The following is a 227,707-nucleotide window of genomic DNA, read 5'->3' as shown; positions in this document are numbered from 1 at the left end:
AATGGGACATATGGGCCTCATAACCCAGCTTCTCTCCCAAGTCAACAGACAAGGTACGGATATAAGTCCCCTTACTACATTTCACACGAAAAGTGAAACGTGCGAGGTAATCCTCATAAGAAATCGGACTTGTCCGTTCAAATTGATAAATAGTCACCTGACGTTCTGGACGCTCCACTTCCTGACCTGCACGCGCATACTCATAGAGCTTACGACCATTGACCTTGACAGCCGAATACATAGGTGGAATCTGAGTAATAGGCCCAGTCAGACTCGCAATGGCTTCATCGACAATGGTTTCATCCAAGGGAGACAAAACGGGTGTCTCTGCGACCACTTCCCCACTAGCATCCTCGGTCGTTGTGGAATAACCAAGAGTGATTTCCCCCTCATAGACCTTGCCCTCATCCTGCATAAACTCGACCATGCGGGTCGCCTTGCCAACCGCAATGGGCAAAACACCCACCACATTCGGATCCAAGGTCCCACCATGACCAATCTTCTTAGTTCCCAAAATCTTACGCAGTTTAAAAACCGCATCATGCGAGGTCATCCCCGCTTCTTTTTTTAAGTTGATAATACCGTTCATGTGTTGCTTTCTAATTTCCCTTTCACTTTACATCAACATATTCTATCTTAGACAGATTTTAAAACTATATCAGCTCATTTTTCTAAATACTTCCTAGCTTCCCGTACATAAAAGAGTTCTGGATTTTCATGGGCGATGCTTTCAAACAAACTGCGAGCACGAGCTTCATCTCCTTTTAATTGGGCATTGAGAGCTCCGTAATACGAAAACATGATTCGAGCTAGCTTATTTTCGGGTTCTGTGGTATCGAAGTAGTCGTTCACTTCTTTATTGAACACAATATCTTTTATGGCTTGAGTTTGGGCGACTAGTTTAGCTTTCCCATCTTTCGAATCTGGCGCCTTGGACAATTGTTCCTCAAAGAAAGCAATGTCTCGCTCATCTTGAAGATGGATGGAAACTTTTAATAGTTCATAGGTTGATATTAAAAATGTATAGTCTCTTAATCTACCCCAAATTTTTTTCAAATTATACTTGGACATATTTTCCTTGGCAGATTGAAAATCTCCTTTTAGATAAGCCACTTGACCTTGGATAAATTGGTAATACTCACGATATGTTGCCCTAAAGGGCTTAATAGACTTTTCTGATTGAACCCTGAACATGTCCACATAGAGCTTAAGATTAATAGAATCGTTTAACACTAGATAAATAACTTTGTTTAGGACAAAACGTAGATATAAACTCCAGATAGCTACAAACAACATCAGTAAAGCAAGTATTAACCCCCACCTTTTTGTTTCAGGTTGGTGTTCTAAAAAAACTCCTACTGCTCCAATAGCTAGTGCTACAGCTGAACTAATTAGAATAACAGTCTCTATTTGTAAAAGAGTATTTTCTGTCGCCCTACTTACTATTTTTTCAATTAATTTCATATATTACTCTCATTTCACTAATTCTAAATATTTCTTCGCTTCCTGAACATAAAATAGTTTTGGATTTTCATGGGTGATGCTTTCAAACAAACTACGGGCACGAGCTTCATCTCCTTTTAGCTGAGCGTTGAGAGCTCTGTAATAAGAGAACATGATTCGAGCTAGCTTATTTTCTGGTTTGGTGGTGTTGAAGTAGTCGTTTGATCTTTTATTTAAAACAAGATCCTCTATAGCTTTTATTATGTTTATTACATTCGTCTTCCTAGCAACCTGAGAATTTGTTCGAACTTTTAATGTAGCTAACATATCGATTTGGTGCGAAATTTCCTCTGTCTTATCAGCATGGATAAGTGAAAGAATCTTAAAGTAAGCTGTGAACAATTGGATCTCAAATTTCTTATTAAAATTTTTATCCTCAAAATTTATTCGTTCCAAATTATCAAGCGATTCTTCAAACTTTCCTTGGTAGTATGACGATTGGGCAATAGCTAGTAAACAATTTGCTTTATTAAAAAGTTGCTGAGACTTAACTGAGTGTTCAGCCACATAACGATAATAACTTATGTACTTGTCGAAATTAATATCTGTCAAAAAGATATTATCTACAGCTAATTTAACCAGTTTATTGTTTAATGAAAGCAATGTCTCAAACCCAAAACATACTACCGTATAAGAAATGAATTTCGTAAAATTCATTTCCCCACCTTTAAATAATTCAACAACCATGCCTATAAATGCTAGAAAAACTATAGGAAATAAACAAATGTATACTATTTTTGTCAAATTATATAATTTTGGAATTTCAAATCTAGATATTTTCAACGAGTAGTTATTTAATATTTCTTTCACCATTATCCTCCATTGTAGAACTTGAATATAAGAAGGCGCTCACAATTACTAGAATCGCTATCAAGACTCCAAAGCCAAAAGCGGTAGCAACAACTTCTTTCTCCGATTTTAATACCTGTTCTCCATGATATACCTTCCACAATCCCGTCTCATTAGTAGTTTTAACTGTTGAATAGTCTTATTATCCTGTTTGTGTACTTCAACATAAGTAACGCAAGTTACGAACTTATATCAGTTTTTTCTAAATATTTCTTCGCTTTCTGAACATAGAAAAGCTCTGGATTTTCATGGGCTATGCTTTCAAACAAACTACGAGCACGAGTTTCATCTCCTTTTAACTGAGCGTTAAGAGCTCCGTAATAAGAAAACATGATTCGGGCTAGTTTATTTTCAGGTTCAGTGGTGTCGAAGTAGTCTGTAACTTCTCCATTTAGTATTTTTGATACTGGTTCAATTAAATCCAACATTCTATTTTTATCAATTCTTTTAATTTTTTCCCAATCGTAAGATACTAAAAGTTTAGAAATTTCATCTGTCTCCCTTAAATGAAGATATGATAATGATTCTATAAATACGATATTTAGTTCATAAATACCTTTTACATTCAATTTAGAACGTTTAACTCTTATTCGTTCAGCATATTGGATTGCCTCACTAAAATTCCCTTGATAGAAAGCACACCTAGCTAAACCCAGATTTAAGGCATTTAAATTCCCTGTTTTATTATCAGGCCGCCTTTCATAAGTTTCAGTTAAAAGAGAAATATATTTTATAAAATTCACTTGCTCGTATAAAATAACTTCAGCAACGTGATTTACTAAAAAATGAGTTATTACAACGATAATAGTCAGTAATGTTAGAAATATGAGCAATAATGTAGTAACGACGGTCGATTTTACGAATAATAAACTAATTGCTGTTGCAATAATTGTCCAACGTAGATAAAATAAAATAAAAACCTCCAGTATACTGCAAATTCGACCTGATGACCAATTCGAGATATTCTTAGAAATATTATCTAACATAAAAAACTCCTATAAAAAATTACAAACAAACTAGCTAAATGAGCTAGCAAAGTACCTCCAGCTGTGACAAGTTTCCCACCAAAGAAGAATACAGTTGTTACTATACCTCCAATTACTACTTCTTTAGGATACTCTATAACCCAATTAGAGATACTATCAACTATCTCACCAGTTGTATTAAAAGTTTGAGTGAGATGACCCACTTTCCCCAATTTTAAACCTATTCTCCAAGCTCTACCTTTCACAATCTCATCTCGTTAGTAAATTTAACTGTTGCATAATCTTATTATCCTGTTTGTGCACATCAACATAAGTGACACAAGTTACGAACTTATATCAGTGTTTTCTAAATACTTCTTCGCTTCCTGAACATAAAAGAGTTCTGGATTTTCATGGGCGATGCTTTCAAACAAACTACGAGCACGAGCTTCATCTCCTTTTAATTGGGCATTGAGAGCGCCGTAATAAGAAAACATGATTCGAGCTAGATTACTTTCTGGTTCAGTGGTGTCGAAGTAGTCGTTCACTTCTTTATTGAACACAATATCTTTTATGGCTTGAGTTTGGGCGACTAGTTTAGCTTTACCATCTTTCGAATCTGGCGCCTTGGACAATTGTTCCTCAAAGAAAGTGATAGCTGATTCATCTTGAAGATGAATGGAAACCAACAATTGACCATAAGTTAATCTTAGGAATATGTCTGTACTAAATCTCTTCCAAACTTTTTTTAAATTAATTTTTTCAAAATTTTCCTTGGCAGCTTGAAAATCTCCTTTTAAATAAGTCACTTGTCCCTGAATAAATTGAAAATACTCTTGATACGTTGCTCTATAAATCTTAATCGATTTCTCAGATTGAACCCTAAACATGTCTTCATAGAGTTTAAGATTAATAGCATCGTTTAACATTAGATAAACAACTTTGCTAGATATAAATCTTAAATAAAATACAAAGACGAGAGCTAAAAAGTCAATAACTAATAATATGAGTCCCAATATTTTCAAATTACTTTGAAATACTAAAAATACTGCCATCAAATCAACAACCAAGACTAAAAATGAGCAAATTAGAATAGTCCTATCAAGTTGTAGAAGAGTGTTTTCTGTCGCCCTACTTACTTTTTTTTCTACTAATTTCATATGTTACTCTCATTTCACTGATTCTAAATATTTCTGCGTTTCCTGAACACAAAAGAGCTCTGGATTTTCATGGGCAATGCTTTCAAACAAACTACGTGCAAGAGCTTCATCTCCTTTTAGCTGAGCATTGAGAGCCCCGTAATAAGAAAACATGATTCGAGCTAGCTTACTTTCTGGCTCAGTGGTGTCGAAGTAGTCGTTTGATATTTTATTGCAATAGATATCAACAATATAGCTCTTTTCATATAAATTCCTGTTTCTAAGGTAATACTACTCCCCCTTCAGCGCTTCAAACTTAGCTTTCATGGTTGGATTTTTTCGAGTCAATTTTTTGACTGAAACATCTTCCAATTTGTTGTTCGCTAGACGAAGTTGATTCTCAGATGTGGTTAGGAACTTTTTGACCTCTTCCATGCGTTTGATGGCCTTGTCGATTTCATCAATTGCTTTACCAAAGTTGGTCGAAGCAGAGTTGTAGTTTTTGGCAAAAGCTACTTTGAAGGCATCCAAGTCTTCCTCAAAATGCGTGATATCAATATTCTGCTCCCGCACCAAGGCCAACTCCTGCTTGTATTTAAGGGAATTAAGCGCAGCATTTCGCAAGAGACCAATCAGCTGAATAAAGAACTGAGGACGGACCACATACATCTTTTCATACTCGTGGCTGACGTCAACAATCCCTGTGTTAAAGTAGTCGTTATCTGCTTCTAACATAGTCACCAACACGGCATACTCACAGTTCTTTTCCCGACGGTCCTTGTCTAATTCCTTGTAAAAATCGGCATTCTTGTGCTTCTTCTCTGTTCCGTCCGCTTCATTTTTCATCTCAAACATGATGGAAATGAACTCTAGACCATTTTCATCACATTCACGGAAGATAAAGTCACCCTTAGAACCACGCGCAGAAACCTTGTTATCCTTTTCAAAGTAAGCATTTGGAAAAGCAAAACTGCGGACCTTGTTAAACTCACTCTCTGCATACTGTTCCAAACTTTCCCCGATAGCTTTTGTAGATTGTTGGGCTTTGAAATTCTTGTAAAATTCGACTTGTTCACTGGCTGCCTTGAGCTGGGCTTCGTAATTCTGCTTAACAGAAGCTAAAGACAACTCATTTTCCTTTTCTTGCAAGAGGAGCTGGTTTTTGACCTGATCGCGTTCTTTTTCTAAGTCAGAAAGGGTCTTTTGCAGTTGATTTTCATGCTCCAAACGCAAGGTGGCCAATTGGCTTTCCAAGGCCTGCACTTCCTTGTCCTTAGCTAATAAGGCCTGGTGACTTGTCTGCTCAACTTCTTTCTTAGCTAACTCTTTCTCTGTATCAAAGTTTTGGATTTGACTCTGCAATTGCGCAATTTCTTGGTCCTTCTGAGCCAGTTTGGTCTGTTGTTCATTCATAGCCTTTTGCTCAGCCAAGGCCAGCTCCTGCTTCATGCGGTCGTGTAATTCCTTATCAAACTCGGCAGTTCTCACTTGGGACAAAAGTTCGGCATACTGACTCTCATTTACTGTAAAGACTTCCCCACAGTTGGGACATTTGATTTCGTTCATATCGTTCCTCTTTCTAGACTTCTTTATCCATTATATCATGCCTGAGGGAAAATCAAAAACAGCGAGTCAAACCCACTGTTTATATCTGTTACTTTAAATTTTTTCCAAGGCCAAACGCAAATCTTCAATCAAATCCTCTACATTTTCAAGACCGATCGACAAGCGGATTTGGTTTGGTGTGACACCTGCCGCTTCTAGATCTTTTTCTGACAACTGACCGTGAGTGGTTGTGGCTGGATGGACAACAAGAGATTTGGCATCTGCAACGTTTGCAAGGTCAGAGAAGATTTCCAAATTATCAATCACCTTGCGAGCTTCTGCTTCTCCACCTTTGACATGGAAGGTAAAGATTGAACCAACACCTTTTGGCAAATATTTCTCAGCCAAGGCATGATAAGGACTGTCAGCTAGTTTTGGATAATTTACCTTCTCTACCTTAGGATGGTTGACAAGGAAATCAACAATTTTCTCTGCATTTTGCACATGGCGTTCAACACGAAGAGAGAGAGTTTCAAGCCCTTGGAGTAAGAGGAAGGCATTAAATGGAGACAAGGCCGCACCAGTATCACGAAGCAATTGAACACGAACTGCAATAATAAAGGCTGCTGCACCCACATCACGAGTATAGCTCAAGTTATGGTAGCTCGGATCTTCCTCAACAAATTGAGGGAACTTCCCTGAAGCTGCCCAGTCAAAACGACCGCTATCGACAATCACTCCTCCAATAGTCGTACCATGCCCACCGATAAACTTAGTTGCTGAGTGAATGGAAATATCTACACCGTGAGAGAAGACGTTAATCAAATATGGTGTGGCAAAAGTGTTGTCTGAAACGAGAGGAATCTGGTGTTTATGAGCAATCTCAGCCAATTTTTCCAAGTCAGGAATGTTAATCAAGGGATTCCCCAAGGTTTCAATCAAGACAAGCTTGGTATTGTCATTGATAGCTGCTTCCACTTCTTCCAAATTATCCACATCCACAAAGGTTGTTGTGATCCCATATCGAGGAAGGGTTTCCTTCAAGAGGTTGAAGGTCCCACCGTAAATAGTTGACGCAGCCACCACATGGTCACCTGCGTGAGCAAGAGCCAAAATCGTATAAGTCACTGCTGCCATACCTGATGCTGTTGCTAGCGCTCCAACACCACCTTCAAGAGCAGCAATTCTTTCCTCAAAGGCTGCTGTTGTAGGATTTGTGATACGAGTATAAATGTTCCCTGGTTTTCTCAAGGCAAACAGATCAGCACCTTCCTGCGTGTCATCAAAAACGAAGGATGTTGTTTGATAAATCGGTACTGCACGAGATTTGGTCACTGGATCAACTACTTGCCCAGCATGTAATTGTAGAGTTTCAAATTTAAAATCACGAGTCATAAGACGACCTCCAAATAGCTTCATTAGGGATATTGTATCATCTTGTTCTAGTCTTTTCCAATACCGTTTTTCTATATTTTGATATAAGGAACAACTATGACTAGTCATACACATCAAACAAAAAAGCACGATTAACTCGTGCTCATTTCTTTAATCGACATAAGTATCTTCGTTTTTATTGAGGAAGGCGTATGGTAAGCCCATCAAGAGACCTCCTCCGATAAAGTTCCCGACAAAGGTTACACCCCAGTGACGAAGGATATTAGGAATGTCAAAGTTTGCAATTGAATCCGCTGCAACACTGAATTTAACAATCGCAAATGAAGCAAAGTTCGCTGCAATGTGTTCGTTTGTTAAGAATACAAACATGTAAATAGCTGACAAAACAAGCCATAGCTTAGCTGCACTATCCTTGACCAAAACAAAGGAAAGAATGGCAATGTTTACAAAGACATTGGCTAAAATAGCCTCAAGCAAGATTAGCTCATTAGAACGGCCTAACTTCATCTCTACAACCCCTGAAATGAAGCTGTCATGTGTCAGATTTGCATAGGCTGCTGAGTGGGCAAAGCCCCAACCTGCTATAAGAGCTCCGATGAGATTGAACAAGGTACAGTATAGTAAAATCTCAGCCGTTTTTCTCCATGAAATTTTCTTCAAGAAACTGCCAGCTGTCAAAAACATCATGTTGGAAGTTACCAACTCAGCATTTAAGAAAACAATGTAAGCCAATCCCCAAGCAAAAACGAATGGGAAGAGGAAGCGACCACTGCCTGGTGCGATCTTATTAATCAAGTCAGCACCAATTGCACCCGCACCTGTGCTAAATGTTAAGAAAGCTCCTGCAAACATGGAACGAATCGCATACTTAAACTTGCTTTGGCTATAAAGACTTTCTTTCTTCTTACAAGCAAATTCAATCTTTGAGATAAATTCTGAAGAGACCATAAAAAACTCCTAAAACTTTTATTTGTGAATATTATAACATAAAGCACGCATTTTGAAAAGCCTTTCTTGTATACGTTTTCTACAAAGAAAATCAACGCATTGGGGAATTCCATAAATTTCTCCTTTACCCATTAACAGAAAAACATTCCAATGTTTCAAATTGATCATCCAAAAATTCAAACTCAAATAGGTGCCAGTCATCGAAAGTTTGCTCACAATAACTAACTGTTCCTTGATTGTAGTCAATGATAGGTTTCCCCAGCTTGTTCTTCACATCTTCCTCGCTGACTGCTCCATACATTTCCTTAAGATCAGCTAGCATGAAGTTGATAATTCTATTGAGATTTTCCTGATAATTTTTTGATAACAGTTCAACTTTATCTATAAAGTCACAATCAGGCTTTTCGTCCCAAACAAAGGTCACTCCCTCATGCTCATAAGTGTATTGCTGTAAACTCTCATCAAAATTCATTTTCACTCTCCAAATCATTGTCATTTACTAAAAATTTAGTAACATTAATCAAAATGTTCAAATGATTTCATAAAAACGTCTTCCACACACGCGTACGACAAAATAACAACACTTGCAATGATTAGAAGATATCATCATAATGTTCACTCGCTTGTTTCACAAACTCGAAAATATTCAAAGATATGGGTTTCATTTCCAGTGAACCTAATGCCCCCAAATCATTCATATAAATAGTGTCGTCAGAATCTTTCTTTATAAAATAAAAAAAGCGACATCCCCATCTTGCCCAATCAGGAAAAAATCAGGTTCCCACCCTTCTATTTGGTAGGTGGAGTTTCTTTCTAGCAAATCTAACCTCGAATATAAGGTGATGCCTGTATTCTCTATTATCAACTCTCCTACTTTGTCAATTTTACTCAAGAATTCTGCGTATAGGTTCGGAAGTACCAAGTCAATCTGATTATTCATTCTCAACTCCTCATCTATTTTTCCTACTGCGAAAGTCCTATATCTCATCTTCACTTAGTTCTCTAAAATGTGAAATATGATATCCAAAATAAGACTTCCCCGATTTTCCTATGAAGATCCCATGTCCAGCGATATTGGCAATTTCTCCCAAGAATATCACAGGAAGATCCTTGTCAAATGGAAAACTACTTGTTATGTCTTCTTTGAGCGTAACTAAAGACTTTTCTCTTAACTGACTCATTATCTATCCTTTTTTATGTCAGGCATCCTTCGGTTACTTACGATAAATCTTTCAACTTATCCATCAATTACAATTCTAATATGGTAGTTTTTAGTTTCATTCTTTAAATTCTTGTCAAGCAAATCATTCTGTTTTGTTTGTCCGAAGAAAAAACTTACAGCTTTTCCATCTTTTCTTTCGATACACAAATGATACCTTACCCCATTCAGTTTGACACTTCGGATATATTTGACTTCAATCCTTTTGATGTTATTCAGCGGAATGATTCGCTTCACAAATACGAAAGCACTGTGAATATAAATTCTCTCATTGGCAATGTGAAACGGGGCAAAAAAATTACCACCACTACGACGGACAATTATAAAACGTCGCCAAAAGATTAGTAAAAGAATAGAGGTTAATAAGTAAAAGGCAAAACTAAAGACAGGACCTTCCCACATCATTTTCATTTCAATCCAAAAATATTCGAACATGTATTATTCTCCTTTGGCTGATGAGTCAATTTGACAAAAAACCAGCGAAAAATACAATTCACTGGTTTTTGAGGTTAATAACGTTGTTTATATGGCTGATTAAAGGCGTTTAGGATATCATCAGATGTTTCTGAATATGCTTTAACTTCTTTAAAATCACCTTTAACAATAATTCGCTCTGTCGCATCATAGTCGACACAGGTCACCAATGTGATTTCTTTGATACCATCACGGTCTTCAATTTCATCAACGCGATCAGGCGTTACGTGCTTCACCTCACGAATCTCATAGGTGTACACTTTATCTTTATCAGTCAGATAGATTTTCATCCCTGCCTTGGCATTGACCAAAGGTGAAAAGAGCATTTGGCTTGCATTTTCAGCAGTAAAGATATGGTGGCTGGCTAGTGAATAGTTGCCTTCCCCCATTTTCTGATCTGCTTTCATGGTTCCTGCTCCGTAAAACAAGTTTACATTATCCAAACCTTTAAAAATAGGCAGGTTAATCTCTACTTCAGGAATGGCAATCCCTCCGATAACTGGAAGTTGCTGAGCATCCCACTGGGCAGCTAACACCGCTTCCGATGAAATGGATTTGACAGAATCAAAATCGAAATTTCCCTCTGTCTCTTTATTCTCTTCAATCTTTTCCTTAGTCACCTGACTGACCTGGTATTTATTGGTATTCCAAACCATAAAGATGTCACGAATTTGAGCATTAAAAATCAAGGCAAGGGATAGAAGAATCAAGAAACCGGCTAAAATATTGATTAGTATATTTTTACGGTTATTCTTCTTTATTTTTCTGTGAGACATTATGCTTCACCCTCTGTTTTCTCTTCTGTTGCTACCTCTTCTTTTTCTGCTGCAGCAACCGTTGTAAAGGTCACAATCTTGGCATCTTGGTCTAGACGCATCACCTTAACTCCCATCGTTGAGCGTCCTGTTTGTGAAATATCGGCAACATTTGTTCGAATCATGACACCTGTATCCGTGATAATCATCAGGTCTTCATCCCCTTTAACAGTGAGGAGACCTGCAAGAGGACCATTCTTCTCAGCAACATTGGCTGTCTTCATCCCTTTACCACCACGGCCTTTAGTTGGATATTCAGTAGCAAGGGTACGTTTACCATAACCTTTTTCAGTGATGATAAGGACCTCATCCTGGTCAGTAATCACACTGGCGCCAACTACTGTATCTCCTTCACGAAGATTGACTCCTCGGACACCCGTCGCGATACGGCTCATGCCACGAACGGCTGATTGATTAAAGCGAACAGCATAACCAAACTTAGTACCAATGATAATATCTGTGCCTTCTTCTGTCAGCAAGACATTGATCAACTCATCCTCATCCTTGAGATTCAAGGCCTTAAGTCCATTCTGACGAATGTTAGCAAATTCCTTGACGCTGGTTCTCTTCACGATACCGTGACGAGTTGTGAAGAAGAGATAAGCATCATCACTACGTTCAGACTCAACGTTGATAATGGTCTGAATGCTCTCACCCTCGTCCAACTTCAAAAGATTGACAACTGGCAATCCTTTGGCTGTACGACCATATTCAGGAATTTCATAACCTTTTAGTCGGTATACTCGTCCTTTATTGGTAAAGAAGAGCAAATGATCATGGGTGCTGGTTGAAACCAACTCACGCACAAAGTCATCATCCTTAACTCCCGTACCTTGGACACCACGACCACCACGTTTTTGAGCAGTAAACTCACCTTGGTCCAAACGTTTGATATAGCCCTTATTAGAAAGGGTAATCAAGACATCCGTTTCTTCAATCAAATCTTCATCTTCAAGAGTTAAGACTTCTCCAACCATCAACTCGGTACGACGCTTGTCACCAAACTTACGTTTGACTTCATCTAGCTCCTCTTTGATGATTTGCGCCACACGTTCTGGTTTGGCAAGAATATCAGCCAAATCTGCAATCAAGGCAATCAATTCATCATATTCAGACTGAATCTTATCACGTTCCAATCCTGTCAAACGACGAAGACGCATATCAAGGATAGCTTGACTTTGACGTTCAGAAAGCTTGAACTTGCTCATCAACTCAGCTTGCGCTTCCGCATCTGTTTCACTGGCACGAATGATACGAATCACTTCATCGATATGGTCAAGTGCAATTAAAAGACCTTCTAAGATGTGCGCACGCGCTTCTGCTTTTTCCTTGTCAAAACGAGTACGGCGAACAACCACTTCTTTTTGGTGCTCGATATAAGCATCCAAAATTTGACGAAGGGACAAAATCTTTGGTACGCCATTTTCAATTGCCAGCATATTGAAACCAAAGTTGGTTTGCATCTGGGTCATCTTGAAAAGATTGTTAAGGATAACGTTGGCAGACGCGTCGCGTTTAACCTCAATCACAAAGCGAACCCCTTCACGGTTGGACTCATCACGTACGGCTGTAATGCCCTCAAGGCGTTTTTCCTGAACTAAGCGAACAATATGCTCATGGACCTTGGTTTTATTGACCATGTAAGGAAATTCTGTTACAACGATGCGCTCACGACCCGTCTTAGTAGTTTCAATCTCTGTACGAGAACGAAGGACAATGGAACCTTTACCAGTCTCATAGGCCTTATGAATCCCTGATTTCCCCATAACAAGAGCACCAGTTGGAAAATCTGGACCAGGCAAGACTTCCATCAAGTCCTTAGTCGTCACTTCAGGATTATCCATAACCAACTTCACTGCATCAATGGTCTCTCCTAAGTTGTGAGGTGGAATATTGGTAGCCATCCCTACGGCAATCCCAGTTGCCCCATTGACCAAAAGGTTTGGAAAACGAGCTGGCAAGACCAAGGGCTCACGTTCGTTAGCATCGTAGTTGTCTACGAAATCAACTGTGTTTTTATTGATATCACGAAGCATTTCAAGAGCAATCTTGCTCATACGTGCCTCAGTGTACCGCTGCGCGGCAGCACCGTCTCCATCCATAGAACCAAAGTTTCCATGCCCATCCACAAGCATGTAACGGTAGCTCCACCACTGAGCCATACGAACCATGGCTTCGTAAATTGAGGAATCTCCGTGCGGGTGGTATTTACCCATAACATCCCCTGTAATACGGGCTGATTTTTTATGAGGTTTGTCTGGAGTAACACCTAATTCATTCATTCCATAAAGAATACGGCGGTGAACAGGTTTTAAGCCATCTCGAACATCAGGAAGGGCCCGCGCGACGATAACGCTCATGGCGTAGTCGATAAAGCTGGTCTTCATCTCCTTTGTCAGATTGACATTCACTAAATTTCTATCCTGCATTCATAAATGCCTCATTTCACTATTAGTAATTAGATATATTATACCATAAAATGTCCTTTATTTCAGGCTTCTGAAACTACTAAAACGTTTACATCGATAACCGAATAGAATATTCGTGACAAAGCTTTTTAAAAGTGATAGAATGAAAGTGTCTGGGGATTCCCCTAAAAAAAATGAAGGAGATGTTTAGATAATGACTTCAACTAAACAACACAAAAAAGTGATCCTTGTTGGTGACGGTGCCGTGGGTTCATCTTACGCTTTCGCACTTGTTAACCAAGGAATTGCACAAGAGCTTGGAATTATCGAAATTCCACAATTACACGAAAAAGCTGTTGGTGATGCGCTTGACCTTAGCCACGCCCTTGCCTTCACTTCACCTAAAAAAATCTACGCTGCTCAATACTCTGACTGTGCAGACGCTGACCTTGTTGTTATCACTGCAGGTGCTCCTCAAAAACCAGGTGAAACTCGCCTTGACCTTGTAGGTAAAAACTTGGCTATCAACAAATCAATCGTAACACAAGTTGTTGAATCAGGTTTTGATGGTATCTTCCTTGTTGCGGCTAACCCAGTTGACGTTTTGACTTACTCAACTTGGAAATTCTCTGGATTCCCTAAAGAACGCGTTATCGGTTCAGGTACTTCACTTGACTCAGCACGTTTCCGTCAAGCACTTGCTGAAAAATTGGATGTTGATGCTCGTTCAGTTCACGCCTACATCATGGGTGAACACGGAGATTCTGAATTTGCCGTTTGGTCACACGCCAACATCGCTGGTGTAAACCTTGAAGAATTCCTTAAAGACACTCAAAACGTTCAAGAAGCTGAATTGATTGAATTGTTCGAAGGTGTTCGTGATGCTGCTTACACAATCATCAACAAAAAAGGAGCTACATACTATGGTATCGCCGTAGCGCTTGCTCGTATCACAAAAGCAATCCTTGATGACGAAAATGCAGTACTTCCACTTTCAGTCTTCCAAGAAGGTCAATACGGAGTTGAAAACGTCTTTATCGGTCAACCAGCAGTTGTTGGTGCACATGGTATCGTTCGTCCAGTAAACATCCCATTGAACGATGCGGAAACTCAAAAAATGCAAGCATCTGCTAAAGAATTGCAAGCAATCATTGATGAAGCATGGAAAAACCCTGAATTCCAAGCAGCTTCTAAAAACTAATTAAAAGAAGGTTCTCATTTCATGGGAGCCTTTTTCTTTTTGCACAGAACGATAAAATCATATTTTCCAAAACAAAAAGCCTGTTGACCAAGCTAGAAAGCTTGATACAATAGGCTTTTTCTAAATTCATTATTTAACAGCGTCTTTAAGAGCTTTACCAGCTTTGAATGCTGGAACTTTAGAAGCTGCGATTTTGATTTCTTTACCAGTTTGTGGGTTGCGACCTTTACGTGCAGCACGCTCACGAACTTCAAAGTTACCAAAACCGATCAATTGAACTTTTTCACCAGCTGCAAGGTATTCAGTTACTGCTGCAAATACAGCATCAACTGCTGCTGCTGAATCTTTCTTAGTCAATTCTGTAGCTTCTGCTACTTTAGCGATCAAATCTTGTTTGTTTGCCATGTTAATAATTCCTCCAAATAATTTCTAATTAACAAATATAATCATATCCTAAAATTGCCCACAGGTCAAGTCAAAAACGCTATTTCTAACGATTTTTCTCTATTTTTTTAGGAATGATATCGAACTAAGATAGCCCACGCATTTTCACCTGTGTGGGTTTGAATGATAGAGCCTGTTTCCAGTACTGATATCGGTTTTTCAACATAAGTTTGTAAAACATTCTTCATCTCATTTGCCCATTCATTGGTACCAGCGTAGGAAATTCCAATCTCTGCAACCGATTTATGAGAAAGGGTCTCAGCCAACTCGTCAAGCCATTTTTTGAAAGTTTTCGAACCACGCCCTTTTACGATAGGTTGCAGTTCATGCTCCTTCATTTGCATGACGACACGAATATTTAGCAGAGAACTGATCAAGCCTGTCACACGCCCAATACGTCCACCCTTAACTAGGTTTTCTAATGTTGAAACGCCGATATAGAGTTCCGTATGATTCTTGACGTCTTCTACATGAGCTAGGATAGTTTCCAAATCTTTTCCTTCTTGGGCAAGTTTAGCAGCTTCAACAACTTGAAACTTCATCGCTTGGTCTGTAAAAGAACTATCAATAACGGTCACATCAGCGCTAGAGAGGCTTGCTCCTTGGCGAGCAGCTTCAACAGTACCAGATAGTGCATGGGACATGTGAATAGCGAGAATCTGGCTACCATCTTTACCTAGCTCTTCAAAAACTTCAGCAAATACTCCCACTGGAGGCTGACTGGTTTTGGGTAGGTTTTTACTTTGTTGCATAAGATGAAGGAATTCTCCCTCTTTCAAATCTGCATCAGAATAAAGGATACCATCAATCATCACAGATAAAGGAACAACGGTGATATTTAATTCTTTAACTACTTCTGGTTCAATAGTAACAGAGGAATCCGTTACAATTTTTACTTGTGTCATATCTTCAATCTTTCTATTCTTCTCAATAAGATAGGGATTTATCACCTTTATTATATCAAAAAATTGTTAAAAAATCATAATGAATCCAATGAAAAAGCTTGGAATTTTGGTATAATCTATCTATAGAAAAGCGAGGGAGAATCATGATCCGAAAAGTTCAGCCTATTGTCACTATCATACTTGGGGCAGCTATTTATGCCTTTGGTCTTACCTATTTTGTAGTTCCTCATCATTTGTTTGAAGGCGGAGCAACTGGTATCACATTGATTACCTTCTATCTCTTTAAAATTCCTGTCTCAGTGATGAATCTCTTGATTAACATCCCTCTCTTTATCCTCGCTTGGAAGATATTTGGTCCGAAAACTCTCTACTCCAGCCTTTTGGGAACCATTTCCCTCTCGATCTGGCTTGCTGTCTTTGAACGAATTCCTTTACAATTTGACTTGCAAGGTGATCTCATTATTGTCTCTTTAGTTTCTGGTGTTTTACTGGGAGTTGGTTTAGGTATTATCTTTAATGCTGGTGGTACAACAGGTGGATCAGATATTGTTGCTCGCATCCTCAACAAATACACCAATATTTCAATTGGAAAATTGCTTTTCTCGCTTGATTTCATTATTCTAATGTTGATTTTGATTATCTTCCAAGATTTGCGCCTAGTGACTTATACCCTCTTATTTGACTTTATCATCGCTCGTGTTATCGACTTGATCGGTGAAGGAGGTTATGCTGGTAAAGGATTTATGATTATAACTCAATTTCCAGATCGGTTAGCCGAAAAAATTAACGATGAACTCGGACGCGGCGTAACCTTTATATCTGGTCAAGGTTACTACAGCAAAAAGGATTTAAAAATTATCTACTGTATCGTCGGTCGAAATGAAATCGTTAAAATGAAGGATGTGATTCACCAAGTCGATCCTCAAGCCTTTATCACCATCACAGAGGCTCATGAAATTCTGGGGGAAGGATTTACTTATGTAAAAGATTAAAAAAGCTGGGAATTCCCAGCTTTTATTCTTCTTCAGAAAGTGTAGAGTGACGATAGCCATAAGTAAAGTAAATCACTAGTCCAACCAACAAAGCAAGTCCAAAGGCAATCCATGTTTCCTTGGTATACTGAAGCATAAAGGAAAGACAGATAAGAATGGAAAGGATTGGCAAAAGCGGCACTAAAGGAGTTTTGAATTCTCCTTCTTTTGGCATGCCCTTATCCTTTCTGAGCTTGATAATACCGTAGGCTAGCAAAATGAGATAAGCTAGCGTACAGATATTTAAAAAGGCAGCGATACTGGCTAGCGGAAAGACTCCTGCTGCAATGGCTGAAGCAACTCCTGTTAAGATGGTCGCATTTTTAGGAACGCGACTGGTCTTGCTTAATTGTTTGAAGCTTTGAGGTAAAAGTCCATCACGTGCTAAGCTATAAATCATCCGAGACAGAGCGTAGGTCATGGAAATACATACGGTTATCAGGGTTAGAATGGCCACCAATGAAACGTAGTTGGCTGCCCAGCCAATTCCGATACTACGCAATGAAAAGGCCACTGCATCGTCCACATTGAGTTTGCTATAGTGAACAATCCCAGTCAATACTATTGTTACCAAGGCATAGAGAATGGTGACAATTGTCAGAGAAAGCACAATTCCGCGAGGAATATTTTTTTGCGGACTTTGAATTTCATCAACTGCCATGGAAATCGACTCAAAACCGAGAAAACCGAAGAACATCAAAGAGGCTCCTGCCATAACCCCGGTACTTCCTCCATAAAGCTGACCAAAACCAAAAGGAGCAAAATTCGACCAATTTTCTGGCTTGATGTACCAAATACCAACTAGGATAAATAAGGCAAGAGCAGAGAATTTCAAAACTACTAAAAGCGAATTAAAGCGTAAGGCTGCCTTGGAATTTAATAAAACCAATCCTGTTACCAAAGCAAGCACCAAAATAGGTAAAAGGTCGATATAGGTGCCTTGTTCAGGGTTAAAGGTGCCATTCAAGGCTTGGGGCATGGAAATACAATAATTACTGAGTAAGCCCTTAAAGTAAGCTGCCCAACCAGACGCCACACCTGAAACAGCTGTCATAAATTCCATGATGGTCAACCAACCAGCAATCCATGCTGGTAATTCTCCTAAAATCGCATAGAGATAACTATAAGCGCCACCAGTTGCAGGCACACGCGAGGCAAATTCTGCAAAAAAGAGAGCTGATAGAGAAACACACAGGGCAGAAATCACGATGGAAACCACTAGTGATGGACCAGCTAGTGTAGCTGCCGCTGTTCCTGTAATGGTGAAAATCCCCGTCCCTACCATGGCACCGATCCCTAATAGAATCAAATCCCATAATTTCAAATGGCGATGCATTTCCGTTCGTCCCAGACTAACATCCTTGGTTCTAAAAATATTCATACTTCATCTCCACTAAATGTAATTGTTTTATTTTACCATATAAAAGCATTTTTGTGAATATTTATTAGGTTCTTTTTTGAAAAAAATTCTGAACAGGAAGACTTCCTGTTCAGATTTTGCATATTCTTACCCAACAGACCCTTCCATTTCATAGCTAATCAAGCGGTTCAGCTCAACTGCGTATTCCATTGGTAGTTCTTTGGTGAAGGGCTCTACAAATCCCATAACGATCATCTCAGTAGCCTCAGATTCTGACAAACCACGACTCATGAGGTAGTAGAGTTGTTCCTCTGAAATCTTAGATACCTTGGCTTCGTGTTCCAAAGCAACTTGCGAGTTGTGAATTTCATTAAATGGAATAGTATCTGACGCTGATAAGTCATCCATGATAATCGTATCACACTCGATGTGAGAAACAGATTTCTTAGAGTTCTTGTTAAAGGTCACTTGTCCACGGTAGTCAACCTTTCCTCCACCTTTAGCGATGGATTTAGAAACGATAGACGAGCTTGTATGTGGAGCGTTGTGGATCATCTTAGCACCAGTATCCTGGTGTTGACCAACATTGGCAAAAGCAATCGAAAGCATGGTACCACGCGCCCCTTCTCCATCTAGGTAAACAGATGGGTATTTCATGGTTGTTTTGGCACCCAAGTTACCATCAATCCACTCAACAGTCGCATCTTTCAAAGCTTTAGCACGTTTTGTTACCAAGTTATAGACATTATCAGACCAGTTTTGGATGGTTGTATAACGCATATAAGCTCCGTCCAAGGCAAAGATTTCTACAATGGCCGCATGTAAGCTATTGCTTGAATAAGTTGGCGCTGTACATCCTTCTACGTAGTGGACACTTGCTCCCTCGTCAACGATAATCAAGGTACGTTCGAACTGACCTGTATTTTCGTTGTTGATACGGAAATAAGTTTGAAGCGGAATGTCTACCTTGACTCCTTTTGGTACATAGATAAAGGTTCCACCAGACCATACTGCTGAGTTAAGGGCTGCCAACTTGTTATCAGTCGGCGGTACCAACTTAGCAAAGTATTGTTTAAACAAGTCTGGGTATTCCTTGAGGGCAGAATCCGTATCTGTAAAGATAATACCTAACTTCTCAAATTCTTCTTTCATGTTATGATAAACCACTTCCGACTCGTACTGGGCAGAGGCTCCTGCTAGATAAGCACGTTCAGCTTCTGGAATCCCGATACGTTCAAAGGTTTCTTTAATCTTTTCAGGTACATCATCCCAAGAACGGGCTGGTTTGTCAGATGGTTTTTGGTAGTAGATCAAATCATCAAAGTCAATCTCTGACAAGTCTGCTCCCCATGTTTGCATAGGCATTTTCTTGAAGGTTTCATAAGATTTCAAACGGAATTCTAGCATCCACTCAGGTTCACCCTTGGCAGCTGATAGTTCACGAATAACACCTTCGTTGAGTCCTTTTCCTGTCGATAGGACAGGCTCTACATCATCATGGAAACCAAATTTATATTCACCAAGATCAATTGGTTTTGGTTCTACTCTTTCTTCAGCCATAATATCCTTTCTTTCATTATATATTTCTATGTTTCTTATTTATCTTCTTGATTTTCAATTGTCTTCTTAAGAGCGTTCCAAGCTAGGGTTGCACACTTGATTCGTTGAGGGAATTTGGCAACACCTGACAAGAAGGCTGCATCGCCTAGTTGATCTTGGCGGTCATCTTTTTGTCCTTGAACCATTTCAGAAAAAATGGTCGCAAGTTCTAAAATTTCTTGCTTGGTCTTCCCTAAAACGGCATCTGTCATCATACTAGCAGAGGCAGTTGAAATCGTGCATCCTGAATTTAGAAAAGCAATATCTTCCAAACGATTTTCTGCATCAAACTTGACAGATAGGTTGATGACATCCCCACAGGTTGGATTATTGAGACTAATCTGCTCAGCATCTTCCAGCTTCCCTTGGTGATGTGGATTTTTCGAATGGTCCGTTACCACTGCCATATAAAGGCTATCTAGTTTAGAAAGTGCCATTGAAAAACTCCTTTGTCTTTTGTAGGGCATCGATCAACTTGTCGCAATCTGCCTTGGTATTGTAGATATAAAAACTTGCACGAGCTGTTGCAGGGACTTCCAAATACTGAAGCAAGGGTTGCGCACAGTGGTGACCTGCACGAACTGCTACTCCTTCATAATCCAGAGCCGTCGCAAGATCGTGAGGATGAAGATCTCCTAAGTTAAAGGCAATAACACCTGAACGTTGAGCCAAGTCCTGAGAACCATAAATAGTCAATCCTTCAATGGCCTGCAGTTTTGGAAATACGTATGAGATTAATTCCTGTTCATGGGCTTCAATCGCATCCATACCAAGATTTTCAAGATAATCCACTGCTGCAGCAAGTCCGATAGCACCTGCCATATTTGGCGTTCCAGCCTCAAATTTCCAAGGCAATTCCTTCCAACTAGCAGATTGCTCATAAACGAAATCAATCATTTCACCGCCAAATTCTACTGGTGACATTTGCTCTAGGTACTTTTCTTTGCCGTAAAGAACACCGATACCAGTCGGACCAGCCATCTTGTGACCTGAAAAGGCAAAGAAGTCCACATCCAAGTCCTGAACATCAATCTTCATATGCGGCGTAGATTGAGCTCCATCCACCACCATGATGGCTCCAACTTGGTGGGCCAATTGAGTAATTTCTTTGATTGGATTGACCACGCCAAGGACATTTGAGGCATGGACTAGCGAAACAAACTTGACCTTGTCAGTCAATTTGGAACGCAAATCATCCATATCCAGGGCTCCATCCTTGAGATAGACATAGACAAGCTCCGCTCCAGTCTTGCGACAGGCTTCCTGCCAAGGAATGATATTGGAATGGTGTTCCATGACGGAAATCAAGACCTGGTCTCCCTCAGTCAAAACTTCCTCAGCATAACGTGCTACCCAGTTAAGGCTAGTTGTCGTTCCTCTGGTAAAGAGAACTTCCTTTGTAGATCCTGCATTGATAAACTTACGAATGGTTTCACGAGCGGCTTCATAGGATGCTGTTGCTCGTTCTGCCAAGGTATGGACACCACGGTGAACATTGGCATTGTCCTGCTCATAGTAGCGGTTAATGGCTTCCAGAACTGCTAATGGTTTTTGTGTCGTCGCAGCATTGTCCAAATAGACCAACGGTTCATCGTTGACAATCTGGTCTAAAATTGGAAAATCCTTGCGAATCACTTCTACATCTAACATAGGCTTCCCCTTAGCGTTTAGACAATTTTTCTTCGATAGTTGCAATCATTTCATCACGAACTTCCTTGACTGGAATCTCCACGATAACAGAGCCTAGGAAACCACGAACAACCAAACGCTCTGCAGTTGCTTTGTCCAAGCTACGGCTCATGAGGTAGTACATGTCTTCTGGATCTACCTGACCGATAGAAGCCGCGTGACCTGCAGTAACGTCATTTTCATCAATCAAAAGAATTGGGTTGGCATCTGAACGAGCTTGGTCTGAAAGCATGAGAACACGACTTTCTTGTTGGGCATCTGCTCCCTTAGCTCCCTTGATGATGTGACCGATACCGTTGAAGGTCAAAGTTGCTTTTTCAAGAATAACCCCATGTTGGAGAATATTTCCGATAGAGTTGCAACCATAGTTGGTTACGCGAGTGTCAATCCCTTGCACCTGACGGCCACTTGAAAGAGCCACGACTTTAAGGTCAGCATGGCTACCATTCCCAATCAAGTCGCTATCAAAGTCCGCAACGACATTCCCTTCGTTCATGACACCAATCGCCCAGTCAATACTTGCATCGTTGCTCAACTTACCACGACGGCTAATGTAGACAGTAACATTTTCACCAAGACGGTCGATAGCTGAAAATTTCACTTGTGCGCCAGAGCGAGCGATGACTTCTACAGTAATATTGGCAGTTGCTTTGGCACTACCTCCGCCACGTGACTCTAAACGTTCAAGATAGCTAATTTTACTGTTCTTACCAGCAATGATAAGGATATGCTTGTTAAATGGTACATCGCTATCGCTATCTTGGTAGAAAATCCCTTCGATTGGTTCAGCAATCTCAACGTTATCAGGAATGTAGAGGACAGCTCCACTGTTAAAGTAAGCTGTGTGGTAGGCCGCCAACTTGTCATCGTCGTATTTGACTGATGACATGAAGAACTCCTCAATAAGCTCTGGAATTTCTTCTAAAGCTGAGTGGAAGTCTGTAAAAACAACACCTTGTTCTGCCAACTCAACTGGAATTTGTTCAAAAACTGTTTGAGTGCCTACTTGAACCAATTTCAAGTGATTGTCTAGAGCTGTAAAATCTGGAACATTTGCTGATGGTTCGCTTTCTGTAATCGTACCATCTCCCAGATTCCAACGGTGAAATTTCACACGCTCGATAACTGGTAATTCCAAACTCTCAATCTTATCAAAAGCTTTTTGACGGAGGTCAGCTAACCAGCTTGGTTCAGCGTGCATTTCTGAAAAAAGTTTAATAGTTTCTTTAGTCATTTACTTCTCCTAAAAGATACGAGGGAATTACAATTCTTCCTTGTAGTCATAGCCAAGTTCTTCAGCTAGTTTTGCGTATCCTTCACGTTCCAAACGCGCTGCCAATTCTGGACCACCAGAAAGGACAACACGACCTTCCATCATCACGTGTACCACGTCTGGTGTGATGTAGTTCAAGAGACGTTGGTAGTGAGTAATGATCATGGCACCAAAGCCTTCACCACGCATAGCATTCACACCTTTCGATACGACTTTAAGGGCATCAATATCAAGACCTGAGTCAATCTCATCCAAAAGGGCAAAAGTTGGTTCCAACATCAGGAGTTGAAGAATTTCATTACGTTTTTTCTCACCACCAGAGAAGCCTTCGTTGAGGTAACGCTCTGCCATTTCTTCTTTCATATTTAGCAATTCCATTTTCTCGTCTAGTTTAGTGATGAACTCACGAACTGAAATCTTTTCATCATCTTCTTTACCAGCATTCATAGCTGCACGAAGAAATTCAGCGTTGGTAATTCCAGGAATTTCAGATGGGTATTGCATAGCAAGGAAAAGTCCCATACGCGCACGCTCATCTACTTCCAGCTCAAGGATATTTACACCATCAAACAAGACTTCACCTTTGGTAACTTCATAGTTAGGGTTCCCCATGATAGCGGCTGAAAGAGTCGATTTACCAGTACCATTTGGTCCCATGATAGCTGCGATTTCTCCTGTTTTCAGAGTCAGATTGACTCCTTTCAAAATTTCTTTTCCTTCAATCTCAACGTGAAGATCTTTGATCTCTAATACTGACATGATAGTTCCTTTCTTTTTCAAACATTTTGCTCAATACTTTAGGAAATTGCTTACAATCCCTAAAAAATAGGACAAAAGGTCAATAAATATACTCTACTAGTATAACAAAAAAAAGCCTAAAAGGCTTTGATTTTGTCTAGAAGCTGAGGGCTAATCCTTGCGGTTTAAGTGTTGATCAATAGCATCTACGATTTTCCCCATCAGGTAACTTAACCTAAAGTTTCGAAAGAGTAGAATCGCCCAAAAAGCTGCCATAACATAGCGACCAGTCATCAAAGATTCATTGAAAAAATAGGTCTCAGCAGCCGTGAATAACGCTATTATGATAAATTGTTTTCTATTCATAAGATTATTGTATCATGAAATCCATTTTTAGTCTTCTTCAACCATGACTTTATCAGCCAGAAATTCAAATCCTTCTGGAATTAGGCTCTCTTCTTCCACCTCTTGATTGGTTTGAGAAGACTTGTTTTTAGCTGAAAATGCTGCTCGAACCTCTTTCCATTCCTCTAGGGAAATAGCCAGAATCTCAGGTGAAAATCCAGCTGCCTGGCTGAGAATATTGCCGAACATGGTATTGAGATTGTCCCTTTTCATGGTTTGACCAGCATTGAAATTAGACTCAAAGGCTAAAATAGCATGGTGTTCATTGGCCGCAACTGGTTGAGAACCTACGAGAAGAGCCTTATCTGGTCCAGCTAAACTTTCAATCACTTCTCCCCACGCATTCTGAAGGCGAATCAAGTTTTGTCGTGCCAAATCAGGATTTTCAACAGCTTCTTGCAGAATAGACTGAACTTTGTTGCGATCCACTCGATAGACAGTCTTGGAAGTGGCTGGACGACTAGGGACTGGCGCAACTTGTTTAGGAGCTGTGCCTACAATAGCAAGCTCTTGTTTGAGACGGGCGACTTCCTGTCTCAATGCAGAAATTTCACTTTCAACAGCTCCCGAAACCGCAGATTCAGGCTTAATTTCTGCTAAACGAATGGTCATCATTTCAGCGTAAATCTTAGGTTGCAAACTGGCCTTCATATCTGCTAAACTAACTGTCGCTAGACGAATCATTTCAAAGAGACTTTCCTGAGAAAGAGCTAGATTGTCCATAAAAACTGGACTATGATGAGTATTTTCTCCACCTGTCTGAACAACTAATAGATCCCGCAAATACTGCAAGAGATCCGTCACAAAACGAGTCATGCTCTTGCCATTTTCAAACAAAAGATTCAAAGAATCGAGCGCTTTTGGGACATCCTGTTGAGCCAAGGCGGCCACATAGTCATCTAGAGCCGAAAGACTAATAGTGCCTGTAATCTCCTCAGAAATAGCTGTCGTTAAAGAATTCCCTTGCGTCAAACTCAAGGCTTGATCCAGAATAGACAAGGCATCCCGCATCCCACCTTCAGCCCGTCTAGCAATGATCTCCACAGCCTCTGGTTCAGAACTGATATTCTCTTTTGACAAAATAGCTTGGATATGCTCCTTAATATCTTGCGCTCGAATCGATTTAAACTCAAAACATTGAACACGGGATAAAATAGTTGCTGGAATCTTATGCAATTCAGTGGTTGCCAAAATAAAGACAACATTCTGAGTTGGCTCTTCTAGCGTCTTCAAAAGCGCATTAAAGGCTCCCGTAGACAGCATATGAACCTCGTCGATAATGTAGACCTTATAACGAGCCAAGCTAGGAGCATAGGTCGATTTGTCACGAATTTCACGAATTTCATCAACACCATTATTCGAAGCCGCATCCATTTCGATAACATCTTCTAGGCTACCTTCTGTCACTGCCTGACAGATATAACAGTTATTACATGGTTCCCCGTCCACTTGGTTCGGACAGTTCATTGCCTTGGCAAAAATCTTGGCTACACTGGTTTTACCAGTTCCACGAGGGCCTGAAAAAAGATAAGCATGACTAATCTTTTCCTGCTCAACCGCTTGTTTTAGGGTTTTAGCCACAACTTCTTGACCTACTAGTTGTGAAAAAGTTTGGCTTCTATATTTTCGATAAAGTGCTTGATACATTAGGCTTTCTCCTCAAACATCGTAAAGTTCCATTCTGTCTTCTCAAGCAAAATAGCGACAAATTGTTCCAAGTAATCACGATCAATAGCATTGTAATCATCAATAAGTGAAGAATCCAGGTCTAAAACACCCAGCAATCGACCATTCTCGAGCATAGGAACTACGATTTCACTCTTGGCCATACTATCACAAGAAATGTAGTTTGGATAGGTACTCACATCGCCAACTAAAACAGTCTCTTGAAACTCAGCAGCTTCTCCACACACGCCTTTACCAAGCGGAATGCGAATGCAAGAAACGCCACCCTGAAAAGGCCCTAAAACCAACTCACTACCATCAAACAGATAAAAACCTGCAAATACAGTATTCGGAAAGCGAGATTTTAGGAGGGCACTAGCATTCGAAAGATTGGCAAGAACGTTGCTTTCACCTTCAAGTAAATAAGAGAGTTCCTCATTTAACAATTGATATTGTGATTGTTTTTCTGAATCTAACATAGAACTATTATATCAAAAATGGGAAAGAGACAAAAGAAAAATCCCTTGTTTTAAACAAAGGATTTTGTGATTATCAATTTGATTAAAGTTCGATATCACCGAACAAATCAGCCATTGAGAATCCAGTTTGTGTTTCTGGAAGTTCGAAATCACGTTTTTCTTGACGTTTTGGACGACGTGGACGAGCAGCACGTTTTTCTTCTTTTTGTCCTTCTTCTTGAGCTGGACGTTCTTCAAGAGCTTTGATAGAAAGTGATACACGTTCTGCGTCAGCGTTAACATCAAGTACTTTAACAGTAACTTCTTGACCAACAGTAAGAGCTTCTTTTGGATTTTCGATACGTTTGTGTGAAATTTGTGAAACGTGAACAAGTCCATCGATACCTGGCAATACTTCAACAAATGCACCGAAGTCAGTCAAACGTTTAACTGTTCCTTCTACTACATCACCTTTAGCCAATTTTTGCTCAACGCCATCCCATGGTCCAGGTGTTGTTGCTTTAAGTGAAAGTGATACGCGTCCTTCTTCTTCGTTAAGATCAAGGATCTTCACTTCGATTTCTTCACCAACAGTTACAACTGATTTAGGTGATACGTTACGTTCGTGTGACAATTCAGTCAAGTGAACCAATCCGTCAACACCACCAAGGTCGATGAAAGCACCAAAGCTAGTGATACGAGCAACTTTACCAGTTACTACATCACCAACAGCCAATTTACCGAATACCTCAGCACGAGCTGCTGCAGTAGCTGCTTCAACAACTTCACGACGTGAAAGGATGAAGCGGTTTTCTTTAGCGTCAACTTCTTTGATTTTAGCATCAAATTCTTGACCTACGAAACGCTCAGTGTTACGTACGAAACGAGTGTCCAACATTGAAGCTGGGATAAATCCACGTACGCCTTCAAATTCTACTGAAAGTCCACCTTTAACGGCACGTGTTCCTTTAACAGTAACAACTTCTTCTTCGCGTCCTACAAGTTTGTCCCATGCTTTGCGAGCTTCAAGGCGTTTTTTAGATACAAGGTATGTAACTGTATCAGTATCTTTACCAACTACTTGACGAAGTACAAGAACATCCAATACTTCTCCTACTTTAACAAAGTCATTGATATCTGCATCGCGATCGTTTGTCAATTCGCGAAGAGTCAAGACACCTTCAACACCAGTCCCAGAGATTGCAACGTTAGCTTGAGTCGCATCAACTGTCAATACTTCAGCACTAACAACATCACCAGGCTCAACTTGGCTAACGCTATTTAGCAAATCTTCAAATTCGTTCATCTAAAAAATCCTCCAACAATCAAGTTTTTTCTAAACTTGACATACTTATAATTTTTTTCCTAAGCACCCGCAAGGACATGTTCATATCATTCACGTCTTTCAATATAAAAATAAAATACCCTAAGATATTTTTCTTTTTATCTTGAATTTATTACCTAAGAACTGGGGTAGCTGGATTCGAACCAACGCATGAGGGAGTCAAAGTCCCTTGCCTTACCGCTTGGCTATACCCCAATGATGAGATGGAGAGAGAGGGATTCGAACCCCCGAACCCGAAGGAGCGGATTTACAGTCCGCCGCGTTTAGCCTCTTCGCTATCTCTCCAATGCTTAACGAAAATTATTATATCATGAAATTTTCAAAAAAACAAGCATTATTTTGTTAAATTATAGTTTTCAATCAAAATTTCCACAGCTTTCTCAAGTTTTTTATAAAAACTATCGACATTTCCATTCTTTATGATGGCAAATTGGTTATCTAATTCGGCAATTTCGCCAATGACCTTTTTTCCAATCGTCAAAACGTAACCTTCATAACTGTCTTTTCCAACAATCACTTTTGCATCTGTTAATTGGATTTCAATTTTCTTATCTTTTTTGCTCATACTTTACCTCTTTTCACTTTTTCTATTGTACAGGAAAATGCTCAAACTAGCAAGAAAAAACTCCATTTCAGCCCTTACAACTGTATGGAGTTTCTCTTTACTTTATGACTTTATGTCGTTTAGTCCACTTTGACAATCCATCCCTCCGGTGCTTCAACATCACCGAATTGGATACCAGTCAATTCATCATAGAGTTTCCGTGTAACAGGACCTACTTCTGTTTCACTATAGAAAACATGGAAATCATCACCATGTTGGATGCCCCCAATTGGAGAGATAACTGCTGCAGTTCCACAAGCACCTGCCTCTACAAAACGATCCAAATTGTCAATCGGAACATCACCTTCGATCGGTGTCAAGCCCAAGCGGTGTTCTGCCAGATAAAGCAATGAGTACTTGGTAATAGATGGTAAGATAGATGGGCTTAAAGGCGTAACAAATTCGTTGTCAGCTGTAATTCCAAAGAAATTGGCTGATCCGACTTCCTCAATCTTGGTGTGGGTAGCTGGATCTAGGTAGATAACATCTGAAAAATTACGTGATTTTGCCATTTTACCTGGTAGAAGACTGGCAGCATAGTTTCCTCCAACCTTAGCCGCACCTGTACCATTTGGCGCCGCACGGTCAAATTCATCTTGAATCAAGAAATTAGTTGGAACCAATCCGCCTTTGAAGTAGTTACCAACTGGCATAGCAAAGATGGTGAAAATGTACTCCTCTGCAGGTTTTACCCCGATGATGTCTCCAACACCAATCAAAAGCGGACGGAGATAGAGGGTTCCACCCGTTCCGTATGGTGGTACATAATCTTCATTGGCACGAACAACCGCTTTACAAGCTTCTACAAACATCTCCGTTGGGACTTGAGGCATCAAGAGACGGTCGCAGGTACGTTGTAGGCGTTTGGCATTTTCATCTGGACGAAAAAGTTGGATACTGCCGTCCTTAGTACGATAGGCTTTCAAGCCCTCGAATGCTTGCTGACCATAGTGGAGACTTGGAGAAGATTCAGAAATATGAAGAGTCGAGTCCTCTGTTAATCCCCCTTGATCCCATTGTCCATTTTTGTAATGAGCGATATAGCGATAAGGTAATTTCATATAAGAAAAGCCAAGATTTTCCCAATCAATTGCAACTGTCATGTGTTTCTCCTTTATACTATTCAAACTATGTGTTCTATTCTACACTTTTCTAGTAAAATTTCAAGTAGTATTTGTAATTTTCTGAAAATTTTCTCAACAAAAAGAAATCAGCCCTCTGGACTGATTCTTTTTATGGATTGTCTTTACCTTCTTTATAGACTTCTTTCAGGTAAGCATCAAAAACTTCTTCATCTGAAATGGTGTCTGATATAAAGCTTCCGTTGCTAGTACGTTCTGACAAGTTGAGATCTTGCAATCGACTCTCATAGATTGTCCCCTTGTTAGATTGGACAAGTAACGTTTGGTCGTTTTCTTCTACTTCTGTACTAAAGAGATCTCCGATTAAGCCTTGTTCTGCAACTGCTCCTGCTAAGAAGACACGATGCGGTTTGTTTTTTAACTCACGCAAGACTTGTAGTCCTCGTTTGGCACGGCTGGTTGCTGGAATTTCGTCAATAGAAACACGTTTTAAACTACCACGTTGGGTCAAGAGGTAGAAGGATGAAGTGTTACAGACAAAGGCAGCCTGAAGCACATCATCTGCTTTCAGGTTCATGGCCTTGACACCTGCAGCCTTGGCACCGACAACGGGAACCTCTTCGATATTGAAACGAAGGGCATAACCGTTTTGACTAATCAAGAGAACATCATCCAGTTTGATTGGTGCTACTGCTACGATTTGATCAGTCTCATCTTTGAGTTTGGCATACTTGACAGACTTCGACTTATAGGTTCGCCATGGAGAGAATTCTTTGCGTTCTACGCGTTTGATTTGACCAAGACGAGTCGCTGCAAAGTAGGTGGTCGCATCTTCAAACTGATCTACCACTTCTGCATAAAGAATTTCTTCGTTAGTTTCAAAGTTGGTAATAGTCTGGCTCAGATGCTCTCCGATATCCTTCCAGCGAATATCTGCTAACTCATGGATTGGTCGATAGATGACATTTCCGAGAGTCGTGAACATCAAGAGATGTTGGGTTGTCTTAGTAGCTTGCACAAAGATCAGACGGTCATCATCACGTTTGCCGATTTCTTCCAGCGTTGAAGCCGCAAAGGAACGTGGGCTAGTACGCTTGATATAGCCTGCCTTGGTTACGCTGACATAGGTATCTTCCTCAGCGATAAGACTAGCTGTATCAATCTCAATCACTTTCGCAGTGTCTTCTAGACTACTCAAACGTGGAGTCGCAAATTTCTTCTTGACCTCACGAAGTTCTTTCTTTATGAGATTGTACATAGTACGTTCATCACCGATAATAGCCGCAAGCATGGCAATCTTCTCACGAAGTTCTGCTTCTTCTTCCTGCAAGACAACGACGTCTGTATTAGTCAAACGGTAAAGCTGCAAGGTAACGATAGCTTCAGCCTGCTCTTCTGTAAAATCATAGCTAACCTTGAGATTTTCCTTAGCGTCAGCCTTATTCTCAGAAGCACGGATAAGGGCAATGACTTCGTCCAAAATCGAAATCACGCGAATCAAACCTTCAACGATATGTAGGCGTTTTTCAGCCTTTTCCTTGTCAAAGCGGGAACGAGCTAAAATCACTTCACGACGGTGGGCGATATAGCTAGACAAGATTGGCACAATTCCAACCTGACGAGGCGTGAAATTGTCAATCGCCACCATGTTAAAGTTGTAGTTGATTTGTAAGTCGGTGTATTTGAAGAGATAGTTGAGAACCAGCTCTGTATTAGCATCTTTCTTGAGTTCGATAGCGATACGAAGACCATCACGGTCAGACTCATCACGAACTTCGACAATCCCAGCAACCTTGTTATTGACACGGACATCATCGATTTTCTTGACCAGATTGGCCTTATTGATTTCATAAGGAATCTCGGTGATAACGATTTGTTCCTTACCACCTTTTAGCTTTTCAATCTCCGTCTTAGAACGAACGACCACGCGCCCTTTCCCAGTTTCATAGGCCTTCTTGATTTCATCACGGCCCTGGATAATTCCTCCAGTCGGGAAGTCTGGTCCCGGCAAGAATTCCATCAACTTATCTACCTTGGCTGTCGGATGGTCAATCATGTAGACTGTCGCATCGATAACCTCAGCCAAATTATGTGGTGGAATGTCTGTGGCATATCCAGCCGAAATACCAGTCGAACCATTGACTAAAAGATTGGGAAAAGCTGCTGGCAAAACCGTCGGCTCTTTCTCGGTATCGTCAAAGTTCCATGCAAAAGGAACTGTCTTTTTCTCGATATCCTGAAGAAGGTAGTCTGCAATCTCAGACAAACGTGCCTCGGTATAGCGCATTGCCGCAGGCGGATCTCCGTCCATAGAACCGTTATTACCGTGCATTTCAACTAGAATCTCACGGTTTTTCCAATCCTGAGACATACGAACCATGGCATCATAGATAGAACTGTCCCCGTGGGGGTGGAAATTCCCCATGATGTTCCCGACAGACTTAGCCGACTTACGGTAGCTCTTGTCAAAGGTATTGCCATCTTTATTCATCGAATAAAGAATACGACGCTGAACCGGCTTCAATCCATCACGAATGTCTGGCAAAGCCCGGTCTTGAATAATGTACTTGGAGTAGCGACCAAAGCGCTCTCCCATGATGTCCTCAAGGGACATGTTTTGAATGTTACTCATATATGATACAGAGCCCGTAAAATACCAAGTGTAAAGATAAATTCTTGAAGCAAGCTCTCAAAAGAATTTATTTTTTTACACAGTATCTAGAGCATGTTCAACTCCTTTCAAAGAATATAGAGTATGTTTTGAATAGAGAAAAGATGAAAAGTCTAGGGATTTTAGTTTCTCATAACTAACTGTTATCTATTCTTCTAGCCATTTTTCATAGGAAATAGCGTAGGCTTTAAATCCCTTGCGCTCGTAAATGCACTTTGCACTATCATTCCACGAGTAAGCATGAAGTTTAACACGCTGGATATTAGTTTTCTTCAGCCACTCCATACAGTCGTCCAACAACATATACCCAATTCCTTTCCCTCTAACAGAGGCGCTGACAAACAGTTCATCAATCAGTCCTATTTGACCTGTTCCATTATCCGCAGTTGCGTCTTCATCATATACCCTTGCCAAGCCATAACCTACAATATCTTGATGATTTTCAGCTAAAATAATGTGTGTTCGTCCATCATCTCTATTTTCAAATGTTTTTAGTGCCTGGCTTTTAATAGCTTCAAGAACCTGCGAATAATCATCGTATGTTGATTTTTCATCATGGTGTTGCCTGTTGAATCGGCTTAGAGCAGATGTCAGTTCGACAAAAATTTCTTTATCATTTTCGCGTGCTTCACGAAGTGTAATGGACTGTTTATTATGCTTCATGACCGATTGCCTTTCTCTTTTGTAATAGCTAGCTGAAATAGTGTATGAGACCAGCGAACCTAAAGTTGCATAGCGAAATTTAGAGTCTAAGTCTCTCTTTAGCATACTAAATCATTTTTTCTGCAGTTTCTTTATCATAAGGAAAACCAGTCTTTAGAGAGAAAGCCTGAGCTTCTTGGTGGAAAAGTGTCATCGTAGCAAACAAAGACTGAGTGAGTTTTTCTATATTTGAAAAATCCAGTAGATTTGAGAATTCCTTCTCTTTCTCAGCAGGTAAATAGTTAAAGAGATACTTGTAGTTCTTGCCAATATCAATCGTCCCCTTATCAGCTGCAACTTGCCAAGCCAAGACCTTCAAGAATTCTTGCTGACAAATCCCGTAGAGATGGTCAGTGGCATAGAGTAGTTGCTTGCGACAGATTCCCTTGACTACGTAAGCTGACACCCACCAAAATTCATTGCAGGCTTTTTCAAAATCCGTCTCACTAGCTAGACTTGTCCAGTAACGTTGAGGACTTGGGAAATAGGGAACAAACAAGCCTTTCTTATCTTGCAAAACTGTATAATCAGCTTCACTATCCACCCACTCTTGAATATACTCCGTAGGACAGAGGGTCAAATCAATCCGATTTCCATCTTCAAATAGCATCAGATAAAGTCGACGGTTGCCTAGGACATTATGCTGCTCAATGATACGAGTGCCAAACTGGTCTAACCAAGAAAGGTCACTCGTCAGATTATCTAAGTCGTCCACGACATAGATCACGTCGTAATCCTGAAACTCATCTTTTGGTGCTTTTGGGTTTGTCCGTGAACCAGACATGGCGACAGCCTCGACTTGGAGCACTTTTGCGGTTTGAAAAATTAAATCAAGTATTTCGGGTTCAGTTCTCATATTAACACCTGTTCTTTATTTGATATTACTGTCTATTAGCATACTATTTCTCAAGTTAGATTAGTTAATCAATTATAACAGATTTAGCTATCCTTCTCTCAAAGTTTTTAATTTCGACAAAATTCTAGATTCATCCATGCTTAAAATAACAAATAAAGTCGAAGTATAGATGTCATCGTACCATTGTTCCAATTCATCATCAGCCAAATCAAGATGATATTGATTTGAATTATTGTGCCTTAAACCAAAATTATTATACATTTCAAAAAGTTTTTCAAACGCGATAACCTTTTGATTGTTAACTTTCATAATATCTTTTAATTCTTCAGAATAATTTAGTTCTCTTCTAAACGGTTCAAGGTAGTTCGCTAAAGCAATAAGTATTTCTTTCTTACGCTGAATATTTCCCTTATTTGAAAAATGATTATATTCTAAGACCTTTATCGCCTCTTCAATACTAGTTTCAGATACAATCTGAGAAGCTTCTGAGGCATATACATTCTTTTCAACAATGATTTTGTTACCATTGTCCAATGTAATCAATTCATGGTTTGATAATTCTAAAAACCTTTTAATATTATCAAATATAATTTGAATAAACTCACTCTCTTCCTCAGTAAATTTTTCCGCAAGATTACAAAAAATATCGACTAAGAACTCAGAGAAAACAAATAGTTGTTCAGTTGTATTATAGATATTCAATCCAACAAATTCTACCATTTGTGAATAACTGGTAAAGGTTGAACGATTAGGATAATCTAAGAAATTATCAGAAATCGCACTATTTAAACTTGTTTCATAATAGATACTCTTGAAATTTCTCTCCATTTCCAGTAAATCCATCAAATTTTTTAACTCTCTCTGTGGATCAAATTCCATCCGATTCAAAATATCAAAATAATTCTGTCTCGCCATAATATTTCCTATACTATATTAAAACACTGTCGCTTCCTCCAGCGTAAACTTGACATTGTCTTCAATCCATTTACGGCGTGGTTCGACTTTGTCTCCCATGAGGACATTGACACGGCGTTCGGCGCGTGCTAAGTCTTCAATCGTGACACGGATAAGAGTGCGGGTTTCTGGATTCATGGTTGTTTCCCAGAGTTGGTCCGCGTTCATCTCACCAAGTCCCTTGTAGCGTTGGAGCGTAGCGCCTTTACCAAACTGCTTACGAAGTTCTTCTAGCTCTCCGTCCGTCCAAGCGTAGGCCACTTCTTCTTTCTTGCCTTTGCCTTTGGACATCTTGTAAAGAGGCGGAAGGGCGATATAGACATGTCCTGCCTCAACTAGCGGACGCATGTAGCGGTAGAAAAATGTCAAGAGCAAGATCTGAATGTGGGCACCGTCGGTATCCGCATCGGTCATGATAATGATCTTGTCATAGTTGGCATCTTCAATAGAGAAGTCTGCTCCCACACCCGCACCGATGGTATAAATCATGGTGTTGATTTCTTCATTTTTAAGGATATCCGCCATCTTAGCCTTGGCTGTATTGATGACCTTACCACGAAGAGGTAGGATAGCTTGGAATTTACGGTCACGACCTTGCTTAGCAGAACCACCGGCAGAGTCACCTTCGACTAGATAGAGTTCATTCTTGGCAGGATTTTTAGACTGGGCTGGGGTCAATTTACCAGATAGCAAGCCCTTGTCTTTCTTGTTTTTCTTACCATTTCGGCTCTCATCACGCGCTTTGCGGGCTGCCTCTCGCGCATCACGTGCCTTAATAGCCTTGCGAATAAGGTTAGAAGCCAGTTCACCATTTTCCATAAGGAAGAAGGTCAACTTATCAGCTACAATTCCATCCACAACCGGACGAGCTAGTGGACTCCCCAGTTTATCCTTGGTCTGACCTTCAAACTGGAGGTGTTCTTCAGGAACCAGAATAGAAAGAACGGCTGCTAGTCCCTCGCGGTAGTCTGAGCCTTCAAGATTTTTATCTTTTTCCTTGAGAAGTCCCGTCTTACGAGCGTAGTCATTCATGACCTTGGTAATGGCTGACTTGAGTCCTGTCTCATGGGTTCCACCGTCCTTGGTACGAACGTTATTGACAAATGATAAAATATTATCTGAAAATCCATCATTGTACTGGAGGGCAACTTCCACTTGGAAACCATTGTCTTCGCCTTCAAAGTATAGAACTGGCGTCAAGGTTTCCTTGTCTTCATTGAGGTAAGAAACAAAGTCTTGTACCCCGTTCTCATAATGGAACTCGATTGCTTCATCTGTTCGCTTATCTGTCAAAGACAAGGTAACATTTTTTAAGAGAAAGGCTGACTCATTGAGTCGTTCTGAAATGGTATTGTACTTGAAATCAGTAGTAGAAAAGATAGTCGCGTCAGGCATGAAGGTAACTTTGGTACCTGTCTTAGACTTGGGTGCTGTGCCAATTTTCTTCAAGGTTGTGACGGGTTTCCCGCCATTTTCAAAACGTTGCTTGTAGACTGCACCGTCACGAGTGATTTCAACTTCCAACCAGCTAGAAAGGGCATTAACGACAGAAGAACCAACCCCGTGGAGACCTCCAGATGTCTTATAGCCACCTTGACCGAATTTCCCTCCAGCGTGGAGAATGGTAAAGATAACCTCAACAGTTGGGATTCCCATGGCGTGCATACCAGTCGGCATTCCACGACCATGGTCCTCTACTGTTAAACTGCCATCTTTATTGATAGTCACATCAATGCGGTCACCAAAGCCAGACAAGGCTTCATCGACTGCATTGTCCACTATTTCCCAGACTAGGTGATGAAGACCCGCACCGTCAGTCGATCCGATATACATCCCCGGACGTTTACGGACCGCATCCAACCCTTCTAGCACCTGAATGGCATCATCATTGTAGTTATTAATATTGATTTCCTTTTTTGACACAAGGAACCTCCTATTTGTTCATCTTTTCTATTTTACAGGTTTTCTAGGGATTTTGCAAAATTTTTCCCATTCAGCCGTCACAATTTCACAAGATATTCTCTGACTTTCCACAGCATTTCATGGTATAATAGGTCTATGATGACATTTGTATTATTAATTCTAGCTTATTTGCTAGGTTCGATTCCGTCTGGTCTATGGATTGGACAAATTTTCTTTCAAACAAATCTGCGTGAACATGGTTCTGGAAACACCGGAACAACCAATACTTTCCGAATTTTAGGTAAGAAAGCGGGTATGGCAACCTTTGTGATTGACTTCTTTAAAGGAACCTTGGCCACTCTCCTTCCAATCCTTTTCCACCTTCAAGGTGTATCACCTCTTGTATTTGGACTTTTGGCTGTGATCGGACATACTTTCCCTATCTTTGCCGGATTTAAGGGGGGCAAGGCTGTCGCAACCAGCGCTGGAGTGATTTTCGGATTTGCGCCTGTTTTTTGTCTCTATCTAGCGATTGTATTCTTTGGAAGCCTCTATCTAGGTAGTATGATTTCACTATCTAGCGTTACCGCTTCTATCGCAGCCGTTATCGGAGTTCTCCTATTTCCACTATTTGGATTTATCCTGAACAGCTATGACCCTCTCTTCATTTTGATTATCCTAGCACTCGCTAGCTTGATTATCATTCGTCACAAGGATAATATCACACGTATCAAAAATAAAACTGAAAATCTCGTCCCATGGGGATTGAACCTAACACGACAGAAACGTAACAGATAGAAAAGAGTTTGAAATAAAAATATAACTACAGATAAAAAAGCGAACAAGTGATATTTCTGAATTGCAGAAATATCACTTGTTCGCTTTTTCACATTAGGTAATCAAGGAATAAAGTCATTTACAGAATTTCATTCTTTAATCACCATTGACAATTGAAGCAAATGAAGTTCTAAGATCTGTATTGTTGGTCTCAGAAACATTATAGTGTTCTCCATTTGTATCTTGAGAATATAACACTTTTGGAGTACCATCTAAATTGATTGCGAAGAAGTATCTATGTACCTTCGTACCGCTTGAAAACCAATATTCATATGCATCTACAATTTGATAATCAGATGAAACTTTATCCCCATTTGTCCAATAAAGGTTAGTGCTTAAAGGAATTTGCCTATAGCTTGGTTGATTCATATTTTTCCCAAACTCAATCATATAGTTTGCTAGTTTTTTGGCCTTCCCTTCATTCCAGTAATTACTTGTGGGAGAATTTCTGCTATTCGCAGAGTTAGAGAGTTCTAATTTAGAAACAGTATAATATTTATGGTAACTTCCTATTATGGATATCCCCAGTCTCTTAGCCTTATCTTTATCTAGAATCAACTTAACTTCAATCGTATCTCCATTTGATAAACCTGAACTTTTTGAGAGTTTGATGGTTGGATTCTCTAAAAAATTTTGAACTTCCTGATCATTAAAGGAAACTTGAGGTATTTTTAAAACCTCTGTTCTAGCAACGCCTGATCCAGATTCACCAGACAGGTGAATTTTAATCTCATAATCAGATAGGTCTACCTGATAAATTTCTGAACTCGTACTGCTGCTATCTTTTTCAGTAAAATTACTTGACTGACTGGTAGTTCCCGGGTTATTCCAATTTTGAGTATTACCATGATGAGAACTCCCGTAATTAGATATGGGAGCCATCAACCCTATAAATGATAGAAATATGAAGAGAACTCCAATCCATCCACCAATCGATTTTCTTTCCGGTAGTGATGTGTCTGGTAATGGTTCTTTTTGATTGAGATTCCTAAAAAAAATACTATCATATTCCTTAGTAAAATAATCTGCTCTTTGACAAACGCTAAACAAAAGGAATAATGCAATTAGGATATTTAAAAAAGGCACGCACTCAGCTACATACAACAAAAAGATGCCAGAACCTTTAAAACCTACATCTCGAAGACGACGCACATTTATAGCAACCCATGGGATAAGAGCCGAAAGCCAAAACAAGAAATATAAGAAACCTCCTGTTATTAAATAAAACGGGTTTAAAAGATACCGTGGATTAAAGATACTTATAGGAAGAACGGTTGATATAATCAATAATAAAAGATTAAAAAGAACCATATACCAATACCCGCTTCTCGAGGTGTATCCTTTGAAATCCCAGTATCCTCTAAAAAAATCGACAATTGCCTTTCCAAAACTAATGTCTCGACCTCGTTGATCCACTACAAAAGGTGTTTGTATTGGATTAGCAGTAACAACAGACTCATCATATTCTTCACAAAATTGGTCATTCTCTTCTTCACCTGCTATCTCATCAGAAATCTCATCCGTCTGCAAGACCTCTTTTACTTCTGATTTGATTTCCTCTTCACCTGACCCAGTATCCTCTACAAATTCACCAGCAGCTTTTGCTGAAAAATATTCCTCTGGGGTGGGTTTTCGATCATTAATTAATTCAAAATATTCTATCCAATCTGCTCTTTTCATTTATTCCCCTTTCAATTTTAATTATATACAATGATTTCATTCAAAATTAACTTTATTAAATCTAATTTTTCAGTTACAATTTTTCACGTTTATCAGTCTGTCCTTGTTTTTCCTTCTGTTCAGCAACAGTATTTTCAAGTTTATCTTTAACATTACTTATAAGCTTATATATTCCAATTTGAAGAATACTGTTGCCATAGTAAATCGCAAAAACAATTGCAATAAATAGAAATATAAACAAAACTTCCATTTTTTTCTCCTATTTTACTGTGGTCCTATATTCAACCACTTTACGTTTAACTTCAATAGAATCATCTAGCGATTTCAAATAATTTTCAATTCGAGTTAAGATAACATTATAGATAAAGACAATTTCTCTAAATGAACGATTTCTTAGATTCTTAAGAGTAAATTGATAGACGAACTCTCCATTTTCCTCACCTAAATATTCTAAAACAAAGATAATCCTTCTTTTTAAAAATTCCATGGTAAAAATAATTTTATCGGGATAAAAAGTCTGCTGTACTTCACCAAGAAACTGAAAAATTTTAGTTGGTAATTTAGGAACTGAAATTGGATTTTCTTGTAACAAATGTGCTACTCCATTAAGATTTCTAATCTTTTTAGAGTAAAATATATGAACTTGACGTGTAAATAATTTTGTGTCTCTCTTTTTAATAACTCCCTTATTGATCAAATCATCCTCTAACATCAATTCTGCTGGCTTTAAACCATATTCTACAACTGCAATTGGTATGAGCACAGTTAAAACTATTCCTAAAAATGTTTCAATTCTCATTTATTTTACCTTCTTTTGTCGATAGTAATTAAAAATATATGTTTGAAACTCTTGATCATTTCGTAGTAGATATGTTGAAACTCCCATCACCACTACAGAAATAATCATCGGTGTGATAAATCTATAACGAAATCTTGCTAAAGAACCATTCATCTGTCTGTCAATTTCCTTATCTGCATTGAAAAATGAATAGCCTCCATAGCCCGTAGTGTACTTTTTGGGAATAAAAATACTCCCCACTTCATAAAGATTAGAAGCATAAGAAATCTTGCCAAGGGGTCTAAAACCACAGAATAAAAAAGCCAGATACCCCACTACTATTAGCGTTAATAACACTTTATGTTTCCCATTAAGGAATGGTAAAATTTGATGAAAAATACCATTATTGGGATCAGCTGAAACATCAATCTTATCCTTGAACGCTTGTACATTCAATAATCTATCATAAAAGTTAGTTCCATTTGTGCTCATTTGTCTAGAAATCAATCTTTCATTGAGGGTTCCCATCTCATTTTTAGAAGTGGTATCCAACGATGACTTAGAAGCGTCATTTTTCTTAAATCTTTGAGGGAAGTTTTCTAAATATTCTTCTTTCATCACTGTGGTTATTTTCTGTTCAGTTACCTCCTCTGTTTTTTTCATAAAGGAAGGAGCACCTATCAAGCCACTTTCTTTTGCTTCTAAAAATTCTTGGGAACTGGGCTTACGTCCATTTATTGCTTCAAAATATTCTAACCAATCTTTACTATCCACAAAATTTCTCCTAAAACTACTAATAGAATTGATGATCTTACAAAATCCTTCAATTAATCTATATTTGATAGTACAAAAAACAATAATTTTGTCTAACAAGCTATACAAAATTATTGTTCAATTATACTACACTGATCATCAGTAAAATTCACATTAAATCTTGTTAAGTACACAATAACAACTTTATTTTGACTTGATGTAGTTGATACCGTCTGCTTTAGGTGCAACTGCTTTTCCAAAGAAGGCTGCCAAGACAAGGATGGTCAAGACATAAGGGGCGATTTGAAGGTAAACCGCTGGCACTCCTTGTAGGAAAGGCAATTGAGAACCGATAACTGCCAAACTTTGTGAAAGTCCAAAGAATAGACTGGAAAGCATAGCACCAATTGGGTTCCATTTACCAAAGATCATCGCAGCAAGGGCGATAAATCCAGGACCGACAATAGTCGTCACTGAGAAGTTAACTGAGATTGATTGAGCATAAATCGCTCCCCCAATTCCACCAAGGAAACCTGAAATAACAACCCCAAGATATCGCATCTTGTAGACATTGATCCCCAAGGTATCCGCTGCCTGAGGGTGTTCACCAACAGAGCGAAGGCGAAGACCAAAGCGTGTCTTAAAGAGAATAAACCAAGCAAGGAAAGAGAAGGCAATCGCGATATAACCTAGCAAACTTGTTGACTTAAAGAAGATATCTCCAATCACTGGGATATCAGCCAAAACTGGGAAATCAAAACGTCCAAAAGTCTGGCTTAAGTTATCCGTTTGTCCTTTGTTATAAAGAACTTTAACCAAGAAAACTGCTAAGGCAGGAGCCATCAAGTTCAATACTGTACCACTGACAACATGGTCCGCACGGAAATGAACTGTAGCGACTGCATGGATGAGGGAGAACATAGCTCCCACGATACCTGCAACTAACAAGGAAATCCAAGGAGTCGCTGCTCCAAGTTGTTCTGCAAACTCAAGGTTAAAGACAACCCCAGAAAAGGCTCCCATAACCATAATTCCTTCAAGACCGACGTTAACGACACCACCACGTTCAGAGAAAACTCCTCCGATACTCGTGAATATAAGTGGTGCTGAGTAAATCAGCATAGAAGAGACCAAGAGGGTGAGTAATGTTGTAATAGACATCCTTACTTACCTCCTTTAACTTGTTTTTTAGGTTTGACAAAGCGTTCGATAATATAGTGAACACTGACAAAGAAGATAATAGACGCTGTTACAATGCTGACAAGCTCAGACGGAACTTGCGCTGCGTTCATACCCGGTGCTCCTACTTGCAAAACTCCAAATAAGAAGGCTGCAAAGAGAATTCCAATTGGTGAATTTCCAGCAAGCAAACTAACTGCCATCCCGTTAAATCCGATAGCCAATGATGATCCCTGAACGTAAACGTTTTGGAAGGTTCCAAGACCTTCTACCGCTCCACCAAGACCAGCCAAAGCACCAGAGATAATCATTGATAGAATGATTGTACGTTTTGCTGAAATACCAGCGTACTCTGAAGCATGGGGATTAAGACCAACTGCACGGATTTCAAAACCGAGAGTCGTTTTCTTGAGCAAGAACCAAATCACACCAACAGCAATGATAGCAAAGAAGATACCGATATTCATCCGAGAATTGCCAGTCAACTCTGATAACCATGGTGTCTGGTAACTAGCATTGGCACTCACACGAATTGTTGAGTCTGTACTTTGCATAAAGTCTTTCGGGAAAGAATGAATAAAGGCGTTCCCTACATACAAAACAATGTAGTTCATCATAATGGTTACGATAACCTCTGACGTACCGAGATAAGCTCTGAGAATACCTGGAATTGCACCAACAATTCCACCTGCGATCAGAGCAATCACCACAGTCGCTAAAATCAACATTGGACGTGGCATATCTGGATGCGACAAGGCAAACCAACCGCTTAGAATCCATCCCGCTAGCGCTTGACCTGGCAAACCAACGTTAAAGAAACCTGCCCGACTAGCGACAGCGAAACCAAGACCAATCAAGACCAGAGGACCCATGGCACGGAAAATTTCTCCAATCCCACGGAGGCTACCAAAAGCTGTATAAAACAACTCCTCATACCCCCAGATAGCATCGTAGCCGAAAATCCACATGACAATGGCTCCGAGCAAGATTCCTAAGAATACGGAAATCAAGGGAACCGAAATTTGTTGTAATTTTTTAGACATCACTCTTCTCCTTTCCCAAGTTTCCACCAGCCATCAAGACACCAAGTTCTTGTTTGTTAGTCGTTTCTGGCGATACAATACCTTGAATCTTACCATCGTGAATAACAGCAATTCGGTCTGAGACATTTAAAATCTCATCCAATTCAAAGCTGACAACAAGGACAGCCTTTCCGTTATCACGTTCTTCAATCAAACGTTTGTGGATATATTCAATGGCACCGACATCCAAACCACGAGTTGGTTGGCTGACGATAAGGAGATCAGGATCACGATCAATTTCACGAGCAATAATCGCTTTTTGTTGATTTCCTCCTGAAAGAGCTGCTGCTGGAACAAATTCGCTTGCCGCACGGACGTCAAATTCTTCCATTAATTTCTTAGCATGTGAAGTGATATTGGCATAGTTCAAGATACCATTCTTGCTGAGTGGTTCTTTGTAGTAGGTTTGAAGAGCGATATTTTCTGAAATCATCATCTCCAAAATCAATCCATCACGGTGACGGTCTTCAGGAACATGCCCTACACTGAGTTCCGTAATTTGTCGTGGGTGCATTCCCACGATTGATTTGCCTTTTAATTCAATACTACCAGACTCAACCTTACGAAGGCCTGTAATAGCTTGAATGAGTTCAGATTGACCATTGCCATCAATACCCGCAATACCAACAATTTCACCAGCTCGAACATCCAAAGAAAGATTCTTCACAGCTGGAACACCACGGTTTTCATTAACAACCAAGTCCTTGATAGACAAGACCACTTCTTTTGGTTGAGGTGCCTGTTTTTCCGTTTTAAAGGAAACAGAGCGTCCAACCATCATTTCTGCCAAGTCCGCATTTGTTGCGCCTGCGATTTCAACCGTCTGGATTGATTTCCCACGACGGATAACTGTCACTCGATTAGATACCGCACGAATCTCATCTAACTTGTGGGTGATTAGGATGATGGATTTGCCTTCCTTGACAAGATTACGCATAATTGCCATCAACTCGTCAATCTCTGAAGGAGTCAATACAGCTGTAGGTTCATCAAAGATAAGGATATCAGCACCACGATAAAGTGTTTTCAAGATTTCTACACGTTGTTGGGCACCAACGGAAATATCCGCCACCTTAGCAGCAGGATCCACTGCCAAACCATAACGTTCAGAAAGAGCCTTGATTTCTCTAGTAGCTTCGGCTATATCTAGCATACCATTTTTAGTGATTTCACTCCCCAAAATGATATTCTCAGCTACTGTAAAAGCTTCGACCAACATAAAATGTTGGTGAACCATCCCAATTCCTAGACTAGCAGCTTTAGAAGGTGAATCTAGTTTGACAACTTGACCATTCACCGCAATTTCACCACTAGTTGGCTCAAGAAGTCCTGCAAGCATATTCATCAGAGTGGATTTACCCGCTCCATTTTCTCCTAAAAGTGCATGGATTTCACCTTTTCGCAGTTGCAAATTGATCTTGTCGTTTGCTACAAATTCACCAAACACCTTGGTAATATCCCGCATCTCAATGACATTTTCGTGTGCCATATGCTCTTCCTTTCAGAGGTTTATTTTATTTCAATAAAACCTGCTAATCACATTAACAAGCTCTATTGAGACAAAAATTGCCTCAATTCTTAAAGAAGCGACCGATGGCCGCTTCCTAAGAAATGACTTTTATCCATTATTTTTCAGGAACTTTTACACTTCCGTCAAGGATTTTAGCTTTTGCATCTTCGACAGCCTTTTTACCTTCTTCTGAAAGATTTGTTACTGCCAAGTCAACCCCTTTATCTTTCAATGAGTAGACGATAACTTGTCCACCAGGGAATTCACCTTTTTCTGTTTTGTTGGCAATATCTTTTACAGTTGTACCAACTTGTTTCAATGTAGATACAAGAACGAAGTTTGATTCTTTACCATCTTTAGAAGTGTATTTACCTTCTGCTGCTTGGTCACGATCTACACCAATAACCCAAACTTTTTCGTTTTCATTTTTGCTTTCGTTCAAAGATTTTGCTTCAGCAAAGACACCAGCCCCTGTACCACCAGCTGCTTGGTAGACAACGTCTGCACCTGCAGCGTATTGAGCTGCTGCAATTGTTTTACCTTTAGCAGCATCACCAAATGAACCAGCGTAGTCAACTTGTACCTTAATAGAAGGGTCTACTGAGGCAACACCAGCCTTAAATCCAGCAGCGAAACGTGAAATAACTTCAGATTCGATACCACCTACAAAACCAACTTGTTTTGTTTTAGTTGTTTTAGCTGCTGCAACACCAGCAAGGTAAGCTGCTTCGTTATCAGCAAATGTTACGCTCGCAACATTCTTTTGATCTTTGATCACATCATCAATCAAGACATAGTTTAAGTCAGAGTGGTCTTTTGCTGCCTCTTCAACTGCATTGTGAAGTGCAAAACCAACACCGAAGATCAGGTTGTAACTTCCAGCCGCTTGTTGCAAGTTGTTAGCATAGTCTGCTTCACTTGTTGATTGGAAATAAGTAAAGCCTTTATCTTTAGAAAGATTGTGTTCTTTACCCCAGTCTTGCAAACCTTCCCAAGCTGATTGGTTAAATGATTTATCATCAACACCACCAGTATCTGTTACGATCGCTGCTTTCGTCTTCATTTCAGATGAAGATGAAGCTGCGTTACGAGAAGAGCGGTTACCACATGCAGCAAGTCCAACTGCTGCCACTGCAACTAGACCAAGGCCTAGCCATTGTTTCTTGTTCATTACTGAACCTCCTAAATAAGATGTGCAACGATGTTGCAAGTATAGATCGTTTGGTCACGTAGACCACAGCCACTCGAAGAGTAGCTCAGACTAATTTAAGTCTGTAAATGAGTATGGAAGTAACTCCCCGACCGTCATCTCGACCGTCGATTTATCTTTAGCAACTAAAGTCACTTTTAGATCTTGTTCAAAAAACTCAACCATGACCTGACGACAAGCACCACATGGCGAGATGGGTTTTTCAGTTTGTCCGTAGACAATCAACTCTGAAAACTCCCGTTGTCCCTCCGAAACTGCTTTGAAAATAGCGGTACGCTCTCCACAATTGGTCAAAGGATAACTAGCATTCTCGATATTAACACCCGTATAAATGCTACCGTTCTTGGCAACTAAAACAGCTCCGATGGGAAAGTGAGAATAGGGTACATAGGCTTTCTTGCTGGTTTCAATTGCTAGTTCAATCAACTCAGTAGTCGCCATCTGCCAATTCTCCTTTTAAAATTGCTACACCAGCAGATGTTCCGATACGGGTAGCGCCTGCTTCCACAAAAGCGACAGCATCTGCATATGAACGAGCTCCACCAGCTGCCTTAACTCCCATATCTGGTCCGACTGTTTTACGCATTAATTTAACATCTGCTACCGTAGCACCACCAATTGAAAAGCCAGTAGATGTTTTAACAAAGTCAGCGCCTGCTTTCTGGGATAATTGGCAGGCCACAACCTTTTCATCGTCTGTCAACAAGCAGGCTTCAATAATGACCTTAACTAACTTGTCACCACTTGCTTCTACGACAGCACGGATGTCCGATTCAACTAAATCAAGATTGCCTGATTTAAGGGCACCAACATTGATAACCATATCAATCTCATCTGCACCGTTTTGAACAGCTTCTTTTGTTTCAAAAGCTTTCACAGCTGAAGTTGTTGCTCCCAAAGGAAAACCTACTACTGTACAAACCTTTACATCTGAACCATCAAGTCCTGCCTTTGAATGAGCGACCCAGCTGGGATTGACACAAACGCTGGCAAAGTCATACTCACGCGCTTCAGATAGCAAACGATCAATTTGTTCTTGACTTGCATCTTGCTTTAAAAGCGTATGATCTATATATTTATTTAACTTCATATTCGGATTCTCCCTGGTTTTATGAGATAATTTCTATAATTTCTCGTAAACTTTGCACTCCATCATTTATTTTAACATATTTTTGAAATTCTGTAACTAGTTCAGAAGAAATTTTTCCATTTGTATAAACTTTTGCAACAATTTCACCCTTCTGGACAGGTTCACCAACTTTTTTATCAAAAACGATTCCAGTTTCATAGTCTAAAGCATCAGACTTGACTGCACGACCGGCTCCTAGTCTCATGGCATAGAGACCAAATTCCATAGCTGGAAGAGCTGAAATTATACCTGTTTCCTGTGCTGGAATTTCCACCACATGTGCAACATTTACTGGGCGATAGAGATCTTCTAGATCACCGCCTTGTGCTGCTACCATTTTTTCAAACTTAGCCAGTGCTTGGCCGTTTTCAAGATGTTGACGGATTTCCTCGACGGTTTTCTCAACATCAGCCAACCCAAGCATAATCTGAGCAAGTTCACAGATAAAGTGACTGATATCTTCTCGGCCTTTTCCTTGAAGAATCTCGATTGCTTCTAGGATTTCAAGACGATTGCCAATGGCTCTTCCCAAGGGTTGGCTCATATCGGTAATGACTGCTACCGTCTTTCGACCAACGGCCTTACCAAGATCCACCATGGTTTGAGCCAATTCGCGCGCCTCCTCAACAGTCTTCATAAAGGCACCCTCACCGACAGTCACGTCTAGCAAAATGGCATCTGCTCCAGCAGCGATTTTCTTACTCATGACAGAACTAGCAATCAAAGGAATAGTGTCGACAGTCGCTGTCACATCACGAAGCGCATAGAGAAGTTTGTCTGCTTTAACCAGCTGGTCAGACTGACCAATGACGGATACACCAATGTCTTGAACCTGTTTGATGAAATCCTCTTGACTACGTTCCACTTGGTAGCCCTTTATTGCTTCTAACTTATCTAAGGTCCCGCCAGTATGTCCTAGTCCACGACCGCTCATCTTGGCTACTGGGACACCAAAACTGGCTACTAAAGGAGCCAAAATCAAGGTCACCTTATCACCAACACCACCTGTCGAGTGTTTATCTACTTTGATACCCTCTATGGCTGACAAATCAAACTCTTGACCCGTCTTAACCATATTCATCGTCAGGTCAGAAATCTCTCGTGTGGTCATTCCTTTGAAATAAACAGCCATAGCAAAAGCAGACATCTGATAGTCTGGAACAGTTCCTGCCACATAGCCTTCTACCAGCCACTTGATTTCATTTGAAGTCAATTCTTGACCGTCTCGTTTTTTTTGGATTAAATCAACTGCTCTCATTCTTTCACACTTCTAAGGATATAATATCCCTTATCTTTTTTGACGATTTCACAATTGCCAAACATGTCTTCCATCTTGTTTTTGGCACTAGGGGCACCCTGCTTTTTCTGAATAACGATTGTTAAGTCTCCACCGTCTTCCAGAAAATCCATGCTCTTTTCGATAATCTCATGAACAACTTGCTTGCCCGCCCGAATCGGCGGATTGGAAATGACATGGTCAAATTTCCCTTCAACTTGCTCATAGATGTTTGATTGGAAAATAGTTGCTGAAACTTGGTTTCTCTCAGCATTTTTTCGCGCCAAGTCCAGAGCACGATTATTGATATCGACCATGGTAGCTTGTACTCCGTAAGCCTTGACCAAAGAAAGTCCTAGGGGACCATACCCACAGCCGACATCTAGCACTCGCTCATCTTTCTCAACCTCTAGACACTTCAGTAAGAGCTGACTACCAAAGTCAATCATCTTTTTACTAAAGACACCTGCGTCCGTTAAAAAGGTCATTTTATGTCCCAGCAACTCTACTCTCAATTCATGAATATCGTGAGCTGCATCAGGATTTTCTGCATAATACATTTTACTCATAAAACTATTTTACCATATTTTAGTGAAATGTTAAATCGTTTACAAAGCTAAATTTCAAGACACAGACTACATCTATTATAATAACAATTAAAACTTTTCAATGGTTTTATTTCTTTTAAAAACTATATATCATAAATGGATTTAATTCATTTATGTCTTTATAAATGAAATATGATATACTAAGATATCGAACGAGGAAACATTATGACCAACGAATTTTTACATTTTGAAAAAATCAGCCGCCAAACATGGCAGTCCTTGCATCGCAAGACAACCCCTCCCTTGACGGAAGAAGAACTGGACTCCATCAAGAGTTTTAACGACCAAATCAGTCTGCAAGATGTAACAGACATCTATCTGCCACTGGTTCACCTTATCCATATCTATAAAAAAGCCAAAGAAGATTTGTCTTTCTCAAAAGAAATCTTTCTTCAGAGAGATAGCAAGCCCCAACCTTTTATTATTGGGGTTTCGGGTAGTGTCGCCGTCGGCAAGTCAACAACTAGCCGCCTCCTACAAATCCTTCTCTCCCGTACACTTTCAGATGCTACTGTAGAACTAGTGACAACGGATGGCTTTCTCTATCCCAACCAAACTTTAATTGACCAAGGTATCTTAAATCGTAAAGGTTTTCCAGAGAGTTATGATATGGAAGCTTTGCTGAATTTTCTTGATCGCTTAAAAAATGGACAGAATGTCGATATCCCCGTCTATTCTCATGAGGTTTATGATATTGTTCCTGGGGAGAAACAGTGCGTTAAGGCTGCAGATTTCGTCATCGTTGAAGGAATCAATGTCTTTCAAAATCCTCAAAATGAGCGCCTTTACATCACCGACTTCTTTGATTTTTCCATCTACGTAGACGCTGCTGTCGAGGACATTGAAAGCTGGTATTTAGATCGATTTTTAAAACTCCTCAGCTTTGCACAAAACGATCCAGATAGCTACTACCACCGCTTTACGCAAATGCCAATAGGGGAAGTAGAGTCTTTTGCCCACCAGGTATGGAGTGATATCAACCTTACAAATCTACAAAACTATATTGAACCAACAAGGAATCGAGCCGAGGTTATTCTCCATAAGACTAAAAATCATGAAATCGATGAAATTTACCTAAAAAAATAATTTCCCCTTGTCAAAACCTGAGTTTTCAGATATAATGGTATAGTTAGTAAATATGGAGGTAAGAACATTGGCAAACATTAAATCAGCTATCAAACGCGCTGAATTGAACGTTAAACATAACGAAAAAAACTCAGCTCAAAAATCAGCTATGCGTACTGCTATCAAAGCTTTCGAAGCAAACCCTTCTGAAGAACTTTTCCGTGCTGCTAGCTCAGCTATCGACAAAGCAGAAACTAAAGGTTTGATTCATAAAAACAAAGCAAGTCGCGATAAAGCTCGTCTTTCATCTAAACTTGCTAAATAAGAAACAGTCCATAGAGGCTGTTTTTTTGTCCTCTAATAAGAAAAGGTAGAAAATGAAAATCGCAATCATCGGATATTCTGGAGCTGGTAAGTCAACCCTAGCTGAAAAATTATCAAACTACTGCTCCATCCCCAAACTGCATATGGATACTCTCCAATTTCAACCTGGTTGGCAAGATAGTGACCGCGAATGGATGTTGACCGAGATGAAAAACTTTCTCACAAAGCATGAAACTTGGGTCATTGATGGCAACTACTCTTGGTGTTGCTATGAAGAAAGAATGCAGGAAGCTGACCAAATCATCTTTCTCAACTTTTCCCCATTGTCTTGTCTCTTTCGAGCCTTCAAACGTTATCTCACATATCGCGGCAAGGTCAGAGAAAGTATGGCGGCTGGCTGTAAAGAGCAATTTAACTGGGAATTTATCAGATGGATTCTCTGGGATGGGCGGAGCAAATCCGCTAAGGAACGTTATCAGCGGGTTCAAGAAACCTATCCAGAGAAAATAATTGTTCTCAGGTCGCAAAAGGAGATAGACAACTTCTTAGAAAATCTCACACATAACAAGAAAAACCAACGTGCCTAACGTTGGTTTTTTGCTTTTACCCAATCACACTTCCGTTTGGTACAGCTGGATCAACTGTGAGAAGGGTTAATTTGCCATCATGTTCAGCTGAGAGAATCATCCCTTGGCTGACATATTTTTTCATCATCTTGCGTGGTTTGAGGTTGGCAACGATTTGGACTTTCTTGCCGACCAATTCTTGTTCGTTTGGATAGTATTTTGCAATTCCTGAGAGGATTTGACGATCTTCACCATCACCAGCATCCAAGCGGAATTGAAGCAACTTATCAGAACCTTCTACTTTAGAAACTTCTTTGACTTCTGCGACACGGATTTCAACCTTGTCGAAGTCTTCAAACTTGATTTCTTCCTTGTTTAGTTTGAGTTCGACTTCATCTGGATTCCATTCCTTTTCGACTGCTGGTTTATTACCTTCCATTTGTTCCTTGATATAGGCGATTTCTTCTTCCATATCCAGACGTGGGAAGATTGGGGTTCCTTTGGCAACTACTGTCACACCTGCAGGAAAGTCAGCCAAGTTCAAGTTCTCAAGGCTAGAAACTTCTGCTAGACCAAGTTGAGTCAAGACAGCACGACTGGTTTCCATCATAAAGGGCTCAATCAAGTGAGCGACAACACGAAGGCTAGCTGCCAAGTGGCTCATAACACTTGCCAATTGGTCACGAAGAGCTTCATCCTTAGCCAAGACCCATGGAGCAGTCTCATCGATGTATTTGTTAGTACGAGAGATAAGAGTCCAGACCGCTTCAAGCGCACGTGGGTAGTCAACTGCTTCCATGTGTGTATGGTAGTCTGCGATAGATTGTTCTGCAACGTCAGCAAGCGCATTGTCAAACTCTGTCACACCCTCTACATAGGCAGGGATTTGCCCATCAAAGTACTTGTTAATCATAGAAACCGTACGGTTGAGGAGGTTCCCAAGATCATTAGCCAATTCGTAGTTGATACGGCCTACATAGTCTTCAGGAGTGAAGGTTCCGTCCGAACCAACCGGAAGGCTACGCATGAGGTAGTAACGAAGTGGATCTAGTCCATAACGCTCTACCAGCATTTCAGGGTAGACAACATTTCCTTTAGACTTAGACATCTTGCCGTCTTTCATGACAAACCAACCGTGAGCAATCAAACGATCTGGCAATTTTACATCCAACATCATAAGAAGGATAGGCCAATAGATGGAGTGGAAACGAAGGATATCTTTTCCAACCATGTGGAAGACTGTTCCATTCCAGAACTTATCAAAATTACCGTGTTCATCTTGACCGTAACCAAGGGCTGTCGCATAGTTGAGAAGAGCATCAATCCATACATAGACAACGTGTTTTGGATTTGATGGGACTGGTACTCCCCATGTAAATGTTGTACGAGAAACTGCCAAATCTTCCAAACCTGGCTCGATAAAGTTTTTCAACATTTCATTGAGTCGACCAGATGGAGTGATAAACTCAGGATGCGATTTGAAAAATTCAACCAAACGGTCTTGGTATTTGCTGAGGCGAAGGAAGTAAGACTCTTCAGATACCCATTCTACTTCGTGTCCTGATGGAGCAATACCGCCCGTTACATTTCCAGCTTCGTCACGGAAAACTTCTGCCAGCTGGCTTTCTGTAAAGAATTCTTCATCTGAGACTGAATACCAGCCAGAGTATTCACCCAAGTAGATATCATCTTGAGCAAGCAAGCGTTCAAAGACCTGAGCCACTACTTTTTCATGGTAATCATCAGTTGTACGGATGAATTTATCGTATGAGATATCGAGTAATTTCCAGAGTTCTTTGACACCAACCGCCATGCCATCAACATAAGCTTGTGGTGTAATACCAGCTTCTTCCGCTTTCTGTTGGATCTTTTGACCATGCTCGTCAAGACCTGTCAGATAAAAGACATCGTAGCCCATAAGGCGTTTGTAACGAGCTAGGACATCACAAGCGATGGTTGTGTAGGCAGAACCGATATGAAGTTTACCAGATGGATAGTAAATCGGTGTTGTAATATAAAAATTCTTTTCAGACATAATTTTTCCTTTCCAGGCAAATGAAACCTGTTTTTCTAACACTTCATTATATCATATTTTTAGTGATTTTCGATAGGAAAATCCATACAAAAACAAGATAGACAAGTGTCCATCTTGTTTATCTTATTCATAGCGAAGGGCTTCAATTGGATCAAGCTTAGACGCTTTATTGGCTGGTAAGACCCCAAAGATCATACCAACGCTGGCCGAAACAGCCAAGCTAAAGAGAGCAATCGGTAGCGAGACACCAATTTCTATTCCTTCCATCATATTTTTTAACAAAACACCTGCTAGCGTGGTCAAACCCGCCGCACTTACTAGGCCGATGACTCCACCTAGCAAGGTTAAGATCATGGACTCAATCAAAAACTGTACCAAGATATTAGCCCGTGTAGCTCCCAATGCTTTACGAAGACCAATCTCACGAGTACGCTCCGTTACAGAAACCAGCATGATATTCATAACTCCAGTCCCTCCCACAAAGAGAGAGATTCCTGCGATAGCACTAATAATAGCGGTCATAAAACCAAAGATTTGCTGAACCTCTGCAAAAGCGGCGGTTTCGTCTACAACCTGATATTCTCCCTGCTGTACTCCTGCAATTTCTGTCATCTTGCGTGCGAGTTCTGGCCCCAAAGTCGGAGTTAGACTCGTATCATTCACACGAAAGACAATATTAGAAATTTCCTCTACATTAAAATTAGCTGCTACAGAAGCATTGGTTGTAATTGGTAAGCCACCTACACCAAACATCTTAGCACTCTTAACAGCAGGACTAGAGTAAACACCAACCACACGATAGCTATATCCATTGGCTGAAATGATTTGATTGAGTGCTGCCTGAGGCGAGTCAAAAAGACTTTTAGCGAGTTCTTCATCTAGCAAAATCACACTTGCAAAATCTCGGTAGTCTTGTTCTCTCAGATCCCTACCTGCAATAATTTTATTTTCTACAGCAGACATATAAGTCATATTTCCACCTGTTAGACTTGCTCTCTCTACCTTTTTATCCTTATAGGTCAAAGTAACATTTGTACTATTAGTCACATAATAGCCATCTACACCTTTTAGTTTGGCAGCTTCCTTAACCCACGATTCCTGTGTTTTAGGTGGTTCTACGTGAACATCTTCTTCTTTACCAGATAGTGTCAGTGCAGATTGCTTTTGTGTAAAGGAACCGTCCTTACTTTTAATTGGTGAGAAAAATACCTGAATATTTTTCTGAGATTTTGTCATATTTTTATTGACCTGACGAGACATAGAGTCCCCTAAAGCCATGATGACAACTACTGAAGAGACTCCGATGATAATGCCAATCATGGTCAAAAAGGAGCGCATCTTGTGTGCCATAATAGATGAAAAGGCAAATTTCAGATTTTGCATCTTAGTTCTCCTTTCCTTCCAAACGAGCGCTATCAGATGAAATAACTCCATCACGGATTACAATCTGGCGTTTTGCATAGGCTGCAATTTCGGGCTCGTGCGTTACCATAATAATCGTCTTGCCTTCTTCATTTAACTCAACCAAGAGTTCCATGATTTGGCTTCCTGTTTTCGTATCCAAGGCACCTGTCGGTTCATCAGCTAGGATGATTGAGGGATCGTTAACAAGAGCACGCGCAATGGCCACCCGTTGTTTTTGACCGCCAGACAACTCCGAAGGAAGGTGATGAATACGATCAGTCAACTCTACTTTACTCAGATATTCCTCTGCCAACTTGCGACGTTGGGCAGCTGGAACTCCTGCATAAATCAAGGGTAACTCAACATTTTGAACAGCATCCATCTTTGACAAAAGAAAGAACTGTTGAAAGACAAAGCCAATTTGTTGGTTACGTACCTGTGCCAACTGCTTTTCACCTAGACAGGCCACTTCTTGACCTTCTAGATAGTATTCGCCGCTAGTTGGGGTGTCCAGCATTCCGATGGTATTCATCAGAGTAGATTTACCCGAACCAGATGGTCCCATAATGGCAACAAATTCCCCTTCACCAATCTCCAAATTAATATTTTTCAAGACCTGCAGTTCCTGTTCACCATTTCGATAGCTCCGGCAGATGTTTTTAAGACTAATTAGTTGTTTCATCAGCCCTCACCTCTTTTCCTTCTTCCAAGGAAGTCGTTGGATTACTGATGACTTTGGTTCCGTCTGTCAAACCAGATGTGATCTCTTGGTTTTCTGCGTCAGCATTTCCTAGGCTAACTTCGATTTTCTTAGCCTTATTCTCTTCGTCAACCACCCAAACATAGTTTTTCCCGTCTTCAGTAATGACACTGGTTAAGGGTACGAGGATTGATTTCTTGTCACTTTTAACCTCAACACTAACGGTAAAACCTGGTCTCAAATCACCAATCTCACTCGTTACTTCAATCGTATAAGGATATTTAGAACCAGTATTCCCCCCAGTTATAGCATTCGTTCCTTCTCCACTATTTTTAGGGTAAGCTGAAATAAAGCTGATCTTCCCTGTCCAAGTTTTATCTTGGTAAACCTTGGAAGAAAAGGTCACTTCTTGGCCAACAGAAAGGTTGGCAAGATTGTACTCAGAAAGTTCTCCCTTGACTTGTAGATTGTCGTTACTTACTACATGAACCATCACTTGATTTGCAGCAGTTGTGGACTTCGATACATTGCGATTAACTTCTACAACTGTACCTTCTAGTGTACTCAAAACCTTTGTTGCGTCCAATTGGGCCTGCGCCTTTTTAAGTTGCGCCTCTGCATCAGCACGACTATCACGAGCATCACTAATCTGAGAATCTATGGAAGAGACAGAAGAACCCTGCGTTCCATCATCATATTCTTCCGAATCAGCTAGAGTGTTGTTTCGTGATTCCTTCAAGTCATTGATACGACGATCAGCCTTGGCTATGGCACGGTTAGCTGCATCATAAGCAGACTGCGCTTCTGTGCTGTTGTATTTTACGAGTGCTTGTCCTTTGTCAACCTTATCTCCAACAGAAACCAAGATTTCATCCACCTCACCCTTACTTGCATCCAAATAAACATATTGTTCATTTTTTGCGGTGACGGTACCAGATAAAAGAACAGAGGAGGCAACTGTTCCTTCCTTTGCGACTACGAGATGCGATGTGTCATCCTTACCGGCAGCCTGAGAGGGCTGTCTAAATAGCAAAATACCCACTGCACTGGTTATAATAATACTTGCAGCACCAATAGCTGTGTATAGTTGCCATTTTTTAGTTTTCTTATTCCCCTTCATCACAAAACTCCTATTTTATTTTCAATACAAAGACTATTATAGCAAATTTACCTACTCTAAACAATGATTGTTCAGAGAGAAAAGAGAACAATTCAGGAAATGAGCCTTATTTTCATTTAATTTATGCAGAATTGTACTAGTAACATCATACACCTTATTTCTATATTTAGCAAGTGATTTCTGCTATTTCTTTAGGGCGTAGCAGATTTTTGCATTCAAAAAATAAAAACGATAGAATATGACTATCAAATCTATAAGGAGTTTTCTATGAGAGAATATGATATCATCGCCATCGGTGGAGGGAGCGGTGGCATTGCCACTATGAACCGCGCTGGCGAACACGGTGCTAAAGCAGCTGTTATCGAGGAGAAAAAATTAGGTGGAACTTGTGTCAACGTTGGCTGTGTTCCTAAGAAAATCATGTGGTATGGAGCGCAAATCGCTGAAAGCTTCCACCACTACGGTCCTGACTATGGGTTTACGAGTTCAGATGTTCAATTTGATTTCGCAAAACTTCGTCAAAACCGTGAAGCCTACATCGACCGTGCTCGCTCATCTTATGATGGAAGTTTCAAGCGTAACGGCGTTGATTTGATTGAGGGTCGTGCTCATTTTGTTGATGCCCACACCGTCAGCGTTAATGATGAATTGATTCGTGCAAAGCATATCGTGATTGCGACTGGCGCTCGTCCAAGCATCCCAACTATTCCTGGAGCTGAACTTGGTGGTAGTTCAGACGATGTCTTTGCTTGGGAGCAACTTCCTGAATCTGTTGCGATTCTTGGCGCTGGCTATATTGCAGTTGAGCTAGCTGGTGTTCTCCACGCGCTAGGAGTAAAAACGGATTTGTTTGTCCGTCGTGATCGTCCCTTGCGTAGTTTTGACAGCTACATCGTGGAAGGTCTTGTCAATGAAATGGAAAAAACAGGCCTACCTTTGCACACGCATAAGGTACCCGTCAAGCTCGAAGAAACTGAGCAAGGCATAACGATTCATTTTGAAGACGGTTCTAGTCACACTGCCAGCCAAGTTATCTGGGCTACTGGTCGCCGTCCAAATGTAGATGGTCTTGAGTTAGAAAATGCTGGCGTTACACTTAACGAACGTGGATTTATCCAAGTGGATGAATATCAAAATACAGTTGTAGATGGTATTTACGCCCTTGGAGACGTTACTGGTGAGAAGGAACTAACCCCAGTAGCCATCAAGGCTGGACGTACCCTATCTGAACGCCTCTTCAACGGCAAAACAAATGCCAAGATGGACTACACGACTATCCCTACTGTTGTCTTCTCACACCCAGCAATCGGAACGGTTGGTTTGACCGAGGATCAAGCCATCAAAGAATACGGACAAGATCACATCAAAGTCTACAAGTCAAGCTTTGCATCTATGTACTCAGCCGTTACAAACCATCGTCAAGAATCTCGCTTCAAACTCATCACCGCCGGTGCTGACGAAAAAGTTGTTGGACTTCACGGACTTGGTTACGGAGTGGATGAGATGATTCAAGGATTCGCTGTTGCTATTAAGATGGGAGCAACCAAGGCAGACTTTGATGCTACAGTAGCTATCCACCCAACCGCTTCAGAAGAATTTGTGACCATGCGCTAATTGTTGAAAGAGACCTCAAGAGGTCTCTTTTTACATGCAAAATCGGCTGTTACAAAATTGTTACCTTGGTTTCAAAAACAGGTTGACTTTTCTTCCTGAATTAGTATAATAGTTACTATAATTTTGAAAAGAGGTTAACAGTTTTGAAAAAAGCTCATATCTATGCTATCCCTGCTATCGGTGCTGCTCTCATCGCCGTATTGGCTCAAATCAGTCTCCCTATCGGTCCTGTCCCTTTCACTCTACAAAACTTTGCGATCGGTCTGATTGCAACTGTTTTTAGACCAAGGGAAGCCGTCCTATCTGTTGCTCTCTATCTCCTGCTGGGTGCCATTGGTCTACCTGTCTTTGCAGGGGGAGGAGCTGGATTTCACGTTTTAGTTGGTCCAAGCGCAGGCTATCTCTGGTTCGACCTTGTCTATGCAGGACTTACATCTTATCTCATCCATCAAAATAGTGACCATATCCGCATTTTCCTAGCCAACCTCTTGGGCGATTCCCTTGTCTTTGTCGGAGGTATTCTTAGCCTCCACTTCCTTGCTGGTATGCCACTTGACAAAGCACTTGCTGTTGGTGTCCTTCCTTTTATCCTCCCTGATCTTGGTAAGATCATTGCGATTAGTTTCATTGGTCGCCTACTATTACAACGACTTAGGGGACAAGCATACTTCTCAATTTAACCTAAAAAGGATACTGAGTCAAAAACTCAATATCCTTTTATTGATTTCCTTTAAAAGCATCCACCATTACTTGAAATTCTTCATTTGTAAGAGTGATTCCTTTTCCCATTTTGGTATGATCAGGGCTCCAAGTCCGAATATCAAACTTTGCTGGTGCGCCATTAAAGCTGACTCGATTTAGTTCTTTTGTCCATCCTTTTTCATTTTCAGACAAGGTCAGTAAGTGTTCTTCGATTTCAAATGTAAATTCTGCCATTTTTAACTCCTTTTTGTGATATGCTTTCTCTAGTCTATTCGTAAAATCTTGTGGATTTTAGGAAAATTTTATATAATATGGTTATATAAGAGGGGAGATGCCTATGAGATATACATTCAAGCAAGTCTTAGATAAGATACAAGACTTTCTCAGTGGACATGATGAACAAGATTATTCTGAAAACGACTCCCTCATTGCTACAATTGAACAGGCCATCCAGAAAAAAACGGCTGTTCATGTCATACTTGCTGAGACAAGTTTTACAGGTGATATTATCAAATATGATAGCAGCCGTCAGCAGATTATTGTCAAAAATTTTACAAAAAATGTGACACGTATCATCCGAATCACTGATATCAAAAGACTTCGTTTCGTCCCTTCAACTGTACAAACAGCTCAGAAAAATAGATTTAAGAAAGAGTGAGATGTTTTTCATCCCACTCTTTTTCTTAACGAATTTGTTCAAAATGCAGGTGGACTGCGATATGGTCTCCGTAACCACTTCTCTCCAAATCGCGTTGTAAGCGGTAAGAAATGTAGTGTTCTGCGATGGTGATATATCCTGCCCCCAACAAACGATTTTCAACCATTGATTGGATCATGCTAATGGTCGCACGTTCTACTTTTGCTTCTTCCAAATCCAAGACTACTTTTTTAGTGACTTGAGCTAGGTTTTGACGTAGGTCATCTGTCAAAACATAAACAGTCTGAGCCGCTTTTAGAACAGCTTGGTAGATTTTATCTGGATCAAAGTCTGCAACTTCTCCATTACGTTTGATTACTTGCATAAGGTTCTCCTTTATTCTTTGTTTTCTCTGATTTCAGCCAGCATTTTTTCTTCTTCTGCTGTTAGTTGATAGTTTTCTAGCAAATCTGGTCTGCGCTCGTAGGTTTTCTTTAAACTCTCATAAAGTCGCCACTGGCGAATCTTCTCATGGTGCCCACTCATAAGCACATCTGGAACCACCATGCCTCGATAGTCATAAGGACGTGTGTATTGAGGATATTCGAGCAATCCCGAAGAAAAACTATCGTCCTGATGACTAGACTCCTTGCCAATCACTTCAGGAATCAAGCGAACAGTCGCATCAATCATAGTCATAGCCGCCAATTCACCACCAGTCAAGACATAGTCTCCTAGAGAAATCTCATCGGTTACCAAGGTCTTGATGCGCTCGTCATACCCTTCGTAGTGACCGCAGATAAAGATCAGTTCCTCTTCTTTGGCCAAATCCTCAGCATAAGCCTGATCAAACTGTTTTCCAGCAGGATCGAGAAGAATGACGCGGGGATGTTTCTTTTCAATAGCATCAAAGGCATCGAAAATGGGTTGGGCTCGGAGCAACATCCCCTGACCGCCTCCGTAGGGCTCATCATCAACATGACGAGCTTTTTCAGCGTATTCTCTGAAATTATGGTACTGGATATCCAAGAGCCCTTTTTCTCGAGCCTTTCCAACGATTGAGTGCTCAAGCGGAGAAAACATCTCAGGAAAGAGAGTTAAAATATCAATCTTCATCATCTAGTCCTTCTAAGATTTCCACTTCGACCCGCTTGTTTGGAATATCAACATTGAGAACTACTGGCGGAATGTAAGGTAAAAGCAAATCACGCTTGCCTTTTCGCTTGACCACCCAGACATCATTAGCACCTGGTTGCAGAATCTCCTTGATAGTTCCAATCAAGTTGTCTCCCTCGTAAACTTCCAAACCTATAATCTCGTGATAATAGAATTCTCCATCATCTAAGTCGTTCAAATCTTCCTCAGCAACCTTGAGACTATAACCCTTGTACTTCTCAATCGCATTGATATGGTACATGTCTTTGAATTTGATAATGTCAAAATTCTTATGCTTACGGTGGTTAGCGATGGTCACTGTTTGAACAAACTGATCTTTTTCATCAAATAAAGCCAGTTCTGCCCCTTTTTTAAAACGTTCTTCAGCAAAATCCGTCACAGACAAGACTCGCATCTCACCCTGCAGACCCTGCGTATTGACGATTTTCCCAACATTAAAGTAGTTCATCTTGTCTCCTGCACTCTCCTTCTTTCCATCTTATTCTGACAATTCTCGAATAATAGTCGCAATTTTTTCTGATTCTGACCATTGTAAATAGTGGTGATTCCCTCCCAAAATGAGTTTAGTATTGGAAGTCCAATATTCTGAGTCTCTGTACTCTTTTTCTCTATAAGCCTGACAAAAAATAAATACAGGGACATGAGCTTCTATAGATACATTCTCAAAATCTTCCTCAGTAATCTCTCCAGATATTCGAAATTTTGTATCTTGATTTTCCAACTCTGAGCCTTTTTCTTGCATTATTTTCCAGATTTCTTTATTCGTTTCAGGACTAAATGTTGCTTGAGTTAAGTTCTTAAAATAAAGTTCAGGACCACACTCGTCAATCAACCTCATCTGCTCTTCCATTTCTGGATAGGGATTTTCTGAAAAATCAGAAAACATTACTTTTTTAGTTGTTGGTTCAATTGCTAGTAAAGCCTGACACTTAATTGATTTGTTGAGCAATTTGCAAGCTAAAATTCCACTCAAACTATGTACACAAAGTATATATTCAGAAATCGCCAATTCTTCAAGTACTTCATAAACCGCGTCTATAAGATTGTCCAGATTTTTTCCAGATTGGTCATGAATCGGACTCCTACCTGTGTTTGGAAAATCAATTGTCAAATAACCAATTGTGGAAGGAAGTTTTTCAAGTATAAGTGAAAAATTTTCATAACTTGGTAGCAAACCTGCGCCATTTAAACAAACAAGCACTTTCTTTTGCTTTTTATAAGTAACAGAGAGACTGCCAATTTTTGTAGTTACTTCAAACCGTTTCATAAAGAAATCCACTCATTCTATAACAATGATTTATTAAAAACCCTTATCCTTTATTTTATCACGTTCCAGGGATTTTCACAAGTTGGATAGGTCCTATCTTACAAGGCTACTACCTCTTCAAAAAAATCACCAACTATCTGATTAAACTCTTGAGGATGGTCATTCATCGGTTGGTGTTTGCTGTCTGAAATCGTTACTTGATGCGCATTGGGATTTAGAGCAATGATACCATCATAGATTATTTTTAGGTGTTTGGGAAAATCATTTTCTCCTCTTACTAATAGCATGGGAGGATTTCCTTTATATCCTTCTATCTCATGGACTGCCAAGAAACCTGTGATTCCAAGGTTCAAGAAAACATCTCGCCCAGTTTCTATAATGGCCGTCTTGACCAATTCTCTTGTGATAGGGTTATCACTACACATTTTTGAGTTCTTATCAGCAATCACCTTCCAAGGAATCGTTTTGTACATAAGAGAACTATATTTGATTCGACCTCTTTCTTTATCTGATAGGTAACGATGCTGTCCCCAACTATCTACCATGACCAAGGCTAGGACTCTTTCTGGATGGCGATAGGTGTACTCTTGAAGTGGATTTCCTCCCCAAGAATGACCAACCAATATCACCTTATCTAGCCGGAAATAAGACAAAATAGCATCTACATCTTGAACAGCGCCTTCCAGGTCGGGTAGGCCAACTTTCATAGGTGATTCACCCTGCCCTCTAACATTGACAAAGTAAAGGTCAAATCCATCAAAAGCATCATACTGGTGGGCCCACATCTGACTACGTCCACAAGCTCCATGATAAAAAATAATGTGTCCTTTACTTGCGTTTCCAGGACGATGATAAACAACCAAATCACAATCTACGACCGCTATAACGTGACGTTTCAACATCTCGGGTTCTCTGTTATAAAAAGCAATAGCTTCAGCAATATCATTTGGCTTCATTTCTATACTCTCTCCTCTTTATCCTAATATCATTCTTTTTATCTATTTTATCATGCTATATTAAAATCATGGTTTTCTAAACTTAATTTCATTAAAAATTTTGAATTTTCTGTACAAAATAGATAAAGAAAAAGACTGCTAAGCAATCTTTACTTTTTTCTCATCAGATTCATGCCTAAAATTCCAGCAATAATCAAAGTTGCTCCGATGACATGGTAGCTATAAATCGGTTCGTGGAGGATAAGAGCCCCAGCTAGAATGGTCAAAACTGTTCCAAGATTACCAAAGACACTGACGGTTGATGCTCCAAGTCGAACAATAGCATAGATAGATAGACTACCAGTCACGATAGAGGCTAGAATTCCCAAATAGAGGATGGAAAGCAGATAGGGTAGCTTTCCAAGCGGCTCTACGTAGGCTAATATGTTCCCCTCTAGATAGTGCGAGGTCAGACTCAGCGTATTAAAGGTGACGAAGCCAACAAATATCACAACAGCTGTCATATCCATGGCCCGATAGCGGCCTCCTTTAGCCTTGCTGAGAATATTGTTTATCGCATTGGCGAGAACAGATCCCAACATCAAGAGAAAGCCCAAACTAGCAGTTTCAGTGCTAAAGTTTGCTCCTTTGCTAAGGAAGATGAAAACTACTCCTGCTACGGATAAAATTAAAAAGAACTTTTGTAGCAAGCTTGTCTTTTCCTTGAGAAAGACTGATGCTAAAAGGAGAGTAAAAATCGGGACAAGCGCTTGTAAAATTCCCGCTTCAGAAGACGATATATACTGTAAAGCAAAGGATTGGAAAATAAAGAAGAGGAGTGGATAGAAAAGACTCATAGGCAGAATTGAAAGAATATCTTTTCTACTTAAACTCACATTGATAAGTTTTGTTTGATGAAGGATGACCAATACCAAAGCAGCGATTGTATAGCGATGTGCTAAGTTTGTGAGAGGACTGGCATAGCCTAAAGCAATCTTAGTAAATAAAAAAGAAAAACCAATGATGGCTGAAAAGGATAAAGCAGCTAGGTATGCTTTTGTTTTCTCGTTCATAGATTGTTACTCCCTTTAAAAATAGCTATTCTCAAGATTAATTGACTAGAATTCTTTGAGACTGTCTATCCATTTTAGCATAGTAAAATCCTAGATGCTATTTCTAGGATTAGTATTTTATGCCTTCTTTCACCGTTTATCTATTACATTAGCTAAAAAGGATTCAGCCAGTCTGATCTGCTTTTCTCGTTCTTGTCTCACAAGTTCTAACTTGTCTGCCTCTTGGAGATTCCTTACTTTGATAGCATAATCCGCGGAAACGATGGCGTGTCCTCTCATATGGGCTGTTGAAATAGCTTGTACAAAGACTCTGGCAGCGTACTTAGCGATTTGATTTTGGGCATTTTTAGAGAGGAGATTTGCTGTGAAACCTACCTTTCTCAGCTCATAAGGTGAAATCTCATTTCTTAATCGCTCATCAAAAGCCTCATAAGCTTGCCGAATTATTTTATTTTTCTCACCTTCATCACCGATATCAATTAAAGATAAGAAATCTCGCGAGTTCTCTAATGCCCATCGAGCTAGTTCTTTCTGAGGAAGTCTATCCAGTATTTGTTCTAGTTCCAATCTTTTCTCAGAGTCGTCCCAAATGGCAACTTTGTAAGGACTGGGTAAGTGATTCATTTTAGTCTTATAGGCAGTTCGTTCAAACTCATTCCATGCATAATCCTCTGGTCTCATTGCTTTCTCATTCTTTCTTACTATCTAGCGTAAGCTAGGAGAAACCTTTCATATTAGTGAAAAGAGATTACTCCTAGTTCTCTTGGAAGTTATCCAAAAATTCTTCCAAATCTCGTTCATGCTGATACTTAATGGCAGCCTTCTTATCTTTCTCAAAGATGGTTTTGGTTAGGTCAATATCGTTGATGGTCGCAATTGCGACAGTGTAGTGAATGATATCAGCCAGTTCTTTGGCTAGTTCTTCATTTGAGTCCTGGACACCCTCTTTTCGACCAGAGCGCCCATTCAAGACCTCGGCTACTTCTCCGACTTCCTCCACTAACTTGATAAAGAGGCCTTCCTCAGTTCGAGATTGCTGGTAATGATCTAGTAAGTAAGCTTGTAATTGTCTAAACGTTAAATCCTTCATCTTCTCTTCCTCACAAAAAAGCGAGACATCTGTCCCGCTTTTTTTATTTTTCATCGATAACGATTCTTACTTTTTTGTCTTCAGTTGGGACAGAGTAGACAATCGTTCTTATCGCTGAGATAGTGCGACCCTTACGACCGATAACACGACCGACATCGCTTTGGTCAAGATCCAAGTGATACTCCAAAAACTCTGGTGTGTCTTCAATCTTGATAGTTAAGGCATCAGGTTGTGAAATCAAAGGTTTCACAATCGCAATAATGAGATTTTCAATCGTATCCATCTGTCAACCTACTTTAAACTTATTTTGAGAATTTAGAATCGTGGAATTTTTTCAATACGCCTTCTTTTGAAAGGATGTTGCGAACTGTATCTGAAGGTTGAGCTCCATCAGCCAACCATGCAAGAACGCGGTCTTCTTTCAAAGTCACTTGGTTTTCAGCAACAAGTGGGTTGTAAGTTCCAACTGTTTCGATGAAACGTCCGTCACGTGGTGAACGTGAGTCTGCTACGTTGATACGGTAGAAAGGTTTTTTCTTAGAACCCATACGAGTCAAACGGATTTTAACTGCCATTTTTTAATGTCTCTTTTCTTATTTTTTATTTCGGTGAAATAGCTAAGCTATTTAGCACATGTTCTATTATAACAGATTTTCGAGAGGTGTCAAGAAAAAAACTTGACAGAGTTAAAAATTTTTAAATTTTTTAGAAATTTATTAGACTAATAGAGATAAATTAGAAAGAAAAAATTTATGAATACTACTTTTGATAACTACCCTGTCAAGCCCTATATCTCTCTTAATCGTGATGTCGAAGCTTGGCTACTAAATCTCAAGCCCGTTCCTAAATGACACATGGACCTATTAGCAGATGATTTACTAGCAGGAGATATCATTCTCCTATGGAGAATCAACTTTGGCACTTTTACAACCGAAACATGATTTTAAAAACTCCCATTCGAATATGATTCAAAATTCGCTTAAAATCAATGTTTTCCCACTTTTTCAGAAAACAAATTTTCATCTAATTTAAATAACTTTCAATTAAATGGTGTGAACCATGAAGTGTTGTAAATGCTGTATTGTAGCTAGTTTTTAACGTTTAGAAAACTACCTAGCTTTACGAGCTTTCTTAAAATCTGGTTTGGAAAGTATGCGTTTCAGTTGGACTAAAAACAGCGAAATATCAAGGATTTTAAGAACGATATCTACTAATTAATTTATAAAATATGAATTAATAGATTCTAAATAGGGGAATAGTTTAGGTCTGTAATCATTAAAATAATACACCTAACTTTGGTCACCGTTTTTTAGTTATTCACTCTTTTTTCAGATAGTGTTTTTAAAGTTATGATGTAAAATGCCGCAATTAAAACACTATACATCATAATCGGAGGATAGAGAATTAAGGATAGAATCAATCCCACTCCTTTAATTATTAGGTCAGGTATCAATAACTTTCTATATTGTGCGGTAGCTTCAAGTAATTCTTTCTGATCTATATTGGGTTTATCAATTACTTTATGTAAAAACCAGTTTGCTACCGTTGAAACAATAACGATCAGTCCATAAAAGAGCTGTGCCGTATGGTTCATGAAATGACTACTAACGATTCCAGTAGCATAGGGCATAAATGAAACAAAAAATAAAAGAAACAAATTCCACCAAACAATTTGTGGGGAAATTTTCTCAACCTTTTCCCATAGTGTGTTTAGTGCCATCCATAACGATCCTAACCAGAAAAAGGAAAGAAAATAAGCAAAGAAATTTTGCCGTAAATCCCAAAAAGCTTGAAGACTTGGTGTCGTTGGTTTTTCTAATTCTAAGATTAGGATAGTCATTATAATTGCTAGAACCGCATCTGTCAATGCAATTAATCTATCTTTCTTCATCAGATTACATCACCTTTCATTTTGTAGCATTCTATCTCATCGTATAATATTTATTAATCTTAAATATTAGATATTCATTTCATACTTTGAGTACAAACAAGATACACTAAAAAACATGTATCTGTCATATTTTATTTAACTTTAGAAATATTCATCCATCTAATTAATAAATATATCATATTTCACAATAAATGACTACTATCAAAGATACATTTTCTTTCAAATTCCTCCCTTTTCAACTTGGCTAACTTGAGCTGCATTACCTAGGTCGATTTGCTTTAAATTATACTTTTTTCTTAAACATTTGATACGAGTAGGTATTTCTTATGGGAAATTTTCATCAAAAAATTTCATATATAATCCCCTATAATCATGGAAAAGTAGTAAAAATAGTTGTTATCCTAGTTGATTAAAAAAATCTCTGATTTCCTCATCTTTTATAAAATAATATATAATTTTCCCCTCTCTTCTAGAGTCCAAGATGTTTTGATTGGCTAGTTTACGAAGATGGTGGGAGGCAGATGCCATACTGAGATTTAGTAAACAGGCTATATCGCAGACACAGAGTTCTTCGACGGCAAGGAGATAAAAGATGATATTTATCTGTTTATTATCGGTAAATTTTGATAAAATGCGAAGTGATTTTTGGACTTTTTCCTTTTCAAGGTAGTTCGTTGCGGTTGTAACATTTTGTTGATTTATAATATTCACTTGGCAGATACTATCTTTTTTCATAATTTTTTCTCCTAGCCGAACACAGTCCTTAGCATGTCAAAGCTGTTGTTTTCAATCAGAATATACATCCCCAATCCTAAATAAACAACGGCAATAAACCATCTGCTATATTTTTCCAAAGTTTCTCCAACAGAAGGGACTTGTGCCAATTTTTGGGCAGAAAAAACCAAGAGATAAATCATGACTAGAAAGGTAAGTAAAGCCACTATCAAATTCGCTAAATTTAAGGTAATAAAATATGGGACAAAAACACCAATATTGTCAGCACCACAACTTGCAAAAGTAATCATAGCGACTAGAAAAATCAGGTTTTTATTATCTTTGCGCAAACCATCTTTTGCAATAGCTTCTCCATCAGAATCTCCTAAAAGCAAAACTTTGAGCCCTAGGAAAATTGGAATCAAACCGAGCAAACCTAAAATCTCTTTACTAGGAATATAATTTAAGACAAATGCAAAAAGTAAACTTAGCAATATTAGACTAACAGAGCCTAGAAATTGTCCTAAATAGATGTTAATGATGTCTTTTCTGCTTTTTCTTTTGGCAAAAAATAACATTAGGATAATAAGTAAGTCTACGGCTGTCCCAGAATACAGGATTATTGAAGTAACAACATTTTGAATCATAAAACACCCCATTCAAATATATTTTTGAATGAATTTTAACATTAAACTTTGTAGATGTCAACTTCAGCTCCATCAAAGTATAGATAAGAAGGTAGAGATTGGACTGAAATATAGTGAAATGTATTAAAATTGAAAAAAGAAAAAACGCTTGAAATCAGAGTTTTTCTTATGTATTGATTCGTATTGAATGCTTACTTCACTTCTGTAAAAATTAACTTCTACACCTACAAAGCTTATTCTGACAGACTTTATAATAGTCTAAGAAAAAAGTAGGGATTCATACAGTATCTAGATTTTCCAAAAATTCTTTATCATCAAATATTATTAACGAAACTATTCAAACCAAATCCGATGCATTGCTTCAAAGAATTCTTTAGTTGTTTGACTAGCGAAGGCTTTTATTAAAAAATTTTTTCAAATAATTGTCTCATTGACACATAAATTCTTGCTTTCCAAATTGAAGTGTGATATATTTATAACATAAAGATTGTTAAATATTTCTAACATAAGGAAAGGAGTCTATCATGAAAAAAAGTCAAAAAACGGGTGGCCTCATTACAATGATTTCCGCAGCTCTCTTTATTGATTTTACTGTTTTATTTGGTTCTAATCTTAGTTGGGGACCCAAGTTAGTTATTGCTGGTATTTCAGTGTTAGGGCAGATTGTAGCTATTTGGGGCTGGCTACATATGAAACCATGGCCTCATAAGAGTCAGAAAGGTAAGGGAAAGATTATTTTTGACTTGTCTGCTAAGCTTTACACGATACTTTTGTTTGCAGCAAGCATTTTTTATACAGTAGGGATTTGGGTTGCGACCCCAAGCGAAAGTCCTGGTATTAAAGAATGGATTTTGGGAATTGGCCTCGTTATTGAAGTGATTGTATTTGGTTTTGTCTGTTTGAAAAATGTCAAGGAAACTCCGGACGAACGCTTTTATGCTAATTTAGCCAAGGCAGCTAGCTTGATGTTTGTTTTTATACTAGGCGCACTGATGATCCTAGCAGTTATCATTGGGTATATGGGGTCTCTCACTCTTTACATGGGCCAAATCTTTATTAGCATAGCTGCCTTGATTTGCATATTTGCGGTTGTCTATCTTATCTTAGAACGGAGAGGATAAGCATGACCAAAGAAAGCAAGATTATTACTAATCTCAAATCTGTTCGTGAGTCCACAGGCATGACCCAGAAGGAGTTAGCCGACCTCATCGGCATGCGACGCGAGACAATTCTGCACTTGGAAAATAACCGTTACAATCCTTCGCTGGAAATGGCTCTTAAAATTGCTCAAGTTTTTAATCTGAAAGTAGAAGACCTCTTTGAACTCAGACAGAAAGAGGAAGCATAATTCTTTTCGAGACCTGGTTTCCTAAATACTTTGAGTACACTTATGATATTGATACCCCAAAGCATCTAAAAACTCTGTGGAAAAAGGTTATGCTGTCATTAAGACAGCTTTTGATTCACTTAACCATCTAAATGCCACCACAAAAAAGAATATTCTGAAAAGCAAGGGAATGACAGGACTGTCTAAGATGAGGGCTCCAGATTTGGACCAATCCCTTCGTGACAACTTTTCAGAAGAAGAATTAGCAAGTTACTTTTCAATTCGTGGTTACAAATTGACTCCAAAGGGAGAGCAGATACTGGAACAGTACCAGGACATTATCGACCGTCATCCAAAGAAAAATCTCTAATCAAGCGACTTTCTGGTCGGCTTCCTCTTAAACTACCTTGTCACAAATATTTGAAATCCACTTCCTTTTAGGGTACAATGATAGAAATGAATTTTTGAGAGGAAAACAATGAAAAAACTAGCAACCCTTCTTTTACTATCAACTGTAGCCCTTGCTGGATGTACTAGTATCCAACGCAGTCTGCATGGCGATGACTATGTTGACTCTAGTATCTCAGCTGAAGAAAGTTCTAAAGCAGCTGCTCAGGCTGCCAAAGATTTGAATGACGCTTTAACCAATGAAAATGCCAACTTCCCTCAACTTTCTAAGGAAGTTGCTGAAGATGAAGCCGAAGTCATTCTCCACACAAGTCAGGGTGATATTCGCATCAAACTCTTCCCCAAACTAGCTCCTCTAGCAGTTGAAAACTTCCTTACTCACGCTAAAGATGGCTACTATAACGGCATCACCTTCCACCGTGTCATCGATGGCTTTATGGTCCAAACTGGAGATCCTAAGGGAGATGGTACAGGGGGCCAATCTATCTGGCATGATAAGGATAAAACGAAGGACAAGGGAACTGGTTTCAAAAATGAAATCTCTCCTTACCTATACAATATCCGCGGTGCCCTTGCTATGGCTAATACTGGTCAACCAAATACCAACGGTAGCCAGTTCTTCATCAACCAAAACTCTACAGATATCTCTGCTAAACTCCCTACAAGCAAGTATCCAAAGAAAATCATCGAAGCCTATAAAGAAGGTGGAAATCCAAGTCTAGACGGCAAACACCCAGTCTTTGGCCAAGTCATCGACGGCATGGATATTGTTGACAAGATTGCCAAGGCTGAAAAAGATGAAAAAGACAAACCAACTACTGCTATCACTATCGATAGTATCGAAGTGGTAAAAGATTACGATTTCAGCAAAAAATAAGCCATCAACAGATAAGGAGACGATGACATGATTTTATTTTGGGGTTCTAAAGGTTATCAGAAAGATTTGGGACATACGCAAACTGCGATCGAATGTGGTCACTGTAACAATGTCGACACGTGGGAAATTGTTGAAACAGGGCGCAAATTTACCCTCTACTGGATTCCACTTTTCCCTTATGGTAAAAGTTACTTCGTTTCTTGTCCGATTTGCCACTACGGTAAAGAAATTGAGAAATCTGAAGTTGAAAACTATTTAAATTACTAGTCAAAAAAGCCAAGTCATTTCGACTTGGCTTTTTTAGCGCTTTTAAGTTAGCTTGTTAAAGTCCCAGATTTGGTTCATCCAGCCTTCATAGAAGTCTGGCTCGTGGCAGACCATGAGGATACTTCCTTTATATTCTTTAAGAGCCCGTTTGAGTTCGTCCTTAGCATCCACATCCAGGTGGTTGGTCGGCTCGTCAAGTACTAAAACGTTGTTTTCACGATTCATCAAGAGACAGAAACGCACCTTGGCTTGTTCCCCACCTGATAGGACCTGAATTTGACTTTCGATATGCTTGGTTGTCAAGCCACAGCGAGCAAGGGCAGCCCGAACTTCTGCTTGGTTGAGGGCTGGAAAGGCATTCCAGACTGCTTCTAGAGGTGTCTGACGATTGCCCCCCTCCACTTCCTGCTCAAAGTAGCCAAGTTCAAGGTAGTCGCCACGTTCAACTTCTCCAGCGATTGGTGGAATTATCCCCAAGAGAGACTTCAAGAGGGTTGTTTTCCCGATACCATTTGCCCCGATAATGGCAACCTTTTGATTTCGTTCAAAGGTAAGGTTTAAGGGTTTGGTGAGTGGACGGTCATAACCAATCTGCAAGTCCTTAGCTTGGAAGATAAAGCGCCCAGGTGTACGAGCTGGTTTGAAATCAAAGGATGGTTTTGGCTTCTCACTTTGAAGTTCAATGATATCCATCTTATCCAATTTCTTCTGACGGGACATGGCCATGTTTCGTGTAGCAACACGGGCTTTATTTCGGGCAACAAAGTCCTTAAGGTCTGCAATCTCTTTCTGTTGGCGTTCGTAGGCTGCCTCTAACTGAGATTTCTTCATAGCATAGACTTCTTGAAACTGGTAGTAGTCTCCAGAATAGCGAGTCAATTGTTGGTTCTCCACATGGTAGACAATATTGATCACGTCGTTGAGGAAAGGAATATCGTGCGAAATAAGGACAAAGGCATTCTCATAGTTTTGGAGATAGCGTTTGAGCCAGTCAATATGTTCGGCATCCAAGTAGTTGGTTGGCTCGTCCAGCAACAAGATATCTGGCTTTTCAAGGAGAAGTTTAGCCAAGAGTACCTTGGTTCTTTGTCCACCAGACAAGTCTGTTACATCTGTATCCATACCATAATCCATGACACCGAGAGCACGCGCTACTTCATCAATCCTGGCATCCAAGGTATAGAAATCACGACTTTCCAAACGGTCTTGGAGTTCGCCAACTTCTTCCATCAGCGCATCGATATCTGCTCCCTCTTCAGCCATCTCCATATAAAGATCATTGATACGAGCTTCTGCTTTAAAAAGCTCATCAAAGGCTGTACGGAGAACATCACGTACGGTTTGGCCTTCTTTTAGCACAGCGTGCTGGTCCAGATAGCCAGCGGTCACATACTTAGACCACTCAACCTTCCCTTCATCTGGTAGCATTTTACCAGTCACGATACTCATAAAGGTTGATTTCCCCTCGCCATTGGCACCGACTAAACCGATATGTTCTCCCTTGAGGAGACGGAAGGACACATCTTCAAAAATTGCACGGTCACCAAAACCGTGACTCAGATTTTTAACTTCTAAGATACTCATTCTAATTCCTTATCTTGTTTTTATGCAGTAGTTTATAGAGGAGCCAAGCCAGATAGCCTCCCAAGGTATTGGTCCACAAATCATCAATTTCAAAGACGCGATTAAAATCAAAGAAAAAGTCTAAGAGTAGTTGCGTACACTCGATCCCCAGGCTCAGTAGAAAACTGAGAAGGAGGATTTTTTTCGTTTGTCGTAAATTTGGACAGAGATAGATCAGTTGAAAGACCAGTGGGAAAAGCAAGAAGACATTCAAAATGTTCTGCAAAAAGATCCAAAGGACTTGTCCCAAACTGGTCACTTCACCCAGATTCCAAAGGGAGTTTAAGGGAGTTAAAAGAAAAACCAGGCGTCCAAAAGTTTGAATACCTGGAGTTTCCACTCCTGTAGGAAGTTGAGGCTGGGGAGTAAAACAAAAACAGACAATGCATAGACTATAAACAGCCACTCCCAATTTCAAGATTAATTCTCTTTTTTTAGTCATTTTATGGATTTACCGCTGCAACTGCCTTCTGGCGATCACGTTTCATTGTATTGGAGCGCAATTGTCCACAAGCTGCATCAATATCTGTACCATGCTCTTGACGGACAACACAGTTAATCCCTTTTTTCTTGAGGGTATCATAGAAGGCCATCACGCGTTCTTTAGGACTACGGCTATATTGGTCATGTTCACTAACTGGGTTATAGGGAATCAAGTTGACATAAGACAATTTCTTGATGTTCTTGAGCAATTCAGCTAACTCCAAGGCTTGTTCAACACCGTCGTTGACTTCATTGAGCATGATATATTCAAAGGTCACACGGCGATTGGTTGTTTCGATATAATACTCAATAGCTGCAAAGAGCTTTTCAATCGGAAAGGCACGGTTAATCTTCATGATGCTTGAGCGCAATTCATTATTGGGTGCGTGAAGAGACACAGCCAGATTGACCTGTACGCCTTCATTAGCAAAGTCACGAATTTTATGGGCCAAACCAGAGGTTGAAACCGTGATGTGACGAGCACCGATTGCCATCCCCTTGTCATCATTGATGGTACGGACAAAATTCAAAACATTGTTGTAGTTATCAAATGGTTCACCAATTCCCATAACAACGATATGGCTGACACGTTCATCCTGACCACGTTCATCAAAGTATTTCTGAACTAGCATGATCTGCGCTACGATTTCCCCGTTATTGAGGTCACGTTGCTTCTTGATCAAGCCTGACGCACAGAAGGTACAACCAATATTACAACCGACCTGAGTGGTCACACAGACTGACAAACCGTAGTGTTGACGCATGAGTACTGTCTCAATCAACATGCCATCTGGCAACTCGAAAAGATACTTAACGGTACCGTCAGCCGACTCTTGTACGATACGTTGTTTCAATGGATTTACCACAAACTGCTCATTGAGCTTGACAATCAAATCCTTGGAAAGGTTGGTCATTTCTTCAAATGACTGGACACGTTTACGGTAGAGCCATTCCCAGATCTGATCTGCCCGGAATTTCTTTTCTCCTTGTTCTAATACCCATTCTTGCATGGTTTGACGTGTTAAACTGTAAATGGACGGTTTCATCTCTTCTCCTTATTCTCTATCTATTTCTGACGAATGACAAAATGGCGCTGTCCCTTATCCTCTTTCTGAGACTTTTGGTCCTTGTGACGACGTCTATTTCTCTTATCCGCATTTGATTTTCTCTTGTTTTGCGAAGGTTTCTTTCCTCTTCTAGGAAGGTTTTCCTCTTCCTTTTTACGCATTTTCTTGTCAAATGAAGCCCGCTTAGGTTCTTGGTTTTCTAAGACAAAATAAGCACAACCATAACTACAGTACTCCAAAAGATAATCTTGTAAGCGACTGATCTTTTCAATTTTTTCCTCTGTTCGGTCATCTTTGTAAAAACCACGTAGGCGAAGCTGTTCATTGCTCCAGTCCCCCACGACATAATCAAACTTGGTCAACACTTCTGAGAAGCGTTGATTAAAGACTGTCACATCGAAGGCATCCTTGATATTTTCAACCAAGGTAAAAGCAATTCCTTCAGTCTCAACCTTATCCCCATTTACATGAAATTCTGGGCCAGGAAACTTGTTATAGTTGTATAATTCAGGTGCAATTTCTTTACGCATAGTCTTCCTTTTCCACGATTACTTAACACTCTATTTTACCATAATTTCTAGCAGTTAGCACGTTTCTCATAAAAATGAAAAAAGTCTGACGATTTTGTCAGACTTCTGCCTTATAAAGCAAAAAGAGAAGATTGACTCTTCCCTCCATATTTTTTATTTAGCTACTGCGTAAAGCTCATCTACTTTGTTCCAGTTAATGACTGAGAAGAAAGCTTTGATGTAGTCAGGACGAACGTTGCGGTATTTCACGTAGTAAGCATGTTCCCAAACGTCCAAGCCCAAGATTGGTTTTTTACCTTCTGAGATTGGTGTGTCTTGGTTTGCTGTTGAAGTTACTTCAAGCTTCCCTTCTTTGTTGACAACCAACCATGCCCATCCAGAACCGAAGCGAGTTGTAGCTGCTGCTGTAAAGGCTGCTTGGAATTCTCCAAATGAACCAAATGTTGCGTCGATTGCTGCTGCAAGTTCTGCTGATGGAGCTGTTTTTTCAGGAGTCATCAATTCCCAGAAAAGAGCGTGGTTCAAGTGCCCACCACCATTGTTGATAAGTGCTTGACGGATATCAGCTGGGATAGATTCTACATCAGCAAGCAAAGCTTCAAGGTCTTCACCGATTTCAGGGTGTTTTTCAAGAGCTGCATTAGCATTGTTGACATAAGTTTGGTGGTGTTTGTCATGGTGCAAGTGCATTGTTTCTGCATCGATGTAAGGTTCCAAAGCGTCATATGCGTATGGAAGGTCTGGTAAGATAATAGCCATCTGTAATACCTCTTTTTCTTTCTATATGAAAATGATAACGCAAACATTCACTTTTTTCAAGTTTTTTGCTCAATTCGCCTCTGTCGCAATCTGCAAGAGTACCTTTTCAAACAGGTACCCTTTTTCATAGACACCTGTCTTAATCTGGTAGTCTGTTTCAATCAAATAAGAAATCGCTCGCTTGAGAAAACCCAAGGAAATCCCTCTCGAATCTCTCAATGCAAACTTGATTTGATAAGGATTAGGATTGCGCCCCAAATAAGTTCCCAGACTGCTTGCAATCTGTGATTCCGTCTGACCGCTCTCTGATAAAATCTTCACTTGGGTAAAGGTACGAAATTGTCCTAACATGACAGCTATGAGCTTGATTTCGTCTTCCCCTTGCAAGGTCAAATCTCTAACTAAGTCACGCGCCTGGTCAATCTTTTTGCCCAAGATAAACTGAGTCAAATCAAAAATATTGTCCCGCAGAGTCTTTGGAATAGCCTCGACAATGTCCTTCTCCTCAATCATGCCGTCTGACTTATAAGACTGTAAAAAGAGGAGATTTTTCTGGATTTCACTAAATTGAAAACCAGATTTGAGAAGTAGATTTTCAAAAGATTGCCCCACAAACTGCAGACCTTGTGTCTGGCTCCACTTTTGGAAATACTGGCGCAGTTCTTGCTCCTTAGCCTCAATAGCGTCAAAGACAGTCGCATCTCGTTTGAGCAGTTTGACCAGCCGTCTTTTGCTATCCAACTTTCCTTCTGCAAAAATCAAGAGTTTAGTCGTTGGTGAAGGATTGTCAAGGTATTCCTCAAATGACTTGAGCTCATCATCTGTTAAAAAACGTTTCTTAGCTGTTGTAATATCGACAAAATGGTCTAATATCACGATTTTTTCATCCGCAAAGAAAGGGAGACTGACCAACTCCAGTTCTAAATCCTTATAGGCTACTTCTTTCATGTCAAAGTAGGCAAAGTTGAGGTCAGCTGGATCATAGCTAATCTGTTTCAGGACCTGATCTTTCATAACTTCAAACTGGCCCTGATCTGTCCCTGTAAATAGGCTCAGGCTAGATAAATTTGATAAAGTCAACTTCTGACTGTCTTCTATGGCTAGCATCTTCTCTCCTTTCTTCTGATTTTTTAGTAACTTTAACCAATATAGCGCAATTTCCCACGGAAATCTTCTAATCTCTCATACCCTTTTTCCGACATGATTGCTTTTAGTTCATTGGTAATGCGTTCAAAAGCACCGACGCCTTCTTTGTGGAGCGTCGTTCCTACTTGCACCATACTAGCACCGCAGAGGATATGTTCAAAGGCATCACGACCCGTCAGAACGCCACCCGTTCCGATGATTTGGATTTGCGGATTTAAGCGTTGGTAAAAGGCGTGCACATTAGCAAGAGCAGTCGGTTTGATATACTCTCCACCAATCCCACCAAAACCATTCTTAGGACGAATGACGACAGACTCGTCTTCTATGTAAAGGCCGTTTCCGATAGAGTTAACACAATTGACAAACTTGAGCGGATATTTGTTGAAAATAGCAGCCGCTTGGTCAAAGTGAACAATATCAAAATATGGTGGCAATTTGATTCCAAGAGGTTTGGTAAAGTAGGTAAATACTTCTGCCAAGATACGGTCTGTTGTCTCAAAATCATAGGCAATCTGAGGTTTTCCTGGAACGTTTGGACAAGAGAGATTAAGCTCTGTCAGTCCTTTGAATTCACTCTCTTGAACTTTTTTCAAGATGGCATGTGTTTCTTCTGGAGACATGCCAACTAAAGATAGGAAGAAAGTACGGTTTGGCTCTTTTTCCTGCAAGTCCAAAAGATAGTCCAGATAGTAGTCTAAGCCATTATTTGGTAATCCCATGGAGTTGATAGAACCAAGTGGAACATCCTGATAACGTGGCTCAGGATTGCCCTGACGAAAGTCCAAGGTCGCAGTCTTCGTAACAAAAGTACCCGCCGCTGAGTTTTTGACCCCTTCAAGTTCCTCTACCGTCATACAAGCCACACCCGCTGCATTCATCAAGCAATTGTCAAACTCAAAGCCAGCTATTTGTGTTTTCGTTGATACCATGATTCTGATCCTCCAGATTCCTTTTATTTCTAATATTATACCATACTTTAAGATTTTCTCTTTGAGAAACTAATTTCTATATAAAACGTTCGGTTTTATAAATTGAAAGAATTTTTAGAAAATTTCTGTTTTTTTCTTTACACTCAAAAAAAATTCTGCTATAATGGCTCATGTAATAAAATATAACAACAAAAGGAGAACGATATGACATCTGCTAAAGAATATATCCAAAGCGTGTTTGAAACTGTAAAAGCTCGTAATGGGCACGAGGCTGAATTTCTTCAGGCAGTTGAAGAATTCTTCAGCACCCTAGAGCCTGTATTTGAAAAACACCCTGAGTATATCGAAGAAAACATCTTGGCACGCATCACTGAGCCTGAGCGCGTGATTTCTTTCCGTGTTCCTTGGGTTGACCGTGATGGAAAAGTCCAAGTGAACCGTGGTTACCGTGTTCAATTCAACTCAGCTGTTGGACCATATAAAGGCGGACTTCGTTTCCACCCAACTGTAAACCAAGGGATCTTGAAATTCCTCGGCTTCGAACAAATCTTTAAAAACGTCTTAACTGGACTTCCAATCGGTGGAGGTAAAGGGGGATCAGACTTCGATCCTAAAGGGAAGACTGATGCTGAAGTGATGCGCTTCTGCCAAAGCTTTATGACAGAATTGCAAAAATACATTGGACCATCACTTGACGTCCCAGCTGGCGATATCGGTGTTGGTGGACGTGAGATTGGTTACCTTTACGGACAATACAAACGTCTTAACCAATTTGATGCGGGTGTCTTGACTGGTAAACCTCTTGGATTTGGTGGTAGCTTGATTCGTCCAGAAGCAACTGGTTATGGTTTGGTTTACTACACTGAAGAAATGCTCAAAGCTAACGGTAACAGTTTTGCTGGTAAGAAAGTGGTTATTTCAGGTTCTGGTAACGTAGCCCAATACGCTCTTCAAAAAGCAACTGAACTCGGCGCTACTGTCATCTCTGTATCTGACTCAAACGGTTATGTCATCGACGAAAATGGTATCGACTTCGACCTTCTAGCAGATGTGAAGAATAACCGTCGTGCACGTTTGACTGAGTATGCAGCTGAAAAGCCAACTGCTACTTACCATGAAGGTTCTGTATGGACTTACGCTGGCAACTACGATATCGCTCTTCCATGTGCAACTCAAAACGAAATCAACGGTGAAGCTGCTAAACGTTTGGTTGCTCAAGGTGTTATCTGCGTATCAGAAGGTGCCAACATGCCGAGCGACCTTGATGCGATTAAAGTCTACAAAGAAAACGGAATCCTTTATGGACCTGCCAAAGCTGCCAATGCTGGTGGTGTAGCTGTATCAGCGCTTGAAATGAGCCAAAACAGTCTTCGCCTTTCATGGACACGTGAAGAAGTTGACGGCCGTCTCAAAGACATCATGACCAACATCTTCAACACAGCTAAAACAACTGCTGAAACATACGGTCTTGGTACTGATTACCTTGCAGGAGCTAACATTGCTGCCTTTGAAAATGTAGCAAACGCTATGATTGCACAAGGTATTGTCTAAGAAATATGCTAAAAACCTCAATCAAAACGATCGAGGTTTTTTTGAAGCTTCATCTTCTATCAAAACTTCTTCTTCCATAGCATTTTTTATTTTTTTGCCCAAAGATAATAACGTTTCTACATCGGAGGGTTTGCTTGTCCCGAGAGGATTCCAAGTAGAAGATGATAAATTTTCATATTCCTTAGACCGAACTCGAAATTTAATGTTATCGCCCTTGGTGTCTATGTCTACATTTAAGGCTCTCGCCCCCAGTTTAGGCTCCTTATTTTTTATCCTACAGAAAATAACTTCTCCTGATACAATCTCCTTTCCATCACACCAAATCCTAATATTTCTTCCAGATAATTCTACGACAAAATTCTTCACTAGACTACCTTGTATTTTTTTAATTAAAAGAAAACTAATACCAAAAAACACTAATACTATCGTATAAAGAAAAAGAGGTTGTGATTTAAAAAAATCATTCAGTTTTAAATAGAATATAGCCAACTGTATTCCCAATACAGGAAGCATGAGGAACATGGGAAAAAGGATACCAATTATTATATCTGATTTTGCTGTTGTCGCTGTAAATTCATATCTTTCCATCAATATCACCTTTATAACATTTCCTTTTTATAGAACATTAATCCCATACTAAGACGGATGCATCAGGGAGTTCAATCTCCCTTTCCCCTAGCAAATATAAATTTTGAACTATTCTAAGGATATTGTACCACTATTTCTGCAAAAAATACCTTAGCAAACATAATCTCCTTCCACAAATACATCTTCGCTTTATCGAGCGCTGGAGTTTGATTGACATGATTCTCTAATCAAACTCCAGAACTTTATGATGAAAATCTTATGGAACAACTGGAGACACTTTATAAATTTTCTCTTTTCAATTATAAAGAAAAACCGCTAATCCTAAGAATAGCGGTTTAATCATGTTTTTAAGCTACTAATGTAGTTGCTCTATTATTTAAGAGTAACTGAAGCTCCAGCTTCTTCCAATTTAGCTTTGATTTCTTCAGCTTCTGCTGCTGCAACGCCTTCTTTGATGACACCTGGTGCACCATCAACAAGTTCTTTAGCTTCTTTAAGACCAAGACCTGTGATTTCACGTACAACTTTGATAACGCCGACTTTCTTGTCGCCTGCAGCTGTCAATTCAACGTCAAATGAATCTTTAGCAGCTTCTTCAGCGCCACCAGCAGCAGCTACAGCTACAGGAGCAGCCGCAGTTACACCAAATTCTTCTTCGATAGCTTTTACAAGGTCGTTCAATTCAAGGATTGAAGCTTCTTTAATTTCAGCAATAATGTTTTCAATGTTCAATGCCATTGTTATTTCCTCCAAATAAGTTTTTAATTTTATAATAGTTTTTTCGTAGCTAGGCTACGCTGCGTAGCTTAGGATTAAGCTGCGTCTTCTTTGTTGTCTGCAACCGCTTTGACTGCAAGAGCAACGTTGCGCACTGGCGCTTGAAGTACAGAAAGGAGCATAGAAAGAAGTCCTTCGCGGTTTGGAAGAGTTGCAAGAGCAACGATTTCTTCTTTAGATGCGACAGCGCCTTCGATTGCACCACCTTTGATTTCAAGTGCTTCAGCGTTTTTAGCAAAATCGTTCAAGATTTTCGCTGGTGCGATAACATCTTCGTTAGAAAATGCTACAGCAGATGGTCCAACAAATACTGATGCAAGATCTTCAAGACCAGCTTTTTCAGCTGCACGACGCAAGATTGAGTTTTTAATGACTTTATACTCAACTTCGCTTCCACGAAGCTCACGACGAAGAACTGTATCTTGCTCAACTGTCAAACCACGAGCGTCAACAACGACGATAGATGCAGCAGCTTTCATTTTTTCAGCTACTACGTCAACTAGTTCCGCTTTTTTAGCAATAATTGCTTCACTCATTAGTGTGTTCACCTCCGTAATTATTTTGCTTGGGGAATTTTTCCAAAAGAAAAACGCGCCCAAACCTAGACACGAAAGTACAATACGCTTCTTTTTACATGATACGTTTTGTCCTCGGTAGGATCTTTATGAGTCGAGCTCCCCTACTGTCTTAGGCAGTTTTTTCAAACCGTATATAAGTATAGCATAGACAAAAAAAGAATGCAAGATTTTTGCAAACTTTTTTTGAAATTTTTTTTAAATCTCTACTGTCAAAACTTTGCCTTGCTTGACCACCTGTTCTCCAGCGATATAAACATCATCAACATCACTGGATTTGACAGCATAAACCAGATGAGAGAGCATATTTTTCTGAGGTTGAAGATGGATTTTTCCTTGTGGTTGAATGACCAGAAAATCTGCTTGCTTGCCAACTTCCAGACTTCCTATCTGTTTTTCCATTCCAAGAACCTTAGCACCTTCTATCGTCAGAGCTTTGAGGGCTGTTTCGATTGGAAACTGGCTGGCATCTCCACTCTTCATCTTCTGTAGGAGAGCGGCTGTCCGTCCTTCCTCAAACATATCAAGATTGTTATTAGAAGCAACCGAGTCAGTCGCAATTCCGACTGCTACTCCTGCTTTTTGGAGTTGGATGATTGGAGCAATCCCTGAGGCCAATTTGAGATTACTAATGGGATTATGGGCGATAGCCACATGAGAAGTTGCTAAACGTTCAATTTCCCGCTCGTTTAGTTCGACCCCGTGAGCAAAGACAGATAGATGATCTAAGTAACCTAGTTCTTCTAGAAAGGCGAGGGGACGTTTGCCATAGCGTTTGAGGATAATTCCTGACTCTTCCTTGGTCTCCGCTACATGGATATGGATGGGAATGTCCAGTTCTTTTGCCATATCTAAGCTCGCTTCCAGCAAATCTTTACTACAGCTATATGGAGAATGTGGCGCTACCATAACCTTGAAATTTGGATTTTTATATCCTATGATTGTCTCGATGATGGCTCGTGTTCTGCTTATAGTCTCAGCAGTTGATTCTGCTTCTGAAGAAAAGAGGGTCGGTGAGAAATAACAACGCATCTTGGAAGCCTCAACTGCCTGATAAATTCTCTCAATATCCACACCATTGGGATTATACATATCGTTGAAGGTTGTTGTTCCTGACTGGAGCATTTCTGTCAGAGCTTCTTTGACTGCCTTGGTAGTCATATCGGGAGTAAATCCTGCTTCTGCTGGCCAGATATAGTCATTGAGCCATTCATGGAGGTTGCTGTCATCCTGAATTCCTCGCAAACCTGTCATAGCAGAATGGGTATGGCAATTAACCAAACCAGGCATGATCCAGGCTCCCTGATAGTCTATAATCTGCTCAGCTTGCTCTAAAATCTCTGGCTTCTCTTGGCCGACATAGATGATTTGAGAATCCTTAACAGCCAAGATACCATCCAGATAGACATGGAAATCTTGGTCACAAGTCACAATATTTACATGCTGATAGACTTTCATTATTTTCTCCTTCTAAGACCCTGATTTTTTCTAGCTATTGTAACAAAAAAGTCACCCGAAGGCAACTTTTTTCGTTCATAAGATTTTAAAATAGAAAGGATTATTCAGAGCTAAAAGCAGCTGCTTTTTGCATTTGGTAATACTTGCCCTTTCTAGCCATGAGGTCCTGATGATTGCCATACTCAACAATATCACCATCCACCAAAACTAGAATCAAATCCGCATCCTGAATAGTTGACAAACGGTGAGCAATGATAAAGCTTGTGCGCCCCTTCATGAGTTTAGCAAAGGCATCCTGAACTAGCACTTCCGTCCGTGTATCAATGGAGGAAGTCGCCTCGTCTAAGATAAGAATCTTTGGTATAGCCAGAAAAACTCGGGCGATGGTCAAGAGCTGGGCTTGACCGACAGATAGAGATTCTCCTGCATTTTCCAACTTGGTATCATAGCCCTGTGGCAACTGTTGGATAAAAAAGTCTGCGTTGGCTGCTTTGGCAGCAGCAGTCACCTGCTCCCGACTGGCTTCAGGATTTCCAAAGGCAATATTGTCATGAATGGTTCCTTGCTTGAGCCAGGTTTCTTGGAGCACCATGCCAAACTGCTGCCTCAATGATGCTCGGGTATAGTCATAAATCGAGTGACCGTCTAGCAAGATATCTCCCGAGTTAATAGGATGAAAACGCATGAGGAGATTGATAAGAGTTGACTTACCAGCACCTGTCGGACCAACGATGGCTACCTTGCTACCAGCTGGGATATCGATAGACAAATCCTTAATCAAGATCCTTTCAGGATTGTATCCAAAAGAAACATGCTTAAAGGAAATGGCTCCCTTCACTTGGTCACTGGTCAAGACTTCCTTACCTGTTTCAACAACCTCAGGACTTTCTAAGACAGCATAGACACGCTCTGCGCAAGCGAGAGCACTTTGCAACTCAGCTAGAACTGAAGAAATATCGTTAAAGGGCTTGGTGTACTGCTGGACATAGTTCAAAAAGGTCACTAAACGCCCAATGGTCAAGGTGGACCCCATCATGATACGATAAGCTCCCACTCCAGCTAAAAGCGCGTAAATGAGTGCATTTACAAAGCGAGTCGAAGGATTGACCGTTGATGAATAAAAGATGGCTGACTGAGAATAACCTGCGTAGTTGTCATTTGCCTCATGCAATCTTTGGATAAACTCTCCTTGAGCATTAAAGGACTGGATAATGGTCTGTTGGCTAAGCGATTCTTCAATCAACTGAGTCTGAATTCCCCTGGTTTCTGTTTGCTTCTGGAAGAGATGATAAGAGCGTTTGGCAATAAAGCGTGAAATCACCATGGATAGTGGCGTCAACAGCAAAACCAATAGGGTCATGAGGAGGTGAATTTGGAGCATTGCTAGAATACTAACCAAAATCATCAAGACACCAATGAAAAATTGGTTAAAAATCATGGTCAAGCCAGCTGCCAACTGTTCTATGTCCGTGGTCACACGACTAACCATCTCCCCACTGCCCTGCCTATCTACAAAAGCAATCGGTAAACGATGGAGCTTATGGATGATTCGCTCTCGCAAGTCTTTGGTATAAGAGAAGATTAGGCGATTATAGAGGAGAGGATTGGCCCATTGTACCAGAGTATTTCCTATTACCACCAAGATCATCTGGAGAAAAATCTGCCAAAAAACTGGTGAAGAACCAGCCACCAGGACCTGGTCAATGACCTGCCCGATCAGAATAGGTAGATAGATTGATAAGCCAACTTGGGAAATAGTTCCTAGAAAGGCTAGGAAAAGGAGGAAAGGATGACTTGCAAGATCTTTAGCCAAACGTTTGAGAGTCTGGTTCGCGGTTTGTCGTCTCATGTTAGTCCTCCTTTCCATGTTGGGATGCATTGATTTCGCGATAGACTTGGCTAGTCTTCATCAAGCCATCGTGCTTGCCAACAGCTAGTAACTCACCTTTTTCCAAGAGGAGAATCTGGTCAGCCATCTGTAAAGTCGAGGTTCGTTGAGAGATCAAGATTAAACTTGTATTTGGCAGATTTTCTCGGATAGCTCTCAAGAGCTTGGACTCGGTAATGGTGTCGAGGGCCGAGGTTGCATCATCTAGGATGAGAAACGGAGCTTGGCGTAGGACTGCTCGGGCGATAGACAACCTTTGTTTTTGTCCACCTGAGAAATTTCGTCCTCCTGCCTCAACTAGGGCGTCTAAGAGTCCTTCCTTTTCACTGACAAAATCCTTTGCTTGCGCAATCTCCAAGGCCTGCCAGAGTTCCTGGTCAGATACTTCTTGATTGAAACCCAGAGTCAAGTTGGAACGAATGGTTCCCTTAAAGAGTTCGACCTTTTGGGGCACGTAGGAAGTCCAAGACCGCCACTGCTCAAGATTACGAGGACTACGTCCATTTCGATAAAGGTCAATGCTCCCCTGGTCTGCTGGATAAAGTCCAAGTAAGACTTGCACCAAGCTTGACTTACCAGAACCCGTTCCCCCGATGATACCAAGGATTTGCCCTTGCTTCATATCAAAGGAAATGTTTCTCAGAGAAGGCTGGGCCGCATCAGGATAGGTAAAGGTTAATTCTTGGACTTGTAAAACCTGATTACTGGTAGCTTGTTTTTGTTCTAACTCCGAATGGATATCTTCTGGAGTCTCAGCAAAGACTTCCTCGATTCGCTTGGCTGAGATGTAGGACTGGTTGAGAGAATTGATCAGCATGGCGAGCTTAACCAATTCCACCAAGATTTGCAAAAGATAGTTGATGAGGGCAATGAGGGCACCTTGACTGAGTAAACCTCCTTGAATTGAAATATAGCCCTGCCAGATGATGACAAGAAGAGTTCCATTAACAATCAGATAGGTCAGAGGTGTTAACAAACTAGACCAGAAACCCGTCTTTTCTTGCAATCTAGCATAAACTTGGTTAAGAGCTTGAAAAATCTGTAACTCTCGTTTTTCCTGACCAAAAGCACGAATAACTCGCATGCCTTGTAATTGCTGGCGCGTTTCCTGAACCAGCTGGTCCGTTTTCTTTCTCAGACTACTGTAGAGAGGATTGACCAGTCGAGAGAGACCGACAATGACAATCGTCAAAATGACAACCATAACCAAAAACCAGAAAGTCAGCTCAGCCGAGATGCGATAGGCCATAAAGATAGCCCCAAAAACGATAATAGGCGCTCGCAAAAAGAGACGCAGGAATTGATTGATCCCAGTCTGAATCTGGTAAGTGTCCGAAGTCAAGCGTGTCACCAGGCTAGATGTTGTCAGACGATCTCTGCTGTCCTTAGGCAAGGAAAGAATATGACGATAAAGGTCGTCTGTCAGTTCTTTGGCAAAACCCACCGCAGCCTTAGCTGAGTAAAACTGGGCTATCAAAGCCACTAAAACACCAATCACTGCAAAGATAAGGAGCAGACCAATCTGCATCCATAGATGCCCTTGATCTCTCTGAGGCAAGGATTGGTCAACAATCCCAGCAATCACCAGGGGAACCAAGAGTTCAAAAACAGCTTCTAGCAGCTTGAACAAGGGAGCCAAAATTGATTCTTTTATATAGGGTTTGAAGTAAGATAGTAAGTGTTTCATAAATCCCTTCTATTCTTATTCTGGAAATGAAGAAAGTGGGAAGCTCCCACCCTCTCAATTTTATTTGTTTAAGTAAGGCAATAGATATCCATATCCTGCTTTTTCCATCTCATCCTTGGCTACAAAGCGTAAGGAAGCAGAATTGATACAGTAACGGAGGCCACCCAACTCCTGCGGTCCATCTGTGAAAACATGACCCAAGTGAGCATTTCCTGACCGAGAACGAACCTCGATTCGCTCCATTCCATGACTCAAGTCCTTGTAATAGTGAATCAACTCCTTGGAAATCGGACGACTAAAACTTGGCCAACCACAACCTGAAGCAAACTTATCCTTTGCAAAAAAGAGTGGTTCACCCGTCGTGATGTCTACATAAATCCCTTCTTCAAAGGTTTGGTCATAGGCATTGGTAAATGGCGCCTCTGTAGCAGCTTCTTGCGTAACACGATAAGACTCTTCAGTTAAACTTTCCTTTAACACCTCTTGACTAGGCTTTTCATAGTTAGAGGCGTCAATCAATGGCTTTTCAGCATCAGTTACATCGATATGACAGTAACCCGAAGGATTTTTCTTGAGATAGTCTTGGTGGTAATCTTCTGCCAGAATGTAGTGGCGAAGTTTCTCTACTTCTACTGCAATCTTTCGACCCAGCATGCGCTCCTGCTCCTGCACCACTGTGTAGATAGCTGGCAAGTCTGCTTCATCCTGATAATAGATTCCTGTTCGATATTGGCGACCACGGTCATTCCCCTGCTGGTTAATAGACAAGGGATCAATAACACGGAAATAATAAAGCAAAATCTCTCTGAGTGACACAGCTTTCTCATCATAAATCACTTGAACAGTCTCTGCATGGTCTGTTTCCTTGAGCAACTGGTAATTGGTCGTTTCGACTTGCCCATTAGCGTAGCCGACACTGGTTGCTAATACGCCTGAAATTCGTGAAAAATACTCCTCTAGGCTCCAAAAACAACCACCTGCTAGATAAATTTCTGCCATCTTTATTTCTCCTTTATCAAGTTTTTAACTAGACTTCTTTTCAAAAAAAGGACAGGAAGCCCTCTAATCAAGAGTTTCCCCATCCTATCTTTTATTCTTTATTTTGCTTCGACGCGGACACCTTGGGTATCAACTTTCAAATCATGCAGTTTGCCTTTGAAAGACTGCTTTTGCAATTCTGCCTTAACCGCCGGCATCTTGTCATGAGAAGCCAAGACCATAACTGTCGGCCCTGCTCCAGAGAGATAGGTTGCATAGGCACCATTCTCTTTAGCTACTTGCTTAATCATCGCAAATTCTCTCACCAGATCCTGACGGTAGCGCTCGTGGAAGAGGTCTCCCTCAATTGCTTGTCCAGCTGTCACCATGTCTCCTGCCAACAAGGCTGCAACTGCCACATTGGCGATAGAACTAGCCGCAACAGCTTCCTTGTAGGACAATTTCTTAGGAAGGACACCACGACTGTCTCGAGTACGTAATTCATAGTTGGGAATATAAGCTAGAAAATCACACTCTGGGAAGTCAGCCACAATCGCTGAAACATTTCCTTCAACAGAACTTGCAATAACGAGATTACCGTAAATTGCTGGAGCCACATTGTCAGGATGTCCTTCTATCTTGGTCGCCAGCTGCAATTTATCGTGGTTAGATAAGTTGAGCTTTCCTAGTTGGTTGGCTAGTTCAATCCCAGCTACAATAACAGAACTGGAAGAACCCAAACCACGCGCCAAGGGAACATCACTGGTCATTTTTAAACGCCTTGGTTGCAAGTCAGGCGCAATTTGCAAGGCAATCTTGAGCAAGAGATTACGCTCGTCATGTGGAATCCATTTACCAATCTGGTGTTCAATCAACCACTCATCCCGTTCTTCACAGACCTCAATTTGAAGATACTTGGTTACAGCTACACCGACCGAATCAAAACCTGGCCCGATATTGGCACTGGTTGCAGGTACAATAATCTTCATCCTATTCTCCTAACACCTTGAAGGTATTCAAGAGGTCAAATTCTGAAGCTTTGGCCAACTCAGCTGATACATTCTCAAGTTGTGCTTTATTAATCTTATGAGTGATAATCACTACACGCGCCTTGTCACCCTCTTTGCCATCTTGGAGAATTTGCTTGAAGGAAATATCTTGAGCGTTGAAAATCTCAGCCAATTTCAAGACCTGACCTTTTGAATCTGGTGCCAAGATTGAGAAATAGTAGTTTGCTTTGACATCTTCAGGATTTGCCAAAACCAAGTCACGGCTATATTCGTTGAAGTCTTTGCCAATGGTACCATCATTCAAGCGACGAACGATACGGACAATGTCCGCTACAACACTTGTCGCAGTTGGTTTTTGACCCGCACCTGGTCCGTAGTACATAGATTCACCGATGCCGATAGACTCCACAAAGACTGCGTTCATTACCCCATTCACACTGGCAAGTGGATGTGCTTTAGGAAGGAAGGTTGGAGTCACTTCTGCAGCAATACCTGAAGGAGTTTCCTCGATAGAACCAACCAATTTCACTACATAGCCAAGGTCTTGGGCTACAGCTACGTCTTCTGGTGTGATTTTGCGGATTCCCTTGTGGGCTACATCGTCAAAGGCAACCTTCATACCAAAGGCAAATTGGCTCAAAATCACCATCTTGTAGGCTGCATCAATCCCATCAACGTCATTTGTCGGATCACTTTCTGCAAAACCAAGTCTTTGCGCTTCTGCAAGAGCATCATCGTAAGACCAGCCTTCTTCGACCATTTTGGTCATCATGAAGTTAGAAGTTCCGTTAACGACACCAAGAACGCGCGTGATTTTATCAGAAGCTAATGAATTTGCCAAGGTACGAAGAATCGGAATACCACCGGCTACTGCTGCTTCGTAGTAAAGTGCTACATTATGCTCTTTAGCGATTTCTAGCAATTCTGCACCATGGACAGCCAAAAGGTCCTTGTTTGCAGTAACAACGTGTTTCCCAGCTTCCAAGGCACGAGTGATAAAGGTTTTAGCTGGTTCGATACGCCCCATCAATTCCACTACGATAGTAATGTCTTGATCTGATAAAATATCATCTACATTGGTCACAAATTTAAAGTCATTCCCTGCTGCAAGCAAGCGGTTCTTCTCATCTTCATCCTTAACCAATACCTTGGCTACTTCAATCTCAGAATGAGCTGACTGAACGATTTTTTCCCCATTTTCCTTTAGGAGGAATGGCACACCACTTGCAACGGTACCAAATCCAAGTAAAGCAATTTTAACTGTCATGTTTGTCTCCTCGAAATTTTCTGATATAGCCATTATAACAGAATTTTGTGAAAATTCCTATTATAGTAAATCACTATTTCAGTCTAGAAAAGAAAAAACGAATCCCATGATTCGCCTTTCTTAATTGTTAATTTTTTGAAGACCGAGCACCGCGTCATGATTGATCAAGATGCGACCATACTCTTGCAAGACTGAGCGACTGATGTCACTATCATCTGCAAATTCACGCATACGGGCCAAGAGCCAGGCTGGGTATGGACTAGGATGATTTTCCACATCGACCAAGATTGTCAAATAGTAGTGTCCATTCATCTTGTAGAGTTCAGATGTTTCCATCTGGTAGTTAACAGTCTTTGCAAAAGCAACTAAGTCAGCAAGACTTGCAAAACGCAAGATATAGTAGATATAAGGTTCCTTCTTACTCTCAGTCTCCTTGTTCGCTTGCTCTTGCTCCTCTTCCTTAGCCTCGACCTGTTCTAGGGATTGGATGGCCTCAATATCATCCTTAGTCTTGTCTGCAATGCTCTTCTCCAAGGTTTTGAGAAATTCATCCGGCGACATTTGGGCTAATTCTTCCATGTCAGGTAGGTCAGCCAAATCTTCAAAATCCAGATTTTGATCAATCTTAGACTTGGTCACAAAGACATCCACCTTATCTGGTTTTGGCGTCACACGGAAACTCAGCATGCCACTATCCAAGAAATTGTCTGGCATTTCTAATTCATCTAAAATAGCATAGAAAAACTCTTCTGTTTTTTCCTGAGGAACGAGAAAATCTGCAATCTCCATTCCCCGATCCATCAAATCATCTAAAGTCATCGTGATTTTCAGTGTCGTATCACTAATTTGTTTCATCTTCATATCTAACAACCTCATACTTTCAGTCTATCTATTATACTAGATTTTTACGATTTTATCAAAAGAATAAAGCCGGAATGTGATATAATACTAGAGATGATTTTAGATTTAAGAAAGAAAGTTCAATGAAAAATATAAAAGTTAATGCATTGGCTAGCTTGCTGGTCAATATTCTCAATATCGTTTTTCCTCTGATAACCAACCCTTATCTGACGCGAATCCTCAGCAAATCCAACTACGGTTATTTCAATACCGCCAATACCTGGGCTAGCTTTGTTATTCCACTAGCTGCCTTTGGTATTTACAACTACGGGATTCGAGCTATCAGTAAGGTCAAGGATGACAAGAATAAAATCAACTACGTTTTTTCTAAGTTGTTTTATATCTCGGTTTTCACCTCTCTCCTGACGACTGGTATCTACTTCCTCTTCATCTTCTTTGACACCAGCATTGAGAACATGAAAGTCCTCTACTACATCCTAGGGGCCCAGGCTCTCTTCCAATTCCTCAATATCGAATGGATGAACGAGGCTTATGAAAACTATGCCTTTATCCTTTACAAGACATTGATTATTCGAATTACTATGCTGGTCGCTATCTTTGCCTTTGTCAAAACGGCTGATGATATCGTTCCTTATGCTATCGTCATGACTGCGACCACTATCCTCAACTACCTCCTTAGTTTTCTTTGGATTAAGAGAGAAGTTTCCTTTGTTAAAATTGGTTTCATTGAGTTAGCTAAGGCTTCTAAACCACTCTTTACTATGCTTCTCTTGGCAAATGCCAATATGCTTTATACCTTGCTAGATAGAATGTTTATCACCAAGGGACCAGATGAAAACTACATTTCTTATTATACAATTGCCTATAGCATCGTCATGCTGATTGCTGGTGTCTTAAGTGGAGCTATCAGTGTCAGCATTCCACGTCTCGGCTACTACCTCGGGAAAAAGGATTACAACTCTTATAATTATCTTGTAAATCAAGCAGCATCCTTATTCTATTTTCTCATGATTCCAACTAGTTTTGGGATTATGATTTTGGGCAAATACGCAACGGTTATCTACTCTTCTGAAAAGTATCTTGAAGCAGGTATCGTGACTAGCGTCTTCGCCTTTCGAACCATTATCTGGGCTATTGAATTGATTCTTGGAAAGCAAATTATCTTTATCAATGACCACGAGAACCGCTTGACTGCTTTCTACTTTGCTGGTGGTGGAGCAAATCTCCTCTTCAACTGTATCTTGTATATCAATAATATTTTTGCCCCTGAGTATTATATTGCTACGACCATTATTGCGGAAACCATCGTTGTTCTCTTAGAAATTCATTTTATTAAGAAACATCAACTAATTAATTTAAAAGAAATCTTTATGACCTTAACACGTTATGGTCTCATATCCCTTGGATTTATCCCGATCTTCTATATTTTCAAGATGATTTTCCAAATCAGTTCCTATACAGTGAACCTCAACATGATCCTCATGGTTCTTTCTACCATAGCTACTTGTGGAATCTACTATCTCTTAACACTCTTTCTCGCTAAGGATAAAACACTTCACTATGCACTGAACCTAGTATTAGCTAAGATCAAAAGAAACTAAAAGAACACCCTACTGATAAACGCTCGTTTATCAGTAGGGTGTTTCTTATTTATTCTTTTTCTTTCTTTTCCGAAGCGTTGGCTTCTAGATTTGAATCTTGTTTCGGCTGTTCAGCAATAGAGGAACTAGCTTCTTGCTTCTTCTCTGACTGATCTGCTTCGCCATTGACAGCAGCAACAGCCTGTCTCCAAATGCCTTCCTCGTTTACCTTATAACCATCCGGTGTGGTGGCATTTTTCAACAAGGAACCATCTGTTTGGAAATAGTACCAATTACCGTCAATTCGTTTCCAACCGGTCTGCATAGCTCCTGAGTCATCAAAGTAATAATGATCACCATTTACTTTATGAAGGCCAACCAACATGATGCCATCTTCAGGATTGAGATAATACCAGATTCCTTTATCCTTTATCCAACCTGTTTTCATAGCTCCATTTGCTTCAAAATAACGATAATGATTATCAAACCATTTCCAGCCTGTTTGCATAGCTCCTGATGCACTAAAGTAATACTGCTTACCATCTACTTGTTGGAAACCGACCAGCATGATACCTTCCTGATCTTCAAGATAATACCATGTTCCTTGATCCTTCAACCAACCAGTTTTCACAGCTCCTGAGTCAGCGTAGTAATGCCAGTGTTTATCAAGCCACTGCCAGCCTGTTTGCATGGCACCGCTGGTATTCAAATAGTAACGCGTACCATTGATTTCTTGTTTTCCAGTCTGCATAATACCATCTTGATTTAGATAATACCATTTCTCATTATCCTTAATCCAGCCTGTTTTCATAGCTCCTGAGTTCGCATAGTAATACCAATTGTTCTCTAGCCATTTCCAGCCTGTTTGCATGGCACCACTAGCGTTCAAGTAGTAACGAGTACCATTTATATCTTGTTTTCCAGTGAGCATGATACCATCTTTGTCCAGATAATACCAAGTATCCTGATCCTTGACCCAACCAGTTTTCATAGCTCCCGAAGTAGCAAAGTAACGCCAGTATCCCTTAATACGATTCCAACCGGTCTGCATGATACCATCTTTATCAAAATAATAGGTTTCCCCATTAATCTCCCTTAGACCAACGACTACATTACCATTCTCATCATAGTAGTACCAGTTCGAATCAATCTTTTTCCAACTTGATACATTATCACCAATTTGTAAAGCTCCACTGTCTGCAAAGAACATCTTCTTGCCATTAAAGACTTGATGTCCTGTTAACATCTTTCCATCTGCTGCAAAGAGATATTTCTTCCCTCCAATTTCAGAAAGCTCACTAAATCGTCTAGCACCATTTGATTGGATATAATACCAATGACCATCCAGCTTGAACCAACCGCCTGTTTGCATTTTACCATTTGAGTTGAGATAGTAATCATTCCCCTTAGCATTTTCTCCCCAATCATCATTAAGGTGAAGCCAGCGACCTGCCTGCATCTGTCCTTTTCCATTAAAAAAGTAAGTAGCTCCGTCAATCTCTCTCCAACCGATAGCCATTTCCCCATCACTTAAACGATATTTCCAGTAGCCACTTTCTTGATACCATTTTTCGTCAACTACAGGGATGTCCGGGAAGAGATTAGAAACATTAGCAAATCCGCTATCACTAATATCGAAAACGGTAGCGTCTTGAGTTTGACTAGAAGCTCTGAGAACTTGAATATTTTTCTTTTGGAGATATTCTCTGGTTGAAGCAACATTAATATCACCACCAGTTGTCTGAATAATCATCTTTGGAGATAGGTTTTCAAGAAAATTAATCGTATTTGAAATTGTCGCATCATAATGATGATTCCATTTCATCATATCAACCTTGCCGATAACTGGACCTAACTTATCTTCCGCTCCTTCGGCATTATCCAAATCTCCACCAAGGTAGATTCTCTTTCCTGCCACAGTCACCACTGAAACGATTGAGTTTGAGTTATCATCTCGAACTTTTTTCAGGTTACCATCAGCATCATATTCATTTTTATAATTATAGAGTTGGATATCCATATCACCTAATTTAAAGTGACTATCCTCGTCTGTAATATTCTGAATAAGAGTAACCCCTCGTTTTTGTGCGGCTCTCAAAGCATTATCGTAATTAAAAAGATTATCCCAGAGTCCCCAGTTTGCTGTGATCCGATCATCTGAATATTTTTTCAAATAAAACTTACCGACTTGATATCGATTGAGTATTTCGTCCGCTCCACCAATATGGTCACTATGGACATGAGTTCCTATAATAAAATCTAATTTTTTAACACCAATCTGATCAAGATGGCGAATCAAACGGTCTTCCAAGACTTGATAATTTCTCATGGAAATTCCCCAACGACTTGGATAGCGTGGATCACTCCCATCAGGAAAGTCATAATCTTCCCCCATATCAATCAAGGCATAATGACCATTGCTTTCCAGAAGGATAGCATCACTCCCAGATTTTGCTTTAGTATTTATGAAATGGATACGATTGCCTGAACCAGCAGTAATGGTGTCTGCATTAACTTGTTGTGATAAAGCAATCAACACAAAAAGGAGAGCAAATAAACCATAACTGACTGATTTAACTAATTTTTTATTCGTCATCTTGAACACTCCTTTCTCGATGAAAACAATCTCTTACTAATCAATCCAATAATTCTTATCAGTTCCTGGAACCTGCTGTTCAACAGGTGGTGGAGTCATATAGTCTGCTCCAAATTCGTAGGCAAGAATTTCATGGTATTTTCTCGGAGCCTTCACTACGATATTTTCGTATGGCATATCAATCAGATCATAGAGCCATTCTTTTTTGATTCCCTCTGGACAACTTGGATCAAATATCGTACAGGTAAGATCTGTAGCTTGATTTACACTATATTTCAAAGCAAGATTCTCTAATTTTTGATTCCAAGTTTGTGGAGAACTTAGGCGAAAAATAGCTGATCCAATATAACGAGGCAGATTTTTTATCCCCCCATTTTCTGATTTAATTCCTTTGAAATTCAAAGAAGAAAGGCGGACAAAATGTTTATAGAGCTTCATTTTCTTACAATCACTTTCCTCCGTCACGACACCATCGTATGGAAAAATGTCAACGCAAGTTCCCAATACGACTGTCGGGTCCAGAAGATTGGCATCTCTACGTGTTCTAATATCATGGACACGCATATAACTGTACGGATAGCCTTTTGTTTCTCTAAATGAAATCAATTTGTAGTAGGGATGATTCTCATTTTTTAAAACCTTATAAAGCTTTTCAAATTCATCTCGCGCTAAGGAAATATCCGTATCATCATCCCAAGGGATAAATCCTTTATGGCGGACAGCTCCTAGTAAGGTTCCAAAATCAATAAAATATTTAATCTGATGCTGTTCACATAGTTCATGTAGATACTTTAAAATATCCAACTCCACTTGTTTTATTTCTTCAAGACTTAAAACTCTCTCAGACATACTTTCTATTCTCCTAATTTTGACTAATTTTTTAAACAATTTTTAACTGCGATTTGCTTACTTAGAACTTTTAGTGATTTTCCACAGTTTAAAATCATGGTGAGATACTCTTTGTTCAAGAGGGGGCAATTGCATGTAATCTCCGTAGTCAGAGGTCAAAATTTCATGGTAGTGTTTTGGAATCATAAATTCCTTACCTTCAAATGTTCCCACAATCACTTGTTCTAACCACTCACGTTTCCAAACTGGCTTATTCATATCCTTGTAAATTAAATAATCAACTTGCTCGTAGTCAGCAACTGCTCTAGATTTAGCAAGCTCATCAATTTGCTCAACATACTTATTCGTATTTGTGAAATAGAAAATGACAACAGAAATATAACGAATCAAAGAATTCAGTAGACTTTTTGTATTTGTAATTCCTTTAAAAGTGTAACAACTCAATTGACGTTTCTTTATGAGTTTCGTCATCTTGTTTTTAAAGTCCGCATCATCTTCATAACCATCTACAGGGAAAATATCCACATAGATTCCCATATTTGAATCAATTCGTACATCTTCTTCGAGCAAGTAGGTATGGTTATCCTGCACTTTCATAAAAGGATAGACATAGTTGAGATTATTTTTATAAGACATGACTTCATAACGTTCATCAGGATGAGCGATGAGGTAATCTTGTAGTTTCTCATAGTCTTCTCTTAGCATGCAAATATCCATATCATCGTCCCAAGGGATAAAACCTTTATGGCGAACCGCACCAATCAGACTTCCATATGCTAAGAAATACTTGGCACCAATTTTCTGACAAACTTCATGAATGTACCCCATGATTCCAAGTTCCATCTGTTGAATTTCACTGACATCTGTTACTTCTTGATACCGAACTCCTTCATCCCGTTTGCAAACCACTAGTCCATAACCGATTGCCAACCAAAAGATGATATTGATAAAGTTGGTTGAATACATAATCTGACTCTCAAATAATTGACCAAACAAGATACCAAAGAAAAGGATCATAATCAATTTATCAGTATTTTTCTTGGAAACAATCAAATACGTTAAAAAGCGCTTGATGACATAACCCAATATAAGAAGGAAGGATACCAAGCCTAGAACTCCCGAACTGACAAATATGGTTACAAAAATATTATGGAAATTCCCACCAATAAGGGAGTTTTGAATCTCAAATTTACTGAAATATTCTGTATAGTAATCTGGAACATTCCGTACACCATAACCAAAAATTGGTTTGGCACTTCCCATCTTGATGGCATTTTTCCAGATATAGGTTCTACCACTTGGTGTTGTTTCAATTAGATGGAGTTCACCGTTCTTCTTAGTGATAGACGAATCTGTCTCAGCGTAGGATTGTCCTTTGTTTAAGTCAAAAACAGTCGCAGTTTCAGATGCGATATAGATTGAGGTTGCATAGCTTAATCCAATGTTGGTTGCAGTAATAAGCAAACCAGCAACTATAAAAGTGAGGAATCGTTTAACGATACTTCCTCTAGTAGCAAAGAAACTATAGAGTCCAATCATGAGAAGTAAAGAAAGTAAGGCTCCTCGACTTTGCATCGTAGCGAAGTAAACTAACTGAATCACATTGTTCAGTTTTAGATAAACAGAATATTTACTTCCTTTATGGATCAAATATATAGCCAAAATAATGCTAATGTATGAAAATATCGCACTAGCATTAGGATTAACAATCCCCCACAGACGTCCATTCATGACACCATAGTAATAAGATTGTTCGCCAATCTTAAATAGGATAAGGACTCTACTTACCAATAAACCAAACGCAAAAATTGCTGAAGAAAAAGATACAATTTGAACCGTATAGGCAATCCAGTCAAATAATCTTTTAAGCTGACCCGATTGTAACATGGCAAATAATAAAACATAGGTTACCATGAAAAGGATTTCAATCACATTTCCAATCAAATGTCCAGAGCGATTGAATACTGCCGACAGTAGATGGCTTCCAGATAGGAGTCCAAATAAGGATAGAAATTTACGATCTACTGTAATCTGTTTCCACTTAAACAACAATGTGTAGCAAATATAAAGTACAACAATCGCTGACAATCCCTTATAGATTGGATTTGCTACCTTATAAACTAGTGAACTCATACTTAAAATCGAAATAAAAACAAACAGATATGCAATCCATAATTTTGATTTTTCAAAGTATTCATCCATTTTTGAAAAATTCATTTTCAACTCCTTCTCATGATATTAGTTTTTTAATCCAACAACTTTCTTATATAGCCATGGAGAAATGACAAGTGAAAGGATCGCTACCTTGCGAAAAGTAGTGAAATAAGCATCCTTCCATATTTCGCGTCGATGCTGAACAATCCAAGTCCTCAACTCAGCTTTCTCCTTTTGATACTGTTCAGATGAAGTAAAGATAATTTTATCGTAAACTGTGATGTACGACCAACATTCTCTATTTTTTAATTCGTATTTTAAATTAGGAAAGGCTTGTGAAACTTGAGCGATTATTTGCTTATAAACTTCTATTGTGTCAAATACATGCTGATTAACAGATGTTGTCGCACTTCCCTCACGATGATCATAATAATAAATTGGTTTGTCAATAAACACACAACTACATCTTGTCTTTAGTAGCAATTCAGTTAGAAATAAGGCATCTTCAGCTAGATGATAATTTGTATTAAACTTTTCATCCGCAAGCAGGTCTCTCTTAAACAGTTTAGCAACTGGAAAAAATGACGTTCTAGTGGTCATCAATAATTCTTTCATGGTTTCTTCTGTTGACCAGATTTCTTTTTTTCCAGAATGAGGAGGTAAGTCTGTCAAAATGCCGTTTTTAATATGGTGCAGAGGAGCAATAACAAAGCCTACATTCACCCCTTCAACTGCACTTGCTAAAGTAGCTAGGTAATCCTGGGTAACGAAATCATCGCTATCAATAAAGGTGATCCAAGCACCAGTCGCCAGCTTGATTCCCGTATTTCTCGCATTTGAAACTCCAGCATTTTCAAGATGATAGATCTTGATATTCTCATGCTGAGAGGCTAAGTGATCACAGATCTGTCCGCTGGAATCAGTTGAGCCATCATTGATCAGAATTAGTTCAAAATTGGTATAAGTTTGATGAAGAATTGACTCCACACATCGCTCCAGATAGGCTTCTACATTATAGACTGGAACAATGACGCTAATTTTTTCTCCCATCATGCTCCGTATTCTCCCTTGTACTCTGTGTAGCTCTTGTTCATGTCTGCTATAATGGCATCATGATGCGGTACTTGCTTGTCTGCTGGTGGTGGTGTCATATAGTCCCCAAAAGCAGTTCTGAGATAGGCATCATAACCGACTGGAATGGGCATCTCTGTTCCTTCAAATGGCAAGAAGAGATTATCTTCAAAGGATGCGATTGGGTACTTGTTTCGCATATAGCCAGGACCTGAGCATAATTCCGTGATTCCATCGCTCTCAGCTAGATTGTACTTGGTCATTTCTTTCTCAGCTTTTTTCCAAATGCGATAGCGTAGAGATTTGGGAGTCAAACCGAGTAAGATACGACTTCCCCATTTCATGACTGCACCATGCTTTTCTGGGATAGTTTGGGCGCAAAAAAGGGAATAAATCAAGGCCCAGCGAACCTGTTTCTTACGCTCAGCTGGATTTTTAGGATAATAGTCCAAAGGTAAAACATCCAAGGCTAAACCATGTGGCAAATCCAAATCCTGCTGATAAGGCTTGATACAAGTTGTTTCTTTATCACGAATAGTAATAAAAAGGTTACGGTCTACAAAATCTTTGTTACTCTTTGACAAGAAATAACGCTCATCTGCATAACGTGGCCACAGTTCTGCTAATTTTTCATAGTCCTTTCGTGGCATGAAAAAGTCTAAGTCATCATCCCAAGGAATGAAACCCTTATTACGAAGGGCGCCAATTGCACCCCCTCCACAGAGATAGCACAACAAATCATGTTCTTTACAAAATGCGACAAAATATTCAGCCATTTCCAGACTACGAGCCTGAATCGCTTTCAAATCACTCATGTCTCTCCTCTTCTGTCCAATAACGAGTTATATCGTTTTATTATACCATAAAAAAGCCTTAAAAATCCATCAGATACCGTAAAAAATCAAAGCTCAATCCACTCTTTTCACCAGTGAATGAAGCTTTGATTTTCATTTATCTACCTCTTATCTCATTCCCATTTGGGCGAGTTTAGTCCGATATTTGTTTTGGTCGACAAGTAGACCTTGTCCTCCGTAGACATCATAAGCATCTACCCAATCGCCAAGTTCTGGCACTGTCAATCTTTCAATACCATTCTGTGCACCTTCGATAACTGACAAACCATTGGTCAGCAGGAAGGTATAAGGTAGATTGGTTGAGGTCATTCCAAAGACCTTTCCAAGTGCTTCTGATCCTGTAAAGAGTTTGGTTGGATCTTTGATTTGCTCAAGAACAGCTGACATGACTTGCTGCTGGCGTTTGGTACGACCATAGTCTCCTTCATCATCATCACGGAAGCGAGCGTAATTGAGCAAGGTCGAGCCATTCATCTGCTGTTTCCCAACTTTAATAGTTTGAGTTGGTGATTCCGTTTCTGTTGCATGTAGGTCATCTCCAACTGTAGCTTCTGTTAGAGGCTGGCCATTTAACGTTGAAAACTTAGCGTCTATAGTCACTCCATCAGGAAATAGTGTATCAATAGCAGTTGCGAAGGCCTGAAAATCCACTAGAGCATAGTACTTAATGTCCAAATCAAAGTTGTCTTTTAGAACCTTGCGAACCATTTCTGCTCCTTTTTGCCCCTCCTGCTCCCCAAGTTCATAGGCCACGTTGAGTTTATTATCCGTTTGTTTCTTGCCATTCACAATCTGACTGTAGCCATCAATATAGACTAGGTTGTCACGCATGAAGCTGACTAGCTTGATTTTCTTATCCGAACCACTAACATTCAACACCATAATCGTGTCTGTGCGAGTTTCTGCACTATTTTGACCAATCCGACCATCTGTCCCCATGATTAGGATATTCACCCCGTCTTTAGTATCTTGACCATTAAACACCTGTACTTGTGCCGCTTTTGCATCAGCTGGCTTATTGCTAGTAGTTGCCGACTGGAAACCTCGAAGGAACATAATAATCATGCCCGCAGCCATACAAGTTACCAACAGTAAAAGCCAAATTAGAACTCGTTTAAAAAATCTTCTTGGTTTCTTCTTTTTCACTTTTGGAAGAGAGGAAAATTTCTGATGTCTATTCGAGCGACTTTGATTGGAATACTGTGGAATCCCAATGTCCTTCCCTAGATTTTTTTCCCTTTCAACTTCATTAGAGGGAAATCCACCGTCCATTTTTCTTTTTAAATAGTCAAATTCTCTCTTTTCTCTGTCATTTAGGTAATGAATATTCTTAAAAAGGTAGTCATAGCGTAACTGCTCATGATGACTTAAAGGGCTTTCTTTGCTCATAGGCTCTCCTTTCCTAGGTCCCTTATGGTGAAAATAGGGTAGGTTCCCAGTATCTTGTACTGGATTCCAATTGCTTCTAGTTCTTGTCTGGCAAAATGAACCAGCTCTTTCGCACTATAATCCACATCAATAATGAAAAAATATTCTCCCAAGGCTGTTTTCAAAGGGCGACTTTCAATCTTTGTTAAGTCAATCCCTCTCCAAGCAAAGGTCGAAAGTGCCTTGTAAAGAGCACCGGGAAGATTGTCCGGTAAGGTTAAGGCCAAACTCATTTTTTCTGAATAGGCATTCAAAGGAATGAATGGTAAATCTACACCCAAAACCCAAAAACGAGTAAAATTAGCTTCCATCTCTTGAATATTCTCGGCAATTAGCTCCAGTCCATACTCACTAGCTGAGTTTCTAGGGGCAATAGCTGCAAAAGGTTGGTCTGGATGTTCAGCAATAAAGCGAGCTGCATAAGCTGTACTTGCCGTCACTTCAAGCTGGGCTTCTGGATAATGCTCCTCTATGAATTTCTTTCCCTGAGCCAGAGCCTGAGGATGAGAAAAAATCTTCTCAATTTTTGACTGACCTGGAACTGCCATCAACTGCTGATGAATGGGCTGAACGATTTCTGCAACTGCTTGGATGCGAGCCTGATGAAAAAGGTAATCCAAGCTTTCATGTACACTTCCCTCAATGGAGTTTTCAACTGGTACCACTGAATAGTCCACCACGCCCTGTTCATAGGCCTTGATAACATCTGTGATGTTGGCAAAGGCTTGTAATTCCTCATTAGGAAAAGCAGTCTGCACAACGTGATGCGAAAAAGATCCCTTAGGACCTAGATAGGCAATTTTCATCTCAGTTCCTCTATAATTTCCTCTGGGCTTAGCTTGGTCACATCCAGAACCCGACTAGCCACTTCCTCATACCAAGTCTGTCTTTCTTGGAAAATACTGGCTAATTCTTTCTTGCTTTTGTTAAGAAATAGCGGGCGCTGATTGTCCTTATCAGCTACGATACGTTGGTAGAGAGTTTCAAAATCTGCTTTTAGGTAGATGTTATCAGGATTGGTCTTGAGCAAGTCACGATTTCGCTGAGAAATAACAACTCCTCCGCCAGTTGACACAACTCGGTCCGTTTTTAGTAAATCAGCTAGAACTTCTGACTCCACCTGACGAAAGGCTTCTTCTCCATTTTCAGCGAAAAAATCCGCAATGGACATTCCCAAACGTTCCTCGATTAAGGCATCCATATCTAGGTAGTCTGGATCCAAACGTCTAGCGATTGTTGACTTGCCTGCCCCCATAAATCCGAGTAATACCTTAGCCATGAATCAAGCTCTCCAAATCATCAAAGAAGCTAGGATAGCTGGTATTGATGGCTTCAGCACGGTCAAGTTCCACTTCTCCATCTGCAACCAAGAGGGCTGCGATGGCTGTCATCATTCCGATACGATGGTCACCAAAAGTATTGACTCTAGCGCCATGAAGGTTTGATTTCCCTTTGATAATCATCCCGTCTGCTGTAGGAGTGATATCCGCCCCCATACTATTTAAAGCATCTGCCACCACCTGAATGCGGTCGGTTTCCTTAACCTTAAGTTCTTCAGCATCCTTAATGACCGTTACACCTTGCGCTTGGGTCGCTAGAAGGGCAATAATCGGCAATTCATCAATCAATCGGGGAATCAAGGCTCCACCAATCTCCGTTCCTTTTAAGTCAGAAGACTCGACAGTTAGGGTTGCAGATTTTGCGACTGGGTCGATTTCAGTTATTTCTAGTTTTCCACCCATGGCACGAATGACATCAATAATACCAGTACGCGTTTCATTGATGCCCACATTCTGCAGCACCACACGAGAGTTTGGAACAATCAAACCTGCGACCAACCAAAAGGCTGCACTGGAAATATCTCCTGGAACGACTACCTTTTGTCCGGTCAGTTTTTGAGATCCTGAAACAGTGATCCTTTTACCATTCACACTTAAATGGCCACCAAATTGCTGCAACATGTCTTCTGTATGGTTACGAGTACACTCTTTTTCAATAATAACTGACTCCCCCTGAGCCTGCAAGGCTGCAAACATCAAGGCGGACTTGACCTGAGCAGAGGCGATTGGCAACTCATAGTGAATCGGTCTTAAATTTTTCGTCCCTTTGAGGCGAAGAGGAGGCAGGTCTCGCTCAGTTTGCCCCGAAATGCTAACGCCCATTTTTTTCAGAGGAATCGTCACACGATCCATAGGACGTTTAGAAAGACTATCATCTCCAAACATCTCTACTTCGAAGTCTGCACCAGCAAGGACACCTGAGATCAGGCGAATCGAGGTGCCAGAATTCCCCATATCCAAGGCGTTTTGTGGCGCTTTTAAGCCATCCATTCCAACACCTTGAATGGTAATAACCCCATCTTTGTCCTCAATTTTAACACCAAGGTCACGAAAAACCTGCATGGTTGAGAGCACATCCTCTCCACGCAGAATATCATAAACCTTAGTCTCGCCCTCAGCCAAACTTCCAAAAATAATCGAACGGTGGCTGATAGACTTGTCACCTGGTACCCGGATACTGCCATGTAAGTGGCGAATGTTTGTTTTTAGTTTCATAGTTGACCTCATACTTGCAATACTTTTCTTATTTTATCACAAAAAAGCCAGAAATTCCTGAAATTTCTGGCTTTTATACAGATAAAATACTATTTCAACAATTCTGAAACAGGTTCAAAGACAATTTTTTCAATGTCCGAAAGGTAAATCGATAATTGTTGCTGTTTGGCAAAGAAATCTGACAAAAGAGTGTTCTCTTGGATCTGCTTGCTGAAGGACTGCATCTTTTCTTGGAAAGAGGCATCTGGCATTTGTCCAGTTTGCGCCATGACTTGGATTTCTTGCTGGAAGGCAAGGTAGTCTGCAAAAATCTTGCTAGCTTGTTCATCTGCTTGGATGGCATCTTTTGCCGCCTTAACCGCCTTGTATTCTGGTAATTCGCGTAAACCGCGACTAAGTTCATTTGCAGTATCGTAAATATTTGACATGATTTTCTCCTTATTTGATGACGACTGTGTAGTCCGTATTTTCTGTAATTAAGCGCTCAGCTCGTTCTAAATCTTGAGCATTTTTAAATGAAATTTGTAGAATCCCGTGAACATCCTCACGGTTTTCTTCGTTGATGTGGATATTAACCAAAGAAGTTCCTCTTAGCAATTCCAAAATTTGCAAGATAACATCTTCTTCATCGGGAACATCGACATAGAGGTCATAAGAACTATCCACACCACCACGTTTATGAATTTCCATGGCCTGACGTTGCTCACGCGCTTGGTTGAAAAAGTTCCAAATCTGCTCTTCTTCCCCCTTGCTAATAGCCTGACCAATCCCATCTAAGCGTTCCTTGAAATCCTCAATCCGCTCTATGATGGCCTCGCGATTGGACAAGAGAATGGAAGTCCACATACCTGGTTCACTCTCTGCAATCCGGGTCATATCTCGAAAACCACCCGCCGCAAAGCGCCTTGTCATCTCATGTTCTCTTGCATAGACTGCTGTTTGCTCCATGAGACCCGATGCCAAGATATGGGGAAAATGGCTAATCTGTGAAGTCACCCGATCGTGCTCCTTGGCATCAATCTCGATAAAGCGAGCATGAAGACCAGACAGTAGGTCCTTCATTTCCTCAAGCGTATCTGGACTAGTCAAACTCGATGGCGTAAAGATATAGTAGGCATTTTCAAAAAGATTAACATCCGCAGAGGCAGCCCCTGTTTTGTGGCTACCAGCCATAGGATGAGCCCCGACAAAGCGAACCATCTTGCCAGCCAAATACTGCTCCGCCGCATCCACAATGTCTGACTTGGTCGAACCGGCATCCGAGATAATGACGCCTTCTTTCAAATCTAAATCTGCCAGCTCCTTAATAAAAGCAATGGTCTGTTTGATTGGCAAGGTCAGGATGATGACATCTGCTAGGGGAGCGAAACTGGCAAAATCATCCGTCGCACGGTCTATCATGCCTTTTTTCAAGGCAATATCTCTCGAAGCCTGACTGCGATTATAACCTAAAATTTCATAATCAGGATGATCGCGCTTGATACCGAGTGCCATCGAAGCACCAATCAAACCGAGACCTGCGATATAGATTGTTTTTGCCATAAGGACTCCTTAATAGTTCTTTGTATAGTCTCGGTGTTTAGCTACCGCTTCTTTTAATTCCTCAAGATTATCTGATGAGAATTTTTCAAGGATTTCTTGTGCTAGAACCGTTGCTACAACGGCTTCCATGACCACACCTGCTGCTGGAAGAGCGGTCGGATCACTTCTCTCCACGGTTGCCTTGTAAGGTTCATGGGTTTCGATATCCACACTCATAAGTGGTTTATAAAGAGTTGGAATAGGTTTCATGACGCCACGAACAACAATGGGTTGCCCATTGGTCATACCACCTTCGAAACCACCCAGATTATTGGTGCGGCGAGTATAGCCCTCTTCTTTAGACCAGAGAATTTCGTCCATGACTTGGCTGCCTTTGCGGTAACCAGCTTCAAAGCCGAGACCAAATTCCACCCCTTTAAAGGCATTGATAGAGACAACTGCTTGGGCCAATCGCGCATCCAATTTTCTGTCCCATTGAACATAGGAACCGAGGCCGACTGGAACACCTCCAACGACCGTTTCGACAACCCCACCGATGGTATCGCCGTCACGTTTGATTTGGTCAATATAGTCCTTGATTTCTTGTTCACGGTCTTGGTTGACAATAGAAACTTCAGACTGGGCAGCTCGTTCCTTAATCTCCGCAACTGTCAGATTTTCAGGTACATCGATTTCCTTGCCACCAAAGACCACGACATGGTTGGCAATCTCTATATCCAGCTCAGCTAAGAGACGTTTAGCTACTGCCCCGACTGCCACCCGCATAGTTGTTTCACGAGCTGATGAACGCTCCAAAGAATTTCGCAAGTCATCAAAACGGTACTTGATTCCCCCAACCAAATCGGCATGACCTGGACGTGGATGGGTGATTTTTCGCTTGCTTTTAAGACGGTCTTCAATGTCCTCAGCAGACATGATGTCCAGCCATTTCTGGTGGTCCTTATTGATAACATCCATGGTAATGGGAGCCCCTGTCGTCTTCCCGTGACGAACACCCGATGTAAAGACAACCTGATCACTCTCAATCTTCATACGACCACCGCGACCGTAGCCACCCTGACGGCGTTTCAGATCCTCATTGATGTCCTCTACTGTTAAAGGAAGGCCCGCTGGAATTCCTTCAATAATAGCCGTCAAACGGGGGCCGTGTGATTCTCCTGCAGTTAAATATCTCATACGTTCTCCTTATTTTACCAAGTAGTCTTTCATCTCTTCCAGAGAAACTGGGTGAATGGTCGCTGAACCAAGCTCTGGTACCAAGACCAATTTCAAGGTATTCCCACGCGCCTTCTTGTCATGAGTAAGAGCTTGATAAAGGTTGTCTACATCCCAGTTTTCGTACTCAACAGGCAAACCAAACTTCTGGCACATATCTTTGATAGATTGGGTCATTCCTTCTGGCATAAGGCCTTTTTTCTCAGCAACCTTGGAAATCTGCACCATTCCCATGGCCACAGCCTCACCATGCATAACCTTGCCATAACCGGCAGTCGCTTCGATAGCATGACCAATAGTGTGCCCAAAATTTAGGTAAAGGCGAACACCATTGTCCAACTCATCCTCAACCACCATCTTGCGCTTAACTTGACAAGAATGTTCAATCAAAGTCTCTGCATGTTCCAGAATGCTCTCTACAGAACCATCTAGCTCCGTCAAGAGAGCCCACAGTTTTGGATCCTCAATCAAGCCGTACTTGATAACCTCACCCATCCCTTCAATCAACTCTCTTTTTCCGAGTGTTTCAAGGACAAGCGGGTCAATCAGAACCCCATCTGGTTGGGCAAAAGTCCCCACCATATTCTTAGCAAATGGAGTGTTAACGCCTGTCTTACCACCGATAGAAGAATCAACCTGAGCTGTCAGACTGGTCGGTATCTGAACAAAGTGAATGCCCCGCATATAGGTAGAGGCTACGAAACCAGCCAGGTCCCCAACAACACCACCGCCAAGAGCCACAATCCCATCGCTACGAGTCAGTCCTTGCTTGACTAGGAATTCATAGACTTTCTGAACAGTTGTTAAATTCTTTCTTTCTTCGCCTTCTAAGAAATCAAAAACGGCTACCTGAAAACCAGCATCTTCTAGGCTGAGCTTGACCTTCTCTGCATAGAGAGAAGCTACATGGTTATCTGTCACAATGACTACTTTTTGTGGTTGCCAAAGTTCTCGCAACCATTGACCAGCCTGGGCCAGACAACCTTTTTCAATCTGAATATCATAAGGATGATGCGGAATATCGATTCTGATTTTCATAGTAGGGTCTCCTTTTTTATTGGTATTTTTCTGTTAAGGACTGCCAAATCTGATCTGTCGGCATTTCTTTACCTGTCCACAGTTGAAAAGCTTCAGCAGCCTGATAGAGCAACATTCCCAGACCATTGACAGCTGGATTGCCCTGACTTCTAGCCCATTTCAAAAATGGCGTCTCAAAGGGTTGGTAAATGATATCTGCAACCAAGAGATTCTCTGGTAAATTGATGCTTTCTGGAACTGGGAACGACTGGCCATCCATCCCAACACTAGTAGCATTGACTAATAAGTCCGACTCGGCAATCCTTGCTTGCAGTTTAGAAACATCTTCTAAAGCATACAAGTCCACTTTAAAGCCTGTTTGCTTCTGTAACTTGTCCAGATAAGGTCTTGTTTTTTCCATGGAAACTGAACGAACAAAGACTGAAATCTGACTGGCGCCATCCAAAATAGCCTGAGCCAAAATGGACTTAGCCGCACCACCTGCTCCCAGAATGGTCATTTTCTTATCCGAGATTGCAAAAGAAGGCAAGCTCTTAAAAAATCCCTTGCCATCTGTATTATATCCAATTAACGTTCCGTCTTGATTAACAACTGTGTTGACCGCCCCAATCAAACGAGCCTCATCACTCAACTCATCCAGATAAGGAATCACTTGCTCCTTGTAAGGCATGGACAGGTTGATGCCAAACATCTGATAACGGCGAATATTGGCGATTGTTTCTGCCAGATCACCCGCTTCAATCTCCCAAGCTACATAGACACCATTGGCAGCTGTCGCCTCAAAGGCCTTATTATGGATGAAGGGTGAAATAGAGTGTTTGATGGGATTTGCAACAACAGCTGCCATACGTGTATAGCCATCAAGCCTCATCCAAAATCTCCCTGATTTTTTTCATACTTGATAGGGAAATCTGACCCGGCGCACTGACTGCATCCATACTAGCAAAAGACCAGCTGGAACCTGTTACATCTGAAGTGATACGAGAAACCTTGCCAATTTTCCCCATGGAAATAGTCACGTACTCTTGCTCAGGATTGAGTGTCTTGAAACCTCGCGTATAGTTCATCAGATCCAAAACATCCTGAGCTGTATTTGCCATTACCGATACCTTCACTACTTTTGGAGTCAAGCTGGTCAATTCAGACAAGATTTCCATCATGTTTTCAGGTGTTTCTTGGAAATTGTGATAACTCAAGACCAGATTTGGAAAATCCAACATCTCCTCAAAAACATCCTTGTGGCTGAAATACTCAAAATCCACATAGTCTGGTTGGTAGAGTTGGGTCACTTCCTTGATGATTTGAACATACTCTTCTGAGGAAAGTTCAATTTCTCCTCCCTCAGCGCGAGTCCGAAGGGTAAAGACCAGTTCGCGTCCTGCAAATTTTTCAAAGATAGCAGGTGCTACCTGTAAAATAGCGTCCTTTGCAAGAAAGTCCGCACGCCACTCAATGATATCGGCATCTTCATACCTAGTGGCATCTAGTTCTTGCGCTTCTTCTAAACTTCTTGGCATTACTGAAACGACTAATTTCATTTAGTTACCTTCATGCTAATCACCTTAAGGTAATTACTGCTTTCATCTTTTTTATTATAGGCAAAGTCTGCTGGAAGTCCGTATTTGTTTAAGACTTGATACCTTCTTCCTGCAAAACCTTTATCAATTTGTTCTGTAAATTTCTGACGGGAAACATTGGCAGCATTGGTACTGGCAATGATAATGCCTCCCGGATTTAAAATCTCTAGACTTTGGGAAATCAGCTTGTGATAGTCCTTAGCTACAGAAAAAGTTTGTTTTTTATTGCGAGCAAAGCTAGGCGGATCCAGGACAATCACATCGTAAGTCAAGCCTTTTCGCTTGGCATACTTGAAATACTCAAAAACGTCCATAACGATAAAACGATGGTTGTCTGTGCTAAGTCCATTTGCCTGAAAATGAGCTTCTGACAGCTCTCTCGACCGTTTTGCCAAGTCGACAGAAGTCGTCTCACTCGCGCCTCCCATAGCTGCAGCAACTGAAAAGGCAGCTGTATAGGAAAACATATTGAGCAAGGATTTACCCAGGGCTAAACCATCTACCAAACTCCCACGAACCTCGTGCTGATCTAGGAAAATACCTGTCATCAAACCATCATTCATAAAGACCTGATAGAGTACGCCATTCTCAAGAACAGTAAAGTAGTCTGGCGCTTTCTCACCATAAACATGAGCAGACTCGTAATCTAGACCTTTAAAACGAATCTTTTCATAGGCTCCCAAAACTTCAGGAAAGACTTCCTTGAAAGCCTTTATAATCAACTTACGAATCTGATAAACATAAAAGTTGTACCAAGAAAAAACCACATAATCTCCGTAAAGATCAATAGTCAGACCACCAAAACCATCCCCCTCTTGATTAAAGAGACGAAAGGCAGTTGTCAAGTCATCCTGATAATAAGAATTTCTAGCTTCCTTAGCCTTACGAAACAGAGCTTCAAAGAAGGTTTGGTTGAAACCAACCTTTTCCTTGCTGATGAACCAGCCAATGCCCTTGTTCTGCTGAGAAAGATAGGCACTCCCTAAAAACTTCCCTTCTTGAGTAAGAACTTCTACTTCCTGATCCGTCAGATCAATATCTGTTAAATCGCTTGCTTCCAAAAGAACTAGACCCTTAGCTAGCTTTTTTTCAACACGTCTGCTGACCCTAATTCTATTCATAGCTACTATTATAGCAAATTTTGTGACAATTCTCAAAAAAGAAACCGCTTGTCCACTTTTACTTTAGTTTACTAAGTGTCAGTTTTGTTAAAAAAGTTTAATCATATTATTCTTTGTCCTAAGAACCCTTTTCCCAGCAATAGAGAGAGGGGGAGCAATCTCTAAAATAGACATTTATAGAAATGAGTATAGAATCTTGCGCAAACGTTTGCGTAGTTCTGGACTTTATGGTAGAATATAACACATCATTGATAAGTAAGAGGAAAAACAATGCAAAATCAGACACTTATGCAATACTTTGAGTGGTATCTGCCCCACGACGGACAACACTGGACACGATTGGCAGATGACGCAGAACATCTAGCAAACCTTGGTATCAGCCATGTCTGGATGCCACCTGCCTTCAAGGCAACCAACGAAAAAGATGTAGGCTATGGTGTTTACGATCTTTTTGACCTAGGTGAATTTCACCAAAAAGGGACTGTCCGCACCAAGTATGGGTTTAAAGAAGACTATCTTCAAACGATTCAGACTCTCAAGGAGCATGGAATCCAACCTATGGCTGATGTGGTGCTCAATCACAAGGCTGCAGCAGATAGATTAGAAGCCTTTCAAGTTATCGAAGTAGACCCTGATGACCGTACAGTTCAACTAAGCGAACCCTTTACTATCAACGGATGGACCCACTTCACTTTTGATGGACGTCAGAAAACCTATAATGACTTTGAATGGCACTGGTACCACTTTACAGGCACGGATTACGATGCTAAGCGCCGTAAGTCTGGCATTTACTTGATTCAAGGGGACAATAAAGGTTGGGCAAACGAAGAATTGGTTGATAACGAAAACGGCAACTACGACTATCTCATGTACGCTGACTTGGACTTTAAGCACCCTGAAGTCATCCAAAACATCTATGACTGGGCTGACTGGTTCATGGAAACGACTGGTGTGGCAGGATTCCGCTTGGATGCCGTTAAACACATTGACTCCTTCTTTATGTGCAATTTCATCCGTGATATGAAGGAAAAATACGGTGAGGATTTCTATGTTTTTGCGGAATTTTGGAATCCAGACAAGGAAGCCAATTTAGACTATCTTGAAAAAACAGAAGAACGCTTTGACCTTGTGGATGTTCGTCTTCACCAAAATCTCTTTGATGCTAGCCGAGCAGGTTCCAACTATGACCTTCGTGGCATTTTCATAGATAGCCTGGTTGAACTCAAACCTGACAAGGCTGTAACCTTTGTCGATAACCATGATACTCAAAGAGGACAAGCACTCGAATCAACTGTCGAAGAATGGTTTAAACCAGCAGCCTATGCGCTCATTCTTCTTCGTGAGCAAGGCCTTCCATGTGTGTTTTATGGAGACTATTACGGCATTTCAGGGAAATATGCTCAAAAAGATTTCAGAGAAGTTCTTGACCGTCTCCTAGCCATTCGAAAAGATTTGGCCTATGGAGAGCAAACAGACTACTTTGACGATGCCAACTGTATCGGATGGGTTCGTTCAGGCGCTGAAAATCAATCCCCAATCGCAGTCTTGATTTCAAATGACCAAGAAAGCAGCAAGTCTATGTTTGTTGGTCAAGAATGGGCTGACCAAACCTTTGTTGACCTCCTTGGAAATCACCAAGGACAAGTTACGATCAATACTGAAGGTTATGGGGAATTTCCAGTAGCGGCAGGTTCAGTCAGTGTCTGGGCAGTCAATCCTATCTAAAAACTAAGCCAAGTCCACTCGGATTTGGCTTCTTGTGTATGCAAAAAGATCTACCCAAGTGGATAGATCCTAAATGTTTTCTTACAATTTACCTGCTACTGCATCCAACAATTCTTGGATTTTCGCTTGGTTGCTTCCTCCTGCCATGGCCATGTCTGGTTTTCCACCACCACGTCCATCGACGATTGGAGCCAATTCTTTAACCAAGTTACCAGCGTGGATGTCTTTGGTCTTGCTTGCAACAAGGATGTTAACCTTGTCACCAATAGCTGCGACAAGAACAAGGACATCAGAGTAGTCTTTTTGTTTCCAGTTGTCCGCAAAGGTACGGAGGGCACCTGCATCAGATACAGAAACTTGGCTTGCAATGTAACGGTGGCCGTTAACTTCCTTCACGTCCTTGAAGACATCGCCTGCAGCTGCGGCTGCGGCTTTCTCCTTCAATTCTGCATTTTCTTTTTGTAATTGACGGAGTTGCTCTTGGAGTCCTTCAACCTTGTGAGGTACTTCCTTGAGTTGAGGTGCTTTAAGAGTTGCTGCAACAGCTTTAAGGGCATCTTCTTGTTCACGGTAGGCTTCAAAGGCTTCCTTACCAGTCACGGCCAAGATACGGCGAGTTCCTGAACCAATCCCTTCTTCCTTAACAATCTTGAAGAGTCCAATTTCAGAAGTGTTGCCAACGTGAGTACCACCACAAAGTTCCACAGAGTAGTCACCGATGGTTACAACGCGGACTTCCTTGCCGTATTTCTCACCAAAGAGAGCCATAGCTCCCATTTCTTTGGCTGTGTCAATATCAGTCTCAACAGTTTCCACTGCGATCGCTTCCCAGATTTTCTCATTGACTTGCTGTTCAATGGCACGAAGTTCTTCTGCCGTCACAGCTTGGAAGTGCGTAAAGTCAAAGCGGAGGAATTCGACTTCATTAAGTGAACCTGCTTGAGTTGCGTGGCTTCCAAGGATATTGTGAAGAGCTGCATGGAGCAAGTGAGTCGCCGTGTGGTTTTTCATGACACGAAGACGACGGTCAGTATCAATTGCCAAAGTATATTCTGCATTCAAAGTAAGCGGAGCATGAACTTCAACAGTATGAAGAGCTTGGCCGTTTGGTGCCTTTTGAACATCTGTCACAGTAGCCACGACGTTTCCTGCAGCGTCCAAGATTTGTCCGTGGTCAGCTACCTGTCCACCCATTTCAGCGTAGAATGGCGTTTCCGCAAAGATAAGAGAGGCAGTTCCTTCAGAAACAGCTTCTACTTCTGCATTGTCCGCTACGATTGCTACCAATTTAGAAGACAATTGTGATGCTTCATAGTTAAAGACACTCTCCACTGTGATATTTTGAAGGGTTTCATTTTGCATACCCATTGAGCCACCCTTGACAGCTGAAGCACGCGCACGTTCTTGCTGTTCTTTCATGGCTGCTTCAAAACCTTCACGGTCTATAGTCATACCCACTTCTTCAGCGATTTCTTCTGTCAACTCCACTGGAAATCCATAAGTATCGTAGAGTTTGAAGACATCTTGACCAGCAATAACCGTTTGACCTTTTTCTTTCAAGTCTGCTACGATGCTTTGAGCAAAGTGTTGACCTGAGTGAAGGGTACGAGCAAATGACTCTTCCTCGCTCTTAACGATTTTCTCGATAAAATCACGTTTTTCAAGCACTTCTGGATAGTAGCTTTCCATGATTTTTCCAACAGTTGGAACGAGTTTGTAAAGGAAAGGCTCATTGATACCCAATTTTTGACCATGCATGGAAGCACGACGGAGGAGACGACGAAGGACATAACCACGGCCTTCATTTCCTGGAAGGGCACCATCACCGATGGCAAATGAAAGAGAACGGATATGGTCAGCAATGACCTTGAAGCTCATGTTGTCGCCATCTTGGTCGTAGACCTTACCTGACAATTTCTCAACTTCACGGATAATCGGCATGAAGAGGTCCGTTTCAAAGTTGGTCTTAGCCCCTTGGATAACTGCCACCAAACGCTCTAAACCAGCACCCGTATCGATGTTCTTGTGTGGCAATTCCTTGTATTCGCTACGAGGAACAGCAGGGTCTGCATTAAATTGTGACAAAACGATGTTCCAGATTTCGATGTAACGGTCGTTTTCGATATCTTCTGCAAGAAGGCGAAGACCGATATTTTCTGGGTCAAAAGCTTCTCCACGGTCAAAGAAAATCTCTGTATCAGGTCCAGAAGGTCCCGCACCGATTTCCCAGAAGTTGTCCTCGATTGGAATCAAGTGACTTGGGTCTACTCCTACTTCAATCCAACGGTTGTAAGAATCCTTATCTTCTGGATAGTAGGTCATGTAGAGTTTTTCAGCAGGGAAATCAAACCATTCAGGGCTTGTCAAAAGCTCGTAAGCCCAAGTGATAGCCTCATCACGGAAATAATCCCCGATTGAGAAGTTCCCCAACATTTCAAACATGGTATGGTGACGTGCAGTCTTCCCTACGTTTTCAATATCGTTGGTACGGATGGCTTTTTGCGCATTGGTAATACGTGGATTTTCAGGAATGATGGTTCCGTCAAAATATTTCTTAAGGGTTGCTACCCCAGAGTTGATCCACAAAAGAGTTGGATCGTTTACTGGAACCAAACTCACTGATGGTTCTACAGAGTGGCCTTTGCTTGCCCAGAAATCAAGCCACATTTGGCGAACTTGAGCACTAGATAGTTGTTTCATAATATCTCCTTATTTACTTGTTTAATTTGATTGGCTTTCCAGCATTTCCACATAGTCAATTGCGACACAGAGGGAAATGACTAGGTCTGCATAAGAGTCTTCGTAGACGGTTACGTTGTAAGTTGATGTTAAATGGAAAATCTCTTTCCGAATCTCGGCGACAAGCTGATCTCGGTCATCCAGCAATTTGAAATTCAAATCCCAGATATTGCCCTCGATACGAAGTCCCAGATTATCAAACTCATACTTATCACGCCAGAAGGTCAACTTCTTACGAATGACGAAATTTGAACCGTTTCGTAACTGGATAGTAAAGCGAGGAAGCAAGGTGAAAAATTCTTTACTAATCTCACTGACTTGCTCACCATAGGCGTCATAGATGGTAAAGGTCTTAGGAATTTGGAAGAAAGATCCCTCCACCTGATAGTTCACTACTCCTCTATCATCCTTGATATCGAAGCGTTCGCCCCCAAGACGAAACTTTTGTTTCACGAGAAATGTCTTCATAAACACCTCCAAAAATCAAAAGACAAGCTCACATCACGAAGGGCGAAAAACCGCGGTACCACCTTCATTCAATGAACTTGTCATTCTCTTATTCTTATGCAATTGTGTGATTGAGTAGCATGACTTCCTAGCTTAGATGGCTCGCAGCACCGCCATTTCTCTGGACTAAGATGACTGAAAATCAATTCTCAACTTTCTTATTATATCGTTTTTTTAAGTTTGCGTCAACTGGAAAAACCGATAATAAACCATCACTCCTACTTCCGATACATTTTAAACTGTAGGAAGAGGTCGCTGTATTTTCCTGTCCATTTATGGTCAAACTTCTCATAAACTTCCAGGTTTTTCATGGTATCAGCGTCTGGATAGAAGGCCTTGTCTTCCTTGGTCTCCTCTGGAAGCAGTTCCTTGGCTGTGTTATTTGGTGTTGCATAGCCCACATACTCTGCATTTTTCAGAGCATTTTCAGGTTTCAACATAAAATTGATAAAGGCATAAGCTGCATCTTGGTTTTTCACGGTTTTTGGAATGACCATGTTATCAAACCAGAGATTGCTGGCCTCAGTCGGAACGACATACTTGAGGTTAGGATTTTTCTCCAACATCTGGCTGGCTTCCCCAGAGAAGGTCACCCCGATAGCAGCATTGTTCTGAATCATGTAACCCTTCATCTCGTCCGCCACAATAGCCTTGATATTTGGAGTAAGCTTATAAAGCTTATCTACTGTCTCTTCCAACTGCTGTGGATCCTTTGAGTTGAGGCTGTAACCGAGCGAGTTAAGTCCGAGTCCCAGCACCTCACGTGCTCCATCAAAGAGCATGATGGAATCCTTATACTCTGGCTTCCAGAGATCATCCCAATGCTCAGGAGCCTCATCTACCATGGTTTCGTTGTAGACAATTCCCAAGGTACCCCAGAAATAAGGAATGGAGAATTTATTGCCCGGATCAAAAGACTGGTTAAGGAACTCTGGTCCGATATTTTCGATTCCTTCAATTTTTGAATAATCAAGAGGAACCAAAAGGTCTTCGTCCTTCATCTTGTTGATCATGTACTCACTCGGAATGGCAATATCGTAGGTTGTCCCACCCTGCTTGATCTTGGTATACATGGCTTCGTTAGAGTCAAAGGTCTCGTACTGGACTTGAATCCCTGTTTCTTCTGTGAATTTCTCCAAGAGTTCGGGATCAATGTAGTCCCCCCAGTTGTAGATAACCAGTTTTTGACTATCTCGGCTATTGATTTTACTATCTAGATGATGAGAAATTCCCCACAAAACGAGGATAATGGCTGCAATTCCTGCTAAAAATGAATAGAGTTTTTTCATGCTTGCTCCTCCTTCTCACGTGAGATAAAGTAATAACCTACAACTAGGATAATACTAAAGAGAAAGACGAGTGCAGACAGGGCATTGATCTCTAACGAAATCCCCTTGCGAGCGCGAGAGTAAATCTCGACTGACAGGGTTGAAAAGCCATTTCCCGTTACAAAGAAGGTCACGGCAAAGTCATCCAGCGAATAGGTAAAGGCCATGAAATAACCTGCGATGATAGACGGTGTTAGATATGGCAACATAATTTCCTTGAACATCTGAAACTGGCTGGCACCAAGGTCATAAGCCGCGTGGATCATATCTCCGTTCATTTCCTTGAGACGAGGCAAGACCATCAAGACCACAATTGGGATGGAGAAGGCCACGTGACTGGAAAGAACTGTCAGAAAACCAAGTGAAAACTTAAGCTGTGTAAAGAGAATCAAGAAGCTGGCACCAATCATAACATCAGGAGCAACCATGAGGATATTATTAAGTGATAGAAAGGCTTCTTGGTATTTCTTACGAGACTGATAGATGTAGATGGCTCCAAAAGTTCCAATCACTGTCGCAATCAAGGCTGATAGAAAGGCCAAGAAGAAGGTTTGGGTGAGGATCAACATGAGACGACCGTCACCAAACATGGTTTTAAAATGGCTCAAGCTAAAACCAGTAAAGCTGTTCATATCATCACCAGCATTAAAGGCATAGCCAATCAAGTAAAAAATTGGCAAATATAGGATGATAAAAACAAAGGCTAGGTAGAGATTGGCAAATTTTTTCATCGTTCTCTCCTTTCCTTGGTCACCCACATGGTGAGAAACATGGTCAGGATAAGAATCACACCGATGGTTGAACCCATACCGTAGTTGTCATTGGTCAGGAAGTTCTGCTCAATGGCTGTCCCCAAGGTGATGACACGATTTCCACCAATCAAACGTGTCAGCATGAAGAGGCTCAAGCTGGGGATAAAGACAGACTGAACCCCACTTCGCACACCATTCATAGATAGAGGGAAGATGACATGGCGGAAGGTTTCCCACTTGGTTGCACCGAGATCATAGCTGGCATTGATAAGATTGTTATCCATATCATCCAAGACATTGAAGATTGGCAAAATCATAAATGGAAGCTCGATGTAGCTTGCGACAAAAATAAAGGAGAAATCCGTAAAGAGCAACTGTTGCGAACCGATTCCGATGAATTCCAAGAATTGGTTAATAGAGCCATTTTGACCAAAAATCCCGATAAAGGCATAGGCCTTAAGGAGCAGGTTAATCCATGTCGGTAGGATAATCAGCATGAGCCAGAGTTGACGGTGCTTAAGACGGGTCAAAAAGAGGGCTGTCGGATAACTGATGAGCAGTGTTACCAAGGTCACAATTCCTGCATAAAGCACAGAGTTGAAGCTCATTTTGAGATAGGTCAAGTTTTGTGACGCAAAGTAGGATTTATAATTTTCTAAACTAAACTGCCCTTCAATGTTGAAAAAGGATTGTCCAAAAATCAAGACCAAGGGTGCGAGAACAAAGAGGGCAATCCAAAGCATGTAGGGCACTACAAAGAGTTTAGAGGTTGTTTTCTTCATCTCTTTCCTCCTCGATCGCGTTAATCAGACCTGCTTCTTGCTCTTCGATTTCTACGTACTCCTCGATACGAGCATCGAATTCTTCTTCGGTTTCGTTGAGACGCATGATGTGGATATCTTCTGGTTCAAAGTCCAGACCAATTTCCTCACCCACAATGGCCTTACGAGTCGAGTGAATCATCCATTCATTTCCGAGTTCGTCATAGGCGATGATCTCATAGTGAACTCCACGGAAAAGCTGGGTATCAACCTTGACTTGGAGCTTGCCTTCTTCAGGAAGGGTAATGCGCAAGTCCTCTGGACGAATGACAACCTCAACAGGTTCATTTGGCTTCATCCCTCCATCAACCGCTTCAAAGCGTTTGCCATTGAACTCGACCAAGTAGTCCTCAATCATGGTTCCTGGCAAGATGTTGGACTCGCCGATAAAGGTGGCAACAAAGTGGTTAATCGGTTCATCGTAGATATCCACAGGCGTTCCCGACTGGACAATCTCGCCATCGTTCATAACAAAAATCCAGTCACTCATGGCGAGAGCTTCTTCCTGATCGTGAGTGACAAAGACAAAGGTAATCCCCAATCGTTGTTGCAATTCACGCAGTTCGTACTGCATGTCTGTTCGCAATTTCAAGTCCAGCGCTGACAAGGGCTCATCCAACAAAACCACACGAGGTTGGTTGATAATGGCACGGGCAATGGCTACACGCTGACGTTGTCCTCCAGAGAGTTTACGGATGGAACGTTTTTCATACCCTTCCAACTGAACCATCTTGAGAACTTCCGCTACGCGTTGTTCGATTTCTTTCTTGTCGATTTTACGCAAGCGGAGCGGGAAGGCAACATTTTCAAACACATTCATATGTGGAAATAAGGCATAGGATTGAAAGACGGTATGAACGTCTCGCTTGTTGGTTGGGATATCATTGATCCGCACCCCATCCAGTAAAATATCCCCTGTCGTCGCATCCAGTAAACCTGCAATGATATTCAGAATGGTTGATTTCCCCGAACCTGATGCGCCTAGTAGGGTATAGAACTTTCCTTCTTCCAACTCAAAGTTAATGTCTTTGAGAACCTTGGTGTTGCTGTCTTCAAAAACTTTAGAGACGTTTTTGAATTCAATAATTGGTTTTTTCAATTGGCATAAATTCCTTCTTTTTCATAAATTAACAGATCAGGGCTCTGTCAGGCCGCTACTACCTCTTGCAGGGAGTAAAACCACCTGCATACATCTTCGCTACCGATAGGCTTTCACCCCCTTTCCATTGACATAGCAGCAGCTATTCTGGCGAAACCTTATTCCTTCTCACCCAAGATTCGAACCTCTCTCTCAAGGGTGACACCTGAGTGTTCCTTGACTTTTTCAATAACAGATTGGATCAAGTCCTCGTAGTCTTTCGCCGTTCCGTCAGCAACATTGATCATGAAACCAGCATGCTTTTCAGATACTTCAACACCACCGATACGATAGCCTTTCAAGCCAGCCTCTGAAATTAACTGTCCTGCAAAATGCCCCACTGGACGCTTAAAGACCGAACCACAAGATGGGTATTCTAGAGGTTGTTTGAGTTCACGTAGGTGCGTCAAGCGATCCATTTCCTGCTTGATGACCTGGTGATTTCCTGGAGCAAGAGCAAATTTAGCCGACAAGACAATGGCCCCAGAATCCTGAATAGCTGAATGGCGGTAACCAAAAGCCAAATCCTTGGCAGATAAGGTCTCGATTTTCCCTTCCTTGGTCAAAATCTTACAAGACTGCAAAATGTGAGCAATCTCTCCCCCGTAGGCACCCGCATTCATAAAGACAGCACCTCCGATGCTCCCTGGAATGCCGCAAGCAAACTCAAAACCAGTCAAACTATGACGAAGGGCAATACGTGTTGTCTCGATCAAATTAGCACCCGCTTCTGCCTCAATGGTATAACCATCAACTGAAACGTTATTAAGCTTATCACACAAGATGACAAAACCACGGATTCCACCTTCACGAACAATGATATTGCTGGCATTTCCTAGCACCATCCAAGGAATATTCTCCTGATTGGCAAATTGGACGACACGCACCATCTCATAGCGATTGCGTGGCAAAACTAGGTAATCCGCTCGACCTCCTACCTTGGTATAGGTATAGGTCTTCAAGGGTTCCTTGAAACGAATATCGATTCCTTCTAATTGTTCTTGTATTTTAGTTACTAATGTCATGTCTCTCATCCTTTTATAGAGTGATTTCATTATACCATTTTTAAGGACTTTTGACGACCTCAAATTACTATTGATAATTCAACTTATGTTTTTCAAATGATGGATTCAGATGTTGACGTGAATGGGAGGCAATAGAAAAACACCCCAAAAGTTAGATGAATGATATCTATCTTTCAGGATGCTGTTTTAAAAAATTTTTTTATATTGAATCTGTCTGCACTTGAAGCAATCAATAAGACCCTTCTAAAGCAAATGCTGAGATGGATGCTAATCGAGTGGGGACTTTTTCCAGCTTTGGCGGTAAAATTTAGGACTCACAGAGAAAAAATGCTTAAAAGCTTTTGAAAAGACTAGCTGATCCTGATAGCCGACTTCCAAGGTAATTTCTTTTATAGATAGATTGGTGTCAGTTAAGAGTGTTCTTGCCTTTAGCAGGCGTGTTTCAAGGAGAAATTGCTGAGGAGATTTATGGTAAAGTTTCTTAAACTGACGAAACAAGGTACTACGACTCAATCCGACCTGGGATGCCAAGTCTTGAATGGAGATGTCTTGTTGGTACTGATGTAGCAAAATTTGCGCAGCTTTTTCAACAGGGTGTTGAGTGACATTCAGAGGTATTTCTGCTGGAAATTCTTCCTGCAGGTAGTAAAGGAAGGTATAAATTTGCATCTGGTACCAGCTTTCTTTTTGCCTACTTTCTGCAGTTTTGTGACATATATCTTGAATAATTTCCCTGCTTTGAAAATAACTATCGAAATGGCAAACAGACTCATAAAAAACTTGTGTGTTTTGGAGATAGTCGCTTAATTTGTCTCCAGAAAATCCCAGCCAGTAGCTTGTCCAAGGATCTTCTTGATTTGCCCAATAACGCACTTTTTGGCCTTTTCTTAGGATAAAACCATCATTTTTCTCCAAAGAGTAAGTCTGCCCATCAACTTGCAGATACCCTTTCCCCTCACAAATCCAGTGGATGACAAAATCCTGAAAAACAGTATAGTCATAAAACGGAAAGCTAGAATAATCATCAATCCCACATTCTTCAAGGTAAAATTCCTTAGATGTTTCTTTAAAATAGTGCCATAGTTTCATAAATACTTCCTCCTTGCAACATAAGTGCATATTTCTTCATCATGAACTCCTAGAAAAGGGACAAACTCTGGTTTATAATGAGGCAAGAAAGGAGAACAAATGAAAAAATCGTATCAATCTAGTATGGTAGGGCTCAACCTCAGTAATCAAATTGTTTCCATCACCATAACAGGTGACTTCATGATTCTTTTTATGAGTCAGATTTTAAGTTTTAGTGATTTGCAAAATAGCTGGCTTATCACAATGCTACCGATTATAGCCCTTGTCCGCATTCCCTTGTCTTATCTGATGCGAAGGAAAAATCTCCTTGACCTGATGCGGTGGAGTATACTGTCTAAGCTGTGTTTGCTAGGGATATTAGTAGTGATTCCCTACGAAAGTGTGACTTTTTCTATCTATGCTCTTTTTCTGATTCTATATCAGATAGCCGTGGAGTTGGGCTTTGGTCTGGCTTGGAATCCCTTAATATTATTATTAACAGAAGAGAAAGTCCGCGCAAAATTTCTCAGTTACTTAGGTTTGTTTCAGCTGGTCACGAGCTTTTATACCCTTCTTATTTCCTTTTTCATCGGAAAAGAGTTGACTGCACTTCATTATCGTTGGTTACTGGTGATTGCTCTTGCTAGTCTGTTCATGCAGTTTATCCTTTTGAAACAGTTACAAACAGACTATAGCTTGTTTCAAAATCATCAAGTAACAAGGCGGATGGATTGGCAGGTTTTGAAAAAACAGCTCTGGCACCATGTCCGTATCCTACTTTTGGATAGTTTGATTTTATATGTGACCTTAACAATGAATGTCCTCTATATGGTACAGGTATTGCACCTCTCCGCCAACCTCGTTTCTCTATATTCGAGTATGAGTTTGCTGGGGAACGTCCTAGCCTTTGCTCTTGCAGGTCCTTGCTTTGAAAAAAGACGTTCTACGTTTTTCACAATCTTACTGGTAGTAACGGGATGCGAGATTCTTTTGATCTTCTTTCTTCCCCACGATGCTGTATCCTATACAATCTTTTGGAGCATAGGTTGGGGGTTATTAAATGGGGCTGTGGGAGCTCTATGGGGACTCTACATTTCTCTAGTCAAACACCAAGCAGCAAGTCCTAGCCCCTTTACAATTTGGAATATTTATCAGGGGATTGCCTATCTTGTTAGCGTACTTGTCTTTTATCTCTCTGGTAACTTGGTGCACCTAGCTAGTTCCAGTTCAGGGCTGGATCCGTATCGTCTGGTCTTGATTGCCTGCCTAAGCATCTGCATCCTGGTTTGTTTACGGATGCTGTATAAAAGAAAAACAGGTCTCAAGTGACGATTGCCGCTTGAGCCTATTTTATCATCGTATGATAAACTCCGATTGTAGGATAATGGTTCGTTTTTCGTCAGAGAGAGCTTGTTTGAAACTTTCCTGACCGAGTTGGTAGGATTTGTTATCAATGGTAGGAATCCCCAGCACCTCTCCTGTCAGTTGCTTTTCTTGGCCAATCAGCAAAGGTAATTCAAGATTTTTCTCCTGATAATAGCGAACTACACCAGTTGCCACATCATCTCCGTTGCTGAAAATACAGTCTAAATCTTGCTCTAGTAGGCTATCCCCTTGCTCATAAGCATCCTCTCCCGTGGAAATACCATCCAAAATCAGAGGTTCTGTTTTTTCACCAAAAACTTCCTTGTAGGCTTCCATAGTGAGACGGTAGGTGGAACTTTTTAGGTCTTTTCGGGTAAATAGCAGAGCAATTTTACTTTTTCCCTGGTCTTTAATCCAGTTGAAGGCTGTCTTACAGGCATGGGTGCGGCTCACATAAACGCTACTCAGATTGGGGTTCTGCACTTCTTCACAGCAGACAATATTGCCATACTTAGCGTAGGAAGCAATGGTTTCTATGTCCACACTGCGAGAGGTGAAAATAAGACTGTCAAAGGCTCTTCCTCGAAGCTGCTCCAGATAATATTTTTCCAAGTCTATATCATAACGAGAAGGTAGAATGAGCAAGGTATAGTTATGATCCATAGCCGCATCCAAGAGCCCGTTAAGTAACTGACTAAAATAAGGGTGCAGGGTCGTGTGGGGAATAACTACACCGACCCGACGAGTCGAACCCGAACTTAACTCCTGAGCTAGAATGTTGGGGCGGTAGTCCAGTTCCTCCATGACTTGCAGGATTTTCTGACGAGCCTCCTCGGATACATGGGGATGGTTGTTGATGACGCGTGACACGCTAGAAACTGAGTAACCAGTCAGTTTGGCAATTTTTCGAATATTTGTCATTGTTTGCTTTCTATAGGAGGATTGACACCCTCCAAACACGTGATTAATGGATTTTTTTGAGATATTTACGGATGCCGTAGCCGACACCATGTTCATCATTGCTGCGTGTTACCTTATAAGCTAGCTCTTTGATGTCAGGAAAGGCATTGCCCATTACGATTGGATGGCCCACCATCTCAAACATTGGGATATCGTTGTGCCCATCACCAAAGGCAGCGGTCTGGTTCTTATCTAAACCTTCTTTTTTGAGAATATAAGCAATACCTTTTGATTTTTTAGCAGTTTTGCTGGTAATTTCTAGATGATATTGACCAGATCGGAGAATGCTGACCTCGCCCAAGTCTAGGGCTTGCAAGTATTTCTCCAGTGCCAATAAATCGTCATTATCTAAGGTAATCATCATTATCTTGAAGGTATTGTCCTTGGCAGCTAGAAAATTAGCCTCGTTTGTAAGCGTTGGTGCCTGGCGCGTGATGTTGAACTCTAGACGAATCCCTTCATCTATTCTATCACAATACCAGTTCGTCATATCATAATAGCTGACGCTAATTTGTGGAAAATGCTGGCGCACTGCCTGTAAGATAGTTTGTGCTGTCTTTCTAGGGAGAATATCTATATGAAGGGGCTTGACCTTTCCATCCACAATCTGATAAATCAAACCACCGTTAAAACCTACTTGAGGGCCAGTCAGCTGAAGTGCTTCGATAGCCTCTCTCATTTCCATTGGAGCTCGAGCAGAAACCAGAGTCAGCGGAATCTGAGCATCGCGGATAGCCTTGCTATTCTCGCTAGAAACGCGGCCCTCAGAATTGAGAAGGGTGCCGTCCATATCCGAAAAAATACGTTTGATGGTCATAATGTTGTCCTCTTTTCTTCTTTGTCCGCTAGCGTGTGATAGGTCGGTTTAAATGCGCATTCCCAACCTTTGATACCATTGTACATTCTGGAACGCGTTCCATGTCAAGAGAAAAATAAAAAAATTTTTAAATTATTTTCGAACATAGACAGAGTTGATGTGGGTTTGCTTGATAACGGCATCTCCTTGGCTTAATTGAAAGATTTTATCAAACAAGTTTCTCATTTCTTGAAAAGCTGACTGTCCCTTGGTAAATAGGTGTTAAACAGAAAGATAGGCTTGTCTTCCAGATAATACAACGGGTGGTAAATAGTAAGAAATAGACAAAAACAGAGTTAAGAGAGAACAATAAAAAGAGGTCACCCCTCTTTCTATGATTTTTTCCAAAATGTAGATTTGGTTAGCCAGATAAAGACTAAAAGTTCTACGAGAAGAATAAACTCAACTAGAAGCGGATTTGCAATCCATCCCACTTGAGATAAGGCTGGAGCCAAGTCAAACAAGGCATGCAAACAATAAGCAGCAACTAGGTAGATCCATTTCTTTTGGCTAACACTTTGGTAAACCCAGATGGAAAGACCGATTTGGAGAACTAGGGCAAGCACACGCTCAACTCCTAATAAATAAACCTGCCATATCGATAGAGACTGAACCGTTTCGAGGGTAGCCTTTGGAAGGAGATTGGCTACATCAGTGTTTGAAGACTGGATGAGTGAAAAGAGGATCAACAAACTGATTAAGCTTCCCATCCCGAGATAGAGCAACTCCAAACCTCCATGTCCCAAGCCGTAAGCCAAAGCGTCTTTCTCTTCTAGACTTCTCTTTTTCTCCAACCATTTAAAAAAGACGAGGCGGGCAGTTTCCTCAAAGAGGGCAGCCATGGCAATCGCATAAAGAACATATAGGAAAGGTTGCTCATTCATGAGCGGAATGGTTCCGTCTTTTTGCGGATGGAGTATCAGAAGGTGAACAATCTTCTCTAACACTTGAGAAGAAACAAAAAATGCGATTGCTCCCAAGCCCATCACTGCAAGAGAGATTTTAAACTGTTTTTTGGCGTACCAAGTCCCACCTACTAGAATGAGAAGCAAAGCAATCATAGTAAGGATAATATGTACTGTCATCTTTTTCTCCTATTCTGACTTATCAATATCTTTCTTCATCTCGTCAACGTTAAATTTGGCAAATAAATACTGGCGATCTTGGACTGGAAAACGTTGGTCCAACTGGTCGACTGCCCCAACCTCGATCATTCCTTCTTTGATAACAAAGTTCATCACATGCCCACCAAAGGTCAAGTCATCTGAGATAAAATGCAAATGATAGCCTGCAACACTCACCCCATGGAAAATCTCAGGTGTCCAAAATCCAACAATGGTTCCCGATACATTTTCACGGCTATATTCAGGTTGGTGAGTCGCTACATCAGCAAATTTGGTATCAGGTGTGGATTTGGGAATCATCCGCACATGCATGTGGGCGAATTCCCCATGAATCTTGATGGAACGAAAAAGATTTTCCCCATCATAGTAGGACTCAATTCGCTTTTCTAATTCCTTGTCCGTCATCTCAAAGCGCTGACGGAAAATCACTTCTGCCTGATGGGGGACCACTGCTGCATATGGGATAAGGGCATCAGGTGCGACTTCTACAATTTCAGGTTGCTCCCCTGAACCTTTGGCTTGATAAGCCTTACCATCAAGGACAATCAACTCCCCATCAATCGAATCCAAGGTTCCCAATCCAAGGTCGCCATGCTCCAGCAATTCTCCTACTGTCATGGTTCCACCATAGAGACCTGCCATTAGGGCACCTAGAGTATTGTATTGAAATAATTTTACCGGTTCCTGCACTTTTCTATCCATTCTCTTTCTTATCTTCTTTTCAATGAATCATCATACTTTCTAAGTATACCACATTTGCTCCTAGATGTGAAAGGGGGAATGCTTTTCCCATTGCAAAGGCGGCAAAAAAAAGGTACAATGTAACAAAATCAAAGGAGGTCTAGGATGACGAAGCAAAGCAAGTACCAAGCAGTCGTTTCCTTTCTCAAAAAAGATATCGAATCAGGAAAATTCCCAACTGGTAGCAGACTTCCCTCTATCCGTCAATTGAGCCAAGACTTCCACTGTAGCAAGGACACTATCCAACGAGCCCTGCTGGAATTACGCCATGAACAATACCTCTATGCCAAACCCCAAAGTGGCTACTATGTTCTAGAACAAGGACAGCATCAGGACTTGGAAATCGAAGTCACTGACGAACATGCCAGTGCTTATGACGACTTCAGACTCTGCGTCAATGAAACCCTGATAGGTCGAGAAAACTATCTCTTCAACTACTATGATAACCAAGAAGGCCTTGAGGAACTGAGACAATCTGTCCATCAACTCCTCTTTGACCAAGCCCTCTACTGCAAACCCGACCAACTGGTTCTAACATCTGGCACCCAGCAAGCTCTCTTTATCCTTTCTCAGATTAACTTTCCGAGCGAGGGAGCTGAGATTTTGGTCGAACAACCGACCTATCACCGGATGAATCGCCTCTTGGTCGCTCAAGGATTAGCCTACCAGACCATTGAACGCCGTATTGATGGCATTGACCTTGAAGAACTGGAAAAACAATTCAAATCTGGGAAAATCAAGTTTTTCTATACCATTCCTCGCTTCCACTATCCTCTTGGCCATTCCTATTCTGATCAGGAAAAAAGGGCTATTCTGGATCTAGCAAACCAGTATGGTGTTTACATCGTAGAGGATGACTATTTAGGGGACCTAGATCCTAGAAAGGGCCAAACCTTCCACTATCTGGATACTGAGGATCGGGTCATTTATATCAAATCCTTCTCAACCAGTCTCTTTCCAGCCCTTCGTATTACCGCTCTCATTCTCCCAAATGCCCTAAAAAAGGCCTTTGTTTCCTACAAAAATATCCTGGACTATGACAGCAATCTCATCATGCAAAAGGCTCTTTCTCTTTACATCGATAGCCAGTTATTTGAAAAAAATCGATTGGCCAGATTGACCCTTCAAGAGAATTATCAGGCTCGGATAAAGAAAGTGCTTGAAGAAAACACCTGTCCCTTGCCCCACTATCCTCTACACGATGGCCTTCTGCTTGATTTGAGAAACTATCCTAAAATTGCCAGTTTGAAACACAGCTCACTCAAACTAGACTTTTTTGAGAAGGCTTATTTGGATGCCTGCCCTTATCAGTTCGCCAAAGTCACTCTTGAAAATCTAGAAGAGCTATTAGAATACATAAAAACAGAATTGGATTAAAGTCCAACTCTGTTTTTTCTTATTGTTCAACTTCTGTTAGTTTCGCTGCTTTTTCTAGATAGTTTTGATAGGTTCCGTCATCTTTCAGTTTTTGGATAACCTTATCGACTACTGCTTTCAAGTCTGATTGATCCTTCTTGATAGCAACGGCATTGGCTTCGCCATCTTTCATTGTCAAGTTAGCAGATGCAACGACAAGGTCTGAGTTTTTACCTGCGTAGCTAAGAGCAACTGGTTCATCCATATGAACAGCATCCACTTTTCCAGCCTGCAGCTCATTGACTGCTTCCCCCATATTGGTCAAAGATGTCAACTGGGCATTTGGCAATTGTTCCTTGACCATGGTTTCTGGTACAGTTCCCTTTTGAGCTGCGATATTGGCACTTGCGAGGCTTGTAAGATCCTTGTATTTGTCTAAATCGGCTTTTCTAACCAAGAAGCTCATTTTGTTTTCATAGTAAGGGATTGAAAAGTCAAAGACTTCCTTTCTCTCATCTGTAGCACTAATACCAGCAATAGCTAAGTCAGCCTTTCCAGTTTGAAGACTGGTCAAGACATTGTCAAAACTCATGCTAGAGATTTCAAGTTTAACTCCAAGTTCATCCGCAATTGCTTGAGCCATATCAATATCCGCACCAACCACTTGGTTTTTACCATCTACCAAGGATTGGAATTCAAATGGTGCATAGTCTGGGCTGGTCGCAACGACTAGCTTGCCTTTTTGTTTGATAGCCTCCACAGCAGACTGAGAACTATCCGTACTTGATTGGCAAGCTACCAAAACCATGCTGGCAAGCATACTACACACAACTAACATCCATTTTTTAAATTTCATAAATAAACGACCTTTCTGTTATTTCTGAATAATTATAACCTATTTGAAAATACTTGTCAACATTTTCAGAATTTTCATTTCAAAAAATTCCTTTTTATTCAAAAATAAAGACTAATCTGAGTTGATTAGCCTTTTTAGTGCATATTTAATCCATTTCTTAGAGTTCGACAATCTTCCCTGTTTCAAAGTAAACAACCCATTCACAGATATTTTTAGCGTAGTCTCCGATACGTTCCAAGAAAGAAATGACTTGGAAGTAATCACGACCTGTAACGATGGCGTCAGGATTTTTCCTAATTTCTTCTGTAGCCAAATCACGGATGCTATCAAAGTAATGGTTGATTTTTTCATCCATAGCCGCTACTTCGTAGGCTTGATCCACAGAACCGTTGAGATAGAGATCTAGGGCTGCTTCAACGAAGTTTTTCACGTCGCGTCCCATCTTTTTGATTTCTTCTTCAACAGAAGGGATACGTTGCTCCCCTTTCATACGAATGGTCGCCTCAGCGATAGACACTGCATGATCTCCCATGCGTTCCACGTCTGATACCGCCTTTAGAACGGTCAAAACAGTACGAAGGTCTTGCGAAACAGGTTGCTGGAGGGCGATCATTTCAAATGATTTCTTTTCCAACTTCACTTCGTATTCATTTATCTCTGCATCTTCCTCGATAACTTCTTTTGCCAAATCACGGTCATGCGTGACAAAGGCACGCACTGTACGATTGATTTGTGAGAGCACTTCTTGTCCCATGGCGTAGAACTGGTTGTGCAATTTCTCCAAATCTTCTTCAAATTGTGATCGTAACATCATTCAACTCCTTATCCAAATTTTCCTGTAATATAATCTTCTGTTTCCTTGTTTTGTGGGTCTAGGAACATCTTCTTCGTATCGTTAAACTCGATCAAATCCCCATCTAGGAAAAATCCTGTTTTATCAGAGATACGAGAGGCTTGTTGCATGGAACGCGTTACCAAGAGCATGGTGTATTTATCTTTCAGACCATACAAGGTTTCCTCAATCTTACCAGCCGAGATAGGATCCAAAGCTGAAGTCGGTTCATCCAAGAGAATAATCTTGGGACTGGTTGCTAAGACACGGGCAACACAAACACGTTGCTGTTGGCCACCTGAGAGACCAATGGCTGAATCATGCAAGCGATCCTTGACCTCATCCCAGATAGAAGCGCGTTGCAAGGCTTTTTCCACTGCTTCGTCCAAAACATGTTTATCCTTGACTCCATTGATACGTAGGCCGTAGACAACATTTTCGTAAATAGACATAGGGAAGGGATTGGGCTGTTGAAAGACCATACCGATTTCCTTACGCAATTCAACCGTATCGGTACGCGGACTGTAGATATTGTGACCATTATAAATCACTGTTCCAGTTGTTGTCACCTCAGGATTTAGATCGCCCATGCGGTTGATAGCCTTGAGCAGAGTGGACTTTCCTGATCCAGAAGGACCAATCAAGGCGGTTATTTCCTTAGGTTGGAAAGAAAGGGAAACACTATTCAAGGCCTTCTTTTTATTGTAATAAACGGACAGGTCTTTAACCTGCAAAATCGGTTCTGTCATACTGCTTCCTTTCTAACCAAAGTGTCCCGTTACATAGTCATTGGTAGACTGTAGCTTGGCATTTTGGAAAATATTGGATGTCTTATCATACTCAATCAAATCGCCCAAGTAGAAAAATCCTGTGTAGTCACTTGCACGCGCTGCCTGCTGCATACTGTGGGTAACGATGATGATGGTAAAGTCTTTCTTCAATTCCAACATAGTTTCTTCCAGTTGGGCTGTCGCAATCGGATCCAAGGCTGACGCCGGTTCATCCATCAAGAGGATATCTGGCTTGACAGAGATGGCGCGAGCGATACAGAGACGTTGTTGCTGTCCACCAGAGAGCATCAAGGCTGATTTGTGGAGGTCATCTTTGACCTGATCCCAAAGGGCAGCCTGTCGGAGAGAGGTTTCGACAATTTCATCCAAGACTTTCTTATTCTTGACTCCTGCACGTTCATGAGCAAAAGTGATGTTGCGGTAAATAGACTTAGCAAATGGATTTGGACGTTGAAAGACCATTCCGATATGCTTGCGCATCTCATAGACATTGATTTCTGGACGGTTAACGTCAATCCCTCGGTAGAGGATTTGACCTGTGACCTTGGCAATATCAATGGTATCATTCATCCGATTGAGACTGCGAAGGTAGGTAGATTTCCCTGATCCAGATGGACCAATCAAGGCCGTAATTTTATTTTTTTCAAATTGCATATCGATGCCCTTGATGGATTCATTTTTACCATAGTAAACATGTAAATCCTTGGTAGAGAGGGCCACTTTTTCTTCAGGGAAGGTGATGATATGCTTTTCATCCCAGTTATATTTTGACATGGCTTCTCCTTTAGGCAGCGGTTAATTTCTTGTGTAAATAGCTTCCGAGTTTGCGAGCTCCAAAGTTAAAAATCAAGATAAAGATGAGGAGCACGGCGGCAGAACCAGCTGATACGATGGTAGCATCTGGAATGGTTCCTTCACTGTTGACCTTCCAGATGTGGACAGCCAAGGTTTCTGCTTGACGGAAGATTGAGATAGGGCTGGTAACACTAAGGATATTCCAGTTAGACCAGTCAAGGGCTGGTGCAGACTGTCCTGCCGTATAGATAAGAGCGGCGGCCTCACCAAAGATACGGCCAGATGCCAAGACAACACCAGTCACAATTCCTGGAAGAGCTTCAGGAATGACGACATGGACCACAGTCTCCCAACGAGAGATACCAAGGGCCAGACCAGCCTCACGTTGCGTATGGTGAACGTGTTTTAAACTGTCCTCAACATTTCGAGTCATCTGAGGAAGGTTAAAGACCGTCAAGGCCAAGGCACCTGAAATGATTGAAAATCCATACTCAAACTGGACGACAAAGATCAAGTAACCAAAGAGCCCCACAACGACTGATGGAAGAGAAGACAAAATCTCAATACAAGTACGAATAAAATTGGTCACAGGTCCTTTTTTGGCATACTCAGCAAGGAAAACACCAGCTCCCATAGACAGGGGAACAGAAATGATCAAGGTAATGACCAAAAGGAAGAAGGAATTATAGAGCTGAATCCCGATACCCCCACCTGCTTGATAAGAGGAAGATTTCCCAGTCAAGAAAGACCAAGAGATGTGCGGTAACCCTCTCACCAAGATATAGAGAATCAAAGATGCCAAAATGGCCACGATGATACCCGCGATGGTATAGAGGACAGCTGTTGCAAGTTTATCTAATTTCTTAGCGTGCATAGTTTTTCTTTCCTCTTTCTTTCGTAATCAATTTAATCACACTGTTAAAGGCCAAACTCATCAAGAGCAATACCAAGGCCAGTGACCAGAGTACGTTATTATCAACCGTTCCCATGACGGTATTCCCAATTCCCATAGTCAAAACAGAAGTCAAAGTCGCAGCTGGTGTTGTTAGCGAGGTTGGGATAACTGCTGAGTTTCCGACAACCATCTGAATAGCAAGGGCTTCACCGAAGGCACGCGCCATCCCAAAGACCACTGCAGTGAAAATACCTGAACGTGCTGCTTTCAAGGTCACACGCCAGATGGTTTGCCAACGAGTGGCTCCCATAGCTAAACTAGCTTCACGGTAATGACGAGGAACAGCACGCAAGCTGTCTGTTGTCATGAAGGTTACAGTTGGTAGGATCATGACAAAGAGAACGAAAATACCTGACAAAATCCCAAAACCAGTTCCACCAAAGACGCTACGGACAAAAGGCACCACAACTTGCAAACCGATAAATCCATAGACGACTGAAGGAATACCGACGAGGAGTTCAATGGCTGGTTGCAAGATTTTTGCACCCTTTGGTGATACTTCTGTCATAAAGACCGCAGCACCAATAGCAAAGGGAGTTGCGATAAGAGCTGATAAAATCGTCACAATAAAGGAACCCAAAATCATCGGAAGAGCACCAAATTGTTTCCCTGAAGGATTCCAAGTTTGTCCAAAGAGGAAATCAAAGATATTCACTCCATTGACAAAGAAGGTCGATAAGCCTTTCTGAGCTACAAAAATCAAAATCATCGCCACAATGATGACAATCAAAGAAAGGCAAGTGAAGGTCAAACCTTTACCAAACTTCTCAAGGCGAGAGTTCTTTGAAGGAGAGAGTAATTTTTTAGATAATTCTTCTTGATTCATTATTGACCTCCTTCTACTGCTGTAACGGTACCTGAAGCATCCTTTTGAACTTTCATTTCATTGATAGAGATATAGCCCATCCCCTTAACAATTCCAGTTTGGGCTTCGTCTGAGAGGATGAATTTTAAAAATTCAGTCGCCAACTCATTCGGCTGACCTAGGGTATACATGTGCTCATAAGACCACAAAGGCCAGTTGTTGGTCGTTACATTTTCAGTTGTCGGCTCATACCCATTGAGCTTCATGGTCTTGACTGAGTCATCCACATAAGCAAAGGCAAGATAAGAAATGGCTCCTGGAGTTTGCGAAACAATTGACTTGACCATTCCATTGGAATCCTGCTCTTGGCTCTGCATTGCCGCTTGGCCATTCATTATGACATTGTCAAAGGTTGCTCGTGAACCAGAACTTGCTGCTCGGTTGATGATTGAAATTGCCAGGTCTTTGCCCCCAACCTCTTTCCAGTTGGTCACTTCACCAGTAAAGATTTTGCGAAGTTGCTCGGTTGTGAGATTTTCAACAGCCACTTCTTTGTTCACAATCACTGCCAGACCAGCCACTGCAACCTTGTGGTCTACTAGAGCTGAAGCGTCAATTCCATCTTTTTCCTCAGCAAAAACGTCAGAGTTGCCAATATCTACAGCTCCAGACTGCACCTGAGAAAGTCCTGTTCCCGAACCTCCACCTTGAACGTTGACTGTTTTTCCGATATTTTTTGAACCAAATTCGTCTGCTGCGGCTTCAACCAAAGGCTGAAGAGCAGTTGAACCGACGGCTGTCATGGTTTCTCCACGATCAATCCAGCTTGCACATCCTGCTAGAGAACCTGCCAGCAAAAGAGTCGCAAGAGATAGGACGAGCTTTTTTCTTTTTTTCACTATTTTTCTCCTTGAACATAATGATGAATGCTCTGATTTCTTTCTGTTCCTATCATATCAATTAGTGATGATAAGATTTGGTTTACGATTTATAGACTGGAAGCCCCATTGAGGACCAGTCGGTCCATCACATAATATAAGTAAAAATGAAAGACTATCAGAAAAAACTCATACTTCCAATATAACATAGAATAGATTCTTTGACTAGCTTTTTCACTTGAATCTGAGGCCTTTTGGATAATAATTTTTCAAAACATTTCCAGTAACTTTTGCAAAGCCCAGACCGTTTCCATGAACCACAACTTGATACCAGCCATTTGATAGACTTTCAGCTAGCTGAACTGTTTCCCCAGCCACATATTTTACAAAATTCTCATCCTTAATTTCGACCCTTTGTTTCACCTGACTTGGTTTCAAGGCTAAACCGAGAGCAAAGCTTGGTTCAAATCGTTTCTTCTTAAAAGTACCCAGATGAAGTCCATTTCGGGCGATTTTAAGTTTCCCTAGATCAGGTAGCATCTCTGGCAAGAGATAGAGTTGGTCTCCAAAAGTTTGTAGAAGGCCAGTTAGTGATATTTTGAGATGTTTTTGGGAAAATTCTTGCCACAAATTCTGCTGTTCGCGACTGAGATTGGTCTTGCTAGCTTTGAATTTGGGTGCTGGATTTTGTCCCTTGAACTGCAAATGAGCAACAAACTGGCCTTCTCCCTTGAAATGATGAGGGTACATTCGAGCCGTTTCAGGAAGATCAATTCCTGCTACCATACCGTTCACATGCTCGACTGGAAGCAATTCAAAATCATAAGTATCAAGCAACCAGTGGACGATTTCTTCATTTTCCTCAGGTGACCAAGTACAGGTCGAATAGACCAAACGACCACCTTCAGCAAGCATGGTGACTGCATCTTCTAGAATCTCTCTTTGGAGACTGGCACATTGGTTAGGATAATCGGTACTCCAATAATCCATGGCATCTGGCTGCTTACGGAACATCCCTTCCCCCGAGCAAGGGGCATCAAGGACAATCACATCAAAGTATCCTTTAAAGACTTTGGCCAAACGGTCCGCAGATTCATTGGTCACAACTACGTTTGTAGCACCAAACCGTTCCATATTTTCCACTAAAATCTTAGCACGTTTACTTGAAATTTCGTTGGAAACAAGGACTCCCTGATTAGCTAGATAGGCTGCTAGTTGAGTGGATTTTCCACCCGGTGCTGCCGCCAAGTCCAAGACCTTCATACCAGAGCTTGGTTGAGCTACCTGGGCCACCATTTGGGCTGCAGGCTCTTGTGAATAAACGAAACCGGTCACGTGCTCTGGAGATTTCCCAGAAACTTTACCATAATACCCCCAAGGTGTATGGGGAATGGCATCAGCAAACGATAGCTGACTTTCTTTTAAGGGATTGACCCGAAAAGCTGATACCGCTTCCTGTTTAAAAGAGGCAAGAAAATCTCTTGCCTCATCTTCTAGTATCGCTTCATATTTTTCAACAAATCCTTCTGGAAATTGCATTTAATTTTCTTTCCTTTCGTAGATATAAGACTGAATCTCTTCTTGCATCTCGATTGGCACCATCATGACAGGCTGACGCGTTTGAAAATCAACAGGCTCACCTGATACCGTAAGAAGGCGATAACCCAGACTTTCTCCTAAAATACTGGCCGCAGCGTAATCCCATGGCTGCAAGTAGGTAATATAAGTCAGAAGACGACCCGATAAAACCTTGGCAAAACTAATGGCCGCACTACCATAGACACGGACTCCCAACGCTGCTCGGCCCAAATCTGCCAAGCCCCACTCATTGGTTTCAAACATAGCTGAGTTACCGGCAACTAAAAATTCTTGAAGAGGTTTCTTTTTAAATGTTGGTAAGGGCTCATTATTGCGACAAGCAGGAAAGGCACTACCACCATGGTAACAATCACCTTTCATGACATCATAGATGATGCCAAATTTGCCCACACCATCCTCAAAATAAGCCAACATCACGGCAAAATCTTCCTGCTGGGCAACAAAATTATTGGTACCGTCAATGGGATCAATCACCCAAACGGAACCTTGACCGACCGCAGCACGTAAACAGCCCTCTTCCGCGCAAATCAAGTCTTCTGGATAAGATGCCAAAATTCTCTGAACTAAGAGATCCTGAACCTCCTTATCCAAACGCGTCACCAAGTCAGTAGGCGAAGACTTGCGCTCAACCTGCAAATCTTCTTGCATGTGAGCCAAAATATAGGCAGCAGCTTCCTGCACAATCTGCTTGGCAAATTCAAATTTAGTTTCCAAGAGAAATCTTCCCTTCTCTTTTTTCTTTTGCTAATTGAACTGCACGATAGAAGGAATAACCGCTAGCCGTCTCAAATTCGCGACCTAAGCGTTTTTCTTCGCTTTTGCTTGGAACCACAGACTTAAATTTCTTGTAAGATTCTAGCAGTTTCTTAGCCTCTACCTTGTCTTCATAGGCAGCTTCAACATCATTAAAAAAAGAAAGCACTGAAGCAAGTTCTTCAGTGCTCCACGACAAATCTAGTGGGTAACTATACTGTTTGTTCATCTATCCAATACCAGCTCTCAATGTTGCTTCTTTTAGTTCTTGTTTACGGTAACTACGAGGGAGAAAAGCACGAATCTCATCTTCATTAAAACCGATCTGCATGCGTTTGGTATCTATAATAATTGGGCGACGCAAAAGACTAGGATATTGCTCAATCAACTGAAGCAACTCCGATACCGAAATACTCTCTACATCAATATCCAATTTTTGAAAAATTTTTGAACGAGTTGAAATGATGTCATCAGTACCATTTTCGGTCAAGGAAAGAATGTGTTGTAATTCTTTTCTTGTTAAAGGACTGGTCATAATATTGTGCTCCTCAAAAGGAACTTTATGCGTCTCTAACCAGGCCTTTGCCTTACGACATGATGTACAGCTCGGTGATAAAAATAGTGTAATCATGCTTTTCTCTTCTTTATCTATACTTTACTATTCTTATTATACAAAAAAATAAAGCGCTTGACTAGCAATTTCTAGAAAAAAGCCTATTTTTTTCTAGAAAAATAGACTGTATGCGAACGAATACCTCAATTCCAATGAAGTTAATTCACTCCTCGTAAGAATTTTTAACTTCATCTCTGTTTTATCAATGCAACACATTAAAGTATTCTACGACTTTTCAAATAAAGAAAGCCAAAGAAACTTTCATAGAGTCCAAAGAAGAGAAGGAAAGCATGGAGGAAGAAGGTCTCTGGTAAAATCAAAATAACGGGATCCTTTGCGGGATCAAATAGCCAGGTATCATCTCCCACAAAGAGAATTTGATGGAAAAGAGTAAAAAATTGCTCAAAACCAATCAAAATACCTACGAACCCGATGACCAGAGGTAAAACTAATAAAGTCAGGATACTTTTACGATAGAGTGCTAGGAAGCCTTTTTTTACAATATTTTTAACAAAGAAATAAAAATATGGTAGTGTCACCAAAGTGACTAGCTGAACCAAGTGGAAAAGATTCTTCACCACCGCAAAGTGGTGCAGACCTGCTGCTGACGAACGAAAATCCGGCATCTCTAAGATCTGACTAAAGGGATTGGTCAGGTAATTCATCAAGATATGAAAGTTGTACTGAATGGTTTCTGGCCTTAGATAGACTCGATTAGCTAAGCCTAACCACTGAATTTCCAAAGGATAGAAAATCCATGCCAGATAAATAGTCAGTAGGATAGAAAGGGAGAGGAGAAAGAGCATACTTCCCCAAAAGGTCAATTTAGTTTTCATCAAAATTCCACTCCGCAAGGCTAGAAACTACATGAGTCGGTGCGATTGGCAGGTCTGCTACTTCTTCTGCCTTGGTAAAACCTGTCGTCACCAAGAGCGTTGGAATGCCATTGTCAATCCCTGCTCGAATATCAGTCAGGTAATTGTCCCCGACCATAATCAACTCTTCACGTTCCAACCCTAAGTGCTCAACCGCCTTGTCCATAATGATGGCATTTGGTTTTCCAATATAAACAGGCTTCACTCGTGTTGCTACTTCAAGTAGCGTAATCAGTGAACCAGCGCCTGGCAAAAGACCACGCTCTGTCGGGATGTTGAGGTCAGGATTGGTTCCGATAAAATGAGCACCCTTTTGAATGGCTAGAGTTGCTGTCGCAAATTTTTCATAATCGACTTGCCAGTCCAGTCCAACTACCACATAGGCTGGATTTTCCTTGTCTTCCACATAACCAGCCGCCTGAATGGCATCCTTGAGTCCAGCTTCTCCGATGACATAGACTGTCTTTTCCAGTCCCAAGTCATTCATATAGTCGATGGTTGCCAGAGTTGCTGTGTATACAGTCGATAGAGGCGTATTAATATTAAAATTCTGAGCCAACATCTCTTGAACACTCTCAGGAGTTCGAGTTGTATTATTAGTCACAAAGAGATAGGGAATTTCTCGCTTTTGCAGTTCATGCACAAAAGCCTCACCTGCCGGAATTCTGTCTTTCCCCTTGTAAATAGTCCCGTCTAAATCAATTAAATAACCTTTATAAGCCATATAGTCCTTTCTAATTGCTTTCAATTTCTTGCCACGTAATCATAGCTTGGGCATTAATCTCGCCATCACTGATAATCTCATGCTTGCTTTCTAATCCCTTGAGTTCATAAGATGAAGCAATCATACCACCTGGTCGCACTTCTTTGACATATTTGAGATTGATCTTCTTTGGAATATACTTAGTTAGAAAATCGGCTCCCATGATCTCAAAAATCCAATCTAGGTATTTACTGTTATTGACATGACCATTCATATCCAAGTCGTAAAAACGAACATGGTAGTCTTTACTGATCGGATCTTCTAGATTTGCATACTTTGGCCCACGGATGAGTTTTTTATCAAACTCAGACAGATAAGGAGCAACAATCTCCGGTTCGACAGCATGAACTTTACGACTGTCTCTGTCCATGAGAACAAAGGTTGCTACCATGCGAATGATTTCCTGACCTGCTTCATCATAGATAGTGAAACGGCGGTAGCAAAAAAGACGATTGTAAGTCAATGCTTCTGTTTCAATCGTAATCTCCTCAGCAAAGCGAGGCAAGCGAACCACGTCAATCGCATAGTCTGTAATAATCCAGACTAGATTGTAACGTTCTAGCACATCCTTGTCACTAACTCCCAGTTCAATCGACTGCATACCTGATACTTGCAAGGACAGCAAAATCACATCGGGAAGTTTGATATGACCGTTCATGTCCGCCATATCAAAAGGAATTTTCATTTTCATTTGATAAGTTAAACCCATTGTTCTACTCCAAAATAAATCGTTCTGCTACGGTGTCTCCTAAAAAGAGACCTCTCTTTGTCATTCGGACACGATCACCATCGATCTGCATAAGACCTTGTTGAACCAAGTCTCTGATGATTTCGCCATAAAGTCCATCAAAGGATCGTCCAAATTTTTCCTCAAATCGCACCATGGAAACCCCGGATTTTTTCCGGAGGCCTAGGAACATTTCTTCTTCCATCTGCTCCCTTTGACTCAGGTGTTCTTCTGTTATCCGAGCATTTCCTGCCTCTACAGCATTGAGATAGTGGCGGATAGGACCGTGGTTTTTATAACGAACTCCGTCCACATAACCTGAAGCACCTGCACCGATACCATAATACTCAGCATTGTCCCAGTACATGAGATTGTGGCGACTTTCAAAGCCAGGCTTAGAGAAATTGGAAATCTCATAATGCTCAAAGTCAGCTCGCTCAAGCTCTGCGATGATGTACTCAAACATCTCAGCTTCAAGTTCCTCCTTAGGCAAAGGCAATTTCCCACGTCGCATGCGGTTCATAAAGACCGTATGATTTTCCAAAATCAAGCTATAAAGGCTCATATGAGGAATATCAAGCGAGATAGCCTTAGCTACATTGTCCTTGACCTGATCCATGGTCTGACCTGGAAGAGCATAGATTAGGTCGATGGAGATATTGTCAAAACCAGCGAGTTTGAGGCGGTCGATATTTTCATAAATATCCTTTTCCAAATGACTACGCCCAATCTTTTTCAGCATTTTGTCATCAAAAGTCTGCACACCCAAGGAAACACGATTGACTGGTGACTGTTTCAAAACCGCAATCTTATCTGCGTCCAAGTCTCCTGGGTTTGCTTCAATCGTCAACTCTTCCAAGACAGACAAGTCCAAGTTTTTAGTCAAGCCATCTAAGAGCAGCTCTAATTGCGGAGCGGACAAAGCCGTTGGCGTCCCACCTCCAATGTAGAGAGTTCGCAACTTTTGGATATCATAAGAACGAAACTCTTCTAGCAGATGCTCCAGATAACTATCTACTGGTTGATTCTTGATAAATACTTTTGAAAAGTCACAGTAATAACAAATCTGGGTACAAAAGGGAATGTGCACATAGGCTGACGTTGGTTTTTTCTGCATAGTATTTATTATACCACAAAGACAGGCTGCAGATAAAAATCACCATCTCCAAAAATCAGAGATGGTGATGCATTATACTTCAGTAATATCGATGATGATTTCTTCTTGGTCTTCAGCAACGTCTGGAGTTGCTGACTGTTCTTGCCACTGCTCCTTGAGGTTGTTAAAGGTTTCTTTTGACGCTTCTGTCGCTTGTCGAGCACAGTTTTTAGCTTGGTCAAGGACACTATCAAAAGTGATTTCACCAGATTCTACTTGTTCCTTTGTTTTCAGCACAAAATCCCTTGCCTGTTCCTTCACTTCTGTTAGTTTTTCACAAACCTGCTCTCTAGCATATTCTGGATCTTCTCTCAAATCATCTAGAAAATCCTGAGCTTGACTACAAACTTGCTTGCCCTTGTCACTGGTTAAGAACAAGGCAAGAGCTGCACCTGAAACCGTTCCTAAAAGGATAGAGGATAGTTTTCCCATAAGATTTCTCCTTTTTTATTTTTTGAAAATTTTACTTGCGAAACGAAGAGCGGACAAGCCTGCACCTGTTTTAATGGTCTTTGAACCAGCAGATGAAGCTTTTTTGCCTAAGACACGTGCATGTTGGTTGAGGTCAGATACTGACTCAGACAAGTCCGCCACCGCCGTAAAGAGTGGATCAATCGTCGCAACTTTGACATTAATATCGTCTGCCAACACATTGACCTTAACCAACAATTCATTGGTCTGATGCAAGGTAACGTTCACATCTGAGCTCAACGTTTTGATGGTTTTCTCTGTCTCATCAATCATACGACCTGCTTTTTGAATCGTGATTGTCAAATAGACTAAACAGACAATCAAAGCAATCGCAACAAGAATATATGCAACTTCTAACATTTAGTTTTCCTCCTCTGTATGATAGAAAGGGGCTTTCTTTCGATTTTGATAAAGTATGATAAAAATACCGAGTCCGATAAGGACAACTGATAACCATTGGGAAACTCGTAGGCCAAAGAACATGAGACTATCCGTCCGCATCCCTTCGATAATCATACGACCAAAGCCATACCAAATCAAGTAGAAAGCAGTGATATGACCACGTCTGATTCCCTTTAATTTTCGTCTAAAAATCAAAATCAAAGCAAAACCAATCAGATTCCAAACCGACTCATATAGGAAGGTCGGCTGACGGTAGCTCCCCTCAATGTACATCTGATCACGGATAAAGCCTGGCAAATAATCCAGACTATCTACCGCTGCACCGTAGGCTTCTTGGTTAAAGAAGTTCCCCCAGCGCCCTAAACTCTGGGCAATCATGACGCTCGGTGCTGCAATATCTAAGAAATCCCAAGTATTGATCAGCTTTCTATCTGCAAAGATATAAAGGACAATAGCCCCTGCTATCAAACCTCCGTAAATGGCCAAACCACCATTCCAGATGGCGATGATTTCACCTGGATTTTGCAGATAATAATCTAAGCGAAAGAGTACGTAGTATAGTCTAGCACCTAAAATAGCTACCGGAAAAGCAATCAGGATAAAATCCAAAATATCATCTGATAGAATTTTCTTTTTAGGAGCTTCTTTCATGGCAAGGTAGACAGCCAAGACCAAGCCAGCCACAATACACAAAGCATACCAACGAATGGAAAAAGGACCGATTTCAAATGCGACTGGATTAATCATCTTTCACCTCATTTTTGGAGATGAGATTAGTCAAGCGTTCTTCAAATAAACGCGTCGCATCAAAGCCCATTTCCTTAGCGCGATAGTTCATGGCTGCCGCCTCAATAACAACTGAGATATTGCGTCCTGTTTTTACTGGGATGCGGATACGTGGAATCGTTACACCAGAAACTTCTAGTTCTTCGGCATTATTTCCTAGACGGTCAAAGGTCTTATGGGTATCATAATTTTCCAAGTAAACAGCCAACTGGACTTGTGAAGAATCTTTTACAGCACTTGCTCCGTAGAGACTCATCACGTCAATAATACCCACTCCACGAATCTCAAGCAAATGCTTCAAAATTTCAGCGGGCTCTCCCCAAAGGGTCATTTCATCCTTGGCAAAGATATCTACACGGTCGTCTGCTACCAAACGGTGTCCACGTTTCACAAGCTCAAGACCCGTCTCGCTCTTACCGATACCACTATCCCCTTGGATCAAGACACCCATGCCATAGATATCCATCAAGACACCATGCACGCTCGTACGTTCAGCCAAACGGGAATCAAGGTAGCTAGATAACTCTCCAGATAAACGACTAGTTGATGTTCGACTGGTTAAAATCGCAATCTTACATTCTCTAGCAGCTTTCAACATTTCTTCTGGCACTACCAAGCCACGAGCAACGATGACAGCAGGTGTTTCAGGTAGAAACATTTTCTTCAAAACTTGATAACGGTTATGGGCAGGCATAGCGACCAAATAGGACCACTCCTTCATCCCTAACAGTTGAATCCGTTCTGGAGTATAGTAATCAAAATAGCCCGTCATTTCAAGACCTGGTCTCATAATGTCCGCAGTGTTGATTTCCTTTTCAAGTAACTCGCCTTCACCATAGACAATATCTAGTCTGAGCTTTTCAATGACATCTCTTACTAAAACCGACATAATTTCCTCCTTCAATCGAGTTCTCCCTACTATTATATCAAATTGTAGTTGGAAGTTTCCTTTTTTTTGCAGGATTTACAGTATTTATTTAAAAATAAAAAGACTAGATTTCTCTAGCCTTTCATTTCAAATTAGAATTTTTTACGTTTACGAGCTGCTTCTGATTTACGTTTACGTTTTACAGAAGGTTTTTCATAGAATTCACGTTTGCGTGTTTCTTGAAGAGTACCAGCTTTAGTAACCGCACGTTTGAAACGACGAAGTGCATCGTCAAGAGATTCATTCTTACGTACTACTGTTTTAGACATTTTTTTCACTCCCTTCAAGTTCAAGATCTATTCTATTCTACACGCAAAATGAATAAATGTCAAGGGAAAAACGGCTATAAACTTATATTATCTTCACTTTCTTTTTTTAGAGAGGCAACGTATTAGAATGGACATTATAATAGCAAAAAGAAATTTATTTTAATCCTGTTCAGAAACAACTTTTATTTCTTTATCATTTACAATAACAGCTTGTGAATTGTTCATTCGCATTAAGTCGAGCTGATTTTTATAGGTTTCAAAGGTCTTCTTGCTACTATCAGTAAAAGGCTCCTCACCATAATGTGGAAGGATGTAAAACTCCACTTCATCCAATCCCGCTGTATCCGATAACTCTTTCGCTACCGTCTTGTCGTCCATGAGTTTATTGTAGTCAATATCCTTGGCGGTAATGATAGCCCCTGCTGATTCTCCCACATAGACCAACCCATCTCTTATTTGCTCTTTGATGAGAGATAGGAGTTGCTTTTTCTTTAATTCTTGCAATAAATAAAAGGTATTCCCGCCTGAGATATAAAGAATCTTACTTTGGAAAATCTTTGCCTGTGCAGTTTCTCGATCACAAGAAGCAATATCTAGAACCGCTATCTCAAATCCTAAATCTCTGAATGTTTGCTGAGCCTCATCGATATAGGCAGTATAATCCTCTTTGTTCCCAGCGGTAGGAATAAATAAAACCTTGTTTTCTAGATTCTTTTCCTTTGCATAATCGCTAAAAAGCTTTTTGACTCCAGCAAAGTATGAACATAAAAATAATTGTTTCATGATTGTACCTCCATTAGTTTTTAACAATTTTATAAAGGATCCACGATCCCTTTCTTTGACTAGTTATGACCTCAAAGCCTACTGATAACAAGAATCGTCTAAATGCTTCTTCGCTTTGAACCTCTGGTAAAAAATAAGATAACTTGTTATATTCACAAGCCAGCAAGAGCATCCCGTCTGATTTGAGTACTCTTCGAAGTTCTATAAAAGAAGCCTCTAGATCCTGCCAATGAAAATGAGTTTGAAAGGCTGTGATTAAATCAACACTTTCATCAGAAAAGCCTGTCTCCCTAACGTCTCTTCGTTCAAAATTTAAATTAGTTATCTCTATCTGTTTGGCTTGAGCTATTGCAGCATCTGAAATATCGATTCCAGTTATGGTACTTTGCGGAAAAGTTTCTTTCAGTAGGATGGTTGAACGGCCATTTCCAACTCCTACATCTAAGATTACAGGGTAAAATGTCCTATCCAGATGACGAATTGCCCATACAAACATGGGGAGATAGGCTCGATTCCACAATTTCATCATTCGTTTTCCTAGAAAGCCCGAAGGGTTCTTTGATTGCTGAATGAGACGAAAAAACAGTAACATTAAAAGTAAAAAACAAATAAAACTGATTATATAAACCAAAGTTCGATCCTCCCCTGTATAGCTATATTATACCACTTTAGCAGAACAGTAAACATTTGAAGTAAAAAACCACTCACTCCAAAGAGCAAATGGTCCTAATTTTATTTTTCAAGCAGGCTGAGTGCCTCAGCATCTGCGATAATAGTCACATCAGGGTGATATTGCAGGCTACTTGCTGGTAGACTTTCAGTTACTGGGCCTGATACTGTTCTAGCAATGGCTTCTGCTTTCGACTCACCGTAAGCAAAGAGGATAATTGACTTGGCATCCAAGATATTTTTAATTCCCATTGAAATGGCTTGGGTTGGGACGTCTTCAATCTTGTCAAAGAAGCGAGCATTGGCTTCGATTGTAGATTGGTCAAGTTCGACTAGATGCGTTTGACTGTCAAATGGAGTGCCAGGCTCGTTAAAACCGATATGTCCATTGCGACCAATTCCCAAGATTTGCAAATCAACAGGATGGTCAGCCAAAATTTGGTTGTAACGTTCTACCTCAGCTTCAGCATTGTCCTTAATCCCACGGGGTAAGAAGCTTTCTTTAAATGGTTTTTGGTTGAATAAGTGTTCTTGCATAAAGTAACGGTAAGACTGTGGATTGTCCCCATCAAGCCCTACATACTCATCGAGGTTTACACTGGTTAGATTTGAAAAATCAAGGTCACTCTCAACGATTTCCTTGTAAAATTCAAGCGGGCTACTTCCTGTCGCAAGTCCTAGAGTCTGAGCACCATTGGCCAATTTTTCCTTCAAAATCTCAAAAGCTACTTTTCCACCTTCGACTTGATTTTCAACTTTAATAACTTTCATTTTATATCCTCCATATTTCTATATTCATTATATGGTATAGACCAATTTTTGTCAAGTGAAAACGATTTAATTTCCAAAAAAAGAGCGTCCAAACTTGAAACGTGTTATAATGGATAAAATTAGAAGTTAGAAAGAATGATGAAAAAAATGAATACAGCTGATTTTGATTTCCACTTGCCAGAGGAATTGATTGCCCAAACACCACTTGAAAAACGAGATGCCTCCAAACTCCTCATCGTCAATCGTGAGACGGGAGAATTTCAGGATAAGCACTTCCACTCCATTATCGATATGTTGGAACCAGGTGATGCCCTTGTCATGAACGACACCCGTGTTCTACCAGCCCGCCTTTATGGTCAAAAGGAAGAAACAGGAGGCCATGTGGAACTTCTCCTGCTCAAAAATACTAGTGGTGATGAGTGGGAAGTCCTAGCCAAACCTGCCAAACGCCTCAAGGTTGGCACTCGTGTCAACTTTGGTGATGGTCGCCTCAGCGCTGTCGTTACGGAAGAATTGACCCACGGGGGCCGCATTGTCCGCTTTGAATACCAAGGAATTTTCCTAGAAGTTTTGGAAAGTCTAGGTGAAATGCCATTACCGCCTTATATCCATGAAAAACTAGATGACCGTGAACGGTATCAAACGGTCTACGCTAAAGAAAGTGGTTCTGCTGCCGCACCTACTGCTGGTCTCCACTTTACTAAAGAACTGCTAGCAGAAATCCAAGCCAAGGGTGTCCATTTGGTTTATTTAACGCTCCACGTTGGTTTAGGAACCTTTAGACCCGTTTCTGTTGACAATCTGGACGAACACGAAATGCACTCAGAGTTCTACCAACTTTCTGATGAAGCCGCAGCCACCCTTCGCTCTGTCAAGGAAAATGGAGGTCGTGTTATAGCTGTTGGAACTACTTCGATCCGCACACTGGAAACCATCGGTTCCAAGTTTGATGGGCAAATCCAAGCAGATTCTGGCTGGACCAATATCTTTATCAAGCCAGGCTACGACTGGAAGGTTGTGGATGCTTTTTCAACCAACTTCCACCTACCCAAGTCAACTCTTGTTATGCTAGTTTCTGCCTTTGCCGGTCGTGACTTAGTCCTAGATGCTTACCACCATGCTATTCAAGAACGATACCGCTTCTTTAGCTTTGGTGATGCTATGTTTATCTATTAAAAATAGCTCCGTCATTTCTTTAGGATAGTTTATTCCTAAGAGATGACAGGGCTATTTCTGTTTAAAGTGTAATTTCTGGGGACTCAGAAGTCAGATGAACCAGTTTGCCTTGAACACCAAAGTAATCCTTTACCAAGTCCTGTAATTCTTCCATAGCAGCCCGAGCACGTGTTGCCTGTTCAGCATTGATCGCTTCAATCACTAAGACAGCATCTTTTGTCTCTTCTGTCAGCATGGTTCTCTGCGCCTCTCTCCAGTTGAGACAGCGACAAACCGCTCCCTCATCATCATAATAGATCAGCTCTTCTGGAAGTGCAGGAGCATCGTTTTCAGCTCCTAGTGGAAAGAAAGGTTCTCCTCCCTTAGCCTGACCAAGATGAAGATTGCCTACAATCTTGTTCACATCTTCGCCACCACAGGGAACAGCATAAGATAGAGAGACACTATTATAGATGTCTACTAAGGGATTGATGGGATTAAACTCTCTTCCCTGACTGACCCTTTTAAGCAGAGCTTCTATAGAGGAGCGTGCTCCTTTTTTCGTTTTGAACTTGCTGAAAGCCTGACGCCATTCTTGAATGACATCATTCTGAGTAAAATTCTCATCCGAAATGAAATCCTCAGCTCGTTTAGCTCCCTTACCTAGCAAGGTTTTGAAATAGGGATCCTTGCTTTCATCAACTGTATTATCTAATCCCTTTACTACTAAAATGCTAATCTGTGCTTCTGGAAACAAGCTCCAAAATTCATTTTCAACGATAACTTTCATCTTTCACCTCTTATTATAAATAATTTCTTTTCTGGCCTTTTTTAACCATATCCCAATCACTTGTAATATTTTTTCTAACCCGAATTAGTAGGCTCTCCAGTTCTCTGGCCTCTTCCCTGGAAAATCCTTTTAGGGCAGAATTCTCTGAATAGTGATGTTCAGCAAGGATAAAAGGATAAAGTGCCTCTCCTTTTTCAGTGACAAACCACTCTTTATTTTTCCGATTTGTACTGGTCATTCCTTGTTTTATTAACCCCTTTTCTTCCAGTTTTTTTACTGAACGAGCAACTGTCGAACGGTCAACCTTCAGTAAATCCGACAAGACTTCTTGAATGATTCCTGGGTTCTCCTTGATTCGCACTAAATAAAGATATTGCCCACGAGCTAGTTCAATATCACGAAACTCAATATTAGCAATAGAATCTAGGGCACGGGCTATAATTCCGATTTCGCGTAATAACGACATGTTTCCTCCTCTCGTATCTATGATGATAGAATAGCACATTTTTGTTGCAAATGCAATAAAAAAACACTTTGAAAACAAAGCGTCTTTTTTTATTCTTCATTTTTTAAAAAGAATGTGTTATCACGAAACTTTGGATCTTTCAAACTCTGTACACTGGCATTGATAACTGCTCCGATAATCAGAATCTTTGCGATGAGAATAAACCAGAACATCATGACCACCACGATAATGGAACTAAAAAATCGGACATCGACCAGATGGTTGACATAGTTATTGAAATAGACAGAAAAGATATTCAACAGAAAGACAAGCGTCAGCAAAACAAAGATACTACCAGGAAAAACGTAGCGAATACGAGGGACTCTGATATTTGGAAGGAAATAGTAGAGCATGACCAAGATGGCAAAGAGCAAGGCATAAATCAAAGGGCCTGTAAAGTCCTGTAGATAATCAAAGAAAGGACTGTCTGATTGCCAGTAAGTTTTGACTAGGTTGAGCAACATACGTCCAAATATACTCAAAAATAAGGCTAGGGCAAAAAGAATTTGCAAGCCAAAGCTGACGAGTAAACTCATCAATTGATGGGAGATAATTCCTCGGCTCTTGGCCACTCCATAGGCCTTATTAAAAGCTTTTTGGAGGAAATCCATTGATTTCGAGAAGGTCCAAAGGGCAGACAAGACTGCAAAACTCAGCAAACCAGTCGATGGTTGAGTCAAGACTTCTCGGGCAATCTTTGCGACCACATCATAGACTGTATCTGGTACAAATTCTTTGATGGTGAGCAAAAAATTTGAAATCGGAATCTGAAAATAGGGCAAAATATTGACCATTATCATCAGCAAGGGGAAGATTGAAATCAACCAATAGTAGGCAACCGCAACACTGGTCAGTTCACTATCGGAAGCTTGATAAAAATGTAAAAAAGCTTTCAACAAGGGCCGTTCCATCAGCTCTTTCCACCACTTTTTCATGTTGCGATCCTCCTAATACAAGTTGATTTTCTAAACTAATTTCTTCTGACTAATTCCATCATATCATAGGGTAGGGTATTTACGGCTTCTTTTAAAGAATAATTCTCAAGATTGTTGACATTTTGTCGTAATTTCTTGGCATACTTGGTCGTAATCAATTTCTTCTCTTCGTATTCAAAGATTAACTTACGTTCTAGATAGTAACCTCTTAGCATTTCATCGATATTGTTTGGTTTAATACGATTGATAACACGTTCGACAAAGGCACCACTTCCGATAATGGCCGTCTCGCGTAGACGAGACTCTTGCATAAAGCTGATCAGACTACTCTTGTAGATTCCTTTTAGGTTTTCCAAACTTTCGATAATCAACTCCGTATTCTCCAGATAGAGTTCGGATATTTGATCATAGTCAATAGCCCGAAGTCTACGTTGCTCCTTGTCATCCCAACTCCGGAAGGCCTGGCCAAAGGTCAGCAATTCATGCAGGACAAAACGCAAGATACGGAGGGATACAAGGAAGTAATATGTTAGGCGGGAAGCAACCTTGCGATTGATGCTTTGCTCCATATTTTTCAGATAGCGTTGGTAAACTTGATAACCACGCTCACCGATTTTCCCTTCCTCGTAAGCCTGCTCCAAACCATCGCTTTCGATACTCAAGATGAGGAGTTTTAAAGCCTCCCAGTCTTCTTGGGCGCTTTTGTTCTCTTGACTAAGGATTAGGTTTTCAATTCGACCGTGATAATTATCAATAGCTGCATAAAGGGGAAGTTTATTCTTATGCCCTTCCAGTTCTTTTTCTAATTCTGCTGTGACCTCATTTAAAATCGCAATGTGCATGAGGTAATCCTTGGTTTCCTCTTGCTCCTCGGAAAGGTGGGGAAGAACTAAGAGACCTGTTAGAAAGCTTAACAGCGTGACACCTGCTACAAGGAAAAGTAAGAGAGGATACTCCTGCTCTAAATTACTAGGTATGAGAAGAATGGTTGCAATAGAGACCGTTCCTTTTACACCAGAGAAGGTCAAAAGAAGCATATCCTTCATGTAATTACGAAGATTTTTCTTGAGCCGTCGAGTTCTCCAAATATAGAAGCCATAAATCATGACAAAGCGAATGGCAAAAAGTAAGAATGTCAGCAAAACTACCGATACTAATAGTAGTAAGGGATTATAAAGGGGGTTAGTCAGGATAGGTTCTGTTATCATTTCCAATTCCATTCCCAAGATGACAAAGACAGAACCATTGAGCATAAAGGTCACGGTATGCCAAACAGTATCTGTAACAGTATCTACCTGAGCTTCGAGGAGCGTGATTTTTTTGAAACGACTGGCCTTCAAAATCCCTGCAACTACAACTGCGATAATCCCTGAAACATGAAACTCTTCTGCGATAAAAAAGGTCATGAGTGGCAAACTTAGCTCTAGCAATAGTTCACTGGCTATATCTATCGCTCGCACACTCAGTAAAAAACTATGCAAGAAACGATTGACCATAGCCGTCACAAAACCGACTACAAAACCACCCAGAATAGAGAGAACCAAGGACTTTCCAGCCTGACCAATAGAAAAAGTTCCTGTTGTCCAAGCAGCAAGAGCCATCTGAAAGGCAACCAAACCAGAAGCGTCATTTAAAAGGCCTTCTCCTTTTAGGATATTGGAAACCCGTTTGGGAAAACGAAAACGTTCAGAAAGAGAAGCAAAGGCTACCAGATCCGTCGGACCAAGCGCTGCCCCAACAGCCAAACAGGCAGCTAAGGGAAGACTGAGCCAAAGGAAATGAGCCAAGGCTCCCAAACTCAAGGTCGAGATGAAAATTACTGGAAAGATTAAGTAGACAATGATGCGCCAGTGTTTTAAAACAGATGTAATATCAGCTTCTTCTGCCTCTCGGAAAAGTAAGGGGCCAATAACCATGGCCAGAAACAGCTCTGTATTGAGATGAAAGTCAGTATTGGGCAAAAAAAGACCAATGCCAAGTCCCAAAAGGATTTGTACTAGGGGGAGGGGCAAGAATGGCAGAAGTTTATTGGTCGTAGTTGAAACGATTAAGACTAATAAAAATAGAATCAGGTAAATTAGTAGTGTCATCTAGACCCTCCTTAGTCTTTTTTACAACAAAATTCAAACATCTCCTTCTGCTCTTGGATTTTCTGATCAATCTTGGAACAGTCTTTGTGCTCAATTTTTTTCTGACATCGTTCCATTTCAAGAGCCACTAATTTTTTCTTGATTTTGAGCATTTTCTTGCTCATATGTGCTTCGTCAAGCACCCCGACTGCTCTCTCGTGATGCGTTGACTCAACAAAATTTTGGCGCATAGCCTCTAATTTCTCACGTAGGTATTGTTTATCCATGTCTATATCTTTCTAATTTCTCAATCATAACTAAAAACGGTGGATTATTAACTTGGTTGAGTGTCCGGTAAATGGTAGCTGTATACTCTTGTTGGTTCAACTGGCTAACAAAATCCAACACGGCATCCCTCTCGCTGTCTCCTCCCTCATGACCATAGTAAATCATAATGGCAATCCGTCCCCCTTTGACAAGCAAATGACAAAGTTTCTCTAAAGCTTCAATAGTAGTCTGGGGTCTGGTGATGACGGATTTGTCAGCAGAAGGCAAATAACCAAGATTAAAAATCCCTGCCCTAGCTTCTGTCACAAATTGGTCCAGTGTCTCATGCCCTTGTAAAATCAACTGGACATTTTCTAAACCTGCCTCATTTAAACGGTCTTTGGTTTTCTCCAAAGCCTGCTCCTGGATATCAAAGGCATAGACTTGCTTGGCTAGCTTGGCTAAAAAAAGCGTATCGTGACCATTGCCCATGGTCGCATCCACAACGATATCCTCTTTTGTCACAACTTCAGCCAAAAAATCATGCGCCATCTCAAGTGGTCTTTTCATTTTTAAACTCCTGTTTTACAGCCTTGCATCCTTGCACACTTCCACGACGTCTCATTTCAGTTTCAATAGCATTTAGCACTTCCCATTTATTGAGGCTCCACATGGGACCAATCAACATATCTCTAGGCGCATCTCCCGTGATTCGATGGATGACGATATGCTTGGGAATGATTTCCAACTGGTCACAGATAACCTTGACATACTCGTCCTGACTCATCAGTTGCAAGCGTCCTTCGTGGTAATCTCTTTGCATACGCGTATTGGTCATGAGATGGAGCAAGTGCAGTTTAATTCCTTGAATATCATTATCCGTGACGCAGCGACGGACATTTTCAACCATCATCTCATGAGTCTCACCGGGCAGCCCGTTAATCAAATGGGAAACAATCTCAATCTTGGGATATTTCCTCAAGCGTTTTACTGTTTCCACATACAATTCATAAGAATGGGCACGGTTAATCAGGTCAGAGGTTGCTTCAAAGGTGGTCTGCAAGCCCAATTCTACCGTCACATGCATGCGTTCCGATAACTCAGCCAAATATTCAATGGTTTCGTCTGGTAGGCAGTCTGGGCGCGTTCCGATATTGATCCCTACTACACCCGGTTCGTTGATAGCCTGCTCATAGCGCTCTCGGATGACTTCCACCTTTTCATGGGTGTTGGTAAAATTTTGAAAATAAACCAGATACTTCTGAACATCTGGCCATTTGCGGTGCATAAAGTCGATTTCCTTATAAAATTGCTCACGGATAGGGGCATCTGGTGCTACAATGGCATCTCCAGAACCCGAAACCGTACAAAAGGTACAGCCCCCATGAGCTACAGTTCCATCCCGATTTGGACAGTCAAATCCCGCATCAATAGGAACTTTAAAAGTCTTTTCTCCAAAGAGTTTTCGATAATAATCATTCAAGGTATTATAAGATTTCATAACTTTCATTATAACAAAAAACACCCACAATCTCAAAAGCCTGACTTTCCTACAAATTCCCTTGTTTCTCGTTTCCTTTAATGATTTTTTATGATACAATATGGGTATGATTTTAATGAAAATAGCAGCTATTTTATTGTTGGTACTAACCCTCGTGGTCTCCATCATTGTAACAAAACTTTTTAAACTGAAAAAACTAGGACTGAACTTTGCGGATTTAGCTTTTCCACTTTTGGTATTCGAGTATTATCTTATCACTGCCAAAGCCTTTACCCACAACTTTCTGCCACGACTTGGTGTTGCACTTTCTCTCCTAGCAATCCTCCTAGTTGTCTTTTTCCTACTCAAAAAACGAAGTTTTTATTACCCTAAATTTATCAAATTCTTCTGGAGAGCGGGTTTTCTCCTAACCTTAGTCCTCTATATCGCTATGATTGTAGAATTAATGATGCTCACACCCCAATAAATCCCTAGAACAACTGATTCTAGGGATTTTAATTTATGGAAATTAAGTGTCAGCTAACCCAGACACTTAACAAGGAGCTAGCTTTTCTTTTAGTTATAAATCTATTTTGTTAAGATCGTTTAAATTTTGCTCGTAGGCGGTCTGCTTGAGGTTTACCAATAATCTTATCCAATAGGTGAGTGCCAAGACTCATTAAACCATAGAGTCCTCCCCCGAGACCTCCGATGAGAGCTACATAAAGGAAACTCCAGAAGCGTCCCGTTGGTTGGAAGAAAAATCCTAAAATCCACTGTAGAAAACCAACCAGAATAAACATGACCATTGTCAAAATCATAATTAAAATTGTCCGTTTTAAGATAATCTTACGACGTGCACCTGTTACCCTGCAAATATCTCGGTACATCAAAACATTTGGAATGATGAGACCGATAGTCGTTGAAATCAAGGGACCATAGCTGTGGAAAATGGCAATAGCTGGTAACTGCAAGACTAGCTTGGCAAGGGAACCATAGACAAAGTAAAGCACTGCCTTGCGATTGCGGAACATAGCCTGAAGCATAGGAGACAAGACCATGTACAAACCTAAAATAGTAGACTGTAAAACCGCAAAGACAAACAAGCCCATGGCCAGACTATCTGGCTTGCCATAAAAGACTGTATAGAGAGGTTCCCCTACCATGACGACTCCAACTGTTGCTGGTAAGAGAAACATAAAGAGCATGGTCATACTATCTTGAACTAGGCGAGCAGCGGCTCTCAAATCACCTTTGACATAATTTTCCGTCAAAAGTGGCAAGCCGACACTTCCAATCGAGACACCAACAGAGATCAAAATCATGGTGATTTTATTAGGATTGGCGGAGAAATAAGAAAACATGACAACCAAGTCTTCATTGCTGTAGTTGGTAAACCACTTCATGCTATTGATGAAGGTCATTTGGTCTAAAATCTGGAAGAGCTGGATGGCTGATCCTGTCAGGATAAAGGGAATGGCTTCCTTGATGGTATCAACCAAGAGTCGCTTGCTATTGATCTTATCCCGTGTTTCAAATACCTTTTGGAGCAGTCCCTCCTTGGAAAGAAAATAGATCAAGACTGCAAAACTAGCCACCATTCCCACAAAGGCAGCAAAGGTAGACTGAGTAACCGCTGATAAGTAATCACCAGAACCCATCTTCATGATAATAAAAGTAGCCAGCAACATCCAGATAACACGGATCACCTGCTCGGCGATTTGACTCATAGCATAGGGCTTCAGGTTATTCATCCCTTGGAAAAAGCCACGGATAACACTCATAGATGGAAAAATCAGAACTGCCCAAGCCAAACTCTGCATGATAGGAATTAGGTCTGTCCCCACGCCTGATAAATCTGCCAACCAGGGAGAAAAGAGATACAAGACCAAGGCAAAGACTAGTCCCAAGCCCGTCATAAAGCCTAGAAAACTCCGAATCAAGGCAAAGCTATGCTCTTCTTCTCGCATAGTATTGTACTTAGCCACTTGTTTAGCAACCGCAACCGGGATACCCGCTGTCGAAATCAGCAAGAACCAGGCGTAAATATTATAACCCATGGTAAAGAGACCATTTGCCTTGGCGGCATAAGTCCCCATCCAAATATACCAGGGAATAATATAGATAGCACCAAGGAGGCGACTAATAAAGTTACTAGCTGTTAGCCAAGCAGTCCCTCGCAACATCTGGGCTTGCTGGTGATTGTTTTCGTTAGACATAGCTTCCTCATTCAATTTTGATAACTAGGAAAAGTTCCTTATCTTCCATTATAAACTTTTCCTTGTTACTTGTAAAATTCAGACTTGAAGTTTATAATAGAAAGTATGATTAAGATTGAAACCGTATTAGATATATTAAAGAAAGATGGTCTCTTCCGCGAGATTATCGACCAAGGACACTACCACTACAACTACAACGAAGTTGTTTTTGATAGCATCAGTTACGACAGCCGAAAAGTAAAAGAAGGCACTCTTTTTTTTGCAAAAGGCGCTGCCTTTAAAAAAGAATACCTTCTTTCTGCTATAAGTCAGGGCTTAGCCTGGTATGTTGCCGAAAAGGACTACGAAGTCGGTATCCCTGTCATCGTTGTGAACGATATCAAGAAAGCCATGAGTTTGATTGCGATGGAATTTTATGGTAATCCGCAAGAGAAACTAAAAATTCTTGCTTTCACAGGGACAAAAGGAAAGACAACATCTGCTTACTTTGCTTACCACATCCTATCTCAACGCTACCCAACAGCTCTCTTGTCAACTATGAATACAACTCTAGATGGCAAGACCTTCTTTAAATCTTCCTTCTCAACACCTGAAAACATCGATCTTTTCGACATGATGGCCCAGGCTGTTAAGAATGGTCGAACCCATCTTGTAATGGAAGTCTCTAGCCAAGCCTATCTTGTTCATCGAGTCTATGGCCTGACCTTTGATGTAGGTGTCTTTCTCAACATCACTCCTGACCATATCGGACCGATTGAGCATCCTAGCTTTGAAGATTACTTCTACCACAAACGTCTCTTGATGAAAAATAGCCGAGCAGTTGTCATTAATAGCGAGATGGACCACTTTTCTGTACTGAAAGAACAAGTGGAACATCAAGAACATGACTTTTATGGTAGCCAGTCAAGTAACCAAATCGAGAACTCCAAAGCCTTTAGCTTTTCAGCTACAGGTAAACTCGCTGGAGATTATGATATTCAACTCATCGGCCACTTTAACCAAGAAAATGCAGTCGCTGCAGGACTTGCCTGTCTTCGTCTCGGAGCCAGTCTTGAAGACATCAAAAAAGGAATCGCTGCAACCCGAGTTCCTGGACGTATGGAAGTCCTGACTCAGAAAAATGGAGCCAAGGTTTTCATCGACTATGCCCACAATGGCGATAGTCTGAAAAAACTGATTTCTGTTGTTGAAACTCATCAAACTGGAAAGATTGCTCTGGTTCTCGGTTCGACTGGAAACAAGGGTGAAAGTCGTCGCAAAGACTTTGGCCTCCTCCTCAATCAACATCCTGAGATTCAAGTCTTTCTAACTGCGGATGACCCCAACTATGAAGATCCAATGGCCATTGCTGAAGAAATCAGCAGCTATATCAGTCATCCTGTTGAAAAGATTGCCGATCGTGAACAAGCTATCAAGGCAGCGATGGCCATCACAAATCAAGAACTCGATGCCGTGATTATTGCAGGTAAGGGAGCTGATTGCTACCAGATTGTCCAAGGAAAGAAAGAAGACTATCCTGGGGACGCAGCCATCGCAGAACGTTATCTATAAAAAAATCAAGGGAAACATTCCCTTGATTTTTTTAGTCTTCTTTCTTAAATGAATTTTTAAGACCTTCAACGGCACCTTCTACAGCACCTTTAGCATCTTCAACAACTTCTTTTGCTTTCGCAACTGTTTTTTCTACAGTACCTTCTGCTTCTGTCTTGCTATCGCCAGTAACTTTACCAAATCCTTCTTTGATAGCACCAGTTGCTTGTTCCAATTTATTTTCAAGTGACATAGCTCTGTCTCCTTTGCTTTTAATACGATAAACGTTATCGCTTACATTCAGTTTATGCTTATTCTTTGGCAAAGTCAAACAATCTGCTCAAAAGCAACTAAGACAAATAGAAAATCAAGCGTTCCTTGTCAAAATCAACAGTCAACTCATACTTTCCAGCTTCATTTTGCACAATATAACCCAAGACGACTAAACTCTCAACGAAGATATCACGCCGTTTCTGCATCAGCTGGTCTTTTTTGAGGAATTTCAGTAAAAAAGTCGTCATATACTTGAGGGCATACTCAGGATTGACATCTCCCAAAATGGCATAAAGCTCCTGCTGTTTTTCTGTCAAAGGATATTGGTGCTTGACCTTGTAGAAATAGTTGGATAAAGTCATCTTTTCTCTTGCAAAGTCCGTAGATTCGACTAAAATGGCTGCATTGGTCTGATTGCGCAATTCTGTCTCAAAAGTCTTCTCCAACAAGGCTTGATAGACTGGACTATCCTCTCTGACAAAAATCTCTTGATCAAGGGATAGATTGTCTATCGATTCTAGAAAAGGGAGATTGAGGGAATAACGTTTGTTTTCCCTTCGGATCAAGCCTGCCTTTATATACTCTTCCATGAGTTTATCAACTGCCACATCTGGAAACTGAGCCTTGATTTCTCGAAGGATCACATCGTCATGCTGGTCCAGATAGTCCACTAAATCTATAAAAAATGGCTGTCGAGTCAAACGGGAGGGATTAAAAATTTGAATCATGAAGATTCCTTTCTTTACATTCTAAAAGAGGGGATGCTGCCAACTGACTGGGATTGGTCCCTGGCTGGTTCAGAGGCACTGGAAGTTCGAGTTTCCTGTAATATTCTCTCCAGAAATCACTAATCTCCTGCTCCCCGTCCCCAAATTTCATGGGAATCGTCTCAAAAATAGGCAGGATTTCTGCGATGTACTGGGAGCAGTAAAAGCCATCCCCATTGGGATAAAAAGAGCTATTATAAGGAGCTCCTAGATGCTTGCAAGCCTTCTCCTTCACCAAGTCGACTTCCATCTCTGGATAGACATAAAGGTCGTAGAGATGAGTAGGTTCAAAAAAATCAGCTGGTTCTTGACAGATAACACCTGCCTGCCCACTAGCATGGAAAATCAAACCATCCAAAAAGATGGCTACATGACTATAATTCCCAGTAGAAGCCTGGATGGCCTGCCCCATGTCTGAAAGGTCCTTCACAAAAATCAAATCGCCATTTTCTAACATCTTCCTCTCCTAGAAAAAAAGGAGCCGAAACCCCTTTAGCTATATGGAAACAAGTGTTTCCACGTTTCAATTATCACTCAAGCTATTAGCCATTAAAGCTTTCAGTCAACTGAGGTACCACTTGTTTCTTACGTGAAACAGCACCTGGAAGGAAAGCGTGGTTGTTTTCAAGTTTGAAGTTAAATGCTGCTTCGACCTTGTCCATGTTTGACCCAAGAGCAAGGATTTCTGAGTTTGAGTTTACGATGTCTGTAATCATCAAGACAAAGTCAGAGTAGCCATTTGCTGCATTAGCTGCTTGCATTGCTGCTTCGATTTCAGTTTGACGTTCCAAGACTTCAGCAATATCAACTGTATTAACTTGGGCAACACGGACCTTGTTTCCGTTGAGTTCAAAAGTCTTAGCATCGATGTCAATCAATTCTTCAGCAGATTTGCTAGCCAAGTTAGTACCAGCCTTGAGCATAGCAAGACCGTATTCTTCCAAGTTCACGCCTGCTAATTCTGCCAATTCAGGAGCGATGACTTTATCAGATGGGTGAGTTGTTGGTGATTTCAAAAGAAGGGTATCTGAAATCAAACCTGAAAGCATCAAACCTGCGATTTCTTTAGGAACTGCTACACCATGTTCTTTAAACATGCGGTAAACGATAGATGAGGCTGATCCAACTGGTTCCAAACGCATGTAAAGTGGGCTGGCAGTTTCAAAGTTAGCCACACGGTGGTGGTCCACAACACCATAAACTTCTACTTCAGCGATATCTGACACTGATTGTTGGAATTCATTGTGGTCAGTCAAGATGACTTGCTCTGCACCTTCTGCTTTAGCAGATGTGATAACACGTGGTGCTTCTACACCAAAATAGTTCAAAACAAAGGCTGTTTCTTCATTTGGAGTACCGAGAGCTACTGCTTCTGTGTCCAATCCATAAGCTTCTTTTGCAAGGTAAGCAAAGGCTACAGATGACCCGATGGCATCTGAGTCTGGATTTTGGTGACCAAATACTAGAATCTTAGACATGATAATACCTCTTTAAATTTATTCATCTTATTTTAGCATTTTTTTCCTCTTTTGACAAAAGTAAGAGGAGTCAAAGGACTCCTCATTAGATATCAATATGATTGACTAGATTTTTCTCTTGATTTTCGGATAAAAATCGTTCTTTCTGTGGTCTCTTCTTACGTTTGAGAAGAGCCTCTGCTGACATGGCTTCTTCCTTTCTAGCAAAACCCTCTACATAGATGAGTTTAACTGGCAAGCGAGCTCGGGTATACTTGGCTCCCTTACCACTATTATGAACGGCAAGGCGTTTTTTCACATCCGTTGTATAGCCCGTATAGTAAGAACCGTCACTACACTCCACCACATACATATATGCCTTATGATCCATAGTAAATCTCTTGAATTTCTGGCGTGTAGGAACCATCTTCATTGTGAACAATGAGTGGTGGCAGGACCTTGAAACCACTTGTCGATCCATCCTTGATAGCTTCGATTAAGAGCATATTGGCCTCCTTCTGTCGTTTAGGATAGACAAATTGCAGGCGCTTGGGTGCCAAATTGTGGCGTTGAAGCATGTCTAGGATATCCAAGAGCCGATCTGGACGATGAACCATGACCAAACGACCATTAGACTTGAGAATACTCTGAGCACTGCGACAGATTTCTTCTAGGTTAGTCGCAATTTCGTGTCTGGCTAGGAGGTAGTGTTCACTCTCGTTGAGATTAGAATGCGGATCCACCTTAAAATAAGGCGGATTGCACAAAATCATATCCACCTTACTTCCTTGGATGTGAGCAGGCATATTTTTCAAATCATCGCAGATGACCCGCATCTGCTCTTCCAAACCATTCAACTGAACCGAACGCTCTGCCATATCCGCCAAGCGCTCCTGAATTTCTACAGAGAGAATTTTTGCCTTGGTACGACTACTTGCAAAAAGTCCCACTGCACCATTTCCAGCACAAAAATCCACTATTAAGCCATTTTTAGGGAAGCGAGGAAAGCGTGACAAGAGAACACTATCCACCGAATAGCTAAACACTTCTCTATTTTGAATGATCTTGATATCTGTCGAAAAGAGCTGGTTGATTCGCTCTCCTGGTTTTAATAATTGTTCTTCCATATATTGATTTTTAAAAATACGAAATCTAATAGACTAGTTTTTCTCTCTCAGATTGTTGAGGGCTTCCTTTGTCCAGATTGGCATCATTCGCCCAAGTGGTGCAAAACCGTGCTTGATACGATCATTTGAAAAACGTCTCCGTCTTGGTAGTTGGTGTTTTTCTTCCTCCAGAGTGCGAATAGATAGACTGGCTTTACCTGAAAATTCGTCTAAATCAACAACCTGAACCTGCACTTCTTCACCAATTTTCAAAACTTCATAGATATTTTCGATAAATCCTGTCCGAATCTCTGAAATATGAATCAGCCCAATCACCCCTGTCTCTAACTCGACAAAGGCACCATAGGGCTGAATTCCTGTAATACGCCCAGTTAGCTTATCACCAATTTTCATCCTAGTCCTCAATTTCAATCGTTTCAATTACTACATCTTCAACGGGCTTGTCCATAGCACCAGTTTCAACAGCTGCAATGGCATCCAAGACTGCAAAAGATTCTGCATCTACCAATTGCCCAAAAACAGTATGGCGACGGTCAAGGTGAGGAGTTCCACCTTGTTCTGCATAGATCTCAGCGATTGGTTCAGGCCAGCCACCACGTGCAATCTCTTTCTTAGAGTATGGCAAGTGTTGGTTTTGCACGATAAAGAACTGACTGCCATTGGTATTTGGACCAGCATTGGCCATGGAAAGAGCCCCGCGAACATTATAGAGTTCTTCAGAAAATTCATCTTCAAAAGCTTGTCCATAAATAGACTCTCCCCCCATACCAGTACCAGTTGGGTCTCCGCCTTGGATCATAAAGTCCCTGATAATACGATGGAAAATCACTCCATCATAGTAACCATCTTTTGAAAGAGCGACAAAGTTTGCTACTGTTTTAGGAGCATGTTCAGGGAAGAGCTTGATCCGCAAGTCTCCGTGATTTGTCTTAATAGTCGCTAGAGGACCTTCTACTGTTTCAATGTCTACTTGTGGGAAATGCAATTCTTTTTCTACCATACCAAATCCTTCTAAGGCATCAAAAATGCCATCTTCTTCTACTGTTTTTGTAATATAATCTGCTTTTTCTTTGATTTTTTCATGGGAAACTCCCATGGCAATGCTAATTCCTGCATAATCAAAGAATTCTAAATCATTGAGGCCATCTCCGAAGACCATGACGTTCTCTGGTTTCAATCCTAGGTGTTCTACAACCTTTGCCACACCAGCAGCCTTTGAGCCTGCAATTGGTACCACATCAGATGAATGTTCATGCCAACGTACCATGCGAAGTTTATCCGATAAAGATTCTGGCAAGCGCAAGGCATCTCCTTTATCTTCAAAGGTCCACATCTGGCAAATGCCTACTTTTTCATGAAAGTCAGGATCCACATCTAAGTTTGGATAGATGGGATCAATCGCCTCACTGATCAGTTCTGTTCGAGTGGAGAGTTTGGCGTCATGACTGCCAACCAAGCCGTACTCAATCCCTTCTCGCTTGGTCCAAGAGACATACTCCTCAACATCTAACTTTTCAATCTGATGCTGATAAATGACCTGGCCTTTTTTATCTTCTATATAGGCCCCATTCAGGGTTACAAAAAAATCAGGTTTGAGCTTACGAATCTCTGGAACAACACCGAAAATACCACGCCCAGAGGCGATTCCTGTTAAAATCCCTTTCTCTCGCAACTGCTTAAAGACAGTAGGAATCGTAGCTGGAATAAACCCTGTCTTTGAGGTGCGCAGGGTATCATCGATATCAAAAAAGACGATTTTAATCTTCTTTGCCTTGTATTTTAATTTTGCATCCATCTCTCTACCTCTTTTCCATCACTCTTTCCATTATACCATAAAGTAGAGAAATCCCCTATCTTCAAAGAAATTCACTATCTCTTATTCGAATTTCTTGGATAAGTACAGAACTAAATCATCATTATTTTGAATAGTAGCATTCATTTCCAACGGTTGGTTTCGATACCAAACGCCTGAACCATCTGGAATATAGCCTCGTTTGATGTACAATCTCTGGGCAGGTCCATACCCTGAATGGAGCCCAACACCAAGGGTCACCTTATCCGATATGAGCTTAACTTGATTTTCAGCTTCTTCCATCAAGAGGTTTCCAATTCCTTGATTTCGAAAAGGCTCAAAGACATTGAAATCTGAAAGTTCTGGATAGACTTCTGCAAAAGGACCATGTTTAGCAGAGGGCAAAATGGTAATGTAACCCGCTACAACACCATCAATCTCTGCAACTAAGACTTCTCTCTCCTTGCTTTTCTGTTCCAGAAAATATCTAGCCAAAATTTCCTCTCTACCGGGCCAACCTTGATTGATAAAACCTTGGGACAGGTGTTGGATATCCGATTCAATCATTTTTCTAATAATAGCAGTTCCCTTCATAAGATGCTCCTTTAAAGCTTTCTCCTACCATTATAGCACGACAACAAAGATTAAAAGAAAAAACCTAGTAAGACAAAAGAATCTTACTAGGTCAAAAAGTAGACGTTTCGAACGGAGCCCTGTAAAAGTCTGATAAAAGACACGCCCGAACATGAAAAAGAGGGCCAACCGAATCTGAAAAAAAGGTCCAGTGGGTCCTATTTCGCTTTCTTATTTTCAAACTCATGAAGGTCCGGGGGGCCTGAAAAAAAGACCCAGGTGGGTCTTTTTTTTTAATCTTCGTTTACGAAAGGCATCAAAGCCATTACGCGAGCGCGTTTGATAGCTGTTGTTACTTTACGTTGGTTTTTAGCTGAAGTTCCTGTTACACGACGTGGAAGGATTTTCCCACGTTCTGAAACGAAACGGCTAAGAAGCTCAGTATCTTTGTAATCAACATATTCAATTTTGTTTGCTGCGATGTAATCAACTTTTTTACGGCGTTTGAATCCGCCACGACGTTGTTGAGCCATGTTTTTTCTCCTTTATAGTTTTAATTGTCCATTAGAATGGTAAATCATCATCCGAAATATCCAATGGATTGGTTGCTCCAAATGGATTTTCATCACGTGAAAAGTCTGGTACTGATTGTGTAGGTGCTGTATAACTAGCAGTTGGTGCAGAATAAGCCCCACCTGTATGTCCTTCACGCACGCTACGGCTTTCCAACATTTGGAAATTGTCAGCCACGACTTCTGTTACGTAGATACGTTGTCCTTGCTGGTTATCGTAACTACGAGTCTGGATACGACCTGTGATCCCGATAAGAGAGCCTTTTTTAGCCCAGTTAGCAAGATTTTCAGCCTGTTGGCGCCACATAACGACATTGATGAAATCAGCCTCACGTTCGCCATTTTGACTCTTGAATGTACGGTTTACTGCAAGAGTAAAAGTCGCAACTGCTACATTTGATGGGGTATAACGCAACTCAGCGTCACGTGTCATACGCCCTACAAGTACAACATTGTTAATCATAGTTTACCTTCTTACGCGTCAAGTTTGACGATCATGTGACGAAGAATGTCAGCGTTGATTTTTGAAAGACGGTCAAACTCTTTAAGAGCTGCGTCATCGTTTGCTTCAACGTTAACGATGTGGTAAAGTCCTTCACGGAAATCTTGGATTTCGTATGCAAGACGACGTTTTTCCCATGATTTTGATTCAACAACAGTTGCACCGTTGTCAGTCAAGATAGAGTCAAAACGTGCTACCAAAGCGTTTTTCGCTTCTTCTTCAATGTTTGGACGAATGATATAAAGAATTTCGTATTTAGCCATTGATATGTTCCTCCTTTTGGTCTAATGACCCCAAGTCTTTGCAAGGGGTAAGTGAGGTTTGCTCACAATTAACTATTATACTAGAAAAGCTAGTAGATGGCAAGAGAAAAAAGATAAAAATGAAAAAAAGAAGATAGATAAAAATTCTATAATGAAGTTAGCCACCCAACTTTCCTAAAAATGAGCTGGTTCAACTAGTCAATATTGTCAAATGAAATCTAGTTATAGGCATAAGAAAACACCTCTGTGTTACACTTGTTGTTCACCACAAACACAAGAAAGGTACAGAGATGCAAAACAATTATACTACAGAAGCTAAACACTTGACAATCCATAGCCGTCGTTTAATCGAACGATGGAAAAATGAAGGAAAATCAAATAGAGAAATCGCCTCTCTACTTGGAAAAGCTCCTCAGACCATCCACAATGAAATCAAACGTATCACAGTCTTACAATGTGTTGGAAAAGGACGTTTCAAAAAGATTTATTCTGCCGACTATGCTCAAATGGTTTATGAAACCAATCGGAAGCGCTCTGTGAAGAAATCAATCTTGACCAAAGAGCTAAAACAAAAGATCCTCCATTATCATAACCAAAAGTTCTCTCCCGAAATGATGGTCAAGGCTAAGGGCCTTACAGTGGGAATGTCAACCATCTACTACTGGATTCATCAAGGAAAAACTGTCAAGAAACAAGCTAGCCCCAACTTTAAACCTGCTGGGCAATCCATTGAACAGCGTCCCAAAGCTATCAATCTTCGCTTGGAGAATGGACACTATGAGATTGATACGGTCCTACTGACAAGAGCGAAAAACCACTGTCTACTGGTCTTAACGGATCGAAGGAGTAGACATCAAATTATCCAATTGATTCCAAATAAGAGCGCTGAGTCGGTCAATCGGGCTCTAAAACTCATCTTAAAACAGCATCAAATCCTTTCCATCACGGCAGATAATGGAGTCGAATTCCACCGCTTGTCTGATGTGTTTTCTAAGGAGCATATCTACTATGCACACCCCTATGCCTCTTGGGAAAGGGGAACTAATGAGAATCACAATAGGCTCATTCGTAGATGGTTACCTAAAGGAACTAAGAAAACGACTCCTAAAGAAGTCGCCTTCATCGAAAATTGGATCAACAATTATCCTAAAAAATGCTTGGACTACAAGTCTCCCAGAGAAGACTGCTTGCTGGCTAACTTGAACTTGAAATTTGGCCTTTTTACTAGTTTATGGTTTAATACGATGCAACATACGTGGGAATGGAATCGCTTCACGGATGTGTTTTGTACCTGCTGCGAAGGTCACCATACGCTCGATACCGATACCAAATCCTCCGTGTGGTACTGTACCATATTTACGAAGGTCAAGGTAGAATTCATATTCTGTACGATCCATTCCAAGTTCTTCCATTTTAGCGACAAGGGCATCGTAGTCTTCCTCACGCATAGAACCACCGATGATTTCTCCATATCCTTCTGGTGCAAGCAAGTCTGCACAAAGCACGCGCTCTGGATTTCCAGGAACTGGTTTCATGTAGAAGGCCTTGATAGCTACTGGGTAGTTCATGACAAATGTTGGCACACCAAAGTGGTTTGAAATCCAGGTTTCGTGTGGTGAACCGAAGTCATCTCCATGTTCCAAATGCTCGTAGTCAGCATCAGCATCATTTTCATGCTCTTGCAAAAGGTCAATGGCTTGATCGTAAGTGATGCGTTTGAATGGCTCTGCAATGTAGCGTTTCAAGAGCTCTGTATCACGTTCCAAGGTTTCCAAGGCTTGTGGAGCACGGTCAAGTACACCTTGAAGAAGGGCTTTTACGTAAGCTTCTTGCAAGTCAAGTGACTCATCGTGTGTCAGGTATGAGTACTCTGCGTCCATCATCCAGAACTCAGTCAAGTGACGGCGCGTTTTTGATTTCTCCGCACGGAATACTGGACCAAAGTCAAAGACACGACCAAGAGCCATCGCACCTGCTTCAAGGTAAAGCTGACCTGATTGGCTCAAGTAGGCTGGCGTTCCAAAGTAGTCTGTTTCAAAGAGTTCAGTTGAATCCTCTGCCGCATTTCCTGAAAGAATAGGACTATCAAACTTCATGAAGCCGTTCTTGTCAAAGAACTCATAGGTTGCATAGATAATCGCGTTACGGATTTGCATAACAGCCACTTGCTTACGAGAACGGAGCCACAAGTGACGGTTGTCCATCAAGAAATCTGTTCCGTGTTCTTTTGGAGTGATTGGGTAATCTTGTGATTCACCGATGACTTCAATGTCTGTGATATCGAGCTCATAGCCAAACTTAGAACGTTCATCTTCTTTGACAATCCCTGTCACATAAACAGAAGTCTCTTGACTCAAGTGTTTGATCATTTCAAATTTTTCAAGACCAACTTCTTCGCCGAATTTTTCAATAAAGTTTGGTTTGAAGGCAACTCCTTGGAAAAAGGCAGTTCCATCACGCAATTGCAAGAAGGCAATTTTTCCTTTTCCTGATTTGTTGGCAACCCAGGCTCCAATGGTCACTTCTTGACCAACGTAGTCTTTTACATCGATAATCGTTACACGTTTTGTCATAATCTATCTTCCTTTTTTCGTTTAACTTGTCCGAAGACATCATTACCCACTATTTTACCATAAATAGACTGTGATAGCTAGGTTCTAATAGAGAAAAATCGCGAGATTTTCGTTACAAAAAATCTTCGCTAAAAAGGCGAAGATTCTAAGTTTTATTTTTCCATAAATTGATGCAAACGGCGAATCGCTTCTTTTAATGTATCCAAGTCTGTGGCATAACTGAGACGAACATTTTCTGGTGCTCCAAATCCAGCTCCTGTAATCAAGGCAAGGCCGACTTCTTCGAGAATAGCCGTTGTAAACTCTGTCACATCGGTATAACCCTTCATTTCCATCGCTTTTTTAACATTTGGGAAGAGATAGAAGGCGCCTTGGGGCTTGACAACTTCAAAACCTGGGACTTGGCACAAGAGAGGATAAATGGTATTCAAACGCTCTTCAAAGGCTTGGCGCATGGTTTCAACAGAGTCTTGCGGTCCAGTCAGCGCCTCAATCGTTGCATATTGAGATACTGCTGTCAGATTAGAGGTTGTTTGTCCTGTCAATTTGCTCATAGCAGCGATAATTTCAGGATTTCCCACAGCATAACCTACCCGCCAACCAGTCATGGCATAAGCCTTAGATACACCATTAATCACGACGGTTTGCTTGCGAATTGCTTCTGACAGACTAGAGATTGGAACAAATTCGTTCCCGTTATAAACCAAACGACCATAAATATCATCTGCTAGGATAAGGACATCATGCGCAACAGCCCAATTTCCGATATCCAAGAGTTCCTCACGAGAGTAAATCATACCGGTCGGATTCGATGGTGAATTAAGAACCAAGACCTTGGTCTTATCTGTTCGGGCTGCTTCTAGCTGCTCTACTGTTACTTTAAAGTGATTGTCTTCCTTGGCCTGGACAAAGACTGGCACACCTTCTGCCATCTTGACCTGGTCTCCATAACTGACCCAGTATGGTGTAGGGATGATGATCTCATCACCAGGATTAACCACAGCCATAAAGAAGGTGTAGAGAGAGAACTTGGCACCAGTGGCAAAGGTAACCTCGTTAGCTGCTACAGAATATCCATAGTAGCGTTCAAAATAGGTATTAACCGCTGCTTTTAACTCTGGTAGGCCTGAAGCAACTGTATAAAAGGAAGCTCGTCCATCTCGAATCGCTTCTACCGCTGCATCCTGAATGTTTTCAGGAGTATGAAAATCAGGCTGTCCCAAGGTTAAGAAAAGAACATCCTTTCCCTGAGCTTTTAATGCCTTGGCTCTTGCATCACTAGCTAGAGTGACGCTTTCTTCCATTTCTAGTACACGTTTGGATAGTTTCATATGCCCTCCTTATTGGATCACTGCTCCTGTTTCAAAGTCAACCAGATAGTACTGGTTCCCTGACTTGACTTCCCAAATCGGCTTATCCTGATAACGACCAAAGGTAATCTTGTCAATGTCGCTAGCTCCTTTTTCCCTCGAAATCGTCGCTGCCTTGTCTTGAGAAATCCCCTTATCAAGCTGATAAACATAAATCTTGTGGTCATTCTTTTCAATCAGTACGGCAATAGTCTCTTGCTTTTTATTATGTCCCAGAACGCTGTAATAACCTTCTAGTCCATTGTAGAAATCAATCTGATCTGCCTGTTCCAATTCTGCATACTGTTTGGCCAGTTTTTCTCCTTCAACCCTAGCATCTTGATAGGGTTTCATGCTGAGTGATATCAGATAAAGAAAGGAAGTGGTCATGACTAGTAGTACCAGAGCAATGCCGATTCCATACTGTAAAAGTAGCTTGTTTTTTGCTTTTTTCTGTCTTAGTTTCACTCGTCTATTTTACCATCTCTCCTCTTTTATTACAAGTGAAGACAGGAACATTACGATATTATTTTCCCTTTGAAATTAAATACAATATCTGCCTGTCTATCAAATACTGTTTTCTCAGAACTAAGTTTTTCCACCCCTAACAAGTAAACTTAGCTGAGCACATTTATTGCTAATTAGTATCATTTGTTGTAACATGGATGGTAACAAAAGAGTTCGCTCTTTGAATTTTAAACTAAAGGAGACATATCATGTCTAAAAAAGTATTATTTATCGTCGGTTCACTACGCCAAGGTTCTTTCAACCACCAAATGGCCCTCGAAGCTGAAAAAGCACTTGCTGGAAAAGCGGAAGTTAGCTATCTTGATTACTCAGCTGTTCCTCTCTTCAGCCAAGATTTGGAAGTTCCAACTCATCCAGCTGTAGCTGCTGCTCGTGAAGCAGTCCTTGCTGCGGATGCTATCTGGATCTTCTCTCCAGTCTACAACTTCTCTATCCCTGGAACAGTGAAAAACTTGCTTGACTGGCTCTCTCGTGCCCTTGACTTGTCTGACACACGTGGCGCTTCTGCCCTCCAAGACAAGTTTGTTACGGTCTCATCTGTAGCCAATGCCGGTCACGATCAACTCTTTGCTATTTACAAAGACCTCTTGCCATTTATCCGTACACAAGTCGTTGGTGACTTTACAGCTGCTCGCGTCAATGACTCTGCTTGGGCAGACGGAAAATTGGTGTTAGAAGAAGCAACTGCTTCATCACTTGCAAAACAAGCTGACGACCTTCTTGCAGCCATCAACTAATCCAGCAAAAACCAGCTCGAATGAGCTGGTTTTATGCTTGTTTCACAAAGACGAGCTCTAAGTCACTTGATAAATCCGATCGGTAAGCAAAACCGGCGAAGTTGATCTTACGAGCTTGTTGGACTGTTTGGACTTGCCCTTCTATCAAGGCTGTCAAAAAGGCGCCACGCGCTTTCTTTGAAATGGTTGAATGGATCTTCAACTCACCACCCTTGTCCTCCATAAATTTGAAGGTCACCATCTTTTCTCTGATTTCCTTAGAAAATACGGTTTCAAACTCTGATGATAGGAGTGAGAATATCAAGTCCTCATCCTGTAGGGCCTCATCGTAGGCTGACTTCCAATGACTCTTTAAAGTCTTACCAGCTACTTTTAACTTCATCAAAAAGTCCAGACGATGAGGAGCCATTGGAGATAAGGCAGGGACAACACCGTATAAAGCCGAGGTAATCAGGACATGATCTTCAAGATAGGTTTGTTCGGCCTCGGTTAAGCCATCTCGTTTGATGTGGCGATACATGAGACCATCGAAGAGTTTCAAGGCTGGATAGTTTTTAGCCCTGTGATCTTTTAAAGCTTGAATATGAGCGTACTCTTCCTCTGCTTTCTCGGCAGATACCTTATAAAAGGTCTCTAATTCACTAGCTGAGTAGTGCGCCAGTGAGTCAAGAACCGACTGACTTTCTTTCCTCAAGGGGAGCAGTTCGGTACAAGGAAGGTTTGTGTTCATTTCTTTGGCTGTTGGGATTAAAATTTTCATATTGTTAGTGTAGCATATTTTTCAATCACGACCAAGAATTTCATCTTAAAAACCTCGGTTCATACCGAGGTTTCTTTTACTTGACTTTAAATGTTTTGAGATAGTTATCTTTTCCAACTTGACCTTCGAAGGATTGGCCATTTTCGAGGTAAGGAAGGTCGTCTGACACAGAAGCCTTGACCTTATAAATCTTGCCATCAACTTTAAAGAAGTAGACGGTATCCCCCTTGATGACAGCTGATTTAAGGTCTGAAATCACTCCCTTGATGTTTTCTACCGTTTCATTATCCAGCTCTAGGTCGTTTTTATTGGCATACTTGCTGAGGAGTTCATCTACCGTAGTTGCTACGATGACATTTTGGTACTCCACGGCATCGACCAATGCATACTCCTTGACCAAGCCTGCATTGTCCTTCAAGCCCATGATATAGAGCGGTTTGTCATTGAGATTGACAAGGATAGGGAAGGTAGCCTTGTAGGCCTTCTCTTGAACTGCTCCTTCTGCGGAAGCACGGGCAGATTCTTCGGTTGCTGAAGCTAGATTGTACTTGGTGATTTCACCAGTGCGCATATTTTCAAGGATAAATCCTAGATTACTTTCATCAGCGTTTGCAGAGGTCACCCCCGTGTAAAGATAAATATCATTTCCGATAGAAAGATAGTTATAGCCTTCTGTCGTTTGGGTAACATTTTTCTTAGAAATCAGGGCATTCCAGAAGCCGTCTTTATACTTGCCGTTGTAGTTGATTTGCTGGATGGTTTCTTCTGCTGGATAGACACGATCCACCCATTCTGGTACTTCATACAAGCTGTATTCCTTGGTTTCTCCATTGGTGGCGTCTAAGATAATAACAGACGAAGGACGAGGGACTCCTAGACCAAACTGTTTTTGATAAACGGTTGCTACATAGAAAGGATGGCCTTCATCATCCACCTCAAAGGAGGGCGTTTTAAAAATCTTGGTTGGGTACTTGATCCGAAGATGGCGTTTGACGTCTCGGTTAAAATACTCAGAGTCTGAATACTTCATTGGCGTTTTTAAATCCACCAATTCCGCATTTCCTGTCACCATATCAACCTTGATATACTCGCCAATTCCCTTAGACTGATTATTAAACCATTTGATCGGGTCGGCATACTCCAAAGGAGTCACTCGATAAGGTTTGCCATCAACCGTCAGCTGGGTATAAGTATCTGCTGCTACGTACTGGGAGACCTTATCCGTCAAAGAGCCTAGATAACGGTCTCCAATCTTCTCCGCAGTGCTCCGATCTAGAATTGGAACCTTACTGGTATCACTCTTAGGAAAATCTTTAAAGTCTTTTTCTGTGATGGACACCACATTAGCATAATTTTTTGCTTGGAAAAAGCTAGAGGTTACTAGGCTTACCAGACCAGCAAGGGCAAAAATGATACCTGCAGTCAGAAACAATCCTCTACTAAGTTTGGTAAAAAGGAATCCTTCTAGATTGAGATCTTTGGCAGCCTTGCCATGACGTACATGAACAGTTTTGAGGAGATTGGTATCCTTGCGGAAACTAAACAAAATCCCCATCACCACCAGATGCCCACAGAGAAAGAAGATGAATTCCCAACTGGTAAGATTCAGTGGTGGTAAAAAGATATACCAAGTCGTTGCGATAAAAACAAGTTCAAATAGTATGCGTTTCATCTGAGTTCCTCCTAAATAATCCGTCCTTCCAAATGATCCAGTTCATGTTGGCAGATCTGAGCTGGAAAACCTGTTAACGTAATGGTCTGTTCCTGCCACTTACTATCACGATAAGAAACCGTAATCGTTTCATAACGAGTCGTCGGTCGCACCCCAGTCAAAGACAAACAACCTTCCTCTGTCTCGTAAGGTCCTTTATAGGAAAGAAGAATGGGGTTAAACATGACCATGGGAACCAAGCCAAGATTAAAGATAATCACGCGCTTCCGCACCCCAATCATATTTGCTGCCAGACCGACACAGGTTTCGCGATTAGCCAGCAGGGTATCCTGCAAATCCTTAGCCAGATAAAGGTCTTCCTGACTTGCAGGTTTCGAGACCTGCGACAAAAATAAGGCATCTCGGACAATTTTCTTTTCCATTCTCTTTCACTCCTTACAACTTTACTTTATTATAGCACAAAAGGGAGCAACTTCTAGTCCTTTCCCTCAAATGCAAAAAAAGCCATCCGAAGATGACTTTCTTTTTAAATCGCGTTCTTATCAAGACCAAGTTTACGTTGAACAAACTTGACGATTTCGACGATAAGTATCATTGAGAAGCTTCCAGCTAGAACAATAGCCCATTGCGACAAGTCTAGTTTGGTTACGTGGAAGATACCTTCAAGCGGTTCTACAACGATTGTTGCCATCAAGAGGATGAAGGATACCAAGATAGACCAGTTGAAGGTCTTAGACTTGAATGGTCCGACTGTCAAGATGGATTGGTAAACAGACTTGACGTTGTAGGCATGGAAGAGCTGAATCAGACCAAGTGTTGCAAAGGCCATAGTAAGGGCATCTGCGTGAATGGCTTGATTATCTCCTACATGGACCGGATAAGCAAGAGCAAGACCATAAACAGTCAAGACGAGTGCCCCTTGGAGTACACCTTGATAAATAATGGAACTCATGACCCCACCTGAGAAGAAGCTTGACTTGCGTCCACGTGGTTTATGGGTCATAACACCTGGCTCAGCAGGCTCAACACCAAGAGCAATAGCTGGGAAGGTATCGGTTACCAAGTTAATCCACAAGAGATGAACTGGCTGTAGGACATCCCAACCAAACAAGGTTGATAAGAAGATGGTTAATACTTCAGCCGTATTGGCAGAAAGTAGGTACTGGATGGTCTTTTGAATGTTTGAGAAGACCTTACGTCCTTCTTCAACTGCGACGATGATGGTCGCAAAGTTATCATCCGCAAGAATCATATCAGAAGCACCCTTAGAAACCTCTGTACCAGTGATTCCCATACCGATACCAATGTCGGCTGTTTTCAGAGCTGGCGCATCATTAACACCGTCACCTGTCATGGCAACAACCTTACCTTGGTTTTGCCAAGCCTTCACGATACGAACCTTGTGTTCAGGGGATACACGCGCGTAAACGGAATATTGACCAACTACTTTTTCAAATTCTTCATCAGAAAGTTCGTTGAGTTCCGCACCAGTCAAAACATGGTCTTCCGAGTCATTTTCATCGATAATTCCCAATCGTTTGGCAATAGCTTCTGCTGTGTCTTGATGGTCACCCGTAATCATGATCGGACGGATTCCCGCTTCTTTAGCGACACGAACAGCTTCTGCTGCTTCGGCACGCTCAGGGTCAATCATACCAATCAATCCAGTAAAGATCAAGTTGTTTTCCAGTTCTTCAGAAGTCAAGTTTTCTGGAATGCTATCAATAATCTTATAAGCACCTGCAAGGACACGCAAGGCTTGGTGAGCCATTTCAGAGTTGTTTGTGTGAATTAAGTCATTGACTTGATTATCAATCGGAGCGACATCTCCAGCTTTATCACGAGCAACACAACGTTTCAAAAGTTGATCTGGAGCCCCCTTAACTGCCACGAGGAATTTACCATCTGGCAATGGATGAACCGTGGACATGAGTTTACGATCTGAGTCAAACGGCAATTCAGCTACACGAGGATATTTCTCTAAGAACCCTTTAACATCATAGCCCTTATCCAAGGCATACTGGATGAAGGCTGTTTCCGTTGGATCCCCGATCAGGTTTCCTTCTGCATCAATCTTGGTATCATTGGCCAAAACAACTGAACGAAGAAGCGGCATGTCCAAGCCGAGTTCAATATCATCAGCTGAGTCATGTAGGACTGCGTCATAGAAGACTTTCTCGACGGTCATCTTGTTCATGGTAAGCGTACCAGTCTTATCAGAAGCGATGATTTCAGTCGAACCAAGCGTTTCTACTGCAGGCAACTTACGAACGATAGAGTTTCGTTTGGCCAAAACTTGAGTACCGAGGGCAAGAACGATCGTCACGATAGCTGGGAGTCCTTCTGGAATGGCTGCAACAGCAAGCGCAACAGAGGTCATCAACTCACCAAGTGGATCTTTGCCTTGAATGAAGACTCCAACTACAAAAGTAACAAGGGCAATGACCAAAATTGCATAGGTCAAGACCTTAGAAAGGTTGTTCAAGTTTTGTTTGAGTGGCGTGTCAGTCTCGTCAGCATCTTGGAGCATGCCAGCGATATGACCCACTTCAGTGTACATACCTGTATTGACAACAACACCAAGACCACGACCATAAGTCACATTTGAGTTTTGGAAGGCCATATTGACACGGTCACCAATACCAGCATCGGCAGCGAGCTCTACGGTCAAGTCTTTTTCAACTGGAACAGACTCACCTGTCAAAGCTGCTTCTTCGATTTTAAGAGAATTAGCTTCTAGCAAACGTAGGTCTGCTGGCACTACGTCACCTGCTTCAAGGGCAACGATATCTCCTGGCACCAATTCTTTGGAATCAATTTCTGCCATGTGTCCATCACGAATAACGCGAGCAGCTAGACTGGACATAGATTTGAGGGCTTCGATGGCTTCTTCTGCTTTTCCTTCTTGGTAAACACCGAAGGCAGCATTGATGATAACAACGGCTAGGATAATGATAGCATCTGCGATATCTTCCCCACCAGAAGTTACGACTGACAAGATAGCCGCTGCAACTAGGATGATAATCATCAAATCCTTAAATTGCTCGATAAACTTGACTAGGAGAGATTTTTTCTCACCCTCTTCCAGTTCATTGCGTCCATATTCAGCTAGGCGTTTCTGCGCTTCGCTTGACGAAAGACCTTGCTCAGTTGCTTCAACCGACTTCAAGACCTCTTCAGGACTTTGAGTATAAAACGCTTGGCGTTTTTGTTCTTTTGACATGTGTCTCCTCCTTGACTTTGTGTGCAAAACAAGTTCTCTTTTGGTTTTATGACAAACAAAAAGAGACCTGTTAATCATAACAAGTCTCGCTGTTTAAGATAGCGCCGGAAAGAATACTTTGCAGTATAAAATTCGGAATGACGACACTATCACAGGTTTCTGCCAGCTACTCCCTTGAGTAGTACTATTATATCAAAATTTGAACAATTTTCAAGAATTAAAATCCGATGAAACAAGACTAAATTTGAATTTTCCCATGAAAACCAGTATAATGAAAACAGAATCTCAGCACTAGAAAGGAAGTCCGATGAACCAATCCATGTCAAATCTCAAGTTGGCGGAACGTGGTGCCATTATCAGCATTTCGACCTACCTCCTCTTGTCTACGGCAAAATTAGCGACTGGCCACCTCCTACATTCTTCCAGTTTGGTAGCGGATGGTTTCAACAACGTATCAGATATTATCGGAAATGTTGCTCTTCTGATTGGTATTCGGATGGCGCGCCAACCTGCAGACCGTGATCATCGTTTCGGTCACTGGAAAATTGAAGATTTGGCTAGTTTGATTACTTCCATCATCATGTTCTACGTTGGCTTTGATGTTCTTCGGGACACCATTCAAAAAATTCTCAGTCGGGAACAAACAATTATCGATCCTCTGGGAGCATTTCTAGGAATCATTTCTGCAGCGGTCATGTTTGCCGTTTATCTCTATAATACTCGCCTCAGTAAGAAATCCAAATCCAAGTCTCTCAAGGCAGCTGCCAAGGACAATCTTTCCGATGCTGTGACTTCGCTTGGGACTTCCATTGCTATCCTAGCCAGCAGTTTCAACTATCCAATCGTGGATAAATTGGTCGCTATCATTATCACCTTCTTTATCTTAAAGACAGCCTATGATATCTTTATCGAGTCTTCCTTCAGTCTTTCAGATGGTTTTGACGACCGTTTGCTAGAGGACTACCAAAAGGCCATCATGGAAATTCCAAAGATTAGTAAGGTCAAATCCCAAAGAGGACGCACCTACGGTAGCAACATCTACCTTGATATCACGCTAGAGATGAATCCCGACTTGTCTGTTTATGAAAGTCACGAGATTGCGGATCAAGTCGAATCTATGCTGGAAGAGCGTTTTGGGGTCTTTGATACCGATGTCCATATCGAGCCAGCTCCCATACCTGAGGACGAGATTTTAGACAATGCCTACAAAAAACTGCTCATGCGAGAGCAATTGATTGATCAGGGAAATCAACTAGAAGAACTCCTTGCTGAAGACTTTATCTATATCCGTCAAGATGGCGAGCAGATGGACAAAGAAACTTATAAGTCTGAAAAAGAACTTAAAGCTGCGATTAAGGACATTCAGATTACCTCCATTAGTCAGAAAACCAAACTCATTTGCTATGAGCTAGATGGTATCGTCCACACCAGTATCTGGCGTCGCCATGAGACTTGGCAAAATATCTTTCATCAAGAGACAAAAAAAGAATAGAGAAATCCTGTCATAAGACGGGATTTTTCTATTCTTCTAACTATCAAACTCACTTAGGTATTCATAGCGTTCGTATTTTTCAAGGAGTTCTTCGTTTTTCTCGTCTAGCTCTTTCTGAAGGGGCGCTAGTTTGCCAAAATCAGAGCCATTTGCCTGCATTTCTTCTTCAATGACTGCGATACGATTTTCCAAGGCTTCAATATCTCCTTCAATGCTTGCCCACTCCTGCTTTTCTTGGTAGGTCATACGTTTCTTGTCTTCACGGACCTTGACCACTTTCTCCTTTTCTGCCTTTTGCACTTCATCGGCCATCTCTGTTTCAAAGTTTTTTTCATCAAGATAGTCGGTATAATGACCAAAGAAAGGACGAATCTTGCCATTCTCAAAGGCGAGAATCTTGGTCGCTACCTTATCCAAGAAATAACGATCGTGGCTAACTGTCAAGACAGGCCCAGCAAAACCTTGCAAGAAATTCTCCAAAACTGTCAAGGTCGCAATATCTAGGTCATTTGTCGGCTCGTCCAAAAGGAGAACATTTGGTTTTTCCAGGAGAAGTTTGAGAAGATAAAGACGTTTTTTCTCTCCACCAGACAATTTCTCAATCAGGGTTCCATGCGTCGAACGTGGGAAAAGGAATTGTTCTAGCAACTCAGCGATGGAAGTCGTAGAACCACCATTGGTCTTGACCTCTTCTGCTACTTCCTGCAGATAATTGATGACTCGTTTGCTTTCATCCAAGCCTTCGATTTGTTGAGAGAAATAAGCGATACGAACGGTTTCCCCAATCACAACTTGACCTGCTGTTGGCTCAAGACTTCCTGCGATGAGATTGAGCAGGGTGGATTTTCCCACACCGTTGTCCCCAACGATACCGATACGGTCTTTAGCTTGTACCAAGAAGTTAAAATCTTGTAAAATCGGCTTGTTCTCATAAGCGAAGGAAACATCTTTAAACTCGATGACTTTCTTCCCAATCCGACTGGTCTCAAAGTTCATGGTTAAGTCTGTCTCAGTAGGATTATCTGAAACTTCCTTTTTCAAGTCGTGGAAACGATTGATACGAGCCTGCTGCTTGGTCGCACGCGCTTGCGGTTGTCTGCGCATCCAGGCTAATTCTTGCTTATAGAGTTGTTCCTTTTTGTGGAGAAGTGCTGCATCACGCTCATCTTGTTCCGCTTTTAGGCGAACATAGTCCTGATAATTGCCCTGATACTCGGTCAAGCCTGCTCGGTCCAACTCGAAAATCCGCGTTGAAAGTGCATCTAGAAAATAACGATCATGGGTGATAAAGAGAACCGTCTTCTTGGAATTTTTCAAAAAGAGGGTCAGCCACTCGATGGTCGCAATGTCCAGATGGTTGGTCGGCTCATCCAGTAGCAAGAGATCGTGGTTTCCTAGGAGAACTTGCGCCAACTGGACCCGTCTTCTCAGACCACCTGACAATTCCCCAACTGGAGTCGACAAGTCCTGAATCCCCAACTTGCTGAGAACAGTCTTGACCTGACTCTCAATTTCCCATGCTTGGAGGGAATCCATCTCAGCCATGACCCGTTCCAAACGCGCCTGCTTGTCCTCGCTATAGTTGAGCATGAGGAGTTCATACTCACGAATGAGCTGGATTTCCTTGAGGTCGCTGGATAGAACCGTATCCAAGACCGTCTTACTATCATCGAACTCTGGATCCTGAGTCAGGTAGCCAATCTTGTAATCACTCTTTGCTAAAAAAGGACTGACATCCCCATCAAAGCCTGAAACACCTGATAGAACATCTAAAAGGGTGGTCTTACCCGTTCCATTGACACCAATCAGACCGATTCTATCCAAATCATGGATAATAAAGGAAATATCTTTAAAAACGGTCTTGTCTCCAACGGATTTGCTTAGTTTTTCAACGATAAAATCACTCATTTTTTCTCCCTCAGGTAAGCATGGATTGCTTGACGATCATTTTCCAATTCTCCATCGACAATGGCAAACTCAATCTCTGTTAAAATCTCTCCCAAGTCTGGTCCTGGCTGGTAACCATATTCCTTAATCAAAATTCCACCGTTAATCTGAATTTCTTTCTTGTCATGAATGGTCAAACTATGGTAAGTTTCTGTAATAGCTTGTGGGTTGACTTCTTTTCCTTGGGCCTGACGAAGACTTTCAGCTTGTAGAAGGGAATCCAAGTCAAATCGGTAACAATCACGCTTGCTCAGCTCACCTTCTTCTCGCAAAGCCAAAATAGTAAGCAAATCCTGAACCTGCTTGGCAAACTGGCGTGAGGTTTTCCATGCCTTCAAAAATGGCTGTGCATCTTTAATCTCCAAAGCCCACAATAGAGCCGCCCAGGCTTGTTCAGAAGATTCAAAAGTGAAATCCGCCTCCAAATCAAACAGTTTGTTGAGCTTGTCCTGGCTCCCTGCCATATCAGGGAGATAATCATAAGCTCGACTCTCAATCATGGAAGACAGACCAATTCGCCAAAAAGGTGCCAGCAAGAGTTTATCAAACTCAACGAAGGTGCGCTCCACAGAAATTTTCTCCAAAAGCGGCGTCAAAGTCTTCATCGCCTCAAAAGTTTCTGACTCAAGTTTAAAACCGAGACTGGCCTGAAAACGGAAACCACGCATAATCCGCAGAGCATCTTCGTTGAAACGCTCACTAGCCACTCCAACTGCTCGCAGGACTTGGTTTTTCAAATCCTCTAAACCCTGAAACAAGTCAATAATTTCGCCTGTCTCATCCAAAGCAAAGGCATTAACTGTGAAATCACGGCGCTTGAGGTCTTCTTCTAGCGAACGTACAAAGGAAACCGCACTAGGTCTGCGATAATCCACATAGACATCTTCAGTTCGAAAGGTGGTTACCTCATACTCCTCATCGCCATCTAAAACTAAAACAGTTCCGTGCTCGATTCCAATATCGGCTGTTCGCGGAAAAATCTGCTTTGTCTCCTCTGGGTAGGAAGAAGTTGCGATGTCCACATCATGGATGGGACGATTGAGGAGGGCATCTCGAACAGAGCCCCCAACAAAATAGGCCTCAAAGCCTGCTTCTTTAATTTTTTCTAATACTGGTAAAGCCTTCTGAAATTCAGAAGGCATTTGCGCTAATCTCATAATAAGTGTTCTAATCCATAGACAAGCTCATGACGCTTGACAACTTCTTTTATTCCCAAATTGACCCCTGTCATGAAGGAGCTGCGATCATAGGAGTCATGACGAAGGGTCAAGCCTTCTCCCTGATTGCCAAAGATAACTTCTTGATGAGCTACTAAGCCTGGCAAACGAACTGAGTGGATCCGCATGCCATCAAAATCAGCACCACGGGCACCAGCAATCAATTCTTCCTCATCAGGCGCACCTTGTTGGATAGACTCTCGCACTTCCGCAATCAACTCAGCCGTTTTAATGGCTGTTCCGCTCGGAGCATCTTTTTTCTTGTCATGATGGAGCTCGATAATCTCCACATTTGGGAAATATTTGGCAGCCTGCGCCGCAAATTGCATAAGCAAGACAGCTCCCAGGGCAAAGTTAGGAGCAATCAAGCCACCCAAATCTTGTTTACGGGAAAATGCTTTTAGTTCTGTAATTTCTTCACTAGTGAATCCTGTTGTTCCAACTACTGGAGCAAAGCCATTTTCAAGAGCAAAGCGTGTATTTTCGTAGGCAACGGCTGGTGTAGTAAAGTCTACCCAGACATCTGCTTCAAAACCAGCCAAGTCAACCTTATCATTGAAGACAGGAATCCCCTGCCATTCTGACTCAAACTCAAAAGGATCCAAAACTGCGACCAAGTCCAAGTCTGGATCAGCCAAGACCATCTGACAAGCAGCTTGGCCCATCTTTCCCTTAAAACCGGCAATAATTACTCGAATACTCATCTCTACTCCTGTCTAAGATACAAAGCCTGTAAGAACACAAAGTGAAAATAGGAGTTCTGATCAAGGAGTGTCTACTCCTTGGAAGAACTATCTTTTTCACACAGGGTTCCAGGCGTGTTCAATTATCAAGATACAAAGGACATTAGTTGCCCATGAAAAATAGGGAATGGCGCTGACTTTCCACAAAAGGCAAGACAGGCATCTTTTTTCAAGAGGCAGATAGTCTGTGTTCAATTGCTAAAATACAAAGCCCGCCCAGACAAATCTAGACAACGGGCGTATAGCTCAAGGCGATACTGCCTTCTCCAAGGTGGGTCCCAATGACACTACCAAAGCTAACAATTGGAATCTCAGAATTCACACCACCCTCAATCAAGAGTTGGCGCAAATCTGCCGCCTTTTGGGGAGCATTGCCATGAATGACAGTGATACGATAGTCCCCATCTTTTGTCAACTCTTTAATGATTTCGACCAAACGTTTGGTTGCCTTCTTTTCCGTACGAACTTTTTCGTAAACTTCAATTACACCTTGGTCATTGAAGTAAAGAATGGGCTTGATACTGAGAAGATTTCCTAGGATGGCCGCCCCATTTGACAGACGACCTCCCTTAACCAAGTGGTCGAGGTCATCTACTATGATAAAGGCTGAGTTATCAGTGATTTGGATAGCTAATTTTTCCTGAATCTGAGCAAAATCATCGCCTTGTTCTGCCCATTCAAAGGCACTCTCTACCATAAATCCTAGAGGAGCACTTGTGATATGAGTATCAGGAAAGGCAATGGTCAAACCTTCATACTCATCCAACATATATTGGATATTCTGATAAAAACCTGAAATTCCTGACGAAAGGAAAAGGCCCAAGACATGGGTGTAGCCCTCTTCTTTCAAGGAACTTAGAATCTCATCCAATTTGGCAATACTTGGCTGACTAGTCTTAGGCAATTCTGAAGACTGAGCCATTTTTTGATAAAATTCCCCAGCAGTCAGATTCACACCTTCGACATACTCCTCCCCATCAATATTGACAGGAATATCCAAGACAAATAGATTCTCTCTTTGCAGCGTATTCTCCTCTAAATAGGCTGAAGAATCTGTAATGACAGCTAGTTTCATGACTAAAACTCCAAATTGATCCCTGGAAGATCCAAGGCGATTTCTGTTACTTCATACGTCAAACGGTTGAGCATGTTCAAGCATGGACGCGCCAAGTTTTCAACTTCTTCTTGGTTAAATTCGCTTGGTTCGTTGACAATACGACCTTCCACATGGTTAACTTGAGAAATCGTTCCACTGATGACAAATTTGTCAAAGACAATCATAAAACTTAAGATAACAACTAGCGAAGTTACTTGGTTTTCTTGGTCATGTTGGAGTAACTGAAAGTTCACGTCTACCTTGGTTTCAGGAGCTCCATTTTCATTTTCCCATTCAAAGTTACGAGCATCAAAGTGATACTGGCTAACAAATTCTTGTTCTCGTTTAAGATTCATTTTTCTCTCCCATTGCTACAATTTACTATGCAATTGTACCACATTTTTATCATTTCATCTACTTTTCTAGGCTTTAGTCAATTCCGATTTCATCTTTGACCACAGCAGCAATCGTATCTACATAGTAGTTGACTTCTTCTGTTGTAGGCGCTTCTGCCATAACACGCAAGAGGGGTTCTGTTCCACTTGGACGAACTAGAATACGGCCATTCCCTGCCATCTCTTCTTCCATCTTTTCGATGATTGCTTTGATGGCTGGTACTTCCATGGCTTTTTCTTTCATGGCATTTTCCACTCGGATATTGACCAATTTTTGTGGGTAAATCGTCACTTCTGATGCCAGTTGAGACAAGCTCTTACCTGTTTCTTTCATGATTTTGGTCAATTGGACAGCTGATAATTGACCATCACCTGTTGTATTGTAATCCATCAAGATAACGTGACCAGACTGTTCACCACCAAGATTGTATCCTGATTTTCTCATTTCTTCGACAACATAGCGATCTCCAACTGCAGTGACTGCCTTGTTAATGCCTTCACGATCCAAGGCCTTGTGGAAGCCAAGATTAGACATAACCGTTGTCACGATGGTATTTTGAGCCAACTGTCCTTTTTCAGAAAGATATTTCCCGATGATGTACATGATCTTATCACCATCGACGATGTCTCCATTTTCATCGACAGCAATCAAGCGGTCACTGTCTCCGTCAAAGGCCAAACCAATAGCTGACTGGCTTTCTTTGACTACTTCTTGGAGAGCTTCTGGGTGTGTTGAACCAACATTCAAGTTGATGTTAAGACCATCTGGTGTCTCACCGATAACTGTCAACTGGGCACCAAGATCAGCGAAAATCTGACGAGCACTTGTAGATGCTGCACCGTTGGCTGTATCCAAGGCCACTTTCAATCCCTCAAGAGGAGCTCCCGTTGAAACAAGGTAACCTTCATACTTACGCAATCCTTCTGGATAGTCCACCAAGGTTCCCAAGCCCTCTGCACTCGGACGAGGAAGAGTGTCTTCAGCAGCATCCAGCAAGGCTTCGATTTCTGCTTCTTTTTCGTCATCAAGTTTGAAGCCATCCCCACCAAAGAACTTAATTCCATTATCAAGGGCTGGGTTGTGGCTAGCAGAAATCATGACACCTGCACTTGCTCCTTCAGTTTTGACCAAGTAAGCTACTGCTGGTGTTGCCAGGACACCGAGTTTGTAGACGTGAATCCCTACAGAGAGGAGACCTGCCACCAAGGCAGATTCTAACATTTCTCCTGAGATACGTGTATCACGTCCTACAAAGACTTTAGGGGCTTCCGTTTCATGTTGGCTAAGAACATAACCACCAAAACGCCCCAGTTTAAAGGCCAATTCTGGCGTCAATTCCACGTTTGCTTCTCCACGGACTCCATCGGTCCCAAAATATTTACCCATTTTGTTAATCATCCTTTTCTGTTAATTTTTTATTCTTGTTTAGACGAGTCTGGTTTCGTTTCTGAACTCGTTGAAGACGAACCACTAGCTGAGGAGCTCGTTGATGATGAGCTCGAACTAGACGATACTGGTTTCGTTGTAATTTTCATAGTAGTGTCAAATGGCATAATGACGCTTGGCAAGACATTTCCATTTTTATCAACTGCTTGTAGAGGAACAGAAGCCGAGTAGTTACCCGTTATCCGTTCACTCGTCGGTAAGATGGCAATGACACGATCTACTTTGGAGAGGGTTTCCTCATCACTAATAACCGTTACTTTTTCATCTGACACAGTAACTGTATCGATTTTCACGCGAGAATCAATCTGGTTAGGATCAATCTCTGGCACAACGATTACATTGTCTCGTTTTGCTTTTTTACCGACCTTCACTGTTATCTTTTGCGGTGTTGCAACAGCGGTCAAACCACTTGGTAGATTTTCTATGTTTAGAGGAACTTCGATGGTCCCTACACTGGCATTGGTTAAGTCAGCTGTCACCTTGAATTTACGCGTACTTTCCTGCATTTCGCTTGCCAAAGCAACTCGATTGGAACCTGTCAAGAAAACCGTTACTTCTGACGTAAAGCCACTAATAAAGTACTGATCACTATCATAGTGGATATCAATTGGTACATTGAGCACCGTATTGGTATAGGTTTCAGCTCGTACCTGTCTAGCACTATTATTATTCTGATAGTTTGTAGAAGTCGCATAGATAAAGAGGATGCAGGCGAAAAAGAAGGAAGAAATGATGTATAGACTATTTTTTCTCATGTTTCAGTCCTCCTAGCAAGCGCTCTTTCAGACCTTGCTTTTTCTCTGACTTTGGAAGTAAGATTCTTCTCAATTCAGATTCAAACTCTTCCAAGGTCAAATCGTGCTTAAAGACTCCATTATAGGTGATTGAGATGCCACCTGTTTCCTCCGAAACCACAAAGGTAAGAGCATCTGATACTTCCGACAAACCAATCGCCGCCCTATGCCGTGTTCCAAACTCTTTGGAAATCTCTGTATTTTCAGTTAGTGGCAAGTAGGCTGAAGTAACAGCAATCCGATCTTCTCGGATAATGACCGCTCCATCGTGCAAGGGAGTGTTAGGAATAAAAATATTGATGAGCAATTCAGCTGAAATCTTGGCATCTAGGGGAATCCCCGTCGAGATGTATTCCTGCAAGGTTCTCACTCGCTGAACAGCTACCAAAGCACCAATCTTACGAGGACTCATGTATTCGACTGATTTGACAAAGGCACGAATCATCTGCTCCTCTGCACTAATCGGAGCATTGGAAAAGAAATCCGTTGCCCGGCCCAACCGCTCTAGACCCGTCCGAATCTCTGGTGAAAAAATGACTACTGCTGCAATGACCCCATAAGTGATGATTTGATTGATCAACCAAGAAATAGTCGTTAAACCAATCATATTGGAGAGAATTTGAGCTAGAATGAAGACCAAAACCCCCCGCACCAAGATCATGATTTTAGTACCTGCAATGGCCTTTGTAAAATGATACAAAATATAAGTCACAATCAGAATATCAATCAGATTGATGACTATAGTCCAAGGACTTGAAAACAAACTCGTCCAATATTGCAAGTTGGAAAATTGCTGAAAATTCATCCCTGGTTCCCTCCCTATCAAAACACGTTCCGTCCTATTATACCATTTTCTAACAATTTTTTCCCTATCCTGCTTCATTTTAATTTGATTAAAAATATGATAAAATAAACTGACTAGAAAAAACGAAGGAGAAATCATGTCTCAACTCTATGATATTACCATTGTTGGTGGCGGTCCTGTCGGCCTCTTTGCTGCCTTTTACGCCCACCTCCGCCAAGCCAAAGTCCAAATCATCGACTCCCTTCCCCAGCTCGGTGGTCAGCCTGCCATCCTTTATCCTGAGAAGCAAATCCTTGACGTGCCAGGTTTTCCAAACTTAACTGGAGAGGAGCTTACCAATCGCTTGATTGAGCAGCTAAACGGCTTTGAAACACCTGTTCACCTCAACGAAACCGTTCTTGAGATTGAAAAACAAGATGAAGGATTTACCATCACCACCAACAAAGGAAGCCACCTGACTAAAACAGTCATCATTGCCATGGGGGGTGGCGCCTTTAAACCGCGTCCGCTCGAATTAGATGGCGTCGAAAACTATGAAAATATCCACTACCACGTTGCCAACATCCAGCAATACGCTGGTAAGAAAGTGACCATCCTTGGTGGTGGGGACTCAGCAGTGGACTGGGCTCTGGCTTTTGAAAAGATTGCCCCAACCACTCTCGTTCACCGCAGAGATAATTTCCGCGCCTTGGAACATAGTGTGCAAGCCCTACAAGAATCATCTGTGACCATCAAGACACCGTTCGTTCCTAGCCAACTTATCGGAGATGGAAAAACACTCGATAAACTAGAAATCACAAAAGTTAAATCAGATGAAACTGAAACTATCGAAGTAGACCATCTCTTTGTCAACTATGGTTTCAAATCATCTGTCGGCAATCTTAAAAATTGGGGTCTAGACCTCAACCGTCACAAGATTATCGTCAACAGCAAGCAAGAATCCAGTCAAGCAGGTATCTACGCCATCGGGGACTGCTGTTACTATGAAGGTAAGATTGATTTGATCGCTACAGGACTAGGTGAAGCTCCAACAGCTGTTAACAATGCCATTAACTACATTGACCCAGAACAAAAAGTTCAACCCAAACACTCGACCAGTTTATAAGAAAAGAACCACGGATCAACTGATTCGTGGTTTTATAATGGATTTATATTATTTGCAACGTGTAAATCCCCTAGAAATATTATAAAGGCTACTTTGATTGTAGAAAAAGAGACTGAATTAAGACAAAAGCCCCAACATTGAATTGGGACTAAAGATTATAGGCGGACGGATTTCAACCGTCGTCTTGATAATAGCACATGCTTCAATAGCTAGGTACTACTAAATTTAGTGTACCCTCGCTAAATCCATCACTTTCCAACGGTGCTATACCATGTTTTCACTCGTAAACTACTACCCTACTTATTTAGTCTTATTGTACCAAGAATTAAAAGTTTTTACAACTATTTTCATATCTCTAGAATTCAAAGTATGAGCACACCCTTCTTTTTATCAAATTTGTATCCGTAAGCACATATAGAAGTTAGAAATTCGCTTATCTTATGTTCTCTCTTCATAACTCATCCGCAATCTTGTTTATTTTTCTAAGTCTGTGGTTGACACCACTTTTGGTCAGGGGATTACTCAGGCTATCTGCCAACTGCTGGATAGAATAGTCTGGATGCTGAATCCGCAACCGTGCCACCTCTTGCAAATCCACGGGTAAATTTTCCAAACCCATTCTATCTTTGATTTTACTGATATTATTGATGGTCTTCATACTAGCAGAGACCGTCCGAGCGATATTGGCTGTTTCAGCGTTATTAGCCCGATTGAGATCGTTACGAGTTTCACGCAAAATCTTGACGCGCTCAAAATTATCACGCGCCTGCATAGCGCCAATCACGATCAAGAAATCCATGATGTCTTCTGCACGCTGGAGATAGGTAACTGCACCTTTCTTTCGCTCAATGACCTTGGCATCCAGTAAAAATTGCTGGAGGAGAGAGGCCAGTCCTTGGGCATGGTCCAGATAAACGGAACTAATCTCCAACTGGTATTTGCCAGACTCAGGATCTCGGATGCTACCATTTGCCAGAAAGGCCCCACATAGGTAGGCACGTCCAGCTTCCTCATCTGCTAAAATATCAGGATCGATGCCTGTCTCCAAACCAAAGAAAGAATCCGCAAGCCGCAAATCAGCTAAAAGCTCCTGCACCCTCTCATCGGTATAGACCGTGTAGACACGATTCTTACGAAGATTGCTTCTCTGATGGTGTCGAATTTCTGACTTGATCTCATAAAAATGGAGAAAGGACTCATAGAGATGCCGAGCCAACTTTGCATTTTCGGTCACGACGGACAAGGTCAGGCCTGAAGTCGAGAGACCGATACTGCCAGACATCTTGATGATGGCAGACAATTCATGACGACTGAGATGATGTTGACCAAGAATTTCCTCTTTTACTGCAACTGTAAAACTCATTTTCTCACCTGTATGATGCGCATCAATTCATCTACAATCAAATCGCCATCGTGGAAGGCACCTCCATTTTCCAAACGAAGGAAGTTGGATGAAATCACACGAGGAACCTGCTTGCAAAGACCAGCAAAGTCATGCTCTACCTGAACCAAATATTCATCAAAACGGTTGGTATTCATGTATTCTCTAGGAACCTTTTCGATATTGACCAAGACCGTATCAATAAAAGGCCGACCTAAGTGTCGATGGAGGACTTCCACGTGGTCACTGTCTGAAAAGTGCTCTGTTTCCCCACGCTGGGTCATGATATTGCAGACATAGGCGATCTCTGCCTTAGTCTCCAAGAGAGCCTGTCCAATCTCCTCGATGACAATATTCGGCAAAATCGATGTAAAGAGGGAACCAGGCCCCAAGACGATCATGTCACTCTCGAGAATGGTATTGACTACTCGACGGCTGGCTTGCGGTGTTTCATCATCCAAGGTATTGGTCACATAGACATGGTCGATCATGCCTGGATGATCTGCAATGTGGCTCTCACCTGCCACCTCAGAACCGTCTTTAAAGACTGCATGCAGTGTCAAAGGATGATCGCTTGAGGGGTAGATCTTTCCTGTTGTATGAAAGAACTTACTGAGTAATTGCATAGCATTGTAGGTAGATCCTTGCATTTCAGAGAGCCCTGCTATGATGATATTCCCCAGTGGATGGCCCGCAAAAGCACCAGCCTCTTCTGAAAAGCGGTACTGAAAAACCTTCTCATAAAACTTAGGCATATCCGACATGGCCACCAAAACATTCCGAAGATCACCTGGTGGTGTCAGTTGTTGGATATTCTTTCTTAGTTCACCAGAAGATCCACCATCATCAGCTACCGTTACGATGGCCGCAATATCAACATCCTTTTCTCGCAAGCTTTTCAAAATGACGGGGATACCAGTTCCTCCACCAATCACCGTTATCTTTGGTTTTCTCATGAACGGTTTACCGTTTCCTTTCTTCTGTCTTTGTCACGATGGCTTTCATTGACAGGCCAGTTGTTGGATAAATCCTCAGCTATGCGCTTAGCAAAGGCAACACTACGGTGTTGTCCACCCGTACATCCTACTGCAATGGTCAAGACGGACTTGCCTTCTTTTTTGTAACTTGGCAAAATAGGTTCAATCAAAGCGAGTAAGTGCTGATAGAAACTTTCAGACTCTTCATGATTCATCACATAGTCATAAACTGCTTGATCCTCACCTGTCTGATTACGGAGTTCTGGTAGGTAATAGGGATTTGGCAAGAAACGGACATCAAACACCAAATCCGCATCAATAGGGATACCATACTTAAATCCAAAAGACATGACCTCGATACGGAAAGACTGGGCTTGTTCTTGGTCCGAAAATTGCTCAGTAATGGTTTTACGAAGTTCACGCGGAGTGAGTTCTGTCGTATCCACCACATTTTGACTCATATTTTTCAAAGGTGCCAAGAGTTCACGTTCCAGCTTGATGCCATCTAAAATCCGACCATCCGCTGCTAGAGGGTGACTCCGTCTGGTTTCTTTATAGCGAGCAACTAATTCCTTATCTGCTGCGTCCAAAAAGAGAATTTTGAAATCCAAATCATCCTGGTTTTCCAATTCATCCAAAACAGCCTGAATCTCAGAAAAGAAAGAACGGCTACGCATGTCTACAACCAAGGCCAGTTTGTGGTCATCATCTTTAGTTTCGACCAACTGTAAAAACTTTGGCAAGAGGGCTGGTGGCAGATTGTCAATCGTGAAATACCCCAAATCCTCGAAGGATTGAATGGCTACGGTTTTTCCTGCGCCACTCATCCCTGTCACAATCACTAGGTGAAGTTGTTTTTTTGTCATCTATCTCTCCTTATATCAAAAGAAGTTTGGCAAAACCAAACTTCAACTAGCTTATCCAATCTCTGCGATGACTTCAATTTCGACTTTCACATCGCGAGGAAGACGAGCTACTTCCACAGCTGAACGAGCTGGGAATTCCTCTTTGAAGGCCGTTTGGTAAACCTCGTTAAAAGGAACAAAGTCGTTCATATCGCTCAAGAAGCAAGTTGTTTTGACAACGTGGTCAAAATCTGTTCCTGCTTCAGCCAAAATAGCACCGATGTTTTTCAAGACTTGTTCTGTCTGTTCTTGAATCGTTTCTCCAACGATTTCCCCAGTTTCAGGAGATAGGGGAACTTGACCGCTAGCAAACAAAAGATTGCCAACTATTTTTCCTTGAACATAAGGTCCGATAGCCTTTGGAGCCTTATCTGTATGAATTGTTTTTATCATTTCTTTCCCTCACAATTTTTCTAATATTGCATCCCAAGCCTGATCCATCCCTGCCTTGCTGACAGATGAAAAGAGGATGAAGTCGTCACTTGGATCAAAGTTTAATTTCTTTTTGATTGCTGATTCGTGCTTGTTCCATTTACCACGAGGAATCTTATCTGCCTTGGTCGCAACGATGATGACCGGAATTTCATAATACTTGAGAAATTCGTACATCTGCACATCATCTGCTGATGGGTCATGGCGGAGGTCGACCAGACTGACCACTGCACGGAGATTTTCACGAGTTGTGAGGTACTCCTCAATCATGCGCCCCCACTTTTCACGTTCCTTTTTGGAAACGCGGGCATAGCCATAACCTGGTACATCCACAAAGCGCATCTTGTCGTCGATGTTAAAGAAGTTGAGAAGCTGGGTTTTCCCAGGTTTCCCTGACGTACGAGCCAGATTCTTTCGATTGAGCATGGTGTTGATAAAGCTGGACTTCCCAACATTTGAACGCCCTGCAAGGGCAATCTCTGGTAGTTCATCCTGCGGATAGTGGGACTTGTTTGCAGCACTGAGCAAGATTTCAGCATTATGTGTATTGATTTCCATAATCACCTCTAGGCTGTTTCTAGGATTGGTTTATCCGTTCCATCGACAGCTTCTTTCGTGATGCGGACCAATTTCACATTTTCTTGACTTGGTACTTCAAACATGACATCTAGCATGGTTTCTTCGATGATAGAGCGAAGACCACGCGCACCAGTTTTGCGTTCGATAGCCTTATTGGCGATTTCCTGAAGGGCTTCATCGTCAAATTCCAACTCAACGTCATCATAAGAAAGCAAGGTTTGGTATTGTTTGACCAAGGCATTTCTTGGCTCTTTCAGGATGCGAACCAAGTCATCGACCGTCAATTGCTCAAGAGCAGCAAAGACAGGCAAGCGTCCAATCAACTCAGGGATAATACCGAATTTTTGAATGTCTTCAGCGATGATTTCTTGCATGTAGGAGCTGTTTTCGTCAATCGCTTTATTATTTTGGCCGAAACCGATAACTTTTTCACCTAAACGTTGTTTAACGATTTCTTCGATGCCATCAAAAGCACCACCCACGATGAAGAGGATGTTTTTAGTATCCACCTGAATCATCTCTTGTTGCGGATGTTTGCGTCCACCTTGAGGCGGTACGCTAGCAACGGTTCCCTCGATAATCTTAAGAAGGGCTTGTTGCACTCCTTCACCAGAAACGTCACGTGTGATAGACACATTCTCGCTCTTCTTGGCAATTTTGTCAATTTCATCTACGTAGATAATCCCACGTTCTGCACGTTCGATGTTAAAGTCAGCAGCCTGCAAGAGTTTGAGGAGAATATTTTCCACGTCCTCACCCACATACCCAGCCTCAGTAAGAGCTGTCGCATCTGCAATGGCAAAAGGCACGTTCAAGCTCTTAGCCAAAGTCTGGGCCAAGAAAGTTTTCCCAGAACCAGTTGGGCCAATCATCAAGATGTTTGACTTCTGCAAATCCACATCTTCTGACTCTTCACGCGTATCGTGGAAATTGATACGTTTGTAGTGGTTGTAAACTGCTACTGCCAAGGCACGTTTGGCACGATCTTGACCGATCACATAATGGTTCAAGATATTGAGGAGCTCGATTGGTTTTGGCACTTCAGACAAGTCTGCCAAGACTTCCTCGGCCAACTCCTCCCGAATGATTTCCTGGGCCAACTCCACACATTCATTACAGATAAAGGCGTTGTTCCCAGCGATTATTTTCTTTACTTCTTCTTGGCTTTTGCCACAAAATGAGCAATAAACCATCATATCATTTTTCCTATTTGTAGGCATGATTTCCTTCCATTCTATATTTTCATTCTATCTAAAATAAGGTCATATAAAAAGCGTGTACACTATTTACCAGATTGGTAAAGGCATTCAACCAGAGTAAGGCAGATAGTCCATAGCGCTTCTTACGAAAAGCCTGTGCTCCAGTCAAGATACAGATTACACACAAAAAAGCTGTAAAAAATCCAAATATACTGCGCTCCATTAGACTTCCTTTCTTTCTCGGTATTCTATGGTAAAATCATAGTCGTTTTTCTCATCTCGGGTGTAAGATTTGCTTGCGACTGTCTCAAAACGAGACAAGTCAAACTCTTCAGGGAAATAGGTATCTCCCTCCACCTGAGCATGAATCTGCGTCACGATGATTTCATCTAAATAAGGCTCAAAAGCCTGAAAAATCTGTTTCCCGCCAATGATATAGAGATTTTTTTCCTGACTCTGATACCACGCTAAAACAGACTCCACATCTTGAAGCACTAGCGCACCATCCACGACTTCTTCGCTATTGCGCGTTAAAATCAAGGTTTGCCGTTTTGGAAGCAGACGACGCCCCATTCCATCAAAAGTCACTCGTCCCATCAAGATGGCGTGGTTCAAAGTTGTTTCCTTAAAATGTTGCAACTCAGCTGGCAAATGCCAAGGGAGACGATCTTCCTTCCCAATCACACCTTTTTCATCCTGGGCCCAAATGGCTATGATTTTCTTTGTCATGCTTCCGTCCTTTTTATTGATATTACTATTTTATCAAAATTCTCCCAAAAAGACTGTTTTGAAACGCGCGCAAAAGAGAGAAAAGGAGCAGGCATCATCTAGCCTGCTCCTCTCGTCCCTAGGACATATATTTTTTTGCTTCTGATTCGATTTTTTCGACCACTTCTTGGATACTTAGTCCAGTTGTGTCAAGGTAAACTGCATCCTCAGCCTGTTTGAGAGGTGAGGTTTCACGATGACTATCCTTGTAGTCACGCGCAGCAATCTCTTCTTTCAAAGTTTCCAAGTCAGTCTCAATCCCTTTGGCAATATTTTCCTTGTAGCGACGCTCTGCTCTTTCTTCAACAGAGGCTACTAGGAAGATCTTGAGTTCAGCTTGTGGTAATACAACTGTCCCGATATCACGCCCATCCATGACAATACCACCTTGCTGAGCAATCTCTTGCTGGAGCGAAACCAGTTTCTCACGCACCTCAGGAATGGCAGCAATGCTTGAAACCTTGTTGGTCACTTCATTTTCACGGATCGGATGAGTAATATCAACATCCCCTACAAAAACAAGTTGCTCACCTGTTTCTGAGCGACCAAAACTAATAGGGTGTTGGTTAAGAAGCTCAAGAAGTTGGTCTACATTTCCTGCATCCAACTGGTGCTTGAGCGCTATATAAGTCGCAGCACGGTACATAGCGCCCGTATCGAGATAAGTGTAACCAAAATCCTTAGCAATAATCTTTGCGACCGTACTCTTACCACTGGAAGCAGGACCATCAATAGCAATTTGAATTGTCTTCATTTCCGACTCCTATCTAGTCTTGATGACATCACCAGGGTTGGCAAACCAAGTTCCTGATGACATATGAGAAGGATTCAGAGCTTCTAGCTGGGCAATGGAAATCCCTGCACGTTGAGCAAGAGCGGCTTCACCCTCTCCTGGCTGAACAGTAAGTGTTCCTTCCCCATCTGTGTGCTCTTCAGAACTACTTTCTGAAGGAGTTGATTCTTTCGTTTCTTGAACTTTACTAGTAGAGGAAGAAGACTCTTCCACTTTAGAGGTTGACGATGGAGCTGAAGAATCATAAAAATCCTTCAAGGCTGCCGTGCGGTTACTTCCTCCAGTAGAAAGGTAAATCAATACGACAACCATCGCTACAACGATTACAAAGAAGAGGCTAGCTAGAACGGTCAAGACACGATTGGCAACAACGCCTTTTCCCTTTTGTTTACGGCGACGACGCTCTGTTCTTGATTCTTCCTCATTGTTTTCATAAATATCTTCTTGCCATGGTTCTTTTTCCATACCTTACTCCTTGTATTTTTTAAACTTTCTTATTACAATATAAATATGAAACTTACACTTATACCTGAACGATGCATCGCCTGTGGGCTTTGCCAAACCTATTCTGAACTCTTTGATTACCACGATAATGGAATCGTTCGATTTTACGATGATCCAGTTGAATTGCAAAGAGAAATCGCTGAGACCAGCGATGTTCTGGAGGCCATCAAAAATTGTCCTACACGTGCACTTCTAAAAGATCCGTCATAGTTTAAAAGGGAGATTGATATTGTAGATTCTTTTTATCACTTTAACCCCTTCATCTATTAGTTTAGCATATTTCTAGGTAAAATTATAGTCTTTTTCGGTTATTTTTCCTTCAAAATAGAAAGATCACTTTTTTCTTTAATGAGATAGAGTGGTCTTTTTTTGGTCTCTAGATAAATCTTACTGATATACTTGCCTAGAATCCCAATGGTCAGAAGTTGAATCCCTCCAAGAAAGAGAATCACAGCCATCAGAGAGGTCCAGCCAGATGTCGGATTCCCCAATATAAGGGTTCGAAACACTACAAAAACAGTCATCATAAAAGAAATAAAACAAGATAGGAGTCCCGCTACAAAGGCTATACTCAAGGGAAAATCTGAAAAGTTGAGAATCCCTTCAATCGAGTAGAAAAAGAGTTGCCTAAAACTCCAACTGGTTTTGCCAGCCTGTCTTTCGACATTTGGATAGTCAAGATAGTGCGTTTTAAAGCCCACCCAAGCAAAGAGGCCCTTAGAAAAACGATTGGACTCGGTTAAGGCTAAAATAGCATCCACCACAGACCTTCTCATCATCCGAAAATCACGGACACCCGAGGGCAGAGCTACGGGGCTGATTTTTTGCATGAGGCGGTAAAAGAGATCGGCACAAAAGCTGCGAATGAAGGGTTCTCCCTCCCGACTGGTCCTCCGTGTCCCAACACAGTCTAAGTCTGCATTCTGGTCTAGTAAGGCTTTCATTTCGAGCAACATACTAGGAGGATCCTGGAGGTCTGCATCCATCACGACCACCAAGTCTCCAGTTGCATGCTGCAAACCTGCGTATAAAGCCGCCTCTTTCCCAAAATTTCGTGAGAATGAGACATAACGTACCGCAGGATTTTGCACCCGATAGGACTTCAAAAGCTCCAAGGTCCCATCGCTTGAGCCATCGTCCACAAAGACATACTCAATCTCTGCTCCCAATTCTGGAAGCAAATCTTCAACAGACTGATAAAAAAGAGGAAGTACTTCCTCTTCATTTAAACAAGGGACAATGATCGAAATCATCATCTTAGTCTTCAAATCCATTTGGATGCTTGCTTTGCCAGCGCCATGCATCTTCACACATTTGGGTGATGTCGAGTTCAGCTTCCCAACCGAGTTCTGCTTTGGCTTTTGCAGGGTCTGAGTAGCAGGCAGCGATATCACCAGGGCGACGGTCTACGATACGGTAAGGAATGGGACGTCCTACCGCTTTTTCCATGTTTTGGATAATTTCAAGAACAGAGTAACCTTTACCTGTCCCAAGATTATAAATGTTAAGACCTGACCCTTTTTGGAGTTTTTTCAAAGCTGCAACGTGACCTTTGGCTAGGTCTACAACGTGGATATAGTCACGAACACCTGTTCCGTCCTCAGTTTCATAGTCATCACCGAAAACTTGTACTTGTTCTAGTTTGCCCACTGCCACTTGTGAAACATAAGGCAAGAGATTGTTTGGAATGCCATTAGGATTTTCTCCCAAGTCTCCACTCTCATGCGCTCCGATTGGATTAAAGTAACGAAGCAAGACCACATTCCATTCTGAGTCTGCTTTGTAGATATCTGTCAAAATTTCCTCTAACATGAGCTTAGTACGACCGTATGGATTGGTCACTGAAAGTGGGAAATCTTCTAAGATCGGAACTGTATGAGGATCTCCGTAAACTGTCGCAGAAGAACTGAAGATGATGTTCTTACAGTTGTTTTCTTCCATGGCTTTCAAAAGGCTGACAGTTCCAGCGATATTGTTGTCATAGTAGGCAAGAGGGATACGTGTTGATTCACCAACAGCCTTCAAACCAGCAAAGTGAATCACACCAGTCGGCTCTTCCTGCTTGAAAATATCTCTTAGGGTATCTGTGTCACGGATATCTGCTTCATAGAAAGGAATCTCAACTCCTGTAATTCTCTCAACAACTTCTAAACTCTTACAATTGCTGTTGACAAGATTATCGACCACAACGACTTGATGACCTGCTTGGATCAACTCAATAACAGTGTGGGTTCCGATAAATCCGGCACCGCCAGTTACCAAAATCTTTTCTTGCATCTTTTTTTCCTCGATTCTCGAATTATTTTTTCTTATTTTACCATTTTTGATAGGGAATGTCATTCGCCATCCTAGAGGGGAGGCTAAAATTTCAGTAAAATTTTTATTCGCTTTTTACTCGTTTGACATAGTTTGCAATTGGATAGTTTACTGGGTCCAAGGTCAACTCCTTGTCTTGGATTAGTTGAGCTAGGTGGTAACCAATGATAGGACCAGTTGTGAGACCTGATGACCCTAGTCCACTAGCCGCATAGACACCTGCTAAACCTGGGACTTGCCCAAAAAATGGTGAAAAATCACTGGTATAGGCACGGATTCCTACTCGCTCACCTCTTATAGTAGCTTCAGCTAAGGCTGGGTAGTGAGGCAAGGCTGCTTCCTCCATTTGTTGGAGCAAGCTTTCATCCACTGTCAAGTCAAATCCCATGTCATTTTCATGAGTAGCTCCTAGGGACAATTTCCCGCCTGCAAAAGGAATTAAATCCCACTCTCCTTCTGGCATGACAACAGGGTAAGATTCTAGGTCTTGAGAAATCTGATAGTCTCGGAGTTGTCCCTTTTGGGGACGAACATCTACCTCATAACCTAAAGGTTCCAAAATATCCCCCAACCAAGCTCCCGTAGCCAAAATAACCTGATCAAACACATTTTCGCCAATCTGGTAACCTGATGATAAAGGTGTCAGACTCACTTTTTCTTTGACCAGCTTGACCTGACTGGCTTCTAGTAGACGATTCACTAAGAGTTGACCATCTACTCGCGCTCCACCAGAAGCATAAAGCAGGCGATCAAATCCCTGCAAATCAGGGAATAATTCATTTGCAGACGCTTGGTCCAGAATAGCTAACTGGCCTATCAAGGGAGATTCTTCCCTGCGCTGAAGGGCTAGTTCATAGAGCTCTTCCAACTTGGATTCATCCTTTTTCAGGAGAAAGACTCCCGAACGCTGGTAAAAGTCAATTTCCTTACCAGACTTTTCTAAACCAGCCAACAAATCCACATAAAAGTCAGCCCCCAAGCGCGCCATCTTGTACCAGGCTTTATTGCGGCGTTTGGAAAACCAAGGACTGATAATTCCTGCTGCTGCCTTGGTAGCCTGACCCTGTCCATGGTCAAAAACGGTCAGCTCTAGGTCACTTTCTTTCGAGAGGTAGTAGGCAGCTGTTGCACCCACAATCCCTGCTCCAATAATGGCAACTTTTTTCATTGTCTTCACCTTCTAACTAGATATGGTGGAAAGGATTAGTCGATGCCTGACTAGGCAAGATATCAATAGTCCAGCCCTTTTCTGCCTTCCATTGAGTAAGGAGTTCAGCGATTCTTTCTACAAAAAGGATTTCGATATAATGTCCTGGATCCAATGCCAACAAGCCATCAGACAACATATCCTGGGCAGTGTGGTAGTAGATGTCACCAGTTATATAAACATCTGCTCCCTTTGTTAAAGCATCCTTATAGAATGACTGTCCACTACCACCACAGATGGCCACTCTTGAAATTTCCTTCTTCAAATCACTTTCTTGATAATGCACCATTCGAAGGCTATCTAGGCCAAAGACTTGCTTGACATGACTGGCAAATTCTCCAAAGGTCTGAGGCTGAATATTCCCAATCCGCCCAATCCCACGTTCAGGGCCCGTCTCCTGCAGATAAGTCGTCTCCTCGATTCCTAACATCTGGCAGAACCAGTCATTGAGGCCATTCTCGACAATGTCGATATTAGTATGACTGACATAAACGGCAATGTCATGTTTGATGAGGTCGATGTAAATCTGATTTTGCGGACGGCTGGCGACCAAGTCCTTTATCGGACGAAAGATCGGCGCGTGCTTGACGATAATCAAGTCTACATCCTTTTTAATGGCCTCTGCCACCGTCTCTTCGCGAATATCAAGGGCAACCATGACTCTTTGGATATCCTTGTCTAGAGTACCGATTTGCAGACCACGGCTGTCTCCCTCCATAGAAAATTCCTGAGGGCAAAAAGCTTCATAAGCTTGTATTACTTCACTTGCTAACATGGAGCACCTCCTTGATGGCTTGAATCTTATCTGCCAGAATCTGACGTTCCTCCAGATTCTTTTCTGGGATTTGGCCAAGAGCAAATTCTAGCTTAGCTGCTTCTTTTTGCCATTTTTGGATAAAGACTGGACTGACTTCTTTGGACAAGAAGGGACCAAAGCGGACATCACTGGCTGATAGCTTCATTTGTCCCGCTTCCACAACTAGAATTTCATAAAACTTCCCAGCTTCTTCTAGAATGCTTTCTGCTACAATCTGAAAACCGTGGTCTTGCAACCAGATACGCAAGTCGTCTTCACGATTATTTGGCTGGAGAATCAAACGCTCTACATTAGCTAGCTTGTCCAACCCTTCCTCCAAGATCGTAGCAATCAAACGACCACCCATGCCAGCAATGGTGATAACCGATACTTGGTCTGCCTCTTCAAAAGCTGCCAAACCATTGGCTAAACGAACTTGGATTTTCTCCTTTAGGCCGTGAGCTTCAACATTCTTGACCGCAGACTGGTAGGGGCCATCCACCACCTCACCTGCAATGGCACTTTTGATTCGTCCTCTTTCAACCAAGTCGATTGGCAGATAAGCATGGTCACTCCCCACATCTAGTAAAATGGCCCCCCGTGGCACAAAGGACGCCACCAATTCTAATCTCTTTGAAATCATCTTCTCTCACTTTCCAAAACTCTATTACCTTTTATTATACCATATTTCGGCTAGCAATCTTGCACCTAAAAAGACCGCAATCCACAGATTGCAGTCTTTCTTTATTTTTTCGCTTGGTAACGACTTGTCAAGATGAAAATCACCGTAAAGACCAACATCATGGCCCCATAAACAGGGAATGTTTGTACTGTAAGTGTCGAAATTTCAAGCAGTTTCTGGATTCTTGGGAAAAGAGCTGTAGCCAGGAAGCCTCCTACTGACCAAACAATCAAGAGGACACGCCAGAGGGTAAATGGCATGCAGGCTTTAAATACGGATAAGAAACCGATAGACCCAAGGAGATAATAGAGGAGAGTTGAGATTTCTAACTCAGACCAACCTTGACTCGCTCCAAATATTTTCACAAAGAGAACGCTGAACACAACCATAAGTGCACTTGGTAGGGCACGAAGCATGGATCTTCTGAGGAAGTTTGGCTCAACAGGTTTGATATTTCGCTCAAAAGTTAGAACAAATGGTGGGAAACCTTCCACGAACTGGTCAATCATGGTAATCTGGATCGGAATGAAAGGGAAAATCAAGATCCATTCAGACCGTCCCAGAAGAACACTGGTGATACAGATAACTGCTAACAGGAAGGAATAGATGGTTTTAATCAAGAAAATCGGTGCGATATGGGCGATGTTATTGACCACACGCCGGCCTTCAAAGAGAATCTCAGGAACATCATTAAAGTCTGAGTTCAAGAGAACCAAATTGGCAATCTGACGTGTTGCCGGATCTCCCTCAGCCATCACGATGGAACAGTCTGCTTCACGAAGAGCCAGAATATCATTGACACCGTCCCCTGTCATAGCTGTTGTATGACCCGCTTTTTTCAGGGTTTGGATAATGAGTTTCTTTTGATGAGGGGAAACACGTCCGAAAATAGCTGTTGTCTCAGCCATATCAATCAATTCCTCATCCGTGATTTTTGAGCAATCTACATAGCTGTGATAGTCTACAAAGCCAGCCTTCTGGGCAATGCTGGAGACGGTCACAGAATTGTCACCAGAGATAATCTTAAGTCCCACTTCTTGAGAACGGAGATAGTCTAGGGTCTCAGCGGCTCCTTCTCGAATGGGATCCAAGATCTCCAGCAAGGCCAAAGCTTGAATATCAGATGGTTTCTGTGGTTTGTGATGATTTAGTTTTTCCTGACTGAGAGCCAAGACCAAGACACGAGAACCTCGCTCCAAGGCCTCTCTGGCTTCTGGGACTTCATTGTCCAACAACATCTCAGGTGCCCCTAAGAAAACCGTCCCCAGACCCTCTAACTCCATAGCTCCCCACTTACGGTCGCTTGAGAAAGGAAGATTGGAAAGCATCGGATAGGCTACTTGTCCTTGGAAACGCTGGCGAATCGCTTGGGCTGTCGGATTTTTATCCTCACTATGGGCCATATAGCTGGTCAGGATGCTGGCAATAGTTTCTTCACCATAAACTTCCGTCAGTGGAAGAACCGCCTCCACCTGCATCTTTCCTTGGGTGATGGTGCCCGTTTTGTCCAGACAGAGCATATCCACGCGCGCCAAGGTCTCAACAGAGTACATCTCCTGTACCAAAACCTTTTTCAGACCCAGCTTAATCACCGCAGTCAAGAGCGAGGTGATGGTCAAAAGGGCGATTCCCTTGGGCAACATACCCAAAAGAGCTGTCGACGAATTTACAACGGATGACTTGAGGGGCAAGCCTTTTAACATCAAGGCTTCTAGGAGGAGAGCCAGACCAAATGGAATGACAATCTTCCCAGTAAAACCTGCTAGCTTGTCCAGCGATTTCATGATACGGGAGTTGATGGGTTTCACAGTCTTAGCTTCCAGCATGAGCTTAGCAGCATAGTTGTCTGCCCCAACATGGTAAACTTGAGCCAAAACTGACCCACTGGCTAAGAAACTTCCAGACAAAAGCAAGGCGTCCACTTCCTTTTGCACCAAATCACTCTCACCAGTCAACATGGCTTCATTGACTTCTGCGAAACCTTCTAAAACCCGCGCATCACTAGGAATCTGCTCCCCAGCAGACAAACGAATGACATCTCCTAGAACCAATTCTTCCGGATTAAGAGCGACTTCTTGGCCATCACGGATGGTTTTGACCTTTTCCTTGGTCATAAGATTGAGCTTGTCCACCATGTGTTTGGCCCGTAGCTCGGTCACAATCCCAGAAAAAGCGTTAAAGCAAATAACCGCAAAAAAGACCAGATTGCTCCAAGCCTGTACAAATGCTAGCGCCAAAGCAATGGCAAAGTTCAAAGCGTTAAAAAGGGTAAAGACATTTCGTTTGATGATTTGCCAAGTACTGGTACTGGCTGATGCGGTAAAGTCATTGACCAAACCTTGAGCCTGTCTTTCCTTGACTTCTCTTTGGGTTAATCCCATTATCTTATTTTTATCCATAAATTCTATCATATCATTTTTTTTAAAAGAATTCTAATCCCATCTAAAACTGTTGGCTGATAACTGAAAAAGTTTGCCAGTAGTCTTTTGATAAGGTATAATAATAAAAGCAATACAATCGAAGGAGATCTCATGTTTTATACTTATTTGCGTGGACTAGTCATGCTGATCTTGTGGTCCATCAATGGCAATGCCCACTATCACAATACTGATAAAATCCCTAGTCAAGATGAAAACTATATCCTCGTCGCACCTCATCGTACCTGGTGGGATCCAGTATACATGGCTTTTGCGACCAAGCCAAAACAGTTCATCTTTATGGCCAAAAAAGAGCTTTTTAACAACCGTATCTTTGGCTGGTGGATCCGTATGTGTGGCGCCTTTCCTATCGACCGGGAAAATCCTAGTGCCTCTGCCATCAAATACCCTATCAATGTCCTCAAAAAAAGCGACCGCTCTCTCATCATGTTTCCAAGTGGGAGCCGTCACTCAAACGATGTCAAGGGGGGAGTTGCCTTGATTGCTAAAATGGCTAAGGTCCGTATCATGCCTGTCACCTACACAGGCCCTATGACCTTGAAAGGCTTGGTCAGCCGTGAACGTGTCGATATGAACTTTGGAAATCCTATCGATATCTCAGACATCAAGAAAATGAATGATGAAGGGATTGAAATGGTTGCAGACCGTATCCAAGCAGAATTCCAACGTTTGGACGAAGAAACCAAGCAATGGCACAATGATAAAAAACCAAATCCACTCTGGTGGTTTGTCCGCATCCCTGCCCTCTTCCTTGCTGTGATTGTTGGTATCCTAACGATTATCTTTACCTTCATCGCAAGCTTTATCTGGAATCCAGATAAGAAGAGAGAGTCTCTTGGTTAAAAAATACAATTATCCCTTGGCTTTTGCCAAGGGATAATTCTTTTATTTGATTTCCCATTTCTTTGCCAACCAGTTAGAAAAAGACACAAATCGCTCAGCTACTTGCTCATGATGCCCATAAGGATCAAAGACAAACTGACCAGTCGGATAGCGTTGCTGAAGACTGGTATGGATCTGCTCAGCATAGGCTGGTGCTTGAGCTAAGCGATTGGTATGATGGGCTCCTTCTGTTTGACCATTCTGTAAATACAGCAAACAGTCCAAATTTTTCACCTTTTCATCTCTGCAATAAGTCGTAAAATCAGGATACCAAAAGGAACCGCAGATAGAGAAGATACAGGAGACCTTGTCAAAATGGAAAAGACTGTATACAGCCGCCAAACCACCTAGTGAGTAACCCCCATAAACAAGGCGATTTTTGTCCAGGCGATAAAGCGACTGCAACTTGTCTAAAAGACCTCCAAATAAATGACCATGATAGGCATTTGCCTGACCACCAAAATCTGGAGCCCCCTCTCTCAGAGCCGATGCCTTCCAGGGAGTGTAGTCGTCTAGGCGATTTTTAGAGATCAAGCCCACTAAAATCACAGATTCTGAAAGGGATGATAGGAAATCCAAGTTTCCATCATTCAAGAGAATAACTGGATAGGTTTGATTGGGATCATAGGTCGAAGGAAGGCTGACCTTGACTTGGATCCCTTCCCAATCAAACTCATTATTTATTGATAAAGTCATTGATTTTCTCAAGGGAATCAATCACTGCTGGACCATAGTCCATCAACTCATCGTAAGAAATGGTCATGATTTTTTGATTCTTAATTGCAGGAACGTTTTCCAAAACTTCATTTGCCTTCATCAACTCTACTGCGTTGGCATCCAATTTTTTATTGCGGTCGCTGGTTACATAGATAATCAATTCAGGATCCATTGACACGAGATTTTCCAAGGTCAAGCCTGATGTTCCCGTTGCAACGTTGGTATAACCAAGTTGATTTAGCAAGCTTTCTTGCAAAGCAGACTTGTAGGCACCAAAGGTTTCGTCGTTATAAGCAACCATAATCAAGGCCTTTTTCTTTTCACCTTGACTTGCTGGATTAGCTTTTTTAACAGCCTCAATTTTAGCTTGTAATTGCGCCGCGTATTCATTAGCTTTGTCCTGAACATTAAAAATCATTCCAAGATTTTTGACATCTTCTACAATATTCCCTAAATCTTGCTGAATCGTTGAGAGAGAGGCTTTTTGCGTATAGACTGGGATTTTATTTTCATTCCAAGTGCTAACTGTCCCCAAGGATTTTTCAGAAAACATCATGTTTCGACCCATCACCGCATCTGGTTCATAAGAAAGGACTGTCTCTTGAGAGACTGTTTTTTTATCACCAATTTGAGGAATCGTCGCGATCGCGTCCTTGTATTTGTCCGTCACAGCATTGTCAGGGTTGAGCATGCCAGCAATTTTATCCTTCAAGGCTAGCTCCAATAAGATTTCAGTAGTTGAAAGATTATTGGTGATAACTTTTTCAGGTGCCTTGTCAAAGACTTGTTCGACTTCATTTCCCTTAGCATCATATGTCTTGACCGTGAGTGGATAAGTCGTCTCTGTGCTAGCCTTTTGACTTGTTTCTGTGCTAGACTGTGTGGTAGCTTTTTCTGTAGTAGTGTTACCACAAGCTGCCATGGTTAGGGTAGCTACTGTTACGAGTAAAATGCTTAGTGTTTTTTTCATCTTGTTTTCCTTTTCTTTCTTATAAATAGTGAATCATAGCTTGCTGATCCTCGGTCCAAGTAACCTGACTTTGAACGCCATACACAGTTTGCAATGACTCAGAGGTGATGGTCTCTTGCGGAGTCCCCTGATAAAGGATTTCCCCCTCTTTCATCAGATAGAGATAATCCGAATAGCGACAAGCAAGTTGAATATCATGTAAGACAGCTAGTACATTGACCTTGAGATTCTTCACAATGGCCAACAAGTCTAACTGGTACTTGATATCCAGGTGATTGGTAGGTTCATCCAAGAGCAAGAGAGTCGGTTCTTGCGCCAAGGCGCGTGCTAATAAGACTCGCTGTTTCTCCCCACCTGAAAGAGACGAATAGAGACGAGTTTTCTTCTCAAGCATATCCACCTTGACGAGAGCATCTTGAACGAGGGCATAATCCCTTTCTTTTTCTTTCTGTAAAAAAGAGAGGTGAGGCGTTCTTCCCAGCAAGACGATTTCCTCAACTGTACAATCAAACTGCAATTGATTAAACTGGGTGACGACCGCCATTTGCTTAGCTGTTTCTTTGAGTGACCAATGCTCCAGCGGCTTTCCATCTAGGCTTATCAAGCCTTTGTCCGCCTTTTCCTGACGATAGAGGAGTTTAAGCAGGCTGGTTTTTCCACTTCCATTTGGCCCTAGTATCGTATGAAATTGATGCCCCTCAACCTTAAGAGAAACTCCTTTTAAGATTTTTTTCTCTCCTAGTCCAAAATGGATATCCTGACAAATCAAGTCCATATCAGACCCTCACCTCCCTTCGCCTACCTCCAACAATGTAGATAAAGAAGGGAGCACCTACTAAGGCTGTGAAAATACCAATAGGCAGCTCTGCATTTGGAATGGTGATACGGGAGAGTACATCTGCCCAGACCACAAAGAGGGCACCAAGTATGGTCGCAACAGGAAAAAGTCTCCTGTAATTCGTTCCTACTAAGCCTCGAGCTAAGTGAGGAGTAATCAGACCAACAAATCCAATAATCCCACAAGTAGCCACCAAGACAGCTGTCAGCACAGCCACCATTGTCACATAAAGATACCAATAAAAGCGTAAGGGAATCCCCAAAGTTAAAGCAGCCTCATCTCCCATCATCATTGCATTGAAAACGCGATACTGAGTAGCGAAAAATAGAAAGGCCATTCCTACTACCATAGTTGGCAGGACTAAGTCAGACCAGGTAGTCCCTGCAAGCGAGCCCATGGTCCAAAACTTAATGGTCATCACACTATCCGCATTAGCGCCAACAGAGATAATAAAGTTGGAAAAAGCCAGAAAGAGAGCGTTGACAACCGTTCCTGATAAGATCAGACTGGAAGTCGTCATCCTTCCCTGCATAGAGGCAATGATAAGGACAGCGATTGTTGCCAAAATAGCTCCAAGAAAAGCTCCAAGGCTAATCATCACTTTCAAACCAAGAATGATGCTCAAGGTTGCACCCAGAGTTGCACCCGCAGAGATGCCTAAGACATAGGGCTCAGCGATGGGGTTGTTCACTGTGGACTGCATCACGCTGCCACACATGGAAAGACCAGCCCCTACTATCAGACCCAGCAACACTCGGGGGAATCTCATGTTCCATACAATGGCAAGAGTGGACTTGGAAACCTCTCCTATCTCAAGAGGAAACCCCAACCTGCTCAAAATAATCCGATAGGTATCGCCTAGATCAATCGCAACGGATCCCATAGAAACAGCTAGAAAGAGCGAAATCCCTAAAACAGCTAGCAAAACACCTAAAAGTAACACGAATTGCAGGTCCCGTCGGCTTCCAGAAAATTTGGAAAGCATGCAAACCTCCTTTGATAGAATCTTAAAAATTTAGAAAATTCTCATAAAAAGTATACCATATTTTCATTAAATGAACAAGGATGGAAATATATATAGAAAAAGCCCTCTGAGATCAGAGGGCTGATTTGAGCTCGGGCTAAAACGTTTATAGACTAGGCGACAAGCCGAAGATTGTACGAAAATTTTAGCGAAATAAAAAATCTCCCCGAAGGGAGAAAATCTGGTTTATTTTACCTTACAGTGCTAGGAACCGTAACCGAAGATTATACTTGAGTATATCGAGGTAAGGTGACAAAAGTAAAAAAGCTACCCAATTTAGAGTAGCTTCATTATCAAGATATGCTCAATTGAACACGGCCTAAGCACTTGGCAAAAACAAAAAGCCCTCTGAAGTCAGAGAGCTGATTTGAGCTCGGGCTAAAATCCTAGTGAAAAAGATGAAACTCCTTGTGTTCATCGAACACTGTGTCCTTTCCCTATTTTCATACGGATTTTTAACGCCCTTAGCATCATGATTCTTGCTGGATAAAACGTTTATAGACTAGGCGACAAGCCGAAGATTGTACTGATGGTACATCGAGGCGAAGGCAACGAAGTATAGAAACGTTTTAGACGCAAGATTAACGACGAAGTCCTAGAGAGTTGATTAACTCACGGTAACGGTTAACGTCGTTTTTACGCAAGTATGCAAGCAAGTTACGACGGCGACCGATTTTCTTCATCAATCCACGGTAAGTAGCGTGGTCTTTTTTGTGTTGTTTGATGTGTTCGTTAAGGTGGTTGATTTCCCAAGTAAGGACAGCAACTTGAACCTCTACTGAACCTGTATCACCTTCGTGACGTGCATATTGTGCGATGATTTCATTTTTTTTCTCTTTTGAGATTGCCATGATGTTTCTCCTTTTTGTTTGGCTTCATCCGAGTGACAGGTTGGCATGCCTGTAACCAAGAAGAAGTTATTTGTCTTTACGACAGTTCTTATTCTACCAAGAAGCAAAGACTTTGTCAACTGATTTACTATTTAAAACCGTGAATTACTCTACTGATTTCAGGGCTTCGAGCATATCCACTTTTCTCAAGTGGTGATTGACAAAGAGACCCAATAAGGCTAAGATTACAGTCACTGCGACGATTGGAAGAGCATAGACTTCCCAGCTGACTCGTGGATAAAAAAGTATGGTAGCAGGTGAAATCATTTGAATCAAAAATTGATGTAAATAGTGGCCGGCTACCAAACCGAGAGAAATTCCCACAAGGGATAGCACCATGGTCTCGCGGTAGATATAGAGAGTCACTTCTTTATTATGGAAACCGAGAACCTTGATAGTCGAAAGTTCACGGATACGTTCTGCCACATTGATATTAGTGAGATTGTAAAGAATGACAATGGCTAGCAAGACGGAAACAAGGACAAGGATTGCCATGGTTTTATTGAGCGAACTAGCCACGGATTCAAAGAGATGGATAGCCGTTGCATTTTGGACGACCCCAGAAACAGCAGCTTTTTCCATGAAGGTAGCCGCTTCTTTCTCCGTATTGGAAGGTGTTGGCTCTTTTAATTTTACTAGATAGGTATTGTCTTGTGGACTAGTGCCATACACTTGTTCGTAAGTCGCTCTGTTGAGATAAACAAAGTGTCCAACATAATTTTCAGAAATAGCCGCGACCTTGATTTCCTTCCCATCAAGCTCCAGCTTGTCTCCAACCGTAACATCTGCTAGTTGAGCTAGTTTTTGACTCAATACCGCTCCATCGGTAACCTGCACTTCTTGCCCCTTTTCCTCTAATACGATAAAGGGCTTGAAGTCTTCTCTACTAGTAACCATCATGGTGATGGTTTGAAGCCCTGCTTTTCCTTTGAAATCTTTTTCAATGGATTTAGAGTAAATCTTTTGATAAGCATGGATAGGCTCCGCTTGCAAGGCACTTTCTAAATCTGCTTTTTCTTGCTCCGTCGCACTGCTCTTTTCCGCTACAATCATCTGGTATTGCTGGATTTGTTCAAATTGGCGCTCGGAAACTCCTCCCACAGATGACTGAATGCCCAGACCTGCAAATAAGAGAGCAACTGAACCTGCAACTCCAAAAATGGTCATCAACATCCGTTGCTTATAACGGAAAATATTTCGCGCAGTAACCTTATGAGTGAAGCTCAAACGACTCCAAATAAAGTTCAGACGTTCCAGTAAAATCTTTGATCCCTTAACGGGAGGTTTGGGAAGCAAGAGTTGGGCTACTTCATCGTGTAGTTCCCTTCGCGCCACCAGATAAGCCGGCAAAACACTAGATACCCAACTCAAGGCTAGGGCAAGGAGACTATAAGACCAATAGAAATACTCGTGACTTTTTCCAACAACCACTCTAGCTGTATAAACATCCGAAATAACACCTGCTAAAAAATAATGTCCTAGTAGCGTTCCTATAATGGTTCCCACAGTTCCTGCAAGAAAACCATAGAGAACAAACTTGGCAACTATATCTTGATTCCGGTAACCTAGGGCCTTAAAAATACCGGCGTTTGTGCGCTCTTCGTCTACAAAGCGAGTCATCGTTGTAAAGGTCACCATTGCAGCGACCATATATAGCACCACGGGGAAAATATTTCCGATAGAACGGATACTTGTTGATACATTGCTGTACATGAGGTAGCCTTGTCCACCTGGTATGGTTTGGCGATTGTATACGTGGTATTTCGGCTCTGTCAGTTCATCAAGCTCTTTCTGACGCTGTTCTAGCTTCTCTTTTTCCTTAGTTAAATCACTCTCTGTCTGAGCCAGTTTTTCTTTTTTAGTCGCCAGTTCTTCCTTTGCTTTTGTCAGCTGTCCCTTGGCTTGACTCTTTTGTGGTTCTGGTAAAGCGGTCGCTTGTTCTTCTTGCGTTTTCAAGTGACTTTCGGTCTGCTCTAACTGACTCTTGCCATTTTCAAGGTTGCTTTCAGCAGTTTGGAGCTGTTCTTTCCCATTTTTCAGACTCTTTTGCCCATTTGTTTTGATACTTGCTAATCTTTTTTGACCATTATCGGCCAGCAATTCTTGCAACTCTTCCTGGTGTTGGGTTCGTTTGGTCTTATAGTCTGATGAAAAAGCATCCAGATTTTTTAAATCATCATAGCGCACACGCGCAATACTATAAACATCTGAATCAAACTGACTTGGTAAAATCACTCCATAGCCAGCCAAGCTTCCATTTCCACTACTAGCGCTTCCTAAATCTTCTTTAGAAAGGATTTCACCCGACTGAACAAATCCAGTAATTGTGAAAGTTTGGGATTTTAGAACGGACTTTTCTTCTTTCTTGGTAAAGGTAATGGTTTCTCCAATATGATAGCGGTCTTTCCAGAAGTCGGCTAGGGCAATTTCCTCATCAGCTTCTGGCAGTCGCCCTTCTGTCACTTGGAATGTTGAAATGCTCTCTGGTTTGGAATAAAGTCGAACCGCTTCTTCACTATTTTCAACGGTTAGGTCTGCCATATAGCCAAACTCAACACTTGCTCCTTGAAGGGTCTTTAGTTCGTCTTGGTCTTCTTTGTCCAAGCCATAATCAGCTATCACGGCCAGATCCAAAGTATTGGCTTTACGGAGATAATCCTCTGCCGTACGTTCCATGTTTGGACTGGCTACTTTAAGACCTACTAGAGCTAGAGAACCCAGCGTCATCAAGGTCAAGATAGAAACAAAGCGTCCCTTTGATGTCGTCACTGACTGAATTAGGTCTTTCCGATATGCTTTTTTCATGCTAATACTCCAATGTATCGATATCCTGCGGATGCTCATTGATCGTCATGCTCTTAACCGTTGCATCGCGCATGTGAATCACCCGATCTGCAATAGGGGCTAGCGCGCCATTGTGGGTCACGATAATCACTGTCGCCCCCTTTTGACGAGACATGTCTTGGAGAATCTTCAAGACTTGCTTCCCCGTCTGGTAATCCAAGGCACCTGTCGGTTCATCGCAGAGGAGAATTTTAGGATTTTTGGCTACAGCGCGTGCAATGGAGACTCGCTGTTGCTCCCCTCCAGAAAGCTGGGCTGGAAAGTTATTCAGGCGATGAGCCAGACCTACGTCTTTGAGCACTTGCTCTGGATCTAGGGCATCAGCTACAATTTCTGAGGCCAACTCTACGTTTTCCTTGGCTGTCAGATTGGAGACCAGATTGTAAAACTGAAAAACAAATCCCACATCTTCACGACGATAGTTTGTTCGTTGGTGAGAACTATAGTTGGCAATATTGGCACCATCAATCCAAATCTCCCCCTCATCATTGGTATCCATACCTCCTAGGAGATTGAGAACGGTTGATTTTCCAGCACCTGAAGCGCCAAGTATGATAACCAGCTCCCCTTTTTCAATTTCAAAATTCACATCACGATTAGCCACAATCTCCGTATCCCCAACCTGGTAACGCTTGTAGCTGTGTTTCATTTCAATATAAGCCATCGTCCTTCTCTCTTTCTTACAATTAAGTCACTCTTTACTATCATTATAACGCTTTTTCAACTAGTTGGAAACTGGAAGCAAAAACAAAAAAGCCTAGTAATCTAGGCTTTCTGTTTATAGATTATTTTCCAAGGTAGTATTCAGAAACTACGTTCAATTTTTCGTCGAATTCGAATACCAATGGTGGGAAGTTAGGGATTTCCACGTCCATGATTTCGTCGTCTGACAAGCGTTTGATGTGTTTTACAAGGGCACGAATTGAGTTACCGTGAGCTCCTACGAATACGTTTTTACCATCTTTAAGTGCTGGAGCGATTTTGTCTTCCCAGAATGGAAGGGCACGTTCCAAAGTTACTTTCAAGTTTTCAGCATCTGGGATAACTGAGTCGTCAAGTGAAGCGTAACGACGGTCAGTGTGAGCTGAGTGCTCATCATCACGGTCCATGTTTGGAGGCAATACATCGTATGAACGACGCCAGATGTGAACTTGCTCATCACCAAATTGTTCAGCAGCTTCAGCCTTGTTTTTACCAGTCAAACCACCGTAGTGACGTTCGTTCAAGCGCCATGATTTTTCAACTGGAACCCACAATTGGTCAGCAGCTTCAAGAGCCAAGTTTGTTGTTTTGATCGCACGTTTCAATACTGAAGTGTAAGCTTGGTCAAATTCGATACCAGCTTCTTTGATCAATTTACCAGCGTCAATCGCTTGTTGTGTTCCTTTTTCAGACAAATCAACATCAGCCCAACCAGTGAAAAGGTTAGCTTTGTTCCATTCAGACTCACCGTGGCGAGCAAAAACCAATTTTACCATTAGATGGATTCTCCTTTTATTTTTCGAGGTTGTCCTCGTTTATCTATTCCATTTTACACAATTTTTCACAAAAAAGCTAGTGAAAATCAACGAAAAAGAGAAGAGCTTCTCAGCCTTCTCTTTATTATATTATCATAATTGTTCTCAACAGAAAATGAAGCAGTCTCTCCTAAATAATTAAAAAACTACTACTCTTCAATTACAAATTTTTTCAATGTTCCAAAGTAGAGTGAACCACCAATAATGGTTAGAATTCCACCTACCCATCCCAAAAGTGGAATCAAACCGACCGCACCACCTACAATGAGCAAAACAGAAGGTGCATTCGTAACACGTTCATCATCTTTATAATAAACAATAGCAACAATTCCCAATACCAAAACAGCAATTTTAACCAATAACAAAATAATTGAAATCCCTGTCAATGTTCCAAGTGTTACATCTGCGTCTTCAGTCGCTGCAGCAGCTCCAACAGCCATCATAAACATGATGACTGGCGCTAAAAGCAATACAATTCCTGAAATAAGACCAAAAATAGCGTTAACACGAGCAAGTGTATTTGTTTTCATAATAATCTCCTTAAAATTTTTATAGGTATTATTCTATCATAATTTCTCTAAAAATTAAACAGTCTTATAATATTTTATAATAAATATTGATTTTCAAAAAATAATTTTAAGTTCTATAGTCTCTTTATAATTAGTAGAAATATAAAATTATGAGAAAACTGAATAGTTGATTATATTAATTATCTACACGGACAGGCTAAAAAGAACTTCATTTTAGGAAATGGACTAGTAAATTTTCCCATAATAAAACGCATAATATCAAAGCACTTGAACTCTTGATATTATGCGTTTTTATGATTTTAGTGACCTTTCTCAGTCTCTTTCTGATTATTTCGCTTCAAATCCTTCTGCGACTGCGTCCGCAAAGTTTTCTTCTACGATGCTTGCACAGTGGTCACAGATAACTGCATGATAACTACGGTCTGCAGTAGTTGGATCGATACGACGGCAACGGTCACATACTTCACCTGCAGCGCGTTCAACTGTGAAGGCTACGTCTTCAAAGCTAACTGCGCCTTCTGGAGCTGGTCCTTCTGCAATAGTCAAGTCTGACACGATCAAAAGTTGAGCTACATTGCTGTTTACTGCTTCAAGCAAAGTTTTCACAACTTCATTAGGATAAACCGTTAAGTGAGCTTCGAGTGATTTACCGATTACTTTTGCATTACGAGCTTCTTCCAAGGCTTTTTGAGCTTGTCCACGGAAGTCCATGAAGGCTGCCCATGTATCCAAGATTTCTTCTTGGTTGGCAAAGGTTTGAGCTTCTGGCAATTCTGACAATTGAACGAATTCTTCAGCTTCAAACTCAAGATATGACCAGATTTCTTCCGCAGTGTGAGGCAGAATTGGTGTCAAGAGTTTAGTGATTTTCACAAGAATGTCATAGAAGACAGTCTGCATTTGACGACGTTCGAGTGATTTGGAACCTTCGATGTAAACAACGTCTTTAGCAAAGTCAAGGTAGAAGGCTGACAAGTCAACGTTGATAAAGTTTACCAAGGCCTTATAGATTATCAAGAATTCAAAGTTGGCATAAGCATCACGAATCGTTTTCACAAGTTGGTTAAAGCGGATGGTCATATACTTATCAACTGAACGAAGATCATCGTAGGCTACTGCGTCTTGAGCTGGGTTAAAGTCAGATGTATTAGCAATCAAGAAACGAAGAGTGTTACGGATCTTACGGTAAGTTTCAGAGACTTGGCTCAAGATATCCATAGAGATACGCACGTCGTTACTTGAGTCAACACTTGTTACCCAAAGACGCAAAATTTCCGCACCAAATTGTTTTTCAACATCGCTTGGAGCAATCGTATTTCCAAGGGATTTAGACATCTTTTCACCCTTACCATCAAGGGCAAAACCTTGTGACAAGATTTGTTTGTAAGGAGCAACGCCATGGTTAGCAACGGATGTGATGAGAGAAGAGTTGAACCAACCACGGTATTGGTCAGAACCTTCTAGGTAAAGATCTGCTGGGTAAGTCAACTCTGGACGGTTTACCACAACTCCATTCCATGATGAACCTGAGTCAAACCAAACGTCCATGATGTCTGTTTCTTTTTTGAACTCGCCATTTGGTGAACCGGGATGCGTAAATCCTTCTGGCAAGAGATCCTTTGAATCACGTTCCCACCAGATGATAGATCCGTGTTCCTCAAAGAGTTGAGCCACGTGCTCAATCGTTTCAGCAGTCATGATTGGCGTTCCGTCTTCAGCATAGAAGATAGGAAGTGGAACTCCCCAAGCACGTTGACGAGAGATAACCCAGTCGCCACGGTCGCGAATCATGTTGTAAAGACGCACTTTCCCCCATTCTGAGTGGAACTTCACTTTTTCAATTTCATCCAAGATTTCTTGGCGGAATTTAGATACAGAGGCAAACCATTGTGGCACTGCACGCCAGATGATTGGTTTTTTCGTACGCCAGTCAAATGGATAGGAGTGAGAGATTTCTTCTTGCGCAAGGAGAAGATTACCAAGTTTTTCGATAACAGTTGGTACAACCTTGTCATAGAATTGACCTTCAAAGTCAGAGCCAGCATTGGCCATCATAATACCGCGTTCGTTAACTGTTACAGCAACTTCAAGACCGTTAGCAACACCGACATTGTAGTCGTCCTCACCAAAACCAGGGGCTGTATGGACGATACCTGTACCAGAGTCAGTTGTAACGTGGTCACCAAGAATCACCAACTCATCTACAGCCGTATCCCAAGGGTGAGCTGTTACGATATGGTTCAATTCTTGACCACGGTAGGTTGCCAAGACCTGAACATCAGCCCAGCCAAATTTTTCAGACAAACTAGTCAACAATTCTGAAGAAACCACAAACTTACGAGATTCACCAGCTGGTTGTACGACTACGTAATCGATATCCGCACCAACAGTCAACCCACGAGATGCTGTAATGGTAAATGGAGTAGTTGTCCAAACAACGATGTAAGTATCAGTATCTAGGACACCTTTTCCGTCTTTGATACGGTTAGCATAGTAAAGGGAAGTTGAAAGCAAGTCATGATATTCAATTTCTGCTTCTGCAAGAGCTGATTCAGATGACCATGACCAGTAAACTGGCTTGGCACCACGGTAGATATAGCCTTTTTTAGCCATTTCACCAAAGACACGGATTTGAGCCGCTTCATAGTCTGGAGTCAAAGTCACATAAGGATTTTCCCAGTCACCAGAAACACCCAAACGTTTAAAGTCTTCACGTTGTTTATCAACTTGAGAAAGAGCGTACTCGCGGCAAAGTTTCAAGTACTCAACCAAGTCCATTTCTTTGCGTTTGACACCTTGTTTTGCCAAAACTTGCTCGATTGGCAGACCATGTGTATCCCAACCTGGGATGTAAGGGGCGTAAAATCCTGACATAGACTTAGAACGAACAATAATATCTTTAGAAATCTTGTTCATGGCGTGCCCAACGTGGATATTTCCGTTGGCATAGGGAGGGCCATCATGCAAGGTGAAATGCGGTTTTCCTTGGTTCAATTCTTGACGACGTTGGTAAAGTTTCGCTTCGTCCCACTCTTTTTGCCATAGTGGTTCTTTAGTAGGAAGTCCAGCACGCATTGGAAATTCAGTTTTTCCAAGATTTAGGGTATCTTTGAGTTTCATTATATCTCCTTTATTATATAGACAAATTAAAAACCACGAATCGCTAAAAAGGACGAAAATCGTGGTACCACCTTTGTTCGGAAAAAGACTTTGTCTTTTCCCCTCTTGTCCCGTAACGTGGGCAACGTCCAATCTTACTCTTTTCAGACTGGATTGCTTGAGAGGATAATCTGACCACTAGGGATTGCAGGACTCACACCATCTCCTACTCGCTGAAAATATAGTTAGTCAGATATTGTTCTCACATTTATTTCTTATAATATTGTAACGGATTCTTGTTGTGCTTCATGTCTAGTAGTTGAAGAAGCAGTTCCAGTTGCTGATGGCGATACTGAGAAATACTCTGTCACGATTTCTGAATCCTCATGTTGTGGTTCAACTGAATGAGACTGTATCTCTTCTACAACCGTATTGATGTCTAACACATGACTTTCCGCTTGACTGTTAGCCTGCTGAGCTTCAAACTCAGCTAATTCTTTGTTACCTGCTTCGATGCGGGCTTGTAACTCAGCCATTTCTTCAGGTGAAAATTGGCGAGTCACATCAATCGGCTCTTCTTCTGGTTGCGAAGGAACAGCTTCTCCCAAGACCTCACCTACGACTTCCTTGAAGGCTTCATCACTTGTTTGGAGATAAGTCGCAGTCGGACGAAGAATATCTTCCCAATCTGAAGATTCGACAATTGCCAACTGGCTCTCAATCGTAGATTTGAGACGTTGATGAAATACACGGCTTTTGTTTTTCAATTCCTCTGTCTCAACAGCTACTTTCTTAGCATTATCTGTTGCCTGACGTAGGATTTCATTAGCCTTGTATTTTGCCTCTTCAAGGAGGCGCTGGGCATCTTGCTCAGCCTGTTGAATAATATTGTTTGAGCGCTCTTGAGCAGCTTGCTTTACACGTTCAGCCGTATCTTGAGCAATCAAAACAGACTGGCTCAACGAATCCTTCATCTCATCAAAGTAAGATAAGCGCTCTTCTAAACTTCTAATGTGTCTTTCCATTTCGTGATTATTGCGAACTAAGTCCTCGTAATCACGAACAACAATATCAAGAAATTCATCTACTTCTTCTGGATCAAACCCTCTGAATTTCGTAGAAAAGGTTTTATCTTTAATTTCTAATGATGTAATTGGCATACTTTTCCTCACTTACTTAATAATAATTGGATAGTCAGTTTTATCTTATCCCTTTTAGTTTGCCCATTTTCTTTGACAATCTTCAGACGACCAAACTTTCTCACACTAATCAAATCCCCTACAGCTACTAGATAATCTAATTTTTCAATGGGGTGGTAGTTTACCTGAACAGATTTTTTCTCTATCAGTTGACCAGCCTGCTTTCTGGATAATTTCAAGGCACTTGATAAGAGGGCATCCAAACGAAAACTGGAAATCAAAATCTCTTGTTCTTGATAATTGATCTCAGATATGATTTTATCGGTGAAAGGACATTCCTCCAGCGACACAGGTAGCCTAGCAATCTTTTGTATCCCATCCTGAAACAGAGGGATAAAATCACGATTGACAAAAATCTGTGCTCTCTTTTCATCTACCAAGATATCACCAAAGAGCTTACGATCAATTCCTAGTTGATTGATGATTGTCCCCAAAATCTTTGCATGTGTTAGCTGTTCAAATCTACTTGGATAACGGATCTCTAACAATGCCATTTCAAAATCTGACAGTGTCGGACTGAAATAGTCCGGATACAGAAGGACACGGACAAATTCCGTATGGATATATTCTCCGCTACTCACACAGCCCAGTCCATAGGTCCCAGCCAAAACCCTCAGTATATGTTCCTGATGCGGATTGACAAAAGCAGTGAGGACAGGAGTATAAGTATCTTCCGCCCGCTTGATCCACTCTAATCCCTTATCAATAAAGGGAGCATCATCAAGGGAAAAGTGCTGGTAAATCGCTTTATTTGTCATCATAGTATCAACAAGAAACGAATCAAGCTGTCACCCAAAAAACGGACGATTAAGATTGCCAGCCAAATGGATAAATCCAAACCTCCAAATTGTAAAGGTAAACGGCGAAGTGGATCAACAATCGGTCTAATCAGCTTTTCCAGTAAACGTTCTAGTGAACTACCGTAAGAATTTGGAAACCAAGAGAGGAGTGCATAGATTAACAAAAGCAGGGAATAAATATTCACTGCATTTTGGATTAGACGAATCAGAAAAATCATTATTTCGCTCTACTTCGTTTAATATCAAAACCAAATTCTGCACTTTGAGAATCATCAGGCAACTTGATATCTTCAATATTCACAACCACATTGACTGGTGTCAACAAATACATTGTACTCGCAACTTTTTTCAGATTACCTGCCAAAACATGACGGGCACCGTCCAGATAGTCTAGACAACGACGAGCCTGAACCTCTGTCATGTACTGGAAGTCAATCAAGATACTTTCATTTCCAGCCAATAAACCCACAATCTCTGTTGCATCCTCATATTTTCTAGGATAACGAACATCAATCGTCACTTTTTCATCTGTACGATGGCTTTGCATAGCCAATTCTTGTTGGCGAGCATGTAGGCGAGTGATGTTGGCATCTTTTGAAGTGGTTGATTGAAACTGCGCTGGCAGTTCTTTAGAAGCTGAACTCGATGAAGCAATCATCTGCTCATCCTGAGGTTGATAAGTCGCAGTTGTTTCTTCCCCATCTTCTGTAAAATAATCTATAAATTTATCAAATCTATCTTTTAAAGACATAGATCTCTCCTATTTAAAAAATGCTGTGCCAATTCGAACAAAGGTCGAACCAAATTGAATCGCTTCCTTATAGTCACGACTCATGCCCATGCTCAACTCTGTCATCGGCATATTAGGAATTTGTTTTTCCCTAATTTCTGCTTGCAGTTCCTGAGTTTTCTTGAAAATTTGTTTCAATTCATCAGAATCTGCCTCAAAAGGAGCCATGGTCATCAAACCAACATACTCAATCTGATCTAGCTGAGCCAAGTCTGGCAAAAGTTCTAGTAATTCTTCTTTTGAAAAACCGTGCTTGCTTTCTTCTCCTGAAATATTGACCTGTAGGAAACACTTGATAACATGATCTGTTCTTTTTTGAATCTCCTGCGCCAATTTTAAGGAATCTAAAGCATGAAAGTAATCCACAAAAGGGATTACTTCTTTGACCTTCCGTCTTTGTAGCGTTCCAATCAAATGCCAAGTGACAGGGAATTCTTTTAACGCCTGATATTTTTCTAAAAATTTATCAACACGATTTTCACCAATATGATGAACACCCAGGGGAAGCAGGGCTTCCGCTGTTTTTACGTCCACATATTTCGTCACTGCAATAATGGAAACAGAAGCTGGATCACGATTGGCTTCTCGGCTAGCTTCAGCGACCTGCTGAAAAACGAACTCTGTATTTTTTTTCAAATCCATTGATTAACGATTCTTGAAGAATGGAGGTGTGTCCAACTCATCTTCGTCCTGATAAGTCGGTGCTTCGAAACGTTCTACAGGTGATACGACTGAATCAGTTTGACGAACGATTGATTCACGACGCAAGTCCCAATCACCAAAAGCAGAAGATTGACTTGTTTCAAAGCGTCGTTGGCTTTGTTTTGGTAATTCTGCTGTATCTTCTAGGTCAAAATGACGATCAAAATTTTGAGAGTGTGGTGGTCTTGAGGCTTCACGACGAGCCGCTTGTTTTACTGGAGAACCAACAACTTTTTCTACACGTTCTTGACGAACACCAGTCGCTACAACTGTTACACGAATTTCATCTTTCATGCTTTCGTCAATAGAGGTTCCAAGCCAGATATTCACTCCTTGACCTGCTGCTTGGTTGACGATTTCAGAAGCTTCTTCTGCTTCAATCAAGGTCAAATCAAGACCACCAGTAACGTTGACAATGACATCTTCAGCACCGTCAATGGTAGTTTCAAGAAGTGGTGAGTAAATCGCTTTACGAGCCGCTTCAACGACACGCTCTTCTCCACTGCCAATACCGATACCCATGAGGGCATTCCCTTTGTTTGCCATAACCGTTTTCACGTCAGCAAAGTCAAGGTTGATCAATCCAGGGTTGGTAATTAAGTCTGTAATCCCTTGAACACCTTGGCGAAGGACGTTATCTGCTTCGCTAAGTGCTTCAAGAAGCGGTGTCTTCTTATCAACAATTTCAAGTAAGTTGTTGTTTGAAATAATCAACAAAGTATCAACATGTTCGCGAAGTTCGTTGATTCCTTCTACAGCGTACTGACCACGTTTGCTTCCTTCAAATCCAAAAGGACGTGTCACAACACCTACTGTAAGGGCACCTAAATCTTTAGCAATACGTGCAATAACAGGGGCAGCTCCTGTACCAGATCCACCACCCATACCAGCAGTGATAAAGACCATGTCTGCCCCACTAATTGCTGCTGTCAATGCTTCTTCGCTTTCTTCAGCAGCCTTACGACCAACCTCAGGTCGACCTCCAGCACCCAAACCACGAGTCAACTTTGGTCCGAGTTGGATAACTGTTTCAGCTTTTGTACTGCTTAAGGCTTGTACGTCTGTGTTCGCCGCAATGAATTCTACGCCTGAAACACCTTCGTCGATCATGCGGTTAATAGCATTACCACCGCCTCCACCGACACCAATTACTTTAATAACTGCACCTTGAGCAGCTGCTGTATCAAATGAAAATGTCATAATTTCTTTTCCTCTTTTATTCATCAAACATGCTTCCGATCAAGCTACGGAAACGGTCTGTTAATTTCGGTTTATCTTGAGAACTTGCTTGGAATTCGTCTCTTGGAGCAAGGCCACTGTCAGGTGTGATTTCAGTTGCTGCAGTAGCTGGTTGCACTGGAGTTGTTTGTATAATCGGTGTAACACTTTGATTTGAAACACCAAAATTAATTGGTTTTTGACGAAGGAATTCATCTCCTCTGACTGCCTTTTGAGCCAGAAGATTCACTTCTGTCAATTTACCTGCAAACTCAGACAAGCTGATTACATGGGCAAAAGCAGGGTTGCGAATTCCCACTTGATTTGGCACATAGAGTTTCACTCGAACACCAAACACTTCTTGCGCCAATTCGACAACTCCTGGCAAAATCGCATTCCCGCCGATCAGAACGATACCACCTGGTAAATCCAACAAGTGTCTTCTGTCTAACTCCTGTTTAATTTGATCAAAAATATGTTTGATACGTGCTGAGATAATTTCTGCTAAGTAACTTTCTGTCACTTCAACGGGCTCTACTTCACCAATGACTTCAACTTGGAAAGTCTCGTTACTTGCTAGTGGAACATAAGCTTCACCATAGTTTAGTTTCAAACTTTCTGCGATTTTTTGGGAAGTTTTTAAGACCTTGGAAATGTCTTTAGTGACATATTCTCCACCTTCTTGGTAGATATTTGTAAATTGCAATTCTTGATTGCGAATGGTTGCAACTGTAGTCTGTCCACCACCCATATCAATCACTGTCGCGCCAAACTCACGTTCTCCCTCATTAAGAACTGAATTTACAATCGCTAATGGTGAGATGATGACGTTGTCAACATGAATTCCCACACGCTCCACGGTTTTACGAAGGTTATGAAGAATGGTACGAGGTCCTGTGTAAAGTAAGCCACGCATTTCCAAACGCACCCCCATCATGCCACGAGGGTCACGAATACCTTGGAAACCATCTACGATAAATTCTTCTGGAATGAAAGTAATCACTTCACGATCAGGCGTCATGCTCTTTGTCAAAGCTGATTTGACAACATTCTCTACGTCTTGATCTGTAATTTCTTTTGTATCTGATGTTACAGGAATCATTCCTTGAGTTGGTTCAACCTGCAAGAGATTTGCTGGTAAACCAACATTAACAGACTTGATTGAAATTCCTGCCTTCTCTTCTGCCTGGGAAATTGCGGATTTAATTGCTGAAGCAGCAGCCTCAATATCAACGATAATCCCGTCTTTGACACCTTTACTCTTGGCATTGCTAACGCCAATTACATTTACTTCACCATCTCTATGTTCGGCAACCAGCACTTTGATGGAGCTAGTTCCGATATCTAAGCCTGTAAAAAAACCATCTCTAGTCATTACATTGCGTCCTCTCTGTCTTCCAAGTTTCTCACTTCTATTTTTAATAACTGTGACGAGACACAGCTATTCACAAAATATTATAACACAAAAAATCCAATCGTGCTTAGTTTTTCATAAATTTCCTTACCATTTTTTCACTTTCTCTTCCTATACTTTTCTTTTTTCCAAGCAAGTTATAAAAAATCGAATTCATGAAAAAAGAAAGCTTAAAATCAAGCTTCATAACGTAGACAAATCCTATCCAGTAATTAATAAATTTCTCTTTTGAAGATTGATTACCATATAGCAGAAACTCTTAGGAATACTGATCTAATGCTGTTTTTAAGAGTTTTTTTACTTTCTCTAGTAAAAGAAAAAGATTGAAGAAAATTGTCCAAAATGGACTTTTTCTTCAATCTGAGCTTAAAATTAAACTTTCTTTACGAGAAATTTTTCTTCCTCTTGCTCCAAAAAAGCTTCTAAAATTTTCCTTGTCAAACTGATAGCAACTGACAAAGTAAAAGATACAATCAAGTAGTTGGCTACTAACCCATGATCTCCGACTAATGGTGGTTTTGTTAGGAAACCATAATCTCCGCCTGTCACCAAATTGACCACAAAAATCAAGGCATTTAGCGCAAAGGTCATGAGAAAAATCCGCTTCACATCCAGCAATCGTCCATCATACTGTCTTAATAGATAAATCAGGGAGTTTCCCAAGAGAGCTAAATGCCCAAAGATAAAGGACAAGATAGCAATATGTGGGAAAGGATAGGCATCTGGCACAGGATAAACAAAAGCTGCTAATGTACCAAATGTCCCCAACAATGCAAAGTACTGCTTATATTTGGACTGACCTGGAAGTAAAAGCACCACAAACATAGCCATACGGCAATGATAAAATGGTAAGCTTTCTGACAGTGGCATATGATTAACCCAATACCAACCATAAAGAAGGATTAACTGGACAGCTTGCAAAATTTGGAAAAATCGTTGACAAGCCTTCTTTTCACGGTAACGATAAGCTGTAAAAAAGGTTACGGCTAAGAGCGTAAATAGGCTGATATACCAAAAAAGGTCAAATTTAGGTGGTTCTGTTGCTTGGGGCGTAAAGAAAATATTCCATAAATTCATCTAGTTTTCCTCATTAGTTCAAAATTTTCTTGCATATTATTATACCATGCTACTTGACAAAAATGAATTTAGAAATACGATAATCATCTCCTTAGTCAATATATTGGTCTCTTTGTCCTTTATAAACCTGCCAAAGAATCTCCATTTGTTCCTTGGTGATGCGTTTTTCAGATAAGGCTGGCAATTGGTCGATGGCAAAAAATTGAAGGTCAGCAATTTCTTGATTCTCTTGAAATTGTCCATCAAGAAGCTTACATTCAAACACAAACTTTGCATATTGTTTGCTCTGTAGTTGGAAACGATTGGTGTCAAAAACTGCAAGTAACCTTTCTGTTTTTGCTGTAAAACCGGTTTCTTCTTCAATTTCTTTAAGAATATTTTCAGTTGGAGAATAGCCGACTTCACCAAATCCACCTGGCAAAGCCCAACTATCCTCTCCTTTTCCTCTAACTAAACAGACTTTTTCATCCTCAACAATCCAAGCACGGACGTCCATCAGAGGAGTCGCGTAAGCGGAAGTTGGTTTCAAGACTTCTGCCACTTCTTCTGCATCGAGGTCTGATACCTGATTCAACATTTCGCTAAACAAACTTCGCAAGTCCTCGTATCGCTCACAGTCAAAAGGATCTTTTGTAAAGGTTAATCCAGTATCCGTAATAGCTAGCATTCTTTGCAGATACTTGGTAAAATCACTTGCATTCATTTTCTAAACTTTCTACCAACTTAGCTAGATTCATAGAGTTCGAGCCTTTGAGCAGAATTTGGTCATTGGCACCGAGGCTTTCCTTGACCTGCTTGACAAGGTCTTCAAATTGATCTTCGCTCGCAGTTTTCTTAAAGTAGAATACATGACCGATTGGGAACATTTGACTGGCCAGCTGGCTTAATTCGGCAATGTCTTCTCCATAGAAAATAACCATATCAAGCACATCTGGCGATAGGCTCAGAATCATCTGGTTATGGAGTTGGATAGATTGGTCACCGAGTTCCTTCATGTCTGCTAGAACAGCAATTTTCTTGCCACCTTCATTAGCTGGAATAGCAGAGAAAGTCTCTAAAATTAGCTTCATAGCAGTTGGATTGGCATTGTAAACATCTGACAGAATATCTGCTCCGTTGGCAGCTTTCTTCCACTCGGTACGGTTACGAGTCAATTCAAGATTTTGGAAAGCCTGACGAATCTTCTCCTCTGAAACTCCTTCTTGTAGAGCCACATAAGCAGCAATCATAGCATTGGTGGCATTGTACTTGCCAGTTACTGGCAAATCGAGGGTTTGTCCCAAGAAATTCGCCTTAAAGGTCAGACTATCCTTACGCTCAACCAAGTCTGTTATTTCTAGTTCTGCTCCTTGACCAAAACGAATCACCTTTTTATCAGTAGGCAAGTAGGCCTCTACAATAGGGTCAGTCGGAGCTAAAAGCAAGGAACCTGAAGTCATACCGTCTGCAATTTGCATTTTTCCTTTAGCAATCTCTGAACGGTCTTTGAAAAAGGCCAAATGGGCTTCTCCAACCAAGGTCACGATGGCTGTTTTTGGATGAGCCAATTCAGACAAGAGATGGATATCTCCCAAGTGATCCTGCCCCATCTCCAAGACCAACTTTTCTGTCCCCTCAGACATGTGAAGAACCGTGTAAGGAAGGCCAATCTCATTATTGTAATTGCCTTGAGTTTTGTATGTCTTGTAGGTCGTTGACAGTAAATGCGCCAACATATCCTTGGTCGTTGTCTTGCCATTTGAACCTGTAACAGCAAAGACATCAACACCCGTTTTTTCAAGATAGTAGGCAGCTAGGGTTTGAAAGGCAGTCAAAACATCAGCTACTAGAATGTAGGGATGACCTTCTACTTCCTTCTCAGAGAGGGTTACTGCTGCACCATTTTCAAAAGCTGTTTCGATAAAGTCATGACCATCACGCGCACCTTTGAGTGGCACAAACAAATCACCTGGCCCAATCAAACGACTGTCAAACTCAGCTTTTTCTAACTGAACGTCCGCAAAAAGACTAACATCATTTTTAGCTCCAACAGCTTGGGCTACTTCGTGGATTGTTAATTTCATTTCTACTCCTTTAAAAAGGGTTGAAGTCCGAGAACTTCATTCACCTGGCAGGTGACGGTTCTGGCTTCTACCCTCTCTTTCATTTTTATAGCAAATGCGCTTCGCGCTTGTCAAAACTTTCCTTGGCAAGGTCAACCAAACGCTCGATTAGTTCTGGGTAGCTGATTCCCATATTGTCCCAAAGTAGTGGATACATAGACCACTGGGTGAAACCTGGCATGGTATTGAGCTCGTTTAGGAAAATCTCGCCCTTATCTGTATAGAAGAAATCACAACGAGACAGACCGAGACCACCAATCGCACGGAAGGCTGTTTCTGCATTTTGACGCATGACAGCTACCACATCATCACTGATTCTAGCTGGGATATCCATGGTAATCTTGTTATCGATATACTTGGCATCATAGTCATAAAAGGCAACATCCTTGACCACTTCACCAGGAAGCGTGCTCTTCACATCGTAGTTGCCCAAAAGACCGACCTCGATTTCACGAGCATTCACCCCTTGCTCTACCAAGACACGGCTGTCATATTGGAAGGCAAGTTCTAGAGCTTGACGGAGTTCCTCTTGGTTTTCAGACTTAGAAATACCGACACTTGAACCCATGTTTGACGGCTTCGTGAAGACTGGATAAGTCAATTTTTCTTCAACTTCAGCGATTTTAGCAGTCACATCATCTCCTTCGACTATGGCCACATAAGGAACTTGGGCAATCCCGACAGATTCTAGAACACGCTTGGTCGTAATTTTATCCATGGCAAGGCTGGATGACAAGATATTGCAACCGACATAAGGCATTTTCAAAACTTCAAGAAATCCTTGGACAGAGCCATCTTCACCCATCGGACCATGAAGAACTGGAAAGACTACAGCACCTTCTTCATAGATAGCACTTGGCGCAATTTTCTTGTCCCAGTCAATGGTCTCATTAGTCATGAGACGATCCTCTTGACCTGGAGTCTGGCTAAATTCTTGCGTTTTGATAAAGTCACCTGACTGACTAATAAAGAAAGTCTTGACTGTGAAACGATCGTAGTTGACCGCACGCATGACACTCTCAGCTGATAGTACAGAGACTTCACGTTCCGCACTACGTCCACCGTATAAAAGAATAATTGTTTGTTTCATATTACTGTCCTATTTTCTAATAGAATACTCGCACCTTAGTATATCATATTTGCTTCTTTTTTGAAACTTGAACATGGTACTGGTAGTAAAGAAATATAAAAAGAGACCGATAACGACAAACTCGGTCTCCCCGTTCTTGTATAAATGAATTGAGTTCGTAAATTTGTTTACTCCTACAACTCTGTTCGATTTTCAATGGCTCGTAAGAGTGTAACTTCGTCCGCATACTCGATATCTGCTCCCACAGCTAGGCCTCGTGCTAAACGAGTAACCTTGATACCAGCTGGCTTGAGGAGACGAGAGAGGTACATAGAGGTCGCTTCCCCATCAGCCGTCGCATTGGTCGCAACGATAACCTCTGAAACCTCACTATCCATGAGACGAGTCATGAGACTCTTGAGATTGATATCGTCTGGGCTGATGCCATTCATAGGAGAAATGAGGCCATGCAAGACATGATAGAGTCCGTGGTATTCTTGGATATTTTCCATTGCAGCCACATCGCGACTATCTTCTAGCACCAAGATGGTTGTCTGGTCACGAGTTGGATCTGTACAGATAGAGCAAGGATCATCGTCAGTCAAGCGACCACAGATGGAACAATAGGTCAACTCCCGCTTAGCAGACAGGAGATTTTTGGCAAATTCATTGACATCGTCATCAGACATTCCAATGGTATAGAAGGCTAGGCGGGTAGCCGTTTTAATCCCGATACCTGGTAACTTTGAATAGCTATCAATCAGCTTGGCAATAGGTGTTGGATACAGCATAAGTTCCTTTCTAATTCATTGGATGGTGTTGGTGATAAAGATTGATAATATCGCGTGCAATCGAAGGTCCGACACCATTTGTTAGGTTGGTGTTGTGAGGGAAGACGACTGCGACCGCGATTTGGGGATTTTCGGTCGGTGCGTAGGCGACTGCGTTGGTATTATTGGCTTTTTGACCGCCATTAACATAACTTTCGGCAGTACCCGTTTTCCCGCTGATGGAAACGGCGGCGCCATTTGAAAAGGCACGACCAGTTGTTAGAGCACTCGTTCCATGCGAAACTTGATAAAATCCTTGTTGGAGGATGGAAACATCAGACTCAGAGATATTAATTTTATTCATTTCCTTAGTTTCAACAGATTGGATTAAGTTCCCTAAGCCACCTTGTTCGTTGTTTCCATAAATCCCCTCAACAATGTGGGGGGCAATCCGAACACCGTTGTTGGCAATAGTTCCAACGTACTGGGCCAATTGCATTGGGGTATAGTTATCAAACTGACCAAAGGCATTGGTAATATAATTGGCAAAATCATATTCCTTAGGAGTAAATCCTGTAGATTCATCCGGAAGATCAATACCCGTTGAAGCTCCTAGGCCATATTCCGCAAATGTCGCACGAAGTTTCCCCATAGCTGATTCCAAATTGCTAGTTTCAACAAACATATTAGGTTGATAGGTCTGACCCATAATACCCAAGGCCGTTTGAACCATGTAGGCATTAGAAGAATACTCCAAGGCTTCCACAGCTGTAATCGGAAATGAACCGTAAGCCTGAGTGTACCAAGAATTAATTGGAGCTGAACCTTGGAAGACAATCGGTTGGTCTGTCAAGGTCTGGTTCCCTGACAAGACTCCATTTTCCCAACCAGAACTGATGGTTGCGGCCTTGACGACAGATCCTGGTACAAAGACGTTGGTAACTGTCCCTAGGGAGTCTGGACTTAATTTCCCTGATTGGACATCATGCTTGACACCTGACATCGCCAGAACTGCACCAGTTTTGGGATTGAGGGCCACAGCGTAGACCCCTTCAGAATATTTAGCGCCACCATTACTCAACTCGGAGTTAAAGTAGCTCTTAAGCAGGTCATCCACTCCATTTTGGAAAGCTAAGTCAATCGTTAGTTTGATATTGTTTCCCTTGCTTCCTTCCTCGACATTTTCCACACTTTCCATATTTCCGTGTTTGTCGAGATGCACTTCTTTGACAGAGCGTTTGCCTTGGAGGACATCTTCATATTGCTTTTCAAGATAAGAAGTTCCCACTCGGTCATTGAGAGAGTAGCCTTTCTTGAGATAAGCGTCAACTTCCTCAGCTGGAAGACCTGACTTTTCACTTGAAACGCTACCGACGATAGACGATAGAGAAGTGTCCAGTACTTTTCGGTCCCATGAGGTTGAAATGCTAATGCCCGGTAATTCCTTGGATGCAGAAGCCACAAGAGCAACCTGAGTATCATCCAAGGCATCTGTTGAAATGGTGCCCGTCGCAAAATTTTCAACTGCATTGAGCTGACTAAAGAGATAGATTTCCTTTTTCTGGTCATCTGTATAATTGAGTTGACTCACGTCTATGCTTTCAACCGCATTATTGTAGAGCGTCGCTTCCGATAAACGGTTCCCATCTGAATCCAGACGTTTATCGCTTGGCAAGGATTCGACTGTTTTTTTGTAAACGTCCTGGTCCGCCAAGTAATAGTCTGCAATCTGTCGATCTGTCAGATCAGGGGAGGTTACATTTACATAAGTCAGCAGTTTTTTAGCCGTCTCCTTCAACTCTGCCGCCGTCATCTTATTGTTTCGTGTGAAAGAAACAACTTGCTTGAGTGTGTTTTCTACCAAGGGTTTCCCTGTTGCATCATAAATCTGCCCTCGAGCTGAACTGGTTGTCACCCTAGTCTGACTGGCTGATGCCAACTTTGCTTCATAGAAATCTTTATTCAGTACCTGCATGTATAACAATCGACCGATAATGGTCATAAACAGCAGGATAACTATCGCAAACAGTAAATTAAGCCGAATCGGAATCGAATGGCTATTGAATTTTCTCATACAACTAAGACTCTTTTCTAGAAAAATTCCCGATTTTCACCTTCATTTTCAGCTAAAATAATAGAGCAAACGGGTGAAGCTCGGTACTTTTCATTGTACCATATTTTACGGAGAAACTCTTGGAAAAGTCGAAGCATTTTTTGACTTTTAATCGAAAATGCCTTTTTATTTGGTTATCCTAACTTCTATGATATAATGATGTTAATAAGCTGGCAATCGTCAACTTTTAAGAGTTTGACTCATGAAAAGGAGCTCCATGAAAAAGCAGGATATCGCAACTATTATTGATCTTCATTTTGAAGAATTAACAGAGTTAGAACAGGAAATCGCTCGTTATTTCTTGCAGGTAGATACGATTGTGGATGATCTATCATCGCAACAGGTTACTCAAAAACTGCATGTTTCCCAAGCTGCCCTTACCCGTTTTGCAAAAAAATGTGGCTTTACTGGCTATCGAGAATTTGTTTTTCAATACCAACACCAGGCCAATAAACAGGATACCCATTCCCACAAACATAGTCCTTTGACCAAACGTGTGCTTCGAAGCTACAGCAACCTACGGGAACAAACACAGGATTTAATTGACGAAGAACAACTGGAACGAGTTGCCCAATTAATCGACGATGCAGAACGAGTTTACTTTTTTGGGACGGGAAGTTCTGGTCTGATTGCCCGTGAGATGAAACTGCGTTTTATGCGACTAGGTGTTGTCTGTGAAGCTTTGACCGATCAGGATGGCTTTGCATGGACGACTAGCATCATGGATGAAAACTGTTTGGTACTTGGTTTTTCCCTATCAGGCACTACCCAACCCGTCCTCGATAGTTTGTTGGATGCCATGGAAATGGGCGCCAAGACCATCCTCTTTACCAGCGCACCAAACAAAAATAGTCAGGCTTATACCGAAACGGTCCTTGTGGCAAGCCATAGTCAATCTTCTTACATCCAGCGTATTTCCGCTCAACTCCCTATGCTCATTTTAATAGATTTGATTTATGCCTACTTTTTGGAAATCAATCGCGAGAGCAAGGAAAAAATCTTTAATAGTTATTGGGAAAATAAAAAACTCAACGGCTATCGTAGACAAAAACGCGTTAGAAAATCCTAGTTTGGTTCAACCAAACTAGGATTGTTTTGCTTTAATACTCTTCGAAATTCTCTTCAAACCACGTCAGCTTCACCTTGCCGTACGTATTTTACTGACTTCGTCAGTTTTATCTGCAACCTCAAAGCTGTGCTTTGAGCAACCTACGGCTCGCTTCCTACTTTGCTCTTTGATTCTCATTGAGTAAAAAATGATAAAAGGCACCCAACATTGCGGTATTTTGGGTATGGGAAATTCTAATCGTAAAATAAAACGAGCTATTCTTCAGAAGTACGTTCTATAAGATTATAGTTTAATGCAGAGTGTAGCGATGTAGTCATTTCCATAACGTGATAATCGATGTCTTTTGTCACACGATTCATAAAAATCAATCATAGCGAGACCATTTTTAAGTTGTCCTCTGATTTGCGTTTCTAAGGTATGGCTAAATTCATATCCATATTCTGGATTGATGGTGATTTTGCCTTCCTCTTCAAGCTCTCTTGAATTAAAAGGTAGTGAAAACTTTAACAGTAATTCCTCATCGGGTTTATCCCATACAGTGTCAGCATCATACATGTATATCCAAGGATTCATAAATCCGACCATTAACAAGCCACCCTTTTTCAATACGCGAGAGGCTTCTTTATACATGTTTTCTAAATCTTCTATATATACATTTGAAACTGGATTAAAGACAATATCAAACGTTTCATTTTCAAATGGAAATGGTTTTGTCAGATTGCCTTGAACGGTAGTGATTTTTAAGTCTTCTCTTTTAGCAACCATCTCATCTCTTTGTAATTGTGATGTAGAAAAATCCATTATGGTGACATCATAATCTTTTATAGCAAAAACTGGACCCTGCTGTCCACCACCACAAGCTAACCCTAATATCTTTTTTCCCTTGGCTTTTTCAAACCATTCTGTCGGAACTTTTTTTCCAACAGTTAAGGCAACAGCAATTGGATGTTTTCTAACTTCTTCTAATTCTTCATGTGTCAATGGCTCAGTGTAGTCATTTTTTACATTATTCCATCGATCTTCATTTAATTTTATATAATTGTTCATCTTATAATCTCCTCGTAATTTTATATTATTTCAATTTAAGTTGAATAGGTTGCCATTACATTTTTCTCACCTCTACAAATTCTAATTTGTCAATTTTCGCCTATCTTATTATATCATTTTTCCACA

233 protein-coding genes, 2 tRNA genes, 4 pseudogenes and 2 other annotated features (1 of these 241 only partly in view) are annotated in these 227,707 nt (G+C 41.3%); of the genes and pseudogenes, 30 read left to right on the top strand and 209 right to left on the bottom strand.

Translation table 11 applies throughout. The annotated features are described in order from the left end of the window. The 16 genes and pseudogenes from truB to gyrA form a co-directional block, all read right to left on the bottom strand. Positions 1–589: the 5' portion of a tRNA pseudouridine(55) synthase TruB gene (truB, locus tag EJF26_RS01850; RefSeq protein WP_001013289.1), read on the bottom strand. Its footprint begins 290 nt before the window's first position; only the first 589 of its 879 coding nucleotides appear in the window; it begins with the start codon at positions 587–589; the stop codon falls past the left edge of the window. A gap of 74 nt (positions 590–663) precedes the next feature. Continuing rightward, entirely contained in the window at positions 664–1,464 is an 801-nt protein-coding gene (locus EJF26_RS01845) for a hypothetical protein (RefSeq protein ID WP_000766530.1), read from the bottom strand. Between the two features lie 9 nt (positions 1,465–1,473). Next, positions 1,474–2,316, bottom strand: a complete 843-nt coding sequence (locus EJF26_RS01840) for a hypothetical protein (RefSeq protein ID WP_000237862.1) — start codon at positions 2,314–2,316, stop codon at positions 1,474–1,476. A 215-nt stretch (positions 2,317–2,531) separates the two neighbouring features. Then, positions 2,532–3,338 carry a hypothetical protein gene (locus EJF26_RS01835; RefSeq protein WP_000886494.1) on the bottom strand — a complete coding sequence of 269 codons (807 nt, stop codon included), beginning with the start codon at positions 3,336–3,338 and terminating at the stop codon, positions 2,532–2,534. After that, entirely contained in the window at positions 3,332–3,583 is a 252-nt protein-coding gene (locus EJF26_RS01830; RefSeq protein WP_000678321.1) for a hypothetical protein, read from the bottom strand. Before EJF26_RS01830 ends, EJF26_RS01835 begins: the two co-directional genes overlap by 7 nt. A 78-nt stretch (positions 3,584–3,661) precedes the next feature. Beyond that, a complete protein-coding gene (locus tag EJF26_RS01825; RefSeq protein WP_000779679.1) occupies positions 3,662–4,477 on the bottom strand; it encodes a hypothetical protein in 816 nt (271 codons plus the stop codon). 9 nt (positions 4,478–4,486) lie between these two features. Then, positions 4,487–4,708: pseudogene (locus tag EJF26_RS01820) on the bottom strand (hypothetical protein); the annotation flags it as partial. A gap of 39 nt (positions 4,709–4,747) precedes the next feature. After that, on the bottom strand, positions 4,748–6,022 hold the full coding sequence (locus tag EJF26_RS01815; protein ID WP_001002619.1) for a DUF2130 domain-containing protein: 1,275 nt from the start codon (positions 6,020–6,022) through the stop codon (positions 4,748–4,750). A 93-nt stretch (positions 6,023–6,115) separates the two neighbouring features. Further along, positions 6,116–7,396, bottom strand: a complete 1,281-nt coding sequence (locus EJF26_RS01810; RefSeq protein WP_000196330.1) for an O-acetylhomoserine aminocarboxypropyltransferase/cysteine synthase family protein — start codon at positions 7,394–7,396, stop codon at positions 6,116–6,118. Positions 7,397–7,546: 150 nt separating this feature from the next. Beyond that, entirely contained in the window at positions 7,547–8,344 is a 798-nt protein-coding gene (locus EJF26_RS01805; protein WP_000254789.1) for a formate/nitrite transporter family protein, read from the bottom strand. A 124-nt stretch (positions 8,345–8,468) separates the two neighbouring features. Further along, positions 8,469–8,816 carry a hypothetical protein gene (locus EJF26_RS01800; RefSeq protein ID WP_001008306.1) on the bottom strand — a complete coding sequence of 116 codons (348 nt, stop codon included), beginning with the start codon at positions 8,814–8,816 and terminating at the stop codon, positions 8,469–8,471. A gap of 121 nt (positions 8,817–8,937) precedes the next feature. After that, positions 8,938–9,284, bottom strand: a pseudogene (locus tag EJF26_RS01795) (hypothetical protein). Positions 9,285–9,321: 37 nt separating this feature from the next. After that, a complete protein-coding gene (locus EJF26_RS01790) occupies positions 9,322–9,525 on the bottom strand; it encodes a hypothetical protein (protein WP_000080837.1) in 204 nt (67 codons plus the stop codon). Positions 9,526–9,581: 56 nt separating this feature from the next. After that, positions 9,582–9,998 (bottom strand): hypothetical protein, encoded by a 417-nt coding sequence (locus EJF26_RS01785; protein ID WP_000464447.1) that lies wholly within the window; start codon positions 9,996–9,998, stop codon positions 9,582–9,584. A gap of 74 nt (positions 9,999–10,072) precedes the next feature. Continuing rightward, positions 10,073–10,813 carry a class A sortase gene (locus EJF26_RS01780; RefSeq protein ID WP_000019629.1) on the bottom strand — a complete coding sequence of 247 codons (741 nt, stop codon included), beginning with the start codon at positions 10,811–10,813 and terminating at the stop codon, positions 10,073–10,075. Further along, entirely contained in the window at positions 10,813–13,281 is a 2,469-nt protein-coding gene (gene gyrA, locus EJF26_RS01775) for a DNA gyrase subunit A (protein ID WP_001154053.1), read from the bottom strand. Before gyrA ends, EJF26_RS01780 begins: the two co-directional genes overlap by 1 nt. A gap of 193 nt (positions 13,282–13,474) precedes the next feature. On the opposite strand from gyrA, the gene EJF26_RS01770 reads away from it, so the two are divergent. Beyond that, the gene (locus EJF26_RS01770) at positions 13,475–14,461 is read left to right on the top strand and encodes an L-lactate dehydrogenase (protein ID WP_000204720.1); all 987 of its coding nucleotides are present in this window, start codon (positions 13,475–13,477) and stop codon (positions 14,459–14,461) included. A gap of 129 nt (positions 14,462–14,590) precedes the next feature. On the opposite strand, the gene EJF26_RS01765 is transcribed toward EJF26_RS01770, so the two are convergent. Both EJF26_RS01765 and EJF26_RS01760 read right to left on the bottom strand, forming a co-directional pair. Then, on the bottom strand, positions 14,591–14,866 hold the full coding sequence (locus tag EJF26_RS01765; protein ID WP_001284636.1) for an HU family DNA-binding protein: 276 nt from the start codon (positions 14,864–14,866) through the stop codon (positions 14,591–14,593). A gap of 107 nt (positions 14,867–14,973) precedes the next feature. Continuing rightward, positions 14,974–15,810, bottom strand: coding sequence for a DegV family protein (locus tag EJF26_RS01760; RefSeq protein WP_000195451.1), 837 nt, complete (start codon positions 15,808–15,810; stop codon positions 14,974–14,976). A 143-nt stretch (positions 15,811–15,953) separates the two neighbouring features. Between EJF26_RS01760 and EJF26_RS01755 the strand changes: the two genes are divergently transcribed. Then, positions 15,954–16,802 (top strand): YitT family protein, encoded by an 849-nt coding sequence (locus EJF26_RS01755; protein ID WP_000619968.1) that lies wholly within the window; start codon positions 15,954–15,956, stop codon positions 16,800–16,802. A gap of 22 nt (positions 16,803–16,824) precedes the next feature. On the opposite strand, the gene EJF26_RS01750 is transcribed toward EJF26_RS01755, so the two are convergent. From EJF26_RS01750 to parE, 19 genes are all read right to left on the bottom strand, one after another. Then, entirely contained in the window at positions 16,825–18,222 is a 1,398-nt protein-coding gene (locus tag EJF26_RS01750) for an APC family permease (protein WP_001020287.1), read from the bottom strand. Positions 18,223–18,348: 126 nt separating this feature from the next. Further along, positions 18,349–19,761, bottom strand: coding sequence for a Fe-S cluster assembly protein SufB (sufB, locus tag EJF26_RS01745; protein ID WP_000797063.1), 1,413 nt, complete (start codon positions 19,759–19,761; stop codon positions 18,349–18,351). Between the two features lie 35 nt (positions 19,762–19,796). Continuing rightward, positions 19,797–20,237 carry a Fe-S cluster assembly sulfur transfer protein SufU gene (gene sufU / locus EJF26_RS01740; protein WP_001218502.1) on the bottom strand — a complete coding sequence of 147 codons (441 nt, stop codon included), beginning with the start codon at positions 20,235–20,237 and terminating at the stop codon, positions 19,797–19,799. After that, positions 20,224–21,450, bottom strand: coding sequence for a cysteine desulfurase (locus tag EJF26_RS01735; RefSeq protein WP_000887743.1), 1,227 nt, complete (start codon positions 21,448–21,450; stop codon positions 20,224–20,226). The genes sufU and EJF26_RS01735 overlap by 14 nt, the downstream gene beginning before the upstream one ends. Positions 21,451–21,460: 10 nt before the next feature. Beyond that, the gene (sufD, locus tag EJF26_RS01730) at positions 21,461–22,723 is read right to left on the bottom strand and encodes a Fe-S cluster assembly protein SufD (protein ID WP_000159846.1); all 1,263 of its coding nucleotides are present in this window, start codon (positions 22,721–22,723) and stop codon (positions 21,461–21,463) included. A gap of 27 nt (positions 22,724–22,750) precedes the next feature. Next, positions 22,751–23,521 (bottom strand): Fe-S cluster assembly ATPase SufC, encoded by a 771-nt coding sequence (gene sufC, locus EJF26_RS01725; RefSeq protein WP_000114489.1) that lies wholly within the window; start codon positions 23,519–23,521, stop codon positions 22,751–22,753. Positions 23,522–23,671: 150 nt separating this feature from the next. Next, a complete protein-coding gene (locus EJF26_RS01720; RefSeq protein ID WP_001080478.1) occupies positions 23,672–23,866 on the bottom strand; it encodes a DUF3272 family protein in 195 nt (64 codons plus the stop codon). 27 nt (positions 23,867–23,893) lie between these two features. Next, complete coding sequence (dnaX, locus tag EJF26_RS01715) at positions 23,894–25,552, bottom strand: DNA polymerase III subunit gamma/tau (protein ID WP_000283839.1); 1,659 nt, start codon at positions 25,550–25,552, stop codon at positions 23,894–23,896. After that, positions 25,552–26,049, bottom strand: coding sequence for a GAF domain-containing protein (locus tag EJF26_RS01710; RefSeq protein ID WP_000887139.1), 498 nt, complete (start codon positions 26,047–26,049; stop codon positions 25,552–25,554). Before EJF26_RS01710 ends, dnaX begins: the two co-directional genes overlap by 1 nt. Before the next feature lie 82 nt (positions 26,050–26,131). Next, positions 26,132–27,334 (bottom strand): 30S ribosomal protein S1, encoded by a 1,203-nt coding sequence (gene rpsA, locus EJF26_RS01705; RefSeq protein ID WP_001001616.1) that lies wholly within the window; start codon positions 27,332–27,334, stop codon positions 26,132–26,134. Between the two features lie 162 nt (positions 27,335–27,496). Further along, positions 27,497–27,568 (bottom strand) — tRNA-Gln (locus tag EJF26_RS01700). 9 nt (positions 27,569–27,577) lie between these two features. Next, positions 27,578–27,658 (bottom strand) — tRNA-Tyr (locus EJF26_RS01695). A 49-nt stretch (positions 27,659–27,707) separates the two neighbouring features. After that, a complete protein-coding gene (locus EJF26_RS01690; protein WP_000037102.1) occupies positions 27,708–27,938 on the bottom strand; it encodes a DUF2969 domain-containing protein in 231 nt (76 codons plus the stop codon). 119 nt (positions 27,939–28,057) lie between these two features. Beyond that, the gene (locus EJF26_RS01685) at positions 28,058–29,080 is read right to left on the bottom strand and encodes a branched-chain amino acid aminotransferase (protein WP_000214935.1); all 1,023 of its coding nucleotides are present in this window, start codon (positions 29,078–29,080) and stop codon (positions 28,058–28,060) included. A 130-nt stretch (positions 29,081–29,210) separates the two neighbouring features. Then, positions 29,211–31,691 carry a DNA topoisomerase IV subunit A gene (parC, locus tag EJF26_RS01680; RefSeq protein WP_080563312.1) on the bottom strand — a complete coding sequence of 827 codons (2,481 nt, stop codon included), beginning with the start codon at positions 31,689–31,691 and terminating at the stop codon, positions 29,211–29,213. A gap of 186 nt (positions 31,692–31,877) precedes the next feature. After that, positions 31,878–32,393, bottom strand: a complete 516-nt coding sequence (locus EJF26_RS01675) for a GNAT family N-acetyltransferase (protein ID WP_000682227.1) — start codon at positions 32,391–32,393, stop codon at positions 31,878–31,880. Between the two features lie 106 nt (positions 32,394–32,499). Next, complete coding sequence (locus tag EJF26_RS01670; RefSeq protein ID WP_001258589.1) at positions 32,500–33,288, bottom strand: aminoglycoside 6-adenylyltransferase; 789 nt, start codon at positions 33,286–33,288, stop codon at positions 32,500–32,502. An 87-nt stretch (positions 33,289–33,375) separates the two neighbouring features. Then, on the bottom strand, positions 33,376–34,203 hold the full coding sequence (locus tag EJF26_RS01665; protein ID WP_000113755.1) for a hypothetical protein: 828 nt from the start codon (positions 34,201–34,203) through the stop codon (positions 33,376–33,378). A gap of 18 nt (positions 34,204–34,221) precedes the next feature. After that, complete coding sequence (gene parE / locus EJF26_RS01660; RefSeq protein ID WP_000037250.1) at positions 34,222–36,165, bottom strand: DNA topoisomerase IV subunit B; 1,944 nt, start codon at positions 36,163–36,165, stop codon at positions 34,222–34,224. Positions 36,166–36,300: 135 nt separating this feature from the next. On the opposite strand from parE, the gene plsY reads away from it, so the two are divergent. After that, a complete protein-coding gene (gene plsY / locus EJF26_RS01655; RefSeq protein ID WP_004246593.1) occupies positions 36,301–36,942 on the top strand; it encodes a glycerol-3-phosphate 1-O-acyltransferase PlsY in 642 nt (213 codons plus the stop codon). Between the two features lie 135 nt (positions 36,943–37,077). Here the strand turns inward: plsY and EJF26_RS01650 are convergent, their stop codons facing one another. From EJF26_RS01650 to EJF26_RS01600, 12 genes are all read right to left on the bottom strand, one after another. After that, positions 37,078–38,661 carry a DUF4767 domain-containing protein gene (locus EJF26_RS01650; protein WP_000816425.1) on the bottom strand — a complete coding sequence of 528 codons (1,584 nt, stop codon included), beginning with the start codon at positions 38,659–38,661 and terminating at the stop codon, positions 37,078–37,080. A gap of 73 nt (positions 38,662–38,734) precedes the next feature. Continuing rightward, positions 38,735–38,911 carry a hypothetical protein gene (locus EJF26_RS09745; RefSeq protein WP_004245779.1) on the bottom strand — a complete coding sequence of 59 codons (177 nt, stop codon included), beginning with the start codon at positions 38,909–38,911 and terminating at the stop codon, positions 38,735–38,737. A gap of 9 nt (positions 38,912–38,920) precedes the next feature. Further along, the gene (locus EJF26_RS01645; protein WP_001217744.1) at positions 38,921–39,460 is read right to left on the bottom strand and encodes a hypothetical protein; all 540 of its coding nucleotides are present in this window, start codon (positions 39,458–39,460) and stop codon (positions 38,921–38,923) included. Beyond that, on the bottom strand, positions 39,461–40,213 hold the full coding sequence (locus EJF26_RS01640; protein WP_000377447.1) for a hypothetical protein: 753 nt from the start codon (positions 40,211–40,213) through the stop codon (positions 39,461–39,463). A gap of 183 nt (positions 40,214–40,396) precedes the next feature. Further along, the gene (locus EJF26_RS01635; RefSeq protein ID WP_000029136.1) at positions 40,397–41,353 is read right to left on the bottom strand and encodes an ABC transporter permease; all 957 of its coding nucleotides are present in this window, start codon (positions 41,351–41,353) and stop codon (positions 40,397–40,399) included. A 2-nt stretch (positions 41,354–41,355) separates the two neighbouring features. Beyond that, positions 41,356–42,414, bottom strand: coding sequence for an ABC transporter permease (locus tag EJF26_RS01630; protein ID WP_000038676.1), 1,059 nt, complete (start codon positions 42,412–42,414; stop codon positions 41,356–41,358). Continuing rightward, positions 42,407–43,942 (bottom strand): ABC transporter ATP-binding protein, encoded by a 1,536-nt coding sequence (locus EJF26_RS01625; RefSeq protein WP_000929824.1) that lies wholly within the window; start codon positions 43,940–43,942, stop codon positions 42,407–42,409. Before EJF26_RS01625 ends, EJF26_RS01630 begins: the two co-directional genes overlap by 8 nt. Positions 43,943–44,078: 136 nt before the next feature. Beyond that, complete coding sequence (locus EJF26_RS01620; protein WP_001036146.1) at positions 44,079–45,134, bottom strand: BMP family lipoprotein; 1,056 nt, start codon at positions 45,132–45,134, stop codon at positions 44,079–44,081. A 90-nt stretch (positions 45,135–45,224) separates the two neighbouring features. Continuing rightward, on the bottom strand, positions 45,225–45,614 hold the full coding sequence (locus EJF26_RS01615; RefSeq protein WP_000246099.1) for a cytidine deaminase: 390 nt from the start codon (positions 45,612–45,614) through the stop codon (positions 45,225–45,227). Continuing rightward, positions 45,601–46,263, bottom strand: a complete 663-nt coding sequence (gene deoC, locus EJF26_RS01610; protein ID WP_000773694.1) for a deoxyribose-phosphate aldolase — start codon at positions 46,261–46,263, stop codon at positions 45,601–45,603. The genes EJF26_RS01615 and deoC overlap by 14 nt, the downstream gene beginning before the upstream one ends. Positions 46,264–46,282: 19 nt before the next feature. Next, positions 46,283–47,560, bottom strand: a complete 1,278-nt coding sequence (locus tag EJF26_RS01605; RefSeq protein WP_001202939.1) for a pyrimidine-nucleoside phosphorylase — start codon at positions 47,558–47,560, stop codon at positions 46,283–46,285. After that, complete coding sequence (locus tag EJF26_RS01600; RefSeq protein WP_004245862.1) at positions 47,557–48,147, bottom strand: class I SAM-dependent methyltransferase; 591 nt, start codon at positions 48,145–48,147, stop codon at positions 47,557–47,559. The genes EJF26_RS01605 and EJF26_RS01600 overlap by 4 nt, the downstream gene beginning before the upstream one ends. A gap of 204 nt (positions 48,148–48,351) precedes the next feature. Between EJF26_RS01600 and coaA the strand changes: the two genes are divergently transcribed. The 3 genes from coaA (at position 48,352) to EJF26_RS01585 (ending at position 50,162) form a co-directional block, all read left to right on the top strand. Then, the gene (gene coaA, locus EJF26_RS01595) at positions 48,352–49,272 is read left to right on the top strand and encodes a type I pantothenate kinase (RefSeq protein WP_000180480.1); all 921 of its coding nucleotides are present in this window, start codon (positions 48,352–48,354) and stop codon (positions 49,270–49,272) included. Between the two features lie 67 nt (positions 49,273–49,339). Then, a complete protein-coding gene (gene rpsT / locus EJF26_RS01590) occupies positions 49,340–49,576 on the top strand; it encodes a 30S ribosomal protein S20 (protein ID WP_001273999.1) in 237 nt (78 codons plus the stop codon). Between the two features lie 52 nt (positions 49,577–49,628). Beyond that, positions 49,629–50,162 carry a DNA topology modulation protein gene (locus tag EJF26_RS01585; RefSeq protein ID WP_000684203.1) on the top strand — a complete coding sequence of 178 codons (534 nt, stop codon included), beginning with the start codon at positions 49,629–49,631 and terminating at the stop codon, positions 50,160–50,162. Positions 50,163–50,178: 16 nt separating this feature from the next. Here the strand turns inward: EJF26_RS01585 and metG are convergent, their stop codons facing one another. The 4 genes from metG to EJF26_RS01565 all read right to left on the bottom strand — a co-directional run bounded on the left by metG (position 50,179) and on the right by EJF26_RS01565 (position 55,400). After that, positions 50,179–52,176 carry a methionine--tRNA ligase gene (gene metG / locus EJF26_RS01580; protein ID WP_001291354.1) on the bottom strand — a complete coding sequence of 666 codons (1,998 nt, stop codon included), beginning with the start codon at positions 52,174–52,176 and terminating at the stop codon, positions 50,179–50,181. Between the two features lie 123 nt (positions 52,177–52,299). Continuing rightward, positions 52,300–53,559, bottom strand: a complete 1,260-nt coding sequence (locus tag EJF26_RS01575; protein ID WP_001180413.1) for an ABC transporter permease — start codon at positions 53,557–53,559, stop codon at positions 52,300–52,302. A gap of 1 nt (position 53,560) precedes the next feature. Next, positions 53,561–54,262 (bottom strand): ABC transporter ATP-binding protein, encoded by a 702-nt coding sequence (locus tag EJF26_RS01570; protein WP_000811476.1) that lies wholly within the window; start codon positions 54,260–54,262, stop codon positions 53,561–53,563. Continuing rightward, positions 54,246–55,400: an efflux RND transporter periplasmic adaptor subunit gene (locus tag EJF26_RS01565; protein WP_000677996.1), complete on the bottom strand. Its 1,155-nt coding sequence runs from the start codon at positions 55,398–55,400 to the stop codon at positions 54,246–54,248. Before EJF26_RS01565 ends, EJF26_RS01570 begins: the two co-directional genes overlap by 17 nt. A 267-nt stretch (positions 55,401–55,667) precedes the next feature. Between EJF26_RS01565 and gor the strand changes: the two genes are divergently transcribed. After that, entirely contained in the window at positions 55,668–57,014 is a 1,347-nt protein-coding gene (gene gor / locus EJF26_RS01560) for a glutathione-disulfide reductase (RefSeq protein WP_001209553.1), read from the top strand. A gap of 143 nt (positions 57,015–57,157) precedes the next feature. Then, entirely contained in the window at positions 57,158–57,694 is a 537-nt protein-coding gene (locus EJF26_RS01555; RefSeq protein ID WP_000709013.1) for a biotin transporter BioY, read from the top strand. Positions 57,695–57,731: 37 nt separating this feature from the next. Here the strand turns inward: EJF26_RS01555 and EJF26_RS01550 are convergent, their stop codons facing one another. Beyond that, positions 57,732–57,950 (bottom strand): YdbC family protein, encoded by a 219-nt coding sequence (locus tag EJF26_RS01550; RefSeq protein ID WP_000807436.1) that lies wholly within the window; start codon positions 57,948–57,950, stop codon positions 57,732–57,734. A 103-nt stretch (positions 57,951–58,053) separates the two neighbouring features. Between EJF26_RS01550 and EJF26_RS01545 the strand changes: the two genes are divergently transcribed. Next, positions 58,054–58,374 carry a hypothetical protein gene (locus EJF26_RS01545; RefSeq protein WP_025168938.1) on the top strand — a complete coding sequence of 107 codons (321 nt, stop codon included), beginning with the start codon at positions 58,054–58,056 and terminating at the stop codon, positions 58,372–58,374. Positions 58,375–58,399: 25 nt separating this feature from the next. Here the strand turns inward: EJF26_RS01545 and EJF26_RS01540 are convergent, their stop codons facing one another. From EJF26_RS01540 to rpsP, 10 genes are all read right to left on the bottom strand, one after another. Beyond that, positions 58,400–58,738: an ATP cone domain-containing protein gene (locus tag EJF26_RS01540; protein ID WP_001196053.1), complete on the bottom strand. Its 339-nt coding sequence runs from the start codon at positions 58,736–58,738 to the stop codon at positions 58,400–58,402. An 11-nt stretch (positions 58,739–58,749) separates the two neighbouring features. Then, entirely contained in the window at positions 58,750–59,469 is a 720-nt protein-coding gene (gene trmD, locus EJF26_RS01535) for a tRNA (guanosine(37)-N1)-methyltransferase TrmD (protein WP_004246690.1), read from the bottom strand. Beyond that, positions 59,459–59,977 (bottom strand): ribosome maturation factor RimM, encoded by a 519-nt coding sequence (gene rimM, locus EJF26_RS01530; protein WP_001105882.1) that lies wholly within the window; start codon positions 59,975–59,977, stop codon positions 59,459–59,461. The genes trmD and rimM overlap by 11 nt, the downstream gene beginning before the upstream one ends. Before the next feature lie 30 nt (positions 59,978–60,007). Then, on the bottom strand, positions 60,008–60,796 hold the full coding sequence (locus EJF26_RS01525; protein ID WP_000819212.1) for an alpha/beta hydrolase: 789 nt from the start codon (positions 60,794–60,796) through the stop codon (positions 60,008–60,010). 98 nt (positions 60,797–60,894) lie between these two features. Further along, complete coding sequence (locus EJF26_RS01520; protein ID WP_000803905.1) at positions 60,895–61,752, bottom strand: alpha/beta fold hydrolase; 858 nt, start codon at positions 61,750–61,752, stop codon at positions 60,895–60,897. Positions 61,753–61,901: 149 nt separating this feature from the next. Continuing rightward, the gene (locus EJF26_RS01515; protein ID WP_001003367.1) at positions 61,902–62,804 is read right to left on the bottom strand and encodes a DMT family transporter; all 903 of its coding nucleotides are present in this window, start codon (positions 62,802–62,804) and stop codon (positions 61,902–61,904) included. Between the two features lie 129 nt (positions 62,805–62,933). Continuing rightward, positions 62,934–63,485: a putative immunity protein gene (locus EJF26_RS01510; protein ID WP_001247194.1), complete on the bottom strand. Its 552-nt coding sequence runs from the start codon at positions 63,483–63,485 to the stop codon at positions 62,934–62,936. 73 nt (positions 63,486–63,558) lie between these two features. Further along, entirely contained in the window at positions 63,559–63,894 is a 336-nt protein-coding gene (locus EJF26_RS01505; protein ID WP_004246501.1) for a MazG nucleotide pyrophosphohydrolase domain-containing protein, read from the bottom strand. A 43-nt stretch (positions 63,895–63,937) separates the two neighbouring features. Next, the gene (gene kphA, locus EJF26_RS01500) at positions 63,938–64,177 is read right to left on the bottom strand and encodes an RNA-binding protein KphA (RefSeq protein ID WP_000379617.1); all 240 of its coding nucleotides are present in this window, start codon (positions 64,175–64,177) and stop codon (positions 63,938–63,940) included. Between the two features lie 19 nt (positions 64,178–64,196). Further along, entirely contained in the window at positions 64,197–64,469 is a 273-nt protein-coding gene (gene rpsP / locus EJF26_RS01495) for a 30S ribosomal protein S16 (RefSeq protein WP_000268760.1), read from the bottom strand. A 177-nt stretch (positions 64,470–64,646) separates the two neighbouring features. Here rpsP and EJF26_RS01490 point away from each other — a divergent pair. Then, positions 64,647–64,835 (top strand): annotated as a pseudogene (locus EJF26_RS01490) (hypothetical protein). A 368-nt stretch (positions 64,836–65,203) separates the two neighbouring features. Here the strand turns inward: EJF26_RS01490 and EJF26_RS10460 are convergent. The 3 genes from EJF26_RS10460 to EJF26_RS01465 all read right to left on the bottom strand — a co-directional run bounded on the left by EJF26_RS10460 (position 65,204) and on the right by EJF26_RS01465 (position 67,146). Beyond that, positions 65,204–65,785 carry a TMEM175 family protein gene (locus EJF26_RS10460; protein ID WP_000711074.1) on the bottom strand — a complete coding sequence of 194 codons (582 nt, stop codon included), beginning with the start codon at positions 65,783–65,785 and terminating at the stop codon, positions 65,204–65,206. A gap of 396 nt (positions 65,786–66,181) precedes the next feature. Next, positions 66,182–66,520: a Cd(II)/Zn(II)-sensing metalloregulatory transcriptional regulator CadX gene (gene cadX / locus EJF26_RS01470; protein WP_000711081.1), complete on the bottom strand. Its 339-nt coding sequence runs from the start codon at positions 66,518–66,520 to the stop codon at positions 66,182–66,184. Between the two features lie 11 nt (positions 66,521–66,531). Then, complete coding sequence (locus EJF26_RS01465) at positions 66,532–67,146, bottom strand: CadD family cadmium resistance transporter (RefSeq protein WP_000615745.1); 615 nt, start codon at positions 67,144–67,146, stop codon at positions 66,532–66,534. A gap of 524 nt (positions 67,147–67,670) precedes the next feature. Between EJF26_RS01465 and EJF26_RS01460 the strand changes: the two genes are divergently transcribed. From EJF26_RS01460 to EJF26_RS01440, 5 genes are all read left to right on the top strand, one after another. Beyond that, the gene (locus EJF26_RS01460; protein WP_000749564.1) at positions 67,671–68,267 is read left to right on the top strand and encodes a hypothetical protein; all 597 of its coding nucleotides are present in this window, start codon (positions 67,671–67,673) and stop codon (positions 68,265–68,267) included. Positions 68,268–68,269: 2 nt separating this feature from the next. Continuing rightward, positions 68,270–68,494: a helix-turn-helix transcriptional regulator gene (locus tag EJF26_RS01455; RefSeq protein ID WP_000159795.1), complete on the top strand. Its 225-nt coding sequence runs from the start codon at positions 68,270–68,272 to the stop codon at positions 68,492–68,494. A gap of 76 nt (positions 68,495–68,570) precedes the next feature. Beyond that, positions 68,571–68,843, top strand: coding sequence for a hypothetical protein (locus tag EJF26_RS09740; RefSeq protein ID WP_004246172.1), 273 nt, complete (start codon positions 68,571–68,573; stop codon positions 68,841–68,843). A 108-nt stretch (positions 68,844–68,951) separates the two neighbouring features. Then, complete coding sequence (locus EJF26_RS01445; RefSeq protein ID WP_000731939.1) at positions 68,952–69,758, top strand: peptidylprolyl isomerase; 807 nt, start codon at positions 68,952–68,954, stop codon at positions 69,756–69,758. Between the two features lie 27 nt (positions 69,759–69,785). Continuing rightward, positions 69,786–70,025, top strand: coding sequence for a zinc-ribbon domain-containing protein (locus EJF26_RS01440; protein WP_000600214.1), 240 nt, complete (start codon positions 69,786–69,788; stop codon positions 70,023–70,025). A gap of 42 nt (positions 70,026–70,067) precedes the next feature. Here EJF26_RS01440 and EJF26_RS01435 read toward each other — a convergent pair whose 3' ends face one another. The 7 genes from EJF26_RS01435 to EJF26_RS01405 form a co-directional block, all read right to left on the bottom strand. Then, positions 70,068–71,609, bottom strand: coding sequence for an ABC-F family ATP-binding cassette domain-containing protein (locus EJF26_RS01435; protein WP_000025364.1), 1,542 nt, complete (start codon positions 71,607–71,609; stop codon positions 70,068–70,070). Position 71,610: 1 nt separating this feature from the next. Next, a complete protein-coding gene (locus EJF26_RS01430) occupies positions 71,611–72,090 on the bottom strand; it encodes a VanZ family protein (protein WP_000163101.1) in 480 nt (159 codons plus the stop codon). Between the two features lies 1 nt (position 72,091). Then, the gene (gene rlmN / locus EJF26_RS01425; RefSeq protein WP_000804769.1) at positions 72,092–73,177 is read right to left on the bottom strand and encodes a dual-specificity RNA methyltransferase RlmN; all 1,086 of its coding nucleotides are present in this window, start codon (positions 73,175–73,177) and stop codon (positions 72,092–72,094) included. Between the two features lie 20 nt (positions 73,178–73,197). After that, positions 73,198–73,728, bottom strand: a complete 531-nt coding sequence (locus EJF26_RS01420; protein WP_001224368.1) for a YutD family protein — start codon at positions 73,726–73,728, stop codon at positions 73,198–73,200. A gap of 153 nt (positions 73,729–73,881) precedes the next feature. Next, the gene (gene sodA / locus EJF26_RS01415) at positions 73,882–74,487 is read right to left on the bottom strand and encodes a superoxide dismutase SodA (protein WP_000974735.1); all 606 of its coding nucleotides are present in this window, start codon (positions 74,485–74,487) and stop codon (positions 73,882–73,884) included. A 69-nt stretch (positions 74,488–74,556) separates the two neighbouring features. Next, entirely contained in the window at positions 74,557–75,594 is a 1,038-nt protein-coding gene (holA, locus tag EJF26_RS01410; RefSeq protein ID WP_000879625.1) for a DNA polymerase III subunit delta, read from the bottom strand. 32 nt (positions 75,595–75,626) lie between these two features. Next, positions 75,627–76,562, bottom strand: a complete 936-nt coding sequence (locus tag EJF26_RS01405) for a dihydroorotate oxidase (RefSeq protein WP_000255188.1) — start codon at positions 76,560–76,562, stop codon at positions 75,627–75,629. A 204-nt stretch (positions 76,563–76,766) separates the two neighbouring features. On the opposite strand from EJF26_RS01405, the gene gdhA reads away from it, so the two are divergent. Then, a complete protein-coding gene (gdhA, locus tag EJF26_RS01400; RefSeq protein WP_000199571.1) occupies positions 76,767–78,113 on the top strand; it encodes an NADP-specific glutamate dehydrogenase in 1,347 nt (448 codons plus the stop codon). Positions 78,114–78,134: 21 nt separating this feature from the next. On the opposite strand, the gene EJF26_RS01395 is transcribed toward gdhA, so the two are convergent. The 10 genes from EJF26_RS01395 to mecA all read right to left on the bottom strand — a co-directional run bounded on the left by EJF26_RS01395 (position 78,135) and on the right by mecA (position 89,202). After that, positions 78,135–78,701, bottom strand: a complete 567-nt coding sequence (locus EJF26_RS01395; protein WP_000443018.1) for a hypothetical protein — start codon at positions 78,699–78,701, stop codon at positions 78,135–78,137. A 372-nt stretch (positions 78,702–79,073) separates the two neighbouring features. Next, positions 79,074–79,439 carry a 50S ribosomal protein L7/L12 gene (gene rplL / locus EJF26_RS01390; RefSeq protein ID WP_001196968.1) on the bottom strand — a complete coding sequence of 122 codons (366 nt, stop codon included), beginning with the start codon at positions 79,437–79,439 and terminating at the stop codon, positions 79,074–79,076. A gap of 74 nt (positions 79,440–79,513) precedes the next feature. After that, complete coding sequence (rplJ, locus tag EJF26_RS01385; protein ID WP_001287274.1) at positions 79,514–80,014, bottom strand: 50S ribosomal protein L10; 501 nt, start codon at positions 80,012–80,014, stop codon at positions 79,514–79,516. Positions 80,015–80,052: 38 nt separating this feature from the next. Then, positions 80,053–80,188: a sequence feature (ribosomal protein L10 leader region), on the bottom strand. Positions 80,189–80,251: 63 nt separating this feature from the next. Next, positions 80,252–81,511: a TRZ/ATZ family protein gene (locus EJF26_RS01375; RefSeq protein ID WP_000870424.1), complete on the bottom strand. Its 1,260-nt coding sequence runs from the start codon at positions 81,509–81,511 to the stop codon at positions 80,252–80,254. 100 nt (positions 81,512–81,611) lie between these two features. Beyond that, the gene (locus EJF26_RS01370; RefSeq protein WP_001254285.1) at positions 81,612–83,360 is read right to left on the bottom strand and encodes an ABC transporter ATP-binding protein; all 1,749 of its coding nucleotides are present in this window, start codon (positions 83,358–83,360) and stop codon (positions 81,612–81,614) included. 1 nt (position 83,361) lies between these two features. Next, positions 83,362–85,086, bottom strand: coding sequence for an ABC transporter ATP-binding protein (locus tag EJF26_RS01365; protein ID WP_000681676.1), 1,725 nt, complete (start codon positions 85,084–85,086; stop codon positions 83,362–83,364). A 60-nt stretch (positions 85,087–85,146) separates the two neighbouring features. Then, complete coding sequence (gene msrB / locus EJF26_RS01360; protein ID WP_000818212.1) at positions 85,147–86,085, bottom strand: peptide-methionine (R)-S-oxide reductase MsrB; 939 nt, start codon at positions 86,083–86,085, stop codon at positions 85,147–85,149. A 98-nt stretch (positions 86,086–86,183) separates the two neighbouring features. Next, complete coding sequence (gene thrB / locus EJF26_RS01355; protein WP_000692413.1) at positions 86,184–87,053, bottom strand: homoserine kinase; 870 nt, start codon at positions 87,051–87,053, stop codon at positions 86,184–86,186. Between the two features lies 1 nt (position 87,054). After that, the gene (locus tag EJF26_RS01350; RefSeq protein ID WP_000216358.1) at positions 87,055–88,341 is read right to left on the bottom strand and encodes a homoserine dehydrogenase; all 1,287 of its coding nucleotides are present in this window, start codon (positions 88,339–88,341) and stop codon (positions 87,055–87,057) included. Positions 88,342–88,461: 120 nt separating this feature from the next. Next, a complete protein-coding gene (mecA, locus tag EJF26_RS01345; RefSeq protein ID WP_000782708.1) occupies positions 88,462–89,202 on the bottom strand; it encodes an adaptor protein MecA in 741 nt (246 codons plus the stop codon). A gap of 122 nt (positions 89,203–89,324) precedes the next feature. Here mecA and EJF26_RS01340 point away from each other — a divergent pair, with 122 nt between their 5' ends. Further along, positions 89,325–90,803 (top strand): oligosaccharide flippase family protein, encoded by a 1,479-nt coding sequence (locus EJF26_RS01340; RefSeq protein ID WP_000789700.1) that lies wholly within the window; start codon positions 89,325–89,327, stop codon positions 90,801–90,803. A 49-nt stretch (positions 90,804–90,852) separates the two neighbouring features. Here EJF26_RS01340 and EJF26_RS01335 read toward each other — a convergent pair whose 3' ends face one another. The 16 genes from EJF26_RS01335 to EJF26_RS01260 form a co-directional block, all read right to left on the bottom strand. Continuing rightward, positions 90,853–93,378, bottom strand: a complete 2,526-nt coding sequence (locus tag EJF26_RS01335) for an MBL fold metallo-hydrolase (RefSeq protein WP_000182501.1) — start codon at positions 93,376–93,378, stop codon at positions 90,853–90,855. 36 nt (positions 93,379–93,414) lie between these two features. Next, positions 93,415–94,227 carry a LicD family protein gene (locus EJF26_RS01330; RefSeq protein ID WP_000004184.1) on the bottom strand — a complete coding sequence of 271 codons (813 nt, stop codon included), beginning with the start codon at positions 94,225–94,227 and terminating at the stop codon, positions 93,415–93,417. A 57-nt stretch (positions 94,228–94,284) separates the two neighbouring features. Beyond that, positions 94,285–96,444, bottom strand: a complete 2,160-nt coding sequence (locus tag EJF26_RS01325) for an O-antigen ligase family protein (protein WP_001011690.1) — start codon at positions 96,442–96,444, stop codon at positions 94,285–94,287. 21 nt (positions 96,445–96,465) lie between these two features. After that, a complete protein-coding gene (locus EJF26_RS01320) occupies positions 96,466–97,434 on the bottom strand; it encodes a glycosyltransferase family 2 protein (protein WP_000971791.1) in 969 nt (322 codons plus the stop codon). Next, the gene (locus EJF26_RS01315) at positions 97,431–98,267 is read right to left on the bottom strand and encodes a LicD family protein (protein WP_001281446.1); all 837 of its coding nucleotides are present in this window, start codon (positions 98,265–98,267) and stop codon (positions 97,431–97,433) included. The genes EJF26_RS01320 and EJF26_RS01315 overlap by 4 nt, the downstream gene beginning before the upstream one ends. A 147-nt stretch (positions 98,268–98,414) precedes the next feature. After that, positions 98,415–99,695: an LCP family protein gene (locus tag EJF26_RS01310; protein WP_000032490.1), complete on the bottom strand. Its 1,281-nt coding sequence runs from the start codon at positions 99,693–99,695 to the stop codon at positions 98,415–98,417. Further along, positions 99,692–100,540, bottom strand: a complete 849-nt coding sequence (gene pheA, locus EJF26_RS01305; RefSeq protein ID WP_000686440.1) for a prephenate dehydratase — start codon at positions 100,538–100,540, stop codon at positions 99,692–99,694. Before pheA ends, EJF26_RS01310 begins: the two co-directional genes overlap by 4 nt. Next, positions 100,537–101,013 (bottom strand): shikimate kinase, encoded by a 477-nt coding sequence (locus EJF26_RS01300; protein ID WP_001151398.1) that lies wholly within the window; start codon positions 101,011–101,013, stop codon positions 100,537–100,539. Before EJF26_RS01300 ends, pheA begins: the two co-directional genes overlap by 4 nt. After that, positions 101,006–102,289 carry a 3-phosphoshikimate 1-carboxyvinyltransferase gene (gene aroA, locus EJF26_RS01295; RefSeq protein ID WP_000769899.1) on the bottom strand — a complete coding sequence of 428 codons (1,284 nt, stop codon included), beginning with the start codon at positions 102,287–102,289 and terminating at the stop codon, positions 101,006–101,008. Before aroA ends, EJF26_RS01300 begins: the two co-directional genes overlap by 8 nt. An 89-nt stretch (positions 102,290–102,378) precedes the next feature. Continuing rightward, entirely contained in the window at positions 102,379–102,717 is a 339-nt protein-coding gene (locus EJF26_RS01290; RefSeq protein ID WP_000065997.1) for a YlbF/YmcA family competence regulator, read from the bottom strand. 10 nt (positions 102,718–102,727) lie between these two features. Next, positions 102,728–103,831, bottom strand: coding sequence for a prephenate dehydrogenase (locus EJF26_RS01285; protein WP_001140493.1), 1,104 nt, complete (start codon positions 103,829–103,831; stop codon positions 102,728–102,730). Between the two features lie 9 nt (positions 103,832–103,840). Further along, the gene (aroC, locus tag EJF26_RS01280) at positions 103,841–105,007 is read right to left on the bottom strand and encodes a chorismate synthase (RefSeq protein WP_001269892.1); all 1,167 of its coding nucleotides are present in this window, start codon (positions 105,005–105,007) and stop codon (positions 103,841–103,843) included. A gap of 9 nt (positions 105,008–105,016) precedes the next feature. Further along, complete coding sequence (aroB, locus tag EJF26_RS01275; protein ID WP_000702143.1) at positions 105,017–106,084, bottom strand: 3-dehydroquinate synthase; 1,068 nt, start codon at positions 106,082–106,084, stop codon at positions 105,017–105,019. A 16-nt stretch (positions 106,085–106,100) separates the two neighbouring features. After that, positions 106,101–106,955, bottom strand: coding sequence for a shikimate dehydrogenase (locus EJF26_RS01270; protein WP_001234826.1), 855 nt, complete (start codon positions 106,953–106,955; stop codon positions 106,101–106,103). After that, entirely contained in the window at positions 106,945–107,622 is a 678-nt protein-coding gene (aroD, locus tag EJF26_RS01265) for a type I 3-dehydroquinate dehydratase (RefSeq protein ID WP_000780375.1), read from the bottom strand. Before aroD ends, EJF26_RS01270 begins: the two co-directional genes overlap by 11 nt. Then, positions 107,619–108,782, bottom strand: coding sequence for a class I SAM-dependent rRNA methyltransferase (locus EJF26_RS01260; RefSeq protein ID WP_001079985.1), 1,164 nt, complete (start codon positions 108,780–108,782; stop codon positions 107,619–107,621). The genes aroD and EJF26_RS01260 overlap by 4 nt, the downstream gene beginning before the upstream one ends. A 270-nt stretch (positions 108,783–109,052) precedes the next feature. Here EJF26_RS01260 and EJF26_RS01255 point away from each other — a divergent pair, with 270 nt between their 5' ends. Next, a complete protein-coding gene (locus EJF26_RS01255) occupies positions 109,053–110,507 on the top strand; it encodes an alpha-amylase (protein ID WP_001181033.1) in 1,455 nt (484 codons plus the stop codon). 81 nt (positions 110,508–110,588) lie between these two features. Here the strand turns inward: EJF26_RS01255 and alaS are convergent, their stop codons facing one another. The 8 genes from alaS to EJF26_RS01215 all read right to left on the bottom strand — a co-directional run bounded on the left by alaS (position 110,589) and on the right by EJF26_RS01215 (position 119,906). Next, complete coding sequence (alaS, locus tag EJF26_RS01250; RefSeq protein ID WP_000811717.1) at positions 110,589–113,207, bottom strand: alanine--tRNA ligase; 2,619 nt, start codon at positions 113,205–113,207, stop codon at positions 110,589–110,591. 21 nt (positions 113,208–113,228) lie between these two features. Then, positions 113,229–113,714, bottom strand: coding sequence for an LURP-one-related/scramblase family protein (locus tag EJF26_RS01245; protein WP_000847085.1), 486 nt, complete (start codon positions 113,712–113,714; stop codon positions 113,229–113,231). Positions 113,715–113,971: 257 nt separating this feature from the next. Further along, positions 113,972–115,042 carry an ABC transporter substrate-binding protein gene (locus tag EJF26_RS01240; protein WP_000737942.1) on the bottom strand — a complete coding sequence of 357 codons (1,071 nt, stop codon included), beginning with the start codon at positions 115,040–115,042 and terminating at the stop codon, positions 113,972–113,974. Beyond that, positions 115,039–115,812, bottom strand: a complete 774-nt coding sequence (locus EJF26_RS01235; RefSeq protein WP_000712719.1) for an ABC transporter permease — start codon at positions 115,810–115,812, stop codon at positions 115,039–115,041. Before EJF26_RS01235 ends, EJF26_RS01240 begins: the two co-directional genes overlap by 4 nt. Further along, positions 115,809–116,615 (bottom strand): ABC transporter permease, encoded by an 807-nt coding sequence (locus EJF26_RS01230; RefSeq protein ID WP_000754115.1) that lies wholly within the window; start codon positions 116,613–116,615, stop codon positions 115,809–115,811. Before EJF26_RS01230 ends, EJF26_RS01235 begins: the two co-directional genes overlap by 4 nt. Then, positions 116,596–117,753, bottom strand: coding sequence for an ABC transporter ATP-binding protein (locus EJF26_RS01225; RefSeq protein WP_000742901.1), 1,158 nt, complete (start codon positions 117,751–117,753; stop codon positions 116,596–116,598). The genes EJF26_RS01230 and EJF26_RS01225 overlap by 20 nt, the downstream gene beginning before the upstream one ends. 158 nt (positions 117,754–117,911) lie before the next feature. Then, complete coding sequence (gene murB, locus EJF26_RS01220) at positions 117,912–118,817, bottom strand: UDP-N-acetylmuramate dehydrogenase (RefSeq protein WP_000177106.1); 906 nt, start codon at positions 118,815–118,817, stop codon at positions 117,912–117,914. A 267-nt stretch (positions 118,818–119,084) separates the two neighbouring features. Beyond that, complete coding sequence (locus tag EJF26_RS01215) at positions 119,085–119,906, bottom strand: AraC family transcriptional regulator (RefSeq protein WP_000780492.1); 822 nt, start codon at positions 119,904–119,906, stop codon at positions 119,085–119,087. 99 nt (positions 119,907–120,005) lie between these two features. Here EJF26_RS01215 and EJF26_RS01210 point away from each other — a divergent pair, with 99 nt between their 5' ends. Then, positions 120,006–121,214, top strand: coding sequence for an MFS transporter (locus tag EJF26_RS01210; RefSeq protein WP_000750388.1), 1,209 nt, complete (start codon positions 120,006–120,008; stop codon positions 121,212–121,214). Between the two features lie 24 nt (positions 121,215–121,238). On the opposite strand, the gene EJF26_RS01205 is transcribed toward EJF26_RS01210, so the two are convergent. From EJF26_RS01205 to budA, 4 genes are all read right to left on the bottom strand, one after another. Continuing rightward, positions 121,239–122,171 carry a LacI family DNA-binding transcriptional regulator gene (locus tag EJF26_RS01205; RefSeq protein ID WP_000182001.1) on the bottom strand — a complete coding sequence of 311 codons (933 nt, stop codon included), beginning with the start codon at positions 122,169–122,171 and terminating at the stop codon, positions 121,239–121,241. A gap of 43 nt (positions 122,172–122,214) precedes the next feature. Then, the gene (locus EJF26_RS01200) at positions 122,215–123,027 is read right to left on the bottom strand and encodes a Cof-type HAD-IIB family hydrolase (protein WP_000153221.1); all 813 of its coding nucleotides are present in this window, start codon (positions 123,025–123,027) and stop codon (positions 122,215–122,217) included. Positions 123,028–123,398: 371 nt separating this feature from the next. Beyond that, positions 123,399–124,151 carry a YhfC family intramembrane metalloprotease gene (locus tag EJF26_RS01195; RefSeq protein ID WP_000215868.1) on the bottom strand — a complete coding sequence of 251 codons (753 nt, stop codon included), beginning with the start codon at positions 124,149–124,151 and terminating at the stop codon, positions 123,399–123,401. Positions 124,152–124,160: 9 nt separating this feature from the next. Next, complete coding sequence (gene budA, locus EJF26_RS01190; protein WP_000375400.1) at positions 124,161–124,892, bottom strand: acetolactate decarboxylase; 732 nt, start codon at positions 124,890–124,892, stop codon at positions 124,161–124,163. A 144-nt stretch (positions 124,893–125,036) separates the two neighbouring features. Here budA and EJF26_RS01185 point away from each other — a divergent pair, with 144 nt between their 5' ends. Beyond that, positions 125,037–126,308 (top strand): aminotransferase-like domain-containing protein, encoded by a 1,272-nt coding sequence (locus EJF26_RS01185; protein ID WP_000166363.1) that lies wholly within the window; start codon positions 125,037–125,039, stop codon positions 126,306–126,308. Positions 126,309–126,327: 19 nt separating this feature from the next. Here the strand turns inward: EJF26_RS01185 and EJF26_RS01180 are convergent, their stop codons facing one another. From EJF26_RS01180 to EJF26_RS01070, 23 genes are all read right to left on the bottom strand, one after another. Continuing rightward, on the bottom strand, positions 126,328–127,143 hold the full coding sequence (locus tag EJF26_RS01180) for an ABC transporter substrate-binding protein (protein ID WP_000669526.1): 816 nt from the start codon (positions 127,141–127,143) through the stop codon (positions 126,328–126,330). Between the two features lie 157 nt (positions 127,144–127,300). Continuing rightward, a complete protein-coding gene (gene phoU, locus EJF26_RS01175) occupies positions 127,301–127,954 on the bottom strand; it encodes a phosphate signaling complex protein PhoU (RefSeq protein WP_000946474.1) in 654 nt (217 codons plus the stop codon). A gap of 11 nt (positions 127,955–127,965) precedes the next feature. Beyond that, positions 127,966–128,724 carry a phosphate ABC transporter ATP-binding protein PstB gene (gene pstB, locus EJF26_RS01170; RefSeq protein WP_000138669.1) on the bottom strand — a complete coding sequence of 253 codons (759 nt, stop codon included), beginning with the start codon at positions 128,722–128,724 and terminating at the stop codon, positions 127,966–127,968. Between the two features lie 12 nt (positions 128,725–128,736). Beyond that, the gene (pstB, locus tag EJF26_RS01165) at positions 128,737–129,540 is read right to left on the bottom strand and encodes a phosphate ABC transporter ATP-binding protein PstB (RefSeq protein ID WP_000049853.1); all 804 of its coding nucleotides are present in this window, start codon (positions 129,538–129,540) and stop codon (positions 128,737–128,739) included. Between the two features lie 10 nt (positions 129,541–129,550). Further along, on the bottom strand, positions 129,551–130,435 hold the full coding sequence (gene pstA, locus EJF26_RS01160; RefSeq protein WP_000543050.1) for a phosphate ABC transporter permease PstA: 885 nt from the start codon (positions 130,433–130,435) through the stop codon (positions 129,551–129,553). Then, on the bottom strand, positions 130,425–131,342 hold the full coding sequence (gene pstC / locus EJF26_RS01155; protein ID WP_001070951.1) for a phosphate ABC transporter permease subunit PstC: 918 nt from the start codon (positions 131,340–131,342) through the stop codon (positions 130,425–130,427). The genes pstA and pstC overlap by 11 nt, the downstream gene beginning before the upstream one ends. After that, on the bottom strand, positions 131,342–132,220 hold the full coding sequence (locus tag EJF26_RS01150) for a phosphate ABC transporter substrate-binding protein PstS (protein ID WP_000746354.1): 879 nt from the start codon (positions 132,218–132,220) through the stop codon (positions 131,342–131,344). The genes pstC and EJF26_RS01150 overlap by 1 nt, the downstream gene beginning before the upstream one ends. Positions 132,221–132,433: 213 nt before the next feature. Further along, positions 132,434–133,738: an RsmF rRNA methyltransferase first C-terminal domain-containing protein gene (locus tag EJF26_RS01145; RefSeq protein ID WP_001160234.1), complete on the bottom strand. Its 1,305-nt coding sequence runs from the start codon at positions 133,736–133,738 to the stop codon at positions 132,434–132,436. Then, on the bottom strand, positions 133,739–134,512 hold the full coding sequence (locus EJF26_RS01140; RefSeq protein ID WP_000448238.1) for an inositol monophosphatase family protein: 774 nt from the start codon (positions 134,510–134,512) through the stop codon (positions 133,739–133,741). Continuing rightward, positions 134,502–134,780, bottom strand: a complete 279-nt coding sequence (locus EJF26_RS01135) for a UPF0223 family protein (protein ID WP_001041969.1) — start codon at positions 134,778–134,780, stop codon at positions 134,502–134,504. The genes EJF26_RS01140 and EJF26_RS01135 overlap by 11 nt, the downstream gene beginning before the upstream one ends. Then, positions 134,781–135,182: a Spx/MgsR family RNA polymerase-binding regulatory protein gene (locus EJF26_RS01130; protein WP_004246303.1), complete on the bottom strand. Its 402-nt coding sequence runs from the start codon at positions 135,180–135,182 to the stop codon at positions 134,781–134,783. A gap of 197 nt (positions 135,183–135,379) precedes the next feature. Further along, positions 135,380–136,000, bottom strand: coding sequence for a TIGR01906 family membrane protein (locus EJF26_RS01125; RefSeq protein WP_000850616.1), 621 nt, complete (start codon positions 135,998–136,000; stop codon positions 135,380–135,382). Further along, positions 135,990–136,763, bottom strand: a complete 774-nt coding sequence (locus EJF26_RS01120) for a TIGR01457 family HAD-type hydrolase (RefSeq protein ID WP_000323535.1) — start codon at positions 136,761–136,763, stop codon at positions 135,990–135,992. Before EJF26_RS01120 ends, EJF26_RS01125 begins: the two co-directional genes overlap by 11 nt. Before the next feature lie 10 nt (positions 136,764–136,773). Further along, positions 136,774–137,511, bottom strand: a complete 738-nt coding sequence (locus tag EJF26_RS01115) for an acyl-[acyl-carrier-protein] thioesterase (protein WP_000524797.1) — start codon at positions 137,509–137,511, stop codon at positions 136,774–136,776. Between the two features lie 4 nt (positions 137,512–137,515). Then, the gene (hemW, locus tag EJF26_RS01110) at positions 137,516–138,646 is read right to left on the bottom strand and encodes a radical SAM family heme chaperone HemW (protein ID WP_001170081.1); all 1,131 of its coding nucleotides are present in this window, start codon (positions 138,644–138,646) and stop codon (positions 137,516–137,518) included. Positions 138,647–138,718: 72 nt separating this feature from the next. Then, positions 138,719–139,117: a YtxH domain-containing protein gene (locus EJF26_RS01105; protein WP_000517387.1), complete on the bottom strand. Its 399-nt coding sequence runs from the start codon at positions 139,115–139,117 to the stop codon at positions 138,719–138,721. Positions 139,118–139,132: 15 nt separating this feature from the next. Then, positions 139,133–139,516, bottom strand: a complete 384-nt coding sequence (locus EJF26_RS01100; protein WP_000895034.1) for a DUF948 domain-containing protein — start codon at positions 139,514–139,516, stop codon at positions 139,133–139,135. Continuing rightward, positions 139,517–140,305: a prolipoprotein diacylglyceryl transferase gene (lgt, locus tag EJF26_RS01095; RefSeq protein WP_000609722.1), complete on the bottom strand. Its 789-nt coding sequence runs from the start codon at positions 140,303–140,305 to the stop codon at positions 139,517–139,519. Continuing rightward, positions 140,298–141,233 carry an HPr(Ser) kinase/phosphatase gene (gene hprK, locus EJF26_RS01090; RefSeq protein WP_000115188.1) on the bottom strand — a complete coding sequence of 312 codons (936 nt, stop codon included), beginning with the start codon at positions 141,231–141,233 and terminating at the stop codon, positions 140,298–140,300. Before hprK ends, lgt begins: the two co-directional genes overlap by 8 nt. Before the next feature lie 131 nt (positions 141,234–141,364). Beyond that, positions 141,365–141,541, bottom strand: a complete 177-nt coding sequence (rpsU, locus tag EJF26_RS01085; protein WP_000048054.1) for a 30S ribosomal protein S21 — start codon at positions 141,539–141,541, stop codon at positions 141,365–141,367. 159 nt (positions 141,542–141,700) lie between these two features. Further along, the gene (locus EJF26_RS01080) at positions 141,701–142,324 is read right to left on the bottom strand and encodes a Type 1 glutamine amidotransferase-like domain-containing protein (protein ID WP_000811176.1); all 624 of its coding nucleotides are present in this window, start codon (positions 142,322–142,324) and stop codon (positions 141,701–141,703) included. 13 nt (positions 142,325–142,337) lie between these two features. Further along, on the bottom strand, positions 142,338–142,955 hold the full coding sequence (locus tag EJF26_RS01075; protein WP_004245813.1) for a class I SAM-dependent methyltransferase: 618 nt from the start codon (positions 142,953–142,955) through the stop codon (positions 142,338–142,340). Positions 142,956–143,056: 101 nt separating this feature from the next. Continuing rightward, positions 143,057–143,764, bottom strand: a complete 708-nt coding sequence (locus tag EJF26_RS01070; protein ID WP_000864606.1) for a glucosamine-6-phosphate deaminase — start codon at positions 143,762–143,764, stop codon at positions 143,057–143,059. A gap of 147 nt (positions 143,765–143,911) precedes the next feature. Here EJF26_RS01070 and queA point away from each other — a divergent pair, with 147 nt between their 5' ends. Then, complete coding sequence (queA, locus tag EJF26_RS01065; protein ID WP_025168939.1) at positions 143,912–144,940, top strand: tRNA preQ1(34) S-adenosylmethionine ribosyltransferase-isomerase QueA; 1,029 nt, start codon at positions 143,912–143,914, stop codon at positions 144,938–144,940. Positions 144,941–145,001: 61 nt separating this feature from the next. Here the strand turns inward: queA and EJF26_RS01060 are convergent, their stop codons facing one another. From EJF26_RS01060 to mnmL, 7 genes are all read right to left on the bottom strand, one after another. After that, the gene (locus EJF26_RS01060) at positions 145,002–145,709 is read right to left on the bottom strand and encodes a B3/B4 domain-containing protein (protein ID WP_000864839.1); all 708 of its coding nucleotides are present in this window, start codon (positions 145,707–145,709) and stop codon (positions 145,002–145,004) included. A gap of 13 nt (positions 145,710–145,722) precedes the next feature. Beyond that, positions 145,723–146,175 carry a MarR family winged helix-turn-helix transcriptional regulator gene (locus EJF26_RS01055; RefSeq protein ID WP_000055211.1) on the bottom strand — a complete coding sequence of 151 codons (453 nt, stop codon included), beginning with the start codon at positions 146,173–146,175 and terminating at the stop codon, positions 145,723–145,725. A gap of 89 nt (positions 146,176–146,264) precedes the next feature. Then, entirely contained in the window at positions 146,265–147,149 is an 885-nt protein-coding gene (locus tag EJF26_RS01050; protein ID WP_000759523.1) for a YihY/virulence factor BrkB family protein, read from the bottom strand. A gap of 35 nt (positions 147,150–147,184) precedes the next feature. Continuing rightward, positions 147,185–149,239: a cation:proton antiporter domain-containing protein gene (locus EJF26_RS01045; RefSeq protein WP_000173519.1), complete on the bottom strand. Its 2,055-nt coding sequence runs from the start codon at positions 149,237–149,239 to the stop codon at positions 147,185–147,187. Positions 149,240–149,250: 11 nt separating this feature from the next. Next, a complete protein-coding gene (locus tag EJF26_RS01040) occupies positions 149,251–149,505 on the bottom strand; it encodes a hypothetical protein (RefSeq protein WP_000361095.1) in 255 nt (84 codons plus the stop codon). Next, positions 149,498–150,055, bottom strand: a complete 558-nt coding sequence (mnmM, locus tag EJF26_RS01035; RefSeq protein WP_000828417.1) for a tRNA 5-(aminomethyl)-2-thiouridylate-methyltransferase MnmM — start codon at positions 150,053–150,055, stop codon at positions 149,498–149,500. The genes EJF26_RS01040 and mnmM overlap by 8 nt, the downstream gene beginning before the upstream one ends. After that, a complete protein-coding gene (gene mnmL / locus EJF26_RS01030) occupies positions 150,039–150,995 on the bottom strand; it encodes a tRNA modification radical SAM protein MnmL/YtqA (protein WP_000867027.1) in 957 nt (318 codons plus the stop codon). The genes mnmM and mnmL overlap by 17 nt, the downstream gene beginning before the upstream one ends. A 91-nt stretch (positions 150,996–151,086) precedes the next feature. Here mnmL and EJF26_RS01025 point away from each other — a divergent pair, with 91 nt between their 5' ends. Continuing rightward, positions 151,087–151,452 (top strand): DUF3397 domain-containing protein, encoded by a 366-nt coding sequence (locus tag EJF26_RS01025; RefSeq protein WP_004245897.1) that lies wholly within the window; start codon positions 151,087–151,089, stop codon positions 151,450–151,452. Between the two features lie 109 nt (positions 151,453–151,561). Here the strand turns inward: EJF26_RS01025 and EJF26_RS01020 are convergent, their stop codons facing one another. Further along, a complete protein-coding gene (locus tag EJF26_RS01020) occupies positions 151,562–153,184 on the bottom strand; it encodes a putative polysaccharide biosynthesis protein (protein ID WP_000064194.1) in 1,623 nt (540 codons plus the stop codon). A 105-nt stretch (positions 153,185–153,289) separates the two neighbouring features. On the opposite strand from EJF26_RS01020, the gene EJF26_RS01015 reads away from it, so the two are divergent. Then, entirely contained in the window at positions 153,290–154,735 is a 1,446-nt protein-coding gene (locus tag EJF26_RS01015) for a UDP-N-acetylmuramoyl-L-alanyl-D-glutamate--L-lysine ligase (RefSeq protein WP_000590272.1), read from the top strand. Between the two features lie 31 nt (positions 154,736–154,766). Here EJF26_RS01015 and EJF26_RS01010 read toward each other — a convergent pair whose 3' ends face one another. The 12 genes from EJF26_RS01010 to rpsF all read right to left on the bottom strand — a co-directional run bounded on the left by EJF26_RS01010 (position 154,767) and on the right by rpsF (position 162,040). Further along, positions 154,767–154,967 carry a CsbD family protein gene (locus EJF26_RS01010; RefSeq protein ID WP_000051186.1) on the bottom strand — a complete coding sequence of 67 codons (201 nt, stop codon included), beginning with the start codon at positions 154,965–154,967 and terminating at the stop codon, positions 154,767–154,769. A 97-nt stretch (positions 154,968–155,064) separates the two neighbouring features. After that, positions 155,065–155,715 (bottom strand): DUF1803 domain-containing protein, encoded by a 651-nt coding sequence (locus EJF26_RS01005; RefSeq protein ID WP_000614486.1) that lies wholly within the window; start codon positions 155,713–155,715, stop codon positions 155,065–155,067. After that, a complete protein-coding gene (locus tag EJF26_RS01000) occupies positions 155,699–156,211 on the bottom strand; it encodes a YiiX/YebB-like N1pC/P60 family cysteine hydrolase (RefSeq protein ID WP_000892229.1) in 513 nt (170 codons plus the stop codon). Before EJF26_RS01000 ends, EJF26_RS01005 begins: the two co-directional genes overlap by 17 nt. 85 nt (positions 156,212–156,296) lie before the next feature. Beyond that, entirely contained in the window at positions 156,297–157,232 is a 936-nt protein-coding gene (locus tag EJF26_RS00995) for a manganese-dependent inorganic pyrophosphatase (protein WP_000036038.1), read from the bottom strand. An 85-nt stretch (positions 157,233–157,317) separates the two neighbouring features. Further along, positions 157,318–157,602 carry a GIY-YIG nuclease family protein gene (locus EJF26_RS00990; RefSeq protein WP_000349634.1) on the bottom strand — a complete coding sequence of 95 codons (285 nt, stop codon included), beginning with the start codon at positions 157,600–157,602 and terminating at the stop codon, positions 157,318–157,320. Continuing rightward, positions 157,592–158,338, bottom strand: coding sequence for a tRNA1(Val) (adenine(37)-N6)-methyltransferase (locus tag EJF26_RS00985; protein WP_000392505.1), 747 nt, complete (start codon positions 158,336–158,338; stop codon positions 157,592–157,594). The genes EJF26_RS00990 and EJF26_RS00985 overlap by 11 nt, the downstream gene beginning before the upstream one ends. A 33-nt stretch (positions 158,339–158,371) precedes the next feature. Next, positions 158,372–158,731: a S1 RNA-binding domain-containing protein gene (locus tag EJF26_RS00980; protein WP_000689617.1), complete on the bottom strand. Its 360-nt coding sequence runs from the start codon at positions 158,729–158,731 to the stop codon at positions 158,372–158,374. Between the two features lies 1 nt (position 158,732). Then, positions 158,733–160,133, bottom strand: coding sequence for a bifunctional Cof-type HAD-IIB family hydrolase/peptidylprolyl isomerase (locus EJF26_RS00975; RefSeq protein WP_000338995.1), 1,401 nt, complete (start codon positions 160,131–160,133; stop codon positions 158,733–158,735). Positions 160,134–160,214: 81 nt separating this feature from the next. Continuing rightward, positions 160,215–160,724 (bottom strand): GNAT family N-acetyltransferase, encoded by a 510-nt coding sequence (locus EJF26_RS00970; RefSeq protein ID WP_000679033.1) that lies wholly within the window; start codon positions 160,722–160,724, stop codon positions 160,215–160,217. 272 nt (positions 160,725–160,996) lie between these two features. Continuing rightward, positions 160,997–161,236: a 30S ribosomal protein S18 gene (rpsR, locus tag EJF26_RS00965; protein ID WP_000068664.1), complete on the bottom strand. Its 240-nt coding sequence runs from the start codon at positions 161,234–161,236 to the stop codon at positions 160,997–160,999. Between the two features lie 31 nt (positions 161,237–161,267). Further along, positions 161,268–161,738: a single-stranded DNA-binding protein SsbA gene (gene ssbA / locus EJF26_RS00960; protein WP_000609591.1), complete on the bottom strand. Its 471-nt coding sequence runs from the start codon at positions 161,736–161,738 to the stop codon at positions 161,268–161,270. Positions 161,739–161,749: 11 nt separating this feature from the next. Continuing rightward, the gene (gene rpsF / locus EJF26_RS00955) at positions 161,750–162,040 is read right to left on the bottom strand and encodes a 30S ribosomal protein S6 (protein ID WP_001151782.1); all 291 of its coding nucleotides are present in this window, start codon (positions 162,038–162,040) and stop codon (positions 161,750–161,752) included. A 290-nt stretch (positions 162,041–162,330) separates the two neighbouring features. Here rpsF and EJF26_RS00950 point away from each other — a divergent pair. Further along, positions 162,331–163,236 (top strand): annotated as a pseudogene (locus EJF26_RS00950) (IS30 family transposase); the annotation flags it as partial. A gap of 33 nt (positions 163,237–163,269) precedes the next feature. Here EJF26_RS00950 and asnS read toward each other — a convergent pair. The 3 genes from asnS to EJF26_RS00935 form a co-directional block, all read right to left on the bottom strand. Beyond that, the gene (gene asnS / locus EJF26_RS00945; RefSeq protein WP_000167134.1) at positions 163,270–164,613 is read right to left on the bottom strand and encodes an asparagine--tRNA ligase; all 1,344 of its coding nucleotides are present in this window, start codon (positions 164,611–164,613) and stop codon (positions 163,270–163,272) included. A gap of 152 nt (positions 164,614–164,765) precedes the next feature. Continuing rightward, positions 164,766–165,944, bottom strand: a complete 1,179-nt coding sequence (locus tag EJF26_RS00940) for a pyridoxal phosphate-dependent aminotransferase (RefSeq protein ID WP_000777445.1) — start codon at positions 165,942–165,944, stop codon at positions 164,766–164,768. Positions 165,945–165,953: 9 nt separating this feature from the next. After that, positions 165,954–166,430, bottom strand: coding sequence for a cell wall elongation regulator TseB-like domain-containing protein (locus EJF26_RS00935; RefSeq protein ID WP_000776854.1), 477 nt, complete (start codon positions 166,428–166,430; stop codon positions 165,954–165,956). A gap of 248 nt (positions 166,431–166,678) precedes the next feature. Between EJF26_RS00935 and EJF26_RS00930 the strand changes: the two genes are divergently transcribed. Continuing rightward, positions 166,679–167,227 (top strand): NADPH-dependent FMN reductase, encoded by a 549-nt coding sequence (locus tag EJF26_RS00930; RefSeq protein WP_000039632.1) that lies wholly within the window; start codon positions 166,679–166,681, stop codon positions 167,225–167,227. Positions 167,228–167,258: 31 nt separating this feature from the next. Here the strand turns inward: EJF26_RS00930 and yaaA are convergent, their stop codons facing one another. The 4 genes from yaaA to EJF26_RS00910 all read right to left on the bottom strand — a co-directional run bounded on the left by yaaA (position 167,259) and on the right by EJF26_RS00910 (position 172,882). Next, entirely contained in the window at positions 167,259–167,987 is a 729-nt protein-coding gene (yaaA, locus tag EJF26_RS00925; RefSeq protein WP_000697802.1) for a peroxide stress protein YaaA, read from the bottom strand. Positions 167,988–168,063: 76 nt separating this feature from the next. Continuing rightward, positions 168,064–169,659 (bottom strand): hypothetical protein, encoded by a 1,596-nt coding sequence (locus EJF26_RS00920; RefSeq protein ID WP_000821466.1) that lies wholly within the window; start codon positions 169,657–169,659, stop codon positions 168,064–168,066. A gap of 11 nt (positions 169,660–169,670) precedes the next feature. Beyond that, on the bottom strand, positions 169,671–170,081 hold the full coding sequence (locus EJF26_RS00915) for a peptide deformylase (RefSeq protein ID WP_000412240.1): 411 nt from the start codon (positions 170,079–170,081) through the stop codon (positions 169,671–169,673). A 104-nt stretch (positions 170,082–170,185) separates the two neighbouring features. Continuing rightward, positions 170,186–172,882: a cation-translocating P-type ATPase gene (locus EJF26_RS00910; RefSeq protein WP_000032432.1), complete on the bottom strand. Its 2,697-nt coding sequence runs from the start codon at positions 172,880–172,882 to the stop codon at positions 170,186–170,188. Between the two features lie 307 nt (positions 172,883–173,189). Between EJF26_RS00910 and EJF26_RS00905 the strand changes: the two genes are divergently transcribed. Next, positions 173,190–174,374, top strand: coding sequence for a cation diffusion facilitator family transporter (locus EJF26_RS00905; protein WP_001076588.1), 1,185 nt, complete (start codon positions 173,190–173,192; stop codon positions 174,372–174,374). Positions 174,375–174,410: 36 nt separating this feature from the next. Here EJF26_RS00905 and EJF26_RS00900 read toward each other — a convergent pair whose 3' ends face one another. From EJF26_RS00900 to cdaA, 8 genes are all read right to left on the bottom strand, one after another. Beyond that, positions 174,411–176,282, bottom strand: coding sequence for an ABC-F family ATP-binding cassette domain-containing protein (locus EJF26_RS00900; protein WP_001279093.1), 1,872 nt, complete (start codon positions 176,280–176,282; stop codon positions 174,411–174,413). Then, positions 176,279–177,478 (bottom strand): CCA tRNA nucleotidyltransferase, encoded by a 1,200-nt coding sequence (locus tag EJF26_RS00895; protein WP_080563315.1) that lies wholly within the window; start codon positions 177,476–177,478, stop codon positions 176,279–176,281. Before EJF26_RS00895 ends, EJF26_RS00900 begins: the two co-directional genes overlap by 4 nt. Next, positions 177,475–178,242: a 4-hydroxy-tetrahydrodipicolinate reductase gene (dapB, locus tag EJF26_RS00890; protein ID WP_000027863.1), complete on the bottom strand. Its 768-nt coding sequence runs from the start codon at positions 178,240–178,242 to the stop codon at positions 177,475–177,477. The genes EJF26_RS00895 and dapB overlap by 4 nt, the downstream gene beginning before the upstream one ends. Positions 178,243–178,507: 265 nt before the next feature. Next, complete coding sequence (locus EJF26_RS00885; RefSeq protein WP_000762167.1) at positions 178,508–179,356, bottom strand: DegV family protein; 849 nt, start codon at positions 179,354–179,356, stop codon at positions 178,508–178,510. Positions 179,357–179,358: 2 nt separating this feature from the next. Then, entirely contained in the window at positions 179,359–179,733 is a 375-nt protein-coding gene (locus EJF26_RS00880; RefSeq protein ID WP_001050090.1) for a DUF1149 family protein, read from the bottom strand. Positions 179,734–179,806: 73 nt separating this feature from the next. Further along, complete coding sequence (gene glmM / locus EJF26_RS00875; RefSeq protein WP_000521442.1) at positions 179,807–181,159, bottom strand: phosphoglucosamine mutase; 1,353 nt, start codon at positions 181,157–181,159, stop codon at positions 179,807–179,809. A 29-nt stretch (positions 181,160–181,188) separates the two neighbouring features. Next, complete coding sequence (locus EJF26_RS00870; RefSeq protein WP_001230925.1) at positions 181,189–181,974, bottom strand: CdaR family protein; 786 nt, start codon at positions 181,972–181,974, stop codon at positions 181,189–181,191. Then, positions 181,961–182,818, bottom strand: coding sequence for a diadenylate cyclase CdaA (cdaA, locus tag EJF26_RS00865; RefSeq protein ID WP_001010980.1), 858 nt, complete (start codon positions 182,816–182,818; stop codon positions 181,961–181,963). The genes EJF26_RS00870 and cdaA overlap by 14 nt, the downstream gene beginning before the upstream one ends. Before the next feature lie 136 nt (positions 182,819–182,954). On the opposite strand from cdaA, the gene EJF26_RS00855 reads away from it, so the two are divergent. Then, positions 182,955–183,923 carry an NAD(P)/FAD-dependent oxidoreductase gene (locus EJF26_RS00855; protein WP_000081028.1) on the top strand — a complete coding sequence of 323 codons (969 nt, stop codon included), beginning with the start codon at positions 182,955–182,957 and terminating at the stop codon, positions 183,921–183,923. 451 nt (positions 183,924–184,374) lie between these two features. Here EJF26_RS00855 and whiA read toward each other — a convergent pair whose 3' ends face one another. The 9 genes from whiA to EJF26_RS00805 form a co-directional block, all read right to left on the bottom strand. Beyond that, positions 184,375–185,286: a DNA-binding protein WhiA gene (whiA, locus tag EJF26_RS00850; RefSeq protein ID WP_000011290.1), complete on the bottom strand. Its 912-nt coding sequence runs from the start codon at positions 185,284–185,286 to the stop codon at positions 184,375–184,377. After that, a complete protein-coding gene (locus EJF26_RS00845; RefSeq protein ID WP_001231057.1) occupies positions 185,283–186,260 on the bottom strand; it encodes a YvcK family protein in 978 nt (325 codons plus the stop codon). Before EJF26_RS00845 ends, whiA begins: the two co-directional genes overlap by 4 nt. Continuing rightward, positions 186,257–187,147, bottom strand: a complete 891-nt coding sequence (gene rapZ, locus EJF26_RS00840) for an RNase adapter RapZ (RefSeq protein ID WP_000163027.1) — start codon at positions 187,145–187,147, stop codon at positions 186,257–186,259. Before rapZ ends, EJF26_RS00845 begins: the two co-directional genes overlap by 4 nt. A gap of 51 nt (positions 187,148–187,198) precedes the next feature. After that, positions 187,199–187,579 carry a RidA family protein gene (locus tag EJF26_RS00835; RefSeq protein ID WP_000598015.1) on the bottom strand — a complete coding sequence of 127 codons (381 nt, stop codon included), beginning with the start codon at positions 187,577–187,579 and terminating at the stop codon, positions 187,199–187,201. Between the two features lie 9 nt (positions 187,580–187,588). After that, a complete protein-coding gene (gene yihA, locus EJF26_RS00830; RefSeq protein WP_000405203.1) occupies positions 187,589–188,176 on the bottom strand; it encodes a ribosome biogenesis GTP-binding protein YihA/YsxC in 588 nt (195 codons plus the stop codon). 8 nt (positions 188,177–188,184) lie between these two features. After that, positions 188,185–189,417 (bottom strand): ATP-dependent Clp protease ATP-binding subunit ClpX, encoded by a 1,233-nt coding sequence (clpX, locus tag EJF26_RS00825; RefSeq protein ID WP_004240351.1) that lies wholly within the window; start codon positions 189,415–189,417, stop codon positions 188,185–188,187. A gap of 201 nt (positions 189,418–189,618) precedes the next feature. After that, the gene (locus EJF26_RS00815) at positions 189,619–190,125 is read right to left on the bottom strand and encodes a dihydrofolate reductase (RefSeq protein WP_000162311.1); all 507 of its coding nucleotides are present in this window, start codon (positions 190,123–190,125) and stop codon (positions 189,619–189,621) included. A 118-nt stretch (positions 190,126–190,243) separates the two neighbouring features. Then, positions 190,244–190,918 (bottom strand): (d)CMP kinase, encoded by a 675-nt coding sequence (gene cmk, locus EJF26_RS00810; protein ID WP_000849393.1) that lies wholly within the window; start codon positions 190,916–190,918, stop codon positions 190,244–190,246. Positions 190,919–190,927: 9 nt separating this feature from the next. Continuing rightward, entirely contained in the window at positions 190,928–191,422 is a 495-nt protein-coding gene (locus EJF26_RS00805; protein WP_000410184.1) for an SAG1386/EF1546 family surface-associated protein, read from the bottom strand. A 45-nt stretch (positions 191,423–191,467) separates the two neighbouring features. Between EJF26_RS00805 and EJF26_RS00800 the strand changes: the two genes are divergently transcribed. Then, on the top strand, positions 191,468–191,671 hold the full coding sequence (locus EJF26_RS00800; protein WP_004246691.1) for a ferredoxin: 204 nt from the start codon (positions 191,468–191,470) through the stop codon (positions 191,669–191,671). Positions 191,672–191,769: 98 nt separating this feature from the next. On the opposite strand, the gene EJF26_RS00795 is transcribed toward EJF26_RS00800, so the two are convergent. The 6 genes from EJF26_RS00795 to EJF26_RS00765 all read right to left on the bottom strand — a co-directional run bounded on the left by EJF26_RS00795 (position 191,770) and on the right by EJF26_RS00765 (position 198,861). Next, positions 191,770–192,717, bottom strand: coding sequence for a glycosyltransferase family 2 protein (locus EJF26_RS00795; RefSeq protein WP_004246373.1), 948 nt, complete (start codon positions 192,715–192,717; stop codon positions 191,770–191,772). Between the two features lies 1 nt (position 192,718). Next, on the bottom strand, positions 192,719–193,738 hold the full coding sequence (galE, locus tag EJF26_RS00790; protein WP_001156515.1) for a UDP-glucose 4-epimerase GalE: 1,020 nt from the start codon (positions 193,736–193,738) through the stop codon (positions 192,719–192,721). Between the two features lie 103 nt (positions 193,739–193,841). Beyond that, the gene (locus EJF26_RS00780; RefSeq protein WP_000754628.1) at positions 193,842–194,945 is read right to left on the bottom strand and encodes an NAD(P)/FAD-dependent oxidoreductase; all 1,104 of its coding nucleotides are present in this window, start codon (positions 194,943–194,945) and stop codon (positions 193,842–193,844) included. A 16-nt stretch (positions 194,946–194,961) separates the two neighbouring features. Continuing rightward, the gene (locus EJF26_RS00775; protein ID WP_000881164.1) at positions 194,962–195,759 is read right to left on the bottom strand and encodes a Nif3-like dinuclear metal center hexameric protein; all 798 of its coding nucleotides are present in this window, start codon (positions 195,757–195,759) and stop codon (positions 194,962–194,964) included. Beyond that, positions 195,746–196,423: a tRNA (adenine(22)-N(1))-methyltransferase gene (locus EJF26_RS00770; protein ID WP_000624083.1), complete on the bottom strand. Its 678-nt coding sequence runs from the start codon at positions 196,421–196,423 to the stop codon at positions 195,746–195,748. The genes EJF26_RS00775 and EJF26_RS00770 overlap by 14 nt, the downstream gene beginning before the upstream one ends. 101 nt (positions 196,424–196,524) lie before the next feature. After that, entirely contained in the window at positions 196,525–198,861 is a 2,337-nt protein-coding gene (locus EJF26_RS00765; protein WP_025168940.1) for a cation-translocating P-type ATPase, read from the bottom strand. Positions 198,862–198,993: 132 nt separating this feature from the next. Between EJF26_RS00765 and EJF26_RS00760 the strand changes: the two genes are divergently transcribed. Then, positions 198,994–199,743, top strand: coding sequence for a lysophospholipid acyltransferase family protein (locus EJF26_RS00760; protein ID WP_000500173.1), 750 nt, complete (start codon positions 198,994–198,996; stop codon positions 199,741–199,743). 42 nt (positions 199,744–199,785) lie between these two features. Here the strand turns inward: EJF26_RS00760 and EJF26_RS00755 are convergent, their stop codons facing one another. The 23 genes from EJF26_RS00755 to pbp2b form a co-directional block, all read right to left on the bottom strand. Further along, entirely contained in the window at positions 199,786–200,478 is a 693-nt protein-coding gene (locus EJF26_RS00755; RefSeq protein WP_000175785.1) for an alpha/beta hydrolase-fold protein, read from the bottom strand. Then, entirely contained in the window at positions 200,459–201,469 is a 1,011-nt protein-coding gene (locus tag EJF26_RS00750; RefSeq protein ID WP_000753254.1) for an ABC transporter substrate-binding protein, read from the bottom strand. The genes EJF26_RS00755 and EJF26_RS00750 overlap by 20 nt, the downstream gene beginning before the upstream one ends. Positions 201,470–201,488: 19 nt before the next feature. Beyond that, on the bottom strand, positions 201,489–202,244 hold the full coding sequence (locus tag EJF26_RS00745) for an ABC transporter ATP-binding protein (RefSeq protein ID WP_000363106.1): 756 nt from the start codon (positions 202,242–202,244) through the stop codon (positions 201,489–201,491). Between the two features lies 1 nt (position 202,245). Beyond that, positions 202,246–203,292 carry a FecCD family ABC transporter permease gene (locus EJF26_RS00740; protein ID WP_000949330.1) on the bottom strand — a complete coding sequence of 349 codons (1,047 nt, stop codon included), beginning with the start codon at positions 203,290–203,292 and terminating at the stop codon, positions 202,246–202,248. 620 nt (positions 203,293–203,912) lie between these two features. Further along, positions 203,913–204,182, bottom strand: coding sequence for a 30S ribosomal protein S15 (gene rpsO, locus EJF26_RS00735; RefSeq protein WP_001018251.1), 270 nt, complete (start codon positions 204,180–204,182; stop codon positions 203,913–203,915). A 144-nt stretch (positions 204,183–204,326) separates the two neighbouring features. Beyond that, positions 204,327–207,026, bottom strand: a complete 2,700-nt coding sequence (locus EJF26_RS00725; RefSeq protein ID WP_000710472.1) for an FtsX-like permease family protein — start codon at positions 207,024–207,026, stop codon at positions 204,327–204,329. Position 207,027: 1 nt separating this feature from the next. Beyond that, positions 207,028–207,729 carry an ABC transporter ATP-binding protein gene (locus EJF26_RS00720; RefSeq protein WP_000323384.1) on the bottom strand — a complete coding sequence of 234 codons (702 nt, stop codon included), beginning with the start codon at positions 207,727–207,729 and terminating at the stop codon, positions 207,028–207,030. A gap of 121 nt (positions 207,730–207,850) precedes the next feature. After that, positions 207,851–208,543 (bottom strand): phosphoglycerate mutase, encoded by a 693-nt coding sequence (locus EJF26_RS00715; RefSeq protein ID WP_000240126.1) that lies wholly within the window; start codon positions 208,541–208,543, stop codon positions 207,851–207,853. A 188-nt stretch (positions 208,544–208,731) separates the two neighbouring features. After that, positions 208,732–209,112, bottom strand: a complete 381-nt coding sequence (locus EJF26_RS00710) for a hypothetical protein (protein ID WP_000856380.1) — start codon at positions 209,110–209,112, stop codon at positions 208,732–208,734. Between the two features lie 327 nt (positions 209,113–209,439). Beyond that, positions 209,440–212,232: an isoleucine--tRNA ligase gene (gene ileS / locus EJF26_RS00705; protein WP_000768065.1), complete on the bottom strand. Its 2,793-nt coding sequence runs from the start codon at positions 212,230–212,232 to the stop codon at positions 209,440–209,442. A gap of 45 nt (positions 212,233–212,277) precedes the next feature. After that, positions 212,278–212,484 (bottom strand) — a binding site (T-box leader). A gap of 2 nt (positions 212,485–212,486) precedes the next feature. Next, the gene (locus EJF26_RS00700; RefSeq protein ID WP_001123198.1) at positions 212,487–213,371 is read right to left on the bottom strand and encodes a DivIVA domain-containing protein; all 885 of its coding nucleotides are present in this window, start codon (positions 213,369–213,371) and stop codon (positions 212,487–212,489) included. A gap of 8 nt (positions 213,372–213,379) precedes the next feature. Beyond that, positions 213,380–214,171, bottom strand: coding sequence for a YlmH family RNA-binding protein (locus tag EJF26_RS00695; RefSeq protein WP_000988886.1), 792 nt, complete (start codon positions 214,169–214,171; stop codon positions 213,380–213,382). After that, entirely contained in the window at positions 214,168–214,428 is a 261-nt protein-coding gene (locus EJF26_RS00690; protein WP_000576497.1) for a YggT family protein, read from the bottom strand. The genes EJF26_RS00695 and EJF26_RS00690 overlap by 4 nt, the downstream gene beginning before the upstream one ends. Then, positions 214,428–214,961, bottom strand: coding sequence for a cell division protein SepF (locus tag EJF26_RS00685; RefSeq protein WP_000053362.1), 534 nt, complete (start codon positions 214,959–214,961; stop codon positions 214,428–214,430). Before EJF26_RS00685 ends, EJF26_RS00690 begins: the two co-directional genes overlap by 1 nt. A 9-nt stretch (positions 214,962–214,970) precedes the next feature. Then, entirely contained in the window at positions 214,971–215,642 is a 672-nt protein-coding gene (locus EJF26_RS00680) for a YggS family pyridoxal phosphate-dependent enzyme (protein WP_000364412.1), read from the bottom strand. Between the two features lie 3 nt (positions 215,643–215,645). Next, positions 215,646–216,902 (bottom strand): cell division protein FtsZ, encoded by a 1,257-nt coding sequence (gene ftsZ / locus EJF26_RS00675; protein WP_004246752.1) that lies wholly within the window; start codon positions 216,900–216,902, stop codon positions 215,646–215,648. A 16-nt stretch (positions 216,903–216,918) separates the two neighbouring features. Continuing rightward, a complete protein-coding gene (ftsA, locus tag EJF26_RS00670; RefSeq protein WP_000196336.1) occupies positions 216,919–218,295 on the bottom strand; it encodes a cell division protein FtsA in 1,377 nt (458 codons plus the stop codon). Positions 218,296–218,706: 411 nt separating this feature from the next. Continuing rightward, on the bottom strand, positions 218,707–219,411 hold the full coding sequence (locus EJF26_RS00665) for a YwaF family protein (protein WP_001055282.1): 705 nt from the start codon (positions 219,409–219,411) through the stop codon (positions 218,707–218,709). 91 nt (positions 219,412–219,502) lie between these two features. Then, positions 219,503–220,114, bottom strand: coding sequence for an NUDIX hydrolase N-terminal domain-containing protein (locus EJF26_RS00660; RefSeq protein ID WP_000994200.1), 612 nt, complete (start codon positions 220,112–220,114; stop codon positions 219,503–219,505). Next, positions 220,101–221,474 (bottom strand): UDP-N-acetylmuramoyl-tripeptide--D-alanyl-D-alanine ligase, encoded by a 1,374-nt coding sequence (locus EJF26_RS00655; protein WP_000778731.1) that lies wholly within the window; start codon positions 221,472–221,474, stop codon positions 220,101–220,103. Before EJF26_RS00655 ends, EJF26_RS00660 begins: the two co-directional genes overlap by 14 nt. A gap of 85 nt (positions 221,475–221,559) precedes the next feature. Further along, positions 221,560–222,603 (bottom strand): D-alanine--D-alanine ligase, encoded by a 1,044-nt coding sequence (locus tag EJF26_RS00650; RefSeq protein ID WP_000814680.1) that lies wholly within the window; start codon positions 222,601–222,603, stop codon positions 221,560–221,562. Positions 222,604–222,776: 173 nt separating this feature from the next. Then, positions 222,777–223,373 (bottom strand): recombination mediator RecR, encoded by a 597-nt coding sequence (gene recR / locus EJF26_RS00645; RefSeq protein WP_000966754.1) that lies wholly within the window; start codon positions 223,371–223,373, stop codon positions 222,777–222,779. A 10-nt stretch (positions 223,374–223,383) separates the two neighbouring features. Beyond that, positions 223,384–225,426, bottom strand: a complete 2,043-nt coding sequence (gene pbp2b / locus EJF26_RS00640) for a penicillin-binding protein PBP2B (RefSeq protein WP_001224849.1) — start codon at positions 225,424–225,426, stop codon at positions 223,384–223,386. Between the two features lie 256 nt (positions 225,427–225,682). On the opposite strand from pbp2b, the gene EJF26_RS00635 reads away from it, so the two are divergent. Then, positions 225,683–226,534 (top strand): MurR/RpiR family transcriptional regulator, encoded by an 852-nt coding sequence (locus EJF26_RS00635; protein WP_000743707.1) that lies wholly within the window; start codon positions 225,683–225,685, stop codon positions 226,532–226,534. 282 nt (positions 226,535–226,816) lie between these two features. Here the strand turns inward: EJF26_RS00635 and EJF26_RS00630 are convergent, their stop codons facing one another. Then, complete coding sequence (locus EJF26_RS00630; protein WP_001067287.1) at positions 226,817–227,581, bottom strand: class I SAM-dependent methyltransferase; 765 nt, start codon at positions 227,579–227,581, stop codon at positions 226,817–226,819. Positions 227,582–227,707 lie beyond the last annotated feature (126 nt).

The organism is Streptococcus oralis subsp. dentisani (assembly GCF_007475365.1).
GTDB classification, from domain to species: Bacteria; Bacillota; Bacilli; order Lactobacillales; family Streptococcaceae; genus Streptococcus; species Streptococcus mitis_AX.
This window is presented reverse-complemented; position numbering and strand designations above follow the sequence as displayed.

What these genes read in the sequence shown, in the direction of transcription:
- EJF26_RS01845 (WP_000766530.1), bottom strand. Translation starts at nt 1,464, where the DNA reads ATGAAATTAATTGAAAAAATAGTAAGTAGGGCGACAGAAAATACTCTT.
- EJF26_RS01840 (WP_000237862.1), bottom strand. Translation starts at nt 2,316, where the DNA reads ATGGTGAAAGAAATATTAAATAACTACTCGTTGAAAATATCTAGATTT.
- EJF26_RS01835 (WP_000886494.1), bottom strand. Translation starts at nt 3,338, where the DNA reads ATGTTAGATAATATTTCTAAGAATATCTCGAATTGGTCATCAGGTCGA.
- EJF26_RS01825 (WP_000779679.1), bottom strand. Translation starts at nt 4,477, where the DNA reads ATGAAATTAGTAGAAAAAAAAGTAAGTAGGGCGACAGAAAACACTCTT.
- EJF26_RS01815 (WP_001002619.1), bottom strand. Translation starts at nt 6,022, where the DNA reads ATGAACGAAATCAAATGTCCCAACTGTGGGGAAGTCTTTACAGTAAAT.
- EJF26_RS01810 (WP_000196330.1), bottom strand. Translation starts at nt 7,396, where the DNA reads ATGACTCGTGATTTTAAATTTGAAACTCTACAATTACATGCTGGGCAA.
- EJF26_RS01805 (WP_000254789.1), bottom strand. Translation starts at nt 8,344, where the DNA reads ATGGTCTCTTCAGAATTTATCTCAAAGATTGAATTTGCTTGTAAGAAG.
- EJF26_RS01800 (WP_001008306.1), bottom strand. Translation starts at nt 8,816, where the DNA reads ATGAATTTTGATGAGAGTTTACAGCAATACACTTATGAGCATGAGGGA.
- EJF26_RS01790 (WP_000080837.1), bottom strand. Translation starts at nt 9,525, where the DNA reads ATGAGTCAGTTAAGAGAAAAGTCTTTAGTTACGCTCAAAGAAGACATA.
- EJF26_RS01785 (WP_000464447.1), bottom strand. Translation starts at nt 9,998, where the DNA reads ATGTTCGAATATTTTTGGATTGAAATGAAAATGATGTGGGAAGGTCCT.
- EJF26_RS01780 (WP_000019629.1), bottom strand. Translation starts at nt 10,813, where the DNA reads ATGTCTCACAGAAAAATAAAGAAGAATAACCGTAAAAATATACTAATC.
- gyrA (WP_001154053.1), bottom strand. Translation starts at nt 13,281, where the DNA reads ATGCAGGATAGAAATTTAGTGAATGTCAATCTGACAAAGGAGATGAAG.
- EJF26_RS01770 (WP_000204720.1), top strand. Translation starts at nt 13,475, where the DNA reads ATGACTTCAACTAAACAACACAAAAAAGTGATCCTTGTTGGTGACGGT.
- EJF26_RS01765 (WP_001284636.1), bottom strand. Translation starts at nt 14,866, where the DNA reads ATGGCAAACAAACAAGATTTGATCGCTAAAGTAGCAGAAGCTACAGAA.
- EJF26_RS01760 (WP_000195451.1), bottom strand. Translation starts at nt 15,810, where the DNA reads ATGACACAAGTAAAAATTGTAACGGATTCCTCTGTTACTATTGAACCA.
- EJF26_RS01755 (WP_000619968.1), top strand. Translation starts at nt 15,954, where the DNA reads ATGATCCGAAAAGTTCAGCCTATTGTCACTATCATACTTGGGGCAGCT.
- EJF26_RS01750 (WP_001020287.1), bottom strand. Translation starts at nt 18,222, where the DNA reads ATGAATATTTTTAGAACCAAGGATGTTAGTCTGGGACGAACGGAAATG.
- sufB (WP_000797063.1), bottom strand. Translation starts at nt 19,761, where the DNA reads ATGGCTGAAGAAAGAGTAGAACCAAAACCAATTGATCTTGGTGAATAT.
- sufU (WP_001218502.1), bottom strand. Translation starts at nt 20,237, where the DNA reads ATGGCACTTTCTAAACTAGATAGCCTTTATATGGCAGTGGTAACGGAC.
- EJF26_RS01735 (WP_000887743.1), bottom strand. Translation starts at nt 21,450, where the DNA reads ATGTTAGATGTAGAAGTGATTCGCAAGGATTTTCCAATTTTAGACCAG.
- sufD (WP_000159846.1), bottom strand. Translation starts at nt 22,723, where the DNA reads ATGACTAAAGAAACTATTAAACTTTTTTCAGAAATGCACGCTGAACCA.
- sufC (WP_000114489.1), bottom strand. Translation starts at nt 23,521, where the DNA reads ATGTCAGTATTAGAGATCAAAGATCTTCACGTTGAGATTGAAGGAAAA.
- EJF26_RS01720 (WP_001080478.1), bottom strand. Translation starts at nt 23,866, where the DNA reads ATGAATAGAAAACAATTTATCATAATAGCGTTATTCACGGCTGCTGAG.
- dnaX (WP_000283839.1), bottom strand. Translation starts at nt 25,552, where the DNA reads ATGTATCAAGCACTTTATCGAAAATATAGAAGCCAAACTTTTTCACAA.
- EJF26_RS01710 (WP_000887139.1), bottom strand. Translation starts at nt 26,049, where the DNA reads ATGTTAGATTCAGAAAAACAATCACAATATCAATTGTTAAATGAGGAA.
- rpsA (WP_001001616.1), bottom strand. Translation starts at nt 27,334, where the DNA reads ATGAACGAATTTGAAGATTTGCTAAATAGCGTTAGCCAAGTTGAGCCT.
- EJF26_RS01690 (WP_000037102.1), bottom strand. Translation starts at nt 27,938, where the DNA reads ATGAGCAAAAAAGATAAGAAAATTGAAATCCAATTAACAGATGCAAAA.
- EJF26_RS01685 (WP_000214935.1), bottom strand. Translation starts at nt 29,080, where the DNA reads ATGACAGTTGCAATTGATTGGGAAAATCTTGGCTTTTCTTATATGAAA.
- parC (WP_080563312.1), bottom strand. Translation starts at nt 31,691, where the DNA reads ATGAGTAACATTCAAAACATGTCCCTTGAGGACATCATGGGAGAGCGC.
- EJF26_RS01675 (WP_000682227.1), bottom strand. Translation starts at nt 32,393, where the DNA reads ATGAAGCATAATAAACAGTCCATTACACTTCGTGAAGCACGCGAAAAT.
- EJF26_RS01670 (WP_001258589.1), bottom strand. Translation starts at nt 33,288, where the DNA reads ATGAGAACTGAACCCGAAATACTTGATTTAATTTTTCAAACCGCAAAA.
- EJF26_RS01665 (WP_000113755.1), bottom strand. Translation starts at nt 34,203, where the DNA reads ATGGCGAGACAGAATTATTTTGATATTTTGAATCGGATGGAATTTGAT.
- plsY (WP_004246593.1), top strand. Translation starts at nt 36,301, where the DNA reads ATGATGACATTTGTATTATTAATTCTAGCTTATTTGCTAGGTTCGATT.
- EJF26_RS01650 (WP_000816425.1), bottom strand. Translation starts at nt 38,661, where the DNA reads ATGAAAAGAGCAGATTGGATAGAATATTTTGAATTAATTAATGATCGA.
- EJF26_RS09745 (WP_004245779.1), bottom strand. Translation starts at nt 38,911, where the DNA reads ATGGAAGTTTTGTTTATATTTCTATTTATTGCAATTGTTTTTGCGATT.
- EJF26_RS01645 (WP_001217744.1), bottom strand. Translation starts at nt 39,460, where the DNA reads ATGAGAATTGAAACATTTTTAGGAATAGTTTTAACTGTGCTCATACCA.
- EJF26_RS01635 (WP_000029136.1), bottom strand. Translation starts at nt 41,353, where the DNA reads ATGTCTATTACAACATTACTCACCCTCTTGGTCTCTTCTATGCTGATT.
- EJF26_RS01630 (WP_000038676.1), bottom strand. Translation starts at nt 42,414, where the DNA reads ATGTCTAAAAAATTACAACAAATTTCGGTTCCCTTGATTTCCGTATTC.
- EJF26_RS01625 (WP_000929824.1), bottom strand. Translation starts at nt 43,942, where the DNA reads ATGGCACACGAAAATGTCATTGAGATGCGGGATATTACCAAGGTGTTT.
- EJF26_RS01620 (WP_001036146.1), bottom strand. Translation starts at nt 45,134, where the DNA reads ATGAACAAGAAACAATGGCTAGGCCTTGGTCTAGTTGCAGTGGCAGCA.
- EJF26_RS01615 (WP_000246099.1), bottom strand. Translation starts at nt 45,614, where the DNA reads ATGGCGACTACTGAGTTGATTGAACTAGCAATTGAAACCAGCAAGAAA.
- deoC (WP_000773694.1), bottom strand. Translation starts at nt 46,263, where the DNA reads ATGAAGTTAAATAAATATATAGATCATACGCTTTTAAAGCAAGATGCA.
- EJF26_RS01605 (WP_001202939.1), bottom strand. Translation starts at nt 47,560, where the DNA reads ATGAGAGCAGTTGATTTAATCCAAAAAAAACGAGACGGTCAAGAATTG.
- EJF26_RS01600 (WP_004245862.1), bottom strand. Translation starts at nt 48,147, where the DNA reads ATGAGTAAAATGTATTATGCAGAAAATCCTGATGCAGCTCACGATATT.
- coaA (WP_000180480.1), top strand. Translation starts at nt 48,352, where the DNA reads ATGACCAACGAATTTTTACATTTTGAAAAAATCAGCCGCCAAACATGG.
- EJF26_RS01585 (WP_000684203.1), top strand. Translation starts at nt 49,629, where the DNA reads ATGAAAATCGCAATCATCGGATATTCTGGAGCTGGTAAGTCAACCCTA.
- metG (WP_001291354.1), bottom strand. Translation starts at nt 52,176, where the DNA reads ATGTCTGAAAAGAATTTTTATATTACAACACCGATTTACTATCCATCT.
- EJF26_RS01575 (WP_001180413.1), bottom strand. Translation starts at nt 53,559, where the DNA reads ATGCAAAATCTGAAATTTGCCTTTTCATCTATTATGGCACACAAGATG.
- EJF26_RS01570 (WP_000811476.1), bottom strand. Translation starts at nt 54,262, where the DNA reads ATGAAACAACTAATTAGTCTTAAAAACATCTGCCGGAGCTATCGAAAT.
- EJF26_RS01565 (WP_000677996.1), bottom strand. Translation starts at nt 55,400, where the DNA reads ATGAAGGGGAATAAGAAAACTAAAAAATGGCAACTATACACAGCTATT.
- gor (WP_001209553.1), top strand. Translation starts at nt 55,668, where the DNA reads ATGAGAGAATATGATATCATCGCCATCGGTGGAGGGAGCGGTGGCATT.
- EJF26_RS01550 (WP_000807436.1), bottom strand. Translation starts at nt 57,950, where the DNA reads ATGGCAGAATTTACATTTGAAATCGAAGAACACTTACTGACCTTGTCT.
- EJF26_RS01545 (WP_025168938.1), top strand. Translation starts at nt 58,054, where the DNA reads ATGAGATATACATTCAAGCAAGTCTTAGATAAGATACAAGACTTTCTC.
- EJF26_RS01540 (WP_001196053.1), bottom strand. Translation starts at nt 58,738, where the DNA reads ATGCAAGTAATCAAACGTAATGGAGAAGTTGCAGACTTTGATCCAGAT.
- trmD (WP_004246690.1), bottom strand. Translation starts at nt 59,469, where the DNA reads ATGAAGATTGATATTTTAACTCTCTTTCCTGAGATGTTTTCTCCGCTT.
- rimM (WP_001105882.1), bottom strand. Translation starts at nt 59,977, where the DNA reads ATGAACTACTTTAATGTTGGGAAAATCGTCAATACGCAGGGTCTGCAG.
- EJF26_RS01525 (WP_000819212.1), bottom strand. Translation starts at nt 60,796, where the DNA reads ATGAAACGGTTTGAAGTAACTACAAAAATTGGCAGTCTCTCTGTTACT.
- EJF26_RS01520 (WP_000803905.1), bottom strand. Translation starts at nt 61,752, where the DNA reads ATGAAGCCAAATGATATTGCTGAAGCTATTGCTTTTTATAACAGAGAA.
- EJF26_RS01515 (WP_001003367.1), bottom strand. Translation starts at nt 62,804, where the DNA reads ATGAACGAGAAAACAAAAGCATACCTAGCTGCTTTATCCTTTTCAGCC.
- EJF26_RS01510 (WP_001247194.1), bottom strand. Translation starts at nt 63,485, where the DNA reads ATGAGACCAGAGGATTATGCATGGAATGAGTTTGAACGAACTGCCTAT.
- EJF26_RS01505 (WP_004246501.1), bottom strand. Translation starts at nt 63,894, where the DNA reads ATGAAGGATTTAACGTTTAGACAATTACAAGCTTACTTACTAGATCAT.
- kphA (WP_000379617.1), bottom strand. Translation starts at nt 64,177, where the DNA reads ATGGATACGATTGAAAATCTCATTATTGCGATTGTGAAACCTTTGATT.
- rpsP (WP_000268760.1), bottom strand. Translation starts at nt 64,469, where the DNA reads ATGGCAGTTAAAATCCGTTTGACTCGTATGGGTTCTAAGAAAAAACCT.
- EJF26_RS10460 (WP_000711074.1), bottom strand. Translation starts at nt 65,785, where the DNA reads ATGAAGAAAGATAGATTAATTGCATTGACAGATGCGGTTCTAGCAATT.
- cadX (WP_000711081.1), bottom strand. Translation starts at nt 66,520, where the DNA reads ATGAAAAAAGATAGTATCTGCCAAGTGAATATTATAAATCAACAAAAT.
- EJF26_RS01465 (WP_000615745.1), bottom strand. Translation starts at nt 67,146, where the DNA reads ATGATTCAAAATGTTGTTACTTCAATAATCCTGTATTCTGGGACAGCC.
- EJF26_RS01460 (WP_000749564.1), top strand. Translation starts at nt 67,671, where the DNA reads ATGAAAAAAAGTCAAAAAACGGGTGGCCTCATTACAATGATTTCCGCA.
- EJF26_RS01455 (WP_000159795.1), top strand. Translation starts at nt 68,270, where the DNA reads ATGACCAAAGAAAGCAAGATTATTACTAATCTCAAATCTGTTCGTGAG.
- EJF26_RS01445 (WP_000731939.1), top strand. Translation starts at nt 68,952, where the DNA reads ATGAAAAAACTAGCAACCCTTCTTTTACTATCAACTGTAGCCCTTGCT.
- EJF26_RS01440 (WP_000600214.1), top strand. Translation starts at nt 69,786, where the DNA reads ATGATTTTATTTTGGGGTTCTAAAGGTTATCAGAAAGATTTGGGACAT.
- EJF26_RS01435 (WP_000025364.1), bottom strand. Translation starts at nt 71,609, where the DNA reads ATGAGTATCTTAGAAGTTAAAAATCTGAGTCACGGTTTTGGTGACCGT.
- EJF26_RS01430 (WP_000163101.1), bottom strand. Translation starts at nt 72,090, where the DNA reads ATGACTAAAAAAAGAGAATTAATCTTGAAATTGGGAGTGGCTGTTTAT.
- rlmN (WP_000804769.1), bottom strand. Translation starts at nt 73,177, where the DNA reads ATGAAACCGTCCATTTACAGTTTAACACGTCAAACCATGCAAGAATGG.
- EJF26_RS01420 (WP_001224368.1), bottom strand. Translation starts at nt 73,728, where the DNA reads ATGCGTAAAGAAATTGCACCTGAATTATACAACTATAACAAGTTTCCT.
- sodA (WP_000974735.1), bottom strand. Translation starts at nt 74,487, where the DNA reads ATGGCTATTATCTTACCAGACCTTCCATACGCATATGACGCTTTGGAA.
- holA (WP_000879625.1), bottom strand. Translation starts at nt 75,594, where the DNA reads ATGCTAGCCATAGAAGACAGTCAGAAGTTGACTTTATCAAATTTATCT.
- EJF26_RS01405 (WP_000255188.1), bottom strand. Translation starts at nt 76,562, where the DNA reads ATGGTATCAACGAAAACACAAATAGCTGGCTTTGAGTTTGACAATTGC.
- gdhA (WP_000199571.1), top strand. Translation starts at nt 76,767, where the DNA reads ATGACATCTGCTAAAGAATATATCCAAAGCGTGTTTGAAACTGTAAAA.
- EJF26_RS01395 (WP_000443018.1), bottom strand. Translation starts at nt 78,701, where the DNA reads ATGGAAAGATATGAATTTACAGCGACAACAGCAAAATCAGATATAATA.
- rplL (WP_001196968.1), bottom strand. Translation starts at nt 79,439, where the DNA reads ATGGCATTGAACATTGAAAACATTATTGCTGAAATTAAAGAAGCTTCA.
- rplJ (WP_001287274.1), bottom strand. Translation starts at nt 80,014, where the DNA reads ATGAGTGAAGCAATTATTGCTAAAAAAGCGGAACTAGTTGACGTAGTA.
- EJF26_RS01375 (WP_000870424.1), bottom strand. Translation starts at nt 81,511, where the DNA reads ATGAAAGTCTATCAGCATGTAAATATTGTGACTTGTGACCAAGATTTC.
- EJF26_RS01370 (WP_001254285.1), bottom strand. Translation starts at nt 83,360, where the DNA reads ATGAGACGACAAACCGCGAACCAGACTCTCAAACGTTTGGCTAAAGAT.
- EJF26_RS01365 (WP_000681676.1), bottom strand. Translation starts at nt 85,086, where the DNA reads ATGAAACACTTACTATCTTACTTCAAACCCTATATAAAAGAATCAATT.
- msrB (WP_000818212.1), bottom strand. Translation starts at nt 86,085, where the DNA reads ATGGCAGAAATTTATCTAGCAGGTGGTTGTTTTTGGAGCCTAGAGGAG.
- thrB (WP_000692413.1), bottom strand. Translation starts at nt 87,053, where the DNA reads ATGAAGATTATTGTACCTGCAACCAGTGCCAATATCGGGCCAGGTTTT.
- EJF26_RS01350 (WP_000216358.1), bottom strand. Translation starts at nt 88,341, where the DNA reads ATGACAGTTAAAATTGCTTTACTTGGATTTGGTACCGTTGCAAGTGGT.
- mecA (WP_000782708.1), bottom strand. Translation starts at nt 89,202, where the DNA reads ATGAAGATGAAACAAATTAGTGATACGACACTGAAAATCACGATGACT.
- EJF26_RS01340 (WP_000789700.1), top strand. Translation starts at nt 89,325, where the DNA reads ATGAAAAATATAAAAGTTAATGCATTGGCTAGCTTGCTGGTCAATATT.
- EJF26_RS01335 (WP_000182501.1), bottom strand. Translation starts at nt 93,378, where the DNA reads ATGACGAATAAAAAATTAGTTAAATCAGTCAGTTATGGTTTATTTGCT.
- EJF26_RS01330 (WP_000004184.1), bottom strand. Translation starts at nt 94,227, where the DNA reads ATGTCTGAGAGAGTTTTAAGTCTTGAAGAAATAAAACAAGTGGAGTTG.
- EJF26_RS01325 (WP_001011690.1), bottom strand. Translation starts at nt 96,444, where the DNA reads ATGAATTTTTCAAAAATGGATGAATACTTTGAAAAATCAAAATTATGG.
- EJF26_RS01320 (WP_000971791.1), bottom strand. Translation starts at nt 97,434, where the DNA reads ATGATGGGAGAAAAAATTAGCGTCATTGTTCCAGTCTATAATGTAGAA.
- EJF26_RS01315 (WP_001281446.1), bottom strand. Translation starts at nt 98,267, where the DNA reads ATGAGTGATTTGAAAGCGATTCAGGCTCGTAGTCTGGAAATGGCTGAA.
- EJF26_RS01310 (WP_000032490.1), bottom strand. Translation starts at nt 99,695, where the DNA reads ATGAGCAAAGAAAGCCCTTTAAGTCATCATGAGCAGTTACGCTATGAC.
- pheA (WP_000686440.1), bottom strand. Translation starts at nt 100,540, where the DNA reads ATGAAAATTGCCTATCTAGGTCCTAAGGGATCTTTTTCGCATCACGTT.
- EJF26_RS01300 (WP_001151398.1), bottom strand. Translation starts at nt 101,013, where the DNA reads ATGGCTAAGGTATTACTCGGATTTATGGGGGCAGGCAAGTCAACAATC.
- aroA (WP_000769899.1), bottom strand. Translation starts at nt 102,289, where the DNA reads ATGAAACTAAAAACAAACATTCGCCACTTACATGGCAGTATCCGGGTA.
- EJF26_RS01290 (WP_000065997.1), bottom strand. Translation starts at nt 102,717, where the DNA reads ATGTCAAATATTTACGATACTGCAAATGAACTTAGTCGCGGTTTACGC.
- EJF26_RS01285 (WP_001140493.1), bottom strand. Translation starts at nt 103,831, where the DNA reads ATGGCAAAAACAATCTATATCGCAGGTCTCGGTTTGATTGGTGCTTCG.
- aroC (WP_001269892.1), bottom strand. Translation starts at nt 105,007, where the DNA reads ATGAGATATTTAACTGCAGGAGAATCACACGGCCCCCGTTTGACGGCT.
- aroB (WP_000702143.1), bottom strand. Translation starts at nt 106,084, where the DNA reads ATGAAAATCAGAATCGATATTCCGCATCATCCTTATGATATTCAGATT.
- EJF26_RS01270 (WP_001234826.1), bottom strand. Translation starts at nt 106,955, where the DNA reads ATGAGGCTTGATGGCTATACACGTATGGCAGCTGTTGTTGCAAATCCC.
- aroD (WP_000780375.1), bottom strand. Translation starts at nt 107,622, where the DNA reads ATGAAATTAGTCGTTTCAGTAATGCCAAGAAGTTTAGAAGAAGCGCAA.
- EJF26_RS01260 (WP_001079985.1), bottom strand. Translation starts at nt 108,782, where the DNA reads ATGAATAGAATTAGGGTCAGCAGACGTGTTGAAAAAAAGCTAGCTAAG.
- EJF26_RS01255 (WP_001181033.1), top strand. Translation starts at nt 109,053, where the DNA reads ATGCAAAATCAGACACTTATGCAATACTTTGAGTGGTATCTGCCCCAC.
- alaS (WP_000811717.1), bottom strand. Translation starts at nt 113,207, where the DNA reads ATGAAACAACTATCTAGTGCTCAAGTTCGCCAAATGTGGCTTGATTTC.
- EJF26_RS01245 (WP_000847085.1), bottom strand. Translation starts at nt 113,714, where the DNA reads ATGAAGACATTTCTCGTGAAACAAAAGTTTCGTCTTGGGGGCGAACGC.
- EJF26_RS01240 (WP_000737942.1), bottom strand. Translation starts at nt 115,042, where the DNA reads ATGAAAAAACTCTATTCATTTTTAGCAGGAATTGCAGCCATTATCCTC.
- EJF26_RS01235 (WP_000712719.1), bottom strand. Translation starts at nt 115,812, where the DNA reads ATGAAAAAATTTGCCAATCTCTACCTAGCCTTTGTTTTTATCATCCTA.
- EJF26_RS01230 (WP_000754115.1), bottom strand. Translation starts at nt 116,615, where the DNA reads ATGAAGAAAACAACCTCTAAACTCTTTGTAGTGCCCTACATGCTTTGG.
- murB (WP_000177106.1), bottom strand. Translation starts at nt 118,817, where the DNA reads ATGACATTAGTAACTAAAATACAAGAACAATTAGAAGGAATCGATATT.
- EJF26_RS01215 (WP_000780492.1), bottom strand. Translation starts at nt 119,906, where the DNA reads ATGAAACTATGGCACTATTTTAAAGAAACATCTAAGGAATTTTACCTT.
- EJF26_RS01210 (WP_000750388.1), top strand. Translation starts at nt 120,006, where the DNA reads ATGAAAAAATCGTATCAATCTAGTATGGTAGGGCTCAACCTCAGTAAT.
- EJF26_RS01205 (WP_000182001.1), bottom strand. Translation starts at nt 122,171, where the DNA reads ATGACAAATATTCGAAAAATTGCCAAACTGACTGGTTACTCAGTTTCT.
- EJF26_RS01200 (WP_000153221.1), bottom strand. Translation starts at nt 123,027, where the DNA reads ATGACCATCAAACGTATTTTTTCGGATATGGACGGCACCCTTCTCAAT.
- EJF26_RS01195 (WP_000215868.1), bottom strand. Translation starts at nt 124,151, where the DNA reads ATGACAGTACATATTATCCTTACTATGATTGCTTTGCTTCTCATTCTA.
- budA (WP_000375400.1), bottom strand. Translation starts at nt 124,892, where the DNA reads ATGGATAGAAAAGTGCAGGAACCGGTAAAATTATTTCAATACAATACT.
- EJF26_RS01185 (WP_000166363.1), top strand. Translation starts at nt 125,037, where the DNA reads ATGACGAAGCAAAGCAAGTACCAAGCAGTCGTTTCCTTTCTCAAAAAA.
- EJF26_RS01180 (WP_000669526.1), bottom strand. Translation starts at nt 127,143, where the DNA reads ATGAAATTTAAAAAATGGATGTTAGTTGTGTGTAGTATGCTTGCCAGC.
- phoU (WP_000946474.1), bottom strand. Translation starts at nt 127,954, where the DNA reads ATGTTACGATCACAATTTGAAGAAGATTTGGAGAAATTGCACAACCAG.
- pstB (WP_000138669.1), bottom strand. Translation starts at nt 128,724, where the DNA reads ATGACAGAACCGATTTTGCAGGTTAAAGACCTGTCCGTTTATTACAAT.
- pstB (WP_000049853.1), bottom strand. Translation starts at nt 129,540, where the DNA reads ATGTCAAAATATAACTGGGATGAAAAGCATATCATCACCTTCCCTGAA.
- pstA (WP_000543050.1), bottom strand. Translation starts at nt 130,435, where the DNA reads ATGCACGCTAAGAAATTAGATAAACTTGCAACAGCTGTCCTCTATACC.
- pstC (WP_001070951.1), bottom strand. Translation starts at nt 131,342, where the DNA reads ATGAATCAAGAAGAATTATCTAAAAAATTACTCTCTCCTTCAAAGAAC.
- EJF26_RS01145 (WP_001160234.1), bottom strand. Translation starts at nt 133,738, where the DNA reads ATGCAATTTCCAGAAGGATTTGTTGAAAAATATGAAGCGATACTAGAA.
- EJF26_RS01135 (WP_001041969.1), bottom strand. Translation starts at nt 134,780, where the DNA reads ATGAACAAACAGTATAGTTACCCACTAGATTTGTCGTGGAGCACTGAA.
- EJF26_RS01130 (WP_004246303.1), bottom strand. Translation starts at nt 135,182, where the DNA reads ATGATTACACTATTTTTATCACCGAGCTGTACATCATGTCGTAAGGCA.
- EJF26_RS01125 (WP_000850616.1), bottom strand. Translation starts at nt 136,000, where the DNA reads ATGAAAACTAAATTGACCTTTTGGGGAAGTATGCTCTTTCTCCTCTCC.
- EJF26_RS01120 (WP_000323535.1), bottom strand. Translation starts at nt 136,763, where the DNA reads ATGGCTTATAAAGGTTATTTAATTGATTTAGACGGGACTATTTACAAG.
- EJF26_RS01115 (WP_000524797.1), bottom strand. Translation starts at nt 137,511, where the DNA reads ATGGGTTTAACTTATCAAATGAAAATGAAAATTCCTTTTGATATGGCG.
- hemW (WP_001170081.1), bottom strand. Translation starts at nt 138,646, where the DNA reads ATGCAGAAAAAACCAACGTCAGCCTATGTGCACATTCCCTTTTGTACC.
- EJF26_RS01105 (WP_000517387.1), bottom strand. Translation starts at nt 139,117, where the DNA reads ATGGGAAAACTATCCTCTATCCTTTTAGGAACGGTTTCAGGTGCAGCT.
- EJF26_RS01100 (WP_000895034.1), bottom strand. Translation starts at nt 139,516, where the DNA reads ATGTTAGAAGTTGCATATATTCTTGTTGCGATTGCTTTGATTGTCTGT.
- lgt (WP_000609722.1), bottom strand. Translation starts at nt 140,305, where the DNA reads ATGATTAATCCAGTCGCATTTGAAATCGGTCCTTTTTCCATTCGTTGG.
- hprK (WP_000115188.1), bottom strand. Translation starts at nt 141,233, where the DNA reads ATGTCGGTTTTAGTAAGAGATGTCATTGAAAAGCTCAGACTAGATATT.
- rpsU (WP_000048054.1), bottom strand. Translation starts at nt 141,541, where the DNA reads ATGTCTAAAACAGTAGTACGTAAGAATGAATCTCTTGACGATGCACTT.
- EJF26_RS01080 (WP_000811176.1), bottom strand. Translation starts at nt 142,324, where the DNA reads ATGAAACAATTATTTTTATGTTCATACTTTGCTGGAGTCAAAAAGCTT.
- EJF26_RS01070 (WP_000864606.1), bottom strand. Translation starts at nt 143,764, where the DNA reads ATGAAAGTTATTAAAGTTGAAAATCAAGTCGAAGGTGGAAAAGTAGCT.
- queA (WP_025168939.1), top strand. Translation starts at nt 143,912, where the DNA reads ATGAATACAGCTGATTTTGATTTCCACTTGCCAGAGGAATTGATTGCC.
- EJF26_RS01060 (WP_000864839.1), bottom strand. Translation starts at nt 145,709, where the DNA reads ATGAAAGTTATCGTTGAAAATGAATTTTGGAGCTTGTTTCCAGAAGCA.
- EJF26_RS01055 (WP_000055211.1), bottom strand. Translation starts at nt 146,175, where the DNA reads ATGTCGTTATTACGCGAAATCGGAATTATAGCCCGTGCCCTAGATTCT.
- EJF26_RS01050 (WP_000759523.1), bottom strand. Translation starts at nt 147,149, where the DNA reads ATGAAAAAGTGGTGGAAAGAGCTGATGGAACGGCCCTTGTTGAAAGCT.
- EJF26_RS01045 (WP_000173519.1), bottom strand. Translation starts at nt 149,239, where the DNA reads ATGACACTACTAATTTACCTGATTCTATTTTTATTAGTCTTAATCGTT.
- EJF26_RS01040 (WP_000361095.1), bottom strand. Translation starts at nt 149,505, where the DNA reads ATGGATAAACAATACCTACGTGAGAAATTAGAGGCTATGCGCCAAAAT.
- mnmM (WP_000828417.1), bottom strand. Translation starts at nt 150,055, where the DNA reads ATGAAAAGACCACTTGAGATGGCGCATGATTTTTTGGCTGAAGTTGTG.
- mnmL (WP_000867027.1), bottom strand. Translation starts at nt 150,995, where the DNA reads ATGAAAGTTATGAAATCTTATAATACCTTGAATGATTATTATCGAAAA.
- EJF26_RS01025 (WP_004245897.1), top strand. Translation starts at nt 151,087, where the DNA reads ATGGGTATGATTTTAATGAAAATAGCAGCTATTTTATTGTTGGTACTA.
- EJF26_RS01020 (WP_000064194.1), bottom strand. Translation starts at nt 153,184, where the DNA reads ATGTCTAACGAAAACAATCACCAGCAAGCCCAGATGTTGCGAGGGACT.
- EJF26_RS01015 (WP_000590272.1), top strand. Translation starts at nt 153,290, where the DNA reads ATGATTAAGATTGAAACCGTATTAGATATATTAAAGAAAGATGGTCTC.
- EJF26_RS01010 (WP_000051186.1), bottom strand. Translation starts at nt 154,967, where the DNA reads ATGTCACTTGAAAATAAATTGGAACAAGCAACTGGTGCTATCAAAGAA.
- EJF26_RS01005 (WP_000614486.1), bottom strand. Translation starts at nt 155,715, where the DNA reads ATGATTCAAATTTTTAATCCCTCCCGTTTGACTCGACAGCCATTTTTT.
- EJF26_RS01000 (WP_000892229.1), bottom strand. Translation starts at nt 156,211, where the DNA reads ATGTTAGAAAATGGCGATTTGATTTTTGTGAAGGACCTTTCAGACATG.
- EJF26_RS00995 (WP_000036038.1), bottom strand. Translation starts at nt 157,232, where the DNA reads ATGTCTAAGATTCTAGTATTTGGTCACCAAAATCCAGACTCAGATGCC.
- EJF26_RS00990 (WP_000349634.1), bottom strand. Translation starts at nt 157,602, where the DNA reads ATGGATCATAAGGCATATATGTATGTGGTGGAGTGTAGTGACGGTTCT.
- EJF26_RS00985 (WP_000392505.1), bottom strand. Translation starts at nt 158,338, where the DNA reads ATGGAAGAACAATTATTAAAACCAGGAGAGCGAATCAACCAGCTCTTT.
- EJF26_RS00980 (WP_000689617.1), bottom strand. Translation starts at nt 158,731, where the DNA reads ATGAAAATTGGTGATAAGCTAACTGGGCGTATTACAGGAATTCAGCCC.
- EJF26_RS00975 (WP_000338995.1), bottom strand. Translation starts at nt 160,133, where the DNA reads ATGGATGCAAAATTAAAATACAAGGCAAAGAAGATTAAAATCGTCTTT.
- EJF26_RS00970 (WP_000679033.1), bottom strand. Translation starts at nt 160,724, where the DNA reads ATGAAGGGAACTGCTATTATTAGAAAAATGATTGAATCGGATATCCAA.
- rpsR (WP_000068664.1), bottom strand. Translation starts at nt 161,236, where the DNA reads ATGGCTCAACAACGTCGTGGCGGATTCAAACGCCGTAAAAAAGTTGAT.
- ssbA (WP_000609591.1), bottom strand. Translation starts at nt 161,738, where the DNA reads ATGATTAACAATGTTGTACTTGTAGGGCGTATGACACGTGACGCTGAG.
- rpsF (WP_001151782.1), bottom strand. Translation starts at nt 162,040, where the DNA reads ATGGCTAAATACGAAATTCTTTATATCATTCGTCCAAACATTGAAGAA.
- asnS (WP_000167134.1), bottom strand. Translation starts at nt 164,613, where the DNA reads ATGACAAAACGTGTAACGATTATCGATGTAAAAGACTACGTTGGTCAA.
- EJF26_RS00940 (WP_000777445.1), bottom strand. Translation starts at nt 165,944, where the DNA reads ATGAAACTATCCAAACGTGTACTAGAAATGGAAGAAAGCGTCACTCTA.
- EJF26_RS00930 (WP_000039632.1), top strand. Translation starts at nt 166,679, where the DNA reads ATGTCTAAAAAAGTATTATTTATCGTCGGTTCACTACGCCAAGGTTCT.
- yaaA (WP_000697802.1), bottom strand. Translation starts at nt 167,987, where the DNA reads ATGAAAATTTTAATCCCAACAGCCAAAGAAATGAACACAAACCTTCCT.
- EJF26_RS00920 (WP_000821466.1), bottom strand. Translation starts at nt 169,659, where the DNA reads ATGAAACGCATACTATTTGAACTTGTTTTTATCGCAACGACTTGGTAT.
- EJF26_RS00915 (WP_000412240.1), bottom strand. Translation starts at nt 170,081, where the DNA reads ATGGAAAAGAAAATTGTCCGAGATGCCTTATTTTTGTCGCAGGTCTCG.
- EJF26_RS00910 (WP_000032432.1), bottom strand. Translation starts at nt 172,882, where the DNA reads ATGTCAAAAGAACAAAAACGCCAAGCGTTTTATACTCAAAGTCCTGAA.
- EJF26_RS00905 (WP_001076588.1), top strand. Translation starts at nt 173,190, where the DNA reads ATGAACCAATCCATGTCAAATCTCAAGTTGGCGGAACGTGGTGCCATT.
- EJF26_RS00900 (WP_001279093.1), bottom strand. Translation starts at nt 176,282, where the DNA reads ATGAGTGATTTTATCGTTGAAAAACTAAGCAAATCCGTTGGAGACAAG.
- EJF26_RS00895 (WP_080563315.1), bottom strand. Translation starts at nt 177,478, where the DNA reads ATGAGATTAGCGCAAATGCCTTCTGAATTTCAGAAGGCTTTACCAGTA.
- dapB (WP_000027863.1), bottom strand. Translation starts at nt 178,242, where the DNA reads ATGAGTATTCGAGTAATTATTGCCGGTTTTAAGGGAAAGATGGGCCAA.
- EJF26_RS00885 (WP_000762167.1), bottom strand. Translation starts at nt 179,356, where the DNA reads ATGAAACTAGCTGTCATTACAGATTCTTCAGCCTATTTAGAGGAGAAT.
- EJF26_RS00880 (WP_001050090.1), bottom strand. Translation starts at nt 179,733, where the DNA reads ATGAATCTTAAACGAGAACAAGAATTTGTTAGCCAGTATCACTTTGAT.
- glmM (WP_000521442.1), bottom strand. Translation starts at nt 181,159, where the DNA reads ATGGGTAAATATTTTGGGACCGATGGAGTCCGTGGAGAAGCAAACGTG.
- EJF26_RS00870 (WP_001230925.1), bottom strand. Translation starts at nt 181,974, where the DNA reads ATGAGAAAAAATAGTCTATACATCATTTCTTCCTTCTTTTTCGCCTGC.
- cdaA (WP_001010980.1), bottom strand. Translation starts at nt 182,818, where the DNA reads ATGAATTTTCAGCAATTTTCCAACTTGCAATATTGGACGAGTTTGTTT.
- EJF26_RS00855 (WP_000081028.1), top strand. Translation starts at nt 182,955, where the DNA reads ATGTCTCAACTCTATGATATTACCATTGTTGGTGGCGGTCCTGTCGGC.
- whiA (WP_000011290.1), bottom strand. Translation starts at nt 185,286, where the DNA reads ATGAGTTTTACAGTTGCAGTAAAAGAGGAAATTCTTGGTCAACATCAT.
- EJF26_RS00845 (WP_001231057.1), bottom strand. Translation starts at nt 186,260, where the DNA reads ATGAGAAAACCAAAGATAACGGTGATTGGTGGAGGAACTGGTATCCCC.
- rapZ (WP_000163027.1), bottom strand. Translation starts at nt 187,147, where the DNA reads ATGACAAAAAAACAACTTCACCTAGTGATTGTGACAGGGATGAGTGGC.
- EJF26_RS00835 (WP_000598015.1), bottom strand. Translation starts at nt 187,579, where the DNA reads ATGATAAAAACAATTCATACAGATAAGGCTCCAAAGGCTATCGGACCT.
- yihA (WP_000405203.1), bottom strand. Translation starts at nt 188,176, where the DNA reads ATGGAAATCAATACACATAATGCTGAAATCTTGCTCAGTGCTGCAAAC.
- clpX (WP_004240351.1), bottom strand. Translation starts at nt 189,417, where the DNA reads ATGCCTACAAATAGGAAAAATGATATGATGGTTTATTGCTCATTTTGT.
- EJF26_RS00815 (WP_000162311.1), bottom strand. Translation starts at nt 190,125, where the DNA reads ATGACAAAGAAAATCATAGCCATTTGGGCCCAGGATGAAAAAGGTGTG.
- cmk (WP_000849393.1), bottom strand. Translation starts at nt 190,918, where the DNA reads ATGAAGACAATTCAAATTGCTATTGATGGTCCTGCTTCCAGTGGTAAG.
- EJF26_RS00805 (WP_000410184.1), bottom strand. Translation starts at nt 191,422, where the DNA reads ATGGAAAAAGAACCATGGCAAGAAGATATTTATGAAAACAATGAGGAA.
- EJF26_RS00800 (WP_004246691.1), top strand. Translation starts at nt 191,468, where the DNA reads ATGAAACTTACACTTATACCTGAACGATGCATCGCCTGTGGGCTTTGC.
- EJF26_RS00795 (WP_004246373.1), bottom strand. Translation starts at nt 192,717, where the DNA reads ATGATGATTTCGATCATTGTCCCTTGTTTAAATGAAGAGGAAGTACTT.
- galE (WP_001156515.1), bottom strand. Translation starts at nt 193,738, where the DNA reads ATGCAAGAAAAGATTTTGGTAACTGGCGGTGCCGGATTTATCGGAACC.
- EJF26_RS00780 (WP_000754628.1), bottom strand. Translation starts at nt 194,945, where the DNA reads ATGAAAAAAGTTGCCATTATTGGAGCAGGGATTGTGGGTGCAACAGCT.
- EJF26_RS00775 (WP_000881164.1), bottom strand. Translation starts at nt 195,759, where the DNA reads ATGTTAGCAAGTGAAGTAATACAAGCTTATGAAGCTTTTTGCCCTCAG.
- EJF26_RS00770 (WP_000624083.1), bottom strand. Translation starts at nt 196,423, where the DNA reads ATGATTTCAAAGAGATTAGAATTGGTGGCGTCCTTTGTGCCACGGGGG.
- EJF26_RS00765 (WP_025168940.1), bottom strand. Translation starts at nt 198,861, where the DNA reads ATGGATAAAAATAAGATAATGGGATTAACCCAAAGAGAAGTCAAGGAA.
- EJF26_RS00760 (WP_000500173.1), top strand. Translation starts at nt 198,994, where the DNA reads ATGTTTTATACTTATTTGCGTGGACTAGTCATGCTGATCTTGTGGTCC.
- EJF26_RS00755 (WP_000175785.1), bottom strand. Translation starts at nt 200,478, where the DNA reads ATGACTTTATCAATAAATAATGAGTTTGATTGGGAAGGGATCCAAGTC.
- EJF26_RS00750 (WP_000753254.1), bottom strand. Translation starts at nt 201,469, where the DNA reads ATGAAAAAAACACTAAGCATTTTACTCGTAACAGTAGCTACCCTAACC.
- EJF26_RS00745 (WP_000363106.1), bottom strand. Translation starts at nt 202,244, where the DNA reads ATGGACTTGATTTGTCAGGATATCCATTTTGGACTAGGAGAGAAAAAA.
- EJF26_RS00740 (WP_000949330.1), bottom strand. Translation starts at nt 203,292, where the DNA reads ATGCTTTCCAAATTTTCTGGAAGCCGACGGGACCTGCAATTCGTGTTA.
- rpsO (WP_001018251.1), bottom strand. Translation starts at nt 204,182, where the DNA reads ATGGCAATCTCAAAAGAGAAAAAAAATGAAATCATCGCACAATATGCA.
- EJF26_RS00725 (WP_000710472.1), bottom strand. Translation starts at nt 207,026, where the DNA reads ATGAAAAAAGCATATCGGAAAGACCTAATTCAGTCAGTGACGACATCA.
- EJF26_RS00720 (WP_000323384.1), bottom strand. Translation starts at nt 207,729, where the DNA reads ATGGCTTATATTGAAATGAAACACAGCTACAAGCGTTACCAGGTTGGG.
- EJF26_RS00715 (WP_000240126.1), bottom strand. Translation starts at nt 208,543, where the DNA reads ATGGTAAAATTGGTTTTTGCTCGCCACGGTGAGTCTGAATGGAACAAA.
- EJF26_RS00710 (WP_000856380.1), bottom strand. Translation starts at nt 209,112, where the DNA reads ATGAAAACAAATACACTTGCTCGTGTTAACGCTATTTTTGGTCTTATT.
- ileS (WP_000768065.1), bottom strand. Translation starts at nt 212,232, where the DNA reads ATGAAACTCAAAGATACCCTAAATCTTGGAAAAACTGAATTTCCAATG.
- EJF26_RS00700 (WP_001123198.1), bottom strand. Translation starts at nt 213,371, where the DNA reads ATGCCAATTACATCATTAGAAATTAAAGATAAAACCTTTTCTACGAAA.
- EJF26_RS00695 (WP_000988886.1), bottom strand. Translation starts at nt 214,171, where the DNA reads ATGATGACAAATAAAGCGATTTACCAGCACTTTTCCCTTGATGATGCT.
- EJF26_RS00690 (WP_000576497.1), bottom strand. Translation starts at nt 214,428, where the DNA reads ATGATTTTTCTGATTCGTCTAATCCAAAATGCAGTGAATATTTATTCC.
- EJF26_RS00685 (WP_000053362.1), bottom strand. Translation starts at nt 214,961, where the DNA reads ATGTCTTTAAAAGATAGATTTGATAAATTTATAGATTATTTTACAGAA.
- EJF26_RS00680 (WP_000364412.1), bottom strand. Translation starts at nt 215,642, where the DNA reads ATGGATTTGAAAAAAAATACAGAGTTCGTTTTTCAGCAGGTCGCTGAA.
- ftsZ (WP_004246752.1), bottom strand. Translation starts at nt 216,902, where the DNA reads ATGACATTTTCATTTGATACAGCAGCTGCTCAAGGTGCAGTTATTAAA.
- ftsA (WP_000196336.1), bottom strand. Translation starts at nt 218,295, where the DNA reads ATGACTAGAGATGGTTTTTTTACAGGCTTAGATATCGGAACTAGCTCC.
- EJF26_RS00665 (WP_001055282.1), bottom strand. Translation starts at nt 219,411, where the DNA reads ATGAATTTATGGAATATTTTCTTTACGCCCCAAGCAACAGAACCACCT.
- EJF26_RS00660 (WP_000994200.1), bottom strand. Translation starts at nt 220,114, where the DNA reads ATGAATGCAAGTGATTTTACCAAGTATCTGCAAAGAATGCTAGCTATT.
- EJF26_RS00655 (WP_000778731.1), bottom strand. Translation starts at nt 221,474, where the DNA reads ATGAAATTAACAATCCACGAAGTAGCCCAAGCTGTTGGAGCTAAAAAT.
- EJF26_RS00650 (WP_000814680.1), bottom strand. Translation starts at nt 222,603, where the DNA reads ATGAAACAAACAATTATTCTTTTATACGGTGGACGTAGTGCGGAACGT.
- recR (WP_000966754.1), bottom strand. Translation starts at nt 223,373, where the DNA reads ATGCTGTATCCAACACCTATTGCCAAGCTGATTGATAGCTATTCAAAG.
- pbp2b (WP_001224849.1), bottom strand. Translation starts at nt 225,426, where the DNA reads ATGAGAAAATTCAATAGCCATTCGATTCCGATTCGGCTTAATTTACTG.
- EJF26_RS00635 (WP_000743707.1), top strand. Translation starts at nt 225,683, where the DNA reads ATGAAAAAGCAGGATATCGCAACTATTATTGATCTTCATTTTGAAGAA.
- EJF26_RS00630 (WP_001067287.1), bottom strand. Translation starts at nt 227,581, where the DNA reads ATGAACAATTATATAAAATTAAATGAAGATCGATGGAATAATGTAAAA.